Source organism: Deinococcus aerius, assembly GCF_002897375.1.
GTDB lineage: Bacteria > Deinococcota > Deinococci > Deinococcales > Deinococcaceae > Deinococcus > Deinococcus aerius.
This window is the reverse complement of record NZ_BFAG01000003.1, coordinates 108864-329938: the sequence shown is the minus strand read 5'-3', so window position 1 is coordinate 329938 and position 221075 is coordinate 108864. Positions and strand designations below refer to the sequence as shown.

The window sequence follows — 221075 nt, the reverse complement described above, 5'->3', positions numbered from 1 at the left end:
ACTTTCCACCTCATCTATAAGAACAAGAGAATATCTTGGGAAATCTGCTGCTATTAGCTCGGCTGCTGTTATTTCTCCCGCGCCCTGGTGAAATCCTGAATACCTTGCTCCGGAACTGCTTATTACGGGTATATTACGTTTGAGGTCAATATTTGTGTTTGATATACCCGCATTTGAATATCTCTTACCCATGATATTCGAAAAGCGAGCCAATCTATCGGTGTCAAATGCTGTGTGAGTTCCTTCCGAAACGCCACTTTTGAGCAACTTTTGGTAGCCGACTCGTGCGTTTACGGGCTGTATTCTGCTTAGATCAATATAAATCACTTCTCGCTTTGGCCTCTCAGGATTCCCTCTCCATCTATCCGAGGGCTTTCTAATATTCTTGGTCTGCGAGTTGCTGCCCTCTCTATAGGCAAATCTGATGTTTGCGCTGGTTATCTGTTCAAAGGGGGTGTCTGGAAAAAAGTCTGATGCGAATTTATCTTTTTTTGCATCGCTTCTATAAACGGACGCTGCTGCTTGAAGTATAGTGCTTTTCCCTGATCCGTTCTCTCCAACTATAGCTACTATTGGGAACGAGAAATCCACCCTTTGGCCGGTCCAACCTCTTAGGTTGGATATTTCAATCCACTCAAGTCTTTTAGGATAGCTTTGTCCGGTGTTCCATTTGCTTTTAAGAAGTCTAATTTCCTTTGAAATGGGCATGGTTGAAAATAGCATAAAATTGGCCTGCGCGAGAGTGAAGAAGTGGCGGCCAGCCCCTCACCAGGACTGACCGCTGTGGTTGAAAGCTGATCGCTCCCCCTACGCCGCCCCCACCTTCTCCGCGATGATGCCCTCGATGTACTTCACGACGCTCTGAAGCGGCACGCGCGCGAGTACGTCCTCCAGGAAGGCGGTGACGAGCATCTTCTCGGCGAGTTCCTTGTGGATGCCGCGCGAGCGCAGGAAGAACAGGGCCTCCTGGTTGACGGGGCCGGTGGTCGAGCCGTGCGAGCAGCGCACGTCGTTCGCGTTGATCTCCAGCTGGGGCACCGAGAAGTTCTGCGCCTCGCTGGAGAGCATCAGCGTGCGGTGCTTCTGGTAGGCATCGGTCTTCTGGGCGCCCAGGTCCACCTTGATCATGCCGCTGAACACGCCCACCGACTGGTCGGCATTCACACCCTTGTACAGCAGGTCGGAGTGCGCGTGCGGCGCGGCGTGGTGCTGGAGCGTGTAGTGGTCGAAGTGCTGATCCTCGCTGGCGAAGTACAGCCCCAGCATCTCGGAGTCGCTGCCCTGCCCGCGCAGGTAGGACTGCATCTCGGTGCGGCTGAGGGTCCCGCCCATCGTCACGACGAGGCTGTTGAGCGTCGCGTCCCGGTAAACGTCGCCCCGCTGGCGCTGGATGTGCGTCACACCCTTGCCCCAGTTCTGGATGGAGACGTAGCGGAGCCGGGCGCCCTGCTTGACCACCAGCTCGACCGCGCCGATGGCGTAGGTGCCCGGCAGTTCCTCGCTGTCCTGCTCGTCGATGAAGGTGACCTGCGCGTTCTCCTCCGCCACGACGAGGGTGCGGGTGGCCGTGTAGGTGCCCGCCTCGCTCATGACGCGGAAGGAGCCGAGGGGCAGCTCGACCTCGACGCCGCGCGGCACATACACGAACGCGCCGTTCGTCCACAGGGCCGCCGCCAGCGCGGAGAACTTGCCCTCGCTGGGGTCGGGGGACTTGCTGGGCGTGGTGCCGGGTGCGGCGATGGTGGTGTCGTCGGGCACTTCCGCCGGAACCACGCTGTAGAGGTACTGCTGCACCTTGTCCGCGTGCTGCTCCACCGCCGTCTTCAGGTCGGTGAAGATCACGCCCTTTTCACGCAACTCGGCGGGCAGTTCGGTCGCGTACACCACGTCCGGGCCGTCCAGCACGAGGTAGGCGCCCACGTCGGTGCTCGTCAGGCGCTTCTGCACGCTCTCGGGTAGGGCGGAGATGTCGGTGACGCGCTCGCGCTTGGGGTGGGGGCGCAGTTCGCCGAAGTCCACGTCCACGCGGGTGTACTTCCAGGCCTCCACGCTCTCGGAGGGAACATCGAGCTGGTTGAACAGTTCGAGGCTTTCGCGGCGCTTGGCGGTCAGCCATTCGGGGCCGCCGGTCTGGTTCAGTTGATCGGTGAATTGGGTCATCGTTCCTCCTGCTGCCAGTCCACCAGTTGTAGACCGGGAATTTTCTGAAAGTGTCGGGTATTGCGGGTGACGAGCGCCGCGCCATGTCGTAGAGCGGTGGCGGCGATCAGCAGATCGGCGTCGTCGGTGGGCGTTCCTGCTGCCCGCAACTGATCGTGCATGCGGGCAGCCATGTCCGCCGCCTCCGCGTCAAAATCCAGCGAAGGCAGAAATGCCAGTAGGTTGTCCAGCACGCCCAGCCGCCGGGAATACTCAGGCCTCAGCAGACTGCGCCGCGCCTCGAATCGCACCACGGAAGGAACAGCCAACACCTCGCCCGCCGTCACCGCTGTGCGGTAATGACGATCTGCCAGAGGCTCACGCTTTTGCACAGCAATCAGGATGTTGGTGTCCAAGGCCAGCATCTACGATTCGTTCTCCAGCGGAACGGTGCGCCAGGGGCGTCGCCTCGTCCCCTCGTCCCAGGCGGCCTGTTCTTCCGGGGTCCACCCTTCCTGAAAGGCAGCGAGGGCCTCCAAATGACGCTGGATTCGCTCCTCGTTCTCCACTACCTCAGCAACACGCCGCAACGCCTCCGGCGAGAGGCGATCGATCCGCTCGTGCAGTTCCTTCGGTGCCGTCATGCTTTCCCCCGACGAGGTAAGAGCCGCACCCGGTCAGAGTGCGGCCCTCGGACCAGCTTCAGCCGACCGAGCCTTCCATCTCCAGCTCGATCAGGCGGTTCAGCTCCACCGCATACTCTAGGGGGAGTTCCTTGGCGATGGGCTCGATAAAGCCGCGCACGATCAATCCCGCCGCCTCGTCCTCGCTCAGGCCACGGCTCTGGAGGTAGAGAATCTGCTCGTCGTTGATCTTGGAGACGGTCGCCTCGTGGCCCACGCTGGCGTCCTTCTCCTCGATCTCGATGTAGGGGTAGGTGTCGGTGCGGGCTTCCTCGTCCAGCAGCAGGGCGTCACACTCCACGTTCGTCTTGCTGCCGCGCGCCCCCTCGTAAATCTTCACGAGGCCACGGTAGCTGCTGCGTCCGCTGTCCTTGGAGATCGACTTGGACACGATGGTGCCGCTGGTGTAGGGCGCGAAGTGGACGATCTTCGCCCCGGCGTCCTGGTGCTGGCCGCGGCCCGCCATAGCGATGCTCAGCACCTCACCACGGGCGCCCTCCTCCAGCAGGTAGCAGGCGGGGTACTTCATGGTGACCTTGGAGCCCAGGTTGCCGTCCACCCACTCCATCACGCCGTGGCCGTACACGGCGGCGCGCTGCGTGACGAGGTTGTAGACGTTGTGGCTCCAGTTCTGGATGGTGGAGTAGCGGAAGCGGGCGCCTTCCTTGACGATGATCTCGATCACGCCGGAGTGGAAGGAGTCGCTGGCGTAGGTCGGCGCGGTGCAGCCCTCGATGTAGTGGGCCTGCGCGCCCTCGTCCACGATGATCAGCGTGCGCTCGAACTGGCCGCTGCTCTCCGCGTTGATGCGGAAGTACGTCTGAAGGGGAATGTCCACCTTCACGCCCTTGGGCACGTACACGAAGGAGCCGCCCGACCATACGGCGGAGTTGACGGCCGCGAACTTGTTGTCCTCGGGCGGCACGACGGTGGCGAAGTACTCGCGGAAGAGGTCGGGGTACTGCCGCAGGCCGTCCTCGATGGAGAGGAACACGACGCCGAGCTTCTCCCACTCCTCCTTGAGGTTGTGGTACACCATCTCGGACTCGTACTGGGCGCCGACGCCCGCCAGGGCCTTGCGCTCGGCCTCGGGGATGCCCAGGCGCTCGAAGGTCTGCTTCACGTCGTCGGGCACGTCGTCCCACGAGCGGGCGTTGTAGCCCTCCGGCTTGATGTAGTAGTAGATCTCGTCGAGGTTTAGGCCCGAGAGGTCCGCGCCCCAGGTCGGCATGGGCTTGGACAGGAAGATGTCGAGCGCCTTGAGGCGGAAGTCGAGCATCCACTGGGGCTCGTCCTTGGCCTTCGAGATCATTTCGACGACCTCGCGGCTCAGGCCCTTGGGCGCCTTGACGGCGTACCGCTCGGGGTTGCTCCAGCCGTACTCGTACTGGGCGTTGATGTTGGCAACTTCAGGGTTGGTCATGGGAATTGCTCCTCTAGGGTTGACCGGGAACAGCGATGGTGGAGTCGGGCGTCTTTTCTAGGACTTGCTTGAGGGCGTAGGAGGTCGGGAACGGATCTCCGATGGGGCTGGAGTAACTTGTCGCATTGACGAGGAGGCGATAGCGGTGGCCGGACTGATGGCCGAAGCCGAGGATGGTGTCCTCAAATGGCTGCCAGACATCGCTCGCGGAGGCGGCCCCCGGTTTCACGAGGAGACACGCGCGCGGCAGCCCACCGAACGATTCCGGGCAGGGCGTCTTGTTGGGCGCCACCGTCAGGGAGATTTCCTTGACATGTGTGTCCGAGCAGGCCGTCAGGCCGAGGCCCGCCGCCATTCCCACCAGGAGCAGGCGCCGCATCTTTCTTACGCGCCCGCTACCGCGAACTGCTTCACCCAGTCGTAGCCCTCGGTGTCGAGCCGCTGAGCGAGTTCGGGACCACCGGACTGCACCACGCGCCCGTCCACGATGACGTGAACCTTGTCGGGCACGATGTAGTTCAGCAGGCGCTGGTAGTGGGTGATGATCAGGCCGCCGAGGTTGGGGCCGCGCAGGCTGTTCACACCCTTGGCGACGATCTTCAGCGCGTCCACGTCGAGGCCGGAATCGGTCTCGTCCATGATGATGTAGGTGGGGTCCAGCATCAGCATCTGGAGGATCTCGTTGCGCTTTTTCTCGCCGCCGGAGAAGCCGTCGTTGAGGTAACGCTCGACGATGCTCTCGTCCCACTCCAGCACCTTGAGGGCGTTCTGGAGCTTGCCGTAGAACTCCATGAAGCCGACCTCCTCGCCCTCGGGCTTGCGGGCCTGCATGGCGAGGCGCAGGAAGTTGGCGATGGTCACGCCGGGAATCTCGACCGGGTACTGGAAGGCCAGGAAGACGCCGAGGCGGGCGCGCTCGTCGGGTTCCATCTCCAGAATGTTCTGGCCGTCGACCAGCACCTCGCCCTCGGTCACAGTGTACTCGGGGTCGCCTACGATCACCTTGGCGAGGGTGCTCTTGCCGTTGCCGTTCGGCCCCATGATCGCGTGCAGTTCGCCGCGCGGCACGACGAGGTTGACGCCCTTGAGGATAGGCTGGTCACCGACGGAGGCGTGGAGGTTGCGGATTTCGAGCTGGTGGGGCTGATCAGTCATGGGGCTCCTTGTGCTGGGGGTCCTGCGTCTCAGGTCATTCCCGGTCGCGCTTCTTGAGAATGATTCCTACTTACTGCGCCATTGTACCGAGTCGGGGGGCTAAAGTCGAGTGGTTTGCTGAGGATTCGAGGGGGAGCGGAGTGCGTGTACGTCGCACAGGAACAGGGATTTGGGGGGGAAGGCGTGCCCCCGCTGAGCGCCGCCTCCAGCCCCCCGCATGCTCCACCGGATGAGTTCCTGACGAAACTTTTTCACCCTTGCCACGCCACCACGTGCTACCCGTGAGGACAATGAATCTTCTGGCACTGATCCAGGCCGCCGGGCCGCTGCTGTGGGTGTTGCTGGCCCTGTCCGTGTACGTCGTATACATCGCCGCCGTGCGGGCCCAAACCCTCGCCCGGCTGGGGCGCGACCCCTCTGCCCTCATCGAGCGGACGCGCGCCGTCACCGCTGAGAGTGGTCCTGCCGCCGCCCTGGCCGAGGTGGACCGGGCCGCCGACCCCACGCCCGCCGCCACCGTGCTGCGCGCGGGCCTCAGCCGGGCCGACCGGGGGGTGGACGCCGCGCAGGCCGCCATGAACGCGGCCGTTCTCGCGGAGGACGCGCGGCTGTACGCGGGGCTCTCGGCGCTCGGCACCGCCGCGCAGGTCGCCCCGCTGCTGGGGCTGCTGGGCACGGTGATCGGCATGGTGCGCTCGTTCCTGGTGTTCTCGCAAACGTCCTCGCCCACGCCCGCGCAGCTCGCCACCGGCATCAGCGAGGCGCTCGTCAATACGGCGGCGGGACTCATCGTGGCGATCATCGCCTACGTGGCGCGCAACGCGCTGCGGGCCCGCGCCGACCGCATCGCCACCCAGGCCGAGCGGGTGCGCGAGGAACTGCCCGCCTGGCTCTCGCCGCGCGGCCTGACCCCGCTGACCCGCCAGGCGGTCCCCGAGGTCGCCCTGAACTTTGAGGCCGTCCCGGCGGGCGGGGCCTCGCGGTGAGGCGGCGACTGCGCGAGGGCGAGGGCAGCGGCGTGACCTTCGACTTCGCCCCTATGGTGGACATCGTGTTGCTGCTGCTCATCTTCTTCTTCCTGACGAGCAGCCTGGGCGCCCGGCAGAATGCCCTGCCCCTCGACCTGCCCCGCGCGAGCACGACTGTGCAGGAGACGCCCGCCCTGCCCATCGTGAGTGTGGACCAGAAGGGGAAGGTCTTTCTGAACGGCAAGGAAACGACGCTGACCAGGCTCGGCGGGCAGCTTGGGCCCCTATTGAAAACGTCGGGCGGCGTGGTGGGCCTGCGCGGCGACGAGCGGGGAAGCTACGGCACGGTCGTGCAGGTGATGGACGTGATCAAGCGGGCGGGCGGGGAACGCCTGGCGCTGGGCACCCGCTCCGCGCGGAGCAGCGAACGGTGAAACCCGCATGATGACGCTGCCTACGCCCCGTCCCCCTTCCAGCCCAGAACGTCGGGAGCGGATGCGCGCTGCCGGAGTGACCGTGGCCCTGCACGCCGCCCTGCTCCTGGGCCTGCTCGCCGCGCGGCCCGACCTGCGCCCCCCGGCGCTGAGTTCGCCGCCCGACCTCCGGCGCGCCCCGCTGGAGGTGGTGACGCTGGCCCCCCCGCCGGAGGAGACGCCAACCTCGGCCCTCACGCCTCCGGCACGCGAGCGGGTGACGACTCCGGCGAAGCCTGCCGTCACGGCCACACCCCGGACCCAGCCCACCCCGCCGATTCGGACGCCGACTCCACCCAAGCCTGCCGCCACGCCGCCGCGTCAGGCCACTCCCCCGGCGCCTCACCCCACGTCCCCAGCCCGGCAGCCCGCGGTGCAGGAAAGGGCTCCAGCCGCATCTGCCGCTCCTGCCCCCCGACCTGAGGCCGAAACCTCCGGCGGGCCAGTCACCCCCGCCCCGGCGGCGGCACCGATCCGGCCCCTTCCCCAGACTTCCGAGCAGGTGAGGGTCGAGTCCGCCGTGCCCCGGGACGCGGCGGCCTTCCCACAGCCGCAGGCCCCAGAAGCGGCTCCCGCCGCGCCCGAGAGGACGGCTACCCCGGCTCAGGAGACCCCGGCGGAGGCCCGCGCCCCCGAGCCGGAACCGCAAGCGGAGGCCGCGGACACGCCCGCCGCCCCGGTAGCGGCCACGGCGGCCCCAGCGCCCGACCCTGAGCCCGTGACCGCCCTCCCGCGCCGCGAGGATGCCGTGCCCACGAGTGCGGCGGAAAGCGCCTCGCCCGCCCGGGGCACGGCGACCGCAACCGAGGAACCCGCCCCGGCCCGGAGTGCTGCGGCTGCCGCACCTTCCGTCACGGGTGAAACCGCCGAGGCCCGCCTTCCCCCGCGTTCTTCAGGAGCGCCGCAGGGGAGTGCTCCCGAAACGCCGACCGCGACGCGCGGAACCCTAGCCCCCGCCGAAACCGAGGCCGTCGCGGGACGGGAGGGAACCGTCAGCCGCGCGCCCCAGGCCGCGGCCCCGGACGCCCCGGTGGCCTCGCGCAGCCCGGTGCCGGCCGCTGCGCCCGCTTCCGAGGCTCCAGCGGCGACCCGCCCCTCCACCTCGTCCACACCCCAGGCTGCCGCCCCTGCGAGCCCGGCGACCCGGACGAGTCCGGCGCCCGGCTCCACCGCCGCTGACCCCGCCCCAACACCGACACGCGGGAACGGACAGGGCAACTCCAGCGCGCCCGTCGCCGAGACGGCCCGGCCTGCCCCCACGCCCGGGACTCCCGCCGGAACGGGGGAGGGCACGGCCAGCCCGGCGCCCCGCTCCGGCAGCGCCCCGGGCGACGCGAGCCCCGGCACTCAGGCAGAGGCTCCGTCGCGCGGCGCGGCGGGCAGCAGCGGGACGACCCCGAACGCCCCGGCCTCCCCGCGGGAGACCTCGGGTGGGGGGACGGGTAATGGTGCGGGGAGCGCTCCCGACCCCGCTCCGGCAGCGGGTGGACGGGGCGATACGGGCGGCTCGGACACGGCTCCCGACGCCGGGACGGCCCCCACCCCCGCCGGAGGACGCGGGGGCGGCACGGGTGGCGGCGGGAACGGCGACGGTCCCTCCGGCGACGGCGGCACTCCGGCCTCCGGGCGACCGGGAGCGGGCGGAGGCTCGGGGGCCGGGACCACCCCCGGGGGCGGCTCGGGCGGCATTGAGACGGCCCGCGCGGGTGGCGCGGGCACGGCGGTCTCCGGCGACGAGAACCGCCCGCTGAACTGCACCGTCGTGGTGGACGTGCGTGGCCTGGGCAACTTCCAGCGCGACATGACCAGCTTCGTCTATGACGAGAGCGGCCATCAGCTCTGGCCGGACGCCGCTCTTGTCAAGGGCGTGAGTTCCCAGCTCGTGCAGGAGGGCAGCCTTCACACCTACATCACCTCCGAGAGCCAGATCGGGGGGTTCAAGAACGTCACCCGCGTGAAGGCCGCCCGCGTCCAGCAGCCGCGGATCGCGCCCAACTCGACCGTGTACACCGACGCCGTGCTGGGCGCGGGCGCCGCCGCCCAGTTCCGTTCGGCGGGGGCCGCCTGCCGCGTCGTCTATCTCAAGGACTGAGCGCGTCAGCCCCCCGTCATTCCTCCCTGCTAATTGAGGTGCAACATGCGTAAACCTGTTCTCCTGGCCCTGACCGTCCTGCTCTCCGCCCCGGCGCTCGCCTGGGTGCCCAAGCTGGAGGAGACGACCGCCAAGAACGTCATCGACGGCGCGTATGGCCGCCGCGACCCGGTGCCCACCTACCAGACCATCGACCTGAACGTGAAGGACGGCAAGTTCGCCGCCGGGGAAGGGGTCGTCAAGGCCTTTGACGGGGGTGACCAGTGCGTGGCCGACTGGCTTGCCAAGCCCACCGACTTCACCGGCGGCAGCCGCCCCGCCACCATCACCGCGAGCGGGCAGGCCGACCAACTGTATTTCCAGGCGGTGGACGCCCGGGACAACTTCAAGAACCTGAGCGCCGCCGATGCGCTGGGGGCGGACCTTGCGGGCAAGCGCCTGGCGGACGGATTGCTGCGCGTGGACATCAACGTGCGCGGCCTCCCCAGCGAAAAGGCGCGCGATGCCTACCTCGTGCGGCTGAAGGGCAAGGACGGCAAGATGGTCGCGCCCGCCCGCCGCAGCTTCGTGAACGACTTCAAGCAGGACGCGGGCACCTGGACGGGCACCCTGGTCTACTACTTCGAGCCGCTGAAGGCCGGGATCGGCGCCAGCGACAAGGTGGAGATGCTGCTCCGCACCGAGGCGGACACGAACTGCGCCTACAGCGTGACCCTGGACCTGGGCAGCTTCCAGTAAGGGACGTTGAGTTCTGGCCGTCCACCACTGCTGAAAAGCCGGGGCGGACGGCCAGGAGCTTTTCCTACGGCTACCCGCGTCACTGTGCCACCCCAACCCGGAAGTCGGGAGGGGTCAGGTTTTGTGAGTTTCGGCCAGGCTTTGATCTCCACGCCGTCCCAGCTCTGGAACCGGCGCTGAGGGGGCGATGTTGCTCCGCCCCCTCACTCCTGGCTGTGTTGACCCTCTCCAACGGGGGGAGAGGGTCAACACAGCCACAAGCGCGTTGTCCCGGGTTGAGATACAACCCCGGGTTTCGACGACCTGCGGGAACCTCGTGTAGCAGGGCCTTCAGGCTTGATCGTTGTCGGTAACGTCGCCCGCCCGCCCAGTCTCCTGGGCATGGCTGCCCGCGCCCCCCGACCCGTCATCGGGGATCAGGGCCGCGCCCACAGCGCCCACCATCGCGCCGCTGCCCACTCCCAGCCCGGCCACGGTGGTCGCTGGCAACGCTACGGGCACGCCCCCGTCCTCCCGGCGCTCCTCTCCCGGGGTCGGGGCGTTGGTCGTGTTCTGGGTTGCCGCCTCGATCTCCTCCACGGACTTGCCCAGCGGCGTCGTGTCCTTCAGGTCGTCACTCATACCCAACCTTGACAGCCGGCGCGTGAGGGAGGGCGACAACACCGTGAAGCGTTGTTCATCAGCCTTCCCCCGGCAGCGGTCTGGGACGAGACTGAAACCTGCCTAATTTCGCCGCGGCAGCGCCCGGGTAGAGCAGGTCAAAGGCAGAAGGCGAAGGCCCTCAGGGTTTGGCCTTCTGGGCGGCTGTCGCGAGGAGCCTGCGTCAAGGCTCAACTCTGAGTAACGCGAAGGGTCTGGCCTGAGGAGGCTCCGCAGTCGCTTAGCAGGACAAGGCTTCTGCGCCCCGCCTTAAGAGTCCCCCGCAATCCTCTCCCGCACGACCTCGATGGCGTCCGGGTTCTCCAGGCTGGTCAGGTCGCCCTTCACGTCGCCGCTCACGAGCAGGTCGCGGAGTAACCGGCGCATGATCTTGCCGCTGCGGGTGCGGGGCACGGTGGGCGTCACGATCACCCGGGCAGGCCGGGCGATGGGACCCACGCCCCGCACGATGGCGTCCGCGAGTTCGGCCTCGAGCGTCGGGCCGGGCTGAACGCCCCCCCTGGGCACCACGAACGCGACCGGCACCGAGCCCTTCACCTCGTCCGGCTGCGCCACCACGGCGGCCTCGCTGACGGCGGGGTGGGTGATGAGGGCGGCCTCCATCTCCATCGTGCCGATGCGGTGCCCGGCGACGTTCATCACGTCGTCGAGGCGGCCCGTCACCCAGAGCTGCCCGTCGGCGTCCAGCAACGCGGCGTCCGAGGCGGCGTAGCTGCCGGGGAAGTCCGAGAGGTACGTCTGCACGTATCGCCCGTGGTCGCCCCACACCGTCCGCGCCAGGCAGGGAAACGGCTCGGTAAGGGTGAGGGCACCGAGTTCGCCGGCCCCCGCCTCCGTCCCATCGTCCCGCACCACCCGGGCGCGGTAGCCGGGGAGGGGATGGCCGCAGCTCCCGGGCCGGGTGGGGGTGAGGCCGACCATGCTGCTCGCCCACGCGGTGCCCGTCTCGGTCTGCCCGTAGGTGTTGTTCACGAAGACGCGGCCCGCGCCCAGTTTCCCCTGCGTCCAGTGCCACGTCTCCGGGTCGAGCGGCTCGCCGACCAGGCTGATCAGCTCCAGGCGGCTCAGGTCGTGTCCGGCGAGCGGCTCGTCCCCGGCGCGGCGCAGCATCCGCAGGGCGGTCGGCGCGGTGAAGACCTTGTTCACCCCGTACCGCTCGATGATCTCGTAGGGGCGGGCGGGGGTGGGCGTGTCGATGCCGCCCTCGTAGATCACGTGCGTCGCGCCGTGTGCCAGGCCACCGACGAGCGCGAAGATCGGGAAGGTCAGCCAGCCCACGTCCGCCGTACACCAATACACGTCCTCGGGGCGGAGGTTGAGCGCCCACTTCACGTTCGCGTAGGCCCCGGCCAGAAAGCCGATCCCCGCGTGGACCAGGCCCTTGGGCTTGGAGGTCGTCCCCGAGGTGTAGATGATGAAGCCCGGCTCGTTCGCCTCCAGCGGCGCGGGGTCGGCGCGGCGGGAGGTGGAGTTCAGCAGCGTGTGGAAGTCGTGTTCGCCCACCCGCAGCGGGAAGTCACGGTCCACCCGTCGGGCGACGATGACGTGCCCGATCTCCAGCCCCGCCATCGCCTCGTCGAGCGTCGCCTTGAGGGGCACCGTTTTGCCCCGCCGCAACGTCGCGTCCGTGCAGACGACGACCTTGGGCCGCGCGTCCTCCAGCCGGTCCCGCACCGCCGAGGCGCTGAAGCCCGCGAAGATCACCGAGTAGATCGCGCCGATGCGGTAGCAGGCGTGGATGGCGATAAAGGCTTCCGGGACGTTGCCCAGGTAGATCGCCACCCGGTCGCCCTTTTCCACCCCCAGGTCTTGCAGGGCGGCGGCGAACCGGGCCGTAGCGTCCGTCAGTTCCCCGTACGTCCACGTCTCGCGCAGGCCGTCCTCCCGCTCGTACAGCAGGGCCGTGCGCCCGGGCGGGTGGCGGTCCAGGCAGTTCACGCTGACGTTCCCGGTTGCGCCGGGGTAGTAGCGGAAGTCGCCCAGTTCGCCTTCCAGCGCCGCCGTTGGCGGGGTGAACCAGGTCAGTTCCCGGGCGATCTCCAGCCAGTACGCGGGCGGGTCGAGGGCGAGCAGGCGGGCGGCCTCCTCCGGCGAGACCGGCGCGGCGGCCTTCAGGGATTCGGTGGGCGGCACGAGCGGCTGCTCCAGCAGCGATTTCTCCACGGGGAACCTCCAGGGAAGGGCGGGGACAAATTGTGCTTCGCCCCACCCTAGCGCCTCCTCGTGAGGGCTGTCAGCCCGGGCCGCCGTACAATCCCCCCGTGCCCGCCTCCTCCTTCCCCCTCCTCGCCGTGGACATCGGCAACACGAGCACCGTGCTGGGTCTGGCGGACGAGAGCCTGGCCCTGACCCACACCTGGCGCGTCCGCACCAACCGCGACATGCTGCCCGACGACCTGGCGCTGCAACTGCACGGCCTCTTCGGCTTGGCGGGCGCTGCTGCCCCCCGCTCCGCCGTGCTGAGCAGCGTCGCGCCCCCCGTCGGGCAGAACTACGCCCTCGCCCTGCGCCGCCACTTCCGGGTCGAGCCGTTCGAGGTCAGCGCCGAGAGCCTCCCCGACGTGACGGTCGAACTGGACCAGCCCTCTGCCGTCGGGGCCGACCGTCTGTGCAACCTCTTCGGGGCGGAGAAGTATCTCGGCGCCTCCGAATACGCCGTGGTCGTGGATTTCGGGACGAGTACCAACTTCGACGTGATTGGGCGGGGCCGCCGTTTTATCGGGGGCATCCTCGCCACCGGGGCGCAGGTCAGCGCCGACGCCCTCTTCGCCCGGGCCGCGAAGCTGCCGCGCATCGCGCTGGAGGCCCCGCGAACCGCCATCGGCAAGAACACGGTCCACGCCCTCCAGTCGGGGCTCGTCTTCGGCTACGCCGAGATGGTGGACGGCCTGCTGCGCCGCATCCGCGCCGAACTTCCAGCTCCCGCCGTCGCCGTCGCCACCGGGGGCTTCGCCCGCACCGTCGAGGGCATCTGCCGCGAGATCGACCATTACGACGAGACGCTGACCCTGCGCGGGCTGGTGGAGCTGTGGGCCAGCCGCGAGAGCGTGGGCGGTTAGTCGGCGCGGTCCCGCACGTACTCGTCGTGGATCATCTCCAGCAATTCCGCCCGGGAGGCGTGCGGATACCTGCGGCGCCGGGCCGTGAGCGCGCGTTCCAAGGCCCCCCGGTTGCCGCGCGTCTGCCTCAGGATTTTCTCCTCCCAGTACCGCTCGGCGCTCCGGCCCGCGGGTGGACCCTTAGATGTCCCGGGCCGGGTCGCCAGCAGCAGGGCGAGCAGCGCCAGCGCCAGCACGATGAGAAGGGCGGCGGTCGACACACGCGCAGTCTAGAGAGAACGCGGCCCCTCCCGGGCTACCCTGGGGGCATGACGGACGCCCGCCCCTCCCCCCGCATCGCCAGCCTGCTCCCCAGCGCCACCGACCTGCTGTTCGACCTCGGCTTGGGGGAGAGCGTCGTCGCCGTCAGCCACTCCTGCGACCATCCCGGCGCAGTGGGGCGGCCCGTCCTGACCCGCTCCATCGTGGACGCCTCGGCACCGCAGGCGGAGATCGACCGCGCCGTCAGCGAGGCGGTGCGGGAGGGCCGCGCCCTGTATCAGGTGGACGGCGAGCTGCTGGACCGCCTGAACCCGGACCTCGTGGTCACACAGGGGGTGTGCGAGGTGTGCGCCGTCACGCCGGGGACCATCGAGACGGCGGTACGTTACCTGCCCGGTTGCCTGCCCGCCGCACAGGTCTTGAGCCTGGAGGGCCGCAGCGTCACCGGGATTCTGGAAGACGTGCTGGCGCTGGCCCAGGCCGCCGGGGTGGGGGAGAGGGGCGCCGCACTCGCCAGGGAGGCGCAGACCCGCTGGGAGGCCGTCTTGCCGGTCCCCCACGCCCCGCGCGTCCTGACGCTGGAGTGGGTGGACCCTCCCTTTTACGGCGGCCACTGGGTCCCCGAGCAGGTGGAGCGCGCGGGCGGCGTGAACGTGCTGGGGGCGGCGGGCACCGATTCGGGGCGGACCTCCTGGCAACAGGTGACGGCCCTCGCCCCAGACGTGACCGTGGTGATGTGCTGCGGGTACGGGCTGGCCGAGAACGTCGCTTTTGCCCGCACCCTGCTCGACCGAAGCGACCCCCGTGCTGTGCATGGGGGGCAGGTCTGGGCCGTTGACGCTGGCGCCCTCTTCAGCCGCCCCAGCCTGGGCGTGGTGCGCGGCGCGGAGGTCCTGGCCGCCCTCCTGCGGGGCCAGGCGTGCGAGGGTGAGAGCGTGCGCCTGTCTTAAAGACAAAAACGCCCCGGCCTGAGCTGGGGCGTTCTCCTCCGAGGAGGTGTGGCGTGTCACACGCCGGTCAGCAGGATCAGCTTGTGGATGGCCCAGCCCAGCACGATGCACACCGGAATGGTCAAGACCCACGCCTGCACGATGCGCCCGGCGACCTGCCACTTCACCTTGCGAAAACCCTTGGTGGTGCCCACACCCATGATGCTCGTGCTGATGGTGTGCGTGGTGCTCACCGGAATTCCCAGGCGGCTGGCGGTCTCGATGATGAGGGCGGCGCTCGTCTCCGCCACGAAGCCGTCCACCGGCTTGAGGTCCACGACCTTGAAGCCCATCGTGCGGATGATGCGCCAGCCACCCACGGCGGTGCCCAGGCCCATTGCGGCGGCGGCCGAGAGGATCACCCACAGGGGCACGTGGTCGAGCTGGGCGCCGAAATACGCGCTCAGGGCGAAGGTCATGATGCCCATCGTCTTTTGCGCGTCGTTGCCGCCGTGCGAGAAGGCCATGAAGGCGGCGCTGAAAATCTGGAGCCAGCGGAAGTTGCGGGTGACCGACCGGGGCCGCATGTGGCGCAGCACCAGCCAGGAGAGCAGCGCCATCAGCACGATGGGCACCAGGAAGCCCAGGACCGGGCTGGTCACCAGGCCCGTGAGCGTCTTCGTCACGCCCTTGGGGACGATGATGCCCCAGCCGCCCGCCGCGACGCCCGCCCCCACCAGGCTGAAGATCAGCGCGTGGCTGGAAGAACTGGGCAGGCCCCTCCACCAGGTGTACAGGTTCCAGAAGACGGCGCTGAGCAGGGCTGCCCCCACGAGTTCCAGGGTGGCGAAACGCTGCGGCACGATGTCGGTGGCGATGGTTTTGGCGACGGCGGTGCCGGTCAGCGCCCCGACCACGTTCATCACGGCGGCCATGCCGATGGCCTGGGCGGGGGTGAGGACCTTGGTGGCGACCGAGGTAGCGATGGCGTTGGCGGTGTCGTGAAAGCCGTTGATGAAGTCGAAGGCGAGCGCCAGCGCGAGGATGACGATCAGGCCGATCAGGGCAAGTTCCATCGCTCAGTTGCCCCCGCTCACGCGTTCTTGAGCAGGATGCTCTCGACGGTCTTCGCCACCCGCTGCGCCTGGTCGGAGGCGTCCTCGATCAGGTTCACGATCTCGCCGCCGCGCATCGCCCGGATCATGCCCGGCACGTCGGTCACGCCCTGGTAGAGGGTGCGCTGCACCTCGTCGCTGATGGTGTCGCCCTCGTCCTCCAGGGTGCGAATCTGCCGCGCCAGCGCCGCGAGTTCCTGCACGCGCCCCGTGTCCTCGATCAGCGGCATCCCCTGGGCCAGCAGCGCGCACTGCTGCTCGACCACCCGCGCGAGCCGCGCCATCTCCGGCAGGGGGCGCTCGACCCCGTAGAGGCTGAGCTTGCGCGCCGCGTCCTCCATGTCGTCCACGAGGTCGTCGAGTTCGCTGTTCAGCGCGATGATGTCCTCGCGGTCGAAGGGCACGATGAACGACGAGGCGAGCATATTCGTGATCTCGCCGGTAATCCGGTCCCCCTCGTGTTCCAGGTCGCGCACCCGGCGCACCTTGGCCTCCACGTCGGTGTAGTTCTCCAGCAGGTCCACCAGGGCCTGGGCGGTGGCGTGCGCGTTGCGGGCGGCTTCAGCGAACTTCGCGCTGAATTGCGGGTTCTTCGGCATGAATCTTGACAGCACCATGACAATCCTCTCGATTCTCCGCCTTTGTGTCAGCCCCATGTCAGGCCGCGGCGTGGGAGAAGCGGGAGGCCCCGTGGTCGGAAGCCTCCCGCGCCGCCTAGAGTTTAAACGGTCACTTCACGTTGAGGGGCTGGGTGAAGGTGGCGCGGCGCTGCTCGGCATCCGTGCCGATGGTGTTGGCGCCGGGCGGGGTGCTGGTGGTATTGGGCACGATGTCACCCGCGCCGTAGCCGTCCCCGCCGAAAATGCCGCCGACCACGTTCACGCCATTCGTGGGGGCGCCGCTCAGGCCCAGGGCGGACCAGGGGATTGCCAGCTCAACGGTCTGATTCGGCAGGGCTCCGGAAGTAGCGACCGTGTAACTGCTCGCGGAGACTTGAGGCGTTGCCGTGTCGCTGTTCACGAGTCGGAGTTCAGCGGACTGATCCTTGTATCGGGCGACAAAGGCGTCCACGCCCCCCATGCTCCCTTTGAAGGTCGCCGCCCGTTTCCAAGCCTCGAAATTGTCGGCCTGTGCGGCGCCACCCGTCTTCGTATCCAGGTAGAGGATGGTGCTGTTGTCCCCCTCGACCAGGTACGTGTACGCCAGGTACAGGTAGTTAGCATCACTGTCCGCCTGGAGGGTCAGCCAGTTGTTGTTCGCACCGAACTCTCCCGCATTCGGGCTCTGTAGGCTGACCTTGGGCGTCTTCCAGTCGCTCAGGTTGCCGTCAACGGTGTACTTGGGGGCTGCCAGGACCGGTGCGAGGTCAATATTCACGCCGGTGTTCGGTGAAGTCGCCTGCCTCTGGGCGGCCTGGTAGCCATTCGCCGTGGCCCGCAGCGTCTGGGTGCCCGCCGGGACGAACATCGTGTACGTGCCGTCCGGGAAGGTGATCGCGTAGTTCAGATCGGGGTTGGCCGTCGTCGCTTCTACGAGCGCGTTGGCCAGCGGCGTCCCCGCCCCCGTCACCTTGCCCTCGATGGTGGTCTGCGGCACCGGCTGGGTGATGAAGTCGTACGTGCCGGTGTAGGTGTTCCCGTTCGTTCCCACGGTGTAGCTCCGGTCGGGCTGCCCGGGACCCTCGTAGCCGCTGTTCTTGGCGGCGGGACCGTCATTGCCGAATTTGAACTTGATCTCCCGGAACAGCGGAAGGTCGATATCCGTCTTCCAGATGCCGCGGCTCACCTGCGTCATGGGGTACTCGACCTGCGAGCCCGTGTCGAAGCGGCGCAGCTCGACCGGGCCGTTGCCCTGGCTGCGGGCGTCCACCGTGAAGGTTACCTTGACCGTGTTCTTGCTGCTGGGCGTGGCCTTCACGCTGGCGCCCCTACTCTCGGCGCCCTGCGCGTCCACCGTGACCACCCGGAAGGTCGTGTCCTGGTCATTGGGAAGGCCCGAGGCGAGGTAGGTGGTCTGATCCTTGGGCAGCGGCGCGAAGTTCAGCAGCCGCTCCTGCCCGTTTCCGGTGCGGGCGTAGATGCGGTAGCCCGTGACATTCGGGTCGGTGGAGGCCGTCCAGGTCAATTGCACCGCGCTGTCCCCGGCCCTGGCGCTCAGCCCCGTCACCTCCGGCAAGCTGGGGTTCACCGTGCCCGTGCTGCCGCTGCCCGCCGGGGCCGTCACTGCGAGGGCGGAGCGGGCCGGGACCGTACCCACCAGCTTCCCGCCGCTCACGCTCAGGCCACTGGCCCGCCCGGTGATCTCCGTCAGCGTCGTCCCGCCGAAGGTGCCCAGCAGCGGAATGCCGCCCCCGCTCAGGGTGGAGAGGTCCACGGGCGTGTCCCCATTGTTGATGACCACAACGACGGGTTGCCCGCCCTTGCCGTCCGTCACGACCCGGCGGTAGGCGAGGATGGACGCTCCACCGTTGGGGCGCCACAGCTCCTGCTGCGCGCCGCGGGTCAGCGCCCGGTACTTCGCGCGGGCCGCGGCCAGGGCCGCCAGCCGCTCATCGATGCTGCTCTGCGAGAGGGCCGCAAAGTTCATGTCCTCGCGGTTGCCCTGGCCGGTGGGGTAGTCGTAGGGGTCGCCCAGCCCGATCTGCGCGATCTCGGTGCCCTGGTACACGCTGGGCGTGCCGCGCGAGGTGTAGATCAGGCTCAGGGCGAGGTCGAGGCGCTCGCTCGCCTGCGCCGCCGTCCCGCCGCGCTCCTGCACCTCGCTCACGAAGCGGCGCACGTCGTGGTTGTCCACAAAGGTCGTCAGACGCGTGGGGTCCTGGTACACGCCGTCCCGCGCGAACACGTCGGCCACCCGCCCCAGATCGCCGCCCGCGCTCGACAACTGGTCCTTGATGGCGAAGTACAGCGCGAAGTCGAACACGCTGGGCGAGCCCAGGTCGTTCATGTAGTGCGCCAGGAAATTCGGGTCGCCGTTGAACACCTCGCCGACCGACCAGATCTTGGAGGGGTCCCCCGGCCCGCCCGCCGCGAAAAACTGTTTCCAGTAGCTGTCGGGCACATGCTTCATCGTGTCGATCCGCAGCCCGTCGATGCCCGTTTCATTGCGCCAGTAATTCACGAAGTCGTTGAGATACTTCGTGACCTCCGGCAACTCCTGCTTGAAGTCGGGCAGCCCGGCCAGGGGGCAGTCCTGGTCCTTGTTTGCCGACTTCTGGCAATCACCGTCGTTCGTCGCCGGATTGCCGTCCGGGTTGTCGGTATGGAACCACTCCGGGTGCGTCTTCGTCAGCGTCGAGTCGTACCCCGCGTGATTGACCACGATGTCCTGAATGATCTTGATGTTGTTCCGGTGCGCCGTCTGGACCAGTGCCTTGTACTCGTCCAGCGTGCCGAAGTGCGGGTCGACCTTGAAGAAGTCCTCGGCCCAGTAGCCGTGGTAGCCCGCGAAGAGCTTGTCCTTGTTCGGCCCCGTCTTCGGCCCCGCGATGGCCGGAACCTGCAGGACCACCGGGCTGATCCAGATCGCGGTGAAGCCCATGCGCTTGAAATAGCCCTCCTCGATCTTCGCCTTCAGCCCCGCGAAGTCGCCGCCGTGCCAGGCGAGGGGGTTGGTCCTGTCGGCGCGGTCGCCCTCGTTGCGGTTCGGGCCGTTGTCGTTCGCCGTGTTCCCGTTGGCGAAACGGTCGGTCATGGCGAAGTAGATCACCTCGTCCTGCCAGGCGCGGGCGTTGCCCCCCGGCTCGGGAGCCTTGAAGACGCCGCAGGCGGACAGGGATAACGTCAAGGCTGCCAGGGCGCCGCTGCGCCCCACCTTCTGGAAACGTTTCATTTCCTGCTCATTGGAAGGCCACTCGCACTCGCCTGTCAATTGACTGACGGTTTATTTCTGATCATCGGCGGTACAGTGGGGTATGAAAGCCATCTGGAACGGCCAGGTCATCGCCGAGTCCGACGACACGGTGGTCGTGGAGGGCAATCATTATTTCCCCCGCCAGAGCGTGAGGTCGGAGTATCTGCAGGCGAGCCCGACCCACACCGTCTGCCCCTGGAAGGGCACTGCGTCGTACTACACCCTGCGTGTGGACGGCCAGGAGAACGCGGACGCCGCCTGGTTCTACCCCGAGCCCAAGGAGGCCGCGCGGCAGATCGCGGGGAGGGTCGCCTTCTGGCGCGGAGTTCAGGTCACCGGGAGTTGATCTCGCCGGGGGTGGCGGCCTTTCTTCGTGTGGGCGTTGACACTCCCGGCACCCCCTGCTACATTGACTCCCGCCCGCCAAGGCGGTGCGAAAAAAAGGACACGGGAGTAGCTCAGTTGGTTAGAGCGCACGCCTGATAAGCGTGAGGTCGGCAGTTCAAATCTGCCCTTCCGTACCAAAGAGAACCCGCAGCCACCCTGGTTGCGGGTTCTTCGCGTTCTGGTTGCTGCTCCATGGGGCGACAGGCAGAGCGAAGGGGCTGAGGCATGCAGCCTCAGCCCCTCCAGCTTCCCGGTCTTAGATCAGGTTGAGCTGCTCCCCACCCTCCAGATGGGCGAGGTGGTCAGGCAGATTCCCGGGCTTGTCCATCACGATCTGCTCGGCCTTGTACGAGGAGCGGACCAGCGGACCGGCGACGACCTCCAGGAAGCCCATCGCCATCCCCTCTTCCCGAATCTCATCGAACTCGGCGGGGGAGACGTAGCGTTCGACGGGCAGGTGGTGCATGGTGGGGCGCAGGTACTGGCCGAAGGTGAGCACGTCCACGCCGTGCGCCCGGCAGTCGGCCATCGCCTCGCGCAGCTCCTCGCGCGTCTCGCCCAGGCCCAGCATGATGCTCGTCTTGGTAATAACGTCGGGGCGGCTCTTCTTGGCGTGCGCGAGGACGCCCAGGGTGCGCTCGTAACTTGCGCGGATGTCGCGCACCGGGTGGGTCAGGCGGCGCACCGTCTCCAGGTTCTGGGCGTACACGTCCACGCCGCTTTCCAGCACGAGGTCCACGCAGTGCGGGTTGCCGCCGAAGTCGGGCGTCAGCGCCTCCACGCGTGTTTCGGGGTTCACGCGCTTGATCGCCTGAACGGTCTTGGCGAAGTGGTACGCCCCGCCGTCGGGCAGGTCGTCGCGGTCCACGGAGGTCAGCACGACGTACTTCAGGCCCATCAGGCGCACAGAGTCGGCCACGCTGGCGGGCTCGTCGAGGTCGAGCTTGCCCATCGGGTTGCCGGTGTCCACCGCGCAGAAGCGGCAGGCGCGGGTGCAGATGTGGCCCATCAGCATGAAGGTGGCGGTGCCGCGGCTCCAGCACTCGCCGATGTTGGGGCACATCGCCTCCTCGCAGACGGTGTGCAGCCGGTGTTCCTTGACGATCTTGCGGACCTCGCCGTACACCTGCCCGGTCGGGATGGTGACCTTGAGCCACTCGGGCTTCTTGTCGCGGACGGGAACACTGTCCTTGCGGTAGATGCCGTTCTTGATGAAACGGGGTTCCGGGTTGGGCTGGGTCATGCGTGGCTCCCTGTGACGGCGGGGGCGGCCCCGGCGGGTTCCGGGAGCGTCCAGTCGTAGGTCTCGAAGGTGGTGTGAAAGGCGCGGGTGAGGGCGTGCTTGGCCTCGTTCACGCTGGCCCTGCGGTGAATGCCGCGCAACTCGTACTCGCGCTCAATGCTCGTCATCTGCGTGCCCGAGAGGCCACACGGGACAATGAGGTCGAAGTGCCCAAGGTTGGTCGTGACGTTGAGCGCGAGGCCGTGCAGGGCGACGTTCCGCTGCACCGCCACGCCGAAGGACGCGATCTTCTGCTCGTACTCGCGTCCGTTGATCTCGCGCGGGTCCACGTACACGCCCGCGTAGCCGGGGTTGGGCCGCGCGTCGGGCAGACCGAGTTCCCGCAGCGCCTCAATGGTCGCGCCCTCCAGCAACCGCAGGAAGTCCTGCACCCGCCTTCCGACCGGAAAGATCGCGTAGGCGACGAGCTGGCCGGGGCCGTGGTACGTCACGTCACCGCCGCGCTCGACCTCCAGCACCTCGATGCCCTGGGCGGCGAGGTACTCGCGCGTCACGATGATGTTCGTGCCCTCCTTCGCCTTGCGGCCCAGCGTGAGCACGGGGGGGTGTTCGACGAGGAGCAGCGTGGGCCGCCCGCCCGCCGCCACCCGCGCGTGGTGCTCATGCTGCACGTCCCACGCCTCCCGGTAGGGGAGCAGCCCCAGGTCCAGCACGCCAAACGGAGCGTCTCTCACGTCCCGGATTGTACGCCCCCCATGAGACCCTCACCGTGCCGGGGGCCGAGATTCGCGGCGGATTGACCAGCTGGAGTGGTGAGTGCGTCCCTGCGCGCTGGTCGTCCGTCGCCTCCGGACGCCGCCTTGCGGGAGCGGGGCTCATACCGACTTGCTCTGATTCCAGAACATCCGGGAAAGCGCCATAGGGTCTTCCATCGCCGCCAGCCGGTCTTCTTTGCCACTCGCTCCGCTCGCCCCTCGTCTTCGACTCACCGCAAGTTCGTATCACCCCTCGCGCAACTCCTGCGCCTTCTCGCTCGCCGCGTGGGCGAGGTCGTCGAGGGCCTCGGCCTGCTCGTCTCTGGAGGTGCCCGTCTCGGTCACCTGTTCGGCCACCGCCTCGCCGATGCGGGTCAGGGCGCCGAGCTGATGGGGACCCGCCGCGTCGAGTTCGGCCAACCGCTCCACGATGCGTTCCCCCTCAACGGCCAGGGCGTGCGCCTCCTCCTCGGCCCCGAGCTTGCGCAGGGCGTCCACCCGGCTCTGGTACTCAGCGTTCAGGCGGTCCAGCCGGGCGACCTGCTCCAGCGTGTCGGCCTGCGCCTGGGCGGCCTCGATGATGGTGTTCAGCGCGACCATCTGCTCCCGCACCCAGCCGTGGATCTGCCGCAGGGTCCGGACGTTGACCTCGTCCACGGACGTGCGCGCGACCTCCTCCAGCGCCTGGCAGATCAGCTCTTCGAGCGCCTCGGCGGCCGTGATCTGCGTCTCGCCGCTCCGCACGATCTCGGAGAGGGCGCGGGCGTGTTCCTCGCGTTCCTGCTCGGCGGCCAGCGGCAGGGCGCGCACCTGTTCGCTTGTCAGGCGCACGAGCTGGCGCAGGGTGTCGGTCGCGGCTAGCCCCTCGCGCCCCGCGCGGATGATCTGCTCCAGGGTGCTCGTCTGGGCCCAGCCCGCCGCCCCGACATGCTCGCGCGCCCGCACCTCGGCCACCCGGCGGCGCTGCTCCCTCACGGCCAGTTGGGCACCGGCCAGCAGGGCGTCCCTCTTCTTGGCAGACTCACGCACGCACGCCATGTTGCCCGAGGTGAAGGGTGAAAAAAGTAACACACGTCCCGACCCGACCCCTTGAGCGCTGCGCCCGGCCCGCGTATACTCCCAAGGTCTGCCCCGCGTTCAGGCGGGTGCGTACAGATGGCCAAGAACGCCTCTGCCCGGTGCAGCCGGGACGTGGGGTGGTCCGCTGGCAAAGGAGAAAGAGATGCAGAGCACCGTGAAAGTGAACCGTGGGGCCATCCTGCGCGCCGTCGAGCAGCCCCACATCAAGACTGAGCACCCCGAGTTCCAGCCCGGCGACACCGTGCGCGTCGAGACGAAGGTGGTCGAGGGCAACCGCACCCGCAACCAGGCCTTTGAGGGCGTGGTCATCGCCATCAACGGCACGGGCAGCCGCAGGAGCTTCACCGTCCGCAAGATTTCCTTCGGCGAGGGCGTGGAGCGTGTGTTCCCCTTCAGCAGCCCCTTGATCGCCCGCGTCACCGTGCTGGAGCGCGGCAAGGTGCGCCGCGCCAAGCTGTACTACCTGCGCGAGCTGCGCGGCAAGGCCGCCCGCATCAAGAGCGACCGCAGCCGCGTGATGAAGGACGCCGCCCGCGCCAACCAGGCGAAGGCGGCGGCGAATGCCGCCGAGACGGCCACCGAGGCCCAGAGCGATTTCACGCCCGTCGAGACGCTCGGCGAGTAACCCCCGCCGCGCCCCCCGCCCGCCCGAACAGGTGGGCGGTTTTCCTTTGCCCCGCCTCCCGCCTGCTAGGCTGCCGCCCGTGACGAGCCGCCCGAGTCCTGCCAAAGCGCCCCCCGCCGACCTGCCCCTGCTGCTCGCTTTCGACCTCGACGGCACGCTGATCCCCGACCAGGGCCGCGAGTTGCCCGAGGCGACGGCGGGGGCGCTCTCCCGGCTGCGGGGGCTGGGCGTGCGGCTGGCGATTATCACCGGGCGCGACACGCCGCCCCGGCCCGTGCGCGAGGCCATGCAGCCCGACGCGGTCGCCACCAACAACGGCGGACGTATCGAGATCGGCGGCGAGCTGCACGCGGAGGCCCGCTTCACGCCCGCCGAGCTGGAGGCGGTGCTGGCCCACGAGCTGGAGGACGCCCGGGTGGTCGTGTTCACCCCGGATACCCTGTACATCGACCTCCCGCCCGGGCGGGAGCCGGAGCCCTGGATGCTCGCCCGCAGCTTCCGCCCGCTCGCGGAGGCCCCGCGCGAGGGCGTGCTGAAGGTGGGCCTCTACCACCCGGGCGTCGCGGACCTCGCCGCCCGCTTGCGCCAGAGCCACCCCCACCTCGTGCTGACGGGCGCGCAGCCGCCGTACACCCAGTTCCTGACGGTCACGCCCGTGGGCGCGCACAAGGGGGCCGCCCTCGCCCTGATCGCCGAGGCCCTGGGCATTCCGCTGGAGCGCACCGTCGCCTTCGGGGACAGCGACAACGACGAGGCGATGCTGGAACTCGCCGGGCACGCGGTCCAGGTCGGCACCCTGCCCCTGCTCGCCCCGCACGCGCACGAGCAGGTGGCCTCGCCGGGGGCGCTCGGGGAGTACCTGAACGCGCTCGCCGACCGGCTGGAGGGGCTGGGCTAGAGCGGCCCCCCGGCGGCCACCCGCCCGCCCTCCAGGTGGAGGTGGTGGGTCAGCCCCGGTGGCGCGTCCGCGGCCCGGTGGGCGATCACCATAACGTGGGTGCCGCCCCGCGCAAGGTCCGGCAGCAGCGCCAGGAAGCGGGCGCGGGAATCCGCGTCCAGAAAGTCCAGCCCCTCGTCGAGGAGGAGGAGGCGGGGTGCATGCGCGGCGGCACGGGCCAGCAGCAGGCGCCGGAGCTGTCCCTGGGAGAGCGTATCGGCGCTGCGGTCCAGCAGGTCCGTCACGTCGAGGTGCGCGGCCAAGTGCTCCACCCGCGCCGCCTGCTCGGGCGGGAGGCCAGACGCGAACCCCTCCGTGCCGCCCCACGCGCTGCCGATCACCTCCCGGCCCGTCCACTCGCGCCGCTGCCGAACGCCGACCTCCGCCCCGACGAGGCCGACCGTGCGGCGGCGTTCGGTCAGCAGGTCGCGGCGCAGGAAGGGGCGCTCCACCGTCCCCCCCAGCGCGGGGTGGAGTTCCCCGGCGATCAGGCGCGCGAGCGTGCTCTTGCCGCTGCCGTTCTCCCCGGTCACCAGCCAGTGCTGCCCCGCCGCCCAGGTCCACGAGAGCGGGCCGAGCGCCAGATGCCCATTGCGGTACACCCGCACGTCCCGCAGCCGCACGAGGTCACCCGAGCCGGGCGGTGGGGGCAGGGTGATGCCTGAAAGGGTGTTCCCCCGCTCCGGTTCCCCGTTCAGCACACGGCCCCCCTCCACCCGCAGGGTGCGCCAGGGCAGCCCCGGCGCCTCCTCCGGGCGGTGGGTCGCGAGGACGACGGCGACCCCCGAGGCGTGAACGTCCCGCAGCACCCGCCCCAGCCCCTCGCGCGCCCCGGCACTCAGCCCATCCGTGAACTCGTCGAGCAGCAGGGCCTCCGGGCGGGGCATCAGCGCGCGGCCCAGCACGGCGCGGCGCCTCTGCCCGTGGCTGAGGGTGCGGAAATCACGGTCCAGCAGCGGCGTGAGGTCGGTCAGGGCCGCGACCTCCTCCAGGCGCCCCAGCGCTTCCGGCGTGGGCTCCCACAGTCGCAAGGTGTCTCCTTCGAAGGCCGCCAGCAGCACATCCCGCACGGTCTGTGCCCAGTCCCGCGTCAGGTAGAAGGCCTCGGCGTCGGGGCCGACGACCGAGAGGGTGCGCCGCGCCCGCACCGCCGCCCGGCTGATCCTGCCGCCCAGCCCGTACATCCGCTCGCCCTGCACGGGCGCCACCTCGCCCGCCAGCAGCCGCAGCAACGTGGTCTTGCCGCCGCCGTTGGGCCCGCTCAACCGCAGCGCCTCACCCGGAAGGAGCCGCAGCGTCACGTCCTCCAACAGGGTCCGTCCACCCGCCCGGACGGCGACCCCACGCAGGTCCACCAGGGGCCTCTCCCGGCTCGTGGCCGCCTCTTCCCCCCGCGCCCTGTCCCTCGCCTGACCCGTCATCCCCGCGAGTCTAGGGTGTTCACCGGGGCCAACAAGAAGCCCCCTCCAGACGGGAGGGGACTTGAGGTCGAACTGGGCTCAGCGCTTGCTGAACTGCGGGGCCTTGCGGGCCTTTTTCAGGCCGTACTTCTTGCGCTCGACCTCGCGGGGGTCGCGCGTGAGCAGGCCGCGGGGCTTGAGCTGCGCGCGGAAGTCGGGGTTGACCTTCAGCAGCGCGCGGGCAATGCCCAGCTTGATCGCGTCGGCCTGACCGCTGGGGCCGCCGCCCGCCACGGTGATGATCACGTCGTAGCGCCCGGCGGTGCCCGTCTCGCGAAACGCCTGGAGGGCGTGGACGGCGCGCAGCAGGCCGCGGAAGTAGACCTGGAACTCCTTGCCGTTAACAACAATGCGGCCTTCGCCGGGGCGCAGGAACACACGGGCGACGGCGGCCTTGCGGCGGCCCGTGCCGTAGAACTGTTCAGGGGTAGCCATATTTACCGGACCTCGAGTTTCTGGGGCTTCTGGGCGGCGTGCGGGTGCGTCTCGCCCGCGTAGACCTTCAGGCGGCTATGCATCGCGCGGCCCTGGCGGCCCTTGGGCAGCATGCCAAACACCGCGTGCTCGATCACGCGCTCGGGGTGCTTCTTCAGCGCCTCGCGCGCGGTCTCAGTCTTGAGGCCGCCCTGGTAGCCCGTGTAGCGGGTGTAGATCTTGCCGTCGAGCTTGCCGCCGGTCAGCACGACCTTCTCGGCGTTCAGCACCACCACGAAGTCGCCCTGGATGATGTTGGGCGTGAAGTCGGGGCGGTGCTTGCCGCGGATGCGGCTGGCGATCAGCGTGGCGAGGCGGCCCAGCGGCACGTTCGCCGCGTCCACCACGACCCAGTTCTGCTCGTCGTTCTTGGGAACAAAGGTTTTCACCGTGAAACTCCAGTAAGGGGATTTGGCTTCGAGTGCGCCCCGCCCCGCTCGGGGGAAAGCTCAGGCGTGCGCCTCCGGGTGCCTCCCGGTCGCCTCGGCCCTACCAAGCGCGAGACACTAAAGGTAAGGGTATCAGAGGGGTGGGGTGGGGGGCAAGGGCAATGAGGGCGGTGTCTGGGCCTCAAGCTGGCGCCGAACAAGGTCCCAGTTGTTCTCGAACCCCTCCATTTGAGAAGCGTTCAAGCGCGCATCGAAAGAGGCGGGGTTGCGCGGGCGACACCAGGGGACCTTACGGCCTTCCATGTACGCCCGGTATGCAGGAGCCATGATGTTCTGCACGTCCTGTTGCGTCAGGACAAAAAAGCGATCTTTGGTGCTCTCCTGTGCTTGTACGGCGTTTTTCTCTGCGAGAGCCACGAACACGTAGATCAGGTTCGGGTGATCGAGCTTCCGGTCGCCATGGTCTACCTGCCTGTTGCCGACAACCTCCAGATTGATCCAATTGTTGGCAGGAGATAACCACTGAGGTCCCCTCGCCGCCTTGACCTGAATGGGGATGGACCGACACTGCTCGTCCGCCACCAGCAGGTCGAAGGCAGGAACGTTCCCGGCGAAGGGGGTGGCAATCAAATTCAGTTGCCTTCCCAGTTCGGCGCAGACCAGAAATTCCCCAATCTGCCCGGTGAGTTTGTTGCTCAAACCGCTCGCCATTTCGCCCGCCCCCCAGCAAAAACCTGAGCGCCCCCGGCAACCTTGCTGCCCACGCGCTCTCGTGGTGCCTGCCCTCCGGGTCCGCGACGAAGCGCAATCTCTCGCCCATGCCCTTTTCCAGCAGCAGGTCGCGCATGGCGTGGGCGTCCTGCCAGTAGGAGCGCATCCGCTCGGGCTCGTCGGGGCCTTCCCGCCCGCCGATGTCGAGCCAGATGCGCCCCGTGGGGGTGGGGCTGGTCTGCACGCGGGTGAAGGATTCGACCGGAGCCGTCCAGAAGGCCGGGCTCATCACCCCGGCGTGGCCGAACACGTCCGGGCGGGTGAGCAGGGTGTGCAGGCTGACCAGGCCGCCCATGCTGGAGCCGATGACGACCGTGTTCTCCGGGCCTCGGAGGGTGCGGAAGTGGCTGTCCACCAGCGGCTTGACGGTGTTGACCAGGAAGCGGATGTAGTCGTCCGCGCCGCCCCCGCCCAGCGTCTCTGGCAACTCCGGGTTGGGCGCGGCGCTGTACTCGTGGAAGCGCCGCTCGCCACCGTTGGGGATGCCGACGGCGATGGCCTCGATTCCCTCCGCCGCCAGCCGGGTCAGCGTCTCGTCGGCCTCCCACTCGCCGCTGTAGCTCGTCGCCGTGTCGAAGACGTTCTGCCCGTCGTGGAAATAGACGACCGGGTAGTGGCGCTCCGGCTCGTCCGCGTAGGAAGGCGGCAGCCAGGCGAGCAGGGTGCGCGGGGCGTGGTTCGCGTCCCCCACCCCCTCCCACTGGAGGAGTGTGCCGGTAACCGTGCTGTCCGGCCTCGCCGCGTAGGGCTGCCAGCTCACGCGCCGCCCTCTGTCAGGGCCTCCATCGCCAGGCGGTAGCCCAGGAAGCCCAGGCCGCTGATTTTGCCCTTGCAGACCGCCGCCGTCACCGATTTGTGCCGGAATTCCTCGCGGGCGTCCACGTTGCTGATATGGACCTCGACGACGGGGAGGGGTTGCCCGGCGATGGCGTCCCGCAGGGCGTAGGAATAATGGGTCAGCGCCCCGGGATTGAGCACGATCCCGGTGAAGCCGTGCTCGTCGGCGTCCTGAATCCACTCCAGCAGTTGGCCCTCGTAGTTGCTCTGGCGGCAGGTGACGGTCACGCCGAGTTCGGCGCCCCAGCCTTCGCACAGGCGTTCCAGGTCTTCGAGCGTCTGCGTGCCGTACACGCCCGGCTCGCGCAGGCCGAGGCGGTTGAGGTTGGGGCCGTTCAGGACGAGCAGCATGGGGGCAGCGTAACAGGCCGCGCCCCGGCAGGAGGGCGGGTCAGGACGGTGAGGCCAGCAGGCGGCGGTGATAGTTGATCTGGCCCAGGTGCCAGCTCAGGTGAACCGAGAGCGACAGCAGCATGAAGGCGGTGTCCGCGCTCCCGGGACCGCCGGGGAAGGAGGATGGGGGCGGGCGTCTCAGGGCGGCCTCGTCCAGCCCAGCCAGCGCTGCCTGGACGGCCTCCTCCGTGGCCTGAACCTCACGCAGCAGGTCGGCGCGCGGGAGATCCCGGCGGCTGAACTCGGCGGCCCGGTCGCGGACGTAGGGGACGCTCCCCAGTTCCTGCCCGATGAACCAGCGCAGGTTGCCCGCCAGATGCAGGGTCAGGGTCCCTCCCGAGTTCGTAATGCCCGGCGCCACCCGCCACAGCGAGGCGTCGTCCGGGTACAGCTCCACCTCCTCGCGCAGCCGGGACAAGTCACGCCGGAAGAGGAAAGCGAGGTGGGTGATCATGCCCCACCGTACCCCACAGGCGGCACCCTGGCCGCCACGTCTTCGCGCCACACCCCGAACTCCCGCCGCAGCACCTCTCCCGGCACCCGCGCCAGGTAGGGCCGGGCCAGATCATGCAGCAGCACGAAGCGCACGCCCTCCGAGTCGGCCTTCTTGTCGCGGGCCATGTAGGGCCACACGTCCTCGAAGGTGAGGGAGGGGAGGGGCTGGGGGTTTTGCCAGCCGAGGAAGGCGAGGGTGTGCCGGGTCAGGTCCGCCCCGCCGAGGGCACGGCTGAGAAGGGCCGCGTAGTGCATCCCGTACCCGACCGCCTCACCGTGGGTGACGCCGTGATCCGTCACCGCTTCCAGCGCGTGCGCCAGCGTGTGCCCGAAGTTCAGGAAGGCCCGCTCGCCCCGCTCCGTCAGGTCGCGCGTCACCACGCCGGCCTTCACGGCGATGGCGTCGGCGAGGGTGTCCTCCAGGCCCGGCCCACCCGGGCGGAAGTCGGGGGACAGGACGCGGGGCAGCAGGGTCGGGTCGGCGATCAGGCCGTGCTTGTACGCCTCGGCGGCGCCCTCCGCGAAGACGGCGGGGGGCAAGGTGGCGAGGGTGTCCGTGTCGCACCACACCGCCCCCGGGGGCCAGAAGGCGCCCACCAAGTTCTTGCCCTCGGGCAGGTTCACGCCCGTCTTGCCGCCCACCGCCGCGTCCACCATGCCGAGCAGGGTGGTGGGCAGGGTGTAGAAGGCGACTCCTCGCAGGTAGCTCGCCGCGACGAAACCGGCGAGGTCGGTCGCCGCCCCTCCACCGAGTCCCACCACCGCCCCGTCGCGCGGGAGGTTTGCCTGGGCCAGTCTCGACAGTACCCCCGAATAAACCTCCAGCGTCTTGCAATCGTCGCGGGGTGGGACGGTCACCGTCACGGTGGGGGAGAGGGTGGTCTGCACCGTCTCGACAAAGGGACGAGGTAAATCGGCGGGGTGGATCAGGGCGACCTGGCGCTGGGGCACGCGGAGCTGGGAAAGCAGCCCAGGGCCGACGGTGACCGTGTACGGCTGAGCGCCGCCGACCTCAATCCGACGCACGTTCTCCCACGGCTTCCGCCTCGCTCCACGCGGCCTGCGCGTCCGACCAGGCCCAGAGACGCTCGATAACCTCCTCCACGATCTCCTCGGCGGGGCGGCCGTCACTGTGGACGTGGATGGTGCCCTGGCGGTAATGGGGCTCGCGCTCGTCCATCAGGGTGCGGATGCGCGAGAGGGGGTCAGTCGTCTTGAGGAGCGGGCGGTCGCTGTGGCGGGTGCGCTGGTAGACGGTCTCGGGGCTCGCCCACAGCACCACGACCGGGCCGCGCTCCAGCAGGGTGCGGCGGTTCGCCTCATGGATAAAGGTGCCGCCCCCCAGGCTCACGACGGCGTGGTCGAGGCGGGTCACGCGCCGGACGACCTCGGCCTCGCAGGCGCGGAAGTAGCTCTCGCCCTCCTGCGCGAAGACCTCGGGGATGCTCTTGCCGACCACCCGCGTGATCAGCTTGTCCGTGTCCACAAAATGCAGCGCGAGCGCCCGCGAGAGTTCCCAGCCGACGCGGCTTTTCCCGGTCCCCATGAAGCCCGCCAGCGCCACCCAGGTGACGGGACGCTCGATCAGGCCGGACCCGTTCATGGGGGACAGTCTAGAGGAAAGCCCGTGAGGGAGCGTGACGCCTTCACCCTCGGGCCACTCGGGCGACAGCAGGGCTTCGGCCAGGGCCGCCTCTACCCGCTGGGCCAGCCCTTCCCGAGGCTCAGTAGTCACGGGCGTAGGCCCGCGCCGCCGCCACCCGCTCCTGAAGCTCGGGCAACGTGTCCCCCCCGAACTTCTCCAGCATCGCGTCGGCCAGGACCCAGCCGATCACGCACTGGAGGATCACCCCGGCGGCGGGCACGGCGGTCGTGTCGCTGCGCTCGCGGGCGGCGTCGGACGCCTCATGGGTCACCACATTGACTGTCGGGAGCGGCTTCATCAGCGTGGCGATGGGCTTCATGGCGACGCGCACGATGAGTTCCTCGCCGTTCGTCATGCCCGCCTCCAGGCCGCCAGCCGCGTTCGTCTCGCGGGCGTAGGAGCCGTCTTTGTAGTACACCGCGTCGTGGACGCCGCTGCCCGGTTTCACCGCGTTCTCGAAGGCCCGCCCGATCTCCACGCCCTTCATCGCCTGCACGCTGAGGCAGGCCTGGGCAATGCGCCCGTCGAGCTTGCGGTCCCAGTGGACGTAGCTCCCCAGGCCGACGGGCAGCCCCCGGAAGCGCACCTCCAGGATGCCGCCCAGGGTGTCCCCGTCCCTCTTCGCCTGGTCAATGCGCTCGCGCATCCGCGCCGCCGCGTCCTCGTCGGGGGTCCGCAGGTCGGACTCCTCGATGGCCCCCAGCGCGTCCCACGAGAAGGGCTCCCGCGTCTCGATCCCGCCCAGGCTCGCCACGTAGTTCGCGCCCTCGACGCCGAGTTCCGAGAGGAGCTTGAGCGCCACCGACCCCACCGCGACCCGCGCCGCCGTCTCCCGCGCCGAGGCCCGTTCCAGCACGTCGCGCAGGTCCTTGTGGCGGTATTTGATGCCGCCCGTCAGGTCGGCGTGGCCGGGGCGGGCGTCGGTCAGGGCCTTTTTGCGGGGCTCGCCGCCCGGCTCGGGGGACATGATCTCGGTCCAGTTGCGGTGGTCGCGGTTCTCGATCGCCAGCGTGACGGGGGCGCCCGTGGTCCGGCCCGCGCGCACCCCGCTCAGGATCTGCGCCTCGTCCGTCTCGATCACCATGCGCCGCCCGCGCCCGTAGCCGCCCTGCCGCCGCCGCAGCCAGGGGTCGATGTCACCCTTGCCCAGCGGCACCTGCGACGGCAATCCCTCGATGATGGCCGTCAGTTGCGGCCCGTGCGACTCCCCGGCGGTCAGATACCTCATGGGGCCGACTGTAGCGTTGGGGAGGCCAGGCGCCCCGGGGGGCTGCCCAGACGGCAGGGCGGGCGGCTCCCCGAAGGAAACCGCCCGCCTGCCCCGAAAAGGGTTACTTCACGACGCTTCCGGTGATGATGACCAGCAGTTGCGTCTGGGTGCGCGTCGTGGACTGCTTGCCGAACGCCGCCCCAATGATCGGCAGGCTGCTCAGGAAGGGCACGCCGTCGTTCGTGCGCGACTCGGAGGTGCCCAGCAGGCCGCTCATCAGGACCGTCTGGCCGCTCTTGAAGGTGATGCTGCTCTGGGCCTCGCTGTTGGTGAAGTTCAGGAGGTTGGGCACCGAGGTGGTGGGTAGGGCCCCCGCGATGTTGTTGACCTGCCCGCGCACCCGCAGCGTCACGGTGCCGTCGGGCGCAACCTGCGGATCGAAGAAGTCGAGGTTGAGGCCGTAGTCGATCTGCCGGATGATGTTCCCGCTCGACGACGGGATGTTGATCTCCAGCCGCCCGCCGCTCTTGATGCTCGCCGCCGCGTTTGCCGAGGCGTTCTGGGCGCTCGTGCCGGTGCCCAGGGACCGCTGCCCGCTCTGCATGGTGATGTTGCCGTCGTACACCCGCTTGGTCAGGCCCTGGTTTTCCAGCGCGGTCAGCGTGGGGAAGATGTTGAAGCCGACGAGGCTCTGGGTGGGGTCGAAGGCGGCGCCCAGGCCCCCGCTGCCCATCTTGATGTTGAAGCCCCCGACGGCCACCTTCCAGTCCACGCCCAGGCTGCGCGCCGCCGTCTCGGTGATCTCCTGGATGCGGACCTGCACGTTGATCTGCGGGACGACCTGATCGAGCTGCGGGATCAGGTCGGCGATCTGCCCCACCTGCTGGGCGGTGCCCCGCACGATCAGGCTGTTCGTGCGCTTGTCGGCGATGATCGTGGCGCCGCCCGTGTTCTGCGCCGCCTGCGCGGCCGCCCCCGCCGCCTGCTTGGCCTGCGCGTCGGCGTTCGCCCCAGCCGCGCTCGTCTGGTTCGTCGGGACCGTGACCGTGACGGCGTTGCCGTTGGCGTCGGTGGCGTTGACGGGCACGTTGGCGAGCGGCGGGGTGGCGGGCGTCAGGTCGCGGGCGAGCGTGCCCTCCAGCGTCGCCTTGACCTCCTCGGCACTCGCGTTCACAAGCTGGAAGACGCGCTGCACCGTCGCCTGGGGCGAGGGCGCCGGGCGGTCCACCTGCCCGAGGAGGCTCAGCGCCGCGTCGAGCTGCGGCTGCGGCCCCGTCAGAATGAGTTGCCCGGTCTGCCCCACGGGCGTGACCTTGAGTTCAGGGTATTGAGCGCCGAGGAGCGCCGAGATATCCGCCTGCTGACCCTTGACGGTGTAGATGCTGCGCCCGGTGGCGACGGGCGGCGCCGTGGGCGTGGCGGGGGCGGGCAGGTCCACCTGGCCCAGCAGCCCCATTGCCGCGTCGATCTGCGCCTGCGGCCCGGTGAGGACCACACGCCCCGTCTGCCCCACGGGCGTGACCTTGAGGGCGGGGTACTGCGCGGCGAGCAGCGAGGTCACGTCCGCCTGCGTGCCCTTGACGGTGTAGATGCGCTGCACGTCCTGCGGCGGCGTGACGGGGGCGGGGGCCTGGAGGGCCGGGGGCTGCGCGGCGACGATCTGGGAGAGCAGCCGCTCGACCTGCGCGACCTCCTGGTTCGTGCCCCGGATGATGACGCTGTTCGAGGAGGGCTCGGCGACGATCCGCATGGTGGGGGAATCGAGCGCGATGTCCTCAGCGGGGCTTGCAGTGGCGCCCTGAGCGGTGTTCGCGGTCCCCTGCGCGCTGCCCTTCACGCTCCCGAAAGACAGCTTGAGCTGCCGCTCGACGAGGGCCGCGCTCAGCGCCCTGGGCAATGTGACGATTTTCTGGATGGGTTTGGCGCTCACCCGCAGCACGGGCTTGTCGCCCAGTCGGAGCGTCTCGTAGCTCAGGCCGTAGATGTCGAGGACCAGCGGCCAGACCTCGTTGAAGGGCCGGTTCACGAAGTTGTATGTGACCCGCGTGCCCGCCGTGCCACTGCCCGCCGCGCCCGGGGACGCCGTGCTGCCCCCCTGGAGAAGGGCGTCCACGTCAGGTTCGAGGATGATGTCGTACCCGGCACTCTTGGCGAGGGCCACCAGCATGGAGGACAGGTCGCTGCCCGAGCGCCGCAGGTCGAAGGAGACGTTCGCGCTCGTCAGCCCGGCGTCGGCCAGGCGGGCGGCGGTCGTGACCCCGGACGCGCCGGGCGTGGCGGGGATGGAGCTGGGGCTGACGGGCTTCGTGGTCTGCGCGGCGGCCATGCCGAGCGCGGCGGAGAGCAGGAGGGCGTATCTCTTCATGGCTCACCTTTCGTTGAGTTGCAGGGTCTTGGTGTCGTTGCCGAGCGCGAGGGTGGCGCTGTCCGCCGTGACGGCCTTCAGGACCGCGTCCGAGTCGGGCAGCTTCTCCCCGACCTCCACGACCACGAACCCGTCGCGCGAGCGGAGGACGGCGGTGTTCACTGGTCCCAGGACGGCGGCGTTGAGGGCGATCTCGCGGCTCTGGATCAGTTGGTCGAGGGCGCTGACCGGCGCGGCGGTGGCGTCCGCACCCAGTTGGGTGATGGGCTGCGGGGTGCCGGGGGTGGGCAGGGCCGTCGCGGACGTGGCTCCGGTGCCCTCCCCACCGTCCGGGGTGCTGGGAGCTCCTGACGGAGTTCCCGCGCCCGTTCCGCGGCCCACGACGCTGCTCAGGTCGATGCTTTCCTTGGGTACGCGGACACCCGCGACGGGGGGCCGGACGGGAGTGGGCGCGGCGGGTGGCCGGGCGGCGGTCGCCGAAGCCCTGGGCAGCGTGACCGGGGTGGGCCGCGCGGCCGGCGGACGCAGCACCGTCACCGGTTCGGGCCTGGGCGGGGCGGGGGTGGCGCCGGGGATCGTCGGGGTGGGGAAGGCGCCGCCCGTCGTCGCGGGTGAGTCGACGGTGATGCGCGAGGGGGTGCCGGGGATGGGCGCGATGGGAATGACGCCGCTGGTGCTGTCGCTGGGCGTGTTGACCACCGGCGTCACCGGTCGACGCTCCGGCTGGCTCAGGCTGATCGGGGGGGTGCTGACGGGGTTCTGCGTCACGGGGGGTGCGGGCGTCGGCTGTCCCGCCGGTGCGCTCGCGTCCTTGTCAACGGCCAGCGGGCGGAAGGGGTTGACCCCGGGCAGGGTCGCCAGGGCAATGTCGGGGTTGATGCCGCCCGGGGTGGGGGCGGGCTCCGTCTCCGCGGCCTTGGTGTTGTCCGTCCCCGCCTCGCCGAAGGCGGGAATGCTGGGCACGTCCACCCCGCCGCCCGGCTGTACGGCCACGTTGTCGCCATCCACGGGGGCGGGAGCCGCGGAAGGGGGGGTGGGCGTCGTACCCGCCGGCTCGCCCGTGGCCGCGTCCCCGCTCGGGGGGGTCGGCGGCGTCTGGGCCAGGGCCTGCTGGGCGCTCCGGTTGCTGCTCCAGATCGCCCAGGCCGCGATCAGGGCGACCATCAGCAGCAGGATCAGGAGCACCCTCATCTCGCGCGAAATCTTGAGCTTGGGGCGTGTTGCGAGGGCTCGGCTCACTGGGTGCCTCCCTGGGGGGTGGCAGGCGGTGCGGCGGGGGCCGACGGGGCCGCGCCAGTGCCGCCGGGCGCGCTCGCCGCCTGCGCCGGATCGAAGGTGTACACGGTGAGGTTCAGCGTGCCCTCCAGCCGCGGGTTGAAGGAGGTCGCCTGCGGCAGTTGCAGGTTCACGCCGCCCACCGTTGTGAAGCGGTTCATGGTTTCCATCGACCGCAGTGCCCGGAAGACGGCGGCAAACGGCCCGCTGACCCCCAGGTTCAGGTTGATGGGCCGCACCCCGGCGGGGAGGCCGGTGGCGGTGCCGGGCTGCACGTTGAAGGTGGTCATCTCGGCGCCCGCCGCCAGCACGCTGCGCCGCATCTCGTCGAGGACGGTGCCGAACTGCGCGTTGGCGGGAAGCGCCCGCAGGAACCCGTCGCGCTCGACCTCCAGCCGGGCGACGGTCTGCCGCAACTCGGGCAGGCCGCGCTGCGCGGCGCGGTAGCGGTCGGCGTTCATGCGGATGGTCTCCAGCTCGCCCTGAAGCAGGCTGATCTCCTGCTGGCGGGCCTGGTAGCGCAGCAGGTACCAGCACAGCACCGCGAGCGCGCACACGCCCAGGACGATCAGGAAGAGGGAACGGGGGGCGAGCTTAACGGACATCGGTGCCTCCCGCCGGGGCGGCGGCGATGGGGGCGGAGGGCGGGGTGCCGTCTCCGGTCACGCCGGGCGTCCCGGGCGCCGGGATGGCCGCCTGACTCACCACGCCCACCGACGCGGCGAAGGTGTAGCGGCCCGTGTCGCCGTCCTGTTGCAGGCTGCGGAAGTTCACGGCGAAGTTGGGGCTGTTTTCAAAGGTGTTCAGGAAGTTCACGACCGACTGCTGGCTGCTCGCGGTGCCCGAAAGGTCGATCTCGCGCACCACGTTCTTCCCGGCGTACACCCCGCCCTGCTGCATGGTGGCGAGGGCGCCCGGGTCCAGGGGCTTGACGTTCATGGACGTGATCGCCACCCCGCCGCCCCGCGGAAGCTGCGCGGAGAAGGCCGCCACGTCGTTCGTCCAGTAGGTCTTGCTGTCCCGCAGTTGCGTGGCGACCGCCGTGACCTGCTCCAGGGTGCGCTGCTCGCCCTGAAGCCGGTCGTACTCCTGCTTGGTGGGCGTCAGGGCGGCAATCTCACCGTTGAGCTGGTCCCGCTCGGCGCGCAGGCTGCTCAGGCGCGAGCCCAGGGTGAGTTCGGGAATCAGGATGACGGCGGCGGTCAGGGGCAGGACCGCGTAGGTCGCGTAGCGCCAGGCGTCCGGGCGACTTCCCCGGCGCTCCTGCTGCGGCAGGAGGTTGATCTCAACCACGGGCGTTCACCCCCCGCAGCGCCAGCCCCAGCGGCACGGTGAACTCGGCGGCGTTCGTCTGGAGGTAGCCCGTGTCCACGTTCGCCCCCTCGGTCTGCACCGTCAGCCAGGGGCTGGCGACCTCCACCCGGAAGCCCAGGGCGTCGCTGATCGCCGTGCTCAACCCGCGCAACTTGGCGCCGCCCCCCGCGATGAAGGTCCGGTCGATCACCACGTCGCCCGACTGCACCCGGTAGAACTCCAGCGAGCGCCGCACCTCGGTGATCAGGTCGCCCAGCACCGGGCGCACGATCTCGAACACGCGGGCCGGGGAGTACTGCTGGCGCGAGAGGTCGAAGTTGAGCAGGTCCTCCTCGTCCTCGGTGGGCGTGGTGGCGGTCGCGTACCCGAGCTTGACCTCCTCGGCGGCGCCGAAGTCGAGGTCGAAGGCCTTTTGCAGCGCCGTCGTGAAGTCGTCGGCGGCCACGCCCAGGTTGCGCGCCATCAGGATGCGGTCGCCGCGCACCAGCGAGATCACGGAACTGCTCGCCCCGATCTCCAGCACGAGCGCGACCTCGCCCGCCTCGGTGTAGTTCAGCCCGGCGAGGGTGGTCTTGTTGAGGTGCTCGCCCAGCAGGTTGCCGCGCAGGGCGCGCAGGGTGGCGAAGCTCTTGAGATCCACCACGGTCGGCTCCAGCCCCGCCAGGCGCAGCACCTCGACCTGGCGCGCGACCGCCTCCGAGGGGGCGGCGGCGATGACGGCCTCCATCTGGCCGTCCTCCGGCACCTGCGCGGGGTCGTCGAGCAGGTCGAAGTCGAGGTTGACCTCGTCGATGGGGTAGGGGATGTACCGCTCGGCCTCCCAGCGGATGGCCTCCTGAAGCTCCTTGCGCTCCATGCGGGGAACCATGATGTTGCGCGTGACCGCCGACTGGTTGGGCACGGCGGTCACGGCGTGGCGGGTGGTGATGCGGTGCTGCGCGAGCAGGTTTTTCAGCTCGGTGGCGACCGTCTGCGGCTCGACGACCAGCCCGTCGCGCATGGAGCCGATGGGCGTGGGCACCATCACCGCGTGCTGGAGGACCGGCGGCGCCCCGGGGCGCAGGGCGACCACCTTGATCGCGCTGGTGCCGATCTCCACCCCGATGGCGTTCAGGCGCGGACTTGTAAGGCGTTGTAGCAGGCTCGACATTCTCCCTCCCGAGGAGCAGGCTTCAGCGTTTTCTCATGGGCGCCAGGACCGCTCCGGTGTGGCGGGGAGAGGCTGGACAGGGTAAAAGGGCAAAGGCAGGCGGCATGAACGGCTCATGCAACCATTCCCCCGCTTACGGAACTCTGACAGGAGAATTACAGCGTCTGAGACGACGAAAAATCGGCCTGTGAAAGGCCGAAGGGGGACCCCCGAATGATGAAGGTCGAACTGGGCTTCAGCGGCTCACGGGTTGCAGGTCACTGCCAAACACCCGCACCGCGCCGCCCGGCGAGACGGTCACCAGGTCCCCGCCGACCACGCCGACCCGCCCCGGCCCGTGGGGCACGCTCTTCAGGACTCGCCCCGCCGCGTCGAGCCGCTCCAGCGCGGTGCCCGTGAGGCGGTACGTCCCGGCGAGGGTGGTCACGGACGGCAGGTTGGTCGAGCGCGCCCCGGTCGGCGTGACCTCCAGCAGCGGCCCGGCCACCCGCTCCAGCACCGTCCCGTCCGCAACCCGCACCAGGGCTCCGGCGAGCAGCACGTAATCCTGCCCGTCGCCCCCGGTGACCGCCGCCGAAGGCGCCCCGGACACACCAGTCGCCGCATTCCCGTCGTAGGTCACGGCGCTGCCGTCCTCGCGGTAGGCGCGGGTGGCCGAGAGGGCGACGACCCGCCCCACCGGGACCGACCGGGCCGCCAGGTCGAGCGTGACGAGCAGGCCCACCCCCGGCAGGGCTGCCCAGGCATTTCCCCTGTTCCAGCCGACCGCCGCCACCCGGCCCGGCAGCCTCGGGCAAACGGGACGGTAGGACGGTGCCCGGGCCACGCAGGCCTGCCCCTGGTCCATCCAGGCCACGCCTTCGGGGGCGAAGGCGGCGCTGAAGGCCGGGGCCGCGGAGGGTGCGCGCGAGGTGGGCGCCGGGGCGCACGCGGCGATCAGGAGCAGCGGGGCGAGGGCGGAGAAGAGGGAGCGGCGCATGGAGGCATTGTTTCCCGGCGGAGGCTGAGAAGGTGCGGAGCGATCTGCCGCTACCGCCCCTCTCCCGCTGACGGCTGACCGCTGACCGCTGACCGCTCCCTCAGCAGCGCCTCCACCACCGTGTCCAGCCCCACCCCCTCCTGCGCCCGCCGCTCGGGCGTCCACGAGATGCCCCGGCTCGCCTTGACGAGCACCACGTCCCCGTCCCGCACCTCGGCGAGCAGGTCGGCGAGGAGGTCGGGCACCGTGGGGTAGGGCCGCTCGCCCAGCTCGGCGGCAAAGGCGCCCACCCCGTAGGTCAGGTCAGCCCTTTGCCTGGCATGAGCGCCTACCCGGGCGTGCAACTCCCGCTCCGTGTCCCCCAGTTCGAGCATCCGCCCCAGCACGCTGATCCGGCGGCCCGGAAAGGCGGCGAGCGCGTCGAGGGCGGCGGTCACGGCGAGCGGTGAGGCGTTGTAGGCATCGTCAATCACGGTGAAGCGCCCGGGATGGACCCGGTAGCGGCCCCCCGGCACCTGCACCCCGGCCATTCGTTCGGCGGCCTCCGGCAGCGGCACCCCCGCCTCCAGCGCGAGCGTCAGCCCCAGCACCGCCGCCTCCGCCTGCACCCGCGAGGCGAGCGGCAGGGAGACGGGCACGCCCCGGAAGGTGAAGTCGGCGCCCTCCGGCGTGACCGTCAGCCCCTCCCCCGCATAGGTCGCGCCCTCGCCGAAGCCGTAGGTGTCCACCCCGGGATACCAGGGGGCGGCCTGAGTACCGACCAGCCCCCGCGCGCCCCGCAGGATCACGCCCTTCTCGCGTGCCACACCCTCCAGGCTGCCGAGCTGCTCCAGGTGCGCCTCCCCGATGCTCGTCACCACGCCCACGTCGGGGTGAACGAGATCCACGAGCTGCGCCATCTCGCCCACATGGTCAATCCCCATCTCCACGACGAGGGGCCGCGCGCTCCCCCCGAACTCGATCAGGAAGCAGGCGATGGCGGGCATGGTGTTGTACACGGGCATGAAGTGGGCGTTCAGCGCCGCCGCCGCGTAATTCTTCGCGGTCGTCTTGCCCACGCTGCCCGTGATGCCCACGACGAGGGAGTTCCTAGAGCGTTCCGCCCGCGCCCAGGTGAACAGCGCCTCCCGCGCGTCCGGCACCCTCACCGCCCGCTCCACCTCAAGGTCGGTCAGGACGAAGGGGGCCCCCGCCGCAAGGGCCGCCTCCACGAACCGGTTGCCGTGCATCCGCTCGCCGGGCAGGGCGACGAACGCCACCTCGGGGGAAGCCTCGCGCGAGTCCCAGGTCAGGCGAAGGGCCGGACGCGCCCCCGGATGAACGGTGGCGGCAAAGGGGAGAGCGGCGTGCGGGTCGAGCATGGGACGAGGATACCCGTACCCTGGAGGAGCATGAGCGACCACCACCTCGGCACCGATGCCATTCATACCGTCTGGGACAACGGCTTGCGCCCTGCCCTCACCATCCGGCCCGGCGATACGGTCACCTCCGGCACCCTGGACGCCTCTGATGGCGGGGTGGCGCGGCGGGCAGCGGCGGGGGAGCTGAAAGGCCCGCCCGAACTCGTCGCGCTGGCGGCTTCGGACGCCTTTCCCGAGCGGGAGGGACCGCGCGGCCATCCCCTTACCGGGCCGGTTTTCGTGGAGGGGGCGGAGCCGGGGGACGTGTTACAAGTGGAGATTCTGGAGGTGCGGACTGCCGCCTGGGGCTGGACTGGGTGCCGCCCGAACGGCATCGGCCTGCTGGACGCCGCGCTCGCGGAGGAGGGCCTTCAACCGTATACCCACCTCTGGGATCTGCGGGAGCGGACGCACACGGATTTCCGCCCCGGCATCCGCCTTCCGCTCGTCCCCTTCCCCGGCGTGATGGGTGTGGCCCCCGCCGCCCCCGGCCCCCATCCGACCGCTCCGCCCCGGCAGGTGGGCGGCAACATGGATATCCGGCAACTCGTGGCGGGAAGCACCCTGTTCCTGCCCGTCGAGGTGCCGGGCGCCCTCTTCTCGGTCGGCGACCTGCACGCGGCGCAGGGGGACGGCGAGCTGAGCGGCACCGGCATCGAGTGTGCCGGAGGGGTGACGCTGCGCTTCGGGCTGGAACGCGGCGCGAATCTCTCCACCCCCGAGTTCATCACCCCCACCCACGGCGGCACGAGCACCCGTTGGCACGCGACGACCGGCCACCACCCCGATTTGATGACAGCGGCTCGGCTCGCCCTGCGCGCCCTGCTGCGCCGTCTCCAGGCACGCGGCCTGACGCTGGAAGAAGCCTACGTGCTGGCGAGCGCCTGCGTGGACCTCAAGATCAGCCAGATCGTGGACGCACCCAACTACACGGTGAGCGCCTTCCTGCCGCTGGATATTTTTCTGGAGGAGTGAAAGGAGAGGCGGCAGCCCTGACGCAAGCTGCCGCCCGCTTCCCGACCCGCCTACTCCATCGTCACGAGGTAGTCGTACAGGTCCGGCCCGCCCAGATGCGCCTCGACCTCGGCAGAAGAGAATTCCTGCCCGATGCGCTCCGCGAGGGTATCCAGGTCCTCCTGCGTCTTCTGGGGGCCGCCGAACACGGTGATGATCTCCTGCCCGGCGTAGCTCTTGCGCAGCATCTCCATGACGCTGTCCTCGGGGCTCCCGCCCGCCTGCACGAGTTCGTCGTCCTTCAGGCCGATCACGTCGCCCTCGGCAATGTCGAGCGTGACGCCCTCCTTCGTGGTGATGTTCGTCGTGCGGCTGGCGCGGGTGACCTCGAAGGTGGTCACGCGGGCGGCGGCCTCCTCCATCCCGGCCCGCAGGCTCCCGGCGTCCGCGTCCGGCTGGAAGGCGAGCGCCGCCCCGATGCCCTGCCCCAGCGTGCGGGTGGGCACGACGACCGCGCGGCCCTCCATCAATTCCATCGCCTTTTCGGCGGCCATCAGCACGTTCTTGTTGTTGGGGAGGATCAGGACCTTCTCCGCACTCACCGACCGCACCGCGTCCACGATGTCCTGCACGCTGGGGTTGGCCGTCTGCCCGCCGGAGACGATGCGGGCGCCGAGGCTGCGGAACAGCTTCACCAGCCCGTACCCGCTCGCCACCGCGACGAGGCCGGAGGGCGCCACCTCCTCCTCGGCCCGGGCCGCCGCGCCCGCCATGCCCAGGATCTCGGTGTGCTGCTCGGACATGTCCTCGACCTTGGTTTTCAGCATCCGCCCGTAGCGGCCCACCGTCGCCAGCAGCGCGTCGGGCTCGTTCGTGTGGATGTGGCCCTTCACGTACCCCTCGGCGCCCACCACGAGCAGGCTGTCCCCGAAGGGGGAGACGAGGGTGCGGATCTCCTCGATGGGCTTCGTCGAGTCCGACATCAGGAATTCGGTGCAGTAGCCGAACTCCTCGGTCTCGAACTGTTCCTGCGCGTAGGAGGTGATCTCGGGCGCCTCGGGGAGCGCGTCGCCGCGCAGGGCCGCGAGCATCCCCTGCACCACGTACAGGTAGCCCTGGCCGCCCGAGTCGATCACGCCCGCCTGCCTGAGCGCGGGGAGCATCTCGGGCGTCTGGTCGAGCAGGCGCTGGCCCTCGAAGAGCGCGGCCTCCAGCACCGAGTCCACCGTGTCGCGGTCGTGCGGGCCGTTCGCCCCGTCCGCCACCCCCCGCGCGACGGTCAGGATGGTCCCCTCGACCGGCTTCATCACCGCGCCGTACCCGGCCTTTTGCGCGGCGCGGAAGGCACGGGCGAGGGTGTCGGCGTCCACCTCGGTCCGGTCGCGCAGTGTCTCCGCGAAGCCCTTCAGGAGCTGCGAGAGGATCACCCCGGAGTTGCCGCGCGCCCCCAGCAGCGCCCCGTAGCTGATCGCCCGGGCGACGGAAGCCATGTTGTGCTCGTCGCAGGTGTCGAGTTCGCGCCGCACCGACTGCATGGTGAGGTGCATGTTCGTGCCGGTGTCGCCGTCGGGCACCGGGTACACGTTCAGGGCGTTGACCTGCTCGCGGTACACGCCCAGCCAGTCGGTCGCCACCCGCAGCATCCGCGCGAGGTCGGTGGGTTTCAGGGTCCTCACATGCTCAGGCACGCTGCACCCCCACCGCGTGGACGCGCGTGGCCTTCAGCTCGATGCCCGCCTGGGTCTTGACGATGTGTTCCACCCGGTCCTTGATGTTGCGCGCCACGGTGGGGATGCTCACCCCGTAGGCGACGACCACGTACAGGTCGGCGGTGTAGCCTTCCCCCTCGCGGCCCACGACGACGCCCTCGCGGGCGTTGGCGCGGCCCAGCACGCGGGAGATGCCTTCCTTCAGGTTGGCGGGGGCCATGCCGACCACCCCCGGGATTTCGTGGGCGGTGAGCCCGATCAGGGAGGCGAGCGCCGCCTCGGACACAACGATGGAGCCAGTCACAGTAGAGACGAGTATACGCGAGGGGGCGGGAAGGGCTGGGAAGGGCGCCCGGGAAGCCGGGGGTTCCGTCCCGTGCTTTACTCCCCCCATGCAATTCGTGAACGAACCGGAGCGGGCGGACCTCACGCTGACGTTTCTCGGGGAGGGGCGGGCGGAGGTGCCCGAGCGGATCACGCGCGACCTGAAGCCCGGCATGGTTCGCCTGCTCACGCGAGGTGGGGAGGGAGACGGGGCTGTGGCGCTGCCGCCCTCGAACGCGGCCCAGGCCCGCGAACTCGGCGCCGCCCTCGCCAAACTGGCGACCGATCTGGGGGCGCAGTCCATCCGGGTAGGGGAGACGCCCCACGCGGAAGCCCTCACCCTCGCCACCCTGATGGCGGGCTCCCAGGACGCCCGTTACCGCTCGGAGGCCAAGCCCGGCCCCATTGAGTTGGCTGTGGAAGGCCTGTCGGATGAGGAACGGGACCGGGTGGAAGCCCTCATGGCGGGCATCCGCTTCGCCCGCGACCTCGTGAACGCCCCGGCGAACGTCCTCAACCCGGCCATGCTGGGGCGCGAGACCCGCCGCCTGGAAGCCCTGGGTGCCGACGTGGACGTGTGGGACAGCACTGAAATTGAGGCGCGCGGCATGGGCCTGCTCTCGGCGGTGGCGGCGGGGAGTGCGGGCGGCCCCCGCCTGATCCGCGTGACCCTTCCGGCCAGGGGCGAGGTGAAGCGCGTCATCGCCCTCGTGGGCAAGGGGATCACCTTCGACACGGGTGGCTACTCCATCAAGCCCGCCCAGGGCATGACCACCATGAAGGGCGATATGGGCGGCGCGGCGGCGGTGCTGGGGGCGATGCGGGCCTTGAGCGCCCTGCGCGACCGGCTGCCGGAAGGGGTGGAGGTCCGCGCCTACGTCCCCGCCGCCGAGAACATGGTTGGCCCAAACGCCATGCGCCCCGGCGACATCTACCGCGCGGCGAACGGCAAGACCGTGGAGGTCGTGAACACCGACGCGGAAGGCCGCCTGATCCTGGCCGACGCCCTGGCCGTCGCCTGCGACGAGGGCGCGACCGAACTCGTGGACGTGGCGACGCTGACGGGCGCGAAGACGGTCGCCCTGGGGAACGACGTGGCCGCCCTCTACAGCACCGATCCCGACTTGACAGCACGTCTTAGGGCGAGTGCAGAGGCTTCCGGCGAGTTCGTCTGGGAGATGCCCCTGCACGCCCCGTACCTGAAGGCCTACCAGAAGGAGACGCTGGCCGACCTGCGGAACTCGGACATGGTCCCAGCGGGGGGCAGCATCAAGGCCGCCCTCTTCCTGCGCGAGTTCGTCACCCGGCCCTGGGCGCACCTCGACATCGCTGGGAATGCGCTGCAAGACGGCCAGGCGACCGGCTGGGGCGTGGGGACGCTGGTGGGGTACGTGCTGGAGGAATAGGGGCGCAGAAAATGGACCGTTGGAACTCTTCTCCAACGATCCATGTTTTCCAGTTCGCCTTCCGCTACATCGCGGGCTCCAACTGCCCCTTGAGCAGCAGCCGCATCCGCTGCCCCAGCCGCTTGTACAGGGGCGGGGCGTGGTGGGCTCGGAAGTCACGGGTGGCCTCCTCGCTGCCGACATCGTGGCCGTACTTCTGGGTCAGGAAGTAGCGGTGGTCCATGATCCAGAGGTAGAGGTCGGCCTCCGTGCGGCCCGGGAAGCGGCTCATCACGTCGTGCTTCTCGATGTTCTCGACCACACGGCTGTACAGGCGGCGATACCAGCTCTCCACCGCCTCCTCCCAGGTCACGGGCGGGAGTCCCGCGCGCTCCGGCTTGCGGTCGAGGAAGTACTGCCGGGTGCGGATATGTTCCAGCAAGCGGTCGTAGCGGCCCGGCGTGGTGAAGCGGATCTCGCGGTGCCCGGGCACCACCCGGTCGAGGTTCGTCTCCTTCAGGAAGCGCGCGTACTCACCCTTGATGATCAGGTCGCGCAGGGTGTCGTGCTCCTCGGGCGGCACGGCGACGTTCAACTCGATCACGTTCGCGTCAATGTAATGCTGACCCTGGCGCCGGGCGACCGAGACCCGGTGGTTGCCGTCCTTGACGAAGTACAGGTCGCCGACCTTGTACACCTGGATGGGCGGGAGTTCCTTGCCCTCCAACTGTGCGGCGCGCACGCCGATCCAGCGTTCGTCGAGGTGCGGCTCCTTGGGGAGGTAGTGGCGGTCGAACTCGCGGTAGCGGTCCACCGAGCCGATGATCTGGTCGACGGGAATAGACTGGACGCCCAGCGAATGCTCACCCTCCGGGGCAAGGTGCCGCACCCAGTCGAAGGGCAGCAGTTCGTTCGGTTCACGGCGCAGGATCGCCAGCAGGTCGTACACGTCGCCCAGGAAGCGGGCGCGTTCGACCTCGTGGCGGGCCTGGGTGCGTTTGTTTAGCTCACTCATGCGGGGCTCTCCTTGCGCGCGCGGGCGCATGGGCCGGGGCATGCTCGTCCGGGGAAGGGCGGAACACACCCCGGTCTTGGTGTACATCCTACACCTCCCTGTCTGCTGGAAGTCATCCAAAATGTTCAGCCTCCCGCCGTTCGTACAACCAGGTCTACTGAAATCCTTCACGAACGGGACAAACGTGCCGCTTCCCATACCGCCGCGCTTGCCGGGGGCGCTCAAATACCGTCATGCTCGGCAAGTTCTTCAAGAAGCCCGCGGACGACCAGGGGGGGCGCATCCCGCCTGGGCAGACGCTCACCACCCGTTTCCCCGTGCTGACCTACGGCCCCTCGCAGCACTACGCGCCTCAGGACGTGGCGGTGCGAATCTTCGGCCTGGCCGAGGAGAAGACCTTCACCTGGGACGACCTGATGGCCCTGCCGCAGACCACCCTCACCTACGATATCCACTGCGTCACCCACTGGAGCAAGCTCGACACGACCTGGACCGGCGTGCGCGTCGTGGACCTGATGGAACACATCGGGCTCAAGCCGGGCGCCACCCACGTCATGCAACACTCGGTCGGCGGGTACACGACCAACCTGGAGCTTTCGGATTTCCTCCGGCCCGAGAACCTGCTCGCGCACACCTTCGGCGGAGAGCCACTCGCCCCGGAACACGGCGGGCCGCTGCGCCTCGTCGTGCCGCACCTCTACTTCTGGAAAAGCGCGAAGTGGCTCAACGGCTTGGAGTTCATGGCCGCCGACAAGCCCGGCTTCTGGGAGCGCAACGGTTACCACATGCGCGGCGACCCCTTCAGGGAGGAACGCTACGACGACTGACGGCAAACCCCGGTTGGGGGAAGGCTACATCGTCCCCGACGTGCTGGGGGAAGGGCTCACGCTCGTGCTGGTGGGCACGGCCCCCAGCCGCATCAGCGCGCGGGCGCGGGCGTACTACGCCAACCCCGAGAACAAGTTCTGGCGGGTGCTGCACGAGGTGGGCCTGACGCCCCGCCAACTCGCCCCGCGCGAGTACGCCATCCTGCCCCAGTACGGCATCGGCCTCACGGATGTCGCCAAACGGCACAGCGGGGTGGACGCCGCCCTGCCCGAGGAGGCCTGGGCGCCCGACGAGCTGCGCGACAAGATTCGGACCTACCGCCCGAGGATCATCGCCTTTACCAGCAAGCGCGGCGCCTCCGAGACGCTGGGAGTGCCCACCGGCAAGTTGCCCTACGGCCCGCAACTCCTCCCGCTGGAGGGGGCGGAGGTCTGGGTTCTGCCCTCGACGAGCCCGCTGGGGCACAACCACTTTCAGCTCGGGCCGTGGCAGGCGCTCGCGGACCGGGTGCGGGAGGTGCGTTCGGGCATGAACCGTGACTCACACGGGAACGAGCAGGACACGGGCCGCGTACCCTGAGGATATGGCTCCATCCGTCACCACCCTGTACACCGCTGCCCGCACCGGCTCGCGCGTGGTGCGGTTCCTGGTCCAACCGGCCACGCGCCACGGCGGGGTTTTCCGTGACCCGTGGCAGTCACCGGGCGGGCCAGATCACCCCGTTCGGCGCGGGGCCAGCCTGCTGCGCCGGGCCCTCGGCCTTCTCGTGCTCATCGTCCTGAGCGTGCTGGGAGCGCTGCTGCTCGTGCCGCTCCTCGCGCTGCTGGGGCTGGGCACGGCCCTGGGCAGCGACGTGGCGGGCTGGATGCTGGGCTTCACGCTGCTGCTCGCCGCCCTCGGCGCGGTGTGGACGGCGCGGCGGGCCTCGCGCCTGATCACGGCGGTGGATGAGCCGGAGCCCGTCACGCTTGACGCGCCGGGGGGGCTACGTCGGGACGACGAGACCGGTCTACTCGCCCTGCTTCGGGTGGGGGAACGTGCTCTCCCCGCCCCCGCGCGCTCGGCCCTGCACGTCACCGTCATCGCCACCCGCGACGCGCTGCGGGCCACGGCGGACGACACCTCGCTCAGCCGTGAGGCCTACGACGCCCGGCAGGCCGCCCGCGAGGACCTGCCCGAACTCATGCGGACCTACCGCGCCGCGCCGCGTTCGCCCGAAACTGACCGGCTGTTCCTGGGTCAGCTCGACCTGATCGGGCGCCGGATGCAGGGCATCGTGCAGGAGCGCCGGGGCCAGCAGGCCCGCACGCTGGAGGCCCAGCGGCGCTACCTGGAGAGCAAGTACGGCGAGGAGGAGGGCTGAGGGGCCCTCTTCCGAAATATGGCCCGCCCCCTATCGTTGGGGGCGGGCCTTTTTAGCTGTGGCTGCTTGAGCAAGTTGGGCTGCTTGGCTCGTTCATGGGAGGCCTTCCGGGGGGTCGGGTCGGTGGGCGGCTTGATGGGTTTTCTTGGGGGGCAGGGGATCTTGCTGCGGGTTGCCCCCACCCCCCAGCCCCCTACCCCCAGAGGGGGCAGGGGGAGCTTTCCGCTGCGCTCCGCAAAGGGCCCGGCCCAGTTCGCCTGTGGTCGCTTCTCCCTACCCGTAATGTCTGATCTTGTTGCTCTCTGAGCCGCGGGCCCACCGTCTCGCTGCGCGAGCCGACGTGGTGAAGGCGGTGCGAGGGCGAGTTCCTCACAGGAATAGGCCGTCCACAGTTGACGGGTTTAGGAAGCAGGAGCCTTGGCTCTGTCACTCCTCCCCTTTGTACGCTTGATGTGCAATAAGGAAAACATCATCTCAGCCGTGGTCTTTTCGCTCCTCCCCCCTTGCGGGGGAGGTTGGGAGGGGGTGACGAGCAAAGCTCATCCTCATCCCAGACAACAAAAAGTCCACTTTGCCCAACTTCTCATTGCACATCAAGCGTTTTGTGGGGGGTTGGGGGAACGCGCCTACCCTCCCCGGGCGCTTGATCTCGTATACAACACGCTCCTCCAACCCTTCAGGAGATTCGACTGTATCTGACCTCACGCGACGGGCTCCCGGTTACCGCAGAGGCGACCGAACGGGTAAGCCGGGGCCGCCGCACGAGGTCGCCGCCGCAATTGGGGCAGGTATGGTTCATCGTCTCGGCGCAGGCCGGGCAGAAGATGCACTCGAAGGAGCAGATGGTGGCCTCGCCGTCTGGTGCCAGGGAGACGCCGCAACGTTCGCAGGCGGACTTCATCTCAAGCATGTACCGAGCATACGGAGAAACCCCCGCGCGGGGCGGGGGCTCTGTGGTCTGGGGGCGGGCGACCTAACGCAGCCGCGCCTGAATCCAGTCCGCCAGCTCGCTGATCTTCACCCGCTCCTGGGCCAGCGTGTCGCGGTCACGCACCGTCACCGTGTTCGTCAGGCTGGGGTCCTCGCCCTTGCCCACGGTGTCGAAGTCCACGGTCACGCAGTAGGGCGTGCCCACCTCGTCGTGGCGGCGGTAGGACTTGCCGATGTTGCCGCTGTCCTCGTACAGCACACGGCCCAGGCCGAGTCTCTGGAGGTCGGCCTTGATCGCCTTGGCAACAGAGGTGATCTCCTCGCGGTTGCGGGCGAGCGGAATGACGGCCACCTTGATCGGGGCCAGGTGCGGCCTCAGCTTGAGCACGATGCGCTCCGAGCCGTTCTCCAGCGTCTCCTTCGTGAAGGCCTCGCTCAGCACGGCGAGCATGGCGCGGTCCACACCCGCCGACGGCTCGATCACGAATGGAACGACAGGCTTGTTCGTCTCGGGGTGGGGGATGGTCAGCTTGGCGACCGAATCGAGGTTTTCCTCCACCCGCGCCTGGATACCGAGTTCCCCCTGCGCCTTGGTGTGGCTCCCCAGGTCGAAATCGGTACGGTTGGCGATGCCCTCGATTTCCTCGTACCCCAGGGTGGGGTAGTCGTACATCAGGTCGTAGGTGCGCTTGGAGTAGTGGGCGAGGTCCTCTTTCGGCACGTCGAGAATCTGAATCTTCTCGCGGGGCACACCCTGGGCCTCCCACCACGCGAGGCGGGCTTGCAGCCACTTCTCGTGCCAGTCCTCGTCGGTGCCGGGGACGCAGAAGAACTCGATCTCCATCTGTTCCAGCTCGCGCACCCGGAAGATGAAGTTGCGCGGCGTGATCTCGTTGCGAAACGCCTTGCCGATCTGCGCGATGCCGAAGGGGAGGCGGCGGGAGGTCGAGTCCACCACGTTCTTGAAGTTGGTGAAGATGCCCTGCGCCGTCTCGGGCCGCAGGTAGCCGTAGCTGTCCTCGTCGGCGACCGGGCCGATGGTCGTCCTGAACATCATGTTGAAGGGCTTGGGCTCGGTCCAGTCGCCCACCTCGCCGGAGAAGGGGTCACGCACCCCCGCCGCGATGAGGGCCTCAGACGCCTTCGCCGGATTCGCCACGAGCGCCGCCACGACCGCCGGGAAGTTCTCGGCACTCTCGCCGATGCCCTCCGCCACCCGCGCGATCACGTCCGGCTTCTGATCTTTGACCAGGTGATCCAGCCGGTACCGCTTCTTCGTCTTGCGGTTGTCCACCATCGGGTCGCTGAAGGTCGCCTCGTGGCCGGAGTGGCGCAGCACCAGGCGGTGCATGATGATGCTCGCGTCCAGGCCCTCCATGTCGTCGCGCTCGTAGACGTTGGCGCGCCACCACGCGGCCTTGAGGTTGTTCTTGAGCTCCACGCCCAGGGGGCCGTAGTCGTAGAAGCCTTGCAGGCCGCCGTAGATCTCGGAGCCCTGGAAGATGAATCCCCGGCGCTTGCAGAGGCTGACGAGTTCTTCCATCGACTGTGCGGGCATAACCTCTCCTTTCCGCACCCGCCGAGGGTCAAAAGAAAGCGGCCCCGGCGAAGTGCTCGCCTGGGGACGCAGAGTTCATGTTCTACGCGGTTCCACCCCAGTTCCAGCCCGGCTCTCTGCCGAGGACTGGCACTTTTGTCGTTTGAATCGACTCCCCGCCGCCCTTCCCGCGCTGCTGGCCCCGCCTGACTCTCACCGTCTCAGGCTCGCTCTTGGGCGCGTGGCGCGGTACTCCTGCGGATCAACGCCTGGGCAGAGTGTGGCGCAGGCGGGGGGGAGGGGTCAAGTCGCCCCTCAGTTCAGGTCGCGCGGTCCCCCGCCCTGGACCCGGTTTTTCTCGTCGGCGCGGCGGCGCAGCTCGGCGGCGAGGTCGCTGAAGTCCTGGGCGCTGGGGAGCACCCGCCGGGCCTGCCCCTTGGCCTCCTGAATGACCTTGACCTGCTCCTGCCGGGCGACGGGCAGCCCCGCCCGCTTGCGCTCGAAGTAGTTCTGCGCGACCCGCCCCAGCGCGAAGGTCCAGCCATACACGGCGGGCGCGGTGATCAGGCCGCCGATCACGGGCAGGGCCAGCTTGGCGATCCCCCGCATGACCTGCCGGGCGAAGAGGCCATAAGCAACCGTGGCCCCGAGTTCCTGCGCGATCTCCCGGGCCCGGTCCGGCGTGATGTCGAAACCGTAAATCTTGCCGATGTGCAGCACCATCTTGGCCTGGACGGGGGTGATGAGCAGGATGTCGGCGAAGGGCACGGGCTCCACCGCGATCGCGCCGGAGAGCAGCGCCGCGCTCCGAATGACCTCCTCGGCATTCTCCTCGGGCGTGAGGTCAGGGTCCACGTCGAAGTTGAAGTTGTCCAGCACCTGCTTCACGAGCGGCAGCATGGGGCGAGTGTACCGCCCGCCCGGAGCGGCGGGTGAGGGTCGGCTCACCCGGCATTGATCTGCCCGGCGCCGGGGAAACCAAAGAGAAGAGGGCGCGCCCGGAGGGGGGGTGGCGCGCCCTTAGAGGGAAGGATGAGGGGTGACTACGCACCTCTCGACATTCATGCTAGGCAGCGGCCATCACAATTTTCTGACAGGTGAGTTGGGTTCTTGGCGCCTCAGCGCCGCCAGCGGGGGCCTTCCTTGGTGTCCTCGACCGTCACTCCAACGGCGGCGAGCGTGTCGCGCAACTCGTCGGCCTGCGCGTACTGCTTGTTCAGGCGGTAGTGCTGCCGCGCCCGCAGCACGAGGTCCATCAGGGCGCCCACAACCTGGGTGTCGTCCTGGCGTTCGGTCTGGCCCCCCGAGAACAGGCCCAGAACGTCGCCGCCGAGCGTGCGGTAGGCGTTCCGCGCCGCCTCCAGCGCCTCCCGCCCCACCTCCCCGGCGTTCAGGGCGGCGTTCACGTCGGTCGTCAGGCCGAAGAGTGCTGCAATGGCTTTCGGCGTGTTGAAGTCGTCCCGCAGGGCGTCCTCAAAGGCCTGGACGTGTCCCGCGATCTTCTGGCGCAGCGCGGGGTCGTCGCGCCCGGGAGCCGTAGGCAGGCGGCGCTCCACCTCGTTCAGCGCCTCGGTCAGGCGGCGGTACCCGCTGCGGGCGCTCTCGAAGGCCGCGTCGGAGAACTCGGTCACCGAGCGGTAGTGGCTGCTCACGAGCAGGAAGCGGATCACCATGGGGTCATGCAGGGCGAGCAGGTCCTTGAGCGTGGTGAAGTTTCCCTTGCTCTTGCTCATCTTCTCGCCGCCCACCGTGACCATGTTGTTGTGCATCCAGTAGCGGGCGAAGGGGTGCCCGGCGGCCTCGGCCTGCGCGATCTCGGCCTCGTGGTGGGGGAACTGGAGGTCCAGCCCGCCCCCATGGATGTCGAAGCCCTCGCCCAGGTACTTCAGGCTCATCGCGCTGCACTCGATGTGCCAACCCGGAAAGCCCACCCCCCACGGGGACTCCCAGCGCATGAGGTGCCCCGGCTCGGCCCGCTTCCACAGGGCGAAGTCGCGCGGGTCGCGTTTCTCCTCGCGCACGGCCTCGCGGGTGCCCTCCTCCTGGTCGTCGAGCTTGCGTCCCGAGAGCTTGCCGTACTCGGGCCAGCTCCGCACGTCGAAATACACGCTGCCGTTCGACTCGTAGGCGTGGCCCCGCGCGATGAGCTCCTCGATCAGCTCGATCTGCTCGGGAATATGGCCGGTCGCCCGGGGGTTGATGGACGGCTTGAGGACGCCCAGCGCGTCCATATCGCGGTGGAAGGACCAGAAATACTTGTCGGCGACCTCCATGGGTTCGAGCTGTTCCAGCCGGGCGCGGGCCTGGAGCTTGTCCTCGCCCTCGTCGGCATCGTTCTGGAGGTGGCCCACGTCGGTCACGTTCGTCACGTAGCGCACCTGATAACCGAAGTGCATCAGCGCGCGGCGAATCACGTCGAAGGCGACTTCCTTCTTCGCGTGGCCCAGGTGCGCGTCGGAGTAGACGGTGGGGCCGCACAGGTACATGCCCACGTGGCCGGGAACGGTGGGCACGAAGGGGACCTTCTGCCGCTGCAGGGTGTCGTACAGGACGATGCCGGAATCGGGTTGGCGGGGGTCGGGGGGGGTCATGGGAACTCCTTCGGGAAAGCACAAAAAGGCCGCCGCGCCACTGGGGGAGGGCGCGGCGGCAGGGCGGGGTGCGCTGCTTACCGCGGGGGGAGGCAACACAGGGCCGACATGGGGCCACTGTAGCAGAGCCGGGCCGGGGGCGTGGGGACGGCGGCCTCCTTGCGGGTTCCTTTGCCCGGGGCCCCGGAGTGGGCGTGCGCTTCCGCGTCTCCGTATGATGCACGGGTGATCTCGCCCCCGAAAGCACCGAATGCCTTCCAGTACGTGTGGCGCAGCCCCTGGGTCCGGTTCGCCGTGTTCCTGCTGGCCTTATATGTCGCCTACCGCCTGCTGGGCCAGGTCACGGCGGTCGTCGTGGATTTCGCGGTGGCGTTCCTGATCGCGTACCTCGCCAACCCGCTGCTCAACTGGCTGGAGCGCGGGCGGGTCAAGCGGGGCCTCGGCGTCTTTTTCGTGCTCCTGATCTTCGTCGGGATCTTCGCGCTCGCGGGGGCGCTGCTCGTGACGGTCGCGGGCCAGCTCGTCAGCCTGCTCCAGAGCCTGCCGGATCAGGTCGGGCGGCTGGGCGACCTGCTCGACCGGGTGGGGGGCTGGCTCCAGGAACGGGGCATCCCCGGGCTCGACAATGCCCGCGAGCGGCTGACGACCGCCGCCGAGGCCTACGTGCGCAACCTCGGCACGAACATCATCCCCATCCTGCAAAACGCCCTGAGTTCCACGGGGACGCTGTTCAGCCGCCTGGTCTCCATCGGCGGCGTGGTGGGACAGGTGCTCCTCATCGTGCTGCTCAGCGTGTACCTCATGCTGGACTACAGCCGGGTCAACGCCTCGCTGCTGCGCGCCTTTCCCCGGCCCTGGCAGCCGAAGGTGCTGGAATTCACCGGGCTCGTCGGCACGGCGGTCGGCGGGTACGTGCGCGGGCAGCTCGTGATCGCCACCTTTATCGGCGTGTTCGTGTGGCTGGGCCTGACCCTGATCGGGATTCCCAGCGCCGCCGCCATCGGGTTTCTCGCCGGGGCCTTCAACATCGTGCCGTACCTGGGGCCGATCATCGGGGCCACGCCCGCGCTGCTGCTCGCCCTGCCGGGGGGCTGGATCAAGATGCTCCTCGTCGTGGTGGTCTTTGTCGCCGCCAACCAGATCGAGGGCAACTTCCTGAGCCCCTACATCCTCAGCCGGACGACCGACCTGCACCCCGTCACGGTGCTCGTCGCCATCCTGGTCGGCGCGTCGCTGCTGGGCTTCGCCGGGGCGCTCCTCGCCGTGCCCGCCGTGGCGCTGGGCAAGCTGCTGCTCGACAAGTACTACTTCCCCAGCCGGGTCTACACCGAGGGGCCGTAGGTGGGCCGCCGCGCGATCACGGTCAGGAGGTGGCTGTGGTGCTCGCCGCCCAGCGCCAGCCGGACGGTGCTCTCCTCCTCGCGCAGCACCTCCACGCTCAGGCCCTCTAGCCGGGCGCCCAGGTCCTGAGGGGTCACGAAGGTCATGTCAGCCCGCTCGGCCCAGCCGTCCCGCACGTCGAACAGGGTGGCGGCGAACCACCCGCCCACCCCGACACGCGCCACCACACCCCGCAAGGTCCGCCCAAAGTTTTCCGGCGGGCAGAAGGGGAGGCTGAGGCTGGCATAGACCAGCCGGTAACGCCGCCGGGGAGCCGCCTGGAAGGACCCTTGGACGGTGGTGAGCCGCCCCGCCAGGTCGCCCGCCTGCGCCCGCAGCCCGTCCGGCGCCTCCGCATTGCGGTCGAGCGCCGTTACCAACCAGCCGCGCCGCAGCAACTCCAGCGAGTCGTTCCCGGCGCCGCTGCCCAGGTCCAGCGCCCGCCCCGGCGGGAGGTTCGCGTCCAGATGGGCCAGCACCTCCAGCAGCAGGGGCCGGGGAGGACCGCCCCGCGTGGCCCGCGCGTACTCGCCCCAGTGGTCGTCACTCACGCCGCTATGGTGGCACGGCTGCCCGGGCTACGCCTCCAGCAACTCCACCTGCCGCCCGTCCGGGTCGAGGACAAAGGCCATGTCGCGCCCCCCCGGGCTGGGTTGGAGGTCCCGCGTGACCGTGACTCCCGCTGCCCGCAACCCGGGGAGGAGGCCCCGCAGCCCCACGACGTGCAGCGCGACGTGTTCCGCCCAGTGTCCGTGCGGGGTGGGCGACTCGCCGGGAACCTCGAAGAATTGCAGCCGCCCCTCACCCAGCCGGATCACGCCCCGGCGGTAGCCCTCGGCGGTGGTCAGGTCCTTTTCCACCACGCCGCCCAGCCGGGTGTAAAAGGCGAGGACGGCGCCCAGGTCGCGGGTCAGGAACGAGACGTGCTTCAGCATGGGGGCGAGGGTAGCGCGTAGCCTGCGCCCATGCCCCCACCCCCCTGGACCCTGACGGGCAGCGGCCTGATCGTCGTGTATGCGCCCGCCCCCGGTGCCGCCCTGGGCGCTTTGATGCTGGTGCGCTACGCCGCTTCGCCGGTCGGCCCCTACGACGAATTGCTGTGGGTGGCCGTCCCCCGAACGCCCTTTGGCTGGCGCCCCCAGGTGAACCGCATCTGGGTCAGCACGGCGGAGAGTGCGGCGTGGGGGCGGCGCAACTGGGGCCTCCCAAAACGACTCGCTCACTTCGGGTGGGAGCAGGGTGGGGTGCGCGTCACCGGGGAAGACGGACGGGAGGTCGCCCACCTCGCCTTCCGCATGGGTGGACTGCGCCTCCCTGTCACCTCTGCCCTGGTTCCGGCTCCCCTGCGAACCCTCGTGCAGCCGGGCCTGGAAGGGGGAGAGGGATGGTTGCTGACGCCGGTAAGGGCGACCGGCCATGTGACACTCGCCCGCCTCACCCTCCTGAGTGCGGACGGACTGCCCCCACCCCTAACCCGAACTCGCCCCCGCCTGACGCTGGGCGTGCCGGACTTCCGGCTGGTGTTTCCCGTTCCCCGGCGGGCATAAAAAAGCCGCCTCTCGGGCGGTGATGGAAAGAAAATAGCGTGGAATGCAGGGGAAGTCAAATTATACAGTCGGGAACTCGGCCGGTCGTCTAAGCAATTCCCGGGCTGGGTGAATCTGCTTCCCCTGCGCCTGACCGCTCGTTCGGGGTGCATTGTCCCCCAGGGGCGGTGGAATAGTACCTCCTATGGAATACCGGAAGTTGCTCGGCACGGACCTGACCCTCAGCGCGGTGGGGTTCGGCGTGTGGACCGTCGGCACGACGTGGTGGGGCGTGAAGGACGAGGAGATGGCCGTGCGGCTGCTGCGCCGGGCCTTTGACCTCGGCATCACCTTTTTCGACAACGCGGACACCTACGCCTCGGGCCGCGCGGAGGAAATCCAGCGCCGCGCCCTGGGCGACGTGCGCGATCAGATCGTGATCGGCTCGAAGTTCGGCTACGACATCTACAACCACCCCGAGCGCCCCGGCCAGCAGGAGCGCCCGCACGACTGGACGCCCGCGTACCTCCGCAAGGCGCTGGAAGGCTCGCTGAAGCGGCTGGGCACCGACTACATCGACTACTATCAGCTCCACAACTGCCGGGTGGACGCGATTCAGAAAGATGACCTCTGGGCCGAGCTGGAAAAGCTCAAGGGGGAGGGCCTGATCCGCGCCTACGGCACCGCGCTCGGTCCCGCGCTGAACGAGCGCCAGATTGAGGAGGGCACCCTGAGCATTCGGCTGCGCCACGCCCCCACCCAGATCATCTACAACCTGCTGGAACAGGTGCTGGGCGAGCAGATTCTCCCCATCGCCGAGCAGGAGGGCGTGGGCGTGATGGCCCGCGTGCCCCACGCCTCCGGGCTGCTGGAGGGCTACATGACCCTCGACACCGAGTTCGAGCCGGGCGACCACCGCAACTGGCGCCTGACCACGAATGCCCGCCGCAAGGCCTGGATGGAGGACGGCCTGAAGAAGGTCGAGCAACTGAACGCCGAGTTTGTGGAGGGCCGGGGCCGCACCATCGGCCAGCTCGCCCTCCAGTTCGCCCTGCGCTCCCCCGCGATGGCGAGCGTCCTCCCCAACATCTACGACGAGAAGGGGCTTACGGAGTACGCCGCGACCTTCCAGGCGTCGCCCCTGACCGACGCCGAGTACGACGCGATTCAGGCGCTGTACCGGGACAACTTCGGCCTGGAGACGGACCTGCGCGGCCAGGCGGTGGCGCAGTGACGGACGAGCAGAAGCCGACGCAGACGGAGGCCACGCCGCCCTCGACGGGAGGACGACCCGGCGGCGCCCCCGGTGGCCGTCCCAAGATGATGGTGGACCTCGACCCCAGCGGGCAGGTCACGCAGCGGGAACCCGACCGCGCCCAGCGGCAGTTCCTGAACTACGCCTTCTACAAGCTCGACCCCGCCTTCCGCCGCCTGTCTCAAATTGAGCGCGACGAGCTGAAGGCCGAGTTCCTGGCCGCCGCGCAGGGCTGGGTGGACGACGCGCCCGCCGAGAAGGGCATCATCCAGCGCAGCTACAGCCTGGTTGGCGTGCGCGGCGACGTGGACTTCATGCTCTGGCGCATCGCCTTCGACGTGCGCGAGTTCCAGGAGGCGCAGGCCCGGCTGAACCGCACCCGGCTGATGGGCTACCTGACGCAGCCTTACAACTTCGTCTCCATGCAGAAGCGCAGCCAGTACGTGAACCGCGTCGAGGGCAGCGGGCACGGCCTGGAAATCCTGCCGGGACAGGGCAAGTACCTGTTCATCTACCCCTTCATCAAGACCCGCCCGTGGTACGACCTGACGCCGCACTCGCGCCAGGGCATGATGGACGAGCACATCTACGCCTCCGGCCCCTTCAAGGGCGTGCGGATCAACACCTCGTACTCCTACGGCATCGACGACCAGGAATTCGTGGTGTCCTTCGACTCCGACTACCCGCAGGAGTTCGTGGACCTCGTCCACCGCCTGCGCTACACCGAGGCGAGCATGTACACGCTGCGGGATACGCCGATGTTCACGTGCGTGAAAAAGGAACTGGCGGACGTGATGGGAGACCTGGGCTGAGATCCTGGGTTGGGGCGGAGGGCGTGAGCGGCGGCCCTCTGTCTCAGCTTTTGGGTCTTCGGCAGGCCAGCCACCCCGCCCCATATCCCAGCACAGGCAGCAGGACGCAGAGCAGGAGAAACGCGCCCAGCGGCACCGCCCGCAGCAGGCCCTGGCCGAAGCCGAACAGCCCCAGGGCCGCCGCCAGCCCCAGGCACAGGCCCCAGAAAGCCTCGAGCCGGGGCCGCACCTCACCATCCCGGCCCGCCCGATCCCGCAGCACCAGAAGGGCCAGTAGGGCGGGGGAGAGGCTGACGGCCAGTTGTCCGGCGGAGGTCGTGCCGAGGCTCAGGAGCAAGGGCGCGAGCCCGTCCGGTCGCACCAGCCCCCGCTCCCACAGGTGTAGGAAGGGTTGCGCCGACACCGCCAACGACACCACCCCCGGCACCAGCAGCGGCCACAGCCAGGGCCGCAGCGGGGGAAGGGGTCGGGCGTCTGTCGGTGCGGTCGGTGGCCTGCCGCGAAGGCGCTCCACCAGCGCCCCGAGCAGACCGCCTGCCAGCACGGCGGGGCCGAGGGGAAACAGCCAGCCGAGCATCAGGTAGAGGCCCAGGCCGATGTTCGCGTCCTGGTTGTATTTCGGGTGCAGCAGCTCGAAGGTGTACAGGGCGGCCACGAGGGCGGCGGCGACCCCACCCCCCAGCGCCGCGCCAGGACTCGTGCGGGCCAGCCACAGGCAGAACGCGGCGACGACCGCCACCGGAAGCAGCGGCATCCACGCGGTGAAGATCAGGCCCAGCAGGCTCGACCGGCCGGGTTCCAGCAGCGCCGCCCGCACCCCGCCCGCCACGGCCCCCAGCCCCGCGATGCCCAGCATGACCAGTGGCAACCGCAGATCGGGGGCCCGCCTCACCCCTCCCCCAGGCTCGCCAGCCCGTGCCGCAGCGCGTACAGGGCCGCCTGCGTCCGGCTCTCCAGCCCCAGCTTGCTCAGCAACCGGCTCACGTGCGTTTTCACCGTCGCCTCGGTCACGCCCTGATCCAAGGCGATGTCGCGGTTGGAGTAGCCCCGCGCGATCAGTTGCAGCACGATCACCTCCTTGGGGGTCAGCGTCTCGCGCATCTCGGGGGTGCGGAAGTCGCGCACGAGGCGGCGGGCGGCCTCGGGGTGCAGCCGCACCTCGCCCCGGGCGGCGGCGTGGATGGCGTCGGCCAGGGTGTCCGAGGAGGCGTCCTTGAGCATGTAGCCCATCGCCCCGGCGTCGATGGCGCCGTTGACCTTGTGTTCCTCCAGGGTACTCGTGAGGGCGATGACCTCGATGTCGGGGTGTGAGCGGCGCAGCAGCCGGGTGGCCTGGATGCCGTCCATCACGGGCATCATCAGGTCCATCACGACCACGTCGGGGGAGAGGCGGTCGGCCTCGGCCAGGGCCTCCTCGCCGTTGGCGGCCTCGCCGACCACCTCGATCTGCGGGTCCAGGCCCAGGAAGAGGCGCAGGCCCTGGCGCACGACGGCGTGGTCGTCCACCAGCAGCACGCGCACGGGGGGGGAGGACGGGGGGGCCGCGTCGGTGGGGGCGGGGTCGGTCATGGTGCGGGGTCTCCTTCGGGGGCGGTCTCGGCGTCGCGCAGGGTGAGGTCGGCGCGGGGCGCGTCGATGAAGAGGTCGAGGTCGGGGCTCTGGAGGGCCCGCGCGTCGGTGGCGGCGGTGTTGCCCTGGCGCCTCAGGCCGGGGGGCAGGTGCAGGGCGGTGCGGTCGGTGAAGCGCACCCGCAGCGAGACCTCGCGCGGGACGGTCAGGGCCACCTGCCCCCCCTCCGAGCGCAGGTCGAGGGTGCCCGCCGCCCCGTCGGGGAGGCTCAGGTCCACGTTCCCCTGCCCCGAGGCCACGCTGACCCGCTCGGTGCGCGGCAGCGAGCCCGTCACGTCGCCCGTCAGCACGCCGATGCTCAGGGATTCCACCCGCGCCGGGGCGAGGTCGAGCCGCACATCGCCGTTCTCGGTGTTCACGCGCAGGGCGGGGGCGCGCCACAGGGAGCGGGCGTGCAGGGTCACGTCGCCCCCCAGCGTCACGACCGTCAGCGGGCCGCTCTGCCGCTCGGGGAGTGTCGCCACGACCTCCCCGAAGCCGCTGCGGACGTTCAGGGCGCGCATCCGCAGGGCGTGGAGGTCCAGCCGCGTGTCGCCGCTGTAGGAGTCGGTCGTCAGGGTGACCGGCACCCCCCGCGAGAGCCGCACCTCCACCTTGTGCTGAAGGGGCGGCGTGCGGACCCCGATCACGCCCTCCCGCAGGGGCTTGACGTTGAGCCGGGCGTCCACATTCAGCGTGCGGCCCTCGCGCGTCACCTCCAGCCGCAGGGGATTACGCTCGCGGTGAAGGGCGCTCCCCGTCAGCGCCCCCCGGCCCGGCCAGGGGAGCCCGCCGATGTGGAGGTCGGTGCGGTCCCCCTCCAGCCGCACGTTGAGGGCCGCCGCCCCACGGAGCGGGACGTTCAGCGGGGTCCGCACCGCGTTCAGGCCGGGGACGGGGATGACGTGCCCCCCCTGCCCGGCGAGGACGGCCCCGCCCGCCACCAGCCCCAGGCCGAGGGCGATGCGGCCCAGCACCGGGGCGAGGGGGCGCGGCGGGGTGCGCTCGGCGACGGTCACGCGCGCACCTCCACGGGGACGGCCCCGGGCACGGCGGGGAGGGTCAGTGTCACCCTCGTCCCCGCGCCCGGCGTGCTGCTCACTGTCAGGGTGCCGCCCGCCCCCTGCGCCCGCTCTCGCATCGAACGTTGCCCCAGCGTGCCGCCGGGCAGGGACAGCGGGTCGAAGCCGCGCCCGTCGTCCCGCACGGTGAGGGTCACCCCGTCCCCCTCCTCCCGCACCGAGAGCCAGACCCGCGAGGCGCGGGCGTGCTTGACCACGTTGTGCAGCGCCTCCTGCGCGATCCGGTAGGCGGCGGCCTGGGCGGCGGGGGAGAGCCCCGGCTCGCGGCCCAACTCGGCGTGGACGGTCAGGCCGTGGCGGGCCTCTAGGGCATGGGCGTTCTGGGCGAGCGCCGCGATCAGCCCGCCCTCCTCCAGCGCGTCGGGGCGCAGGCTGAAGAGCAGGGCCTTCATCTCCGAGACGCCGCCCTCGGCAAGCCGGATGGTGTAGTCCAGGCTGGCGCGCGTCTTCTCGGGGTCGCGGCCCAGGGTGGCCCGGGCGGTCTTGGCCCCCAGCGTGATCCCGTACAGCGCCTGCGCCACGCTGTCGTGCAGCTCGCGCGCCAGCCGCGCCCGCTCCTGCTCGCCCGCCCGCTCGGTGGCCCGGCGGATGAGTTCGGCGGCGTGCAGGGCCGTTCCCGCGTGGTCGGCGATGCTCAGCAGGAAGGCGAGTTCCTCGGGACCGGGCTGGGTGCCGGGCAGGTACAGGGCGCGCAGGGTGCCGCCGTCCGCCCCCCCGCCACGACCGGGAGGGTCGCCAGGGTGAAGCCGCCCGCCGCATACCGCACGTCCGCCCCGGCCACCGGGGGAGAGACCCCCGGGCCTTGCAGGTCGGGATGGGGGGGACCGCTCGCCGCCCGCACCGTGCCGTCCGGCGCGACGAGCGCCACCGCCCGCGCGCTGCTCGCCGCCCGCGCCTGCCCCGCGAGGTCGGCGAGGGTGGCCCCCAGGTCGTCTCCCAGCGCCACCCGGCCCGCCGCCCGGCGCAGCGCCGCGACCTCCCGCCGGGCGCCGTTCTCGTCGGGCGGCCCCGCCAGCAGCGCGTAGGCGAGCCACGCCCACACCCGCCCCAGCAGGTTGAGCACCCCCGCCGTGACGAGCAGCCCGCCTGCCCCCGCCAGCGTGAGGCCCGCCACCCCCGCTCCCGTGAGGCTCACCTGGCCGCCGTACCACGTGACGGGGAAGACCCCGGGCCGGGGGGCCCACCACGGCGAGGCGAGCGCGAGAACGGACACTCCCAGCAAGACGCCCAGCACGAGCCAGCAGAGGGCGGCGAGCGGGAGCTGCACGAGGTGGAACATCAGCGCCCGGTACGTCGCGCTGTCTCCCAGGGTCGCGCGCAGCCAGGGCAGCACCCCCGCGTAGGCCGGGGGCGGCGCCCGCCGCGAGAAGCGCACGCCGAGCAGACCCGCCAGCCACCGCTGCACCTCCGCCAGGCCGGGGATCAGCCACAGGGTGCCCAGCAGGAACGCCGCCCCCACCAGCAGCGGCAGCGTGAACACGCCCGCGAGCATCCCCGCCGCCAGCAGCACGAACACCAGCGCGCCCAGCGGCAGGGCCAGCCCCACGTAGAGCGCGGTGCGGTAGGTGCGCGGGCTGAGCAGGTCGGCGAGGGGGCCTTCCCGCCGATCACCCCGGGGTGCAGAGAGGCTCATCCCGTCCATCATGCCCGCAGCGTAGGGGCCGGGGCCAGGGAGGAGCGTCCGCCGAAAGGGGGAGGGTCAGCGGCGCAGGGCGGCCCGCAGCGCCTCTCCCAGTTGCGGGACGTGGGTGAACCAGGCGTTGTGGGGCGCACCGGGCAGCTCCCGCCATTCCCCCTTCGGCAGCAGCGCCGCCAGTTGCCCCGCGGGCCAGCCGGGCCGGATGTCGGCCCCCATGTGCAGGAAGGTTACGGGCACCTCCAGCCGGGAGAGCCGCGCCAGCAGGTCGGGCGCCTTGATAAAGCGCCGCCAGTCGTCCAGCAGCGCCCGGTGGATGGCCGCGTTCCAGTCCACCTCGAAGCGCGGCTCGCTATCCTTGCCTGCCTCATAGGCGGCGTGCCAGTCGCGGTCGTTCTGGACGCCGGTTCCCGCCCAGCTCACCAGCCGGGTCACCCGCTCGGGGTGGGCCAGGGTGTAAGCCAACCCCAGGTCCGCGCCCCACGAATGGCCCAGCACCGCCCAACGGTCCAGGCCCAAAGCCTCCCGGATGGCCTCCAGGTCGCTCAGGGCTGTCGTCAGCCCATAGACGCCACCCGTACTTCGCCCGGTTCCGCGCGGGTCGGGGAGGAGGCAGCGGAACCCGGGCAGCAACTCCGCCACGGGCGCGAGGTAATTGGGACAGCCACCCCCGCCATTCAGCAGCAGCAGGGGCGGGCCGTCGCCGCACTGGGAGAGGTGGAGGGAGGTGCCGTGAACGCTGATCTTCACGGGGTCAGCATGAGAATCGCGCCCCGGAATGGCATCCGCAACGTGGCGTATGCCGGGGAATGCCGGACCTCCTCAACGTTCCACCACTGGCAGCGGCGGCAACCCCGGCGACTCCACCCAGGGCCGCAGGGCCGCCTCACCCGCCGTTCCTGCCTGCGTCCGGGCGAAGGCGAGGAAGGCCGCCGTGTCCACGCTGCGCCCGGAGAAGCGGGCCGTGTAGGCACGGAGGAAGTCGCGGAAGGCCGCGTCCCCAATCGCCGCTCGCAGGGCGTGCAGGGCGAGCGCGCCCCGCTGGTAGGCGCTGAGGTCGAAGAGCTGCTCGGCCCGGCGCGCTGGCAGGGGCCGGGTGCCCTGCCGCTCCAGATTGGCGTACCAGCGCGCGGCGTAGGCCTGCCCGTCGCCGCCCTGAGCCTCGGTCCACAGCAGTTCGGAGTAGGCGGCGAAGCCCTCGTTCAGCCACACGTCGGCCCAGCCCGCCAGGGAAATATCGTTTCCGAACCACTGGTGCGCGAGTTCGTGGACGGCGGCGCGCTCGGTGCTGAGGTTGGGGGGGATGGTGCTGAGGGTCGCCGTCTCCAGCGCGGGCAGCCGTGGTGTCACGAGCGCGACCCCGTAGGCGGCGAAGGGATAGGGGCCAAACCAGCCCGACAGCACCCGCAGCATCTCGTCCGCGCGGGAGAAGATGGTACGGGTGGTCTGCGGCGTGTCCGCCAGGAAGTAGTCGCGCCGCGCGACGGGCGAACCGTTCACCCCGACCGGAACCGCCGGACCTGTCACCCGCTCGAAGCGGTTCACCAGAATACCCAGCGCGTACGTCGGAATGGGCTGAGCCTGGGTGAAGACGAACGTGCGAGTCCCGTTCCCCGAGGACACGGGACCCTCCACCCCGCTCGCCGCCACCGTGTAATCTGCCGGAACCGTGACGCGGGTGGTGAAGGTCGCCTGGTCGGAGGGGTGGTCGTTCGAGGGCAGGAAGGTGTGGGTGCCGTTGGGCTCGCTGAGCGTGAAGTTCGCCCCGGGCAGCCCCCCCGCGGCGGGCACGCTCTGCCAGCCCAGTTCCACGGGCGTGCTGAAGTCGGGGTCGCGGACCACGCCGGGCCTGCCCTGGTACTCGACGGTCAGCCGCGCCTCCTGCCCCGTGAGCAGGGGGGAGGGGGGCGTCACGACCAGTTTCTGCGCCCCCACGTCCACACGGAAGGGCACCGCCCGGTCATTCCAGCGCACGGCGGTGACGGTCGGCCCGAGGAAGTCCAGCCGCACCTCCCCCAGCGGCCGCGTTGCCCCCAGCGTCAGGGTCACGACCCCCCGCAGCGTGGGTGAGCCCGGCTCCTCCACCGTGAGCGCCACGTCGTAGTGCCGCACGTCCAGCCCGAGTTGCCCGAGGCCGGGGAAGATCGGGTCGTTCAGCGTGCGCGCGGCCTCGGCGGGCCGGGGCGGCGGCGTGGGGAGGGTCTGGGTGGCCGAGGACAGGCCGATCAGGAGGGCGCTCAGGACGAACAGGGCCCGCCGCTTGGGAAAAGGACGCATCCCCAGGCGCCTTAAATCGGGTAGTAGGCCCGGGCCTCACCGCGCAGGAAGTCGCGGGTGGGCACCCAGATCAGGGGGTTGCGCTCCTCGACCTCGGGGGGCGGCCCGTAGCGCACCAGGCCCTCGACCTGCTCGAAGGGCACCCACTTCACGCCCACGACCTCGGGATCGGTGGGGCCGATGTCGCCGCTGAAGGAGGCGGTGAAGCGCCCGAAGTTGGCGTAGCACTCGTTGCGCGTGCCCGTCAGCATCTCGCCCTCCAGCAGGCTGACAAAGCGCAGGTCGGTGACGGTCAGGCCCGTCTCGACGGCGACCTGGCGCACGGCGGCGTCGGCGAGGCTCTCGCCGGGGTTGGCCTTGCCGCCGGGCAGGCCGTAGAAGATGCTGCCGTCATCCATCCGTTCCTCCACGAGCAGGAGATGGCCGTCCCGGACGAGATAGACGTGTGCGGCGCGCTTGATCGGCAGGGTGCGCGACAGGTGACTCATGTGGGGCGCAGTCTAGCGGGCGGGGAGGGGCCGCGGGTGTGGAAAGTCGCACCGGGCCGGGCGGGAGCGCGGTGGACCGCTTCCGCTCCTCAGGATGGCAGGAGCCGGATCAGGTCCGCACCGTCCCGGGCGAATCTCACCTCCCGGACAACAACCTCAGCACGTCGTCCGGCAGCCGCGACGGGCGGTAGTCCTTATCCGTGGCGATGTGGCGCGTCTCGCCGGTCGCCAGCAGTTCCCCCTCCGCGTCCGCGCTGGCCCGCCGCACCTCGTACGTGAAGGTCAGGGTGCGCGAGCGGACGCTGGCCGCCCGGGTAATCAGCGTGAGGTGGTCGTCGTAGCGGGCGGCCCGGCGGTACTCGACGTTCAGGCCCGAGAGCATGAGGTAGTAGCCTCTTGATTCGACCTCGGCGTAGGGGAGCCCCAGGGCGTGCATGAGGTCGGTGCGCCCCACCTCGAACCACACGGGGTAGGTCGCGTGGTGGGCCACGCCCATCGCGTCCGTCTCGGCGTAGCGCACCCGGATCTCGCTGCGGGCCTCGGGCAGGGCGGTCACAGGAAGCTCCGCTCGCCCGCCGCGTGGAACTCCAGGGTGGGGGTGCGCCGCATCCGCACGTGCGCCGAGACCTCGCGTTGCAGGTGCCCCCGCGCGTGCGTCAGGGCGTCGAGGAGGGCGGGCATGTCGGCCCCCATCGCGCTCACGTACACGCGGGCCAGGCCGTAATCCGGCGTCACCGCCACCCGCTCGACCGTCACGATGAGCGGCACGCGGGGGTCACGCAGGCCCGCGATGGCCTCACTGAGCACCCGCGAGAGCTGCGCCTCCACCTGCGCGGGCTTCAAGGGCGGCCTCCGGGAAGAGAAAACGTCATCCCTGCATGGTAAGGGAGGAACGGGACTGCGGCCCTCTGCTTCGGGGCATCCGTAACATCCGGTTTCGGCAGGGCTTGGCCGGGTCAACCCCTCAGTCAGCTTCGCTGACAGCTCCCTTTGAGGGGAGCCAGGAACGCCATTCATCCCCGGGAGCTTGCTGCTGTTGCCTTCCGGCAGGGCCGGACTCGCCGAGGGGTTGCTGTGCCCACCTGGCGACTTCGCGGCGGCTCGATTCCCTCCCCCTCACCGCGCGTACCGCCGCCCCTGGTAATCCGTGAACACCCCGATCCCGTAGGCGACCTTGCGGACGCTGTCGAGCGCCCTCCCCCCGTTCCACGCCAGGCCCGCGCTGCTGCCGCCGTCGAGGAGCAGCGCGTCGCGCACCCCCAGGCGGGCCATGACCTTGCCCATCTCGGTCGTCGTCAGTTTGGCGTGGGTGGTGACGAACACGAGGTCGCGGTTGCCGCGCAGGCCGACGGCGCTGCGGGCGGCGCGGCCAAAGAGGGCCGGGTCGCGGAACACGTCCCCGTATTGCCGCACCACGCGGCCCCGCTTCAGGATGCGCGGCCCGGTGGCGATCACGGTCTCCATGCCGTGCCAGGTCGCGTCGAGCGGGCGCCCGAGCAGGGCCGTGGTGCTCGTCAGGATCGCGGCGCGGTTGTCCGGCGTGATCGCCAGCGCGGCGGGAATGCGGCCCCAGGTGAGCAGCCGCCCCTGCACCACCAGGTCGCCCGCCGGGACATAGGAGCGCGGATGAAAGTAGCTCCCGTTCACGACCGCCCGCGCGCCGCTCGTCCGCGCGAGCTGGCTGACCCGCGCACCCACCCCCAGCCCCGCCCGGGGCAGCACGGGCGCGACGAGCACGTTCCGGTAGCGCAGGTCCACCCGCAGCACCCGCACGGGAACGTTGAGCGGCGCGAGCTTCTTGACCGCCAGGGGCCTCCCCAGCGGCCGGGGCGGGATAGGGACGGGCACGCGCCGGGGCACGAGGACCCGCTGGCCGGGGTAGAGGTCGCGTCCCGCCCGGCTCAGCCCGTTGAGGCGTGCCAGGTGGTCGGCGGTCGTGCGGTAACGGCGCGCGAGGGTCGTCAGCGCCTCGTGCGGCCGGACCCGCACGTACCCGTAGATCACCCGCACCTCGGTCGTGGGGCGGGGGGTGACCTTGCCGAGGCCGGTCCCGCGCGGCGGCACCCGCAGACGCTGCCCGGGCCGGATCAGGTTCCCCGTCAGCCGGTTGGCTGTCCGCAGGGCGGCCACGCTCACCCCGGCGCGGGCGGCGACGTGACTCAGCGTGTCGCGGGGGCGAACGGTGTAGGTGCCCGGCCTGGGGGCGGGGGGCGGGGGGCGAACCGGGCTTGCGGTTCCTGTCCCCCTCACCCTCAACCGCTGCCCGGGCCGGATGGTATTCCCCTTCAGGCCGTTGAGGGCCCGCAGCCGCGCCACGCTGAGCCCGTGGCGGTGGGCGAGGCCGTAGAGGGTGTCTCCCGGGCGGACGGTCACCGTCCCGCTCGCGGCGAGGGCGCCCGGGGCACCGAACGCCGCGCAGAGCAGGACGAGCAGGGCGGCGCGGCGGAGCGTCACCGGACGGGGGAGGGGGTGGGGCACACCTCAGGATAGGATGAGCTTCTGACTCGTTTCTGCAAAAGTTTGGGTGTGGGGCGGCCCCCCTAGCGCCGCGCCCTCCGCAGGGGACCCAGGGGCGTGTACCCGGCGCGGCGCAGCTCCCGGTCGAGGTCGGCGGGACCCAGCCCCGGGCGGCGGGGGCGGGCCTCCAGGGTCGCGTCCCCCAGCCGGGCCACGAACCAGGCGCGCAGCTCCCAGTCGGGCAGGAGGGGCACGCTGAGCCGACCGTCCGGTGTGAGAACCTCGGCGATCAGGGTGCCGAACACCTCCCCGTCGGCTCGGGCGGGGGTCAGGGGGAGGGCGGGCGGAAGGGGCTGCCGGGCGTAGGTCATGGGGTCCACCTCCTGCCGTCTAGCCTGCGCCTGAAGGGGCTCCCCGGGACATCGGGTGCGTCCGGCACAGCGCAGAAGGAGCATCGGCAAAGCCGATGGAGGGCCGCCGGGGCGCACCTACAATGGAGGAATGACCGACCGGACTCCCGCCGGACCCTCGCTGGCCCAACTGCGCGCGCTGATCGCCGTGGCCGACTGCGGGGGCTTCGGCGAGGCGGCGGCGGAGTACGGCGTGTCGCAGTCCACCCTCAGCGAGGCGGTCGCCAAGCTGGAGGCGCTCGCGGGCCGCCCCCTGCTGCGCCGCACGCCCGCCGGCACGGTACCGACCGAGGCGGGCCACCGCGCCCTGGTCCACGCCCGCGCCGCCGTGCAGGCCGCCGCCGACGCCCTCCTCGCCGCGCAGGAGGAGGGCACCCTCTCGGGTACGCTGCGGGTCGCGTCCTTCCGCTCGACCGCCACCCACCTCCTCCCGCCCGTCCTGGCCGCCTTCCGCGCCCGGCACCCCGGCGTGACCGTCACCCTGCTCGACGCCGAGGCCTGCGGCGGGGGCGACCAGGCGGTGCGGGCGGGCCGGGTGGACCTGAGCGTGATCGTCGCCGACGAGGTGCATGACCTGCGCCTCACGCCCCTCCCGCACGACGAGTACCTGTTCGTCGCGCCCGCCTCACGCGGGACCCGCCCCGTCACGTTCGACGAGCTGAGCACCGGGCCGCTCATCCTGCCGCCCTACCGCGACACCTGCCACCAGCGCGTCCTGCGCTACCTGAGGGAGCGCGGGGTGCCCCTCACCGGTCTCACTGAAGTGGGGCAGGACAGCGTGACCCTCTCCATGGTGGGGCACGGCCTGGGCGTCACGGTGATGCCCCGGCTGGCGCTGCTGCCCCTCCCGCCCGGACTGGTCGCCCTGCCGCTGCCCGAGCCCCTGACCCGGCCCCTCGCGCTCGCCGTGCTGCCGCAACGGGCCGCGCTCCCCCTGATCCGCGCGTTCACGGCGGCGGTGGTCGAGAGCGTCGGGCGGTTCCGCTGGCCGGACGACCTCGGGGTGGGGCCGGAACGCCGCCCGGAACCCCGGCCGGGGGTGGGGCCGAACTGAGGGCATGACTCCCTGGCGAAAACCCTTGATGTGCGGTAGAAGAACTGCCGTTTAGGCTGTGCTTTTTGGCCCCCTCTTCCCTTGTGGGACTCGTAGTGCCGCTTGCGGAGAGGGCCGGGGTGAGGGGGCACGGCACTATCCGCAGCGGCTGCAAGAAGGCCGGGGCATTTCGGCTGGCCTGGGACGCTCGGCCCGCTCACCCCCTCCCCAACCCTCCCCCCTCAAGGGGGAGGGAGAAAAAGCCTCGTGCTAAGTGGCTGGCGGCTCCGGTTACGCCCTTCCCGGAAAGGGCGCCGGGAAAAGCTCCACCACCAGCCACTTTTTGCCTGCTCACTCCGCTCGGGGTGATGCCCCTGTCATCACCCGGCAGCTCCTTACACAGTGTTCTCTGTATTGCACGTCGGCGTTTAAGGGGGAGGAGCTAAAAACAACGTCCCGGGGCGGTTCTCCCCCGGGAGGAGAAAAAGCAGGCCGGATCACCTCCGACCTGCCCGTGGGCTTCTCCCGCCCTCAGCCCTCGAAGGGTTTGCCCAGGGCGCGCGGCGCGGCGCTGCGGCCCGTGAAGATCAGCGCGATGATGGTGATGAGGTAGGGCAGCGCGGTCACGAGCGTGGGGGGCAGCAGGTTGGTGCCGCCCAGCGTGATGGACACCGCCTGGAGGAACCCGAACAGCACCGTGGCCCCCAGCACGCCCAGCGGCTTCCACTGCCCGAAGATCAGCGCGGCGAGCGAGATGAAGCCCAACCCCGCGCTGATGTTGCGCACAAAGGAGTCGAGGTTCCCGATGCTCAGGAACACGCCCGCCGTCCCTGCCAGCAGGCCCGACAGCACCACGCCGCTGTAGCGCATCCGGCGCACGTTCACGCCCATGCTCGCCGCCGCGCCGGGGTGCTCCCCCGTCGCGCGCAGCCGCAGGCCATAGGGGGTGCGGTACAGGACGTACCACGTGACGGCCACGATCAGGAAGGCGAAGTACACCGGCGGGCTGAAGCGCAACTCGCCCACCCCCCACAGCGGGAGCGGGTGGGCGACCTTGGGGCTTTCCGAACTCGTGCCGTACAGGGCCTGGAGGATCACCGAGGGCACACCACCCGCGAGCAGGTTGATCGCCGTGCCGCTGATGACCTGATCGGCGCGGTACTTGATGGAGACGAAGGCGTGGACCCAGGCGATCAGGCCGCCCACGAGCGCCCCCGCCAGCCAGCCCACCCACGGCGCGAGCGCCCCCAGCGTGGGGTCGAGGGTGTACGTGACGATGGCGCCCGCCAGCGCGCCAAAGATGATCAGGCCGTCGAGCGCGATGTTCACCACGCCGCTGCGCTCGCTGAAGAGGCCGCCCAGGCCGGTGAGTAGCAGCGGGACCACGCTGCGGATAAAGGTCGCCAGGAAGGCGGTCGTGAGAAGCTGGGTCAGCAGGCCGTCCATTTACTTGCTCCCTTTCCGGGCGTCCTCGACCCGGGCGTTGACTTCGCTGCTCGTGGTGAGGTTGGGAGTGGGGGTGGCGCGTTCGGCGGCGGCCCCGGCGGAACCCAGGCGGCCCGTCTCAGCGGTGCCCGTCTGTTCGGCAGCCTTCACGAGTTGCGGGGGCGGCGGGTCCGTCACCCGGCGGCTAAGGAAGCCTCCCGCGGCGATGAACAGCACGATCAGGGCCTTGAGCACCGTCACGATGTTGCGGTCCACGTTGGCGAGTTTCTGCTGCACGTCCACGCCGCCCGTGTCGATGGTGCCGAACAGGGTGCTCGCGGCGAGCACGCCCACCGGGGTGCTCTGGCCCATCAGGGCGACCGCGATCCCGTCGAAGCCCACGTTCACGGGCGTGTTGCCCCGCAGGCGGTACTCGTCGAGCGCCCCGCCGTTCACGTAGTGGGTGCCCGCCAGCCCGGCGAACATCCCCGCCAGCGTCATCGCCAGGATGGTATTGCGCGCCACGCTGATCCCGCCGTACTCCGCCGCGCGGGGCGAGAGGCCCACCGCCCGCAGCGCGTACCCGGTCGCCGTGCGCCACATCAGCACCCCGAATACGCCCACGCACACGAGCGCGATCAGGAAAGAGGCGTTGAGCTGACTCCCCACGACCTGAATCGGGATCCCCACTCGCCAGGTCAGCAGCCCCAGCACGAGTGCGGCGGCCACGGCGATGAGGGTGCCCTGCCGCACCCGCCGCAGCAACCAGCGGCCCGCGAAGAAGACCACGAGCGCGACAAATGGCGCAATCGTCAGCGCCTGCGCCCCGCCCTGCCCCACGTTGAAGAGGTCGAGCAGGGTGGGCAGCCGGGAGGAGGGCTGGAGTTCGTAGCTCGCGGGCTCGAAGCCGGGCGCCTTGAAGGGGAGGTTGTAGGTGCGGCCCAGGAACGGGAACGTGTCGCTGCCGATCATGAAGATGAAGATCGCCGAGGCGACGTAGTTCAGCATGATCGTGTTGATGACCTCGCTGGAGCCGAAGCGGGCCTTGAGGAACCCCGGAATGGCCCCCCACAGCGCCCCGCCCAGCCCCGCCGCGATCACCGAGAGCGGCAGCAGCAGCCAGCCCAGCCCGGGCGGGCCGTACACGCCGACGAGCATCGCCGTGATGGCCCCCATCGTCAGTTGCCCCGGCGCGCCGACATTGAACAGGCCCGTGCGGAAGGCAAAGGCCACCGACAGCCCGGTGAAGATCAGCGGCGTGGCGAGTTTGAGGCTGTCCAGGAAGGGGTTCAGGCGGGTGACCGGCGCGAACAGGGTGGAGTACACGAAGTACACCAGGTCGCTCTTGGCGAGCCAGCCCCCCCACGCCGAGAGTGGCGTGCCGCTGCCGTTCGCCGCGGGCTGCACAATCAGCACGACGACCGCACCCACGATCACCGCCAGCCCGATGGCGACGATGGGCACGAGGAGGCCGCGCAGCCGGTTGAAGCGTTCCCACCACGCGGGCCGGGCACTCAGCCCGGCGCCCGCCGTGATGAGCCCCGCCACGATGGGCAGGAAGAGCCCCAGGTTCATGCCGCCCCCCGCGTAGAAGTTGCGGAGCTGGCGCTTGAAGCCGGGCCGCAGGGTCGTGTCGGCGGCCACCCGGGCCGTCTCGGTACTCAGGCCCGAACCCAGCAGGATCACGGCCACGACCGCCGCGATGAAGGCGAGCAGGCCCGTGATCCAGAACCAGCGGGCCCGCCGCAGCGCCCCGATCACGCTGGCGAGCGTCAGGGCCAGGGTCACCCAGCCCAGGGCGAGGACGGTGCCGGTGGGCGGCAGGGGCACGTCGCGGGTGTCACTGAGGTTGAGAACCGAGCCGGTCAGGTGCAGCAGCACCCCGCCCGCGTTAAAGTCGCGCCCCAGCGTCGCCAGTGGGAACAGCAGCAGCCCGGCGGCGGCGGTGGCACTTGCCGTCAGCGCGAGGCGCGCGGCCACCGGCGAGGGGCGAGGGTCAGAAACTTGCGTCACGCGGTTATTGTACGGGCCGGGAAGGGGAGGAGCTCAGAGGCCCGCCCCCCGCGGTGCTCCCCGCTAATTGAGCTCCTTGACCTCGGCGGGCACAAAGCCCAGCAGGGTGTTCAGGCGGTCAAGCAGGGTGGGCGCGGCGAGGGCCTCCTCGCGCTGCTCGTGGGTCAGGGGTAGCAGCGCCGCCGTGAAGCTGGCGACCAGCAGGGGGTCGTGCGGGGCGGCCTGGCGGATGGCTTCGGCGTCGTCCGGGCGCAGGCGCAGCAGGTCGGCCAGCAGGCTGCGGGCCGTGGCGTCCTCGGCTGCCTCGCCCAGGGGGCCGGGGTCCAGGGGCCAGGGGGTCACCTCCGCACTCAGGTAGGGGTGGGTCAGGTCGAAGTCCCGCACCCGGAAGCGCTCGCCCCCCACGACCAGGATCGAACTCGTGCCGTCCTCGTGGGTCACGGCCTTGTTCAGGTGCGCCAGGGTGCCAATCCGCGAGACCCGCTCGTGAAAGGGCAGCGCCGAACCCTCGCGCGGCTGCACGATCCGCACGATGCCGAAGGGCTCCCCGGTCGCCTGCACCCGTGCCAGCAGCTCCCGGTAACGCGGCTCGAACACGTACAGGGGCAGCACCTGTCCGGGAAACAGCACGACGTTGGGAAGGGGGAACAGCGGCACGAACATCTTGGCAGCTATGGTGCGCCGTTTGGGCGCCTCACAAGTGGGCAAGACATACATAAAGCTCGGCTGGACAGGCAATTCCCGGCGGTCAACGGTCAGCCTTCACACGGTTTAAGTGTCCTGTCCGGCAGCCCCGGACCGGCGCCGGCGTTTCGGGGGGGGCGGGGGAGGCGCGTTCCAGGCCTCCAGTTGCCCCGGCGTGACCCCCAGCGTCAGCAGGTGTGCGCTGTCCTGCGGCGTCAGGCCCGCCCCGGCGAGGAGATCAGGGCGCCGCGCCAGCGTCCGCGCCAGCGCCTGCTCCCGCCGCCAGCGGGCGATGGCCCCGTGGTCCCCGCCCCGCAGCACCTCCGGCACCCCCTCGCCGCGCCACTCGGCGGGCCGGGTGTACTCCGGGTAGTCCAGCAGCCCGCTCGAAAAGGAGTCCGCCCGGTGCGACTCCTCGTCGCCCAGCACGCCGGGCACCAGCCGCGCGACCGCCTCCAGCACGCACGCCGCCGCCGCCTCGCCCCCCATCATCACGAAGTCGCCGAGGCTGAGTTCGCGCGTGACCAGCGCCTCCACCCGCGCGTCGAACCCCTCGTAGCGGCCACACAGGAAGGCGAGGTGGGAGCGGGTGCTCAGCTCCTCCGCCGTGCGCTGGGTGAACCGCTCCCCGGCGGGCGTGAAGAGGATCACCTCGTCGGCGGGGGGCAGGCTCGCCAGCGCCCGCTCGGCCACGTCCACCCGGATCACCATGCCCGCGCCGCCGCCGTAGGGCGTGTCGTCCACCTTCGCGTGCTTGTTGCCCGCGAAGTCGCGCATGTTGATGAGGTTTACGTCCACCAGCCCCCGCGCCCGCGCCTTGCCCACGATGGCCTCGGACGCGAACGGGGCGAGCAGTTCGGGGAAGAGGGTCAGGAAGGAGAAGGTCAGCATGGGGCGCCCGGGGGGGCGGAAGGCCAGAGAGCCAACACCGCCCGCCTTCTGCCCTGAGCCCTCGTGTCAGTGCCCCTCACGCCTCCTCCGCGTCCTCGCCCAGCAGCCCGGCGGGGGCGTCCCCGGTGAGCGCGATGGCCGACGGTCGGCCTGTGTTCCCCGTGCGGACGACCACATAAGGGGCTTGCAGCGGCAGAAAGCCCTCGCCGCCGGGGTGCGCCACCACGAGGAGGTCCTGATGCCCCCCGTCCACCACGTCCGTCACCTCGCCCAGCCGGGTCCCATCCGCACCCTGGACAGGCAGGCCGCGCAGCTCGTGGTAGTAGTAGCTCCCTTCCTCCAGCGGGGGCAGGTCGGCGTCGGCGGCGTAGACGTTTGCCCCGCGCAGGGCCTCGGCCCCCTCGCGGCTCGTCACGCCTGCCAGGTGCAGGGCCACGCCGGGCGCGAGGGCTTCGGCGCGGCGCACCCGCAGCCAGCCCCGGCCCTCCACCCAGACCCGGGGCAGGTCCAGCATCTGCTCGGCGTTCCCCAGCACATACACCTTCACGCCGCCCTGTACCCCGTGCGGCCCCAGGAAGTACCCCAGCCGCGTCGTGTCCTCGGGAACCGTCACGCCCGGGTCCTCACGGCTTGCGCGGCGCGTCGAGGTCCACATTCACCCGCTCGCGGGGATCGCACGCCGCGCGCACCAGGGTGCGAATCGCCTGAATGACCCGGCCCTGCCGCCCGATCAGCCGCCCTTCCTCGCCCGGCCCCACCCGCACGATCACGGTCGGCCCACGCCGGGAGGCCCGCACGAGCGACGGCTGATCCACCACGCTCTGTGCCAGGAAAAGGGTCAGGTCCACGGGGTCGGTTTTCATGGGGGGCATTGTAGAGGGTGAGTGGGCAGTGGGCAGTGGGGGTGGGCGCCGCGGCTTCAGGCTTCCGCCCTGCTTTTCTCCACTGCCCACTCCCTACTTCCTGCTGACCAAAAAAAGAGGCCCCCGCAGGAGCCTCCTCTCACTTTGGAGCCTCGCCTCAGGCGACCTTGACGCCCTGGGACTTGAGCAGGCGGCGGGCGGTCTGGGTGGGCTGGGCACCCACCGAGAGCCAGTAGGCCGCGCGCTCAGTGTTGACCTTCAGGTACTCCTGGGTGGTCTTGCGGGGGTCGTAGTGCCCCAGGTTCTCGATGTAGCCACCGTCGCGGGGGTTGCGGGCGTCGGTGACCACGATGCGGTAGTGGGGGTTGTGGGCAGAGCCGAAACGGGACAGGCGAATCTTGACCATGATGAAAAACCTCGGGTTGGGGGTATTGAGGGTGGGGCGCCCGCCTAGGTCGCGGGGTTCATGCGCCCGCAGCAGCCAACCGGAAGCGCACCGAAGGAGAGTAGCAGAGGAAGGGGGGGAGGGGCAAGGGGGTATGGTGGATAGGTGTTTAAGGTGGAAATCATTCAGTTTATGTCTGGCCGTAGGGTCGAGGGCCTCCTGCTTAAGAATGCAGATGAAGTCCTCAAGTATATTGAAGTGCCAGGGGACTCGCCTATCTTCTATACTGTTGATCGTGTAGAAGATCGTACTAGTCTTGGATGCTTTCAAGCCTGGTTTAGTAATGATCGAGCCCTAGTCCGACTTGATGAGCATAGAGAACACTACGCAACTAATCCGACCCTCGTAGTAGAACAGGTCGATGACATAGTCTTCAATGAAGATACACACACCTTCACTTGGCCGTGAACCGAAACGGTGACGCGCGAGCAGGCGCAATCTGCTTTCAGCTATTGGTTAAGGACAGGTGGTCAACTTGAGAGCTTGGCTTGGTCCTGAGTTTAAACGAGGGTAAACAGCTCTGCGCTTCCCCGTCAGAACGTCGGCGGCACCGGCCTACGGCTTCCGCCGCTCACGGCGTTGACCTGAAAGGCCATGCGGCCCGGGCCGAAGATGGGGCTGCCGCCAACGGTGCCGAGCGGCGTGCCCTGCGCTACCCGGTCGCCGACGTTGACCTGCGAGTCTTGCAGGCCGAAGTACGCGGTGACGGTGGCGCCGTGGTCGATCAGGATGACCCAGCCCAGGCTGGCATAGTAGGCCGTGGTGATCACGTTGCCCGCAAGCGCGGCGACCGCCTGCCCGCCCTCGCCGCTTTGCAGGACGCTCCACTGGGCACCGTTCTCGCCGTAGGGCTGGCTCACGCTGCCGCCGGGGAGGGGAAAGCCGAGGGGACCGCTTGTTTCGGGCAGGGGGGCTAGGTCCTGCTCAACCTGCGTCGCCGCCTGCTGGGCCTGGGCCTCGCGCTGGCGCAGGGCAGCCTGTTCCTGCTCGACCTGGGCCTGACGCTGGCGTTGGGCGGCCAGGGCGGCCTCCCGGGCGGCGCGGTCACGGGCGGCTCGCGCTTCGGCCTGGGCCTGAGCCCGCGCTCTGGCTTCTGCCGCCGCCCGGGCCTCAGCCGCGGCCCTGGCGCGGGCGGCGGCTTCCGCACGTGCTTTTGCCTCGGCGGCAGCACGCTCGCGGGCGAGGCGGGCCTGGCGCTCCTGCTCGGCGCGGATGCGGGCCAGGCGCAGCGCCTCCTGCCGGGCGCGTTCCTGGGCTTCCCGGATGCGGCGCAACTCGGCCTCGCGGCGCTTGCGCTCCTCCTCCAGGCGGCGGCGGCGCTCGGCCTCGATGCGGGCGCGTTCCTGAACCACGGCGCCCACGAGTTCGTCGATGGTGCGGGCGGTCACGGCCTGCTGCGCCCGCGTCTGGGCGGCGAGGGTGCGCTGGCCCTGCTCGCTGCGCTTCAGGCTCGCCAACAGCCGCTGCTGCTCGGCCCGGCGATCACGCAACTCGGTGAGTTTGGCGAGGCGCTCCTGCTGAAGGTCCTCCAGGCTGGCCGCCCACTCCTGCTGCTGGTTGCGCTGCGTCTCCAGGGTTTGCACCTCCTGGCGCAGGGTGCGCGTGACTTGAATGTTGTACTGCCCGGCCATGTTGGCGTACTTGAGCCGGATCAGGAGGTCGGACAGGCTGCGCGACTGCGACAGGAGCTGGAGGTAGCGCCCGCTGCGCTCGCGGTACAGGGTGTTCAGCAACTCCCGTACGTCGCCCTGAAGCTGCTTCACCCGCGCCTCGGTCACCTCGCGCTGCGCCGTCGTGTCGGCGAGTTGGCGCTGGGCGAGGGCCACCCGGGCGGCCAGGGTCGCCGTCTCGTTCTCCAGGTCGGCCACCCCCTCGGCGAGCGTGTCCAGGCGGTCCAGGGTCTGCCGCTGCTGGGCGGTCAGGTTCTGGATGTTCGCCCGCAGCTTCTCCAGTTCCTCGCGTTGCTGAACGCTCAGGCTGCGCTGGTTTTGCAATTCGCGTTGAAGCTGCTGGAGCCGCTCGCTCGTCGTCTGCGCCCCGGCCAGCAGCGCCGCCGAGAGCAGCACGAGCGCGGGCCAGCGCGGCAGCCGGGTTCTCACTCCAACTCCCGCAGGTAGCGCCGCGAGGCGAAGAGGCTCCCCGCCAGCCCGATCAGGATGCCCAGCACGCCCACGCCACCCAGGATGGGCAGCAGGCTGGGGAGGTCACGCACCACCGGGAACACCGGCGCGAAGAGCTGCACCCGCGAGGCCAATTCCAGGTAGGTCGGGGTCAGCAGCGCCAGCGCCAGCGCCGAGGCCGTCACGCCCAGTAGCACGCCCTCGATCACGTGCGGCATGCGGATAAAACCGCGTGTCGCCCCCAGCAGCCGCATCACGCTGATCTCGTTGCGCCGGGCATACATGGCGACCCGTACGGCATTCAGGATGTTGAAGAGCGTGCCCAGCAGCAGCAGCCCCACGAGCACGTACCCCGCCGCCCGCACCGCCGTCAGCGTCCGCACCGTCTGGTCCACGTACCCCGCCCCGTACTCCACGTCGTCCACCCCGGCGAGGGTGGAGACCGCCGCCGCGACCGTGCGCGAGTCCTCCACCCGCCCCACCCGCAGCCGCAGCGTGTCGGGGAAGGGGTTTCCGGCAAGTTGCGCCGCGTCCCGCGCGTAGGGGTAGTCGCGGGTCATCTCCGCGAGCACCTGCGCGCTCGTCACCAGCGAGGCGGAACGCACCTGGGGAAGCCCGCGAACCTGCGCGAGCAGGGCCTTCCCGTCCGTGCCCGGGTGCAGGAACGCCGCCACCTCGACCTGCGATTCGAGCTGCGCGAGCGTGCGGTTCACATTCAGCGTGAGCAGCAGCACGAACCCCAGCATCAGCAGCGTAAGGGTCATGGTGGTCAGCGTGGCAAAGGTCGCCGTGAGGCTGCCGCGCATGGCGAGGAGGGCCTGGCGGAAGTGGTAGCTCACCGGAGCCTCCGGGCGGGAAGGTGTTTTTCTCCCTCTCCCCCTGCGGGAGACTTGCAAAGCTGCGAAGCAGAGGGCCGGGGAGAGGGGGCCTGTGACCAGCCTGGGCACCTGTAAAAGTGCATAGACATTCGGGCTGGCCTCTGGACGCCCTGCCCGCTCACCCCCACCCGGCCTCCCCCCTCAAGGGGGAGGAGCAAAAGGGCGAAAGCCCCATTCACAGGGCGTACCCCCCAAAGGGATCGTCCCGCACCAGTTTTCCCCGCCGCAGGGTCACGGTGCGGTGGCGGAAGGTCTCGACGAGGTCGCGGGCGTGGGTGGCGACGACCACGGTGGTGCCGCGCAGGTTGACGTTCTGGAGGACCTTGAGAACCTCGCGGCTGTTGTCGGGATCGAGGTTGCCGGTGGGCTCGTCGGCGAGCAGGAGGGGCGGGTCCATCACGATGGCGCGGGCGATGGCGACGCGCTGCTGCTCGCCCTGCGAAAGCTGCACGGGCAGGGCGTATTTCTTGTGTTCCAGGCCCACCGTGCGGAGGGCGGCAGTCACGCGGGCGGGCCACTCGCGCCCGGGAACGCCCGTCACGCGCAGGGTAAAGGCCACGTTGTCGTAGACGTTGAGGTGGTCGAGGAGCAGGTTGTCCTGAAAGACGGTGCCGATGCGGCGCCGCAGCAGGGCGGTGCGGCCCCCCCGGTAGCGGCTCAGGCTCTCCCCGGCGATCCGCACCTCGCCCCGGGTCGGCAGCGCCCGCTTGAGGACCAGGTTCATGAAGCTGCTCTTGCCCGCGCCCGAGTGCCCCACGAGGTACACGAACTCGCCCTTGCCCACCCCCAGGGTGAGGTCGTCGAGGGCCAGGGTGCGGGTCACGGGGTATTCCAGCGTCACGTTCCTGAACTGGATCATGCCCGGCGCCTCCTGCGAGGGGTGGTGGCGCCCGGGGAGAAGGTGGGTTCGCGTCATGCTCGCGCCCCAGCATAGCCCAGCCTTCCCCCGCAACGTGAAGGAAACTTCATGGGGAAGGGGCGGGCGGATCAGATGGAAAAGGGTGGAAACCCTCCGTCACTTCCGCCTCAAACGGCCTTCACCCCTTCGCCCTATTCTGCCCACGTGAACCGGAAACGCATGACGCTCGTGGCGGGCGCCCTCGCCGCCACCGCCGCCGTCGGGTACGCGCAGCTCAGCGGCTACACGCAGGCCGACCTCACCAAGTCCGCCACGGGCCGCACCTTCCTGGAAGTGCTGAGCGACCTCCAGCGGTACTACCTCTACCCGGTGGACCAGACCAAGCTCCTGCGCGGGGCGATCAACGGGGCCATCGGCAGCCTGAACGACGAGTTCACCTACTACTCCGAGCCCGCCGACAGCGCCATCGACGCGGAGAACCTCGCCGGACAGTTCTACGGCATCGGCGTGACGCTGGTGGCGGCCAACGCCGACGGCAGCGGCGGCAAGGTGGACAACGTCTACAAGGGCGGCGCCGCCGCGAACGCGGGCGTGCAGATCGGCGACGTGTTCGTGAAGATCGGCGACAAGGACGTGCTCACCGCCAAACTCAACGAGATCGTGCAGCTCGTGCGCGGCAAGCAGGGCACGGCGGTGAGCGTGACCTTCTCGCGCGACGGCAAGCCCTACACGGTGAAGATGGAGCGTCAGCCCGTCACCATCGTGAGCGTCGAGCAGACCATGCTGCCCGGCAATGTTGGCTACATCGCGCTGAACACCTTCTACAACGAGAAGGCCAGCGAGCAGTTCCGCGCGGCGGTTACCAGCATGGAGAAGCGCGGCGTGGGGAAGCTTATCGTCGACCTGCGCGACAACGGCGGTGGCCTGCTGAACGCGGGCGTGGACGTGGCCGACCAGTTCCTCCAGAGTGGCAACATCGTCAGCCTGCGGGACCGCAGCGGCAAAACTCAGGTGTACGGCCGGGCCACCCGCGGCGCCTCGGACTACACCGGCAAGCTGATCGTTCTCGTGAACAAGAACAGCGCCAGCGCCAGCGAGGTCGTGTCGGGCGCGCTTCAGGACACCGGGCGGGCCACCATCGTGGGTGAGCAGACCTTCGGCAAGGGCGTGGCGCAGATTCCGCTCGACACCCCGGACGGCGGCAAGGTCGCCATCGTCGCCAACGAGTGGCTGACCCCCAAGGGCCGCCAGATCCACAAGAAGGGCATCACGCCCGACGTGGTCGTGAAGGACACCCGCTACACCGTGCCCCTGAACTTCACGGGCGGCGGCCTGGCCCCGGGTGCCAAGCTCACCCTCACCGTGGGCGGCAAGCCCGTTACCGTCACCGCCGACAAGGACGGCAAGTTCACCTACACCGGTGAGGTGAAGCGCCCCACCCGCTCGGCCACCCAGGGCGAGGCGGTCGTGGACGTGCAGGGCGACGCGATCCTGAAAAAGGCCGTGGACCTGCTGAAGTAAGGCGCCCGCATCCGGCCGTGACCTTCCTGTTTCCAGGGGAGGTCACGTTTCTTTATGCTTGCCGCAACAGTGCATGGGGGTCGCCTGGGGATGAAGTCCCAGCCTGCCCCCTGGAACAAGGGAACCCGCGCATCTTGTGCCCAGCCCCAGTCGCCCCGAACTCAGGTCACCCGGAAGGAGACAGGGAAATGCTTTCAAGACTGACTGTTCTGCTGGTTCGAACGGCGGGGTGGGGCTGGCCGATTCCGGTCGCCGGGGGGCTGGCCCTCCTGAGCTTCCGGGTGCTGCGGCGGACCGGGCGAGCTTTTCAGGCGCATACGGATGGGCACGAGCCGTTCGACTTCCAGAATCGCCTCACGGCCGCGGGGGTGACGGCGCAGCTCGGGGCCTACACCCCCGGCTCGCGGCGGTGGTACCGGGCATTCTTCGTGGCGGACCTGGTGTTCCCGCTCGTGGCGGCCCTGTTCCTGGGGTTGGTGTGGGCACGGCTGCTGAGCCGGGCAGGCGTGTGGCCTGCGCGACTTCTGCGCTGGCATGCCCCGCTGTGGCCACTTCTTGCCACCGGGTTTGACTACGGGGAAAACGTCTGCTTCCTGCTGCTGAGTGAGGGCCGGGCACGCCCGGACGGTCCGGCTGCGCACCTCGGGGTGGCCTGCAAAAGGTTGAAGCTCACGTCGCTCGGCCTGACGGCGCTCGCGACTCCCGCCCTGCTCATGGCGTTCCTGTGGGCGGCGTACGCCCCACGGGCCTCTCGCTGAACCTTGGCCCAAAGGGAAGGCGCCGACTTCGGCGGTTCCGCTCAATCCCAGTCCCATTCGCGCCAGTCGCTGGGCCGGGCCTCCCCAACGGTGGGTCGGGGCGTGACCGGTGCACCGGGCGCCGGATACCAGGGGTAGGCGGCGGCGAGGGCGGTGTGTAGGCGCTCCAGCAGCAGGGCGCGCAGCGTGGCCTCCTCGCGCGGGGTCACCTTCCCGATCTCCCGCTTGAGGTTGTCCAGGGTCGCCTCCAGCCCCGGGAGGTACGGCTCGCGGGCCTTGCGAACGGCCCCCTTGCGGAGCGGCCCGGGGTGGATGCTGGGCGTGTAACTCTCGGCGGCGGCCCCGAGGAGCGCCCGGCGTCTGGCCTCCCGCGTCTCGCGCACCCGTTCCGCCCGCTCTCGGGCATCGGCGGCGCGGGCCTGGCCGAGGAGGAAAGCCTCGTCGCGTTCGGCCTCCAGCACTCTCTCCTCGCGGTAGAGCTTGACGGGGGGGAGTCGGCGGCGGCCCATCTTGAGGCCGTTCTCGCGCGTGTCGTCGTGGTGGCCCAGGAAGCGGGCGATCAGGCCCGCCGTCCAGCCGCGTTCCTTGAGGTCCTGGGTCGCCAGGAAGCCGGGCGGGGTGACGGGGGCCGGGCCGCGGGGGCGGGGCGTCTTGCGCCGCTTCACCTCGCCCGCCTCCCGGTCATGCCTGCACCCCCTCCCACTCCGAGCGCAGCAGGTCGAGGCGCACGCTGTCGAACCGCACGCCGCCGACCACCCGCGCCTCGCGCACCCGGCAGCACTCGCGGAAGCCCAACCGCCGCGCGGCCCGGATCATCCGCTCGTTGCCGCTCCAGGTCGTCACGGTGAGCACGTGCGCGTCGGTCCAGTCCAGGGTGTCCTGCACCCACAGGCCCAGGGCGCGGGTGCCCACGCCGCTCCCCCAGTGCGCCGGGTCGTAGATCAGGATGCCCAGGTCCCACCAGCCGCCGCCCTCCGGGGGCTCCTCCGAGCGGTTCACCATGCCCACGCACTCGCCGTCCACGTCGATCACCTGCTCGTCGGGGTCGGGGGGCGTCTGGGCGAGGTGCGCCACGTAGGTCTGCATGGTCTGGGTGGTGGTCCGCGCGTGAAAGTAGGGTGCATCCCAGCGCCGCCACTCGGCCCCCGGATCGGTGAGCCAGCGGGACAGGATGGGCAGGTCATCGGGCCGCCGGTCGCGCAACGTGACCGGAAGGGGAGAGGTGGAACGGGTCACGCCGCGCACTATGGCAGATGCTCTGGAGGCTTGGACGAACCGTGGACAGCCGAACGTTGTGCCCCTTGCCGACGTGAAGAAGCCCTCAATCGCACCCCCGTCCCCGCCCGTTTACGGTAAGCCCATGCCCCAGAAACCGGACCTGCCCCTTCCCGAGGCCGAGCGGCGCCGCGTCGGGTACGCCATCGTCGGCATCGGCGAGCTGAGCGCGGGGGAGCTGATTCCCGCCGCGCGCACGAGCGAGCACGCCTACGTCGCCGCCCTCGTCACGAGTGAGCCCGAGAAGGGCCGCGCCTTCGCCCGCGCCTACGACCTGACCGACGACGATGTGTACACCTACGACCGCTTCGAGGACCTGAAGGACCGGGAGGACGTGGAGGCCGTCTACATCGTCCTGCCCAACAGCCTTCACCGCGAGTACGTCGAGCGGGCCGCGCGGATGGGCAAGCACGTCCTGTGCGAGAAGCCGCTGAGCGTGAATGCGGCAGAGGCGCAGGCGATGGTGGACGCCTGCCGGGAGGCGGGTGTCCTGCTCATGACCGCCTACCGCTGCCAGTACACGCCCCACCACTGGGCCGCCCGGGACGCCGTGCAGGGCGGCAAACTTGGCCGGGTCAAGCTCCTCGACTCCATCCACGGGCAGGTCGAGGATGACCCCGAGGCGTGGCGGCTGAAGCGCGACCTCGCGGGGGGCGGGCCCCTCCCCGACGTGGGCATCTACTGCCTGAACACCATCCGCTTCGTGCTGGGCCAGGAACCGGAGTGGGTCTTCGCCACCCTGCATCAGCCTGGAGGTGACGAACGCTTCCGCGAGGTCGAGGAGTCGGTCAGCTTCATGCTGGGCTTCCCGGGCGGCGTGGTCGCCAACTGCCTGACGAGCTACGGCACCCAGAAAACGGCCACCCTGCGCGTGCTGGGCGAGGGGGGCACCGTGCTGATGGACCCCGCCTTCACCTACCAGGGCCTGAGCCTGACGATCTCGGACGGGCAGGGCGACTTCCAACCCAAATTGCCCGACGAGGACCAATTCGGGCTGGAGATGGACCACTTCGCCCGGTGCATCCGGGGAGGCAAGACCCCGTGGACCCCCGGCGAGGAGGGCGTGCAGGACCACCGCATCATGGACGCGATCTACGAGAGCGCCCGCAGCGGACAGGTCGTGCGGCTGGAGCGGGTCGAGGGGAAGGACGCTTTCCGGGGCGAGCAGCCGCAGGTGCCGGGGCGCGAGTAGGGAGGGCGCGGGCGTGGACGCGGTGTGGCGCAGCCTGGACCCGGAGGAACCCAGCCTGGAACACCTGTGCCTGACGGGCTGGACCCGGGCGGAGGGAACGGTGGTGGGCGTGGCCGGGGGGCGGCCCTACACCCTGAATTACCTCGTGGAGATCGCGCCGGACGGCCATCCCACCTTCGTCGGCGCCGATGTCGCGGGTGGGGCGGCCCTCACGCTTCGCCGTTCGGCGACGGGGGAGTGGGCCAGCGGCACGCGGCGCCCCCGCCCGGACCTGCGCGGCTGCGCCGACGTGGATATTCGCGCCACCCCCTTCACGAACACGCTGCCCATCCGCCGCCTCGGCCTGTCCGTGGGGGAGAGCCGCGAACTGCGCGCCGTGTGGGTGGACGTTCCCACGCTCGAACTCCGGGTGGCGCGCCAACGCTACAAGCGGACGGGTGAAGCCACTTATCGTTACGAGAACCTGGACAGCGGCTACACCAATGAAATCACAGTGGACCGCTTCGGGCTCGTCACCCTCTACCCCGGGGCCTTTGAGCGCCTGATCTGACCTACCCGCAGCGGAAGGGAATGGGAATCGGCCCGCAGCAGCACACACCCCTGACCCTCGGCCCGCTCGTGCCGAAGGCGAGGGGAGAACCGGCGTGCAGGACGTTGTAGGCCGCGCGGCACTCCCGGAAACGGGCGAGGATGCGGGCGCGTCCACCCCTTAACCCATCCTCCTGAACGATGCGCGCCACCGCTGCTGAACAGGATTCACCGCCGTGAAGAGCCGCGTGCGCGCAGCGAAACCCCTTGTGCGGCGAGAGAGACCGTTGATAGAGGCGGATGCCGGAGAGGGCGAGGACATCGAGAGGGGGCATGGCTCACCTTACGTGCGCGGGGGTTGCCGGGGAAGCGGTCTCCCCCGGGATTGGGTTTAGAGTTGGCTGCTTCCGCATGGGAAGCCGAGGTCACCCGCCCGGCAGTACCCTGGCCCCGGGGGACAACATGACCGGGAATCAGGCCGTCACCGTCTATAACCTTGTCAAGGCGGTGCAGGAGGCCGTGGCGTACACGTTTCGCAGCGGCACCTTCCAGATCCGGGTGGAGCAGGTTGACATTCAGATTCAACTCGTCCTGGATCAGGGGGCGGGGGTGGACGACCTGCAATGGAGGGTGCTGACGCTGGGCGCCAGCCATGCCGACCAGAAGACACAGCTTCTGCACCTGTGCTGGGAGACGACCGAACAGCACCAGGTCACGGAGCGGCTGGACGACGTGCGGGAGCAGATCATCCTCGGCCTGAGCGCGGCGGACATCGGCATGGGCGCCTGGTCGGACCCCAGCCTGCCCCTCGCGTTCCGGGAGGGCCAGTTCAGCTTCGAACTCGCCGTGGACGAACAGGGCAAGCTGAGTGTCAGCGCGCTGCGGCTGAATGCCGGGCGCAAGGAGACGCACACCGTCACCCTCAAGTTCAGGGGGCCGGAGCAGGGCTAGAGGGAGTGGGGGTTCGTGCGGCGTCCCACACTGGACGACTGCCCGAAAGAACGGGCCTTTCAAGCAAGCTTTGATCTCGACCAGGGCCAACTCGCTCGTGCCCCGTCCTCTGTGGCTGTTCTGACCCTCTCCCCTCGTGGGAGAGGGCCTGGCGCAGCCAGGGGTGAGGGGGCGCCCACCCGGCAACGAGATCAAAGCCTGCCTTTCGCAGCCTCCCCCGGACCTTCCGGCGAAAGCGGGCTGGAAAGGGAGGAAGTCCCGCCCCGGCCAGAGCAAGGGTTTCGGGTTCTCTCAGGCCGCAGCATTCCCTACAGCCGGGCCTGCCCGGGCCTGTCCAGAATGCCCCCCATGGAATTCGGCCCGCAGAACGTGTGCATCGTGGGGGGAGGTCCGGCGGGGCTGGTGCTGGCGCTGCTTCTCGCCCGGCAGGGCATCCCGGTCAGCGTGCTGGAGGCCGCGCGCGACTTCGAGCGCAGTTTCCGGGGCGACACCCTGCACCCGGCGATCATGGAACTCCTCGCGGGGCTGGGACTCGCGGCGCCCCTGCTGCGGCTCTCGCACACCCGCGCGCACCGGGCCCGGCTGGTCCGCGCGCAGGGAAGCCAGGTCATCGCCGACTTCTCCCGGCTGCGCACCCCCTACCCCTACCTGACCGTCATGGCCCAGTCGCGCTTCCTGACCTTCCTGGCCGCCGAACTGGGCCGCTATCCCCATGCGCGGGTGGTCTTCGGCGCCCGGGTCGAGGGCCTGCTGGAGGAGGGGGGGTGGGTCCGGGGCGTCCGCTACCGACAGGCGGGGGAGCTGCATGACCTGCCCGCCGCGCTGACCGTGGGGGCCGACGGGCGCTTTTCCAAGGTGCGGGAGCTGGCGGGCTTGAAGTTGCGCCGCCTCTCGCCCGGCCAGGACGTGCTGTGGTTCGCCCTGCCCCGGCGCCCGAGCGACCCGGGAGGCAGCATCGACCTCCACTTGCGGGGACCGCACTGCATCGTGACCACCGACCACGGCGAGCGCTGGCAGGTGGGCTACTCCATCCGCAAGGGGAGCTACGCGCAGGCCCGCGCCGCCGGGGTGGACCCCATCCGGCAGGCGGTGGCGGGCACCATTCCCTGGCTGGCCGAGCGGGTGCAGGCGTTGACCGAGTGGCGGCAACTGCACCTCCTCGCCGTCGAGGTGGCCCGCGTGCGGCGCTGGTGGCGGCCCGGATTGCTCCTCATCGGCGACGCCGCGCACCCCATCTCACCCATCGGGGGGCTGGGGATCAACATGGCCGTGCAGGACGCGGTGGCGGCGGCCAACCTGCTCTCGGGGCCGTTGCGGGCGGGGCGGCTGCGGCCCCGGCACCTGGCCCGCGTTCAGCGCACCCGCGCGTGGCAGATCGCCGTCCTCCAGGCCCAGCAGGTCATCGAGGAGCGCGAGGTCGAGGGCCTGGACAGACGGGAAACCGTCCACGTGCCCACCCTGCTGCTGCGGGTGCTGCACGGCGTTCCTGGCCTGCAACGCCTGCCCGGGTACATCACCGCCTACGGGCTGAGGCCGGTGCGGCTGCATTCACGCTGGCGGGAGGCCCGGGTGGAGGCGGGGTAGCCTGCCCCATGGCCCGCCGCGCCCGCCTCGCCCAGGCAAGTTTCGCCCTCTGGCCCGACGAGGGGCTGCTGGAGGCCGTCCGGTCCTTCCCCGGCGAGCGGATCAGTGTCCTGCGCACCGAGTTGCACCACCGCAGTTCCAAGGTTCTCACTGTGGACCTCGCTGACGAGTTCTACCGCAGATCGGAGGAGGACGGCTGGCTCGTCGGACCGGACGGAGACCCCGACCCCCGCCACCATTCCCGGCTTCTCCGGCTGACGTGGGAGGACCGCTGGGAGGGCGGCGTCCATCACGGTAACCGGATTTTCGCGCTGGAGAGCTACGACGAGTTCTACGCGGGGCCGTATCTCACCTTCCACCCGACCCGGCAGGGCCTGCTCCCTTCTCTTCTCTACGAGGTCATCAGCGACCCGGACCCCTGGATCAGCGAGATTCTGGAGGAGAACGACAACACCGACGTGTTCCCGCCTTACGGCGTGCCGGTGGCCGTCAGCAGGGCGGTGCGGGCGGGGGACCCGGACATCCGAACGACCGGGCGCTTCTTCCCCGAGGATGCCCGGCTCAGTGACACGGGAAGAGGCTTCCTCTTCAGCTTGCCCAGTCCAGAGCCGACCACACCGGAACAGCGGGCCGAGGCGCAGGCGGAGATGGCACGCAGACGCGAGGCCCAGTGGCAGTCGCAGCGGAGCCGCCCGCGCTACCGCCACCTGCTGGTCGCGTCCGGGACGCACCTTCTGGAGATTCTGTGCGAGGACCTGCCCACCTGGGCATGGGTCACCGGAAGCTGAAGCCCTCGCCCTCCGCGTCCACCGTCACGGCCCCGCCGTCCTTCAGCCGCCCGAACAGCAGCTCGTCGGCCAGCGGGCGCTTGACCCGCTCCTCGATCACGCGGGCGAGGGGCCGGGCGCCCATCTGCGGGTCGTACCCGAGCTTGGCGAGGAGGGCCTGGGCGGCGGGCGTGACGGTCAGCGTCACCTGCCGCTCGGCGAGCTGCATTTCCAACTGCCGCAGGAACTTGTCTACCACGCTCGACATGACCGCGGGCGAGAGGGGCCGGAAGTGAATCACCGCGTCCAGCCGGTTGCGAAACTCGGGGGTGAAGGTGCGCTTGACCGCCTCGGCCTCCTCGCCCGCGCGGCCCTCGCGGGAGAAGCCGAGGGCGGGGCGCGAGGCGTCGGCGGCCCCGGCGTTCGTGGTGAAGGTCAGGATCAGGCCGCGCCCGTCCACCTTCTTGCCGGTGTGGTCGGTCAGCGTGCCGTGGTCCATGAGTTGCAGGAAGAGGTTGTACACGTCCGGGTGCGCCTTCTCGATCTCGTCGAGGAGGAGGACCGCGTGGGGATTCTTCGCCACCGCGTCCGTCAGGAGGCCGCCCTGGTCGAAGCCCACATAGCCGGGAGGGGCGCCGATCAAGCGGGCGACCGTGTGCGCCTCCTGGTACTCGCTCATGTCGAAGCGCAGGAGTTCCACACCCAGGCGGTCGGCCAGCGCGCGGGCAAGTTCGGTCTTGCCCACCCCGGTCGGCCCGGCGAAGAGGAAAGCCCCCTGCGGCCTGTTGGGGTCCCGCAGCCCCGCCCGCGCGAGCTTCACGGCACTCGCCACAGCCTGAACCGCCGCGTCCTGCCCGAACACCCGCGCCTTCAGGTCCGCCTCCAGCGTGGCGAGCGACTGCACCTCCTCCGCCTTCACGGCGCCGACCGGCACGCGGGCCATGCGGGCGACGGTCGCCTCGATGTCCGCCTCGGCGATCTCACCACCCTTGCTCACCGAGGAACGCGCGGCCCCCGCCTCGTCGATCACGTCGATGGCCTTGTCGGGCAGGAAACGGTCGCGCAGGTGCCGGGCCGAGAGGCGCACGGCGGCCTCCAGCGCCGGGTCCGAGTACGTGACCCCGTGGTGCGCGGCGTACCCTGGCGCGAGACCCCGCAGGATGGCGAGGGCGTCCTCCTCGGAGGGCTCGGGGACCTCGACGGTCTGGAAGCGGCGCCACAGCGCCCGGTCGCGTTCCAGGTGGCGCAGTTCAGCGGGAGTTGTGGCGCCCAGCACCCGCAGCCTGCCACGTGCCAGCGCCGGTTTGAGGAGGTTCGCCGCGTCCACGCTGCCCCCCTCGGTCGCCCCGGCCCCGACGAGCGTGTGGAGTTCGTCGATGAACAGCACGGCATTCTGCCCGTCCAGCGCGGCGAGAACGGCCTTGAGTCGCTGCTCGAAGTCGCCCCGGTAGCGCGTTCCGGCAAGCAGGGCGCCCAGGTCGAGGGCGTACACGGAGGCCCCGCGCAGGAATCCCGGCGCCTGGCCGTCCGCCACCCGCTGCGCCAGGCCCTCCGCCAGCGCGGTCTTGCCCACGCCCGGCTCGCCGACGAGTACCGGGTTGTTCTTCGCCCGCCGCGCGAGGATGTGCACCACCCGCGTCAGCTCCGCCTCGCGCCCGATCACGGGGTCGAACTCCCCGGCCCTTGCCTGCGCGGTGAGGTCGGTCGCGTAGGCCTCCAGCGGGTTCTGCTCGGCGGAGGCGCCCCCTTCCGGCTCACCGTCCACGCCCGCCACCCGGCGTTCCCGCTCGCGCCCGGCCACCTTCGCCGCGCCGTGCGAGACGTAGGCCAGCACGTCCAGCCGCGTCACGCCCTGGGCCTCCAGCGCCGCGCGGGCGGGCGAGTCCTCCTCCTCCAGCAGCTCGGCGAGGACGCGGGCGCCGTCGGCCTGCTCGTTGCCCTTGCCGCTGGCGTGCAGTTGCAGCACCGCGCCCTGCACGACCCGGTGAACCCCCAGGGTGAAGTCGGGCTGGGCGTCCTCCACCACCTCGAAGTCGGCCAGCAGGTCGTGGAGGTCGTCGCGCAGCTTCTCCACGTCCGCGCCCACCGCCAGCAGCGCCTCGCGCGCCTCCGGGTCGTGGGTCAGGGCCAGGAGGAGGTGTTCGAGGGTCACGTATTCATGCCCGGCCTCACGGGCGTAATCCGCCGCCCGCCCGATGGTCACCTGAAGATGGTCGCCGATCACTGTGTCCCCCTCACTCGTTCGCCTCCGGTTCCGCCACCAGCCGCAGCGGATGGCCCTCCCGCCGCGCGTGGGCGGTGACCTGCGCGACCTTCGTTTCCGCCACGTCGCGCGTGTACACGCCTGCCACGCCCTGCCCCTTATGGTGGACGGCCAGCATGATCAGCCGGGCCTCCTGCTCCGCCTTGCGGAAGTAGCGTGTCAGCACCTCGACCACGAATTCCATGGGAGTGTAATCGTCGTTGAGCAGCAGCACCCGGTACAGGCGCGGGCGCTGGGTCGTCGTCTGTTCCAGGGTCCCCGTCCGTTCGAGGGTTCCCGCGCGGCCTTCGCCGTCTCGGCGCGTCATGCCCGAAGTCTACCCGCAGGTGGGGATTTGGGGCGGGGGAGCGGTCACGGTCGGGAGCCATGAAAAAACCTCCCAGGCGGGAGGTTCTTCCGAGAGGACGCGCCCTTACATCCGGCGTTCGGCGTCCTTGACCGCGCTCTTCACGTCGTTCGCGGCGCGCTGTGTGTCGGTCTTGACATCGCTCGCGGCACGCTGGGCGTCATTTTTGACGGCGCTGGCGCCCTGCCCCACGTCGCTCTTCACATCTTGCACGCCCGCACGCGCGTCAGCCGCCACGTTCTGGGCCGTGGTCTGGGCGTCAGTCGAGGCCTGCTGGGCAGAGGCGCGGGCATCGGCGGCGGTCGCCTGCGCCTGGCTCTTGACCTGGCTGGCGGCCTGCTGCACGTCCTGCTTGGCGCCCTGGGCCTGGTCCTGAACCCGGTTGGCCGCCTGGGCCGCCTTCTGGAGCGCTTCCTGCGCCTGATCCCTGGCCTGATTGACCGCCTGCTGGGCGTTCTGCCCCGCGTCCCGGGCCGCGTCCCTGACCGGGCCCTGCACGTCCTTCGCCTCGCTCTTCGCGGTGCCCGCGACCTCCCGCGCGGCGTCCTTCGCCTCGGCGGCGGCTCCCTGGACGGCGACCTTCGCCTCGCCCGCGACCTCCTTCGCCTTGTCCAGCCCGGCCTGGGCGCCGCCCTGCTGCACGGCCTCCTTCACCTCGCCCGCCTTGTCGGCAAGAACCTGCCCGGCGCTCGTGGCGGCGTCCTTCGTCTTCTCCCAGCCCTTGGTCACGCTGTCGCCCACGTTCTCGGCAGCGTCCTTGAGCCCCAGTTCCGAGAGCTTCTGGTCCAGGGCGCGGCGGTTCTGCTCGCGGCTGAGGTAGTAGGCCGCCCCGCCGATCAGGGCGCCCAGCAGGAGCAGCCGCCCCAGCGGAAAGTGACGTTCTTCGCGGTTAGACATAGTCGCAGCGTAGGCCCCCCCTCTCACGCACGGATGAGCCGGGGTTCAGGGGGGGTTCACCGCCGCTCAGGACACGGGCAACCCCAGCCGCCGCGCCAGCTCGGCTTCCAGCAGCCACTCCTCGGGCTCGTCCGCGTCCGTCACCCGCACGAGGACGCAACCCCGGTCGAGGTAAAAGGCGACGATCTTCGCCCAGGCCTCCTCCTCGTTCCCGGCCTCCTCCTCGATGTCGGCCAGCGTGCCCCACACGTCGCCGTCCACCTCGGCACTCCGCAGGGCCTCGGCGTGGGCGCTCAGGACGTAGGGGTCCACATCTTCCTCGGGGGGGTAATCCACACCCGGCTCGCGCCGCTCCAGCCGGTCGTCCCGCTCGTAGAGGCCCGCCAGGAAAGCCTCCCACTGGTCGGTGGTGAGATCGATGGTGTTCTCGGTGCTCATGGGGCGAGTCTAAGGCGGCGCGGCCCGGGCGCCTTCGCCAAGCCTTCACCCGCCGGGAACTGGGAGGCGCCCCACCCCATACACTGGGGCGTCATGCCGATCTTTTCGCACAGGTCCGTTCGGAGTGTTCTGGCGCTCCTCGTCACGCTGGCGCTTATCCTCGCCGTGCTGACCCTGCTCGGCCACGCCGCCGCGCAGTCGGGGGGGGGCTTCGGCGGCAGCACGGGGGGCGGGGGCTCGTCCGGCGGGGGTGGCGGGAGCTTCGGCGGCGGGTACTCCGGTGGCGGCTACAGCGGCGGTGGCTACTCGGGTGGCGGGTACAGCGGCCCGATCATCATCGGGGGGGGCGGGTACGGCGGGGGCTACTACGGCGGCGGGGGAGGCGGCTTCGGCATCCTGGGGCTCATCATCTTCGGGCTGGTGATCTTCGCGGTGGTCGGCTTCATGCGGCGCAGCCTGGGCGCGGGTGGGGGCGGCGCCCGGGGGCTGGGGGGCCTGGGTACCCTCAACGGCACCGCGCAGGCCGTCAGCGTGCAACTCCTGCTCGCCGAGGGGGACGAGGTCAAGCGCGACCTTCAGCGGGTGGCCCGCTCCGGCGACCCCGACACGAACGAGGGGCTGGCCCGGATGCTCCAGGAGGCCGCGCTGGTGGTGCTGCGCCACCCCGAACGCTGGGCGTACGGCAACGTCGAGCGGGCGCAGGGGGCGGCGAACAGCGCTGACGCCCAAGTGGGCGCCTGGGCCACCGAAGCCCGCGCCGCCTTCACCGAGCAGACCACCAGCAACTACCAGAACCGCGACGTGAACACCGGCTTCGAGCACCGCACCGACTACACCTTCCAGAAGGACGTGGGCGACCTGTACCTCGCCGTGACCATCGCGGTCGCCGCCCACACCCTCGCCACCCTGCCCCCGGCGGGCGTGACCACCGCCGACGAGGCCCGCGCCGCCCTGATGGCGATCAGCTCGGTGAACCCCGGCGACCTGATCCGCGCCGAGGTCATCTGGAGCCCTGATGCCGAGGGCGAATTCCTCAGCGAGGACGAGGCGATCACGAAGTACCCGAAGCTGACGAAGCTGTAAGTGGGGTGTGGGGAGTGGTCAGTGCGGGCAAGGGCGAACGCTTTTGCTCCCGCTTTCCTTTTCCACTCACCACTTCCCACTGACCACTCACTCTCCCGTAACACCCCACCCGGTCTCCCCGCGCTCCACACGCCATCATGGCCCCCGATGGCCCGCCGCCGCCCCGAATCCAACTGGCCGTCCCCTCCCCGCGAGCCCGAGGTCTGCGCCCTGTGCGAGCGCGAGACGCCCGTGCTCACCGAGCATCACCTCGTGCCGAAGTCGCAGGGACGGCGGCAGGGGGTCAAGGTTTACGAGTTGCCCACGGTGATGCTCTGCCCGGCCTGCCACAAGTTCCTGCACCGCACCTTCACCAACGCGGAGCTGGCGGGCGAGTTCCATAGCCTCGACGCCCTGCTCGCCGACGACCGGGTGCGGCGCTTCGTGGCGTGGTTGAGAACCCAGCCTGCCAGCAAGGCCGTCCGGGTGCGCTGAGGAGTTCTACCCCCGCCGCGCCCGGTAGCGCCGGATCAGCGCGTTCGTGCTGGAGTCGTGTGCCAACTTCGGCTCCCCCTCCGCCTGAAGCTCGGGCACGATCTTCCCGGCCAGGACCTTGCCGAGTTCCACCCCCCACTGGTCGAAGGAATTGATGTTCCAGATCGCCCCCTGAACGAAGACCTTGTGCTCGTACAGGGCGATCAGGGCGCCGAGCGTGCGCGGCGTCAGGCGGTCGGCCAGGATCGTGTTCGTCGGCCGATTCCCCTCGAACTCGCGGTGAGGGGCGAGGTCGGCGGCTACGCCTTCCGCGAGCACCTGCTCCTCCGTTTTGCCGAACGCGAGCGCCTCGGTCTGCGCGAACACGTTTGCCATCAACAGGTCGTGGTGGGGCGGCAGCGGGTTGAGCGTCTGGCAGAAGCCCAGGAAATCGCAGGGAATCAGCGTGGTCCCCTGGTGGATGAGCTGGTAGAAGGCGTGCTGCCCGTTCGTGCCCGGCTGGCCCCAGACGACCGGGCCGGTGTCGTAATCCACCGCCTGGCCGTCCAGAGTGACATGCTTGCCGTTGCTCTCCATGTCGAGTTGCTGGAGGTAGGCGGGGAAGTAGGCGAGGTACTGGTCGTAGGGCAAGACGGCGTGCGTCTGCGCCCCGAAGAAGTTGCGATACCACACGCCCAGCACGCCCAGCAGGACGGGAAGGTTCTGCTCAAGAGGGGTGCTGCGGAAATGCTCGTCCATCTCGTGGAAGCCCGCCAGGAAGTCCCGGAAGCCCTCCGGCCCGATGGCGACCATCAGCGAGAGGCCGATGGCGCTGTCTACCGAGTAGCGGCCCCCCACCCAGTCGCGGAAACCGAACATATTGGCGGTGTCGATGCCGAACTTTTCTACCTCGGCGGCGTTCGTGCTCACGGCGACGAAGTGGCGGGCGATGGCTGTCCCCTCGTCGGCATTTCCCAGCCCGGCAAGCAGCCACGCGCGGGCACTGCGGGCGTTCGCCATCGTCTCCTGGGTGGTGAAGGTCTTGCTGGAGACGATGAAGAGGGTTTCCTGTGGATCGAGATCGCGCGTCTTCTCCACCAGGTCGGTGCCGTCCACGTTGGACACGAAGCGCACGGTGAGGCCCCGGTCCGCGTAGTGCTTGAGTGCCTCGTACGCCATGACGGGGCCGAGGTCCGAGCCGCCGATGCCGATGTTGACGACGTTGCGGATCGGCTTCCCGGTCGCGCCAAGCCAGGTCCTGTTCCTGACCTGCTCGGCGAAGGCGCTCATGCGGTCCAGGACCTCCTGCACTCCCGGCACGACATTCTCGCCGTCCACGTTCACTGTCGCCCCACGGGGAGCGCGCAGGGCCGTGTGCAGCACCGCGCGGTTCTCGGTCACGTTGATGCGCTCGCCCGCGAACATCGCGTCCCGCCGCTCTTCCACCCCCGCCTCGCGCGCCAACGCCAGGAGCAGCCGCAGCGTCTCGTCCGTCACCCGGTTCTTGGAGTAGTCGAGGTACAGGCCCGCCCCCTCGGCGGTCAGGCGCTCCCCCCGGTTCGGGTCCGAGGCGAACAGGTCGCGCAGGTGGGTATCCCGCACTTCACCGAAATGCGCCTCCAGCGCCTGCCAGGCGGGAAGCTGCGTCAGCGGGGGCCGTGCCGAACGGGAGGAGGCGCTCATGCGGCGAGGATACCAGTGGCTCAGAACCTCCCCGAACGGCCCGTGCAGGCATGAAGGGACCACCAAGAGGCTGTTCACCTCGCAAGCGTCAGGTGGGTGCGTTCCAAATAGCGGACCGCACGTCTGGAAAGAGGAGACCTGCGCGCGCTTGAATGTGGGGCACGTTCTATCCGTCTTTGCCCCGAAAGGAACCCTTTGCCATGACCCCTTCCCATCCCCTGCAAGACCGCGACGTGGTGATCGTGTCGGCGGTGCGTTCGCCCGTCGGTGCCATTCGCGGCTCGCTCTCGTCCGTCCGCCCCGATGATCTGGCGGCCACGGTGATTCGTGAGGCGGTGGCCCGTGCGGGCGTCTCTCCCGACGAAATCGAGGAGGTAATTCTCGGCTGTGCCAATCAGGCGGGCGAGGACAACCGCAACGTGGCCCGCATGGCCGCCCTCCTCGCTGGACTCCCGCACCACGTCGGCGGCCTGACGGTCAACCGCCTGTGCGCCTCGGGCCTTTCCGCCATCAACACGGCGGCCCGGGCCATTCGGAATGGGGACGGCGACGTGTACGTGGCCGGGGGGGTCGAGAGCATGACCCGCGCGCCCCTCGTCATGCCCAAGGGTGCCCAACCTTTTGCCAACGGCAACGTCACCGTCTACGACACGACGCTGGGCTGGCGCTTCCCCAACCCGGCGATGGAGGCCCTCTTCCCCCTGGAGGCGATGGGCGAGACCGCCGAGAACATCGTCGAGTGCAGCCGGGAGGGACGGATCGCGGGAGGGGAGATCACCCGTGAGGAGCAGGACGCCTTCGCCCTGGAGTCGCAGCGCCGCGTGGTGGAGGCGCTGAATAGCGGCACCTTCAAGGATGAGATCGTGCCCATCGAGGTCAAGGGGAAAAAGGGCGTCACGGTCTTCGACACCGACGAGCACCCCCGGTACAAGCGCGAGGGGGACACCTTCACCCTGGCGACCGATGAGGCGACGCTGGCTGGCCTGAAGCCCGCTTTTCGGAAGGGAGGCAGCGTGACGGCGGGCAATGCCAGCGGGCTGAACGACGGGGCGGCGGCACTGGTCCTGATGAGCGCCGGAAAGGCCCGTGAACTGGGGCTTCAGCCGCTCGCCCGCTGGGTGGGCGCGGCTACTTCCGGGGTCGATCCCCGGCTGATGGGCCTAGGTCCCGTCCCCGCTGTCCGCAAATTGATGAACCGCCTGGAGATGGACCTGGCCGACGTGGACCTCGTCGAGATCAACGAGGCCTTTGCCGCGCAGGTCATCGCCTGCATGCGCGAGCTGAACGTCGAGCACGAGCGGCTGAACATCCACGGCGGCTCCATCGCCCTGGGTCATCCCCTGGGCATGAGCGGCGCCCGCCTCGTCACCACCCTGGCCCATGAACTTCAGCGGCGGGAGGGGCGATATGGCGTCGTCAGCCTGTGTGTCGGCGTCGGGCAGGGCGAGGCGGCCCTGATCGAGCGGGTGGAGGCATGAAGCAGGTTCCGGTCATCTCGCTGGAGGAGGCTGCCCGGCTGGTGAAGTCGGGGGACACGCTGCTCGTCGGGGGCTTCGGCATGACCGGCAACCCCGTTCACCTCGTCCACGCCCTGGCCGAGACGGACACTCGGGACCTCACCTTCGTGGGCAACAACGTCGGCGAGGCGGGGCTCAGCGGGGGCCGTCTGCTGCGGAATGGGCAGATTAAGAAGGCCATCGGGTCGTTTTTCACCAGCAACCGCGAGGCGGTGGCGGCGGCGCAGAACGGCACGCTGGAGGTGCAACTGCTGCCCCAAGGAACGCTCGCCGAAGCCTTGCGGGCCGGGGGAGCCGGGATCGGGGGCTTTTACACACCCACGGCGGCTGGGACGGTGATCGCTGAGGGAGCCGACGTTCGGACCCTGAACGGGCGGGAGATGGTCTTTGTCCCCGCCCTGCGCGGCAACGTCGCCTTCGTCCGCGCCTGGCGGGCCGACCGTGCCGGAAACCTCCAGTACCGCCTCACCGAGCAGAACTTCAACCGGGCGATGGCGACCGCCGCCGATGTGGTCGTGGCGGAGGTCGAGGAAATCGTGGAGGTGGGGGAGATCGACCCCGAGCATGTCCACACGCCCGGCCTGTATGTGGACTACCTCGTCCAGGCTCACCTGACCCCCGAGGATTTGGGCAGCTCTGCCGACGTGAAGGCCGGGGCCAAGAAGGTGGACGAATCCCGGATGCACATGGCACGCCGCGCCTTGCGGGAACTTCGTCCCGGCGACGTGGTGAACCTCGGCATCGGCATTCCCACGCTGGTGGCCGACCTGATCACGCCCGAGCATGGGGTTAACCTCCACACCGAGAACGGAATGCTGGGCGTCGGCCCCGCCCCCGAGGATGGAGGGGCGATGGACTACCCGGTGAACGCGGGCAAGATTCCCGTTACCGCTCTGCCCGGGGCGAGCTACTTCGACTCTGCCGATTCCTTCGGGATGATCCGTGGAGGGCATGTGGACGTGGCGGTGATGGGCGGCCTTCAGGTGGATGAACACGGCAACCTCGCCAATTGGGCCGTGCCGGGCAAGCCGTTGCTGGGCGTGGGGGGCGCGATGGACCTGGCGAGTGGGGCGGGGCGGCTAATCGTGACCATGACGCACACGGACCCCGACGGCACGCCCAAGATCGTCCCCGAATGCACCCTGCCGCTCACGGCCAGGGGAAACGTCAGCATGATCATCACGGACAAGGCGGTGTTCGAGTTTCTGAACGGTCAACTCACGCTGACCGAACTGATGCCCGGCGCCACCCTGGAGGATGTTCGGGCCTCGACCACCGCCCGCTTTCAGGAGCGGTTGCCGGAGGTCACCCCGGGCTGAGCCAGTTTTGCGGCGAGGCTCTCAAAGGTTGTCCCCCTGAGCAACGCGAGGGGTCTCGCCTGGAGATGGTTCGCCTTCGCTCAGCAGGACAAGGGTTCTGCGCTCCGCCTTAGAAGGCACAGGAAGCGCGGGCGTCCACATTTTCCATTCCCGAGACTCAAGCTCTTGACCCAAGGATGGTGTCATGTTGAGCCCTTCGTTCCGCTCAGGGTGGCCCTTCTTCCTTCGTCAACTGCTTGGGTCCCGGTCGGCCACGATCAGCCCACTTTCCCGCACGCTCTCCTCGGTCACGCCGGGGGCCAGCGCCCCCTGGAGCAGCAGGGAAAAGCGGTCCTGCCAGTCGCGCAGCACCTCGCGCTGGTCGCGGTGGCCGCCGTGCAGCAGGGCGAGCAGGCAGGCGTCCACCAGCAGGGCGCTCAGCAGGTGGGTGTCCACCCCGCCCCGCAGCGCCCCCCGGTCCCGCATGGCGACGAGGACGGGCTCGACCAGCGCCACAAGCGTGAGCGCCGTGCGGACGCCCTCGTCGGAGCCCGCCGGGGCCACCCGCGCGCCCAGCACGGCGTGGCCCACCGCCCCGACCAGGTGGCGGTAACGCACGCCCAGGTCGGCCATGCGGGCGGTCACGTGGCTCCACACGGCCTGAGGGGCCGCTCCCGCGTGCAGCTTTCGCACCGCCTCATCGCGGGTGTCGCGCACGGTGCGCTCGAAGTGGGCCAGGAGCATGTGCACCTTGGAGGGGTAGTAGCGGTAGAGATTGGTGCGGCTCACGAAGGCGGCGCGGGCGATGTCCTGGGCGCTCGTGCCCTCCAGGCCGGAGCGGGCGAACAGCTCGAAGGCCGCCCGGGCGATGCGCTCGCGCCGGGCGTCGTCCTGCTCGTGGCGGTCCACCTTCATAGGAATTCCCGAAGCGGGCGGACGGGCGGGGCTCCGCAGGAGAGCGAGAAGGAAAGCAGATGGGTTCCGTGGAATGCAGGACTTTCCGGCGCCTCTCCCGAACGGCACGGACCGGACAGTACGGAATGGAACGGAATCCAGCTCACGCCCCCCAGGGTAGCGCCTCTTCCCGGTCCCCGCCTCTCGGGTGGCCTGAGCGTGTCTTCAGGTTGCCGGGGGCCGTCTGGTCACGGTCCCACCCTTCCCGCCGCGCCCACGCGCTATTCTGCCCCGCGTGCATGGCCCGCCCGAACCCGGCCCCTCCGACCACGGGATGGAGGAGCTTCGCCCGCTGATCGCGGACCGCCCCCCGGCCGACCGCGAGCGGGTGGAGCGGGCCTACGCCTTTGCCCGCGACGCCCACGCCGGGGTGAAACGCAAGAGCGGCGAGCCGTACATCACCCACCCGGTTGCGGTCGCCACCATCCTCGCGCGGCTGGGGATGGACACCGACAGCCTGATGGCCGGGCTGCTGCACGACACGGTCGAGGACGTGGACGGGGTGACCTTCGACCAGATCGAGCGCGAGTTCGGCCCCGACGTGCGGCGCATCGTGGAGGGCGAAACCAAGGTCAGCAAGCTCTCCAAGCAGGGCAGCCAGCAGGCCGAGGTGGGCGACTCGGGCCGCGACATCCAGGCCGAGAACCTGCGCCAGATGCTCGTCGCCATGACGGGCGACCTGCGCGTGATCGTCGTCAAGCTCGCCGACCGCCTGCACAACATGCGGACCCTGGGCGCCATGAAGCCCGAAAAGCAGGCCAGGATCGCCCGCGAGACGATGGACATCTTCGCGCCGCTCGCGCACCGCCTGGGCATCGGGCAGATCAAGTGGGAGCTGGAGGACCTCGCCTTCAAGTACCTCCAGCCCGGCGACTACGAGTACCTCCAGAGCCGGTTGCGGACCCGCCAGGAGGAGCGCCAGGCCCTGATCGAGCAGGCGGTGGAGCAACTGCGCGAGGCCCTCCACGACGACCTCGAACTCCCCGAATGGGTCAGCGACATCGACATCGCCGGTCGCTCCAAGCACCTCTGGAGCATCCACAACAAGATGCAGAAGGAGGGCAAGGCGCTGGAGCAGATTTTCGACCTCCTCGCCATCCGGGTGATCCTGACCCCGAAAGAACTCCACGTGCCCCCCGGCACCGACGAGAAGCGCCGCGAGCGGGCCGAGGAGACGCGGGAAAAGCGCATCTGCTACCACACGGTGTCCATCGTGCATTCGATGTGGACGCCGCTGCCGGGCCGCTTCAAGGACTACATCGCGGTGCCCAAGCCCAACGGCTACCAGAGCCTGCACACGACCGTCATCAGCCAGAGCGGGCAGCCCATCGAGGTCCAGATCCGCTCGCGCCGGATGCACGAGGTCGCTGAGTACGGGGTCGCCGCCCACTGGATGTACAAGCAGGGCTCGCAGCTCGCCCAGCGCGACCGCGAGAACTGGCTCGCCCAACTCCGCGAACTCCAGAACGAGATCAACGACGCCAGTGACTACCTCGACGCCGTCAAGACCGACATCCTCTCGCAGCGGGTGCGGGTCTTCACGCCCAAGGGGCTGGCGATCTCGCTCCCGGCGGGGAGCACGCCCGTGGACTTCGCCTACCACATCCACACCCGCATCGGCGAGACGACGGTGGGGGCGCGGGTGAACGGCTCCATCGTGCCGCTCTCGCACAAACTGAACAACGGCGACATGGTCGAGATCGTGACGAGCAAGAACAGCCACCCCAGCAAAGACTGGCTGAACTTCACCGTCACCCGCTCCGCCCGCGCCAAGATTCGCCACCACTTCCGCCAGCAGGAGCGCGAGGAGGCGTTGCAGCACGGGCACGACCTGCTGGAGCGCTACCTGCGCAAGCGCCAACTCCCGGTGCGGCAACTCATGCGGACCAAGCTGCTGGAGGAGGCGACCCAGAAGCTCGTGGGCACCCGCAACCCCGACGACCTGTACCTCGCCCTGCACGCGGGCAAGCTCACGCCCAGCGTGGTGGGCCGGGTGCTGTCGCCCACCCTGGCGCAGGAGCAAGCCCCCGCCCCGGTCCGGCGTCCCCCGCCCGCCCCCGGCGAATCCGGCGGCGTGTTCGTCGAGGGCCTGAGTACGACCACCAAGCTCGCCCAGTGCTGCAACCCCATCCGGGGCGACCAGATCATGGGCTACCTCACGCGCGGGCGGGGCGTCAGCATCCACCGCATCGACTGCCCCAACATGATCCGGCTGCTGAAGGACGAGCCCGAGCGCTGCGTCGCCGCCTCCTGGGACTCGGGGACGCCGGGCAGCACGCTCGTCGACTTCGACGTGGTCGCGCCGGACCGTTCGGGGCTGCTCGCCGACGTGCTGGGGGTCCTCGCCGCTCAGAAGCGCAGCCCGCTGAAGGTCGAGGCGGGGGTGGGCGCCGACGACACCGCGCACATCTACCTGCGGCTGGCGGTGACGGGAAACGGGGACGTGGAGGCGCTGCGGTCGGCCATCTTGCAGGTTCCTGGGGTCGCCGACATCGTGCGGGTGGGAAAAAATGGGGGCTGGGGCCGGGTCACGGCCTGAGGTCCATGTGCGGAGACGGCGTCCGCCTCACGGCGTGTCCGCCGCCAGCATCGCCGACTACACTGGGAGACTGTGCCCCTTCTCGACCTGCTCGTGCTGTGCCTCATTTTCTTCTGCACCAGCGTGATCAGCGTCGTCACCGGCGCCACCTCCCTGATCACCGTCCCCACCCTGCTGGCCTTCGGTCTCCCCACCACCACGGCCCTCGGCACCAACATGCTGGCCCTCACCGTCATGAGTGTGGGCGCCTCCGTGCCCTTCTGGCAGGGGGACGCCCTCGACCGTCCGCGCCTGCCCCTCCTGATCGCCCTCACCGTGATCGGCTCGCTGCTGGGGGCGCTGCTGGTCTTCGCCGTACCCTCCGGCTGGTTACCGCTGATCATCGCGGCGGCCATGCTGGTCGTCGCCGGGGTGGTGCTGAGGCCCCGCCACACGGTCACGACGGCGGCCGCCTCACCGCCCAGTCCGCCGCGCCTGGCCCTGGGGTACGGCTTGACCCTGCTGCTCGCGGTGTACGGGGGCTTTTTCAGCGGCGGTTACGTCACCCTGCTGACCGCCGCGTTTCTCGCGGCCTTCCGCCTGCCCTTTCTGAAGGCCGTCGCCACCACCAAGGTCATCAATGTGGCGTCCTCCCTGGTCGCCACGGTGATCTTCGCCAGTCGCGGGGCCGTGGACTGGCCGCTGGGCGGCCTGCTCAGCGCCGTCATGTACGTCGGGGCCACGCTGGGAGCCCGCTGGACGCTCCGACTCGATGAGCGGTGGATTCGGCGGCTGTTCGTGACAACCGTGCTGGTGCTGGCGGTCAAGACGTTGATGCTGGATGTGCCGTGGGCCCGCCTGATGACGGGTTGGGGCCCTGGCCCGGGCTGAGATAGGGTGAGCCGGATTCCTTCCTGAGGGCTCGGAACTGTGACCCGCCTTCTTCCCCCCGCTTTCCCCCGAGTGCCTACACTGCGCTATGACCACGACCGTCCCCACCTCCGTGCCCGCCCCGGGCGCGATCCGCCGGGCCACCCCCGGGCAGAACCTCATCACCCTGGCGCTGGGGTGGTGGCTCACGACGGGCATCTTCGTGGACGGCTGGGCGCACAACCGCTACGGGGAGAGCCTGGAGACGTTCTTCACGCCCTGGCACGCGCTGTTCTACTCAGGATTTCTGGCGGTGGCGGCGTGGGTTCTGTGGCTGGGGATACAGGGCTGGCGGACCGGGCGGCGGGGCTTCGCGGCCTTCCCCGAGGGCTACCACCTCGCCGCGCTGGGCGTGCCGATCTTCGGCATCGGCGGGATCGGCGACCTGACCTGGCACACGGTCTTCGGCATCGAGGTGGGCATCGAGGCGCTGCTCTCGCCCACGCACCTGCTGCTGTTCGCGGGTGCGGCGAGCATCCTGGCGGCGCCGCTCGTGAGTGCCTGGCGCACGCCCACGCCCCGCGCGGCCCCGGCCGGAGTCGCCTGGCCCGCCGTGCTCTCGGCCACCGCGCTCCTGAGCTTCGTGTCCTTCATGCACATGTACCTGTGGGGCCTGCTGGATGCCCCGCAGGGCCTGGGCTACGTGCAGACGCGCGGCGAGCTGGGGGGCATCCTCGTCACCGCCCTGATCCTGGCCGCGCCCGTGCTGCTCCTGCTGCGGCGCTTCCGCCTGCCCTTCGGGGCCGTCACCCTGATGTACGGCCTGAACACGGTCCTGATGACGTTGATGCTGGTGCCGGGTGAGTGGCGCGTGCCCCTCCTGATGCTGGCGGCGGGCCTGGTCGTGGACGCCCTGCTCCTGCTCCTCAATCCTTCCCCGGCCCGTCCCTGGGCACTGCGGGCCTTCGCCTTCCTGCTCCCGCTGGCCGTGTGGGTCCCGTACCTGGGCCTGCTGGTGGCCCTGCGCCTGAGCAACCTCAGCCTGGAGCTGTGGCTGGGCGTGGCGGTGATGGCGGGGCTGGGCGGCGTGGGCCTGAGCGCACTGGTCGTGCCGCCCCCGGTTCCGGGCGAAGGCCACCCTTCCTGAACCTTCGCCTCTCTCAGCGCCTCACGAGCTTGGCCACGCCCTCCAGCCGCTTGAGATCGGTCAGCGGCCCGCTGGACGCCTCCTGGGGATCGAGCGGGTACGTGAACACCGGCTTGCCCAGCCGCCTCAGCACGTCGTCGGTGGCGTTGCGCTCCACCAGTTGCCCGCCCTTTTTCACGCGCAGCACGACCACCCGGTCCGTGTCGAGCGTCAGCAGGGTCTCCGGCGACAGCGTCTGGAAAGCCACGTTGGGGTCAATGCCCTTCGGGGTGGTGAGGGTCAGGCCGAGTTGGGCCAGGGTTCTGGAGAAGCTGAAGCCCCGGCCCAGCACCATCACGCTGCCGGGCTCGTACATGTACAGGAGCGTGGTGCGGGGCGCGCGGGCGGCGACTGGCGCCATCTGCGCCCGCAACGCCCGCACGCGCGCATCGAAGGTGTTCAGGTAGGCGTTCGCCTGCGCCGACTTGCCGAACAGCCGCCCCAGGTCCCCCAGCGCCTTTCGCCAGGGCGTCTTGTCGTAGTCGTAGACCACGGTGGGCGCGAACTTCCGCATCGTCGGGTAGAGCTTCTCGCTGCCGTCGCCACCGTGCATGAGGATCAGGTCGGGTTTCAGGGCCGCGACGAGTTCCAGCGAGGGCTGGTCGTACCTGCCGATGTAGACCGCGCGCTTCAGGGTGGGCGCCGCCAGGGTGGAGAGGTTCCTCATCGGTTGCCCGAGCTGGCCCTCCACCCGGCCCGACGCATACCCGACGGTGGGCACCCCCAGCACGGTGAGGAGTTCGGCCACCTCCTCGCTGTTGGCGATCACGCGCCCGGGCGCGGCGGTGAAGGTGGCCTTGCCCAACTCGTGCTTCAGGGTGATGGGCGAGGCCAGGGCCGCCTGCCCCAGACCGAGCAGAAGGGCCGCGCGGAGGAGAGAAGAAAGTGAACGCACACCCAATCCTGGTTAATCCGAGTAGAAAAGTCAAGATTCGGGAGGTGGCCCGGTGAGCGCTGGCGTATCCTGCCCCGCATGACCACCGACTCGCCCACCCGCCCCACCCGCACGCCGGGGGAGGTGCGGGCCTTTTACGACGCCCACCGCACCGTCCGCCACTACGTCACCCGGGAGGACGGGACGCCGCTGCCACTGCCCGCCGATCACCTCGACACCATCCTCTACGCCGCCCAGCGCGCCCCGACGGACGCGACCGCGCAACTCTACTCGCTCATCCGCCTCGTGAGTCCCGAGGTTAGGACTCGCGTGGCCGAACTCACCACGAACGCGCACATCGCCACGGCCTCCGAGGCATTCGTGGTCTGCCTCGACGTGCGGCGGGTGGGCCGGGTGTTGGAGGTCGCGGGGCAGGAGGTCGGCCACTGGCCCGCTATCGCCGTCCACTTCGGCATCGGCGACGCGGTGATGGCCGGGCAGAACCTGCTGACTGCCGCCGAGATGCTGGGGTACCAGGGCTGCTGGATCGGCGGCGTGCTCAACGGGCTGGAGGGCATTCTCGACCTGCTGGAACTCCCCGCCGGGGTGCTGCCCTTCGCGGCCCTGACAGTTGGCACTCCCGCTGAGCAGCCGCCCCTGCGCCCGCGCGTCCCCCGCCCCCTCGTCGTCCACGAGGACCGTTACCGGGACGGGACGGAGGAGGAGTTGCGGGAGGCCATCGAAGTGATGAATCCCATCGCCGCGCGTCGGGGCCAGCCGGGGGACTGGGTGCGGCTGCTGCGGGCCTACTTCTCGCCGGGGGGCAGCATGGAAAAGCGCGAGCCGCACCTCGTCGCCGCGCTGAAGAGGCAGGGGTTGTGGGCGGGGGGGGAATAGAGCATTTGACGAAAGAGCCCTGTCCTGCTGGGCGCGGCGAAGCCTCCTCGGGGGCCGTGTACAGACCCAACGCTCGCGCTCAGGGTGACAACTTTTCTTTTATCAGAAGCTTTGGGCGGTCGGGCCGAACGGAGTGGGGCGGTAGCCCCCAGGGGAGCACAGGCGATTCGCGTTCACGGGCGGGCCGGGGCGTTAGCCTAGGCGGGTGAGCACCCCCGACTACGACCTGACCACCCTCGCTGCCCGCGCGGGCGAGGAGGCGCGGCCTGGCGCCTCCGTGCCCCTCGTCGAGCCGATCTACCAGTCTACCGTGTACGCCTTTCCCGACCTTGACGCGCTGGAACGGGCCATGAGCGGGGAGGAGCCGTCGAGCTTCTACTACCGCAACGGCACGCCGAACGCGGCGACGCTGGAACGCGCCCTCGCCTCGCTGGAGGGCACCGAGGCCGCCCTGGTCGCCGGGAGTGGGATGGCGGCGATCAGCGCCGCCTTGCTGGGCGTGCTTCGGGCGGGGGACCACGTCGTCGCCGACGCCCGCGTCTACGGCGTGACCTACGCCCTGCTCGCCGAGGAGTTCCCGCGCCTGGGCATTACGGTCACCTTCGTGGACGCCTGCGACCTGCCCGAGGTCGAGGCCGCCTTCCGCCCCGAGACGCGGATGCTGCACGTCGAGAGCCTGACCAACCCGCTGCTGACGGTGCCGGACGTGCCCCGGCTGGCCGAACTGGCCCACGCGCGCGAGGCCGTGCTGAGCGTGGACAACACCTTTGCCAGCCCCGCCGTGTTCCGCCCCGCCCGGCACGGCGCCGACCTCGTGACCCACTCGGTGAGCAAGTACCTCAGCGGGCACTCCACGGCGTTCGGGGGCGTGGTCTGCGGGCGGGCGGACCTGATCGCCGCCGCGCGCACCCGGCTGTTGCGGCTGGGGGGCACCATGAGCGCCTTCGATGCGTGGATGACCCTTCAGGGCCTCAAGACGCTGGGGCTGCGGATGCGCGCCCACTCCGGCAACGCGCAGGCCGTCGCGGACGTGCTCGCCAACCATCCCCGGGTGCGGGCGGTGTACCACCCCGGCCTCACGGGCCACCCCCAGTTCGACCTCGCACAGGACCTCTTCCCGAACGGCTTCGGCGGGATGCTCAGCGCCGACATCGGGGACGCCCCCGCCTTCGTCCGCGCGCTCGCCGGGAAGATTCCCCTCGCCCCCAGCCTCGCCGACGTGGTGAGCACCCTCTCCTGGCCCTGGGGCACCTCGCACCGCGCCCTGCCGGAGGCCGAGCGCCGCCGCCTGGGAATCACCCCCAACCTGCTGCGCCTGAGTATCGGCATCGAGGACATCGGCGACCTGCTCTCGGACATCGAGGGGGCACTGGAGGCGGGATGAGGCGGCGGCTTGTCCGGGGGCTGCTCCTCCCCGCCCTGACTCCTTCTGCCACCGCCAGAACGGAACTGGACGGGTGGACACCGGGGCGGCGCGGGAACATTGCCGTTCCCTGGCTTTCCTGGCCGTTCGCCGGGCGGAGGTAAAGCAACTCGTGTACACCCAGCCCGCGAGATACCGGGAGGGCGCATGGACCCTGGGGGGCTTTGTGAGTCTGGCCCATGCGCCGAACGGTTTGAGGCGAGCGCCCCTGGTCTGCACCTTCACGAAAGACGCGGACCTGTTCTCCACCCAGCCCAACTCGCTGACCCTGGGCCCCTGATACCCACCGGCATGTTCTCCCACGCCATCGGTTTTGACGACGCTCCCTTTGCCCGGGGACACCGGGGTGACGTGCCCGTGTTCGGCACCGTCTTCGCGCGGCACACCCTCCACGCGGTCGTGAGCGGGCGGGTGCGGCGCGACGGGCGCAACAGCACCGACGAACTTACCCGGCTGGTGGGGACGAGCGGGGCGGCAGAACACCTGCACCTGATCCTCCTCCAGGGGGTGGCGCTGGCGGGCTTCAACGTGGTGGACGCTCACGCCCTGGGCCGGGCAACCGGGCTGCCCGTCCTGATCGTGGCCCGCCGCGCCCCTGACCTGGACCGCATCCGCCGGGCGCTCCTGACCCGCGTTCCGGGTGGGGCGCGCAAGTGGCGGCTGATCGAGGCGCTCGGCCCGATGGAACCCTGCCGGGGGGTGATGGTCCAGCGGGTGGGCCTGACGTTCCCGCAGGCGGAGGTGGCCCTCGCGGGCCTGACCGTCACGGGCCGCATTCCCGAGCCGCTGCGCGCCGCCCACCTCATCGCCGGGGGGGTCACGCGGGGGAGCAGCCGGGGTGGGCGGGTATAGGACAGGGGCGGGGCGTCCTGCTGAGCGCGGCGAAGTCTCCCACCTGCCCCGCACCAGGTCCTTCGCTCCGCTCACGGCGACAGCCCCGGGGGGTTGCAGGTCACCGCCCCCGCGCCTCGATCTCGCGCAGGTGGCGGATGCGCCCGGCCGTCCCCGGGTGCGTCTGGAGCAGGTCCTCGGTGCGGCTGCTCTCGTGGACGCTATTCTCGTCAGCCTCGCGGTCATCTTCCTCCAATCGGGCGAGGATGTCGCGCAGGGGTTTGGTCGTGCCGTACGCGCGCATCAGGTACCGCCCCGCCGTCTCGTCCGCCTGCGTCTCGGCGGCGCGCGAGTAACCGTTGCGGAGCAGCGCGGCGGGCACGGCGGCGGCAAAGGTGCCCGCGCTGATCAGGTCGCCCGTCACCGCGACCGAGAGCAGCGTCAGCCCCAGGCCCTGATACACCCCGGCCAGGCCGTGCCGCCCGGTCACGTGCCCCGTCTCGTGCGCGAGTACCCCGAGGAGTTCGCGGTCACTGCGCGACAGGGCCACGAGCTGGTCGGTCATCACGACCGTCCCGTTCGGCAGGGCGAAGGCGTTCGCGCCGATCTGGAAGGGCGCGTCCCCCGGCTCGCCGTCGCGCAGCAGCAGGCGGTAGGGGTAGCTGCCGCCCGCCCAGGCCGTGACCCGGCGGAACTCCGCCTGGAGCTGCCGCTGCCGCGCCGCGCTCAGCCGACTCGGGGCGAGGTAGCCCTGCCCCTCCAGAAACTGGATCGTCTCCCGGTCGAAGGTCGCCAGCACGGGGCGCGGCGTGGCGGTGGCCGCCGTCCGGGCCAGGGCGGGAATTCCGAACACCACAAAGGCCCAGGCGAACGCCAGCGTCAGGGCGAGGGCCCCCAGCGCGGTCCACCAGCGGGCCTCCAGGCGGCGAACGCCCCCCAGCGCCCGGTTGCGGCCCGTCCGGGCCTCCAGCCGGGTCACCCCGGCGTCGTCCCCCGTCTCGAACCGCGAGCCGTCGGGGAACTTCAGCACCCGGCGCACCCCCGGCACGGGCGGCTCAATGCGGACCCCCGCGAGCGGCCAGCGGCTTTCCCCGCCCTCCACGCGCAGCACGGCCACGTCCCCGCTCACGTCCAGCGTGGCGGCCCGGTCCCGGCTGCTGCGCCCGTCGAAGGCCACGCCGGACAGCGAGAGGGTGGGGGAGGGCTCGGGACTCGTCACGTCAGAACCCCAGGTTGATGTCGAGGAGTTCGGTGGCCGCCTCGCCGAGCGCGTTCTCGGGCGGGGCCTGGGAGGCGGCGAAGTCGTCCAGGGGGGTGATGGCGCGGACCTGCACGCCGCTCACCACGTAGCGGGCCCGGCGCACCGCGGCCCAGGGCGTCGCCAGGCCCAGGGTGAGCACCTGCGCCGCGGTATTCGACACCCCGATCCACACCAGCCGCCATGGGCTGAAAGTCGCCCCTGTCCGCACCACGCCGCCGATCTCCACCCCATTCAGAACGGAGCGCATGGTCGCCGCGCGCACGTACTGCCAGGCGACGGCGTACAGGGCGAGGAAGGCGAGGTAGAGCGCCCCGATCATGACCAGGGTGGCGGTCGAGATGGGGCCGTTCAGCACGTCCCCCCCCAGGGAGTCCAGCACACCGGTGAGCAGCGCCACGAGCAGGAAGCCCCCCACCCCCAGCAGCACCCCGCCCCCAATCGCCACCGCCAGCCCGGTCAACCCGATGACGTAGAAGTGGCCCACGTCCCCCCGGAAGGTGGCCCGGGCGTCGCCGTACGCCGCGTTCTCCACCTGGTAACGGCGCTGCATGAACCATGCCCAGGGCAGGGCCAGCCCCGCCGTCAGCCCCGAGGCGAGGTTCGCCAGCCCGTAGGCCGCGTACGCCCCGCCCGCCTTCCCGTAGTGCCGGAAGCGCAGGCCGCGGTGGGTGGTGCTCACGGCCAGGAAGCGCAGCGACTTCATCACCAGCCAGGGATACAGCACCACGTAGGCCAGGCCGATCACGCCCGCGACATACTCCCAGCCGCGAAACTGCACATTCAGGGCGAGCGAGTACGCCAGGAACAGGGCGCCCACGACCAGGTAGCCCCGCAGCAGGGCGAGGGGGTTCGCGGTGTACTCGAAGTTGTGCCCGTCCACCCAGGTGTGGCCGTAGAAATACTGCCGCTGCCGCACCCGCGCCCAGGGCAGGTACAGCCCCAGCGTCACGATGGTGAGCGCGCTGTTCACGATCCAGATGCGGAAATACTCGCCCGCCTGCCCGGTGAAGGTCATGGGGTAGGTGGTGACCGTCGGCGCGGGGACCAGGCCCGCCTCTCCCCCGGCCGGGACCGGGCGGGCCTGCTCGTGTCGGCCGGGGGGGACGGTGGGCGGCGCGTCAGTCATGCCCGTATCCTACGGGGACGGCGGGCGGGCCGGGGGCGCAGATGTGGGCAGGAAAGGAAAAGGAGCGAACGCTCACGGCGCCCACCCCTGGAAGTTCGGAGGTGCTTCGGCTTACCAGCGGTTGCCGCCGCCCGAATAGCCCTGACCACCCATCGGTGCGGGAGCGGCGTTCGTGACGACCACGTTCTTGGCCTGGGGGCCTTTGTTGCCCTGACCGGCCTCGACCTCGAACTCGACCTCGTCGCCCTCGTTCAGCTTGCGAAAGCCGCCGCTCTGGATGGCGCTGTAGTGCACGAACACGTCGGGGTTACCGGGGTGTTCGATAAACCCGTAGCCCTTTTCGACGTTAAACCACTTTACCCGACCTTGAGCCATAACTCTCCTTGCATCCCACGGTCGCGGACCCGGCGCTCCGGCCCTCTGAGCCAAAGACCTCTTGATGGGTGGATGTGAGACAGGTGGATTATCGCATGTTCGCCCGGGGGGGATGCGCGGAAGTCGGTGAATGTTAAAGGGGGAGGGAGGCGCGGCACGTATACTCCGCCCATGCCCGCCTCCTCCCCGCCCGGCCCCGAGGCTCCCACCCCCGGCGCGGGGGGCGTCGTGCTGGACGCTGCCGGGCGGGTCCTGCTCGTGCGCTACCGCAGCGGCGCCTGGGCCTTTCCCAAGGGCCACGTCGAGCCGGGCGAGACGCTGGAGCAGACCGCCGTGCGCGAGGTGCGCGAGGAAACCGGCGTCACCGCCACCCCCCTGGCCCCCCTGCCCGAGACCCGCTACACCAACGACCGGGGCGAGGCGCGCGTGATCCACTGGTTCGCCATGCGGGCGGCGGGGACCGCGCCCACCACCCTGGAGGAGACCTTCCCCGAGGGGGGGTTTTTCCCCGCCGGGGTGGCGGCGGCTATGTTAACGTACCCCGAAGACCAACATCTGCTGCGCGCCGCGCTGGCCGCCCTGCCCGGGGCGACCCGCGGGTGAGCGCAGTTCCCGGAGGCCCCATGCCCGTGTATGCCCTCGACGAAATCCGTCCCGAGATTCACCCCACCGCCTTCATCGCCCCCAGTGCCGACCTGACCGGGCGCGTGTCGGTGGCCGAGGAGGCCAGCGTGTGGTTCGGGGCGGCGGCGCGGGGGGACATCGAGCCAGTCACCATCGGCCCCCGCTGCAACGTGCAAGATGGGGCGGTGCTGCACACCGACGCCGGGTATCCCTGCACGTTGGAGGCGGACGTGACGGTCGGCCACCGGGCGGTCGTTCACGGGGCCCACTGCGCGCCCGGCAGCCTGGTGGGGATGGGGGCGATCATGCTCAACGGCTCCCGGCTGGGGGCCGGGGCGGTCCTCGCCGCCGGGGCTTTGCTGCGCGAGGGCCAGGAGGTTCCCGACGGGATGCTCGCCGTGGGGGTGCCCGCGCGGGTGGTGCGTGAGGTCGAGGCGCCCGGCAACGCCGCCCGCTACGTGGAGCAGGCCGCCCGGTACCGCCGCAGCCTGGAACGGGGGGACGGCTGATGTCGCAGGGGGAGGGCCAGCCCGGCGACGGCCTGCGGCGAGAGGGGGGGCGGCCCGAGCCGCACCGCCCGGAGGCCGCGGGCAATGAGCCGCCGGAGGAACTCGCCGAGTGGATTCCCGACCTCGCCCCGATGTTTCCCACCGCGTCGCCGTTCCTGGCGCGCTTCCTGCCGCAGTCGCCGCCCACCCACGCGGGCCTGAAGGTGCATTTCTGCGACCTGCACGCCTTCCTGAAGTACCTGCACGAGGCAGCGTGGTACGGCTACCTGCACGCCACCCTGGGTGACCAGAGCGCCTACGTGCTGCTGTTCGAGGGCCGCACCGTCACCGCCGCCGCCGTGAGCGCCACCGGGGAACAGGCCCTGGGTGAACTCCTCAACCTCTACGAGCAGGGCGCGGTCCTCAACGCGCATCCCCTCCCGCCCACATACGCGCACGTGCTGAGCGGCGTGGGCAGCCGCGCCTGGAAGTTCAACCTGACGGAGGACTTCACCGGCCTGCACGCCCGGCCCACCGGCGCGATCTTCTACGTGCGCGGCGAGATCATCGCCACCATGCCCGCCACGCTGCCCTACGAGGGGGCCTTTCCCGCACCTCTGCGCCCGCAGACGCTGATCCTGCCCAGCAGCCTCGCCGGCTGGGCGCACCGCCCCTACGCGATGATGCTGCGGGGCCGCGACGCCCTGAACCCCATCCTCGACGTGCACCGCGCTTTCCGCGCGCAGTATGGCCCGGTCGGTCTCGCGCTGCTGCGCGCCCTGCACGACCGGCTCTCGCCCGCCGAGTACGCCATGCGCAGCGACCTCGCCCTGCACGACCTCGAACCGCTGGTGCAGGAGTTCCTGAAGACGGGGTATATCCGCGAGGGGTAGGCGGAAAAAGGAGAGGGGTATACGGAGCCTTCCCACAGGAGAGAAAGCTGGGTGTGGCGGCCCCAAAAGCCCCTCCCCCTTGAGGGGGGAGGTTGGGAGGGGGTGAGCGGGCACGTCCTGCGGCGCGGCGGGTAGACGTAGCAAGCCAGCTTGCAGACGCCAAAGCTGGTTACACACCCCTTCACCCCGGCCCTCTCCTGCGGAGCTGTACCAGTCTGCTCCGCAGCTTTGCAAGTCTCCCGCAAGGGGAGAGAACTGATCCGCCCCTACTGCATCGTCCGCGGCAGCGCTTCACCCGCCAGAATCTTTTTCGGCTCGCGGAACTCGATGTTCTCCCACTCGCCCTCCTCGATCACTTCCAGCTTCGGGTTGAGGCGGCGGAAGTGGGCGACCACGTTCTGCACGAGGTCGTCGGGGGTGCTCGCCGCGCTGGTGATGCCGAGCGAGCGCACGCCCGTGAGGTCGAGGTGGGCCAAGTCGGCGTCCGTTTCCAGTCTCTCGGCGCGTCCGCACAGGTCACGCGCGAGTTCCAGCAGCCTCATCCCGTTGCTGGAGTGCGTGCTGGTCAGGACGAGAAAGGCGTCGACCTGGGGGGCGATGGCCTTCACCGCGTCCTGGCGGTTCTTCGTCGCGTAGCACAGGTCCTCGCTGGGGGGCACGACCAGCCGCGGGAAACGGGCTTTCAAAATGTCCACCGTGCGGCGAGTGTCGTCCACGCTCAGGGTGGTCTGGGTCAGGACGACCACCCGCCCCGGGTCGGGCACCTCGACCGTGTGCGGGTCGTGCAGCCCCTCGCCCGTCTTGCCCAGGACGCCCACGATGATGGTGTGTTCGGGCGCCTCGCCGCGCGTGCCGATGACCTCCTGGTGCCGGGCGCTGTCGCCGATCAGGAGGATGGTGTAGCCCTCCCGGGCGTACTTCTTCGCCTCGGTGTGGACCTTGGTGACCAGCGGGCAGGTCGCGTCGATGGTGGCGAGCCCCAGCGCCCGCGCCCGCTCGCGCACCGCCGGGCTGATGCCGTGGGCGCTGAAGACGACCGTTTCACTGCCGTCCGGCAGCGCCGTGATGTCGTCCAGGCTCTCCACGAAGTGCACGTCGTGTCCCCGCTCCAGCCGCTCGACGACCGTGTGGTTGTGGACGATGGAGTGGTAGACGGTTACCGGCTTATCCTCGGCCCGCGCGGCCTTTTCGACCGCCTGGATCGCCATGACCACGCCCGCGCAGAAGCCGCGCGGCTTGGCGAGATGAATGCGTTCAACCATGCGTGGCCCCCGACATGGTCCTATTTTAGGTCCAGGGAGGGGTGCGGGAAGTCCCGGGAGTCACGGTCCCCGCACGTTCCGCATCCACCACTCCGGCGGCACCTCGCGGCTGTGGTGGAGCCACACGTCCCCGAAGCTGGAGCGCTGCTCGGCCACCGCCGCCGGGTCCGTGGTCGCCAGCATCGCCTCGTTCAGCCCCAGGGGACCCCACGACGCGAAGTGGAAATTCTGGCTCCCGGCCAGGACCAGGCGGTCGTCCACCGTCATCGCCTTCGTGTGCATGGCAAAGGTGACGTATCTCGCCTCGAAGCGGTCCTCCAGCCCGCGCCGCCGCGCCTCCAGCCGCACCAGGGCTATGCCGCTGCGGTTGGGAAGGCGGTCGATGCCGTAGTCCACCAGCAGCACCCGCACCCGCACGCCCCGCTCCATCGCCCCCAGCACGGCGCGGAGGTACGGCGGCCACTCGCCCGCCGGGCAGGCGTCGGGGTTCTGGAAGGCATACCAGCAGGGAAAGCTGGGGCTGAATTCCGCCTGCATCAGGTCCAGGCTTTGCCGGGCCGCCCCCAGCAGCGCGAGGTGGGCCTGGTCCCCCTCGTCGAAGGAGGGGCGGCGGTAGAGGAGGAAGGCCCGCGCCCCCCCGGCGGGTGTCAGCGTCCGGGCGAGCGTGGGGTGGGTCGCCGCTTCCGCTGGACCGAGCGTGCAGTCCCGCATCACCGCGTCGGCCCCGGTCCCCTCCGGGCAGCTCACCTGCTGCGAGTGCCGCCACAGGTCATCGAACACGGCCACCCCGTCCTGCGCCACCGGGCCGCGCATCCGCAGGCCCAGGTCGTGGAGGTTGTGCCCGCCCGGCGCCGTGCCCGGCAGGTGAAGGTCGGTGTAGTTGTACCCCGCGACCGTCAGGTCCTGCCCGTCGATGATATGCAGTTTGACGTGGCTGTGCGGAAAGTAGCGGTAGTTCGCCACCGCGAGGTGCCAGTTCGCGGCCGCGTCGTTCAGCGGCACGCCCAGCCGGGTCAGGTCGCGCACGAGTTTCAGCGGCTGGGTGGCGCCGTCGGGGCGCCTCAGGTCCGGGAAGCCCCCCAGCTCCACGCGCACGGTCATGCCCCCCGGGTAGTTCGCCGGGTTCGCCCGCACCCGCGCGTACAGGTCGCGCACCGCCGACGCGAAGGTCCAGCCCGGGTGCCCCTCCCCCGCGCTCCACTCCATGCTGGCGATCAGCACCTCCGCCCGGGCCTCCCGGATCTGCCCGGCCGTCACGTCAAAGGCGTCGAGCTGGGTTGCGGTGCGCGGAGTCCGCAGGAAGCCCACGAAGGCGTTCGCGCACGAGTGGTCGGGCCGCCCGCCCTGGGTCGTCACCCGCCACAGCGCGAGTTCCAGCGGGTCGGTCGGCGCGGGGCAGCTTATGCCCGAGGGGTTCAGGCTGGGGACCGCCTTCACCCCGCCCAGTCCCAGCGGAAACTCGGACGCTCCTGTCGCCCCGCCCAGCGTGAGGCCTGACAGGAGCAGCAGGGAACGCAGGACGGGGAGACGGGCCACCACTCCGGCACGATACGCTCCCCCCGCTGACGGAAGAGATGAGGTGGCTGACCAGCCCTGAAGTCTTCAGGGAGAGTTAGTCCACCACCTGAAAGCCCAGCCGCTCAGCCTCCTCCACGAAGAAATTGATGTTCTCCGTCAGCGTCTGCGGCCCCAGGCTCTTGCGGTGATGCTCGCCCGTCGCCGCGATGATGAGCGTCTCGGCGAGGCAGGCGGGCACGGCGCCCTCCCCGAACTGCAGGTCGATGTTGCTCGTCATGCCGCCGGGGGGGCGCACCACCCCGCCGGGGATCACCCGCACGCCCGGCACCTCCAGCACGCTCTCGTCGACATCGGCGGGACGGCCCTCGTCGAAGATCCAGGCGCCCGGCTTGACGTGCTGCGGGAAGATCACCGGGTTGGGGTCCGAGGTCGCGCTGAAGATCAGGTCGGCCTCCCGCAGGGTGTGGTAGTCGGTCGTGGTGACGATCTCCGTCTCCCTCGCCGCCCGGCGCAGGGTGGCCGCGCTCCGTTCCAGCCGCTCCATGTCCCGCCCGATCATGATGACCTTGCCGACCTGCGGCGCGATGGTCCGCGCGATCCCGAAGGCGACCACCCCGTTCGCGCCCACGACGCCCGCCGTCGCCCCCTTCAGGTCGCGGCCCGTCTGCCGGAAGTGTTCCAGGATGCCGGGAATCGCGGCCTTGATCGTGCCGCTGGTGTACGCCCCGCCGTTCGTGATCGTGATCTCCGGGACCGCGGCCTGCACGTCCACGCCCTTATTGCCCACCACGCTCCAGAAGGCGCCCAGGCCGAACACCTCCGCCCCCAGCTCGTGCGCGAGGCGGGCGCCCTCGATGGCGCGGCGGGTGGCGAGTTCCGGCTGGTCGCGGAACACGTCGGGAAGGAGGGGGCTGCTCAGCAGGTAGCAGCGAATCTCCTGGCCCTCCGGGGTGCGGATGCCGTGGAGTTCCCCGACCTTCATGGGCCGCAGGTTCTCGGCCATCTGGCGCACGCTCTTCTCGCTCAGGACGCCGCGCTCGACGAGCGGCTTCATCCACGAGAAGCGGCGCGACTGCCAGAAGTTCTCCAGCGTCATGGGGTGGATCATGAAGGCCGTCACGACCTCGTCGGCGCGTTTCCCGGCCACCGGCACGTCCTCCCCGAATCGCGGTTCGGTGCCGTCGAGAATCCGGCCCAGATTCTCCTTGAAGCGCCACGTCGCCGCCACGAGCAGGCCCAGCGCCGCGAGCTTGGCGGGAATGTCCAGCGGCGAGAGCGCCACCAGCGCCGTGAAGGCGAGCAGGCCCAGGAGCGTCGCGCCGCTGATGTATCCCCAGAAGCCCAGAGCGGCGGCGTACAGAACCACGGGCAGCACCGTCAGCCACAGGCTCACCCCGCCCGCCACCGAGAGCCCCGCCAGCACCCCCAGCAGCACAAGGTTCCCGCGCCCACGCGGCGGCATGTCGCCGTACAGAAGGCGCGGTGGGTTGAGGTGGCCCAGGTAAGCGGCCAGGGCCGCCATCACGCACAGTTCCGGCGAGCCCAGCGAGGAGGCCATCAACACCGCCAGGAAGCCCTTGGCAAAATCGAGCGCCGCGCTGGCCGTCGCCAGGCCCGGCCCGACCCGCCGCAGCACGTTCTCGACGCCCAGGTTGTACGCGCTGTTCACGCGCGGGTTCACGCCCATGCGGGAGAGCAGCCAGTGCCCCAGCGGCAGGCTCCCCGCCAGAAACGCGAGGCCCAGGAGCAGCACGGACAGAAAAGCCATGGGCGGCATTCTAGCGGGGGCGGCGGTGGGGCCGCGCTTCTGAAGAGGGGGTCGGGGACGTGGGGCGGGGAGTCAACCCAGGCTGGGGGTGGGGCTGGCCTCGAAGTGGCTTTGGTGTGGAGGGGCGTTTGGATGAGGAGAAAGGGGCAGGGCAACTTGATTCGGTTTGGCCCCACCCCCCTCCCCCCAGAGGGGGCGACGACTCCGCCGCGCGGGGCGGCCCGCGCGTTGACGCCAGGCCTGCTCACGTGTCTCTCCTCTCGGTGGAGGGGGAGCGGCGCTGCGCTGGGCAAGGGGCTCGGCCCAGTTCGCCCGTGGCCGCTTTCCTTGACGCGCAAGGTTTGATCTTGTTGCATCCTCAGTCGCTCGCCCACCGTCTCGCTGCGCGAGCAAGGCGGGGTGAAGGCGGTGCGAGAGCAAGTTCCCTTGTGGGGATCGGTCGTCCACAGTTGACGGTTTTGGGAGGCAGAAGCTCTGGCGCACTGACTCCTCCCCCCTTGCGGGGGAGGCTGGGAGGGGGGTGGCGAGCATAGCTCGCCTTCGTGCTAGACGCTGAAAAGGCCACTTCCCCCCACCTTCTCATTTCGCATCAAGTGTTTGCGGGGGAGGCTGGGTGGATGGTGTCAAGCAACGCCCGCCTTCCTGCCAGGCCACAGAAGACCCCTGCCCTTCCTGTCAGAAGAGCGGCGGCGGGTTTCACCTGCGCACTCCTTCTGGAAACAGGGTGGCTCAGGGCTTCGTTGCCGGGCGCGGATACCCGCCCCGCTCGCTGCTGTGGCCCGGCCTCACCTTCAGTTCCGGGCGGACGTGGTGCGCGGCGTGGTTGGCAGCCAGGGCCGCCTGCGCGAAGGCCAGCGAGAGCAGCTTGAAGTCCCCACCCGAGCGGGCGAGGTCGCCGACGACGTAGACGCCCGGCAGAACCGTCTCGCCGCCCGGCCCATCCGGTACGTACTCGCCGTCCCAGTCCAGCGGCCAGCCCAGCAGGGGGGAGAGGTCGGGGAGGTAGCCGTTCAGGACGAGGACCGTGTCGGCCTGCACGTGCGTGGCCTCGCCGCTCACCGTCAACTCGGCGCCGAGGGGAGTGAGCCGGTCGAGGATGGCCGGGGCGAGAACCCGCACCTGGCCCGCCTGCCGCGCCGCCTCCAGCCGCGCCAAGGTCCCCGGGTCGCCCCGGAATCCTGCCCGGCGGTGGGTGAGGGTGACCGCCGCGCCCGCCTCCGCGAGTTCGGCGGCGGCCCGGGTGGCCTGGGGAACGCCTCCCACCACGAGGACCTGCCTGCCAGCGAGTCCGGCCGGATTCGGCAGGTCGGTTCGCACGTCCGGGTGTGTCTCGGCCCCGGCTATTCGCACCTCCCTCGGCAGGAGGGCACCCAGCCCCGCCGCCAGGATCACGGCCCCGGCTTCGTACAGGCCCCCAGCCGTACCGACGGTCCAGCCCCCCCTGCCATCCGGCTCCAGTGTCCGCGCCACCTCGCCGGTCCTGACCTGCACGTCCAGCGGTCCCAGTTGCGCCAGCAGCGCGGCGACCAGATCGGCGGCCCGCACCTGTGGCGAGCCCGGCGCGTCGTACACGGTCTTGTCGGGGTAGAGGGCCATCAGTTGCCCGCCGGGCTCGCCGCGGGCCTCCAGCACCCGCACGCTCAGGCCGCGCCAGCCCGCGTAGAAGGCGGCGTACAGCCCCGCCGGGCCGCCGCCGATCACCAGAACGTCTGTGCGGGAGGACGGCTCGCTCTGCATCGCCGGGAGTATGGCAGAGGGCCGGGGGAACGCCTGTCCCCCGGCCCCCGGTGTCCCGATGCTCAGCCCCCCGCCAGTTCCCCCTTGCGGCGGTGGGTCAGCATCTCGTGCCGGTGGACGACCTTGGCGCGGGGGCGGCCCTGCGCCTGGCCCTGGGCGAGTTCGTGGGCGTCCAGCTCCCGCCAGTCGTGGAAGGTGTACACGTCCACGCCCTTCTGCCGCAGCAACGTGTCCACGGCCTCGCGGGTGGCGTCGGGGGCGAGGGGCAAGGCCCCGGCCCTCGCGTCCGCCAGCAGGTGCGCCACCGTGTCCACCGCATCCTTCCTGTTCGTACCGATCACGCCGCTGGGGCCGCGCTTGATCCAGCCCGCCGTGTACTCGCCCGGGCGGCCCTCGACCCGGCCCTCCACGTTGGGGATCACACCCTGGCGCTCGTTGAAGGGCACGCCGGGCAGGGCCACGCCCTTGTACCCCACCGAGCGCAGCACCATCTGCACCGGCAAGGTCTCGTACTCGCCGGTCCCGACCGCGTTGCCCTGCTCGTCCAGGCGGTTGCGCTCAATCCTCAGGCCGCCCACGTGGCCCTCGCCGTCGTCCAGAATCTCGACGGGGGAGACGAGGAACCGCAGGTGGACGCGGCGCTCCTTGCCCCCCGGCGTCCGGGCGGCGAAGTCGCGCAGCACCTCCAGGTTCTTCTTGACCACGTTGTCGGTGACCGTCGCCTCCTCCGCCTCGCTCACCGCGATCTCCCCGGGTTTCACGATGGGGTCCGCGCCCTCCAGCTCCCCGAACTCGCGCAATTCCTTGGTCGTGAACTTGGCCTGGAGGGGCCCGCGCCGGCCCAGCACCCACACGTCCCGCACGTGGCTGTGTTCAAGCGCCTTCAGCGCGTGGGCGGCGATGTCGCTGGCGTGCAGTTCGCCCACCGTCTTGACGAGGATGCGGCTCACGTCCAGGGCCACGTTCCCCACCCCGACCACCGCCACGCCGGTCGCGTTCAGCACCAGCTCGCGCGCCGCCGCGTCCGGGTGGCCGTTGTACCAGGCGACGAACTCGGTCGCGCTCATGGAGCCCTTCAGGTCCTCGCCCGGAATCCCCAGGCGGCGGTCGGAGGAGGCGCCGACGGTGTAGATGATCGCGTCGTAGTGGGCTTTCACTTCCTCATAGGTGAGGTCGGTCCCGAACTCCACATTGCCCAGGAAGCGCACCCGGGGATCCGAGAGCGTCTTCTCGAAGCCCTTGGTCACGCTCTTGATCGTGAGGTGGTCGGGCGCCACCCCGTAGCGCACCAGGCCGTAGGGGGTGGGGAGGCGGTCGAACACGTCCACCTCGACCGGGAGGCCAGTCTGCTTGGTCAGGGCCTCCGCCGCATAGATGCCGCTGGGGCCGCTGCCGATCACGGCGACCCGCAGGGGCCGCCCGGGGGTAAAGGTCGGGGTCGTCATGGCTGCAAGTGTACCGGGCACGCTAACCCGAGTTGTCCCCCGCGTCTGGACGAGTGGGGACCCTAGGCAGGCCTCCCCACCACCAACAGCAAAAACCGCCCGGCGTGAACCGGACGGTCTGGGGGAGAGGCGGGATCACGCCGCGGCGATCTGCGAGAGGGCCCGCTCGTCTTTGAGGGTGATCTTGCCGTAGCCGGCGCTGATCACGCCCTCGCGGCTGAGTTCGCCGACGACCTTGGTGACCGTCTCGCGCACCGAGCCGACGGCGGCGGCCAGCTCGTCGTGGGTGGCGTAGATCATCGTCTCGCCGGAGTCGAGCTGGGTGGCGAGGGCCGTGTCCTTGAGCTCCAGCAGCTCGCCGGCGATCCGGGCGCGCAGCCGCTTGCCGACCAGGCGGTAGATGCTCTCGTAGGCGCGCTCCAGCGTCTTGACGAGGTGGGTGGTGACCACGAGGTTGTCCTCGGCGGTCATCAGCGCGGGGTTGATCACGTCCACGGTGGAGTCGGTCACGGCCTCCGCGAAGTAGGCGCGGTTCACGCCCGCCAGCGCCTCCTCGCCGAAGTACTCGCCGGGCTTCACGTAGCGCAGGGTCAGGCCGTTGCCGTCGTCGTCCATGGTGTGGACACGCACCAGGCCGGAGGCGACGCGGTAGAGCATGTCGCTCTTGCCGGGGTACAGGATCACGGCGCCGGGGCGGTAGGTGACGGTGTCAACGAAGGTCTTGGTCAGGGAGTTGGACTGTGTCATTGGGGTCGCCTCCTGGGCGTTGGTTTTGCGGGCCGCCGGGCACATCCCGGCACAGGTCACAGTGTAACCGAAGTCAGGCATTTTGTAAACACTTTTGTTTCTTTAAGCAGTATTTAGCTTACAAAGCTCGACCGTGGGGGAGGGGTGGTGGAGCCGCGCCACAACGGGAAAGAGGGGGCCACCAGCCCGGCGCCGACCTCAGGAGGCGCTCATAGAAGGCGTCCCCCCAAATGGATGTTGCAAGGTGGGGTAGGCGCCGACTCGCCCGGGGTTGGACCCCGAAAAGAAGCGCCCGGCCGTTGCGACCGGGCACTGCCGAAGGAGGCGGCGCTCTTACAGCTCGTCCTCGCGGCGGATGGGGAAGGCGCTGATGACGCGGTCCTTCTCGCCGATATTGATGACACGCACGCCCTGCGCGTTGCGGCCCGTCACGCGGACCTCCTCGACGCGGGTGCGGATCACGGTGCCCTTCTCGGTGAGGACCATCAGCTCCTCGTTCCCGGCCACGTGGGTCAGGGCGACCAGCTTGCCCGTCTTGTCGGTCACGTCGAGGGTGATCACGCCCAGGCCGCCGCGCCCCTTGCTGGGGTAGTCGCTCACCGGGGTGCGCTTGCCCAGGCCGTACTCGCTGACCGCCAGCAGCTCGCTGCCCTCGTCGCCGCCGGGCACCAGCGCCATGCTCACGACCTCGTCACCCTCGCGCAGGCGGATGCCGATGACCCCCTGGGTGGCGCGGCCGGTGTCGCGCACCTCGGTCGCCGCGAAGCGCATCGCCTGGCCCTCGCGGGTGGCGAGGACCACGTCGTCGCCGTCGCGCTGGATGTCCACGCCGATCAGCTCGTCGCCGGGCTGGAGGTTGATGGCGATCAGGCCCGCCGAGGTGATGTTGCCGTACTCGGTGATCAGGGTCTTTTTCACCATGCCGCGCTTGGTGGCGAAGACGAAGCAGCCCGGCTCGTCAAAGCCCTTCACGCTGAGGACCGAGGCGATGTTCTCGTCCTCGCGCAGCCCCGGGATCAGGTTGCGGATGTGGGTGCCCTTGGCGTCGCGGCCCGCCTCGGGCAGGTCGTAGATCTTCTCGTGGAAGACGCGGCCCTGGTCCGTGAAGAACAGCAGGTAGTCGTGCGTGGAGCCCACGAAGACGCTCGTGTTGATGTCCTCCTCGCGCAGCCTGCCGCCGCTCGACCCGCGCCCGCCGCGGCCCTGCGCCCGGTAGGCGTCGAGCTTGGTGCGCTTGAGGTACCCCGCCTTCGTCATCGTGATGACCATGTCCTCGACGGCGATCAGGTCCTCCTTGGAGATGTCGTCCTCCAGGTCGGTGATCGTGCTGCGGCGGTCGTCGCCGTAGCGGTCGCGGATGTCGCGGATCTCCTTCTTGATCTCGCGCCACAGCAGCTTCACGTCGCCCAGGATGGAGCGCAGCCGCGCGATGGTCTTCTGAAGCTCGTCGTACTCGCTCATGAGCTTCTCGCGCTCCAGACCCACGAGGCGCTGGAGGCGCATGTCGAGGATCGCCTGCGCCTGAATCTCGGTGAGGCCGAAGCGGGCCATCAGCACGTCGCGCGCCTCGGCGCCCGTGTTGCTGCCCCGGATGAGCGAGATGACCTCATCGATGTGGTCGAGCGCCTTGATCAGGCCCTCCAACACGTGGGCGCGTTCCTCGGCCTTGCGCAGGTCGTAGGCGGTGCGCCGGGTCACCACGTCGCGGCGGTGGTCCAGGAAGGCGCGCATGGTGTCGATGAGCGGCAGCACGCGCGGCTCGCCGTTCACGATGCTCAGGTTGATGACCGTGAAGGTGGACTGGAGCTGGGTGTACTTGTAGAGCTGGTTCAGGACCAGGGTGGGGATCGCGCCGCGCTTGAGCTCGATCACGATGCGCACCGGGTCCTTGCGGTCGGACTCGTCACGCAGGGCCGAGATGTCGGGGATCTTGCCCGCCTTGTACATCGCCGAGATCGTCTGGATCAGGTTCGTCTTGTTCACCTGATAGGGGATCTCGGAGATGATGATCTGGCTTCTCCCGTTCTTCTCGTCGATGCGGGCCTTGCCGCGCACCTTGAGCCCCGCGTGCCCGGTCGCGTACGCCTCGCGGATGCCCTGCCTGCTGATGCGCCCGCCGGTCGGGAAGTCCGGCCCCAGCACGTGCGTCATCATCTCGTCGAGCGTGATGCTGGGGTTGTCGATCAGCGCGAGCAGCCCGTTGCTGATCTCCGTCAGGTTGTGCGGCGGGATGTTCGTCGCCATGCCCACCGCGATGCCCGCCGCCCCGTTGATCAGGAGGTTGGGCACCGCCGACGGCAGCACCGAGGGCTCCTCGGTCGTCTCGTCGTAGTTGGGCTTGAGGTCGACGGTTTCCTTTTCGAGGTCGGCCAGGACCTCCTCGGCCACCTTCGTCATGCGCGCTTCGGTGTAGCGCATGGCGGCGGGCGGGTCGCCGTCGATGGAGCCGAAGTTGCCCTGCGGGTCCACCAGTGCGTAGCGCATGTTCCACCACTGGCCCAGGCGGACCATCGCGTCGTAGATGGAGGTGTCGCCGTGCGGGTGGTACTTCTTCATCACCTCGCCGACCACGGAAGCGCTCTTGGCGTGCTTGTGGTTGGGGGCGAGGCCCTCCAGCAGCATCGCGTACATGATCCGCCGCTGCACGGGCTTGAGACCGTCACGCACGTCGGGCAGCGCGCGGTCCACGATGACGTTCATCGCGTAGTTGATGAAGTTGGTCTTGACTTCGCTGGTGATGTCAACGGGATGGATTCCAGTCATGAGGCTCCAGTCTGTGGGCGTCAGCCGAACGGGGGCTCGCTGACGACGAGAGGAAGGGGAAACCCGGCGGGCCGGGAATGGAATCAGTCTATCACATTATGCTTGCAGCGTAATAACTGCTCCTTCCTTCGCAGGGGACAGTCTACTGCGAAGTCCGAAAAATGGGCGCTGAGTCGGCGCGCCCGCCCCGCCGCAGCGCTCATGAGAATGTACGGAATTATATTTAGGAGGTCTTCATCCAGGTGCTATGGTGGCCCCGTGAACCGCCGACTCGTGCTGACGTACCTGTGGCTGGTGCTGGGGCTGGGCGTTCTGGGATACGCGGCGCTGGTCGGACACCTGGGGCTGCTGATCGGCGCGGCGCTGCTGTTGGCCGGGGTGACGTGGCCGCTGGGCGGGGGGCTGCGCTGGACGGCGCCCGCCGCCTACCTCATGGGCTTTTTGGCCTCGCTCGTGCTGCACGGGCCGGGCGAGCTGCCCGACCTGCTCGGGGGGCTGCTGGTGGCCGGGGCGCTGGGGGGCCTGACCGTCCGCGAGAAGGTCACGGTTACGCGGCTGACCTGGACGCGCCGGACGGCCGAGGCGCTCCAGAGCGGCAGCGAACGGCTGGCGCAGGCCGGGAACGTGGAGGCGATCAGCCGGGCTGGGGTGGAAATTCTCCAGGGGCTGGACGTGGCGCCGCACATCGCCTTTGTGGCCTACCGCCAGGGCACGCCGGTCATCCTGGCGGGGCGCGGGGCCTACGCCGCCCACATGCAGCGGCCCATCTACCCCGGCGACGAGGACAGCCGCAGCGTGCAGGCCGACCACTGGGTGGCCGGGGAGGTGCTGACGCTCCTGCGCCGGGAGGAGCGCGCCAGCTACCACGTTGCGGAGGTGTACGGCGGCGCGGCGCAGCACCTGGGGATGCTCGTCCTGGCCCGCCCCGAGGGGGCCTTCGCGGCGGCGGAGATCGCGGTCGTCGCCTCCTTCGCGCGGCTGATGGGCGCGCAGCTCGGGCAGTGGCAGGCGATCCGCGACCTGCGCGAGGCCAACGACCTCACCCTGCGCTCGCTGGGGGCGGCCCTGGAACGCCGCGACGACGATACCGGCGGCCACACGACGCGGGTGGTGAGCACCAGCGTGCGGCTCGCCGAGCGGCTGGGCTGGGACGAGGAGCGCGTGGGGGCGCTGCGCTGGGGCGCGTATCTGCACGACCTGGGCAAGCTGGCGATTCCCGACCGCATCCTGCACAAGCGTGGCCCCCTCGACCCCGAGGAGCGCCGAATCATCCAGACCCACGCGGCGCTCGGGTACGACATGCTGCAGGACCTGCATTTCCTGCCCGCCGGGACCCTCGACCTGGTGCGGTACCACCACGAGCGCTGGGACGGCGGCGGCTATCCCGCCGGGCTGCGCGGCAAGGACATCCCCGAGACCGCGCGGCTGTTCGCCATCGTGGACGTGTACGACGCCCTCATCAGTGCGCGGCCCTACAAGCCCGCCTGGACCCGCCACCGCGCCCTGGCCGAGATCCGCGCGGGGGCCGGGCGGCAGTTCGACCCCCAGTACGTCGAGGCCTTCCTCCACCTGATGACCGAACAGGACGACGTGCGCCTGGTGGTGTAAGCCTGGCCGGGAGGAGCCGCCGCCCGGCCCGTATTGAACCGGGCAAAGCCAAGACCGCCCCGCCCAGAGAGCCAGCGGATTGAGCAGGAGGGGGAGGAGGTTGGACGGGGAGACATACTGCGCCCGCCGTACGCCCCCTCTCCCCCTGCGGGGCCGTACCGGTCTGCAAGCAGCTCTGCGAGTCTCCCGCAGGGGGAGCGGGAGAAAAAAGCGTCCTCAACCTGACTCTCCTGATCCACCCAGCCCGGGCCGTCCGCCCCCCAATGCCTCCAGGTCCGCGCGGGTGGGGGCGTAGGCGCCGGGGCGGGCGCAGGCGGCGGCGGCGGCGCGCAGCCCGAGCTGCAGGTGCTCGGTCCACCGGGCGTCCGGGCGCTCGGTCGCGCTCACGAGAAGCCCGGCGCAGAGCGCGTCCCCCGCGCCGACCGTGTCCGCCACCGCGACGGGCACGGTCGGCAGGTCCGCCCGGCCGGCGGGCTGGTACAGGGTCGCCCCCTGCGCGCCGCGCGTCACCACGATGGGGCAGCGGGCGTTCAGGCCGCGCACGCGCCGCAGGGCGTCCTCCTCGGACAGGCCCGGGAAGAAGAAGCTCAGGTCCTCGTCGCTGAACTTGAGGAGGTCGGCCTGGCGGATGACCCGCTCGAACACGGCGGGGTAGTCGGGGTGGCGGTGCGTGATGCGGGCGTTGGGGTCGAAGCTGACCTTGACCCCTGCCCCGCGCGCGGTCCCGATCATGCCCAGCAGGGTGTCGGCGAGCGGCCAGCGGGCGAGGCTGATGCCGCCCACGTGCAGCCAGCGGGCCGCCCCCTCCCACCCCTGCGGGAGCCGCGCCGGGTCGAAGTGCAGGTCGGCGCTGTTCTCCCCCAGGAAACGGTAGGCGGGCGGGTCGAGCTGATACACGACCGCCATGAGGGTCGGGGCGGGCACCTGCTGGAGAAAGCGGGGGTCCAGCCCGGCCTCCCCGCCCGCCCGCCGCAGGTCCTCCCCGAAGTTGTCCTGGCCGACCGCGCCCGCAAAGGCGCTGGGCACCCCCAGCCGCGCGCAGGCCCGCGCGACGTTCCAGGCCGCGCCTCCCGGGTGCGCGTGCCAGACGTTGCCTCCGGCGGTCACGAGGTCGGTCAGCGCCTCCCCGGCGCTCACGATCAGGGGCATCTGCACAGTCATGCCGCCCAGATTGCCACTCCCGGCGCCGGGATGCACCGCCCCCGGTGGTCCTGACGGTGGGCCTTTCCCGCGGAAGACGGCCGTATCTGGTGAGGGAGCCGAAAAGTAGCATATACTTCTATTGAGGACTGGGGCTGGTGGGGGTTTGTCGGCTGCCAGGCTCTCCAGGTCGGTTTCAGGCGAGTCCGCCCATGCTCACGCTTGCCGGTTCCCGTGAACCGGGCAGGAGGACCCCATGCCCAGCCCCGCCACCGCTCGCCCCGCCCCTTCGGCCGTGTTCCTGCTCGGTCTCGCCCTGCTGACCGGTTGTGGGCGCCTGATCCAGACCGTTCCGCCCGCGCACGGTGAGACGGTCGCCAGCGGCCTCTCCGCGCCGCAGGGGGTGGAGGTGGACGGCAGCGGCAACATCTGGGTGATCGACAGCGGCACGGGCGGGGATCAGGTTGTCGCCACCCTCCCGGGCGCTCCGGGCCAGCCGGATGTTCAGATCACGCTGGGCAACACCGCCAAGCTGGTCCGGGTGGATACCGGCGGGCAGCAGCAGACGGTCACCACGCTGCCGTCCGTGGGCACCCCGTTCGGCAACAGTGGCGGCGCCCGGATCACCACGTTGGGCGGCAACGTGTACGTCACGGCCGGCCAGTGGACCGCTCTCCCCGGCCCCCCGCTGACGCGGCCAGACAAGGTGGCCGCCGTCCTGAGGGTCAATGGCAACGCGACGACGGAGGTGGCCAACCTCTTCGCCTTCGAGGCCGCGAACAACCCGGACAAGGTGCCCGCGGTGCCTCCCACCCCGAACGGCCAGCCCGGCATCGACTCGCACCCCTACGGCATCACCTCGCTGAACGGCCAACTGTACGTCGCCGACGCGGCAGGCAACGACCTCCTGCGGGTGGACCCGGCCACGGGCGCCGTCTCGCTGGTGACGGTCTTCGCCCCCCTCACGGTACCCAACACGGAGACCGCCGACCCGAACGACACCATTCAGGCGCAGGCCGTCCCGACAGGCCTCACTGTGGGGGCGGACGGGGCGCTGTACGTGGCGCTGCTCCCCGGCGGCGAGGTTCCGGGCACCGCCAAAGTCGTGCGCGTCGATCCGGCCACGGGCCAGCAGACGGACTGGGCGACCGGGCTGTCGCAGCTCACCGACGTGCGCAAGGGTCCCGACGGCAACCTGTACGCCGTGCAGCTCGCGCCGACCGGCCCGGGCAGCGGCTCGGTCGTCCGCATCTCGGCCAAGAACAGCAAGGAGGTCGTCCTGGGCGGCCTGAACTTCCCGACCTCCATCGCCTTTAACAGCCGCGGCGACGCCTTTATCGCGGTGAACGGGGTCAGCCCTGGCGGCCGGGTGGTGCGGTACGACTTCCTGACGCGGTACAAGGGGCAGTAGGCGAGAAGGTGGCGGGCGGCGCTTCCCCGCTCCCCGCCAGGCGCGAGACTGCCCGGGTGACCGCCCCCGCTGCCTTCCCCCACCCCTTCCGGGCCTACACGCCCGCCGCGTACACCTTTCCGCTGCCCGAGGGGCACCGCTTCCCGGCCTACAAGTACGCGGGGGTCGCGGAGCATCTGCGCCCGTCCCTGCCCGTGCTCGACACGCCGCTCCTGAGCTGGGCGGACGCGGCGCGGGTGCATGACCCCGCCTGGCTGCGGCGCTGGCGCCGGGGCGAGGTGACCCGGCACGAGGAACGCGCCTTCGGGCTGCCCTGGAGCCCCGGCGTGGTCGAGCGGGCCCGGCGGGCGGCGGGCGGCAGTCTGGCGGCGCTGCACGACGCGCTCGCGCACGGCTGGGGCGCCAACCTCGCGGGCGGCACCCACCACGCCTTCCGCGACCGCGCCGAGGGGTTTTGCCTGCTCAACGACGCGGCGATCCTCACCCGGCTCGCGCTGGACGGCGGGCTGGCGCGGCGGGTAGCGATCCTCGACCTCGACGTGCATCAGGGCAACGGGACGGCGGCACTCCTGGGAGCCGAGCCGTCCGCCTTTACCCTCTCCATCCACGGCGAGCGCAACTACCCCTTTCGCAAGGAGACGAGCAGCCTCGACCTGGGGCTCCCCGACGGGGTGACCGATGGCGAGTACCTGGACGTGCTGCGCGGGAAGGCCCTGCCCGCCCTGGAGGCCTTCCGCCCCGATCTGCTCCTTTACCTCGCCGGGGTGGACGTGCTGGCCGGGGACCGTTTCGGCCGCTTCGCCCTGACCCTGGACGGCGTGCGCGAGCGCAACCGGACCGTGCTGACCTGGGCGCGGGACGCGGGCATCCCGGTGGTGACGATGATGGCGGGCGGCTACAACCGCGACCACGCCCTCACGGTGCGGGCGCACGCCAGCGTGGTGGAGGACGGACTGGAGGTCTTTCCCTGAGGAGCAGTTGACAGATTCTTCACAGAGTATGGGTGGAACGCTTCGACCTTGAACCAATTGGGTACAGTCGGACCCGAACGGTTGACCGCCGCCCCTTCCCCCCCCGCCCGGAGCGCGACATGAGCCTATACACCTCCCCGCCTCTCCCGAACGAGCCCCTCCGCCGCCCCCTGCGCCGCGGCGACACCCTGTACTACGCGGGCGACCCGGCCCCCAGCCTCTACCGGCTGGACAGCGGCCTGCTGCGCGCGGTGCGCCTGACGCCGCAGGGCCGCACCCTGACCGTGCGCCACGTGCGGCCCGGCGACATCTTCGGGGAGGAGACCCTGCAGGGCCAGGCGCGCGCCCATCAGGTCGTCGCCCTGACCGACGCCAGCGTCACGCCGCTGCACCCACAGCATCTCGGCCCGGCCGAGCTGTGGGAGGTGACCCGCAGCCTGGGCGCCCAGCTCCAGCGCATGATGACCGACGGGGTTCACATCCAGGACGGCGAACTGCGCGAGCGGATCGCCCGTTACCTGCTGAACCTGGCGGACAGCAGCCTGGGCGGGGCCCACCGCGACGGCACCCGGTACGTGCGCGCCACCCACGAACTCATTGCCGAGGGCACCGGCGCCACCCGCGAGAGCGTCTCCAAGCTGATCGGCGAGATGCGCGACGACGGCCTGCTCACCCCCGCCTACCGCTGCCTGACGCTGACGGACGAGGCGGGGCTGCGGGCGCTGAGCGGGTATCACGGCGAGTAGGAAGGGGAGCATTCCTGACCCGGGCGAGTCCCGGGTTTTTTGCTGACGCGCATGGGAACTGTTGGCCGGGTGCGGGACGTTCGCGCTGGCCGGGACGCCAAATTCTCGCCGGAGCCTCGGCACCCCGCGTAGAATGCCCCCCATGCGGATTCGTCTGGACCCCTGGCCGGTCGACACCTTCGACGGCCAACTCACCCTCCAGCCCTTCGCCGGGCTGGTGTATAGCGCCGAAACGGAACGCTGGGTCGCCCTCCCGACGCGCGGCATTCCAGAGCGGGTGCGGCGCATTCTGGTGGTGGACGGCAAGCCGCGCATGGAGGCCCGCCTCCTGCTGGACGACGAGGCGGGAACCCTCAGCGTGGCGGGGTTCGGGGCCTACGTGGTGGGGGCGGTGGACCTCTGCCCGCACGGCAGCCGCCGCGCCGAACTGCAGGGCGTCCGCGCCCGGCGGGTGCTGGCCTACAGCGGCGACCACCGGCTGGAGCCCGCCCGCCTCAGCCCCCGGAATCCGCACTCGGGCCGCCTGGAATATCAGCCGCATCCCTTCAGCGGCGCGCAGGTCGAGGGCGCCCGCGCCAAGGTCCAGCGCCTCATGCTGGACGACGAGCAGGCCCTGAGCGCGGACCTCGCCTCGCCCCTGCCGCTCGACGAGACGGACCCGGACGCGCTGCCCGAGACGCTGGTGCTGCAAGACGGCCCGGTGCGCGTGGGCGAGGCGGGCCGGGCCGTCGTGGGCTACGTCAAGACGCTGCACACGGATTACCTGGGCGCCGACCGCATCGGCCTGCTCTCGGAGCTGAAACCGGGGGAGCGCACGCCCATCCTGCGCTTCACGGTGGGCGACCGGGGCGAGGGCCACGCGGGCGGGGGCCGCGAGCAGCGCTTCACCTGGTACGTCCGGCTGTGCGACCCGCCCTTCTACCAGCACCCGCTGGCGGGCGTGATGCGGCTGGAGATGCACGCGCCCGAGGACGTGGACTTCGTGCCGCGCGGGGTGCAGGACATCGCCGACCTCTCGGGGGCGCTGCTGTGCCGCCTCGCCAGCAAGGCCCACAAGGACCCCCGCGCCCCCCAGAACCTGATCCCGACCGCCGCGCTCGAGCAGGCCATGACCCGTGCGATGGGCAGTTCCGAGCTGGTGACCCGGCGCATCCGGGCGCACCTGGCGGGGCAGTACGGGACGGCGGTGGTCGCGTGACCCAGACTCCTGTGCAGGGCGAGCGCATCGGCATGGTGCTGGGCACCGAGGACGCCACGCCCGTCACCTTCTGGTTCGCGGTGGCCCCCGGCGCGAGCGTGAGCATGGATGATCTGGTGGTCGTGGCCACCCGCAAGCCTGGCGGCCAGCCCGTCCACTTCTACGGCATCGTGGATCACGTCCGCACCCGGCACGAGGGCGTGACCTTCGACTCCGACGTGCAGGACGTGGTGGCCGGGCTGCTCCCCGCCTCCGTGAGCTACGCGGCCCGCGTCCTCGTCACGCGGGTGGCCCCCGAGAACTTCATTCCCCCCCAGCCCGGGGACGAGGTGCGCCATGCCCGGGGCGACGACCTGCGGCTGGCCCTCAGCGCGGACAAGATGAAGCGGTCCTTTCCGGGCGGCCTCCTCGCGGACGGCCAGGTGCTGCCGATCAACTACCAGTTCGTGAACGGCGAGCAGGGCGGCCACATCAACATCAGCGGCATCTCGGGGGTGGCGACGAAGACGAGCTACGCCCTCTTCCTGCTGCACGCGATCTTCCGGGGCGGGGTGCTGGAGGACCGCAACGAGGGGCACCGCACCCGCGCCCTGATCTTCAACGTGAAGGGCGAGGATCTGCTCTTCCTCGACCAGCCCAACCGCGAGGTCGAGGGCGTGGAGCGCGGGGTGCAGGCGGCCAAGAACCTGCCCGCCGGACGCTACGAGCTGCTGGGCCTCCCCGCCACGCCCTTCCGCGACGTGCAGTTCCTCGCGCCGCCCAAGGGGGGACAGGGCGACGTGATCGTGCCCGACGTGGAGCAGCGGTCCCAGGGCGTCACCCCCTTCGTGTTCAGCCTGCGCGAGTTCTGCGGGCGGCGGATGCTCCCCTACGTGTTCCCGGACGGCAGCGGCAGCCTCAACCTCGGCTTCGTGATCGGCAACATGGAGGAGAAACTCGCGCGGCTGGCCGCCGGGGACGACGCGCCGTACCTCACCGTCGAGGACTGGCAGCCCGACACGGAGGTGCTCCTCTCCGAGAACCTGCGCTTCGACGAGATGGGCAAGACGCGCATCGAGACCTTCGGGGCGCTCGTCTCCTACCTCGAATACAAGCTGCTGGAGCAGAACGAGGGCGAGGGCGACCCCAGGTGGGTCCTCAAGCAGAACCAGGGCACCCTGCGCGCCTTCGTCCGCCGCCTGCGGGGGGTGCAGAAGCACCTCTCGCCCCTGGTGCGCGGCGACCTCACCCCCGCCCAGGCCGCGCGGTACCGCCCCGAGGTGCTGAAACAGGGCGTGCAGACGACCGTGGTGGACATCCACAAGCTGGGGGCGCACGCGCAGAGCTTCGTCGTGGGCGTGCTCCTGCGCGACCTCTTCGAGCACAAGGAGCGGTACGGGCGGCAGGACACGGTGTTCGTCGTGCTCGACGAGCTGAACAAGTATGCCCCGCGCGAGGGGGACAGCCCGATCAAGGACGTGCTGCTCGACATCGCCGAGCGCGGGCGCTCCCTGGGCATCATCCTGATCGGGGCGCAGCAGACCGCCAGCGAGGTCGAGCGGCGCATCGTCTCCAACGCGGCGATCCGGGTGGTGGGGCGCCTGGACCTCGCGGAGGCCGAGCGGCCCGAGTACCGCTTCCTGCCGCAGAGTTTCCGGGCGCGGGCGGGCATCCTCCAGCCGGGAACCATGCTCGTGTCGCAGCCCGACGTGCCCAACCCGGTCCTCGTGGGCTACCCCTTCCCCGCCTGGGCCACCCGCCGCGACGAGGTGGCCGAGAGTGTGACGGTGCAGGAGACCGAGGACGCCGGGAAGGACTGGCTGGGGCTGTAGTGGGGCGTGGCCGCGTAAAGCCGGTGCTAGGCTGGGGCTCCGCCCTCCAGTGCCCGCCCCCGGAAAGGAGTCCCATGCCGCGCGCCTCCCGCCTGCTGCTGCCCCTGCTGCTCGCCTCCACGCTCGCCTCGGCCCAGGTGTACGAGGGCCTGCGCCCGGGTGATCCCCCCCTGATCCCGCAGGTCGTGACCCTCAACAGCCTGGGGGTCAGCGACACCGACGTGTACGTGACGCTGTTCGGCTTCACGGTGCCCGACCTGACCTTTATCGACCAGAACTTCCCGGGGGTGGTGGCGCGGGGCAACACGGCCATCCGGGCGGGAAAGGCCAGCACGACCTTCGCCCCGGGCCGGTCGAACGCGCCCGGTGAGATCGCCGCCCGGGTCGGGGGCAGCCTCCAGGTCCAGGGGGAGCTGCGGGGGCGCCTGGAGCAGGCCCTCGCGGGGTATCCGGCCATCGCCGAGAAGCTGGGGCTCAGCACCACCGACTTCGCTGACACGCTGACCTTCGCGGTCGCCGCCTTCACCCTGGTGGCGAGCGACGGCCGCAAGGACCTCTCCGATGCCGAGGTCGCGGGGCTGCGTGCGGACATGCGCGCCCGGCTGCTGCGGAACAAGGGCTTCCAGGGCCTCACCTTTCCCCAGCGCCAGCACGCGCACGACTACCTCGTGCTGCTCGGCCTGATCGTCCTCGACGCCTACCAGACGGGCCAGGCGTCGGGGGACGCCGCGACCGCCGAGCAGGCCGTCCAGAATGCCCGGGCCCACATCCGCCGCCTGCTGGGCGCCGAGTTCGAGCGGGTGCAGTTCACCCCGAAGGGCGTGGTGATTCGGTGAGGCGGGTCCTGGCTCTTGCCGCGCTGGGGACGCTCTCGCTCGCGTCCGCCCAGTACGACTTCCTGACCGACAACCTCAACATGATGAACATGATGATGGGCAACTTCTTGCTCATGAACTCCGTCATGATGAACGCGGTCGCCGAGCAGGAGGCCCGGCGGCAGGAGGTGCAGAAGGCGGTCGAGGCCGAGCGCGCCCGCTTGGAACCCCGGGGCCGGGCGGTGATCGCGGCGGGCCGGGCGACCACGACCTTCCGGCCATCGGCGGGCTCGGCGGTCCTCGACGCCTTCGCGGGGGCGCTGGCGAGTGACCCCCGGCAGCGGCCCCGGGCGCGCGAGGCCCTGGGCACCCTGATGAACGAGTACCGCAGGCTGAGCGCGGGGTACGGCCTCTCGACCTCGGACCTGGCCGACGGGCTGGCGTTCTCGGCGGCGGCCAGCTACGAGACGCTCGTGGCCGGGGCGCACGAGATGGGCAAGAACGACCTCGCCGCGCTGCGCGCCCACATCCGCCCCCGCCTGCTCGCCGACCCGGTGACCCAGGGCATGAACGACGCCGAGCGCCAGGAGATGCAGGAGGGCCTGGTCCTCCTCACGCTCGTGGGGGTCGCCCGCTACGAGGTGGCCGGTCAGCAGCGGTCGGAGGCGGCCTTCAGGGAGGCGCGCGACCTGCTGGGCACCCTCTTCGAGGCCGTGGTCGGGGCGCCCTACCAGAAGGTGCGCTTCACCCCGCAGGGGCTCGTGATCCGCCGGGACTGAGGACCGCCCCCCGCACCACCCGCACGATCTCCCGCGCGCCCCGCTCGACCTCGGCCACCGTCAGGCCGCCGTAGCCGAGGATCAGGGCGTTCGGGGGCTCGCCCCCGAAGGTGTACACCTCCGCCGCGCTCACGAACACCCCGCGCCGGGCGAGTTCCGCCGCCACCTCCCCGGCGGGAAGCTGCGGCGGCAGGTGCAGGCAGGCGTGCAGCCCCGCCTCGATGCCGCCCAGCCTCGACCCCGGGGCCAGGGGCGCGAGGGTCCGGGCCAGGGCCGCCTGCTGCTCGCCGTGCCAGCGCCGGGCGCGGCGGACGTGGCGGTCGAGGTGGCCCCCGGTAAGGAGGAACGTCAGGGCCGCCTGCGTCATCCGGTCGTGCCCGCCGTCCCCGAGCGCGCGGGCGCGGGTGAGGGCGGGCACCAGCGCGGGTGGCGCGACCACGAACCCCGTCCGCACGGCGGGCGTGAGCAGCTTGGAGAGGGTGCCCAGGTACAACACCCGCTCCCCGGCCCCCTCCAGGCTGGCGAGGGGTGGCAGCGGCGGGGCGCCGTAGCGGAACTCGCCGTCGTAGTCGTCCTCCACGATCAGGGCGTCGTGGGTCTGGGCCCAGCGCAGCAGCGCCAGGCGCCGGGGCAGGCTCATCCGCACGCCGAGCGGGTACTGGTGGCTGGGCGTGACCACGGCGAGACGGGCGGGGGGGAGGCCGCCCGTGACCAGACCGTCCCCATCCACGCGCACGGGGACAGGCTCGTGCCCCGCGTCGAGGAGCACCTGACGGGCCGCGCGGTAGCCGGGATTCTCGACCAGCACCGGGCTTCCCGGCGGGAGCAGCCGGGCGATCAGCCCCAGCGCCCCCAGGCTGCCCGGGGTGACGACGACCCGGCCTGCGTCCGTCCGCAGGCCCCGCGCCCGCCCCACAAAGGCCGCCAGAGCCGCCCGAAACTCGGGCTCACCCGCCGGGTCGCCGTAGTCGCCGCCCGTTGCCTCCTGACCGGGCACGGTTCGGGCCGCCCGCGCCCACGCCGCCCGCCACGCCTTCCCGTCCAGCACCCGTGTCCCCGCCACCCCGGGCCGGAAGTGAATGCCGGGGACACTTGTGGGGCCGTCTATCGGGGCCGGGCCGGGGAGGGTGAGCCAGGCGGGCAGGTGGACGGTCTCCTCCCGGGTCGCCACCGCCGCCCCCCGCGCGACCCAGGTGCCCCGCCCCACCCGCGTCTCCAGCGTGCCGTCCGCCACAAGTTCCTCCAGCGCCAGCGTGACCACGCCCCGGGTGACGCCGAGGGCCGCCGCGAGCGTGCGCGAACCCGGGAGCGGCGCGTTCGGCGCAAGGGCACCCGAGAGCGCCGCCGCCCGCACCTGTTCCGCAAGTTGCCGGTGCAGCGGGGTGGGGGCCGAGCGGTCGAGCCGCAAGGGGATGGGAAGCAGGTCGAGTGGACCTGTCCCTCGCGCGCTTTCCGGCCCTGTCGTGGGGTCCAGCATGGCCCTAGCTTAAGGGGTATGACCCGGGCCACGTCGACCGACTTCTACGACCCCCGCCACCGCGACCCTTCTTTAGGGCGCCGACCCCAGAACCGGCGGGACGACGACTGGATTCGCGCCCTATTGCTGCGGGTGCCCCTGGGCCGCGTGGCGACCGTCTGGGAGGACAAGGACGGCGCGTTCCCCTTCGTCACGCCGCTCGCCTTCGCGTACCGCCCGGAGCGGCACGACCTCGTGTACCACACGAACATCGCCGGGCGGCTGCGGGCCAATACGGAACGGGGCCAGCCCGCCCGCGCCACCTTCGAGGCGTCCGAGATCGGGGCGCTGCTCCCCAGCAATGACCCCCTCGAACTGTCGGTGCAGTACCGCAGCGTGATCGTTTTCGGCACCGCGCGGCTCCTCACCGACCCGGACGAGGCGCGGGAGGCCCTGACCGTGCTGAGCGAGCGGGTGTTCCCGGACCTGCGGATCGGCGAGCAGACCCGGCCCATCTCGGATTCGGACCTTGCCCGCACCTCGGTCTATTCGCTGGCCATCGAACGCTGGAGCGGCAAGGAGAACTGGGAGAGCGCCGCCGCGCAGACGGGGGAGTGGCCCGCCCTGACGCCCGATCAGGCCCGGCTCCGGCCGACCCGCCCGTGACCCGCCCGGCTGGACACGCGCCCCTTTCGCCCGCCCCCACCCCCTACACTGAGCCCGACAGGAGGTCAACGTGACCGTACAGAGTGAACCCCAGCAGACGAATGCCAGCAAGTGGCTCGATGCCGAGCTGCGTTACGACTCCGGCGTGTACAACAAGCATCAGGTCGTCATGGTGCGCGGCCAGGGCGCGACCGTCTGGGACGAGACGGGCCGGGCGTACATCGACTGCGTGGCCGGGTACGGGGTGGCGAACATCGGCCACTGCCACCCGGACGTGGTGCGGGCGATCAGGGAGCAGGCCGAGAAACTCCTCGTGATGCCCCAGACGCTGCCCAACGACAAGCGGGCCGAGTTTCTGAGTGAACTCGTGAGCGTGCTCCCGCACGGCCTCGACCGCGTCTTCCTGTGCAACTCCGGCACCGAGGCGATGGAGGCGGCCAAGAAGTTCGCCATCACCGGGACGGGCCGCCAGCGTTTTGTGAGCATGAAGCGCGGCTTCTCGGGCCGCAGCCTCGGGGCGCTGGCCTTCACCTGGGAGCCCAAGTACCGCGAGCCCTTCGGCGACGCGGTGGACAACCGCAACGTGGACTTCATCTCCTACGGGAACATCGAGGAGCTGCGCGCCGCCGTCACCGACCAGACCGCCGCCGTCATCGTCGAACCCGTGCAGGGCGAGGGCGGGGTGCGGCCCGCGAGCCCCGAATTCATCCAGGAGGCCCGCCGGATCACCCGGGAGCGGGGCGCCCTCCTGATCCTCGACGAGATCCAGACCGGGTTCTGCCGCACGGGCAAGATGTTCGCCTCGGAGCATTTCGGGGTCGTTCCCGACGGCATGACGCTGGCGAAGGCGATGGCGGGCGGGGTGCCCATAGGGGCCTTCGCCATGACGGGCGAGGTCGCCGACCGGATGCCCGCGGGCGGCCACGGCACGACCTTCGGGGGCAACCCGCTGGCGATGGCCGCCGGGGTCGCCGCGATCCGCGCCATGCGGAACGAGGGCATGGCCGAGCAGGCGCGCGAGAAGGGCGCGTACTTCATGGAGCGGCTCCGGGCCATCCGCTCCCCCAAGATCCGCGAGGTGCGCGGCCTGGGCCTGATGATCGGCGTGGAACTCAAGGAGAAGAGCGCCCCCTACATCGCCGCCCTGGAACACGAGGAGGGCGTGCTGACCCTCCAGGCCACGCCCCTGGTCGTGCGCTTCCTGCCGCCCGTGACGATCAGCCGCGAGCAGATTGATGGGGTCGTTGCGGCCTTCGAGCGGGTGCTGGAGAGGGTGAATCCCCGCCAGGTCCCCGCCCAGGAGGTGCGCGAGGAGAAGCAGACCGAGTAGGGGACACCCTCGGGGGGAGGCGGGGCACGAAGTCCAGACCGTGCCCCGCCTGCCCGTGTCTAGCTCTCCGCCATTCGGCTGAGGGTCCCCCGGCGGCCCGGGTGTACCTTGGCGCGGTATGTCGGCCGTTTCCTCCCCCCCATCTGAATCGATTCAAACCCGCTCGCCCGGGCGCGAGATCGCCTCCATCGCCGTTCCGGTCAGCCTGGAGATGGTGCTGCAACTCGTCCTGACCTTCGTGAACCAGGTCATCGTGGGCACGCTGGGCGCCGTGGCCGTCGCGGCGGTGGGGCTGGCGGGCAGCGTGAGCTTCCTGTTCTTCGCCACCCTGGGGGCGCTGGGCTCGGGCACCTCCATCCTGGTGGCGCGGCGGGCCGGGGCGGGGGACCGGGCGGGGGTGAACGGCACGCTGACGGTCGCGCTGGTCGTTAGCCTGCTCCTCGCCGGGCTGGCGACGGCGCCGGTCATCCTGGGCGCGGGGGGCCTGCTGCGCCTCGCGGGCGGCGCGCCCGACGTGACCGCCACGGCGATTCCCTACCTGCGGGTCGCCATGCTGTCCCTGGTGCCCGGCATGCTCGGCTGGATTCTCAGCGGGGCGCTGCGCTCGCTGGGTCATGCCCGCACGCCGATGGTCGCCACCATGCTGACGGTGGCGGTCGAGAGCCTCGCCGCCGTGGGGCTGGTGTTCGGCGTCGGCCCGCTGCCGGAACTCGGCGTCGTGGGCGCCGCCTGGGCCCTGGTGATCGCGCAGACGCTCAAGGCCGCGCTCCTGGCCTATCTGGTCTATGGCCCACGCCGTCTGGCCGCCTTCGCCCTGCCCGCCCCGGGACAGCGCCGCGCGGTGACAGGCCCCCTCCTCACCCTGTCGGCGCCCATCGGCCTGACCGAGTTCCTGTGGAGCCTGGGGGGCTTCATGTACGCCGCCGTGTTCGCCCGGGTGGGCACCCAGGCCCTGGCCGCCAGCCAGATCGTCGGCACGCTGGAGGGCATCTTCGTGGTGGGCTCCTTCGGGCTGATGAGCGCGGCGACGGTCCTGATCGGGCGGGCACTGGGCGCGGGGGACGGCCCCGGCGCGCGGGCTTGGCTGGGGCGCGTGGGCCGGGTAGGAGGGCTGACCGGCCTGGGCTTCGGCCTGCTGTTCGCCCTCAGCGGGCTGCTGCTGCCGCTGCTGTTCCCGGCAGTGGGCGCGGACGTGCGGGCCATCGCACTGGGCGGCATCCTGATCAACGCGGCCACCCAGGTCGTCAAGGTCCGCAACATGATCCTGGGCGGCGGCGCCCTGCCGAGTGTGGGGGACGGCAAGGGCGTGATCACGGGCGACGTGGTGGGTGCCTTCGTGGTGGGGCTGCCGCTCGCCATCTTCCTCGGCCTGTACACCCCGCTCGGCGTGTGGGGCGTGTTCCTGGCCCGGGTGCTGGACGAACTCGCCAAGGTCGCCATCTTCGAGTGGCGCCGCCGCCGGGTGAACTGGGTGGGGCTGGCCGAGGCGCAGCGGGGGGCGCTGGCGGGGGATTGAGGGGGCAGACGGCGGAAGGAGCCGGGGCCAACGCCCCGGCTCCTTCCCGCCTACCGGGGTCCCTTACTCCTCCAGCGTCTCCCGGAGCTGCCCCACGCTCAGCTCCCGCGCGGGGCCATCCAGCACGACCTCGCCGCCGCGCAGGGCGACGACGCGCTGCCCGAGCGCCAGGGCTTCCTCCAGGTTGTGGGTCACGAAGACGACGGTGACCTTTCTCTCCCACCAGATGCCCAGCAACTCGTCCGACAGCACCGTGCGGGTGCGGTCGTCGAGGGCGCTGAAGGGCTCGTCGAGGAGGAGGAGCTGCGGCTGCACGGCGAGCGCCCGGGCCAGGCTGACCCGCTGGCGCTGCCCGCCGGAGAGTTCGTGAACGCGGCGGGGGCCGTAGCCCTCCAGACCCACGAGGCGCAGGGTGTCCTCCACCCGGGCGGTCCGCTCGGCGCGGGGCAGGCGCTGGCGCTCCAGGCCGAAGGCCACGTTGCCCGCCACCGTGCGCCAGGGGAACAGGGCGGGCTCCTGCTGCACCAGCGTGAGGCGCGGGTCGGGGCCGCGCAGGGGCGTGTCGCCCAGCCGGATCTCGCCGGTCTGGGGCCGCAGGAAGCCCGCCAGCAGCGAGAGTAGGGTGCTCTTGCCGCTGCCCGAGGGGCCCACCACGCACAGGAACTCGCCGGGCTGCACCCGCAGATCGACCGGGCCCAGGCCCGCCGGGGTCGTCGCCGTCCGCGAGCGCCCGTAGCGGTAGGTCACCCCGTCCAGCGTCAGGCTGATCCCCTGGGGGGCCGTGCTGGCGGTTCGGGCGGGGCGGGTCATCGTGGCGGTCACTGTACACCTCTCATTGGGGCACCTCCAGGCCGTAGTCGCGGCGCACCCGGGCCTCCAGCGCGCGAAGAAGGGCGTCGAACAGCCCGCCGATGGTCCCGATGATCAATATGGTGGCGATCACCAGCGCCATGTTCGCGGTGTTGCGCCCGATCTCCAGTTGGGCGCCCAGGCTGGCGCTCGCGCTCACGAGCAGTTCGCCGCCCACCAGCGCCCGCCAGGCGAAGCTCCAGGCGGTCCGCAGCCCGGTCAGGATGCTGGGCACCGCGCTGGGCAGCAGCACCCCGGTCGTGAGCCCCAGCCCCCGCGCCCCCAGCGTCCGCCCCGCGACCCGCAGCGCCGGGGGCACGTTCATCAACGCCCCGGAGACGGCCAGCGCGATGGGAATGAAGCCCTCCAGGATGACCACGAACAGCACCGCGCGCTCGTTCAGCCCGAAAAAGAGGATGGCGAAGGGCACGAAGGCGATGGAGGGCACGCTCTGGACGCCGGTGAGGTAGGCGCCCAGCGTCTCGCGCAGGGGGCGCCACGCGCTCATCAGCAGGCCGACCACGCCGCCCAGCAGCACGGCGACGGCATACCCGACCAGCACCCGCCGCAGGCTGTTGCCGATGCCCGCGAGCAGCCTGCCGTCCTGCGGCCCGCTGCCCCACAGCCCGTAGCTGATCTCGGTCCACACCGCCCGGGGGCTAGGGAAGACGTAGGGCGGGTAGAGCCGGAGCACGTCCGTCACCAGCCACCACAGGGCGAGCAGCAGCACCAGGCCCAGGAGCTGCCACAGCAGCATTCGTCCCCGGGCGGCGCGGCGGGTGGCGGGGGGGGCTTGCAGGGGGGGGGAGATCGTCATGGATTCACTTCTTCAGGGCGCCGGGCAGGATAAAAGCCCTCAGGTCGGGCACGCTCCGGGCGTACCCGGCCTCCACGTTCAGGGCGGCGTAGTCGTTCAGGGCGTCCAGGTCCAGGCCCGTCGTGAAGCGGGTGCGGACCATCGCCCGCTGGAGCACGCGCAGGTCGACCTTCTGTCCGGTCAGCTTTTCCAGCTCGGCGTTGATCACAGTGCGCGCGGCGGCGGGATTCTTGTTGAGGTAGGCGACGGCGTCGGCGTGTGCCTTGAGGAAGGCTGTGACGAGCGCCGGATTCCCCGCCGCAAATTTGGTGTTCACAATCACGACGGTGGTGGGGTATTGCCCGCCCCGCCACACCGTCTTCTCGTTGCCGATCATCCGGTGGCCCTGCGCCTCCAGCACGGCGCCCCAGGGCTCGGGCACGAGGGTCGCGTCCACCCGCCCCGCCGCAAAGGCCGCGAGCACGTCGGCGGGCGGAACGGCCGTCACGGTGACGTTGCCGCCGTCCGCCTGCGCCTTCAGGCCCTGTTCCTTCAGGAGGTGGCGCAGGCTGATGTCCTGGGTGTTCCCCAGGCTGGGCACGGCCACCCGCTTGCCGGAGAGGTCCTTGTAGGACTTGATCCCGCTGTCCCCCCGCGCGATCAGGACCGCCCCCGCCTCGCTCGCCCCGGCGACGATCTGGAGGGGCATTCCCCGCGCCGCGCCGTTGATCGCGGGGCCGGGACCCACATAGGCGATGTCGATCTGCCCCGCCGCGAACGCCTCCATGAGCGAGGTGCCCGACACGAACTCGCGGGGGTCGAGCTTCGCGCTCCCCAGCGCCTTCTGAAAGTAGCCCTTCTCCAGCCCCACAAGCGCGGGCGCGTGGGTGAGGTTCGGGAAAAACCCCAGGCGGACCGTGGTGGCGCCCTGCCCCTGGGCCGTGGATGTGAGGAGCGCGGCGGCGGTCAGGATCGTGAGTCTTCGGGTCATTCGTCCCTCCGGGGTGGTAGGCCCAGTAAACACGGTGCGGGTGAGCCGGGCCGTGTGGGTTCGGTGCAGGGCGGGTTAACCCTGAGCGGTGTACGCCCCCCGCAGCACCTCGGCCACCTCCGGCCGGGTGAACTCGGCGGGCAGACTCTCTCCGGCACGCAATTTCTCGCGCACCCTCGTGCCGCTCAGCACGAGGTGGTGCTCGCTGCCGTGCGGGCAGGTGCGCGGGCTGACGAGCTGGCCGCACGTCTTGCAGTAGAAGGTGTGCTCGAACTTCAGGATGCGGATGCCCAGCTCCTCCGGCGTGTACGCCGAGAAGATCTCCTGGGCGTCGTAGGTGCCGTAGTAGCTCCCCACCCCGGCGTGGTCGCGCCCCACGATGAAGTGCGTCACCCCGTAGTTGCGCCGCGAGAGCGCGTGCAGGATCGCCTCCCGCGGCCCGGCGTAACGCATGGCCGCCGGGTAGACGCTGAGCAGCGTGCGGGCCTGCGGGTAGTAACGCTCGAGGAGCACCTCGTAGGCCCGCACGCGGGTCCCGGCGGGCACGTCGTCCCCCTTCGTCTGCCCGACGAGCGGGTGCAGCAGGAGGCCGTCCACGAGTTCCAGCGTCACCTTGTGCAGGTACTCGTGTGCCCGGTGGATCGGGTTGCGGGTCTGGAAGGCCACGGTGGTCCGCCAGCCCCGCGCCTCAATCACCTCCCGGACCTCCGCCGGGGTGCGGTGGTGGCGGGGAAAGGCGCCGCGCGGCACCTCGAAGAGGGTCACGGGTCCGGCGAGGTACACCTCCCCCCCCGCGTACAGGGCCGCCACGCCGGGGTGCGCCGCGTCCTCGGTGCGGTAGACCTCGCGGGCCTCGAAGCCCTTGCGCCCCTCGTACCGCTCCTGCACCTCGATCCATCCGACCGGCTCGCCGCCGTGCGTCAGCACCACGCGGCCCGTGGACTGGGCGGCCTCCTCCCGGCTCACGGGCAGCGTGATCGGGATGCTCCAGGGCGTCCCGTCGGCCAGCCGCAGGTGCTCAATCACGCTCAGGTAGTCCGCCTCGCCCAGAAAGCCCGTCAGCGGCGAGTAGGCGCCCGTCGCCAGCATCTCCAGGTCGGCGTACGAGCGGTCGCTCAGTTCCAGCCGGGGCAGGCCCGCGAGTTCGGCGGGGTCGAAGTCCGGGCCGGGACGGCGCACGCGGTTCACCAGGGTGCCGCCGAGTGGAGGAGGAAGGAGGATGGGGGAGGGGTTGGACAGGGTCGTCATGGCAGCCTCGCAAAAAAGGTAGTGGATGAAGTTGGTCAACTTTTGGGACGGGGAAAAGGTGGGCCTACAGCCGGTTCTCCCCCGCCCACAGCCCGCACTCGGTCTTGCCCTTCCCGGCCCACCGGCCCGCGCGGGCGTCCTCGCCGGGACGGACGGCGCGGGTACAGGTCCAGCAGCCCACGGACAGGAAGCCGTCGAAATACAGCGGGTTGACGGGGAGGCCGTGGTCCCGCGCGTACGCCTCCAGCCGCTCGCGCGTCCAGTGGGCGAGGGGATTGATCTTCACCCGCGCCCCGCCCGTCTCGACAAAGGGGATGTCGGCGCGGGTGCTCGCCTGATCCCGGCTGCGGGCATTGAGCAGGGCGGAGGGCGCCTTCTCCCGCAGGTACGCCTGAAGGGGTGCGACCTTCCGCACCGCGCAGCAGGCGTCGGGGTCGGAGGCGTAGAGGTCGGGCGGCGTCTGACCGTCTTCCGGGTGCGCCCCCGCGTTCAGCGTCACGAAGGTCATCTCCGGGTAACGCGCGGCGAGGCGGTCCCGGGTCTGCAAGGTTTCGGGGAAGTGGAAGCCGGTGTCCACGAACACGACCTCGCCCCGGTAGCCCGCCCGAGCGGCGAGGTCGAGGAGCACGACGCCGTTGAGGTTGAACGCGCTGGGCATCAGCAGGTCGGGGTGGGCTTCGAGCGCCCAGCGGATCACGTCCAGGGGGTTGGTGTCGGGGGTGAAGGCGGGCGCGGTGGTGTCGACGTGCCCGGCGGCTTCACGGGGGGCACGGGGCTCGGTCGTCAGCGGCACGCCGCCCTGCTCGGGCGTACGCACCCCGGGGCGGTTCTCCAGCGCCGTCATGCCCCGTACCCCAGGTGGTCGAGCAGTCGCCGCACGCCGTCCTCCACGCTGATGCGGTCGGTCCGCAGGTGGAGGTCGGGTGCTTCGGGGGCCTCGTAGGGGTCGGAGACGCCCGTGAAGTGCGGAATCTCGCCCGCCAGCGCCTTCAGATACAGGCCCTTCACGTCGCGCTGGGTGACGACCTCCAGCGGGGCATCCACAAAGACTTCCGTGGCGTTGGGCAGGCCACCCAGCACCTCGCGCCGGGTGTCCGCGTAGGGGCTGATCGCGCTCACGAGGACGGTCACGCCGTGCCTGGCGAGCAGCCCGGCCACGAAACCGATGCGCCGGACGTTCGTGTCGCGGTCGGCCCTCGTGAAGCCCAGCCCCTTGCTCAGGTTCTCGCGCACGGCGTCCCCGTCCAGGAGTTCCACCCGCTCGCCCCGCGCCACCAGCTCCGCGTACAGGGCCGAGGCCAGAGTGCTTTTTCCGGCACCGGACAAGCCGGTGAACCACACCACCCGGCCCGTGCCGACTTCAGGTCGACCCAGGATCGCGGTCATGCGGTCACGACCTCACGCTCGGGCTTGAGGATCGTGTCGGGGGCGAAGCGCTCGTGACCCACCCGGTCGGCGTACTCCACGAAGCTCTCGCCGGGGAGCTTGCCCGCCCGGAAGTCGGAGAGCACCGCCTCGGTGTACTCGTTGAGCCGTGTGGCGGGCACGAAGCCCTTCAGGCGGTCGCCCGTGCGCTGCGCCTGCCCGATGCTGCCCGCGAGGTGGACCTGATAGACCTCTTCCTCGCCGCGCAGCGAGCCCATGAAGCCGAGGTCGGCGACCTGATAGCGGGTGCAGGCGTTCGAGCAGCCCGTCAGGTTGATGGTGAAGGGCACGTCGAGGTCGGCGAACTTCGCCTCGATGTGGTCCACGAGATTCGCGGTGCGCGCCTTCGTCTCCGTCAGCGCGAGGCGGCAGAACTGGGTCCCCGTGCAGGCGATGGTCGTGCCGCGCAGCGTGGTCTTCGGCGCGAGGTCGATGGCCTCCAGCTCGGCGGTCAGCCCCGCCACGTCCTCCGAACGCACGTGGGGGATCATCATGTTCTGGAAGGCGGTGGTGCGGAGAACACCCTTCCCGTAGCGGTCGGCGAGGTCGGCGAGCCTGCGCGCCTTGAAGGGGTCGATGCGGCCCACCGTCGTCGCCACGACGACGTAGTTCAGGCCGTCACCCTGCGGGTTCACGCCGAGAACGTCGTTGCCGCCGAAGCGGGCGACGGGCGCGGCGGGGCCGTCCGTCAACTTACGGCCCAGGTACTCCGTCTCCACGATCTCGCGGAACTTCTCCACGCCGATGTCCTTGATCAGGAACTTCAGGCGGCTCTTCTTGCGGCTGACCCGGTAGCCGTGGTCGCGGTACGCCCCGGCGATGGCGCGGCCCACCTCCACCACTTCCTCGGGCCGGATGAACACACCCAGCCGTTTGGCAAGGTGCGCGACCGCCCCCAGGCCGCCGCCCACCCACACGTCGAAACCGATCTCCCCGTCCACCCGGTGGGCCAGGAAGCCGATGTCGTTGATCATGTGGATGCCCTCCAGCTCGGGCGTCCCCGTGATCGAAATCTTGAACTTGCGCGGCAGGTCCTGGAAGTCGGGGTTGCCGCTCAGCGTCCCCTCCATCGCGGCGGCGAGGGGCCGCACGTCGATGATCTCCCGGGCGTCGAGTCCGGCGAGGGGCGAGGCGATCACGGCGCGCACGGTGTCGCCGCATGCCCCCTTGGTATGCAGGCCGATCGGCTCCAGGCGGTCGAAAATCTGCGGCACGTCCTGAATCCGCAGCCAGTGGAACTGGAAGGCCTGGCGGTCGGTCACGTCGAGAAAGCCGCGCCCGAAGTCCTCCGAGATGCCCGCGACCACGCGCAAGGTGTCAGACGAAAACTCGGCGGTCGGCACCTTCACCCGCATCATCAGGTAGCCGTCCTCCTGGGGGCGCTGCGGGTACACGCCCGCCCACTTCAGCAGGTCGATGTGTTCGGGGTTCACAAACCCCTGCGCGGCGTACTGCGGGATCAGATCGAAAATCTGGAAGGGCGGGACTTCTTTTTTCAGGGCTTCGATATCGCTCATGTGCGGGCTCCGTGGCGTCGTGGGGGGAAAGGAAGTTGGCGGGAACCGGTCAGCGACATCGCCGGGACATTCGGGTGGGGCAGAGGGCGGGTCGGGCGATCATTGACAAAAAAGGTAATCTGTTGGCAAGGACAAAACAAGGGACTGTCTTCCGGTTGTCTTGATGACCTCCGGCGTGGGGTGCGGCGGGCGGGGAGCCCGAACTGCGGTCAGGTGTCCATCACGGACGGTGGGCGAGAATGCGGCCGTGAAGCCCTGGTTGCCTGCGCTCTTCCTGACTTCCGTTGCCCTGGCGGGTGGGGCGGAAGTGTTCGTCCTGCCCGGCCTCTCGCTCAACGCCCGCTGGATCGGGCGGACGGCGGACATCGGAACCGTTCGAGGTGTGCCGCGCGCGGACGGACCGATATTCTTCTTTCCCACCCACGTCCGCGCCGTGTTGACCAGGCCGGGGGAGCGCTGGAAGCCCGGGTACGACACGGAGTTGCCGGAAACCTACGCCGCCGTCTACCCGGTCGCCGGGCTGCTGGCCCAGTACCCCGAGCGGGGCGAGCCCTGGAACGTCCGCACGCAGATCGACACCCTGAGGGCGCTGAACAGTGGCCGCCTGAGGCTGAACGAGGTCAAGTGGCCCCTGACCCTGCCCTTTCTGCCCCTGAGGAACGCTAACCAGTCCGTCACGGGCGCGGTCCGGCCCTTCAAGACGCCCGCTGTGCAGGGCATCCGCTACCTTGCCATCTATTCGCAGGAGGACGGCGTGCGCTTCCCGCGCGAGGCCGTGGTCTACACCTTTCAGGGCCTCAGCCGTGACGGGCGTTTTTACGTGACTGTCCAGGTGCCCTATGCCCCGGCCAGCCTCCCGACCCGCGCCGAGCTGGACCGGACGCGGGACTATGCCGTCGCCCCGGTTCCCGAAGCGAGCAGCGGCCCCGCCTACGCCGCCTACCGAAGGAAGGTGGACGCCTACCGCGCCGACCTCACCGGCCAGCTGAACGCCGAGGACGGCGCCCCGGGTGTTCGCGCCCTCGACGCCCTCGTGCGGTCCATCCGCCTGCGCTAGCTTCTAAGAGGCTGCCGGGTGAAGATTGCATCATCACCCCGAGCGGAGCGAGAAGGCAAAAAGTGGCGGGTCGTGAAGGTGGAACGGCCAGCCGCCAGCCACTTACGCATTCGGCTTGAGCAGGTGGCCCAGGCAGTGGCCGTAGCTCACGCCCTGCCGCGCGTCGGCCACGAGGTCTTCCACGCTGAACTCCTGAAGGACGGCGAGCATGGCGTCGCGCATCCGGGTGTAGAGCGTGGCGCGGGCGTGGCAGCGGTCCTCCTCGGCGCAGGGCTCGTGCCAGTTCAGGCTGATGCAGGAGAGGGGCGCCACCGGGCCGTCGATGGCGCGCACCACCTCGCACAGCGAGATCAGCCGGGGCTTGCGGCTCAGGGCGTACCCGCCGCCGATGCCCTTCTTGCTCTTCACGATGCCCTTGGCCGTCAGCGCCGCCAGGATGCGGACCAGGTAGGGGCGGTGAACGCCCGTCGCCTCGCTGATCTCCTCGCTGGACACCCAGCGCGTGGGTTCCTGCGTGCCCAGGAAGCCGAGCGCCTGGAAGGCATAGACATCGGTGGCCGAGAGCCGCATGAGAGGAGGCTATCAGCTTTCAGCGATCAGCCGTGGGCAAAAGAAGCCCTTTCTGACCGCTGACGGCTTCTCTCACTCCCTGAAGCGTTCCCGCAGGTACGCCAACGCCACCGGGTCGAAGCGTCCCCCCGGCACCCAGCGTTCCTCCAGGTTCTCGGTGCCGTACAGCGCCCAGGCCGCCGCCTCCGTCTCCGGGTCCCAGGGGCCGCCGGGCAGCGAGGTCGCGTAGTCCTCGTGGATGAGCACGGCGCGCAGCCAGCCCAGCTCCTCCTCGCTGAGTTCGTGGGTCGTCGCGGGGCGCCCGAAGAGCAGGTCGTGAATCCCCAGCAGCCGTTCGAGTTCCGCGCACGGGTCGGGGTGGTCGTCGGCGCGCAGGTTCACCCAGTCGTCCGTCAGGCCCCCGTAGCCCCGCCCCGGTCCCACGCACAGCAGGGCCGCCGACTGCCGCCCCCGCCGGTCCCCTCCCGCCGCGTCCCCGGCCCGCAGCGCCCCCAGCAGCCGGTGGGGGAGAGGTTGCCCCGCCCCCGCCTCCCATGCCGCGAGCATCGCGTCCACGACCTCCGGCCCGGTCAGGATGTTGCCCTGAATCGCCACGTCCGGCCCGGTGTAGCCGCCCGCCCACGCGTGGCACCCCGCCCCGGAGTAGGTCGCGCCCCGCCCGTCCGCCCCCACGATCCCGAACTGCCGCTGGGCGATGTCCGGGTCGGTAGCCCGGAACTCGGCGGCGACCTCCTCGGGGCTCATCCCGGAGGCGAGGAGCCGCAGCCCCTCCGGCCCGAAATTAGGGTTCACGTAGCTCTGGGTGGCGACCGCGCCCACCCCCGAGCGCGCGAAGGGCACCAGGGCGCCTACCGCCAGGAACTTGCTCGCCACGGCCACGCCGAGGTCCCCGGTGGCGGGGTCCCGGCCCACGATGGAAAAGGTCATGGGGGGAGGGTAGCAGCGCCGGGATACGCTCGGGCCATGCTGTTGAAAGCCTGCCTGAATGGGGGCCGCCCGGTGGGAAGCCACCCGGCCCTGCCCGTCACCCCGGTCCAGCTTGCAGAGGCGGCGCGGGAAGCTGTCGCGGCGGGCGCCGGGGCGCTGCACCTGCACCCCCGCGACCGTTCGGGCCGCGAGTCGCTGGAGGCGGAGGTGGTCGCGGCTGCCCTGAACGCGGTCCGCGTCGCCTGCCCCGGCGTCCCCGTGGGTATCTCCAGCGGCTTCTGGATTCTGCCCGACGTGGCCGCGCAACTCGCCGCCGCCCGCGCCTGGACGGTCCTCCCTGGCTTCGTCTCGGTGAACTGGCACGAGCCGCACGCGGAGAGCCTGGCCGGGACGTTGATGGGCCGGGGAGTGGGGGTCGAGGCGGGCTTGTGGAATGTGGGCGCCGCGCACGCATTCCTGGAGTGGCCGGATCGCGACCGGGCGCTGCGGGTCCTCGTCGAACTCCCCGACCAGTCCGCGGAGGAGGTGCTGCCCGAGGCGGCGGCCATCCTGACGCTCCTGGACGAGGCCGGAGTGACGCCGCCCCGCCTCCTGCACGGCCTGGACCGCAGCGTGTGGCCCCTCGTGCGCGAGGCGGGTCGCCGGGGCCTCTCCACCCGCATCGGCCTGGAGGACACCCTCACCCGGCCGGACGGCACACTTGCCGCCGACAACGCCGACCTCGTGAGGGCCGCGCGGCGCGTGTTAGCCTCGCCCCCATGACCTTTGCCGCCGCCGTCACCGACCGCACCCGCCACCTCAGGACCCGGCTGTGCGTGGGTCTCGACCCCCGGGCGGACGCCTACCGCGACCTCGCGCACCTCCGGGAACACACGCTGGACGTGCTGGAGGCCACCGCCCCCTTCGCCGCCTGCGTCAAGCCGCAGCTCGCCTTTTTCGAGGCGCTGGGGGTGCCCGGTCTCACGCTGCTGGAGGAGGTCTGCGCCGCCGCCCGGCTCCTGGGCCTGCCCGTGATCCTCGACGGCAAGCGGGGCGACATCGGCTCGACCGCCTCGGCCTACGCGCGGGGCTGGCTGACGGGGCCGCATGCCGGGGATGCCCTGACCGTGAACCCCTTCCTGGGCTTCGGCACGCTGACCCCCTTCGTGGAGGCGGCGCGGGCCAACGGCGGCGCGATCTTCGTCCTGGTGAAGACGAGTAACCCCGACCAGGCGGACGTGCAGGGCCAGGGGGTCAGCGAGCGCGTGGCGGTGGAGGTCGCCCGGCTGGGGGCCGAGGAGGAGGGGGAATACGCGGGCGTCGGCGCGGTGGTCGGCGCAACGCACCCGCAGGACCTCGCCCTCTTCCGCTCGCTGATGCCGCGCGCCCTGCTGCTGCTCCCCGGGCTGGGGGCCCAGGGCGGGACGGCGGCGGCGCTCGCCCCGGCCTTCCACCCCGGGGGCACCGGCGCCCTGGCGAGCGCGAGCCGGGCCGTCCAGTACGCGAGTGGCCTGAGCGTGGCGGCCAGCCGGGAGGCGGCGCGGCGGCTGAGGGACGAGCTGAACGCGGCGCTGGAGTAGGGCCACTCCCCCGCGTCGCCCCCCTCAGCCTGTGCCGCGCCTCTGGGAAAACGGCCCCGTGTCAGGGAAGTGTAACGGCGCCGCCCCTACCCTGCGGTGACTGGCTGCGCCCTATGCTCAACGCCCTGTTTCTCAACTTCTGCGTGCTGTGTACGGTCACCTTCGTGATCGGCTGGACGCTGCGGACGGTGGTGCTGCCGCAGGTCTGGAGCCAGATCGCGCTGCGCGCCCTGCTGACGACCGCGAGCAGCTTCATCCTGATCGTCAACGCGGTCCCGCTGCAGGGCGGAGCGTCCCTGGACCTGCGGGCGGTGCCGGTCGCGCTGGCGACCATCGGCGGGGGCGGGCTGGCCGGGGCGACGGTCGCGCTGCCCCTGATGGTCTACGCGCTGTGGCAGGGGGGCGGGCCGGGCGCCGTTCAGGTCCTGCACCTGGCGCTGGTGGTGGGCCTCTTCGCCCTCCTGCGGCGGCGGGGCACGGGCTCGCCGGAGACGCTGGGCGTGTCCTGGTGGCAGCCCTTCGTGCTGTTCGGCGGGGCGAACCTGCCGCTGGCCCTGGGGGCGCTCCTGACCACCCACGACGCCCTGCTGGCCGTCTCCAGCGTGCTGCTGATCACTGCCGCCCAGGGCGTCGGGACCGTGGCCGCACAGGCCATCGTCCTGACGGAGCTGCGGGCCTCGGAGCGGGCGAACGTGCTGCGCGACTTCGCCTACACCGACAAGCTGACCGGCCTGGGCAACCGGCGCGCCCTCGACGAGGTGCTGGCCCGGCCAGTTCCCGGCACTCACCTACTGCTGCTCGACCTCGACCACTTCAAGGCGGTGAACGACACCTACGGCCACGCCGGGGGGGACCTCGTGCTGAGAGCCGTCGCCGCCGTGCTGCGCGAGGTCGTGGGGGAGGACGGGCAGGTCTACCGTTTCGGGGGGGAGGAATTCGCCGTCCTGTTCTGGGGGCTCACCGCCGACCAGGCGGGGGCGCTGGCCCAGGACCTGCGGAGCCAGGTCGCGGGGCAGGTGGGGCGCCGGGCGGGGCTGCCCCGGCTGCTCGTCACGCTCTCGGCCGGGCTGGTCGCCCTAGCGGACAGCGGGACGGCGGTGGAGCGCGCCGACGCCCTGCTCTACCGCGCCAAGCGCGGCGGGCGTGACCGGGTGGAGGCCGAACTCGCCGTCCCCGCCCTCCTAGAACCGGGCGGAACGCGGCGCGGCTGGACTCGGTAAAGGTTTCCCCCCGGGCGACTCACCTCCCGCCCGGGGCGGCATTGAAAAACGGAGTATGGCGTCCCCCGAGTCCACCCACGAGATGCAGCGGCTGGAAGTGCTGGACCGGTACGGGGTGCTGGACACGCTCCCGGAAGTGGAGTTCGACCGCATCACGCGCTTTGTCAAGCGCCTCCTGAACGTCCCGATTGTCGTCATCAACTTCGTGGCGGGCGGGCGCACCTGGCTCAAGTCCGGCGTGGGAACGACCCTGCGGGAGATGAGTCGGGAGAGCGCCTGTTGCGGCGAGACCATCGAGCGCGGCGGCCCCTTCACGGTGGCCGACCTGCGGGCCCACTCCCGGTTTCGCAACGACCCCATGGTGCAGTCCTGGGGGGCCCGCTCCTACGCTGGGGCGCCCCTCACCACCCCCGACGGGTTTCGCATCGGCACCCTGGCGGTGTACGACGGCCAGGTCCGCGAGTTCAGCCCCGAGGAGCAGGCCTTCTTGCTCGACCTCGCCGCCGTGGTGATCGACGAGCTGGAGCTGCGGCTGTGGGTCTTGCAGTGGAAGCGCGCCCAGGAGCGCAGCGAGTACCTCGCCCACCACGACGCCCTGACCGGGCTGCCCAACCGCCTGAGCCTGCTCGACCGCACCCGGCAGGCGCTGCACTTCGCCGAGCGGCACGGCACCCCTGTGGCGCTGATGGTGCTCGACCTCGACCGCTTCAAGCTGATCAACGACTCGCTGGGGCACGCCGTCGGCGACGAGCTGCTGCGGGCGGTGGCCGAGCGGCTGGGCCGGATGCTGCGCGCCGAGGACACGGTCGCCCGGCTGGGCGGGGACGAGTTCGTGGTGCTGCTCCCCGAACTCGGTGAGCCGCTGGGGGCCGCCTGGGTCGCCCAGCGGCTGCAATACGCCCTGGGCGAGCCGTTCCACGTGGCCGGGCACGACCTGCGGGTGGGGTGCAGCCTCGGCATCAGCCTGTACCCCACCGACGGCCAGGATGCCGAGGCCCTGCTGCGGGCCGCCGACACGGCGATGTACGCGGCCAAGGTCGCCGGGCGGGGCGGGTACCGCTTCTACGTCGAGGAGATGACGGCCGCCGCCCAGGAGAAACTGCGGTTGCGCGGGCGCCTGGCCGGGGCGCTGGAGCGGGGCGAGTTCCGGCTGCACTATCAGCCCCAGGTGGACCTGCGGACGGGGCGGGTGCTGGGGGCCGAGGCGCTCGTGCGCTGGCCCCAGCCCGGGGGGGGCTGGATTACCCCGGACCAGTTCATCCCGGTCGCCGAGGAGAGCGGCATGATCCTGCCGCTCGGCGAGTGGGTGCTGCGCGAGGCCTGCCGCCAGTTCGCGCGCTGGCGGGAGCGGGGCGACCCCGACTGGACCCTGGCGGTGAACGTGTCCGTGCGCCAGTGGGAGGCCCCGCACTTCCTCGCCCAGGTCACGGAGGTGTTGCGGGAAACGGGCCTGCCCCCCGCGCGCCTGATCCTGGAGGTGACGGAGAGTGCCCTGCTGCACGACCCCGAGGGCACGCAGGGGCTCGCCCGGGAACTCGCCGACCTGGGGGTGCGGGTGGCGCTGGACGACTTCGGGACGGGGTGCTCCAGCCTGGGGCAGCTCCAGCGCCTGACCATCGGGCAACTCAAGCTCGACCGCTCCTTCGTGGGACCCCTCTCGGGCTGGCCCCGGGACCAGGCCATCGCCCGCACGGTGGTCACCCTGGGCCACTGGCTCTCCGTCCCCACCGTCGGCGAGGGCATCGAGACGGCCGAGCAGCTCGGCGTGCTGCGGGACCTCGATTGCGAGGTCGGGCAGGGCTTCCTGCTGGGCTCCCCCCTGCCGCCCGAGGAGTTCGAGTCACGCTACCTCCACCCCGGCGGCGGGCCGCTCGCCCTGTTCTGACAGCGGTGGTCCCCACCCCAGGGGAAAGCGCCCCCTTCAACTCCACGGGGGCCGCTGTCTTTGGCCGTCACTCGCCCCACATCTCTTGAAGCGTTGCCCTGCAAGTGATGGGGTTCCCGCTGTGAGTCCCCCGTTCCCCCGCTCACGCTCGGCTCCCGGCCCCTGGGCTAGACTGGCGCGTTATGCCCAGAGCCCGCGTGAAACCCGAAGTGATGAGCCCCGTCGGCGGCTGGCCGCAACTGCGCGCGGCGGTCGAGGCTGGGGCGGACGCCGTGTTCTTCGGGGTGGAGGGCTTTCACGCCCGGGCCAAGGTGGGTTTCACGAACGAGGAGCTGCCCGACCTCATGCGGGCGCTCCACGAGCGCGGCGTGCTGGGCTTCGTCACCTTCAACATCCTGGTGTTCGACCGCGAGCTGCGGGGGGCCGAGCGGCAACTCATCCACCTCGCCGAGTCGGGCGTGGACGCGATCATCGTGCAGGATCACGGGGTCGCGCGGCTGGCGCACGAGATCTGCCCCGACCTCCCCATCCACGGCTCCACCCAGATGAGCATCACCTCCGCCGAGGGCGCCGAACTCGCCCGCCGCTTCGGGGCGAGCCGGGTGGTGCTGGGCCGGGAGTTGTCGTTGCGCGACATCGGGCGCATCGCGGCGGCGACGGACATGGAACTGGAAACCTTCGTCCACGGGGCGCTGTGCGTGAGCTACTCGGGTCAATGCTTCTCCTCGGAGGCGTGGGGCGGAAGGAGTGCCAACCGCGGCCAGTGCGCCCAGGCGTGCCGCCTGCCCTACGAGATGCTGGTGGACGGCGTTCACCGCGACCTCGGCGACGCGCGCTACCTCCTCTCGCCCGGCGACCTGTACGCCCTGCATCAGGTGCCCGACCTCGTGAATCTCGGCGTGAACTGCCTGAAGATCGAGGGCCGCTACAAGGACGCCGATTTCGTGGCCCTCACGACCGCCGCCTACCGCAAGGCCGTGGACGAGGCCTGGGCGGGCCTGCCCCTGAGCGTGACCCCGGGGGAGGAGCGCGACCTGGAGCAGGTCTACTCGCGTGGGCTGGGGCCGCACTTCATCTCCGGGACGAATCACCAGGGGGTTGTGCGCGGGCGGGCCCCCCGTCACCGGGGCGTGCGCGTCGGCACCGTGCGCGGCACCACCGAGCGCGGCGTCCTCGTGGAACTCTCGGAGGAGGTGAAGCCCGGCGACGGCCTGGTGTTCGACCCCGCCAACTGGCGCACCCCCGAGGGCCGCGAGGAGGGCGGCTTCCTGTACGGCCTGTGGCAGCGCGGGCGGCAGGTGGAGGCCGTGCGGCCCGGCGAGACGGCGGAGTTGCGCTTCGGGCGCGGCGCCGTGGACCCCTCCCGGGTGCGCGTCGGCGACCCGGTATGGCGCACCCACGACCCGACTCTGGGCACCCGGGTCAGGCCGCTGCTGGAGGCCCACGACCCCATCCACACCCGTCCCGTCACCGCCCACTTCCGCGGTCATGTCGGCGAGGTGCCCGCCCTCACCCTCACGGACGAGGGGGGCCGCAGCGTCACCGTCACCCTGGAAGGCCCCCTCCAGCCCGCCCGCAACCGGGCAGTGGACGAGGCGGGATTGCGCGAGCAGCTCGGCAAGCTGGGGGGCACGGGGTATCACCTCGCGGGCCTGAGCGCCGACCTCTCCGGCCCCGGCTTCCTGCCCGTCTCGGCCCTGAACGCGCTGCGCCGCGAGGCGGTCGAGGGGCTCACGGCCCTACGCGGCCAGGCCCCCGAGCGCCGCATTACCCCCCGGCTGGACGAGGTGCTGCGGGAGGTCGCCCCGCAACTCAGCGCCCACGCCCCACAACCCCGCCTCCACGTCCTCGTCCGCACGCCCGAGCAACTCGACGCCGCGCTCGCCGAACGGCCCGACTCGATCACGCTCGACTACCTGGAGCTGTACGGCCTCAAGCCCAGCGTGGAGCGGGTGCGCGACGCGGGCATTCCCGTGCGGGTCGCCAGCCCCCGCATCCTCAAGCCCACCGAGCAGAACCTCCAGAAGTTCCTGCTGTCGCTGAACGCGGACATCCTGGTGCGCTCGGGCGGTCTGTTGGAAGGCTTGCAGGAGGCCCCGAACCTCCCCACCCTGACGGGCGACTTCAGCCTGAACGCGGCCAACGTCCTCACGACCCGGGCGCTCCTCGACCTGGGGCTGAACCGGGTCACGCCCACCCACGACCTCAACGCGCGGCAGGTCACCGAACTCGCCGCGCTCGTGGGGCCGGGGCGGCTGGAGGTCATCGCCTACCAGCACCTCCCCGTCTTCCACACCGAGCATTGCGTGTTTTGCCGCTTCCTGTCCCAGGGCACCGACTACACCAACTGCGGCCACCCCTGCGAGTCCCACCGGGTCGCCCTGCGCGACGAGCGCGGCGTCGCCCACCCCGTCATGGCCGACGTGGGCTGCCGCAACACGGTGTTCGAGGGCCGTCCCCAGGTCGCGGGCGCACACCTGACGACGTGGCTGGACTCGGGCCTGCGCGACTTCCGCCTGGAGTTCGTCCACGAGACGCCCGAGGGGGTGCGCGAGGTCATCCGTGCCCACCGGGCCTTCCTGATGGGGGAACTGAGTGCCCCGGCCCTCGCAGCCCGCTTGCAGGCCCTCTCCGACCAGGGGACCACCGAAGGGAGCCTCTTCGTGCCGGAGGGCTTCGACCGCCTGCCCGCCCTTCCCGTCCTCTGAGCCTGGCGTGGGGTGACGGTTGCCGTTTCATGAAGCCCGGGTTGAGACAAACTTTATGCCCGGAGGGGGTCCCGATCCGTTACGGTAATTCATGCCCGGAGCGGAAGCTGTCAAAACTGAGCGGCACGACGTGGCGGCGCGGCTGCACCACACGAACACCGGCCTCCGCCCCGTTCACACCTACCGTGAGCATCCGCACGGCCTCTTCGTCGCGCGGGACTTCGTGACCCATCCCCGCATCCGGCACTGGCAGGCGAACCTGCTCCCCGCCCTGGGCGTGGTCGTCTGCCGCTACGACTTCCACGGCCCGCGCGAACACGACTACTACATCGACATAGCCACGATCACCCGGTCGGGCGACCTCTGGTCGGTGCGCGACCACTACCTCGACGTGATCGTTCACGACGGGGTCGCCGCCGAGATCATGGACACCGAGGAACTGGTCGCCGCCCATGAGGCGGGGCTCATCGGTGACGGCGAACTCCACCGGGCCGTGGCGACCGCCCACCGCGTCCTCTCCGGCCTGGCCCGTGCCCGCTACAGCGTCCCCGAGTGGCTGGGCGAGCAGGGGGTGGAAGTGAAGTGGCTGCCCACGGAGGAGTACGCGACGGCGTAGGGGTGACTCCGGGTTCACGTCATGCCCGACCCTGAGGCTCAGGCCCGTCTGGAGGCGGCCCTGCCCGCCGCGCTCGCCCGCGTCACCGCCACACCCGGCGTCTACGCCGTCCTGTGGTGCGGCAGCGCCTCCCGGGGAGAGGCCGATCCCCACAGCGATCTGGACTTTCACGCCCTCGTCATGGGGGACTTCCGCTGGAGGAGCAGCTTTGTAGCAGACGGGGTGCCGGTGGAAGCCTTTCACAATCCGCTGCGGAAAGTTCGGGCGATGTTCGCGGAGCCCGATCACGCTTCCATCGCCATGTTCGCCCGGGGGCGCGTGCTGGTGCCGCATCCCGATCTGGACGCCCTGACTGCCGAGGCGCGCGCCCTGTATGCGGCTGGCCCGGTGCCCCGCCCCCTCACCCCCGCCGACCGGCATTTCCTCGTAGACGAGGTGATGGAGGCGCGTGGACTGCTCGGAACACCCATGCATGGTTATCAGGTCGCCTCTGCCGCCGGTCGTCTGGTTCACGCCCTGTACGCGGCTCGTGGCTGGTGGGAGGTCAAGCCGCGCCACTGGTTGAGAGACCTGACGGGGCGTGAGCCTGTTGCCGCCCGTCACCTCCACCTCGCCCTAAATGCCCCCACATCGGGTGAGCGGCAGTCGGCCCTCGAAGCCCTCGCCCTGAGCTTGCTGGACAGCCTGGACTACGGCAAGAGCGCCACGGAGCCCCAGGTCGTCCCTTGACCCTCAGGGAATTGGCACCTCCGCCTGCGTCCCCGGCGCGAGGCTGAGGAGCGTCCTCAGCGGCGCCTCCCCGTGCTTGAGCAGGAAGGTCAGGAAGTTCATCTCGCGTTCCTGGGGCACGCCGTTCGGTAGCAGGTGCAGTTTCAGGCGCGTGAGCTGCCGCGTCCGGTCGTCCTCCTGGCGAGCCAGGGCGCGGGCGGAGAGGGTCTGGAGGTGCGCGACGCGGGCAGTCGTGCGGCTGCGGGTGCGTTCGGCGGCCCGTGCCAGCGTGGGGTCGAGGGCGGCGAGGTCGGCGGTCAGGGCCCGCAACTCGGCGTCCAGCGCGGATAGTCGCTCGGCGGAGAGGGCCGCCGCTCCCCGTTCCCGCGCCAGCGCCCTCCCCAGTACCCCCTCCGGGTCGGCCTGCACCTGCGCCGCCGTCGCCCCCAGCCGCGCGAGCAGCCGCGCCACGTTGGGCTCCAGCCATGTCACACTCAGGCGCGGCCACAGCAGGGGTTGACGCAGTCCGTGAAGCTCGTAGACCTCGGCAAGCTGCGCCCCGTAGGCGATTTCGCCCGGCCCGACGACAAAGGCCAGCGTGGGCAGCAGCGCATCCTGCACGACCGGACGCAACCCCGCCGCCGGGGTGAGGCGCGAGGGGTCGGCCTTCAGGATGGACTCAACCTCCTCCCGGGTATAGGACCTCGTCTCCGTGCTGAAGTTTCGCCCATCGAACCGCAGCAGTCGCCGCCCGCCGTCCTCCTCCTCCAGAAAGAGGTTCGTGGCCCCCGCCGGGCGGCGCAGTTGGGGGATGAAGCCCTCCGCCTCCAGCCGCTGTGCCGCCGCCTCGATTCGCGCCGGACCTTCCAGGGGCCGCTCCAGCTCGCGCGCCAGGGTGGGGGCCATGAGCGCGGCTAGGGCCGGATGCAGCGGGTCAAGCACGAGCAGCCCGGCGGGGGAGAGCAGGCCGTGAACCAGCCGGGCGAATATGTCGGCGTAACTGCCTCCTCCTCGCACGGCCCGTTCCACCCGCGCCCGCATGGACTCGCGGTACTCGGGGGCCGTGTCGAAACGGTCCAGCAGGGCGTAAACCTCGTCTGTCCACTCCGCCCTCCACGGCACCCGGCCCACCGGCACCCCCTGCGGCAGGTCCAGCGTCAGGCGGTGCAACACCTCGGCGTGGTCGAGCAGAGTCGTGGAGGCGACCTCCGCCGCGTCGTGGTCCTGGCTGGCGACCCAGTACACGGCGACCACCGGGGCGTCCTCCCGGTCGAGCTGACGGGCGAGGAGGGCCGCGTCCGCCCCCTTGTGGACGCTGTAGGCCGGGCCGGTGAGGAGCCCCGCCTGCTGCCCCGTCACGATCACCCGGGAGGCGGGGTGGGCCAGGCGGGTGAGGAGGGCCTCCACCCCGGCGTCCAGTGTTTCCAGGTCGCGGTGGTAGGCCCGCAGCGCGTCGGCGAGGGCGGCGCGGTCCACGTCGGGCCGGGTCTCCCCAACTGCCGCCCCCAGGTCCCCCGGCCCCAGCCGGAAAAAGCCGGGCAGGTCGCCCGCCCGGTATGCCGCCGCGATGCTCCTCGCCACCTTCAAAGCCCCCCCGTCTTCCACATCGGCCCCAGCCTAGAGCGTTTTCCCGCGCGGCGTCTGGAGCGTCCCTCCATCAACCCTACCGCAGCGGCTCGCGGGCCGCCGTCATGAGGCCCGCGCGGTCGGTCAGGATGATGCGGCGGTAGCCCAGGTCGAGCAGCCCCCGCGCCCGGAAATCGCCCAGCAGCTTGGTGATCGTCTCGCGGGTGCTGCCGACCACGTGGGCGAGGTCCTGGTGCGACACCCGCTCGCGCAGGGCCAGCGTGCCGCCGTCGGGCCACGGCCCCTCGCGCTCGGCGAGGGTGAGGAGCGCCAGCGCCAGCCGCTGCGACACCTCCATGAAGACCAGCGCCGAGAGCCGCTCCTGCACGCCCCGCGTCTGCCGGGTGACCTGCTCGGTGAGGGCCACGCCGACCGCCGGGTGGGCGTGGGTCAGGCGGGCGAGCGTCTCGCGGCCCAGCAGCAGCGCCTCGGTGTCGTCCATCGCCTCGGCGTACATCCCGTAGGAGGTGCCGGGCAGCAGCGCCCCCGTGCCCAGCAGGTCCCCGGGGCCGTGCACGTCCAGCGTGACCTCCCGCGCCCCGGCGCCCAGCCGGTAGAGCCTCACGCTCCCGCGGGTCAGGACGAACAGCGTCTCGGCCGGGTCCTCCGGGTGAAAGAGCAATCCTCCGCGCGCCCAGCGGCCCACCCGCGCTGCGGCCACCACCTGCGTCTGTGCCTCGTGCGGCAGCGCCCCAAACGGCCCGGACATCATGCGGACAGTGTGCCACATCAGCTTTGCGGGGGCGGCCCCGGATGAGGCTCGTGCGGCTATTGCCACCCCCCGTGTTACAATCCGCCCCACGCATGGCTTCACCCCAACCCAGCCCCCAGCCGCGCCTCACCCTGTTCGACCTGCCGCTGGACGTGATCACGCTGCCCGCGACGCTCGACCGCCTCGGCGAGTGGATGTTCCGCGCCCCCCGCGCTCCCCACACGGTCGTCACCCTGAACCCCGAGTTCATCGTGCAGTCGCGCACCCATCCCGAGTTCGTGCAGGCCATTCAGGAGGCCGACCTCGTCACCGCCGACGGGGTGGGCATCGTCTGGGCCGCCCGGCAACTGCATGGCCGCGAGGTGCCCCGCGCCCCCGGCTACGACATCGTGAAGGGCCTGATGGAGCGGCACGGCGCCGACCTGCGGGTGTTCTTCCTGGGGGCCAAGCCCGGGGTCGCCGAGCAGGCCGCGCAGAATGCCGTTCGTGACTACGGCATTCAGGTCGCCGGGGTCCACCACGGCTACTTCGACCTCCCCGAGGACCGGCGGGTGGCCGAACTTGTCGGGTCCTCCCAGGCGCACCTCGTCCTGACGGGCATGGGGGCCGGGCGGCAGGAGACCTTCAACCAGTACTGGCGGCAGGTGCTGGGGGCGCCCGTGATTATCGGCTGTGGGGGTGTCATCGACGTGTTCGCCGGAACGGCCGATCTCGCCCCCGCGTGGACGCGCAAGTTGGGGGTGGAGTTTATCTGGCGGGTGGGCTTGGACCGGAGGCGCTGGAACCGGGCGCCCCGGCTCGCGCAGTTTGTGCGGCTGGTGCAGGCGGAGAAGCGGCGGGCGGGGGGGCGGTAACTCCTCTGGCCGCAACTCGACGAGGACGTCTTCAACTGGGGGCTGTAGGGCAGGGCATCTTGTAGCGAGTTGCCCCCACCCCCCCAGCCCCCCTACCCCCGGAGGGGGCAGGGGGGAGCTTTCCGCTGCGCTCGGCAAGGGGCCCGGCCCATCGCACCCATTGCCGCTTCTCCCCACGCGCAAGGTTTGATCTTGCTGCGTCCTCAGCCGCTCGCCCACCGTCTCGCTGCGCGAGCCGACGTGGTGAAGGCGGTGCGAGAGCCAGCCAAGTGCGGGAATCGGCCGTCCACAGGAGACGGTTTTGAGAAGCAGGAGCTTTGGCGTTGGTACTCCCTCTCCCCTTGCGGGAGAGGGTTGGGGAGAGGGGTGGCAGGCAACGCCTGCCCTGCTGCCGCGTCTCTATAGCTCTTCTGCCCCGTCTTTCGGGCGCGCGCCCCACTCAGTCCTTCCCCGCCAACCCCAAATCCCCCGCGAAGGTTCCCTCCCAGGCGTTGAGGACGCGGCCCTCGCGCACGAGGAGGACGGCGGGGTACGTGCCGACGCGCAGCGCGCGGGCGAAGGCGGTCGCCTCGGGGCCGCGCCACACGTTCACGCCTTTCGGGGCGGGGGCAGGGATGTCTTCGGCGTTCACGGCGCGTACGGGGAGCCCGGCGGCGAGGACGGCGCCCCACAGTTCGCCCAGGTCGCCGCAGTCGTGCGAGTAGACCACGATCAGCTCGCGGTCGGCGCTCTTCCAGGGATGGGTGGGCAGGGGGTCGCCCAGCCGCACGAGGGCACCAGCGGGGGTGCCCAGGGCCAGCAGCAGCGTGAGCAGGGGCGCGCGTTTCATCCCCGGCATGATGCGCGTCCTGCTCCGCCCCAGGGGTGACAGCTGGGTGAGAAGGGAAGGGCCAGTGAAAAACCCCCGCTCGCTGCGGGGGCCTCTGCGGGGGATGGGGCTCAGGGTGTCTCGTCACCCTTGGCATTGGGCGCGGGCGCGGTGCTGGGGGCGCGGATCGCCTTGACCGCCTGCGGGTCGGGCTTCTCGTCGGGCAGGGGGGCGGGGTTCGGGTCGGGGGCGTAGGCGGGAAGGTCCTCAAGGGCGATGCGCCGGGGCACAATGTTCTCGGGCGGCGTGAATTCGGTCGCCAGGCGCCCGGTCGTGCGGTCGAGGCTGACGACGGTGGTGCGGGGGTCCGCCGGGCCGGGCGTCCAGTTCGCCTCACGGTAGACGACGGGCGGGGGGGCGTCCTCCTCGGTGGGGGTGGTCGTCGTCTTGAAGTTGGGGTCGAGCAGGGCGATCTTCACGCCGGGGAGCCAGCCCTGGTCGGGCGCGTCCGCGTACGTGATGCCGGGGGGCTCGGTGAACGGGGTGGGCGTCTTGCCCGCGTGCGCAATCTCCATCATCCGGCGCCAGATGGGCGCGTTCACCAGGCCGCTGTAGTAGTAGGTGGGCATCTCGCCGCCCTGCTGCTTGCCGACCCACACGGCGCCCGTGTAGAGCGGCGTGGTGCCCACGAACCAGAAGTCCTTGGGACCGTTGGAGGTGCCCGTCTTGCCCGCGACCGGCCAGTCGCCGAACTTGGCGGGCCACGCCAGGCCTCCCTGGCGCGCCGTCATATCGTTCACCACGCCGCGGATCATGTCCAAGCCCAGGAAGGCGATCTGCGGCGTCCAGACCCGCTTGGGCTTGGTCAGGTCTTGAGCCGTGTCATACAGCACTTCGCCCCGCGCGGTCGTCACGCGGGTGATGTAGCGGGGCGCGCGGTACAGCCCGCCGTTGACGAAGGGGGCATAGGCGGCGGCCATCTTCACGGGCGTGGTTTCGACCGCGCCGAGCGCCGCGGCCAGCCCCGTCCCGTCGTTCGGCGGCACGCCCAGTTCCCTCAGCTTGCCGAAGAAGGTCTGGAGGCCGATCCGGTCAGCCAGGCGCACAGTGACCAGGTTCAGCGAGCGGTCGAGCGCCTCGCGGATGGTCATGGAGCGGTAGGTCGTGTGGCCCTCGAAGTTCTGCGGCTTGTACACCCCGCCCTTGCAGCCCTCACAGGGGAACGTGATGGGCTTGTCGTCCTCGCGGTGGGTCTGGTCCAGCCCGGTCGAGAGCGCCGTGGTGTACAGCAGCGGCTTGATGGTCGAGCCGATCTGGCGCTGCCCCTGCGCGGCGTTGTTCCAGTCGGGCAGGGGCCTCCCCGGCACGATCTTCTGCCCGATCATGCCCAGCACCTCCGCGCTGTACGGGTCGATGATGACGGCCCCCAGCGTCGTGCCCGGCGGCATCCCGGTCGCCTCGCGGCTGGCTGTCTCCACCGCGTTCTGAATCTTGGGGTCCAGGGTGGTGTACACCCGCAGGCCGCCCGAGCCGTACACCTTCTCCCGTCCGAAACGGCGGACGAGTTCGCTCTCCACCTGCCCCATGAAGTGCGGGTAGCGGGTGGTGGTCACGGCCTTGAGTTCCTTGGCGCTGCGGTCCACGAGCTTGGCGCTCGTCACGTTGCCCTGCGCGTCGTAGGAGACCCGCCAGCCGCGCGGCTGGAGCTTTTCCTTCCAGGCCGCGTCCGCCTGGGCCTGGGTGATCCACTTGTCCTCGACCATGCGGGTGAACAGCACCTTCATCAGGGGCCGCATCGCCCCATAGTCGAAGTAGCGGTTGGGGCTGGGCACCAGGACGGTGAGGTAGGCGCTCTCGGCCAGGTTGAGCTGCTTGGGTGTCTTGCGGAAGTACGCCTGCGCCGCCGAGTAGATGCCGTACAGCTCGACCGGCCCGCCGTCGCCCCAGTAGATCGCGTTGAGGTAGTCGCGCAGGATCTCGTCCTTGGTAAAGGCGCGCTCGACCTGCACCGAGAGCAGCCACTCCTTGATCTTGCGGTCCGGGGTGCGGGCCTGCTTGTACTCGTCGAGCAGCAGCGTGTTCTTGATGAGCTGGTTGGTCAGGGTGGATCCGCCCTGCACGTCCTCGCCCTGCGCCACCCGGCGAAGCTGCCGCCCGATGCCGTAGGGGTCCAGGCCGTAATGCTCGAAGAAGCGCCGGTCCTCGTTGGCGATCAGCGCCGCCGTCATGAAGGGGCTCACCTCGTCGAGCCGGACGAGGGTGCGGCTGATCGCCTGCTCGCCGATCTTGGGGATCAAGGTGCCCATCGGCGTGCCGTCGCGGGCGTAAACCCGGGTCTCGGCCCCCAGGCTCAGGTTGTCGAGCTGGCGGTAGTCGGGCAGTTCCCGGGTCCACTTGGTGACGTAGGTGGCGCCGACCCCGGCGGCGGCCACGCCACCCGCCAGCAGCAGCGAGGAGGTGAATTTCAAAAACCTCAAAAACACGTCGGTTCTCCCTTGGGGCTCAGCGGCGCCGCGCCTGGATAAGCTGATTTACGCGCTGGCGCAGGTTCTTCCCGCTCAGCGGCTTGTACACCAGGTCGTCGGCGCCCACCAGCCGGGCATGGTCGCGGGTCTGGTCGTCGTCCAGCGCGGTGAGAAGCAGCACGGGGGCCTTGCCCAGCCGCTTGACCCGCTTGACCCGCGAGCAGATCTCGAAGCCGTCCATCTGGGGCATCTGCACGTCGAGCAGCATCGCGTCGGGGGTGTTCTCCCGCAGGTAGTCGAGCGCCGCCTTGCCGTCCGGCACCGCCACGATTTCGTGCCCGTCCGCCGACAGAATGACCTCCAGCATCGACCGGATGGCCGGTTCGTCGTCCGCGACGAGGATGGTATACGCCATAAGACACATGATAGGGCACCCGTCGCCCCGGCGGCATTCCCCCCACTGGGAGGAGCGTGAGAAGTCCCTGGCGTGGGGCGGCGGGGCAGGCCGGGTGATGGACAGGAACTCCTCACCCGGAGAAAAAGCCGTGTGAGCGGCAAAAAAAGCCCCTCCCCCTTGAGGGGGGAGGCCGGGTGGGGGTGAACGGGCCTGGCATCCCGAGGCCAGTCAGGGTGTCCAGGCCCTCTCGCCATGAGGGCCAGTGGCGCTGGCCACACGCCCCCTCACCCGGCCCTCTGCAAGCCGCTCTACGAGTCTCCCACGAGGGGAGAGGGAGAAAACCCGTCCTCCACCGAGGGGAGCAGCCCCTCAGCCCGCCGCCTGGACCTGCCGCGCGGCCCGGGCCTCCTCGGCGAGCTGACGCCGGAGGATCTTGCCGACCGCTGTTTTGGGCAGCTCGGCGCGGAACTCCACGCTGCGCGGCACCTTGTAGGGGCTGAGGTGCAGGCGGCAGTGGGCGATGATCTCCGCCTCCGTCGCCTTCATTCCGGGCTTGAGGGCGAGGGCCGCGTGGACGCTCTCGCCGCGGTAGGGGTCGGGCACGCCCACGGCGGCGGCCTCCAGCACGGCGGGGTGGGCGTACAGCACCTCCTCCACCTCACGCGGGTAGATGTTGTACCCCCCGGCGATGATGAGGTCCTTCTTGCGGTCCACGATGCGGAAGTAGCCCGCCTCGTCCATCACGGCCATGTCACCCGTCAACAGCCAGGTCTGGCCGTGCGCCTCGCGCAGCACCTTCGCGGTCTCGTCGGGGCGGTTCCAGTACCCCTTCATCACGTTTGGGCCGGAGACCCACAGCTCGCCGACCTCACCCTCCGGCACGGGCTGGCCGTCCTCGCCCACCACCAGGGCGTCCACGCCGGGCAGGGGCAGGCCGATGCTGCCCTCGCGCTGCTCGCCGTAGATCGGGTTGACGTGGGTGATGGGGCTGGCTTCCGTCAGGCCGTACCCCTCGACCAGGTTCGCGCCGCCCGTGGTCTGCCGGAACTGGCGGGCCGTCTCCAGCGGCAGGGGCGCGCTCCCACTGATGCAGGCCCGGATGGTCGTGAGGTCGAAGTCCCTGGTGTCGGGGTGGTTGTTGATCGCGTTGTACAGGGTGGGCACCCCGGGAAAGAGGGTCGCCCCGCTCGCCACGATCTGCGAGAGCACCATCTTGATGTCGCGGGCATTGGGCACGAGCGCGATGGTCGCGCCGATCAGCACGCTGAGGTTCATGGCAACGGTCATGCCGTACACGTGGAAGAAGGGGATGGCGGCGAGCGTCACCTCCTGCCCGGGCCGCAGGTCGGTCATCCAGGCCCGCGCCTGCTCGGCGTTCGCCACGAGGTTGCCGTGCGTGAGCATCGCGCCCTTGGGCACGCCGGTCGTGCCGCCCGTGTATTGCAGCAGCGCCACGTCGTCCGGGCGCAGGGTCACGGGCCGGGGCGTGGTGGACGGCGAGCGCAGCAGGTTCCGAAAGGCGTAGACCGAGCCCCCCGCCCGCACGTTCACCCAGTGGCCCTCCCGCCGCGCCTTGAGCGGGTACAGCACGCTCTTGGGAAAGGGCAGCGCGTCCTGGATGCCCGTTACGATCACGCGCTGGACCGGCACCCGGCCCGCGACGGCGCTGTAGCGCGGGTAGAAGGCGTCGAGCAGGATCAGCGTCTCGCTGCCGCTGTCCCGGAGCTGGTGTTCCAGCTCACTCGCCACGTACAGCGGGCTGGTGTTCACCACCGTCGCCCCGGCGAGCAGCGCCCCGTAGAAGGCGACCACGAACTGCGGGCAGTTGGGCAGCATGATGCTGACCCGCTCGCCGGGGCGCACGCCGATCCGCTGGAGGGCGGCGGCGAAGTGCCCCACGTCCTGCCACAGCTCGCGGTAGGTCGTCGTCGCGCCCAGGAAGCCCAGGGCGGCGCGGCCAGGAAAGGCCTCGGCGGTGCGGCGCAGCAGGTCCGGCAGCACGTCGTTGCTGGGGGTCCAGCCGCGCGGAACGCCTTCTTCGTAATGGTCCAGCCAGGGCCTCGTCATGCCGCTCCTCACACTCCTTGGCCCCCGCCTGCTCGGCGAGCGGTGAAAGGGGGCCGGTTTGAAATTGAACTCAGTATAAGGGCAATGGATGATTGCTTACCATGAAGAGCCTCGCAATGTCTCCCGGTGGGGGGCTGGGGGCCATCTCATCCGGGGATGCGCGGGTGACGTGCCACACTGCCCCATGCCTGTTTTGCCCCCCGAGCCGGCGGCCCACCGTCCCCACCTTCAAGAGGCCCTGCGCCTGGCCCGCGAGGCGCGGGAGGCGGGCAGTGCCCCCGTCGGCGCCGTCCTCGTGAACGCGCGGGGCGAGGTGATCGCGCGGGGCCGCAACCGGGTGGGGGAGGCGCAGACCCCCGAACACGTGGGGGCCGCCAGCGTCGCCCACGCCGAGATGGACGTGTTTTTCGCGGTCGGCAAGGTGAAGGACGCGGGGACCCTGACCCTCTACACCAGCCTGGAGCCCTGCCTGATGTGCGGCGGGGCGAGTGCCCTGCTCGGGGTCGGGCGCATCGTCTGGGCCACCGACGACCCCTGGGGGGGCTCGGGCCGCCTCATCAAGTGGAGTGACCACCCCGCCATGCAGGAGACCGACGTGGTGCCCTGCCCCGACCCGGAGCTGGAGCGGGAGGGCGCCCGCCTCTTCGCCCCCGAGGCGAAACGGGCCTTCCCGGAGGAGGGCTGGGCGCTGTGGCGCCAGCGGTATCCCGCCGAGACGGAGGGCGTCGAGGAGGAAACGAACGCATGACCGTCCTCGTGGTCGGCAGCGTGAACGCCGACGTGACCGTGCGCGCCTCCCGTATTCCCGCCCCGGGCGAGACGGTGCTGGGCGAGGATGCCCGCGTGTCCCCGGGGGGCAAGGGGGCCAATCAGGCCGTCGCCGCCGCCCTCGCCGGGGTGGGGGTGACCTTCTGCGGGGCTGTGGGGCAGGATTCCTTTCGGGAGGTGGCGCTGTCCGGTCTGACCCGCGCCGGGGTGAAGCTCCCCCTCTTACGTGACCTCGACGCCCCCACCGGCCTCGCGCTCATCACCGTCTCCCCGGACGGCGAGAACGCGATCACGGTCGCCAGCGGGGCGAACGCCCGCGTGATGCCCGAGCATCTGCCCGCCGACCTGAGCGCCTTCACGCACCTGCTCCTCCAGAACGAACTCCCGCCCGAGGTCACCCGCGAGGCGGCCCGCCGTGCCCACGACGCGGGGCTCACCGTGCTGCACAACGCGGCGCCCGCCCGTGAGCCCGATCCCGAACTGCTCGCCCGGACGCACCACCTCATCGTGAACGAGCATGAACTCGCCGTGTTCGTCGGCTCGACGGGTGGGCAGGAGGTGGAGGCACAGGCCCGTACCCTCCTCACCCGTGGGCCCCAGACGGTCACCGTCACCCTCGGCTCGCGGGGCAGCCTGACCGTGACGGGGAAGGACACCCACCGCCTGCCCGCCTATCCCGTCACTCCGGTGGACACCACGGGCGCGGGCGACACCTTCTGCGGCGTCCTGGCCGCCTGGCTCGCCTCCGGTCAGGCCCTTCCCGAGGCCCTGCACGCCGCCGGGGTCGCCGCCGCCCTCGCCTGCACCCGCCCGGGCGCCCAGGACGCCATGCCGAACCGGGCGGAGATCGAACGTCACCTCCACCCCGGGCGCTAGGCTGCCCCCATGCGCTACCGCACCTTCGCCGAACCCGACTACGAGGCCCTGGCGGCCCTCGACCTCGCCGCGCAGCGCCACGCGGACCCCGCCTTCGACAGCCTGCCGGACCGCGAGCGCGAGGGGCGGCTGAGCACCAGCCTCCCCGCCCTGAAGTTCTACGAGCGCAGCGAGCATTCCTTCGCGGCTCAGGACGACTCGGGAACCTTGCAGGGGATGATCCTCGCCCAGCACGTGTGGCAGGGGGACCGGCCCATCGTCCTCGTCCGGGCGGTGATCCTTTCGCCGGGGGCCCCGGAGGGCACGGCGGCGGGCCTGCTCCACGCGGCGGTCAAGAGCGCCTACGACAGCGCCGTGTACGAGGTGCATTTTCCCCTCACTCCGGCCCTGGAAACGGCGGCCCGGGCGGAGGAGGCCCGCGTCACCGGCCGGTACGCCGTGTGTCACCTCGGAACCCGTGCGAGGACAGCGCCCGGCGACACCCTGGCGGAAAGTTCACGCGCCGGGACCCAAGGACGCGCATAATGGCCGCCATGACGAGTAGACCCACCCGCGTGCTGCTCGGCGTGCGCGGCATGACCCGTGACGCCGGGGAGCGCGTCGCCGCCCACCTGCGGACCCTGCCCGGCGTCTCGCAGGCCACCCCCGACGAGGGCCAGATCGAAGTTCACTACGACCCCAGCCAGCACACCGTCATGGACCTCGTGCGGGCCGTGCGCTCGCAGGGATTCCTGGCGGGCATGCTCTAGTGGCCCTGGGGTACGTCGGCGTCCTGACCGTCCGGGTCGAGATGCCGTGGGTGACCAACCTCAAGGAGAAACGCGCCCTGGTGCGCCCCGTCGTCGAGCGCCTCAAGGCCCGCTATCCCCTGACGGTGGCGCGGCTCGACGGCCTCGATGCCCACGACTGGGAGATCATCGGCGTCGCCACCCTCAGCAACGACTACGGCTGGGTGGAGGAGACCCTGCGGATGGCCGCCGACTTCATCGCCCGCGAGGGGGAGTACCGCATCGTCTGGGAGGAGACGGACATCTCGGTCCTGGGCGGTGAGGAAGAGGACCGGGAGGAGGCCTGAGCCCCTGGGGGAGGGGCACAACGGAGGATGGGTGACCCTGAGCGCGAGCGGAGGGTCCCGCGAGGAGAGATGCTTCGTTTCCCTCAGCGTGACGGCGCTCTTCTTGCCCGGGCTCCACTACACGAGCGGAGGGGCATCGGCATGAGTTCACGCTGCCGATGCCCCTTCTGCCCTGCGCTTACTTCTGCGGGTTCAGCACGCCTTCTTTTGCCAGGGCCGTCTTGAGTTCGGCGAAGGCCTCGGGCCGCTCCAGCACGCGCCAGTTCAGCACGTTGGGGCCGCTGAAGTCCGCCACCCGACCCGAGGAGCAGTCGTAGCGGGCGTTCGCCTTCCGCATGATGGGCCAGACGACTGCCGCCGCCCGCCCCGCGATATCCCGCAGCGGCACCGGCCCGAAGAGCCGCGAGTCCTCGGAGCCGCCCGCCGTGCGGTTGTCGCCCATGACGAAGTAGTGCCCGGCGGGCACGCTGATCTCGGGCTGGTCGGGCAGGACGCCTATCCCGGAGGAGGAGGCGTTGTTGGCGAGGTCACTCTGGGTGTCCCAGCAGCCCTGCTCGCGCCAGTAGTCGGTCGTCCAACTCTCGTCGAGTTTCACGCCGTTCACGAAGACCTCGCCGCCCTCGACCTTGACGCGGTCCCCGGGCAGCCCGATCAGGCGCTTGATCAGGAAGGGGCGGTAGTTCCACAGCCCGAAGGCACTCTTGGTGAGGTTGGCGGCCTGCGCCGCCGCCTCGCGGGGGGGTTTGAAGATCAGGATGTCGCCCCGCTGAAAGTTCCCCACGCCCGCCTTGTGCAGCCACGTCTCGTACTTCGGCACGAAGACCCGCTCGTGGTCGCGCAGGTTGGGCATCATGCTCACGCCGTCCACGCCGACGAGCGTGGCCACGAACTGGGTGATCACCACCGCGAACACGATGGGCTCCAGCACTTCCTTCCACAGCTTCCCGAGCGGTCCCGGGGCAGGCCTTTTCAGTCTTGTCATGCAGCTCCTTGTCCCGGGGCAGGATAGCGGACGGCGGGTCCCTCCCGCGTCCCCTGCCCCCGGTCAGGACACCAGCGCGTGCAGCCGGGTCAGTTCTGCCCGCGCCACCGCCTCGCCCGCCGCCATGGCCTGCGCGCCGCGCCGGAAGCTCTGGAGGTCAATCCCCTCCAACTCCGGGCGCAGCAGCACATCTGGCCGGTACAGGCTCAGCCGCGCGTCGGTCAGTTGCGCCTGCATGATGTCCACCGCCCGCCGCAACGACTGCACGGCGCCGAGCGGGGGAGACTGCCGCCAGCGCCTGCGCCGCTCGGGCAGCTCGAGGGGCCGGGGCGAGGTCACGTCCACCGCCGCGACCTTCCGCACGCCGAGAAAGAGCGCGGCGTCCACCGGCACCTGGTTCAGGATGCCGCCGTCGGCGAGCAGCATGTCGTCCAGGGGCACCGGGTCGATGGCGCCCGGGTAGGCGGTCGTGGCGCGGAGCGCCGTGTACAGGTCCCCGGAGCGCAGGTACACCTGGCGCCCGGTGAGCACGTCCGTCGCGGTCACCGCGAGCGGCAGCCGCAGCTCCTCGAAGGTGGGGGGCAGGTGCGCCGCCAGCCACGCCTCAAAGGAACTCGCCCGCAGCAGGCCCGTGCCCAGCCTCCAGTCGATCAGGCGCCGCCACGACACGGTTTCCGAGACCCGGCGCAACTCCGCCGCGCTCGCCCCCGCCGCGATAAAGGCCGCGACGAGGCCGCCCATACTCGTGCCCGCCAGCACCTGCGGGCTCAGCCCCGCCTCCTCCAGCACCGCCCACACGCCCAGGTGGGCCAGCCCCCGCGCGCCGCCCCCGCCCAGCACCAGCCCGAAGCCCGACATGGGGAGGAGTCTACCCGGGGGAGGGGGACCACCCGCCGGGGCTACCACCCGGCCCCGCCCCTGCGGTAGCGTGGGGGGGATGCCGCTGGCCGGTCAGGTGGTGGGGGAGGGGGTGCGGCTCGTGCGGCCCCTCGGGCGGGGGTCACACAGCGTGGTGTATTTCGCCGTGGGTCCCGCCGGGCAGCCGTGCGCCGTAAAGATCTTCGACCCCCGCTTCGCCTCGCACGCCCTGCGCGAGTACGGCAACGGCGCCCTGCTCGACCACCCACGTTTGGCGCGGGTGCTCGCCCCGGTGCGGATTGACGGCCACCCGGCCCTGATCGTGACCCTGGCGCGCGGCGCGGTGCTGTTCGACCGCTACGCCCGCCGCCCGGCCCTGACGCACGACCGCCGGGCCTTCCTGCTCACGCTCGTCCACCTGCTCGACGGGCTGGGCTACCTGCATGGGCGCGGGATCGTCCACCGCGACGTGAAGCCCGAGAACATCCTCGTCGAGCCGGACGGCAGCGCCAAACTCGTGGACCTCGACCTCTCCGGCCCCACCCGCGAGGCCTTCGCCACCCCCACCCGCATGGGCACCGCCGCCTTCCAGAGCCCCGAGGCGGCGCGCGGCGAGCACCTGGGTCCCGAGAGCGACCTCTACAGCGTGGGCGTGCTGCTGGGCTGGGGGCTGCACGGCGCCCTCTCCGGGCCGGACCTGCCGCCGCCCCCCACCTCCGACCCCCTCGACGCCCTCCTCACCGCCCTGACCGAGCCCGACCGCACCCGCCGCCTGGGCAGCGCCGCCGAGGCCCGCGAGACCCTGCTGCGGCTGGCCGCGTTGCCGTACTGAGAGGATTCCCCCATCGGGGGCAGTGTTTCCCTCACCGGGCGCTGCTAGCCTGGCCCGGATGCCCGAGCACCCCAACCTGGATCAACTCAACGCGCTCGGCGAGGGCCTGCTCCCCGGATTGATCGGGATTCGCTTCACCCACGCGGAAAGGGGCCTGCTGCGGAGCGAGTTCACCGTGCGACCCGAACTCCTCGCCCCGAACGGCTTCCTGCACGCGGCCAGCGTCGTCGCCCTGGCCGACACGACCTGCGGCTACGGCACCCGGATGCTGCTCCCGCCAGAAGCGAGCGGCTTTACCACCATCGAACTCAAGAGCAACCACCTCTCCACCGCCCGCGAGGGGGTCGTGACCTGCGAGGCCCGCGCCGTCCACGCCGGGCGCACCACCCAGGTCTGGGACGCCGAGGTGCGCGGCCCCGGCGGAAAGGTGATGGCGCTCTTCCGCTGCACGCAGGCGGTGCTGTATCCGAAGGGGTGAGGGGGTGAAGGGTCCCGCTCACCGCGTTCCCGGCGAGGCTTCCCCTTCTGTTCCACTTCCCACATACCACTGCCCACTTCCCCCATGCCCCCAGCCTCACACTTCCTGAACCACCCCGACCCCCTCACCCGCGAGGTGGCGCGGGGCTATGCGGGCGGCGCCTTCCTGATGGACAACGGGGACGGCGTGCAGTGGTACGCGGTGGACCGCCGGGCGCTCGTGCCGCTCACCGAGGCACAGGGGCTGCACGTGGCGCGGCGGCTGCGGCGCGAGCTGGGCCGGTTCGAGGTGCGGATCGACACCGCCTTCGCCGAGGTGGTGGAGGGGTGCCGGGGACGGTTGCCGGGCTCACCGCCCCGCGACGGCGAGTGGATCAGCCCGCCGCTGGCCGCGACGTACGCGCACCTGCACGCCACCGGCCTCGCCCATTCCTTCGAGGTCTGGCGGGACGGGGAACTGGCGGGGGGCATCCTGGGCCTCGCGCTGGGGGGCGCCTTTATCGCCGAGAGCAAGTTCCACCGGGTCACGAACGCGAGCAAGGTCGCGCTCGTCGGCCTCGCCGCGCACCTGCACGCGCGGGGGTTTACCCTGTTCGACGCCCAGATTCAGAACCCCCACCTCGCCCGGCTGGGCGTGTACGAGGTGAGCGGGGAGGAGTACCGCAGGCGGCTGTGGGACGCGCTGGGGCGGGACGTGTCGCTGTCAGTGGGGAGTGGTGAGTAGGAAGTGGGAGCCGTGGCTTCAGCCTTCTGCTCTTGCCGCTTTTTCCACTGACCACTCCCCACTTCCCACTCACGGGCGTCAGCCCCCAAACGCCCCCCACAGCAGATACCCGTTCAGCCCGATAATCACCGCCGCGAAGAGCCAGCCGAGCGTGGTCACGAGCGGGCGGCTCTGCAACACGCCCATCACGTCGCGCCGGGCGGTGAAGAGGAGCAGGGGCACGAGCGCGAAGGGCACGCCGAAGCTCAGGATCACCTGTGACAGCACCAGGGTTGAGGTGGGGTCCAGCCCGGCGAGGATCACGGCGAAGGCGGGGAGCATGGTGATGGTGCGCCGCAGCCAGATCGGGATGTGGAAGCGCACGAAGCCCTGCATGATGACCTGCCCGGCCATCGTGCCCACGGCGCTGCTGCTCAGGCCGGAGGCGAGCAGGGCGATGGCGAAGGCGACGGCGGCGGCGGGGCCGAGCAGCGGGGTGAGCGTCCGGTAGGCCGTCTCCAGGTTCCCCGCGTCCTCGATCCCCTTGCCGTGGAAGGTGGCCGCGCTCACCGCGAGCATGCTCATGTTGATCAGGCCCGCGAAGCCCATGGCGAGCAGCACGTCGAGGCGGTTGAGCCGCGAGAGGCGCACCTTCTCCTCGTCCGTGCGGGTGGGGACGCGGCCCTGGGTCAGCGCCGAGTGCAGGTAGATCACGTGCGGCATGACGGTCGCGCCGATGATCCCCACCGCGAGGTACACGCTGTCCGGCCCCTGAAAGCTGGGCACGAAGCCGCGCAGCGCCCCGATGCCGGGATGCGCGATCAGGAACTGCACGAGGTACGCCACCCCGATGGCGAGGACGAAGCCCAGGATCGCCAGCTCCAGCGGGCGGAAGCCGCGCCGTTGCAGCCCCAGCAGCGCGAAGGTCAGCACGCCCGTGATCGCCGCCCCCCACACCATCGGGAGCCCGGTCAGGAGGTGGATGGCGAGCGCGGCCCCCAGGAACTCGGCGAGGTCGGTCGCCATCGCCACGATCTCGGCCTGAATCCAGTACAGCCACACCAGGGGGCGGGGCCAGCGTTCGCGGATGACCTCGGGCAGGTTCTTTCCCGTGGCGATCCCCAGCTTCGCGCTGAGGTTCTGAATCAGCATCGCCATCAGGTTCGCGGCCAGGATCACCCACAGCAGCGTGTACCCGAACTGCGCGCCGCCCTGAATGTTGGTGGCGAAGTTGCCCGGGTCCATGTACGCGATGGAGGCGATGACGGCGGGGCCGAGAAAGGGCGCGACGCGGGCGAGGCCCCGGCGCTGGCTCGTGCGCCTCAGCACTTCCGTCGCCCGGGCGGTCATCCGGGCGTCCAGGTCGGAGAGGTGGGCCGGGGCGGCAGGAGGGTCGGGGGGGAAGGGAGCCAGGGACATGCCCGATTTTAGGACAGCCTAAAAATAAAGTCTATCTTCACGAAGAGTTGACCGTAGGGGCTGGACGCTTCCCCTAGCCAACTCCCTCCCGCCTCCCGCCGGGGCGCTTACCCTGACCGCATGACGGCCCCCGTGCTGACCTCCCCGGATCAAGCCCGCACCGCTCCCCTGCGCGTGCTGATCTGCGACGAGATGAACCCCGGCGACCTCTCGCACGAGGGGTTCGAGATCGACTATGAGGGCAACCTCCCGCGCGAGGAGACGCTGAGACGGTTGCCGGGGTACGACGCCCTGATCACCCGCAGCCGGACGAAGGTGGACCGGGAACTGCTGGAGGCCGCCGGGCCCCGGTTGAAGGTGATCGGGCGCGGCGGCGTGGGCGTGGACAACATCGACCTGGAAGCCTGCTCGCGGCGGGGCATCCTGGTCCTGAACGCGCCCGAGAGCAACAACGTCTCCGCCGCCGAGCTGGCGATCATGCACCTGCTCGCCGCCGCCCGGGGGCTCACCCGCTCCGACCGCAAGACCCGCGCGGGCGAGTGGGACCGCAAGTTCCTGGGCGTGGAACTCAAGGACAAGACGCTCGGCATCGTCGGGCTGGGCCGTATCGGCTCCATCGTGGCCGACCGGGCGCAGGGCCTGCGGCTCAGGGTCGTCGCCTTCGACCCCTACGTGCCCGAGAACAAGTTCGAGCGGTTGGGAATCGAGCGGGCGGCGAGCCTGGACGAGCTGTTGGGGCGGGTGGACTTTCTGACTGTCCACACGCCGCTGACCGAGGAGACGCAGGGAATGATCGGGGCGCGGGAACTCGCCTTGCTGCGCCCCGGCGCCATCGTCGTGAACGCGGCGCGCGGCGGCATCGTGGAGGAGACGGCCCTCGTGGACGCCCTGGGGTCCGGCCACCTCTTCGGCGCGGGCGTGGACGTGTTCGTGGAGGAGCCGCCCACGCCGGACCATCCCTTCCTGGGTGCCCCCAACCTCGGCATCACCGCGCATCTCGGCGCCAACACCTTTGAGGCGCAGGAGCGGGTCGGGGCCGAGATCGTGGGGCGCGTCCTCGCCGCCCTGCACGGCGACGTGAGCAAGGGGGCGGTGAATGCCCCGGCGCTCGACGCCAAGACGATGGAGCTGCTCGGCGGCTACCTCGACCTCGGCGAGAAGCTGGGGCGCATCCTGGCGCAGCTCCTTCCCGGGGCGCACGACCTGGAGATCACCTTCCGGGGCGAGTTCCCCGCCGACCCCGCCCCGGTCGTCACCGCCGCCCTGGTGGGCTACCTCAGCGGCAGCACCGACGAGCGCCCGAACATGATCAACGCCCGCGCGCTGGCGAAGGAGCGCGGCCTGAACCTCGCCGTGCGCGAGGAGCAGGAGAGCCCCGACTACCAGACCGAGGTGATTGTGAGGGTCATCAGCGGCGCCCACGGCGAGAAGCAGCGCAGCCGCACGGTGGGGGGCACCGTCTTCGGCCGCAGCCCCCGCCTGACCCGGCTGCGCGACTTCCGGGTGGAACTCGCCCCCGAGGGCTTTATCCTGATCGCCTCCAACCAGGACCGGCCGGGCGCGGTCGCCAAGCTCTCCAACCTGCTGGGCACCTGGGGCATCAACATCGCCGGGATGGCGCTGGGCCGCGCACAAAAGGGGGGTCAGGCCCTCTTCACCCTCACGCTGGACGACGGCCTCACGCCCGAGCAGCTCCAGGCGATCCGCGACCTGGACGTGATCGAGTCGGCCTTCCTGGTGCGGGTGTAGGCGGGGAAGGGCCGCCCTACTTCTGGCAGGTGAGGTTCACCCGGAAGCTGGGTGTGGGGGTGGTGTAGCGGGCCCTGAACTGCCAGGCGTTCGCCCTGGAGAAATCCACGTTCATCAGGAGCTTGGTCGCCTTCTGGGCCACCTTCGTGCCCTCGGGGGCGTAGAACTCCAGGGTCGCCCGCAGCACGCCCGCCTGGGGCACCTTCCTGAACTTCAGCGCCACGGCGTTCGGCGTGATCTCCTCGTAGGTGGTCCCGTCGGCAACGATGAGGTCGTCCGCCCCGTAGGCGAAGTCGAAGCCGGTCTGGGCCGGGCTCAGGGTCTCCCGCGTGCCGTTGCGAAGTTCGACGCTCACGGCGTAGCCGGGCCGCGCCGGGTTGTACCGGTCCGGGGCCTTGTGGAAGGGCCGGACGCCCAGCACCTTGAGCCGCCAAATGCCGTTGAACAGGTACTCGCCGACGCAGCCCTCCAGCGAGACGCGCTGGTTCGCGCCGCCGGGACTCGTCCGCGCGGGGGTCTGCGCCCACGCGGTCCCCGAAACCAGGGCCAGGCTCGCGGCCAGGGCCGCACCGATGTTGGTCCGTTTGCCCACCATGTTCTGCTCCTTTCGCCCGGGGGTCACTGCGGCACGGTGAAGGTGTACGTCGCCGTCCTCGGGGCCGTGCCGCTGCTCAGGAGTTGCCACAGGGTCTTGAAGTTGTTGACCCGGTCCGCGTAGGCGACGCTCAGGCTCCCGAACGGTCTCTGCGAGCCGTACTTCTTGTCCCAGACGATCTTCAGGGTGTTCTCGCCGGGCCTCACGTACCCGCTGATGTCGCGGTCCACGATCCCCGGGAAGTCGCCCAGGGGCGAGCCGTTCACCCACACCTGCACGAAGCCCCCCGGGATGTTGGTCTTGAGCAGGGTCTGCCGGTCGGCGCTCCCCGTGCTGACCCGCCCGGCCCCGCGCGGCCCGTCGGCCACGACGGTGTAGGTGTAGTCGCCCCGCCCGGGGTTGTAGGTCCCCACCTTGAAATCGAACACGGTGCGGTAGCGCCCCTTCTCGGTCGCGTAGGCGATCTGCACGCCGCAGCTGATGTTGCAATGACTTCCCCAGCGGATGCGAACGGGATTGGGGCCGGGCTTCAGATACCCCGTGACCTCGGTTTTCAGGGAGCCGTCCGCCCCCGCCTTGAAGGTCTTCCCCCCGATGGTGACGGTGAGGTCTCCCGCCGTCGTGAAGGTGTTGTCGAGGCTGCTGACGCTCAGGACGTAGGAACCCTGGACGGGGGCCGCCCACGCGGGGGGGAGGACGAGAAGAGCGGACAGGCCGAAGAAGGGTGCGAGGTGACGCATCTGAATCTCCTTCCGGGAAAGACGAAGAGCCTGAGCCGAGTCTAGGGAGGAGCCGGGCAGCCCCGGAAAACTCAGATGAAGGCTTGGCAAAGGTTTTGTGTCAGCCTCAATCCTGTTCTGCACGGCAAAAAGAGAGGAGTGCCGTAACATGCCCCATGGCGTTGACGCTGGGCATGGCCGGGCAGCAGGTGGCTGCGGAGGAAGGGCGGGCGGAGGCGGCCCACGCCGCGAGGAACCACGCGGAGGTCGTCCGGCTGCTGCGGGACCTGCCTGGGCGCTCGCCCCGCGGGGAGGAGCTCCTGGCCTTCGCGCTGGGCGAGTGCGGGGAGCCGGTGCGGGCGCAGGCGATGCTGCTGCCCCGCCGGGCCTCCGGCGAGATCGGGCACCTGGGCCTGCTGACGCTGGCCGGGCTCGCCCTGCGGCAGGGGCGGCACGCGGAGGCCCGCGCCTACCTCGCCGAGTCGCGCCCGCTGGCCCGCACGCCCGCGGAGGCGGCGCTCACGGCCCACGCCCTCGCCCTGAGCGCGTACCTGGGGGGGCCGCGCCGCGAGTTTCCCGCCCTGGTCGCCGCGGCGGTGAGGGCGGCCGAGGCGTCGGGGGACGTGGTGCGGATCGCCGGGGCCCTGTGGCTGCGGCATTACGCCCACGTGTCGGCGGGGCGGGTGGCGGCGGCGGTGGCGGACCTGACCCGCGCCCGGGACCTGTTCGCGGGCCTGGGGCACGCCGCGCAGACCCTGCTCACCCGCGTCGACCTCTCCGACCGCCTGATGGTGCTGGGCCGCCTGGGGGACGCCGAGCAGGAACTGGAGGCCGCCGGACGGCTGGCCCGGCAGGCCAACCCCGCCTTCCTGCCCACCCTCCTGGCGATGCGCGGTGACCTGGCCCTGTGGCGCGGCTCGCCCCGCACCGCCCTCACCTTCTACCGCGCGGCGGAGCAGGCCGCCCTCGACGCCGCGACGCCCGCGCAGGCCCTCACCTTCGCGCTGCGCGGGGTGGACGCGCTGCGACTGGCCGGGGAGACGGCCGCCGCCCGGGCGGCCCTGGTGGCCCTCGGCAACCGCCTGCCCCGGGCCTCCGCGCACGTTCAGGACGCCTGCCGCTTCCTGGGGGCGCTCCTCTCACCCGTCCCCGACCCCCGGGAGGTGCGGCGGGGCCAGCGGGCGGAACTGTTCTGGGCCTCGCGCGTCCCGCTGCATCTCGCGGCGTTGGAACTGGCTCAGGGCTCCCTCTCCGAGCGCACGGCCAAGGCCGTCCTCGCCCACCTGCGGCGCGTGGGCAGCCCCGCCGTCCTCGACGTGGACCCCGCGTTCCAACCCCTGTTCGGTGTGCTGGCCGCCCGCCCCGACTGGCCCCGGACCTGGCCGCGCCCCGGCGTGACCGTCCGCACCCTGGGGAGGCTGGACGTGCAGCCATCCCTCCCCCTGCAACGGGCGGCGGAACTCCTGGTGTACCTGGCCCTGAATGGCCCCACCCGGCGGGACACACTGCTGCACGACCTCTACTCGGGGACGGGGGAGCGCGCCGCCGGGCAGCTCAAGGCGAACCTGGGCGCCCTGCGCGCGGCCCTGGGGACCCATTCGGACGGCCCGGCCGTGACCTTTCGTGACGGGCTCTACGCACTCAGCCCCTCCCTGCGTCTGCGGCTGGACGCTCATGCCTTGCTCGCCGCATTGGAGGGTGGTGCCTCTCCCCAGGAGGCGCTGGACGCCTACGCGGGTCCCTTCCTGCCCGAGATTCCGCGCGAGTGGGCGCAGGTCTGGCGCACCCGCCTGCACGACGCGGCCCTGAACCTGTGTGAACGCCTCGCCGCAGGGGCCCCGACCCCGCACGAGGCCGCCACCTGGCTCAGGCGGGCCATCGCGCTGGAACCCTACGCGGCGCATCTGCACGAGCAATTGATTGTCATCCTCGACGGGCAGGGCCTGGCCGCCAGCGCCGACGCCGCCCGCCGTGCCTGGGAGGCCGCCGAGCGGGAGCTGTGCGGCGGGGAGGTGGGACGGCAGGCGGACTCCAGGCTTTGAGCTCAGCAGAAGCGTTGTCACCCTGAGCGCGAGCGGAAGGTCCAAAACGGCGGAAGACCCTCCGCCCCCGGCTCAGCGTGACCACTTCCCAAGTCCAGAGCCAAAGAAAACTGTTGTTTGGTCAGGGAGAAGCTGTACCGCGGCAGGATAAAAGTCTGGCTGATTCTCACCCCCCTGACGACGCTATCCCCCAGCCACCTCCCGCCCCAACCGGTCTGCCGCCACCAGCAGCACGTCCCACACACTGGAAAAGGGCGGGGCGTAGGCGAGGTCCAGCTCGAACAGGTCCCCCACGCTGCCCCGCTGATGCAGCAGGGCGGCCACCACGTCCACCCTCTTGACGCTCGCGGGCTGGCCGACGAGTTGCACGCCCAGCAGGCGCCCGCTGCCCCGCTCGCCCGTCAGCCGGACGAAGATGGGCGCGGCGGTCGGGTAGTACCCCGCGTGGTCGGTGCTCTCCACATCCACGCTGACGGCGTCCAGTCCCAGCCCCTCGGCCTCCGTCTGCGTCAGGCCGGTGCGCGCCGCGCCCAGGTCGAAGGTCTTGAAGATCGCCGTTCCGACGATGCCGGGAAAACGGGCCTCGCCCCCCGCCATGTTCACGCCCGCCACCCGGCCCATGCGGTTGGCGGTGAGGCCGAGCGGGATGTGAACCTTTTGCCCGGTGACGCAGTGAAGGCTCTCGCTGTTGTCGCCCGCCGCGTACACGCCGTCCACGGAGGTCTCCTGCCGTGTGTTGACGGCGATGGCGCCGGTCTCCCCCAGACGTGCCCCCGCGGCTTCGGCGAGAGCCGTGTTGGGCTTCACGCCCACCGCCACGATGACCAGATCGGCGGGCACCGGGCCGTGGTCCGTCTGCACCGCCCTCACATGCCCGTTCTCGCCGACCAATTCCTCCACGCTCGTGCCGCAACGTACCTCCACCCCGTGCCGTTCCAGTTCGGCGCGCACCCGCTGCTGGTAGGCGCGGTCGAGCATCCGGCCCGCGACCTCCGGCGCCTTTTCCAGCACGGTGACCCGCAGGCCGCGCGAGTGCAGCGCCTCCGCCATCTCCAGCCCGATGTACCCGGCGCCGACGATGCAGGCGCAGGTCGCTCCCTTCAGGCTCGCCAGGATGGCCCGCCCGTCGGCCAGGTCACGCAGCACGTGAACGCCGCGCAAATCGGTTCTGGCCCACTCGGGCCGCACGGCGTTGACCCCCGTGGCGATCAGCAGGCGGTCGTAGGGCTCGGTGCGGGTGCCTCCCGCCTCCCGGTCAAGGACCGTGACCGTCCGGGCGCCCGCGTCCACCCCCGTCACCTCGTGGCGCACGCGCACGTCGATGCCCTGCCCGCGCATCCTCTCCGGCGTCCGGGCGATGAGGTCCCCCAGGTCGGGCACGTCGCCGCCGATCACGTAGGGGAGACCGCAGGCGCCGTAGCTGATCTCGCCGCCGCGCTCGAAGACGGCGACCTCGGCCTCCGGGTTGTGCCGCCGCGCCCGGCTCGCCGCGCTCATGCCCGCCGCCACCCCGCCCACCACCACGATCCGCATGGTTCAGGCTAGAGCATGGCGGGGGGCTCAGCGGCCCACGTCCCGGTTCCCGAAGAGTGGCGTCGCCACGAGCAGCCACACCAGCCCCACGAGCAGGCAGGCGAGCAGCGGCGCGGCGCCCACGGCATTCCTGAGCGGCGACTCGGCCAGCGCGGCGTGCCAGGGGTTGAGCCACCCGGTGTCCTTGAGGGCCGTCACCTGCCCGGAGAGGGTGTGCACCACGACCAGCCCAATTCCCAGCCCCGCGCCCAGGGCAGAGGCGAGCCCCGGCTTTCCGGTCGCGGCCCCCACCGCCAGGGCGAGCGCCCCGAAGACCCAGGCGCCCAGCGTGTGCAGCGCCGCCGTCTCCAGCACCCGGGCGGCGGGCAGCGGGGCCTGGAAAAGCTGCCCGAAGACCCAGGTGCTCAGGAACAGCACGAACCCCAGGCCGAGCAGCAGCACGAGGAGCGCGAGCGCCCGCCCGGCCAGGAGCGCCCCGCGCGAGAGGGGCTGCGAGAGCGGCAGCTCCAGGTGCCCCCGCGCCTCCGCCCCCGCGATCAGCGCCGCGCCATTCAATCCCGCGAACACGCTGAGCAGGACCGGCATCAGGCTGAAGAGCCGCCCGCCCACGTACCCGGCAGGGCTGCTGAAGTCTTCCCCGAACAGGGAACGCAGCGCCTCGGGCAGGTTCTGGATCACCTGGCTGATCGCCGGATCGCCCTTGATGGAGGGGTAGAAGGCCAGGATCAGCAGCACGTACAGGGTGAGCCCGACGGCCCACCAGCCCAGCCCGCGCCGCGTGTCCCGCAGGGCCTGCCGAAACACCTCAAGCCACATGCGCTTCCTCCTGTCCCCGGACCCCGTTCCGGTGGTACTCGCCGAGGAAGGCTTCTTCCAGCGTCGCGTCCTGCACGCTCAGGGCCGCCAGCGACTCCGCCGCCAGCGCCCGCACCAGCCCGTCTGGAGTCCCCCGCCACGTCCCCCGGAAGTCCAGCCCGTCCGTCACAGCCTCCGACATGCCGGGCAAGGCTGTCAGGTTCACGCGCGGGGGCCTTGCAAACCTCACGTGGACCCGCTGCGGCAGGCTGGCCTTGAGGTCCGCGAGGCGTTCACTCCGCACCAATCGCCCCTGCCGGATCAGGCCCACCCGGTCGGCCACCCGCTCGACCTCGCTGAGCACGTGGCTGGAGAGGAAGACGGTGCGACCCTCGGCCCGGGCCTCGCGCAGCAGGTCGAGCACGGTCTCCTGGGCCAGCGGGTCCAGCCCGTCCGTCGGCTCGTCGAGGAGCAGCAGGTCGGGGCGGTGCATCAGGGCGAGGAGCAGCCCCACCTTCTGCCGGTTGCCCTTGCTGAGCGTGCCCAGGCGCCGGTGGGGCTCCAGGTCGAGGCGCCCGGCGACCTCCCGGGCGTACGCCAGGTCTATCCCGCCGCGCAGCCGGGCGCTGCGGTCCATCAGCTCCCCGGCGGTGAGGTCGCGCCCCAGGTGAACCTCGCCCGGCAGGTAGCCCACCCGGCGGTGGACCTCCACGCGGTCACGCCACACGTCCCGCCCGAAGATGCGCGCCTCGCCCGAGGTCGGCCTCAGGAAGCCCAGCAGCGTACGCAGGGTGGTCGTCTTGCCCGCCCCGTTCGGCCCCAGGAAGCCGTAGATCTCGCCCGGGGGCACCTCCAACTCCAGGGGGTGCAGGCCCCGGTCCCGGCCATACAGCTTGCTCAGCCCGCGAATGTCGAGTGCGTTCATGACTCGCCTCCCGTGCTGGCCCGCTCGGCGGCGTGCCAGCGCCTCAGAATGTCGGGGTAAAGCCGCAGCCACAGCGCGAAGAACTCCTCCATCTCGCGTAGCGGCCCGGGGTCGGCGCCGGGTGGGAGGATGCGCTGCCCCTCCACGGCGAGGTCGTGCAGAGTTCCGAGTCTGCGGTTGCCCTGCTCCATCAGGGTGGCCCAGGCGTGTGGCCGCATGCGGAAGCGGTCGGCCCGCTCGCCCGGACGCGGCGCCCGCTCGATCAGGCCCACCCGCGTGAGGTACGTGGTCCCCGTGCTGATGCCCGCCCGGCTCGCGTGGAGAAGCCCGGCCAGCTCGCTCGCCGTGTGCCCCTCGGGCGGCGCGATGAGCAGGGCGCCCAGCACCCGCCCCGCCACCCGCGGGATGCCGATGAATTCCAGCATCACCCCGGTCCGTTCGATAAAGAGCCCCCGCTCCTCCATATTCAGAGTGTACGCTCTTTTCAGAAATTTCTGAAAGAAGCAGCATGAGTGAGGCTTTATCCGCCCCGTCAGGAAGGGGAGGCGGCGGACCCGCTAGCCTGGGGGCGTGACACGCAAACCCACCGCCACCCGGCTGGCGTTGTCCCTGCTGGCGCTGAGCGCCCTTGCCCCCGCCCTCGCCCTCGCGGCGCAGAGTACGGCCAGCGAGACGCGGGTGCCGCCCGACCCCCTGGTGCTCGTGGGGGTCGCCCCGCAGGCCCTGCCGGGACAGCCCGGCGGCGCCGTGACCGGGGTGGTCGCCGTGCGGGGCCGCTTCAGCTCGCATGTCCGGCTGCTCGACCCGACGACGGGGGAGGCCCGCCGCGAGGTCTTCCTGCCGCCCGAGGTGCGGCTCGACGTGTCCCCGGCCCTCAGCGCGGACGGGAAATGGCTCGCGGTGGCCCTGACGCCCGACCCCTTCACCAAGGTGGGGCGGGTGGGCATTCTGAGCACCTACCCGACCACGGGGGGCGGCTTCCAGAAGGTGATCAGTGCGGGCGGCCTGACGGGCACCCTCTCGCTGGAGTTCAGCCCGGACGGGACGCGGCTGGCGGCGGGCAACCGCAGCGGCTACGCGCAACTGTGGGAGTGGGCCACCGGGCGCCGGGTCACGACCGTGCCGAGCGAGACCGGCTATGAGCCCGCCCGCCTGGAGTTCAGCCCCGACAGTCGCCTCTTCGCCCCGATCTTCCGCGCCCAGACGCGCACCCGCATCTTCGACGCCCGCAGCGGCGAGTTGCGCGCCACCCTGCGCGGGGTGGGCTACGGCCTCTTTACCCCCGACAGCCGGGGCCTGCTCGCCTCGCGCGGGCGGCTCGTCCTGCTGCCGGACGGCCAGGAGGCCCCCCCGCCCCCCTACCTCGCCGGGACGAACGGCGTGATCGGCTTCAGCGCGGACGGCACCCGTGTCCTCGTCCGGCGCACCGGCGTGGACGTGCAGGGCCGCGAGTGGCTGGAACTGCGCGAGGTGGCGACGGGCCGAACCCTCGGCGCCCTCACCCGCGTCTGGGACGGCTGGCCCGAGGCCCTGAGTCCCGACGGCACGACCCTCATCGGCGGCGACGGGGAGGGGGGGATTCGGCTGCTGCCGCTGGCGCCGAGGTGATGCGGCTTAGTGCTCTTGAGAAAGAAAAAGCGTGTGGGACGGCGTCTAAAGCTCCTCCCCCTTGAGGGGGGAGGTTGGGAGGGGGTGAACGGGCGCACCGTCCCAGAGCCAGTCCGAAGGTCTATGCCCACTTGTGGGAAGGGCAAGTGGCGTTGGTCACATGCCCCCTCACCCCGACCCTCTCCCACGCGGGGAGAGGGAGAATTGCACCTGGCCCCAACCCTCTAGCCCGCCCCCCGCCTGCCCCACCCCCGCGCCCTACGATGGCCCCATGACCGACCCCCGCGACGCCCACCTGCCCCTGAACCGCCAACGCCTGATCGCGCCCGGCCCGGTCGAGGTCGAGCCGCGCGTGCTGCTGGAACTCGCCCGCCCCCAGATGCACCACCGCGCGCCCGAGGGGGTCGAGGTGCTCATGGAGGCGCGGGCCAAGCTCACCCGGCTCCTGGGCGACCCCTACGACGCGGTCATCACCACGAGCAGCGGCACCGGGGCCTTCGAGGGGGCGCTGACCAGCCTCACGCCCGAGGGGGCGCGGGTCGTGAACGCGCAGGCCGGGAAGTTCAGCGAACGCTGGGGCGAGATGAGCCGCCGCCTGGGCTACGACACGACCATCGTGGCCCGGCCCTGGGGCGAATTGCTCGACCCGGAGGAGGTGGCGGACGCGGCGAAGGACGCCCACACCCTGCTCGTCACCCACTCCGAGACGAGTACCGGCGCCCTGCACGACCTCGCGGCCATCGTCGCGGCGGCGCGGGCGCAGAACCCCGACCTCATCGTGATCGCCGACTGCATCACCTCCTACGGGGTGGCGGAACTCCGGCCCGCCGCCTGGGGTGTGGACGCCGTCGTGAGCGGCAGCCAGAAGGGCACGGCCACGCCCCCCGGCCTGGGCTTCGTGCTGTTCAGCCCGGAGGTGCAGGAGCGGATGGTGCCCGCGACCGGGCGCGGCTTCTACCTCGACCTGACGCGCGAGCTGAGGGGGCAGAAGGCCGGAAACACGCCGCAGACCCCTGCCATCAACCTGATCTCCGCGCTGTCGCTCGCCCTCGACCGCCTCCTCGCCGTGCCGCTGGAAGTGCTGTGGGCCGAGAAGTGGCGGCAGGCGGACGCGCTGATGGCGGCCGGAAGGGCCCTCGGCGCCCCCGCCTGGGCGGCGCGCACCACGCCCGCCGTCGCGGTGCTGCGGCCCCCCGCTCCCCTCACCGGGCGGCAGGTCGCCTCGCGCCTCGCCGAGATGGGGCAGCGGGCCCTTCCCGGGCAGGCCCCCCACGAAGACGCTGTGTTCCGCGTCTCCACCCTGGGCTATGCCGACCGCTACGACGCCCTGGGGATCGCGGGGATGCTGGAGGACTGCTTCGAGAGCCTGGGCGTCCGCTTCGAGCGCGGCGCGGCGGTGCGGGCGGCCTGGGAGGCGCTGGGGGATAGCCGGGCGGAAAACGCGGTGGCGTCGAGCCTGGGCTGAGGGCTTCACGGGAGGCGGGCCATTCCACATTTGCGGCCTCCGGGTCCCGGGCGGTTCGTTAGGGTGAGCTGCGGGACGGGTCGTGTGGCCCGCCCACTCCCCGAACAGCCCGGAGGTCCCCATGAGGCGCTTCTCGTCTTTCCTGGCCCTGCTGACACTCTCCACCGCCCTCGCCCAGGGCACGCCCGCCGCCCCCGCCCCGACCCCGGCGAGCCTCGCCGCCGAGCGTGAACTCGTCCGGCGCGCCCTGAGCTTCGACTTCGGCCCCTCCGAGGTCGAGACGCGGCTGCTGGTCGGGCAACTCCCGCCCCAGCCGCTGGGGCCGCTGCCCGCCCTGCCCGGAAGTCGAGTGATCGGCAGCGTGCTGCGGACGAGCAGCGCCCCGGACTTTCCCACCTCGCAGAATGTCTACCTCGACAGCCCCGCCGCTCCCGCCCAGGTCGGCTCGGCGCTCCAGACTTCCCTGACGGCCCGGGGCTGGACGGCCTTTCCCCGTCAGGGCCTGCCCTTCGCCGGGACCGGGTTCCTGCCCCAGGAGCCCACCGATTTCCTCTCCTTCTACCGGCTGGAGGAAGGCGTGGCCCTCTACGCCTCCCTCCGGCGGGTGGGCAACGTGACGCAGGTGGGGCTCAACCTGAGCCGGAATCCGAACCTGCGGGACCAGGTGCGCTCGGAGGCGGGCGGCGGCTTTCCGCGCCCCGACCTGCCCGCGTTACGCCCGCCGGAAGGCACGAGCGTGCAACCCCGAGGGGTCGGCGGCGGCAGCGGCAGTTGGAACAGCGGCGCGGCGATCCAGTCCCCCCTCACGGCCACGGCGCTCCTCGACTTCTACGCCGCGCAGTTGAAGGCGGCGGGCTGGACCCCAATCACCCTCACGCCTCCCGGGCGGATCGTCACCAGCGTGTGGCGCTTCACCGACGAGGACAAGAACGAGGCGACCGGCGTGCTGACCCTGCGGGAGGACGCCCCTGGCCGCTACTCCGCGCAGCTTTCCAGCTTCCGGTTCTAGGCGGGGCCCTCACTCCAGCACGTCGATGCCCGCCTCGCGCGCCCGGGTGCGGGCCTCGCGGGCGCCCTCGCCGGTCACGCGCATCACGAAGCGGCGGCGGGGCTGGCCGCCCTGGTCGCGGTGGCCGTAGGTCGCCACGCTGATGATGTTGCTGGGCTGCGCGGCATCGGCGGCCCGCGCCAGGCTGCCGGGCTGGTCGGGCATGTCGAGGGTCAGGCGCACGCCGCCCTCCCTGAGCCCCATGATGTCGATAAAGGCGCGCAGCACGTCGGTGATCGTGATGATCCCGGTCATCTTCCCCGAGGCGTCCAGCACGGGCAGGCCGCCCACCCCGTACTCCTGCATCCGCAGCGCGGCGTCCTCCATGTGTTCGCTCTCGTCGGCGGTGATCACGGGGCGCGCCATCATCTCGCTGACCGTCAGCTTGCTCAGGAGGTAGTTCAGCTCCCACACGCTCAGGGTGGTCGCCTTGCTGGGCATCGCGTCCTTGAGATCCTTGCGGGTGGTGATGCCCACCAGCCGGTCCCCGTCCATCACGGGCAGGCGGCGGAAGCCCCGCTCCTTGAGGATCTTCAGGGCGTCCATCACGGGCGTGTCGGGCGTCACGGTGATGGGGTCCGGGGTCATCCAATCACTTACGAGCATGACTCAGCTTACCTTTCCGGCGGGGGAAAGAGGCTTCTGATCCCCCGCTGATGCGCGATGTGAGAAGACTGTGGACCTGTTCATTCGGCTCAGAAAGGGCCGTGCTAGCGTGCCGCCCATGAAGATGAACGCCAAGGCGCTCGCCCCCATCGCCCTCGTGGCCGCATTCGGCCTGGGGACGCTGGCCCCGCACGCCCAGACGACCCCCCAGAAGATCGGCTTCGTGAACGTGCAGGCCATCCTGAACGCGCAGGACGCCGGGAAGCAACTGGGCGACCTCCAGAAGAAGGCGGACGCTGAACTCGGCGATCTCCAGAAGCAGATTCAGGCCATCGACGCCAAGGGCACTGCGGCCACCGCCGCCGACAAGGACAAGCGCGCCCAGCTCGTCAGCACCTACCAGGCGCGCGGCAAGGCGTACAACGACCAGATGACGGCCCTCCAGCCCAAGCTCTCCGCTGCTGAGAAGGCCGCCGACGCGGCGATCAAGAGCGCGGCCACGGCCAACGGCTACAGCATCGTGATGGACAGCGGTGTGGCGGCCCAGGGTCTGGTCGTGTACGCGGACAACAGCACCGACCTGACGAGCGCGGCCCTCAAGGCCCTCAAGTAAGCCGGAGGCGGCCCGGGCTGGCCCCCGCCCCCCACGCGGGGGCCTCGCCTTGCCCGGCCTGCCCCGACGCAGAGAGGAGACCCATGAGAAAAGCATTCCTGATCCTGCCGCTCGCGCTGCTGACGACCGTGCCCCACGCCCAGCAGCGCAAGGGCCGCGTCGGCTTCGTGGACGTGCAGCGGGTCGTGGCGACCCTGCCCGGCAGCAGCGGCTACCTCAGCCTGAGCAAGAAGGTGGACGCCGACCTGGCGAAGAAGCAGGCGCGGATTCAGCAGCTCGCCGCCAAGGCCGCCGCCACCCGCAGCGCCGCCGACCAGCAGGCCCTGGGGCACGCGCAGCGCGATTTCCTGGCGACCCAGAAGGGCCACCAGAGCCGCCTGAGCACCGCGTTCGCACCCCTGGCAAGCAAGGTCAACGCCGCCGTTGCCAGCGCCGCGAAGAGCAACGGCTACTCGGTCGTGCTCGACCGCCGCATCGCGGCCCAGTCCCGGCTGGTCGTGTACGCCAACGCCCAGGCGACCGACCTCACCGCCGCCGTCATCAAGGCGCTGAAGAAGTAAGTTCGGTCGGACAATCAGGCCCACCCTCATCCCCGGGGGTGGGCCTGCTACGCTTCCCCGCATGACAGACGGCAACAGGGCTGGGGCAGAGGAGCGCGCGGGAACGGCCCGGGGCCAGATTTTCGGCGAGCAGGAGGAGCGCATCCTGGCCCGGCTCGCCGCCCTCGACCCCGACCTGATGCGGTATGTGCGCGACTTCGCCTACGACACCGTGTACGAGCGGCCCGGCCTGGACCTGAAGACCAAGGAACTCGTCGCCTCGGCCCTGCTGGTGTCGCTGGGCAGCCCGACGGAACTGCGGACTCACCTGCGCGGCGCCCTTCGCGCCGGGGCGACCGAGGCCGAGGTCCGCGAGGTGCTGCTCCTGTGCGTGCCGTACCTGGGTTTCCCCCGCGTGGTGGCCGCGTTCACCCAGCTTCAGGCGCTGCTCGACGCCCGGCAAGCGGGACAGGAAAAGACCCCCACCCGCGAGGAGTGAGGGCTCTGGTTTTGGCCGGTTTAGAACGTGGTCTTGATGCCGATGCGGGCCTTGAAGACGGTGCCCGGCTGAACGAAAAGGTCATCGAAGCCAGCGTAGCTGGGGTCACTGGTGGGGATGGAATCGTTGGTAGTACCGTCGCTGCTCCTGATGTTAATGGTGGACTTGAAGAACTGGTCAACTCCCAGGTCACCCACCAGGCTCAAGTTGCCCGTGAGGGGATAACTGACCATCACGCCCGCGCCAATGCCGAACTCATTGCTGGAGTAGGTCGTGGTGTCATCTTCGGAAGTGACGTTGCTGCGGAACATGCCGTAACGGCCACCAGCGTACAGGGTGGTACTCAGGCCGGGGCTCACTTCGCCCAAGTTGTAGGTGCCGTCTAAGCTGAAGATGGTGTGGCTTCCCGACTCAGTCGCACCGGAAATTCTCTTCAAGTCCCCGAAGGTGAGGTCTGCGTCCGTCCCTGAATTCGTGAGCTTAGCATTGTCATTAAGGGCGTCGCTTGGACGCGTCAGCGCTACGCCCGCCTTCACGCCGAAGGGGCCAGCCACGTTCGGCACGTGGACGAAGACTTCGCCGCTCAGGCCGTTGGCGTAGCCACCCGTCAGGCCCAGTTCGACGCCGTTCAGTCCGGCGGTCACCGGGGTGGCGGAGATCGTGGTGGTCGTGGTCTGGGCGCCCGCCGTAGCGAGGCCAGCGCAAAGGGTCAGGGCAAGAACCTTTTTCATATCGATTGGTAGCCTGACTCACCAAGATGAGCGGCCTACCTCATGAGACTCACTGCTGCTTTATAAACTGGACAGATCGGCGTCAGGTCCGGGGGTGCGGCGGGTGGCCCCACCGCGCCCGGGCTGCTAAACTTGAACCGAGTGTAATTCGACTTGTGGGGAAGGTTTGGGGCACCCAGAGCCATCACATCCGCCCCCGGCTTTACCCTGGAGGAGCCATGAAGATTCTGACCCTGGTACGCCAAGTGCCCGACGCGGAAGCGCGCGTGAAGATCAACGCCCAGCAGGTGGACCTGGAGGGCGCGACCCTCGTGATCGACGGGATGGACGAGTACGGCGTGGAGGAAGCCCTGCGCCTGCGCGAGGGCGGCGCGAATGTCGAGGAGATCGTCGCCCTGGCCGTCGGCCCCAAGCGAGTGGAGGACGCCCTGCGAACCGCCCTGGCGATGGGCGTGGACCGCGCCATCCACGTCGAGACCGACGAGAAGCTCGATCCCATCGCCTTGAGCCGTATTGTCGCGCAGGTGGCGCAGGCAGAGGGCGTGGGCCTCGTTCTGGTCGGCGGGCAGGAGGCGGACTGGGACAGCCAGGCGCTGGGCGCCGCGACCGCCGAGCGCCTGGGCTGGCCGCAACTGACCTGGACGAACGAGCTGAAGGTCGAGGGGGACACCCTGACCGGCCGCCACGACGTGGACGACGGCAACGAGAGCTTCCGCGCCCCTCTTCCCGCCGTGGTCACCACCCAGCAGGGCCTGAACGAGCCGCGTTACCCGACCCTCCCCAACATCATGAAGGCCAAGCGCAAGGAACTCCGCAAGGATGACCTCGCCACGTACGGCGTGCAGCCCCGCGTCCGGGTCGTGAACAGCGAGATCCAGACCCGCGCCCGCCTGAACCGGATGATTGACGGCAAGGACCCGCAGGCCGCCGCCCAGCAACTCCTCGACCTCCTGCGGAACGAAGCGAAGGTGATTGCATGATCCTGATCGTCGCCGAACACGCGGGCGGACAGCTCGCCAAGTCCACCCTCGAAATGGTCACTGCCGCCCGCGCCGTGCTGGAAAGTGGGGGGGGCCGTGAGGGGCCGGTCACCATCCTCGTCCTGGGCCAGAACGTCGCGGAGGTCGCCAACGCCGCCGCCGCCGTCGCGGATCAGGTTCTCGTCGCGGACCTCCCCGGGCTCGCCACCTACAACGCCGAGGTCTGGGCCGCCGCGACCGCCCAGATCGCGCAGGAGGGCGAGGCTTCAGTCGTCATCATCGGCGGGAGCCGCTCGGGCCGCGAGTACGCGCCGCGCGTGGCGGTCAAGCTCGACGCCCCCTACCTGGAGGACGCCATCGCCCTGAAGGCGAACGGGCAGGCCCTTCAGGCCCAGCGGTACACCTACCTCGCCCGCGTGACCGAGACGGTCGAGGCCGAGGCGCCCGTCATCGTCGTGACGGTGAAGCCCGGCTCCTTCGCCCCGGCTGCCCCCGCCCCCGCCGCGGGCGAGCAGTACGACGTGGAACTCGACCTGCCCGCCCCCCGCGTCGAGGTGACGGGCCGCAGCGTCGAGAAGAGCAGCCGCGTCGCGCTGACCGAGGCGGACGTGATCGTGACCGGCGGGCGCGGCGTGGGCAGCCCCGAGAACTTCGCCACCTACGTCGAGGGCCTGGCCGACCGCCTGGGCGCTGGTGTCGGCGCGACCCGCGCGGTCGTGGACGCGGGCTGGCGGCCCTACGCCGAGCAGGTGGGGCAGACCGGCAAGACCGTGCAGCCCAAGGCCTATGTCGCGCTGGGTGTCAGCGGCGCCGTGCAGCACCTCTCGGGCATGGGCAAGAGCAAGTACATCGTGGCGATCAACAAGGACGCCGAGGCGCCGATCTTCAAGGTCGCCGACTACGGCATCGTGGGCGACGTGAACCAGATCGTGCCCGCGCTCATCGAGGCTGCGCGCAAGTAGGTTCGGGCTTTGCGGACCGCTTGCCCCCGGGGGTGGGCGGTTTTTCTGTTGACGGGGCGGCATTCCTGTGTAGACTGTGCCCGTCTTTTCAATACAGCGCGGGACCCGGCGGGACGTTCCGGTGCCGTGGCCGCGACCCCCAAGGAGACCTGCATGAAGCCCACGCCCCTTGCCGCCGCCGCCCTCACCCTGACGCTTGCCGCCTGTGGGCAGACCCCCACCCCCGGCTCGCTGACTGCCGACTACGCCACCCGCCCCGAGCTTCAGGACGCGGGGAGCCAGGCGATTCTCTCCCGCTACGGCGACGACCCCGGCCTGCTCGCCGCCCTTCAGGAGGCGTACGGGGAACGCCCGGCGGACCTGGGCCTCCCCGCCGCCCCGACCCTGACCGGGCTGGACCTGGCCTCGGATCGCCTGGCCTATATCAAGCGCGTGGGCTGGGGCACAGTGCCTGCCTACAACGCCGAGTATGCCAACCAGGCCGCCGTCAACACGGTCTACCCCGGCCTCGACTGGACGCGCGACGGCTGTAGCGCCCCCGACGGCCTGGGCCTGGGCTACCGCGAGGACTTCCGGCCCGCCTGCAACGTCCATGACTTCGCCTACCGCAACCTCAAGGTCTATGAGCGCACGAGCGCCAACCGCCAGACGAGCGACAGCGCCTTTTACACCAACATGAAGACGATCTGCGCGGCCAAGAGCTGGTACGCCCGCCCCGCCTGCTACAGCGCGGCCTACGCCTACTACGAGGGCGTGCGAATCGGCGGAAGCAGCAGCTTCTAGGAGACAGGCAGTTCGGGGGCCTGAAAGGGAATACAGGCCCCAGTCCGGACCAACTGGAAAGCGAGAACGCCCCGGGCTTGTCTCTCAACGAAGGCCAGCCCGCTTGAGCCCCCGCCTTCTGACCCTCTCCCCCCGTGGGAGAGGGCCTGGCGCAGCCAGGGGTGAGGGGGCGCCCAAGCGGCGACCCCGGCCCATCAGAGCAACTTCCAGAACTGGGACGACGTGGGGAGAAAAGCCAGGGAACTCCCCCTCGACTTGCCGGGGGGAGCGGAGTGAGTGATCTCAGCCCCCGCTCAGGCCTGTTCGCCCTCCAGGGGATGCACGTCGATGGTGGGGTGGCGCTTTTCGAAGCGAACGCTCAGCACTCCGGCATTCAGGGTCGCCTGTCCGGTCTGCGGGACGACGGGCTCGGGAAAGGCGAGGGTGCGGGTAAAGGTGCCGCCGGGCCGCTCGGCGCGCAGGACGTGATCGGGCAGGTCGCGGCGCCCGGCCACGGTCACGCTGTCGCCCTCCTCGTGCAGTTCCAGGCTGTCGGGGTCAACACCGGGCACGTCGAGCAGCAGCCGCAGGTGGGTGCCCTCGTCCAGCCAGTCGGCGGGCGGGGTCCAGGGGCCGGCCGTGCCCAGCGACTCCACCTCCTCCCGCAGGGCCATCAGGTGTTGCAGGCGGGCAAGAACCGGCTCGTTCATGCCGTCCAAACTACCACCACTTCCTGGGTGCCGGATCAGGAAAAAGTACAGGTCGGGGGCAGAAGGCCACCCCCACCCTAGAATCCCCCCGTGACGGTCATCCCCATCCTCACCGCCCCCACGGCGGCGGGCAAGACGGCGCTCGCGCTGGACCTGGCGCGGCACTTTCCGCTGGAGATCGTGGCGGCGGACGCCTTCACCGTGTACCGGGGACTGGACATCGGGACGGCCAAGCCCGCGCCCGCCGAGCGGGGGGCCGTGCCCCATCACCTGCTCGACGTGGCCGACGTGACCGAGGACTACGACGTGGCCCGCTACGCGCGGGAGGCCGAGGCCGCCACCGCGGACGTGCTCGCGCGGGGGCGGCTGCCGCTGATCGTGGGGGGCACGGGCTTCTACCTGTCGGCCCTGATCCGCGGCCTGCCGCAGACACCCCCCGCCGACCCGGGCGTGCGCGCGGGGGTGGAGGCCGACCTCGCCGCGCGCGGCCTGGACGCCCTGCTCGCCGAGGTGGAGGCCCGCAGCCCCGCCGAGGCGACCCGGCTGGAGCGCAACCCCCGCCGGGTCGTGCGGGCGCTGGAGGTCTACCGCCGCACGGGCCGCTTTCCGGGCGAGTTCGGGTACAGCCCCCCCGCCTTCACCTACCGCGTCTTCGCCTTCAGCCACCCCTGGCCCGAGCTGGAGGCCCGCATCGCCGCCCGGGTGGACGCCATGCTGGGGGCGGGCTGGCCGGAGGAGGCCGACTGGCTCGCCCGCCGGGTGCCCCCCGACCAGGAACCGCGCCCGACCGCCTGGCAGGCCCTGGGCTACCGGGAGGCGCTCGCCCTCTGGCGGGGCACCCTGACGCGCGAGGAGGCTGCCCGCCGCATCACCCTGGCGACCCGGCAGTACGCCAAACGGCAGCTCACCTGGGCGCGGACGCAACTCGGCGCGTCCGGCTCATCCCCCGGGGAAGCCCGGGAGGCCCTGGCCCGGTGGCTCACCGGCTCGGCGCACGGCTGAGCCTGGAGGCCCGGGTTGGTCACCGCCCATTCCCACCTGGTGCGGCTCCATGCATTCTTCACGTTCGACCTGCCTACGCAAGCGGGCGTCAGGGGGCGGGCCGCGACCCGTTACACTGTGGGCCGAGCACTTCCGCCAACGCGCTCCCGCGAGGAGTTGGGGACTTTGAGGGGCGCGCCGTCATGGACCCCGCCGGGTCCAGTCATCTCGCCTTCCGGCGATGCTCAGGAGGGACCGACATGAAGCCACGTGTACTCGGCATGATCCTCGCGGGCGGGCAGGGCACCCGGCTCGCCCCGCTGACCGTCAAGCGCTCCAAGCCCGCTGTGCCCTTCGGGAGCAAGTACCGCATCATCGACTTTGCGATCAACAACTTCATCAACTCGGGCGTCTTCTCGATCTACGTCCTCACCCAGTACAAGGCGCAGAGCCTGACCGAGCACATCCAGCGTGGCTGGCGCTTCGGCACCTTCCTGAGCGACTACTTCATCACCCTGGTGCCCGCCCAGATGTACCGCTACGAGGAACTGGGCGCCGTGTGGTACCGCGGCACCGCCGACGCCGTGTACCAGAACCTGCATCTGGTCGACAACTTCGACGCCGATTACGTCGCCATCTTCAGCGGCGACCATATCTACAAGATGAACGTCGAGCACATGCTCCAGTCGCACGTGGACTCGCGGGCCGACGTGACCATCGCCGCCTACCCCATGCCGCGCACGCAGGCCCACCAGTTCGGCGTGATGCAGGTGGACAACCGCTGGCGCGTGACCGAGTTCCTCGAAAAACCCAAGGACCCGCCCGGCACCCCCGAGGACCCGGACACCAGCCTGACGAGCATGGGGAATTACATCTTTTCCCGCCGCGCCCTGGAGGAATTGCTGCACACCTCCATCAGCGGTCAGGAGGACGGCTTCGACTTCGGCCACAACGTCATCCCGCGCGCCCTGTCGGACGGCTACCACGTGCAGGCGTACGACTTCCACAAGAACCCCATTCCCGGCCAGACTGGCCCCAACCTCTACTGGCGCGACGTGGGGACGCTCGACGCCTACTTCGAGGCCAGCCTCGACCTGGTCAGCGTGAACCCCGAGTTCGACATCTACAACCCCGCGTGGCCGCTGCGCACCAGCAGCGAGTTCTCCCCGCCCGCCAAGTTCGTCCACGAGGCCGAGGGGCGCAAGGGCCAGGCCTTCAACTCCATCATGGCCGGGGGCACGATCATCAGCGGCGGCACGGTCCGCGACTCGGTGCTGGGCCGAAACGTCCGCACCCACTCGTATTCCCTCGTCGAGAGCTGCATCCTGTTCGACGATGTGGAGGTCGGGCGCCACTCGCACCTGCGCCGGGTGATCGTGGACAAGAACGTGACCATCCCCCCCGGCATCAAGATCGGCCACAACCACGAGGAGGACCGCGGACGCGGCTTCACGGTCACGGAGAACGGCGTGGTGGTGGTGCCGAAGAGCTACACGTTCTGAACAAGCAGGGAGTGGGAAGTGGGGAGTGGTCAGTAGTTGAAAAAGAGGAAGGTGGGCCGCCGCAATCGGCTTGGCTCACCTTCCTCTTTTCCCACTTCCTACACCCCACTCCCCACTGACCGCTACACCAGCACCGGCTCCACGTACTCCCCGTACACCCGCTTCAGCGTGTCCATCTGCTCGCCCAGCGTGGCGTAGGCGTGGGCGCACTCCAGGAAGGCGGGCATGGTGTTGGCGCCCGTCACGGCGGCGTCACGCAGCGCGTCCAGGGCGGCCTGAGCCCGCTTGGGATCGCGTTCCCGGCGCACCTGGGCGAGCCTGGCCTCCTGCACCCGCTCCACCTCCGGGTCGATAAGCTGGATGGGCACCTCCACCGCGTCCTGCACGAACTCGTTCACGCCGACGATAATGCGGTCCTTGGTCTCCACCTCGCGCTGGTAGCGGTAGGCGGCCTCGGCCATCTCCAGTTGGAAGAAGCCCGACTCGATCCCGGCCTCCACCCCGCCCAGCGCGCGAATCTGCTCGATGTAGCCCATCGCGGCGGCCTCGATGTCATTCGTCAGCTTCTCGACGTAGTAGCTGCCCGCCAGCGGGTCGATCACGCCCGCTACGCCCGTCTCGTAGGCGATGATCTGCTGCGTCCGCAGGGCGATGGTCGCGGCCTCCTCGGTGGGCAGGGCCAGCGCCTCGTCGAAGGCGTCGGTGTGCAGGCTCTGGGTGCCGCCCAGCACGGCGGCGAGCGCCTGGATAGCGACCCGGGCGATGTTGTTCAGCGGCTGCTGGGCGGGGAGGCTGACCCCGGCGGTCTGCGAGTGCGTCCGCAGCATCCACGACTTCGGGTTCTTCGCCCCGTAGCGGCCTTGCATCTGCCGCGCCCAGATGCGGCGGGCGGCGCGCAGCTTGGCGATCTCCTCGAAGAAGTCGTTGTGGATGTCCCAGAAGAACGAGATGCGCGGCGCGAACTCGTCGATGTCCAGCCCCCGCTCCAGCGCCTTTTCGACGTAATGGAAGCCGTCCGCCAGCGTGAAGGCGAGTTCCTGCACGCCCGTCGCCCCCGCCTCGCGGATGTGGTAGCCGCTCACCGAGATGAAGTTCCACTTCGGAACAACCTTCGGGCCCCATTCGAAGGTGTCGATCACCAGCTTCACGCTCGGAGAAGGCGGGTAGATGAATTCCTTCTGCGCGATGAACTCTTTCAGAATGTCGTTCTGGATCGTGCCGCCGATCTTGGTGAGGTCCTTGCCCTGCTTCTGCGCGTTGGCGATGTACATGGCCCAGATCGCGTTCGCCGGGGAGTTGATCGTCATGGAGGTCGTGACCTTTTCAGGGTCGATGCCCTGAAAGAGGATTTCCATGTCCGCCAGGCTGCTCACCGCCACGCCGCACTTGCCGACCTCACCCTTGGAGAAGGGGTGGTCGGAGTCGTAGCCCATCAGGGTGGGGAGGTCGAAGGCGGTCGAGAGGCCGGTCTGACCGGCCCGCAGCAGAGCGTGGAAGCGTTCGTTCGTCTGCTCGGCGCTCCCGAAGCCCGCGAACATCCGCATGGTCCAGAGCTTGCCCCGGTACACGCTGGTCTGCACGCCGCGCGTGTACGGGAACTCGCCCGGGTAACCCAGGTCCCGCTCGGCGTCCCAGTCCTTCAGGTCGTCCGCCGTGTAGATCGGCTCGGGCTCCATGTCGGACAGGTTCTTGAAGTTGTACTTGCGCTCGGGAAACTTCTGCGTGGCGGGGAGGTAGACGCTTCTCATCCACTCGTTCTTGGTCTTCATGGGGCACCTCAGCCGGGGCGGGAACGAACGCTCGTTAGGTTGGGGACAGGGTAGCAGAAGGTGGGGGTCAGGTTGGGTGGCTAGGCTGGGAGGATGAAGGCTCTTTTCCTCGGCCTGGCCCTGCTCGCCGCCGCTCAGGCCACCCCGGCGCCGTCGGGGCTGCTCAGGGTGGAAGCTCACGGGCACTCCAACCGCTGGACGTTCGACGCGGCTCCCGGAGCACTGGTGGCGAAGCTGGACGGTGCGGAGGTGTGGCGAAGGACGGGTCCGTTCGCCCAGCCGACTGGGCTCGACGTGCAGATTGCACCGGGCCGAGTGATCTTGATGAGCACGGACGCCAAAACGTCCCGAGTGTTTTTGACCGCCTACGACTTGGAGACGGGGCGCCCGCTCTGGCTCAACAAGGTGTACGACGGGTACGCTGAGGCGATGGCGGGTGTGCGGGGAATCAGCGGTTACACCCTCCTCGTCCAGGGCAGCAGTGGAGAACCCTCCTTCGGCAAAGTGTTCGGTGTGTCGCTGACGACTGGTAAAACCCTTTGGACAGCCCGGCAGGATGTGGTGGGGTTTGACGACGACGAGGTGTTGGTCCTCGACTACGGTGTGGGCTCCCCGATGAACATTCCCCACCTGCTGCCACTCGTTCGCGTCCAGAGCGCGACGGGTCAGCAGACGAAGTTCACCCTGACGTTGCCGACCCGCCCGGGGTGTGGAGAGATGAATTATCAGGGCAGCATCCCCGACCTGCGCTTTACCAACCGCTACCTCTACGCCCTTCGCCAGGATGCGTGTGGCAAGTTCATCGTCCGCTTTCCCTGGCAGGGCGACATCCATACGGCCATGGTCTACCCGGACCGCCGGGGGCCCTTCCCGGCCAACCCACCCGCAGGTCGATGAGTTCAAGCGTGACCCTCACCTGACCCCAACCCCGCCCATATCTGCTAAAATTCTCTTTTGGGTGTCCCGCCCACGTGAGCAGTTGTGCGGCGGGCTTTTTCATGCAGAGCCAGCATCCGCCCCTCGCCTTCCCGGAGTTCCCGGCGGGCGTCACCGGGCGGGGGAGAGGAAAGAAGTATGGAGTACCGCAACATCGCCATCATCGCGCACGTCGACCACGGCAAGACCACGCTGGTGGACGGCCTCTTGAAGCAGACCCTGAAACTCGGCCACGGCGAGGAGATCGCCGAGCGGGCGATGGACAGCAACGACCTGGAAAAGGAACGCGGCATCACCATCCTCGCCAAGAACACGGCGGTCGAGTATGGGGGCGTCAAGATCAACATCGTGGACACGCCCGGCCACGCGGATTTCGGCGGCGAGGTCGAGCGCGTGCTCGGTATGGTGGACGGCGCGCTCGTCCTCGTGGACGCGGCGGAGGGGCCGATGCCCCAGACCCGCTTCGTGCTGCGCAAGGCCATCGAGCTGGGCCTCAAGCCCATCGTGGTGATCAACAAGATCGACCGAGGTGACGCCCGCCCCGAGGAGGTCGTCAACCTCACCTTCGACCTGATGGCCGAACTCGGCGCGAACGACGACCAGCTCGACTTCCCGATCCTGTACGCCATCGCGCGCGAGGGCAAGGCGTTTAGGGACCTCGACAACCCGCAGCCCGACATGCACGAGCTGTTCGAGATGGTGCTGGAACACATCCCCGCGCCGAAGGTCGATCTGGACGCGCCCTTCCAGATGCTCGTGACCAACCTCGACTACTCCGAGTACCTGGGCCGCATCGTGCTGGGGCGGGTGCAGCGCGGCAAGGTCCGCAAGGGCGAGTTCGTCCAGCTCATCCACAAGGACGGCACAATGACGAAGACGCGCGTGGTGCAGACCTTCACCCACCTGGGCCTGCGCCGCATCGAGGTGGACGAGGTGGGTGCCGGGGACATCGTGGCGCTCGCCGGGATCGAGGACGCGCAGATCGGCGAGACGGTGGCCGACCTCGCCGACCCCGAGGCGCTGCCCGTCATCACGGTGGACGAGCCGACCGTCTCGATGGTCTTTCAGCCCAACACCTCGCCCTTCGCGGGCAAGGAGGGCAAGTACGTCACCTCCCGCCACCTCAACGACCGCCTCAAGCGCGAGGTCATGACGAACGTGTCCCTGCGGGTCGAGGAGATTCGGCCCGACGAGTTCAAGGTCTCGGGCCGCGGGGAGCTGCACCTCTCCATCCTGCTCGAAACCATGCGCCGCGAGGGCTACGAGGTGCAGGTGGGCGCCCCGCAGGTCATCACCCGCGAGATTGACGGCGTGAAGCACGAGCCGATAGAGCACCTCGTGATCGACGTGCCGGAGCAGTTCGCCTCCACCGTGATCGGCGTTCTCGGCGGGCGCAAGGGCCAGATGGTGAACATGGAGCCGCAGGGCAGCCGCGTCCGGGTGGAGTTCAAGATCCCCTCCCGCGCGCTCTTCGGCTTCCGCACCCAGTTCCTCTCGATGACCCAGGGCGAGGGCATCATGAGCCACATCTTCGACGGGTACGCGCCGTGGGCCGGGGAGCTCAAGACCCGCCAGAACGGCTCGCTCGTCAGCATGGAGGACGGCCCCGCCTTCGCGTACTCCATCTTCAAGTTGCAGGACCGCGGCACCTTCTTCATCGACGCGGGCACGGAAGTGTACGTGGGCATGATCGTCGGTGAGAACGCCCGCGAGCAGGACATGAACGTGAATGTCTGCAAGAACAAGAAGCTCACGAACATCCGCTCGGCGGGCGCCGACGAGGCCCTGACGCTGATCCCCCCGCGCCGCCTGAGCCTGGAAGACGCCCTGGAGTACATCGCCGAGGACGAGCTGGTGGAGCTGACGCCCCAGAGCATCCGGCTGCGGAAGAAGATTCTGAACCCCAGCTTCCGCAAGTAATCGCCGCCCGCCAGGGCCGAGCGAAGCGAAAAGACCCCCGGGCTGCCCCGGGGGTTTCCCGCTGACCAGGGGTGGGAGGGGCCGGAGCCATGTGCCTTTCGGCCCCTCCACCTTTTGGCGGAAACTTTCGCCCGCCCGGGGGCGTAAGGTGGGGCATGTTCGAGTTCGCGGGGGCAGCGCATCGCCGGGAAGAGCCGCTATGGAAGCGTTGAGTGCGTTGGCGGGCATGGTGGGCTGGGTGGTCCATCCGCTGGCGGCGATGGCGCTGGCCTTCTGGGGATCGGTCATCTTCTCGCGGCGGGGCCGGATGTGGCAGCCTGTGGCGCTGGCGGCGGGATTGATCGTGCTGCTGGCGGTGCTGGGCGCGAGTTGGGTCGTTCACCCGGCGGCAGGAATGCTGCTCGGCTTCTTCGGCTCGCGGGCCTTCCACCAGTGGCAGCGCCGCTGGCCTGGGCTGCTGGCGGGCCTGATCGCGGGTCTGTTCTTCATGGCCCTGGGCGCGGGGTGGCTGGTCTTCCCGCTGTTCGTCATGGGGATCGTCTGGGTGTCCACGGCGGGATGGACGGCCCAGAGTGGGCGGGCGGTGGAGGAGGCCCAGGCCGCGCCCCAGGCCCTGCCCGAGCAGGGGGGCGGCCTGCCGGTGGGCGGCTTCTCCGGGGGTTGGGCCGACCGGGTCGAGGCCCGCGCCGCGCGCCGCGAGGCCCGGCGGCAGGCCAAGCGGCTCCGAAGGATGGAGCGCGAGGCGGAGGTCAGCGCCCCGCCCCCAGCCCCGGCCCCCGCTCCTTCCCTAGCCGCCTTCACCCGCGACGAGCGCCTGCCGGGGGAGGCCCGCGCGCAACTCGCGGCCCTGGACCTGCGGACCCGCGAGGCCCTGACCCACCTGGAGGCCCTGGGCCAGCAGGGGAGCGAGGCCGCCTACCTTGCCCGCGCCGTGCGGGACGAGTACGCGCCGACCGCCGTGCAGGCGTACCTGAAGCTCCCGCCCACGCTGGCAAACAGCCAACCGCTCGAAGGCGGCAAGACGGGCCGCGACCTGCTGCGCGAGCAACTCGACCTCCTGCTGAACGCCGTGCAGGACATCCTGGGCACCGCCCTGCGCTCGGGCGGGCAGGAGCTGCTGACCCACCAGCGGTTTCTGGAGGAAAAGTTCCGCAAGCCGCAGCGCGGCGATCTGGAGGTGTAGGGGGGCGCACGGCCCGCCTGTGTGGACAGGGGACAGTCGCCCCCTTGGTTTTCAAGGGTCTGCTCCCTATCTTGACCTTGGAACTCGGGACTATGACCAGACCCACCCCTGCCACCCTCCAGACCCCGGCCCCTTTTCCCGGCGACCTCCGCACCGCCTCGCTGCTGCTGGCGGCGGAGGTGGTGCTGGCCCACCTTCATCCCCGGGCGTCGCTGCGGCTGGTCCGGGTGGACCTGAAGGAGTCACCCGGCGTGACCTACGCGCTCGCTCCTGACCCGCAGGCCCTGGTCCTGAACCGCGGGCTGCGGGAGGAGGTCGCGCTCGTCGCGCTGGCAGGGGAGGCGATGGCCCGGCTGCTGGGGGTGACCCCCGGGGAGGGGAATCCCGAGCGCAATGCCCGAATCCTGCTCGCCTCCGCCACCCGCGATCCCGAGGAACTGGAGGTGCTGGACGCGCAACTCACGGTGCTGGAGGCCCGTGCCCGCGCCCTGCTGCGCCGCTCCTGGGCCGAGGTGGAGGTGGTGGCCGCGGGGCTGCGGGAACACGGGACGCTGGACGCCCAGGCCGTCGCCCACCGGATCGCCTGCGCCCAGGGTATCCGGGGCACGCTGCTGAACTGACGGGGCTTTCACCCGGTCTCATGCCAGCCGGGCCGTCTGGAAACGAGCATCTGGGGAAATCCTGTTCAGGCAAGGCTCCTCTGCCCGAACTGGGGGAATCCTGCCTGGAACAGTCGGGATTGTAAGCCAATCCTTATTTTGCGGGCTGGGTTACCTTCGCCGCCTCCCGCCCGGTTCACCCTGCGGGCAGGAGGCCGAGCCATGAACGACATGCGGAACATGCAGGGCGAGGGGCAGAAGAGCGTCGTCAGCCGTTGTGGGGCGACGAACTGCCGCTACAACGAGAACGAGCAATGCATGGCGGGGCAGATCGAGGTCAACTTCAGCGGGCAGATGGCCCAATGCCTGACCTTCAGCCCGGAAGACCAGATGGGCGACACCCAGACGGTGGGCGAGGGCGCGCATTGACAGCCCATGGTGTGGATGAGGGGGCCGGGCATTCGTAGCTCGGCCCGCTTTCCGTTCACAACACCAGGACCCCGTGGTGCTTGGCCTGCTCCTGTGGCTCCACATGGATGGTAACGTGGGCGCCCGGTGTCTCGGCCTGGAGGGCTTCCTCCAACCGGTCGCAGATCGCGTGGGCCTGGGTGACCGTCATTTCCCCCGGCACGACGAGGTGGAACTCGATAAAGGTGAGGCGCCCGGCGTGCCGGGTCCGAAGGTCATGCATCTCCAGGGCACCCTCGGCGTGTTCGCTCATGGCGTGGCGAATGCGGGCCTCGGTGGTGGGGTCTACGCTGGCGTCCATCAGGCCGCCCACACTCTCGCGGATCAGGCCCCAGCCGCTCCACAGAATGTTCACGGCGACCAGGAGCGCAAGCGCCGGGTCGAGCCACGAGAGCCCCGTCACCCGGGCGAGCAGCACCCCGGCGACCACGCCCACGCTCGTCACCACGTCGGTCAGGATATGCCGCCCGTCCGCCAGCAGGGCCGGTGACCGCGCCGCCCTCCCCGCCCGCAGCAGCACGGCGGCCCACACGCCGTTGAGCGCACTCGCCCCCACGTTCACCAGCAACCCGGCCCAGGGCGCCTCGACGGGCCGGGGATGGAGGAGGACCGGCCAGGCCTCGCGGGCAATACTGGCCGCCGCCAATACGATGAGCACACCCTCGGCCACGGCGCTGAAGTACTCGGCTTTGGTGTGTCCATAGGGGTGATTCGCGTCGGCGGGCCGGGCCGCGACCCGCAGGGCGATCAGGGCCGCCAGCGCCGCCGCCACGTTGATGATGCTCTCCAGCGCGTCCGAGTACAGGGCCACGCTACCCGTCAGCAGGTAGGCGAGAAACTTCAGGCCCAGCACGACGGCGGCCACCACCACGCTGCCCAGGGCAATGCTCGTCGTGCGTTCCATAGGGGCGAGGCTAACAGGGTTAGGCGTGGCGAAAGGCGGCACCGGGAAGGGGACAGCCCGGATGCACATTACGCCAGTGACATAACCCCCCCTGCTAGAATCCCCCGGTGACCACCGTGCCGGACCTGCCCGATTCCCCCCTGCTGTCCCAGCTCAACCCCAACCAGGCGCAGGCCGCCAACCACCACACCGGCCCCGCCCTGGTGATCGCGGGGGCGGGCAGCGGCAAGACGCGCACCCTCGTCTACCGCATCGCCCACCTGATCCGGCACTACGGGGCCGACCCCGGCGAGATCCTGGCCGTCACCTTCACCAACAAGGCCGCCGCCGAGATGCGCGAGCGCGCTCAGCACCTCGTCCAGGGGGCCGACCGGCTGTGGATGAGCACCTTCCACTCGGCGGGCGTCCGCATCCTGCGGGCCTACGGCGAGCATATCGGCCTGCGGCGCGGCTTCGTCATCTACGACGACGACGACCAGATGGACCTTCTCAAGGAGATCATGGGGTCCATCCCCGGCATCGGCCCGGACACCAACCCCCGCGTGCTGCGCGGCATCCTCGACCGGGCCAAGAGCAACCTGCTCACGCCCGCCGACCTCGACCGCAATCCCGAGCCCTTCATCAGCGGCCTGCCGCGTGAGGCCGCCGCCGAGGCCTACCGCCGCTATGAGGCCCGCAAGAAGGGCCAGAACGCGATTGATTTCGGTGACTTGATTACGGAAACGGTGCGGCTCTTTAAGGAAGTTCCGGGCGTCCTCGACCGGGTGCAGGACCGGGCAAAGTTTATTCATGTGGACGAGTATCAGGATACGAACAAGGCGCAGTATGAGTTGACGCGGCTGCTTGCAAGCCGGGACCGTAATTTATTGGTCGTTGGGGACCCCGATCAGTGTCTCCCGCCCGGCACGCTGATCTGCACGCCGAACGGGGAGCGACCCATCGAGGAGATCGCGGAGGGGGACCTCGTGTGCGGGACGGGTGGGGGAGAGACCCTGATCCCTGCCCGCGTCACCCATGTCAAACGGGGGCACTCGGCCGGACCGCTCTGGAAAGTCTCAGCGGGTGGGCGCACCCTGCGGGGCACGCCCCACCATGTCGTCCTGGCGCGGCACGAGCCGATGGCGGGGCAGTGGTACGTGTACCTGATGTACCGCGAGGACCGGGGCTACCGGATCGGCCTCACCGTGGGGGCGCGGCAGAACAGCGAGGGCAAGCCCGACTACGGCTACCGGGTGCGGCTGAATCAGGAGAACGGCGACAAGGTGTGGGTGCTGCGTGTCTGCGACTCCCGTGCCGACGCCGCCTACTGGGAGGCGCTGTACGCCGCGCGCTACGGCCTGCCCACCGCCCTCTTTCATGGCGTGGGCCGCAGCTTGGCCCTCAGCGAGCCGCACCTCGCCCGGCTGTTCTCCGAGCTGGATACGGCGAGCGCCGCGGGGCGGCTGATGGCCGACCTGCACCTCCACCCGGAGTTTCCCCACCACCGCCCCCAGAACGGCCTGCGGCGTCAGAGCGTGAACCTGATCATGTACTCGGATCATCGGAGCGGGCTGGTCGGTTATCACCGCATCCAGTGGAGCAGCAACCGGGCGGACGTGGCCGAACGCCTGACTCAGGCAGGGCATCCCGTCCGCACCAATGGGCGCGGCGGCTACCGCCTGGAGGTCAGCCGCAAGGACTACACCGGGGCTCTGGAGTACGCGCGGCAGGTGGCGCGTGACGGTGGGCTAGAGCTGCAACGGAAGGCTCTGGTCGATGGGCAAATGTACGCCTTCCTGCCCCTCTCGCACTTACATCCGGGTATGCGGCTCCTCGTTCACGAAAACGGCCAACTGCGTGAGGCAGCCGTGGAGAGTATCGCCCAGGAGGTCCACGAAGGTCCCGTCTACGATCTGACTGTTTCGCCGACTCATTCTTACGTTGCCAACGGAGTTCTCGTTCACAACAGTATTTACAAGTTCCGTGGCGCCGACATTCAGAACATCCTCGACTTCCAGAAAGATTACCCGGATGCCAAGGTCTACATGCTCGAACATAACTACCGTTCGAGTGCCCGCGTCCTCGGCCTCGCCAACAAACTCATCGAGAACAACTCCGAGCGGCTGGAGAAGACGCTGCGGCCCGTCAAGGAGGAGGGGCACCCCGTCCTCTTCCACCGGGCGACGGACCACCGTTCGGAGGGCGACTTCGTGGCCGAGTGGCTGACGCGGCTGCACGCCGAGGGGATGAAGTTCTCGGATATGGCGATCCTGTACCGCACGAACGCGCAGTCCCGCGTGATCGAGGAGTCGCTGCGGCGGGTGCAGATTCCGGCCAAGATCGTGGGCGGCGTGGGCTTCTACGACCGCCGCGAGATCAGGGACATCCTCGCCTACGCCCGGCTCGCCATCAACCCCGACGACGACGTGGCGCTGCGGCGCATCATCGGGCGGCCCCGGCGCGGGATCGGGGACACGGCGCTGGAGAGGCTGATGGAGTGGGCGCGGGTGAACGGCACCTCCATCCTGACCGCCTGCGCACACGCCGTCGACCGGAACATCCTCGACCGGGGCGGGCAGAAGCCCGTCGAGTTCGCGGGGCTGATGCAGGCCATGAGCGAGGCCGCCGACAACTACGAGCCCGGCCCCTTCCTGCGCTACGTGATCGAGACGAGCGGCTATCTCGACCTGCTGCGTCAGGAAGGACAGGAGGGCCAGGTCCGCATGGAGAACCTGGAAGAACTCGTCAACGCGGCCGAGGAATGGTCGCAGACGAACAAGGGCACCATTCAGGATTTCCTGGACGACGCCGCGCTCCTCTCCAGCGTGGACGACATGCGCGCCAAGCAGGAAAACCGCGACGTGCCGGAGGACGCCGTGACCCTCATGACCCTGCACAACGCCAAGGGCCTCGAATTCCCCGCCGTGTTCATCGTCGGCACCGAAGAAGGCCTACTCCCCAGCAAGAACGCCCTGATCGAGCCGGGCGGCATCGAGGAGGAGCGGCGCCTCTTCTATGTGGGCATCACCCGGGCGATGGAGCGCCTCTTCCTGACCGCCGCGCAAAACCGGATGCAGTACGGCAAGACGCTCGCCACCGAGGACAGCCGCTTTCTGGAGGAGATCGAGGGCGGCTTCGACGCGGTGGACGCCTACGGGCAGGTCATCGACTACCGCCAGAAGAGCTGGAAGGACTACCGCCCGACTGCCCCGGCCCGGCCCGCCGTCAAGAACACCAGCCCCATGACGGAGGGCATGGCCTACCGGGGCGGCGAGAAGGTCACGCACCCCAAGTTCGGGGAGGGGCAGGTGTTGGCGGTGGCAGGGGTCGGCGACCGGCAGGAGGTCACCGTCCACTTCCCGACAGCGGGGACCAAGAAGCTGCTCGTGAAGTTCGCCAATCTGACGAGGGTGTAGGGCTCAGCTCCGCTCGACGAGGTGGCGGACCTCTCCGGGGGCGGCGTTCAGGAACTCGGAAATCGCCAGCGGGTAGACGGGCCGGGTGGAAAGTTCGGCCAATGGCACCCACTCGCAGATCACGTCTGAATTGTCCAGCACCGTGAATGCTTCGTCGGGGAGTTCGGGCGGCGCCTCCATGCGGAAGTAAAAGCCGAGCTCGTGCTGCCGCTTCTCGGGCGGGCCGAAGAAGTTTTCCAGCACGCCGACGAGGCGCAGGGGTCCGGTGGGAGTTCCCGTCTCCTCCTCCCACTCGCGGGCGGCGCAGGTTGCCACGTCCTCATCGGTCGAGAGGGCGCCGCCGGGGAGGAACCAGAAGCCCAGGTTTTCGGCGGTATTTGCCAGCAGGCGGCCATCGCGCACGCACAGGATGGCGACGCGGACGCTGAACTTCAGGCCGCCGAGGGGGAGACGGATATCGGTCATACGGGCAGTTTGGCGGAAGGGAGGGGCAGGGGGTCTTGCTGCGGGTTACCCCCACCCCCCAGCCCCCTACCCCCAGAGGGGGCAGGGGGAGCTTTCCGCTGCGCTCGGCAAAGGGCTCGCCGGCCGCGCCCGTGGTCGCGTCTTTCTGCGCGTAAGGTTTGATCTTGCTGCATTCCAAGCCGCTCGCCCACCGTCTCGCTGCGCGAGCCGACGTGGTGAAGGCGGTGCGAGAGCGAGCCGAAGGTTGGGAATCGGCCGTCCGCAATAGACGGTTTTAAAGAGCAAAAGCCTTGGCGCTGTTGCTCCTCCCCCCTTGCGGGGGAGGTCGGGTGGGGGGTGGCCAGCGCCAGCTTGCCCTAAGAGCAGAGCCGGGGGGCTTGCGCCCCTCTGTCAACGGGCTTCCTGCTCCACCTCTGCCCGCACGCTCTCGTCGGGGTCGTTCTGAAGCTGCGCCCGCACCGCCTCCGGCAGGTCGTCTCTCCCGGCCACCGCCAGCCGTACTCCCTCGTCCGGGTCGGCGGCGAGGGCGGGGAGCAGGGCTGGGGGGAGGTTGCGGTGACGGGCGGCGGCGCGGCGTACTCCCGCGTTCGGGTCGGCGGCCAGGCGGGTCAGGATGGCCGCCCCGGGCGCCTCGGCGTAGGCGACCGCGCGGCGTACCTCCCCGTCGGGGTCGGCGGCGAGGCGGGCGAGGCGTTCCTGGCCCAGGTCCGGGCGTACGGCGAGGATGGTGCGAACGGCGGAATCGGGGTCCCCCAGCAGGGCGTCGAGGACGGGACCCGTCAGGCCCTCGGCACTGGCGACGTGCAGCCGGATGTCCTGCTCGGGCGAGCGGGCGAGGGCGAGAATCGCTTCCTCGGGGAGGTCGCTCCGCTCCAGCAGGGCGCGGCGCACGGTCTCGGACTCGTCCCCCGCCAGGCGGGTCAGCCGCTCGGCTCCGGCATCCGGGCGGCGGGCGAGGGCGGCGCGCACGTCGGGGTCGGCGTCGTGTTCGGCGCGGTCCAGCCAGACGGCGGGCACGCTCCAGGCCTGGAGGGCCGCCGCGCGTACGACCGGTGACTCGTTCCCGGCGAGCCACTCGCGCACGTTGCGGGGCAGGTCCACCCGCCGGGCCAGGGTGGCGAGCACGTCCCCGTCGTCGTCGGCCCCCAGGGTCAGCATGCAGTCGAGCGGGAGGTCGAGGCGCCGGGCGACGCTGGCCCGCACGATGCCGTGGGCGTCCCCCACCAGGGTCCGCAGCACGTCGCCGGGCAGGTCGGGGCGGGTGGCCACCGCCTTCCGCACGTCGTAGTCGTCATCGGCGGCGAGTTGCCGGACCAGGGGCTCGGGCAGGCCGGGCCGTTTCGCCACCGCCTCGCGCACCTGCCACCCGGCGTCCTGGGCGAGGGCCGCGACCCGCTGCGGCGTCAAGTCCGGTCTTGCCGCCAGCGCCGCCCGCACCCCGAAGTCCTCGTGCCGGGCCGCGCCGTCAAGGACCCAGCCGGGCGCGCCCGGCTGAGACAGCAGCGCGATCACGCCTTCGGCGGGGAACACATTCAGCAGGTTCGGGCGGGCGAGGCGCATGAGCGGCAGGCCGGGATTCGCCAGCACCTCGCGCGCGAAGAGGGGCGCGAGCGTCCCCAGCACCTCGACGGGCGTGTTGGGATGCCGGGCGACGAGGGCCCGCACCCGGCTGTCCGGGTGGGCGCTCAGCCCGGCGAGCGTCTCGGCGGTGGCCCGCGCCGCTCCCGCCGCCGCCAGCGCGTCCTCCACGCTCAGCGCCGTCAGCGTGCGGGAACCCAGGTCCAGGAAGGTCATGACGCCCACTATGGCAGAGGGCACGCGGGGGGACGGTGGTTCATTCCCCCTGCGCCACTGTCTCGATCAGTCGGCGCGCGATGCTGAAGGGCGGGGGCAGGGTGGGAAGGCTCCCGACCCTGTACCACCCCGCGTCCTCGATCTCCTCCGGCTGGAGTGCGAGGTCGCCGCCCGCGTACTCGGCGGTGAAGGCGATCATCAGCGAGTGCGGAAAGGGCCACGGCTGGCTGAAGCGGTAGCGCAACCCGGTGATCTCCACCCCCACCTCCTCGCGCACCTCGCGGTGGCAGGCGTGTTCCAGCGTCTCGGACGGCTCGACGAAGCCCGCCAGCGCCGAGTACATCCCGGGGGCGAAGTGCGGGCCGCGGGCGAGCAGGAGTTCCCGGTCCCTGCCCTCCCCGCGCGTGACGAGCACCATGACCACGGGGGCAACCCGTGGGTAAGCGGTCAGGCCGCAGTTGGGGCACACTTTCGACGTTTCCCGCTCCGAGCGGACGGTCGGCGTCGCGCAGGCGCCGCAGAAGCGGTGGGTGCGGTCCCACTCCACAATCTGCATGGCGTACCCCGCGAGGCCGAAGAGGTCTTCGGACAGGGTGCCGTACACGCCGCGCAGGGGCCGGAGCATGAACCCCGTCGGCACCTCGCCCACCAGCCTCGCGCCGAAGACGGGCCGACCGTCCAGCATTCCCAGCGGGTTCACGAGGTCAACGCTGAAGTCCTCCACGTGGCCCTGTGGCAACGTGCCGTCCTCCCGCAACAGGAGGCGGCCTTCCTGGAAGATGAAGAGCAGCGCGTCGGCAGAGGGAGCCAAGCGCGCCGACGGCACGAAGGAGTCGGGGCGGATCATGCGGGCCAGGATAGGGCCGCGGGCACCCCTCAGCGGTTCAGCAGCTTGAAGGCGTGGTTGCGTTTCGTCCAGCCCAAGTTGAAGCCGTGCGTGATCCAGATCAGGGCGAGCGGCTCGATAAGGCGGCTCATGGTGATGTCGCCCAGATCAACGACGCCCCAGCCGACGCTTTCGAGGAGTTGCGTGACCTCCCCCTTTGCCGCCGCGTCGTTCCCGGCGATGAACATGTCCGGCTCCCCACCGGTGAACTCCCGGGGCTTGAGCATCGCGTCGGCCGTGACGGTATTGAGCGCCTTGACCACCCGCGCGCCCGGAATCCAGCCCTGCACCTGCTCGCCCGCCGAGGTGTTCCAGCTCAGAGCGAGGGCGGGCCGTCCGGTCGAGAAGTCCAGCGGGTTGGTGATGTCCACCACGACCTTGCCGTTCAGGTTCCCCGGCCCCGCGAGGTCGAGAGCCTCCCGCGTGCCCTCCCAGTTCGTCGCCAGGAGGACCATCTCCCCGAAGGCGGCGGCCTCGGCGTTGGAAGCGGCGCGCACGCCCGAATGCTCCGCCACGAAGGCTTCCAGTTTGCCCGGGCCGCGCGTGCCGGTCACGACCGCGTGCCCGAGCCTTACCAGATCGGCCGCGAGCGTCTGGCCGACCATGCCGGAACCGATGATGCCCACTCTCATAGGTGCAGCCTCATGCGGGCCAGTGTTCGCCCCGGTCGAGCCCCGAACTGTAAGGAAGCCGCCTACTCCCCCAGCCGCAGCACGTCCCCGAAGGGAAAGCCCTCGTCCTCCAGCCCGCCGGGGGGCACCACCCAGAGGGTCGGCATCCTCGGCGCCTGCTCAGGAAAGTCCCCGTAGCCGTCCGTCAGGTAGACCAGCACATCGGGCTCGTGCGTCTCGCTGAGCTCAAAGATGGGCCGGAAGTCGGTGCCGCCGCCCCCCTGCGGCTGCGGGATCGCGTCGCCAGGCCGCAGCTCGAAGGGACCGTAGGCCTCCGTGTCCGCGTAGTAGAGGATGGCCTTGACGTGCGGGTAGGCGCCGAGAACGCCCTGCACCTCTGCGACCAGGGCCCGCACCGCCTCGTCGTCCACGCTGCCCGAGGTGTCCACGGCGACGAGGGCGGTCAGCGACTCGTCGTCCAGCGCCTCCAGGTACAGCCCGCGCCCCACGAAGCGGCGGTCGAAGCCCCCGAAATCCACCGGAGTCCGCGCCAGAAAACGCCACAGTTGCGCCCGCCAGTCCAGCCGGGCGGGGGAGAGCCGGGCGAGTTCGCGGTGGGCGCCGAGGGGGTCGTCCCCCTTGCCGCCGCTCATCGCGCCCACGCTGCGCGCCTGGGCGAGGGCCTGCTGCCACTGCCGCGCCACGTTCTGCCCGGGCTTGCCCCCCTTGGGTGGGGCATCCGAGGGCGGGCCGTCGAGCAGGTCGTCCGAGTCCTCCTCGCCCTCCTCCGACTCCTGGCCCTCCAGCGCGGTGTAGACCTCCTCCACGCTCAGCTTCTCCAGGTGCTCGTCGCGCGCGGCCTGGGGCGGGATGGGGAGTCCGGCGGCGGCCACCATCCCGTTCACGATGGTGTCGGCGGCCTTGTTCCACCGTTTCTTCTCGCGTGGGCCACGCCGCTCCACGTGCGAGAGCGCCGCGTGCAGCACCTCGTGGAGGAGCAGGCCGTCGAGCACGTCCGGCGGCAGGCTCGCCGCGACCTCCGGGTTCACGTACACCCGCTCGCCGTCCGTGCCCGCCGCGGCGACCTCCCGCGACGGCACGAACTCGGCGTGCAGCAGCAGGGTGGCGAAAAAGGCCGACTTGCCGCGCAGCCGCAACCGGGAGCCGGAGATGAGGTGCCCGAAGTCGGGGGGGGTCATGCGCGCCTCCGACGCGGGGAGTGGGCAGTGGGCAGTGGGGAGTGGGAAAGACAAAAACCACGACCCACTAACCACTCCCTACTTACCACTAACCCTCTCATCCCCCCGCCAGTTCCAGCGTGCCCTGCACCAGCGCCGCCAGCCGCTCGTCGCGCCCCAGGAGGCCCGCCAGTTCGCCGAGTTGCCCGATGGCCTGGAACTTGCTCACCAGGGTGGCGATGTACAGTTGCAGCCACTCGGGTCCCGCGCTCTCCGAGAGCCACTGGAAGGCGTGGTAGGCCTCGTCGGCGTCGGCGGCGCGGGCGGCCAGGCCCACTACGGCGGCGTAGCGGACGCTGGGCTCGTCGGGCAGCCTCAGCCCGGAGCCCTGGCCGCGCAGCACCAGGCCGAGGTCGGGCAGTTGCTCGTACAAGCGGACGAAGGCGCTGAACTCGGCCCCGGCCGCCTCGCCCACGGCGGGGGCCACATCGAGGCGGGCGCGGTGGAGTTGGCTCGCCATCTCCCAGGCGCGGGGACTCGGCCAGGCGGGCTGCGTGGGGTCCAGGCGGTGCAGCAACTCTGGCCGGAAGGTCAGGAAGGCGATCACATGCTCGTGCAGCCCGCGCCCCAGCGCGTACGAGCGCCACGAGTCGAAGTCGGGCCGCACGGTGAGGTGCAGGAAGCGGTTGGCGAGGGGTGCGGGCATGTCGAACACGCTGGCGCGGTCCTCCTTGCGGTTCCCGGCGGCCCACACGAACCAGCCCTCCGGCAGTTCGTAGCTCCCCACCCGCCGGTCGAGGATGAGTTGCTGGGCCATCCCCTGCATGGTGGGCGGCGCCATGTTCACCTCGTCGAGAAAGAGGATGCCGCGCCCGCTTCTGGGCAGGAACTCGGGCGGATACCATTTGCTCACTCCGCCGCCCTGCCCGTCGGATTCGGGCACCGGCAGGCCGCGCAGGTCGGTGGGTGCGAGCTGCGAGAGCCGCACGTCCACGAAGTCCAGGCCGTGCCGATCGGCCACCTGCGCGACTACGCTGCTCTTGCCCACGCCGGGCGGCCCCCAGATCATCGTCGAGAGCTTGAGTTCCCCGGTGGCGAGGGCCGAGAGGTACGCTTGCAGTTCGGTGGGGGTGAGGCTCACGGGGAGAGGGTAGCGCGTGCGGGCCTCAGCGCAGCGGCACCTCGAACCTTTGCCGCCCCTCGAAGCGGGAGAGGGAGGTGTAACCGACCCGTTCCAGCAACTCGACCGCTTCAGGGAAACCTGCGGCAACGTGATCCGGGCTGTGGGCGTCCGAACCCAGAGTGACCGGCACCCCGTAGTGACAGCACACCGCCAGCAGTTCCTCCCGCGGATAGGGCTCACCCAGCCCCTTGCGCCACCCGCTCGTGTTGAGTTCGATGGCGACGCCCGCCGAGGCGATCACCCGCACCGTCTCCTCCAGCAAAGGGGTGATGCTGAGGTCTGGAATATGGCCCCGCGTCTTCAGGCAGTCGAGGTGCCCGAGGATGTCGTAGGCCCCGGAGCGGGCGGCAGCCTGGGTCGTGAGGAGATATTCCTCGTAGATGTCCTCGGGTGTGCGGCCCGGCGGCAACTCGGGCGAAAAGATGCTCCACGTGCCGAGCCAGTGGACGCTGCCAATTACGTAATCGAGGGAATATCGCCGCCACAACTCGCGGTAATGTTCGTCCCAGCCCAGCACGTAGTCGCTCTCGACGCCGAGGCGCACGGCGATGCGTCCGGCAAAGCGGTCCCGAACGTCCCCCATCTCGCGCAGGTAGTGGGGAAACTCCTGCTGCGACATGGCCGTGCCGGGCAGGGGGTGCGGGTCGTCCCCCAGGTGGTAGATCGGGCTGTGGTCGCTCAGGCCGATCTCGGAGAGGCCCGCGCGGATGGCGGCCTCCACATAGTCTTCCAGTTGGCCGCCCGCGTGGCCGCAGCGGTAGTGGTGGGTGTGGTAGTCGGCGAGCATGAAACCTCCTGAGGCCCGCTCAGGGTAGCGGTTTCCCCGCCCGGCACAGAAAAGGCCCCCGCAGGGGCCAGGCGGCGTGGGCGCCCCTACAACTGGGCGACGCAGGTTTCCGAGACGCCCCCCGAACTCACGTCGATCTGCATCTTGTGCTGGCCGTTCTCGTTGTATTTCACTTCGCTGTGGTGACCGCTGCCGTCGGTGCTCCACAGCAGGTAGTCGATGTCCCGGTTGTAGGCGAAGAAGTTGAAGCCCGACGGGCTGTTCGTGTGGCTCACGGTGAGCTTGCCCCCCGCGTAGTCGTAGCTGCCCCCGTCCCGGACGGTGAACTTGCAGGCGGCGCCGCCCAGGGTCTGGCCCACGACGGTCCCCTTCAGGCAGGCTGAGGCGCTCACGTCCGACGAGCCGGAGACGTTGGGACAGCCCGCGATCTGGGCCCGGGTCAGGGTCGTGCCGCTGCTCGGGGCGGGCGCCGGGTCAGGGGTGGGGGCCGGGTTCGGCGTGGTGGGGCCGCCTCCACCGCAGGAACTCAGGGCGGCGGTCAGGGTCAGGACGAGGAGGGGAAGGACAGGTTTCTGCATGGGCACCTCGGGAGTTCAGGGCGGGGGTCTGGGCCGGAGACACCGCCGCCCGCACCGGCCCTGGGCGGCGCGGAACGTGAAGGGCTGACCCCGTGGGCCGGGGCCGTCCTCAGCGGGGTCTCTGGGGCGTTTGCCGCCGCCATTCTTGGGCAGGCCTGCTTGCAAGGAAAGGCGGTTTTGCAAGCAGGCGGTCAGACCTCCCGGGGTATCCTCGGAACCCTGATGACTGGAGAGGAGTCCCGGCCACCCTTTCGCGTGACGTGTCCGCAGGCGGCGGACGTGTTCAGGAACGTCGGAGAGTTCCGGCTGCTGCTGCACTTCATGCGCCCGGAAGGCTCGACCGTGGCGGCGCTCGCCGCCGAGCGGGGCCTGAGCCTGAACGCCGCCTACCGCAAGGTGCAGAAGTTCTGCCGCCTGCACCTGCTGGCCGTGCTGCGCGAGGAGCGCCGGGCCGGGCGGGCGGTCAAGGTGTACCGCTGCCCCCACACGGCCTTTTTCATCTCGCGCGACCTGATCTCCATCGAGGAGCAGCTCACCGAGACCTTCGGCCCCTACGAGCAGTTGCTGCGCCGCAACCTGCTGGAGGCGTCCGCGAACCCCGTGAACCCGGTGGAGGGCCTGCTCTTCCAGGTCAGGCCCGACGGGCTGTGGCTGCTCCCCGCGACCCGGTCGGGCGAACGCTGGCGGCCCGACCGCCCGGGTACCCCCGCCCACGTCCATTCCAGCGGCCCCCTGTACCTGGACTACCAGGACGCCCGGGCGCTGGAGCGCGAACTGTACGATCTCTTCGACCGCTACCGGGGCCGCCGGGGGGCCGCGCCCTACCTCCTCCACATGGTGCTGACCCCGCTGGCGGACGCGGGCCGCCTGGCCCTGCCCCACAGCGGGTACACCGAGTTCGTGTAGCCGGGGCGAGTCTCCCGCCGGGGAACGCCGGGCGCCACCGAATCGGCGGGCCCCCTCCCGTACACTGGGCCCAGGTCCGCGCACCCCCTGCCCGCTATACTTTGACCGAGTTCAAAGTTTTGGCCCCATCCCCCGCCGAGGAGACCTGTCTTGCTGCCGCCCGAACACAAAATCCTGTTTTTCGTCTTCGCCCTGATCGCCGGGGCCTTTGGCCTGTGGGGCTTTTACCGGCTGTCCCTGCGGATTCGCCGGGGCGCCCCCGCCACCGAACCCCGCTGGAACAACCTCCCCGAGCGCCTCGGCTACGCCCTGCGCACCTCCCTGACCCAGGAACGCACCTTCCGCCGCCGCCCGTGGGTGAGCGTGCTGCACGCCTTCATCTTCTACGGCTTCACCTACTACCTGCTCGTGAACGTCGTGGACGGGCTGGAGGGGTACTTCCACTTCAACATCACGTCGGAGAGTCCCCTGGGCGCGGTCTACAACGTCCTCGCGGACATCCTGAGCTTCCTCGTCCTCGTCGGCGTGATCGCGCTGGTGATCCGGCGCCTGTTCCTGCCCTCGAAGCGCGACTTCAAGTTCAGCGAGAAGACGCTGCTGCACCCCCTGCTCAAGCGGAACTTCATCCTGCGCGACAGCCTGATCGTCTCCGCCTTCATCACCTTCCATGTCGGCAGCCGCGTCCTCGGGCAGGGGGCGAAGATGGCGCTGGAGGGGGGCGATCCCTTCCAGCCGTTCTCCACCTTCGTCGGCAACACGCTGTTCGGCGGGCTGAGCGAGCAGGCCCAGCAGGGCTGGCGCATCTTCGGCTACTGGGGCGCCCTCGGGTCCGTCCTCGCCTTCCTGGCCTACTTCCCCTTCTCCAAACACATCCACATCTTCATGGCGCCGCTGAAGTACACCGTGCGGCGGCCCGTGCCCACCGGCGTCATCCCGCCCATGAAGGGGCTGGAGGAGGCGATGGAGGCCGAGGAACCCAAACTCGGCGTCCAGAAGCTCGAAGATCTGGAATGGCCCCGGCTGCTCGACGCCTACGCCTGCATCCAGTGCAACCGCTGCCAGGACGTGTGCCCGGCCAACGCCACTGGCAAGGCGCTCTCGCCCGCCGCGCTGGAGATCAACAAGCGCATGGAGCTGAACGTGATCGCGGCGCACCCCAGCCCCTTCACGCTGCGGCCCGCCCCCTTCGAGTCCGGCGCCTCGACCGCCCACCCCCTCCTCGAATTCGCCATCAACGAGGAGTCGGTCTGGGCCTGCACGACCTGCGGCGCGTGTATGCAGGTCTGCCCGGTGCAGGACGAGCAGATGCTCGACATCATCGACATCCGCCGCCATCAGGTCATGGTCGCGGGCGAGTTTCCGCCGCAGCTCCAGACGGCCTTTCGCGGCATGGAGCGCGCGAGCAACCCCTGGGGCATCTCCCGCGACAAGCGCATGGAATGGGCCGAGGGCCTGAGGGTCCCCACCATCGACGAGAACCCCGAACCCGACGTGCTGTACTGGGTCGGCTGCGCGGCGAGCTACGACCCCGGCGCGCAGAAGGTGGCCCGCTCCTTCGTGCAGCTCCTCGACAAGGCGGGGGTCAGTTACGCCGTGCTGGGCAAGAAAGAGGCCTGCACGGGCGACTCCGCCCGCCGCTCGGGCAACGAATTCCTGTTCCAGAGCCTCGCGCAGGAGAACGTCGAGACGCTGAACACGGTGCGGCCGGGGCTCATCGTCTCCACCTGCCCGCACTGCATGAACGCCATCGGGAACGAGTACAAGCAGCTCGGCGGCGATTACCGGGTCATCCACCACACCGAGTACCTGGAGACGTTGGTGACGGCGGGCAAGTTGCCGATGGCGCAGCTTCAGGACTCAGTCACCTACCACGACCCCTGCTACCTGGGCCGCCACAACGGCGTGTACGACGCGCCCCGGACCCTCATCACCCGAATGGCGGGCGAGGTGCTGGAACTCGAACGCGCCCGCGAGAACTCTTTCTGCTGCGGGGCGGGCGGCGCCCAGTTTTGGAAGGAGGAGGAGGAGGGCCGCGAGCGCCTCAGCGACAACCGCTTCCGTGAGATCCAGGCCCGGCTCGACGCCGCCAAGGAGGGCAAGGTCGTGGCGGTCGGCTGCCCCTTCTGCAAGTCCATGCTGAACTCGACGCCCGAGAAAGCCAAGCGCGACGACATCGTGGTGCGCGACGTGGCCGAACTCATGCTGGAGAGCGTGCAGCGCGCGACCGGCGAGTGGATGGCGCCGACCGCCGCGCCGGGGAGCACCCTGGAGGAGTCGCCCATCCCCACGGTGCCCATCACGGCGCAACCCGTGGCCCGAAGCGGCGAGACACCCGGCGCGGGGGCGGACCCGGACGTGTTGGGCCGGACGAGCGCCGAGGTGATCAATGCCCAGCCCGGCAGCCCCACGGCGAACGCGGGCACCCAGCCCGAGCCGCAGGACACGCTGCCCAGCCCCGTGACCTCCAGCTCGGCGGATTCGTCGCCCCGGAAAGCGTGGAAGCCGAAGGGCGGGACAGACGACGTGGCGCAGTCGGCGGCGACAGCCCAGCCCGGCGAGGCGCCCGCTCGCAAAGCCTGGAAGCCGAAGAGCAGTGGAGACGACGTGAGCGCGGCGCCTGGGGAGGACGTGAGCAGTCAGGCCCCAACCCGCGAGGCGGCCGCTCCCCCTCGTCAAGCCTGGAAGCCGAAGGCAGCTAACGACGACGTGAGCCCGGCTCCCGCCACGCCTGAGCCGCGGAACGAGGCCCGGAGTGACGCCAAGTCTCCCGCTGTCCCGGCCCGCAAAGCCTGGAAGCCCAGGGCGGAAGCGCAGGCCGGCGAGGCGCGGCCTGAATCCACACCCGTCCTCGCTTCCCCAGCCGCCGAGGCCACGCCTGCCCCAGCCGAGCGCGAGAAGTGGAGCCCGAAGGGAGCTGCCGCTCAGCCTGCCGCTGGGGAGTCGGCGCCTCAGCCTGGGGCCGCTCCTGTGGCCGAACCCGCCCCCACTCCTCAACCCGGCGAGCGCAAGAAATGGGCTCCGAGGGCCGCCTCAAGCGCCGCACCTGCCGAAGCGCCCGTCCCTCCGGTCGAGGCTATGCCCGTTGCTCCCGTCACCCCTCCCACCCCCGGCGAGCGGCCCAGGTGGCAGCCGAAGGCGAAAGTGGAGACAAGTGTTTCCGCCCAGCCCGTTGCTGAAGCTGCTCCGGCCTCCCAGAACGAGCCCGCCGCTTCTGAGCCGGTGACCCAGGAAGCGGGCACACGCAAGAAGTGGGTGCCGAAGAAGAAGGACTGAACGCCGCGACCTCTCCAGAACGCCGTCCAGAAGGGCGGCTTTTTCCCGCGTGCCCGCGCGGCCACGGCCAAGACTCCTCTATCCGCAGCCCTGCGGGCCACCTCCCCCTAAAGAGGGCAACAGCGCCGGGTTTCTGGGGGGTAAGGCTGTACCCGGCTTCCCTTGAGGAGAGCTGCCAGTGAGGCTGACTGGGGGGTCGCCTGCGGCCAGCCCTCCTCCCCCGACTGCCTGGCCCGCCGCGTTAAGATGGCCTCCATGACCATCGCCATCGTCACGGACTCCACGAGCGACCTCGACCCCGGGTTGCGTGAGCAGCACGGCATCCGCAGCGTGCCGCTGTACGTGCTGTTCGACGGCAAGATGCACAAGGACGGCATCGACATCACGCCCGCCGACCTCTTCAAGGGCCTCAGGGAGGGCAAGAAGACGCCCAGCACCTCGCAGCCCAGCCCCGCCGAGTTCGCCGCCGTGTACCGGGAGGCGCTGGAGGGGGCCGATCAGGTCCTCAGCGTGCATATCAGCGGGCAACTCTCGGGGACGGTGGGGAGCGCGCGGCTGGCGGCGCAGGAGTTCGGGGACCGGGTGACCGTGGTGGACAGCCGCTCGGTCAGCATGGGCCTGGGGATGCAGGTGTTGCGGGCGGCCCAGCGGGCGCGCGAGGGCCGCACCGTGGCCGAGATCGTGGCCGAACTGGAGCGCGTCGCCGCGCAGGCCGACATCCGCTTCACGGTGGATACCCTGGACTTCCTGCGGATCAACGGGCGCATCGGCGGCGCTCAGGCGCTCCTCGGCAGCCTGCTGAACATCAAGCCGATCCTGACGGTGAAGAACGGCCGGGTCGAGTCGGGCGGGCGGGTGCGCGGGCACAAAAAGGCCATCGCCGACATCGTGGACCACGTGCGGCGCTACGTGGAGGGGCGCGGCGGGGCGCGGGTCGCCTTTCTCTGCACGGTGGGCGGCGAGGACTACCTGCGCGAGGTGCGCGCGGGCCTGAGCGGCGTGACCTTCGAGGATCTGGGAGACCATCCCATCGGCGCGGTGGTGGCGACGCACGCGGGGCCGGGCACGGTCGGCGCGACCCTGGAGCCCCTGACGGCGTAGGGGCATGGGATCGCCTCCGCCCGCCCTGCGGAACAAGGGCCGGTACGTCCTCGCGGCGCTCGCCCTCGTGGGGGGGCTGTGGGCCTGCCGCCGACCCGAGAGTGGCCCGCCCCCGGCCCAGGCTTCCGCTCCGGCGGCGTCACGGCCTGCCCCCGACCCCAACGCCCCCGGCTGCCTGGGTGACGCGCCCGCCGTCGCCCAGGCGCCGCCCCCACCCCAGCCCCTGAGCGGCCACCTGGGCCTGTGGGTGGCGGAGGTGGACCCGGCGACCTTGCAGCCCATCCGCGCGGTGGCCGAGAACCCCGACGGCGTGTTCCCCCTCGCCAGCACGTACAAGCAGGCCGTGCTGTGGGCCGTACTGCGGGCGCTCGACGCGGGGACGCTCCAGCCGAACGAGCGGTTTGACGTGTCGCGTGAGAACCAGAGCCTGGGCGCCTACCCCTTCGACGGCACGGCCGTCAGGGACCTCACCGTCCGCATGATTCACAAGAGCGACAACACGGCCACCGACATCCTGCACCGCCGGGTAGGCCTGGGCACGGTGCAGCGGCTGGCAGACAACCTGGGCCTGTGCCGCACCCGCCTAATCCTGACGACCAAGGACTGGTGGGCGGCGCAGGCGGGGCTGTCAAAGACCTTTGACGGGAACCCGGACTGGGGCCTGGCGACCGGTCCCGAACGTGAGCGCCTGGCCGCCGCCATCGACGCCGACGCGCGGCAGTACCGGGCGGACTACCTCCAGCGCCAGCTCGACCGGTACTTCGAGGGGGAGCCCAAACCCGCAGACGACCTGCGCGTCCACAACCTCAGCTCGCCGTACGAGTTCGCCACCTTCCTGACCCACGAGTACCTGCGGCCCGGCCTGAGCCCCCGCGCGCTGGCGTGGCAGCGGGAGGTGGCCGCGCAGGGCTTTGGCCGCTCGGCGCTGAGGGAGGAGACGCGCCACAACGTCGCCCTGTTCGGGGGCAAGGGCGGCAACGGTTGGCGCATCCTGACGTACACGGGCTACTTCGAGACGAAAGGCGGGCGCCACGTCGTCTACGCCTTCATGCAGCACGGCTCGGACGAGACGTACACCATGTCCAATACCCGCCGCGCCTTCGCCTGGATCAATGCGGCGGTGGACGCGGTGCTGGAGGGGGAGAGCACGGTGCCTTCCCAGACAGCCTCACCCTGACTGCGGGCGGGGGCGGCTCAGGCCCCGGCTTGCTCCGCTTCCGCCCGCGCGAGTTCCGCCGCGACGGCCTCCTCCAGCCGGGCGCGCACCTCGGGGTAGGGGAGGCTCAGGGACGCGCCCGCCGCCGGGACGTGGCCCCCGCCACCCAGCGCCACGGCGATGTTCTGGGCGCTGACATTCCCGCGTGAGCGCAGCGACAGCTTCACCCGGTCCCCGAAGTCCTTCACCATCACGGCGAGGACCGCCCCCTCGGCGCCGCGCAGCAGGCTCACGTAGGACTCCACATCCTCCCAGGTGGCGCCCGACCGCTCCAGCATGGCGCCGTCCACCCGGGCGAGGACCACCCGGCCCCCGTACAGGAATTCCAGGGTGCCCAGCACCTCGCGCAGCAGCAGGTAGTAGGCCCGGGGGTGCTGGCCGAGTTGGTCGTTCAGCCAGCCCAGCCGCGCCCCGTGCGCCCGCAACCGCGCGGCGACCTCGAAGGTCTCGGGCGTCACGCTGCCGAACCTGAATGACCCGGTATCGGTGGTCAG

The 221075-nt window shown here is 70.4% G+C and carries 213 protein-coding genes and 1 tRNA gene (2 of these 214 cut by a window edge); 91 read left to right on the top strand and 123 right to left on the bottom strand.

What is annotated here, in order from left to right; translation table 11 throughout:
- The 7 genes from DAERI_RS06490 to sufC all read right to left on the bottom strand — a co-directional run.
- A protein-coding gene (locus DAERI_RS06490; protein ID WP_201262722.1) for an ATP-dependent nuclease crosses the window boundary here: on the bottom strand, nucleotides 1-708 show its 5' portion. The gene continues 729 nt to the left of window position 1, outside the view; only the first 708 of its 1437 coding nucleotides appear in the window; its start codon is at nucleotides 706-708; its stop codon lies off the left edge, out of view.
- 99 nt (nucleotides 709-807) lie between these two features.
- A complete protein-coding gene (sufD, locus tag DAERI_RS06485; RefSeq protein WP_103128601.1) occupies nucleotides 808-2160 on the bottom strand; it encodes a Fe-S cluster assembly protein SufD in 1353 nt (450 codons plus the stop codon).
- A complete protein-coding gene (locus tag DAERI_RS06480; RefSeq protein WP_103128600.1) occupies nucleotides 2157-2564 on the bottom strand; it encodes a PIN domain-containing protein in 408 nt (135 codons plus the stop codon). Before DAERI_RS06480 ends, sufD begins: the two co-directional genes overlap by 4 nt.
- A complete protein-coding gene (locus DAERI_RS06475) occupies nucleotides 2565-2783 on the bottom strand; it encodes a hypothetical protein (RefSeq protein WP_103128599.1) in 219 nt (72 codons plus the stop codon).
- Nucleotides 2784-2841: 58 nt separating this feature from the next.
- Nucleotides 2842-4245 carry a Fe-S cluster assembly protein SufB gene (gene sufB / locus DAERI_RS06470; protein ID WP_103128598.1) on the bottom strand — a complete coding sequence of 468 codons (1404 nt, stop codon included), beginning with the start codon at nucleotides 4243-4245 and terminating at the stop codon, nucleotides 2842-2844.
- Between the two features lie 13 nt (nucleotides 4246-4258).
- Nucleotides 4259-4624: a DUF4377 domain-containing protein gene (locus DAERI_RS06465; protein WP_103128597.1), complete on the bottom strand. Its 366-nt coding sequence runs from the start codon at nucleotides 4622-4624 to the stop codon at nucleotides 4259-4261.
- A 5-nt stretch (nucleotides 4625-4629) separates the two neighbouring features.
- Nucleotides 4630-5400, bottom strand: a complete 771-nt coding sequence (gene sufC, locus DAERI_RS06460) for a Fe-S cluster assembly ATPase SufC (protein WP_103128596.1) — start codon at nucleotides 5398-5400, stop codon at nucleotides 4630-4632.
- Nucleotides 5401-5690: 290 nt separating this feature from the next.
- On the opposite strand from sufC, the gene DAERI_RS06455 reads away from it, so the two are divergent.
- The 4 genes from DAERI_RS06455 to DAERI_RS06440 are packed head-to-tail and all read left to right on the top strand — an operon-like array spanning nucleotide 5691 to nucleotide 9671.
- Nucleotides 5691-6386, top strand: a complete 696-nt coding sequence (locus DAERI_RS06455; protein ID WP_103128595.1) for a MotA/TolQ/ExbB proton channel family protein — start codon at nucleotides 5691-5693, stop codon at nucleotides 6384-6386.
- Nucleotides 6383-6802, top strand: coding sequence for an ExbD/TolR family protein (locus DAERI_RS06450; protein ID WP_103128594.1), 420 nt, complete (start codon nucleotides 6383-6385; stop codon nucleotides 6800-6802). The genes DAERI_RS06455 and DAERI_RS06450 overlap by 4 nt, the downstream gene beginning before the upstream one ends.
- 7 nt (nucleotides 6803-6809) lie before the next feature.
- Complete coding sequence (locus tag DAERI_RS21940; protein ID WP_165794097.1) at nucleotides 6810-8933, top strand: hypothetical protein; 2124 nt, start codon at nucleotides 6810-6812, stop codon at nucleotides 8931-8933.
- Between the two features lie 45 nt (nucleotides 8934-8978).
- Nucleotides 8979-9671, top strand: a complete 693-nt coding sequence (locus DAERI_RS06440) for a hypothetical protein (RefSeq protein WP_103128592.1) — start codon at nucleotides 8979-8981, stop codon at nucleotides 9669-9671.
- A gap of 330 nt (nucleotides 9672-10001) precedes the next feature.
- On the opposite strand, the gene DAERI_RS06435 is transcribed toward DAERI_RS06440, so the two are convergent.
- Together DAERI_RS06435 and DAERI_RS06430 are read right to left on the bottom strand one after the other, a co-directional pair.
- On the bottom strand, nucleotides 10002-10292 hold the full coding sequence (locus DAERI_RS06435; protein ID WP_103128591.1) for a hypothetical protein: 291 nt from the start codon (nucleotides 10290-10292) through the stop codon (nucleotides 10002-10004).
- A 288-nt stretch (nucleotides 10293-10580) separates the two neighbouring features.
- A complete protein-coding gene (locus tag DAERI_RS06430) occupies nucleotides 10581-12494 on the bottom strand; it encodes an acetate--CoA ligase (RefSeq protein WP_103128590.1) in 1914 nt (637 codons plus the stop codon).
- 98 nt (nucleotides 12495-12592) lie between these two features.
- Between DAERI_RS06430 and DAERI_RS06425 the strand changes: the two genes are divergently transcribed.
- Nucleotides 12593-13390 carry a type III pantothenate kinase gene (locus DAERI_RS06425; protein WP_103128589.1) on the top strand — a complete coding sequence of 266 codons (798 nt, stop codon included), beginning with the start codon at nucleotides 12593-12595 and terminating at the stop codon, nucleotides 13388-13390.
- Here DAERI_RS06425 and DAERI_RS06420 read toward each other — a convergent pair.
- Complete coding sequence (locus DAERI_RS06420; RefSeq protein WP_103128588.1) at nucleotides 13387-13650, bottom strand: hypothetical protein; 264 nt, start codon at nucleotides 13648-13650, stop codon at nucleotides 13387-13389. The two genes, DAERI_RS06425 and DAERI_RS06420, sit on opposite strands and share 4 nt — an antisense overlap.
- Before the next feature lie 48 nt (nucleotides 13651-13698).
- Here DAERI_RS06420 and DAERI_RS06415 point away from each other — a divergent pair, with 48 nt between their 5' ends.
- Nucleotides 13699-14601, top strand: a complete 903-nt coding sequence (locus tag DAERI_RS06415; protein ID WP_103128587.1) for a cobalamin-binding protein — start codon at nucleotides 13699-13701, stop codon at nucleotides 14599-14601.
- A gap of 56 nt (nucleotides 14602-14657) precedes the next feature.
- Here DAERI_RS06415 and DAERI_RS06410 read toward each other — a convergent pair whose 3' ends face one another.
- The 3 genes from DAERI_RS06410 to DAERI_RS06400 form a co-directional block, all read right to left on the bottom strand.
- Nucleotides 14658-15656: an inorganic phosphate transporter gene (locus tag DAERI_RS06410; RefSeq protein ID WP_103128586.1), complete on the bottom strand. Its 999-nt coding sequence runs from the start codon at nucleotides 15654-15656 to the stop codon at nucleotides 14658-14660.
- 17 nt (nucleotides 15657-15673) lie between these two features.
- The gene (locus DAERI_RS06405) at nucleotides 15674-16312 is read right to left on the bottom strand and encodes a DUF47 domain-containing protein (RefSeq protein WP_103128585.1); all 639 of its coding nucleotides are present in this window, start codon (nucleotides 16310-16312) and stop codon (nucleotides 15674-15676) included.
- 112 nt (nucleotides 16313-16424) lie between these two features.
- Entirely contained in the window at nucleotides 16425-19526 is a 3102-nt protein-coding gene (locus DAERI_RS06400; RefSeq protein ID WP_103128584.1) for an alpha-amylase family glycosyl hydrolase, read from the bottom strand.
- An 82-nt stretch (nucleotides 19527-19608) separates the two neighbouring features.
- Between DAERI_RS06400 and DAERI_RS06395 the strand changes: the two genes are divergently transcribed.
- Nucleotides 19609-19893, top strand: a complete 285-nt coding sequence (locus tag DAERI_RS06395) for a DUF427 domain-containing protein (RefSeq protein ID WP_103128583.1) — start codon at nucleotides 19609-19611, stop codon at nucleotides 19891-19893.
- Nucleotides 19894-19994: 101 nt separating this feature from the next.
- Nucleotides 19995-20071 (top strand) — tRNA-Ile (locus DAERI_RS06390).
- Between the two features lie 119 nt (nucleotides 20072-20190).
- On the opposite strand, the gene lipA is transcribed toward DAERI_RS06390, so the two are convergent.
- The 3 genes from lipA to DAERI_RS06375 form a co-directional block, all read right to left on the bottom strand.
- Nucleotides 20191-21177, bottom strand: coding sequence for a lipoyl synthase (gene lipA, locus DAERI_RS06385; protein WP_103128582.1), 987 nt, complete (start codon nucleotides 21175-21177; stop codon nucleotides 20191-20193).
- Nucleotides 21174-21911 carry a lipoyl(octanoyl) transferase LipB gene (gene lipB, locus DAERI_RS06380; protein ID WP_103128581.1) on the bottom strand — a complete coding sequence of 246 codons (738 nt, stop codon included), beginning with the start codon at nucleotides 21909-21911 and terminating at the stop codon, nucleotides 21174-21176. The genes lipA and lipB overlap by 4 nt, the downstream gene beginning before the upstream one ends.
- A gap of 267 nt (nucleotides 21912-22178) precedes the next feature.
- Nucleotides 22179-22970, bottom strand: a complete 792-nt coding sequence (locus tag DAERI_RS06375; protein WP_103128580.1) for a coiled-coil domain-containing protein — start codon at nucleotides 22968-22970, stop codon at nucleotides 22179-22181.
- 184 nt (nucleotides 22971-23154) lie between these two features.
- On the opposite strand from DAERI_RS06375, the gene rplS reads away from it, so the two are divergent.
- The gene (gene rplS, locus DAERI_RS06370; RefSeq protein ID WP_103128579.1) at nucleotides 23155-23637 is read left to right on the top strand and encodes a 50S ribosomal protein L19; all 483 of its coding nucleotides are present in this window, start codon (nucleotides 23155-23157) and stop codon (nucleotides 23635-23637) included.
- 79 nt (nucleotides 23638-23716) lie between these two features.
- Nucleotides 23717-24535, top strand: a complete 819-nt coding sequence (locus tag DAERI_RS06365) for an HAD-IIB family hydrolase (RefSeq protein ID WP_103128578.1) — start codon at nucleotides 23717-23719, stop codon at nucleotides 24533-24535.
- Here DAERI_RS06365 and DAERI_RS06360 read toward each other — a convergent pair.
- From DAERI_RS06360 to murF, 16 genes are all read right to left on the bottom strand, one after another.
- A complete protein-coding gene (locus DAERI_RS06360; RefSeq protein WP_103128577.1) occupies nucleotides 24532-25995 on the bottom strand; it encodes an ATP-binding cassette domain-containing protein in 1464 nt (487 codons plus the stop codon). The genes DAERI_RS06365 and DAERI_RS06360 overlap by 4 nt on opposite strands.
- A gap of 78 nt (nucleotides 25996-26073) precedes the next feature.
- Nucleotides 26074-26469 (bottom strand): 30S ribosomal protein S9, encoded by a 396-nt coding sequence (gene rpsI, locus DAERI_RS06355; RefSeq protein ID WP_103128576.1) that lies wholly within the window; start codon nucleotides 26467-26469, stop codon nucleotides 26074-26076.
- 2 nt (nucleotides 26470-26471) lie between these two features.
- Nucleotides 26472-26897 carry a 50S ribosomal protein L13 gene (gene rplM, locus DAERI_RS06350; protein ID WP_103128575.1) on the bottom strand — a complete coding sequence of 142 codons (426 nt, stop codon included), beginning with the start codon at nucleotides 26895-26897 and terminating at the stop codon, nucleotides 26472-26474.
- 289 nt (nucleotides 26898-27186) lie between these two features.
- Nucleotides 27187-28428: an alpha/beta hydrolase gene (locus DAERI_RS06345; protein WP_235610276.1), complete on the bottom strand. Its 1242-nt coding sequence runs from the start codon at nucleotides 28426-28428 to the stop codon at nucleotides 27187-27189.
- Nucleotides 28425-28856 carry a type II 3-dehydroquinate dehydratase gene (gene aroQ, locus DAERI_RS06340; RefSeq protein WP_103128574.1) on the bottom strand — a complete coding sequence of 144 codons (432 nt, stop codon included), beginning with the start codon at nucleotides 28854-28856 and terminating at the stop codon, nucleotides 28425-28427. The genes DAERI_RS06345 and aroQ overlap by 4 nt, the downstream gene beginning before the upstream one ends.
- 40 nt (nucleotides 28857-28896) lie before the next feature.
- Nucleotides 28897-29352 carry a DinB family protein gene (locus tag DAERI_RS06335; protein WP_103128573.1) on the bottom strand — a complete coding sequence of 152 codons (456 nt, stop codon included), beginning with the start codon at nucleotides 29350-29352 and terminating at the stop codon, nucleotides 28897-28899.
- Nucleotides 29349-30419, bottom strand: a complete 1071-nt coding sequence (gene aroB, locus DAERI_RS06330) for a 3-dehydroquinate synthase (protein WP_103128572.1) — start codon at nucleotides 30417-30419, stop codon at nucleotides 29349-29351. The genes DAERI_RS06335 and aroB overlap by 4 nt, the downstream gene beginning before the upstream one ends.
- Nucleotides 30406-30996 (bottom strand): shikimate kinase, encoded by a 591-nt coding sequence (locus DAERI_RS06325; RefSeq protein WP_165794096.1) that lies wholly within the window; start codon nucleotides 30994-30996, stop codon nucleotides 30406-30408. The genes aroB and DAERI_RS06325 overlap by 14 nt, the downstream gene beginning before the upstream one ends.
- Nucleotides 30997-31117: 121 nt before the next feature.
- The gene (gene aroC / locus DAERI_RS06320) at nucleotides 31118-32266 is read right to left on the bottom strand and encodes a chorismate synthase (protein WP_103128571.1); all 1149 of its coding nucleotides are present in this window, start codon (nucleotides 32264-32266) and stop codon (nucleotides 31118-31120) included.
- A gap of 103 nt (nucleotides 32267-32369) precedes the next feature.
- Nucleotides 32370-34613, bottom strand: a complete 2244-nt coding sequence (locus DAERI_RS06315; protein WP_235610275.1) for a secretin N-terminal domain-containing protein — start codon at nucleotides 34611-34613, stop codon at nucleotides 32370-32372.
- 3 nt (nucleotides 34614-34616) lie between these two features.
- Nucleotides 34617-35852: a hypothetical protein gene (locus DAERI_RS06310; protein ID WP_103128570.1), complete on the bottom strand. Its 1236-nt coding sequence runs from the start codon at nucleotides 35850-35852 to the stop codon at nucleotides 34617-34619.
- Nucleotides 35849-36493, bottom strand: a complete 645-nt coding sequence (locus DAERI_RS06305) for a type IV pilus inner membrane component PilO (RefSeq protein ID WP_103128569.1) — start codon at nucleotides 36491-36493, stop codon at nucleotides 35849-35851. The genes DAERI_RS06310 and DAERI_RS06305 overlap by 4 nt, the downstream gene beginning before the upstream one ends.
- Nucleotides 36483-37181 carry a fimbrial assembly protein gene (locus DAERI_RS06300; protein ID WP_103128568.1) on the bottom strand — a complete coding sequence of 233 codons (699 nt, stop codon included), beginning with the start codon at nucleotides 37179-37181 and terminating at the stop codon, nucleotides 36483-36485. The genes DAERI_RS06305 and DAERI_RS06300 overlap by 11 nt, the downstream gene beginning before the upstream one ends.
- Nucleotides 37174-38352, bottom strand: coding sequence for a type IV pilus assembly protein PilM (gene pilM, locus DAERI_RS06295; protein ID WP_103128567.1), 1179 nt, complete (start codon nucleotides 38350-38352; stop codon nucleotides 37174-37176). The genes DAERI_RS06300 and pilM overlap by 8 nt, the downstream gene beginning before the upstream one ends.
- Before the next feature lie 235 nt (nucleotides 38353-38587).
- Nucleotides 38588-39331 carry a hypothetical protein gene (locus tag DAERI_RS06290; protein WP_103128566.1) on the bottom strand — a complete coding sequence of 248 codons (744 nt, stop codon included), beginning with the start codon at nucleotides 39329-39331 and terminating at the stop codon, nucleotides 38588-38590.
- A gap of 50 nt (nucleotides 39332-39381) precedes the next feature.
- Nucleotides 39382-40692 (bottom strand): UDP-N-acetylmuramoyl-tripeptide--D-alanyl-D-alanine ligase, encoded by a 1311-nt coding sequence (gene murF, locus DAERI_RS06285; RefSeq protein ID WP_103128565.1) that lies wholly within the window; start codon nucleotides 40690-40692, stop codon nucleotides 39382-39384.
- A gap of 30 nt (nucleotides 40693-40722) precedes the next feature.
- Here murF and DAERI_RS06280 point away from each other — a divergent pair, with 30 nt between their 5' ends.
- Nucleotides 40723-41706 carry an acetamidase/formamidase family protein gene (locus DAERI_RS06280; RefSeq protein ID WP_103128564.1) on the top strand — a complete coding sequence of 328 codons (984 nt, stop codon included), beginning with the start codon at nucleotides 40723-40725 and terminating at the stop codon, nucleotides 41704-41706.
- A 50-nt stretch (nucleotides 41707-41756) separates the two neighbouring features.
- Here DAERI_RS06280 and DAERI_RS06275 read toward each other — a convergent pair whose 3' ends face one another.
- Both DAERI_RS06275 and DAERI_RS06270 read right to left on the bottom strand, forming a co-directional pair.
- Nucleotides 41757-43328, bottom strand: a complete 1572-nt coding sequence (locus DAERI_RS06275) for a DAK2 domain-containing protein (protein WP_165794108.1) — start codon at nucleotides 43326-43328, stop codon at nucleotides 41757-41759.
- 37 nt (nucleotides 43329-43365) lie between these two features.
- On the bottom strand, nucleotides 43366-43698 hold the full coding sequence (locus DAERI_RS06270) for an Asp23/Gls24 family envelope stress response protein (protein ID WP_103128562.1): 333 nt from the start codon (nucleotides 43696-43698) through the stop codon (nucleotides 43366-43368).
- An 88-nt stretch (nucleotides 43699-43786) separates the two neighbouring features.
- Between DAERI_RS06270 and DAERI_RS06265 the strand changes: the two genes are divergently transcribed.
- A complete protein-coding gene (locus DAERI_RS06265; protein WP_103128561.1) occupies nucleotides 43787-45124 on the top strand; it encodes a M17 family metallopeptidase in 1338 nt (445 codons plus the stop codon).
- Between the two features lie 64 nt (nucleotides 45125-45188).
- Here the strand turns inward: DAERI_RS06265 and DAERI_RS06260 are convergent, their stop codons facing one another.
- Complete coding sequence (locus DAERI_RS06260; RefSeq protein ID WP_103128560.1) at nucleotides 45189-46118, bottom strand: DUF4032 domain-containing protein; 930 nt, start codon at nucleotides 46116-46118, stop codon at nucleotides 45189-45191.
- 233 nt (nucleotides 46119-46351) lie between these two features.
- Here DAERI_RS06260 and DAERI_RS06255 point away from each other — a divergent pair, with 233 nt between their 5' ends.
- The 3 genes from DAERI_RS06255 to DAERI_RS06245 are packed head-to-tail and all read left to right on the top strand — an operon-like array spanning nucleotide 46352 to nucleotide 48309.
- Complete coding sequence (locus tag DAERI_RS06255; protein ID WP_103128559.1) at nucleotides 46352-46945, top strand: sulfite oxidase-like oxidoreductase; 594 nt, start codon at nucleotides 46352-46354, stop codon at nucleotides 46943-46945.
- Between the two features lie 40 nt (nucleotides 46946-46985).
- Nucleotides 46986-47525 (top strand): mismatch-specific DNA-glycosylase, encoded by a 540-nt coding sequence (locus DAERI_RS06250; protein WP_235610274.1) that lies wholly within the window; start codon nucleotides 46986-46988, stop codon nucleotides 47523-47525.
- Between the two features lie 4 nt (nucleotides 47526-47529).
- Nucleotides 47530-48309, top strand: a complete 780-nt coding sequence (locus tag DAERI_RS06245) for a hypothetical protein (RefSeq protein ID WP_103128557.1) — start codon at nucleotides 47530-47532, stop codon at nucleotides 48307-48309.
- 676 nt (nucleotides 48310-48985) lie between these two features.
- Here the strand turns inward: DAERI_RS06245 and DAERI_RS23310 are convergent.
- The 4 genes from DAERI_RS23310 to cysS form a co-directional block, all read right to left on the bottom strand.
- Nucleotides 48986-49210: a DUF1272 domain-containing protein gene (locus tag DAERI_RS23310; RefSeq protein ID WP_369689448.1), complete on the bottom strand. Its 225-nt coding sequence runs from the start codon at nucleotides 49208-49210 to the stop codon at nucleotides 48986-48988.
- A gap of 72 nt (nucleotides 49211-49282) precedes the next feature.
- Nucleotides 49283-50797, bottom strand: a complete 1515-nt coding sequence (locus DAERI_RS06235; RefSeq protein WP_103128555.1) for a glycine--tRNA ligase — start codon at nucleotides 50795-50797, stop codon at nucleotides 49283-49285.
- Between the two features lie 294 nt (nucleotides 50798-51091).
- Nucleotides 51092-51676, bottom strand: a complete 585-nt coding sequence (locus DAERI_RS06230) for a YcjF family protein (RefSeq protein WP_103128554.1) — start codon at nucleotides 51674-51676, stop codon at nucleotides 51092-51094.
- 218 nt (nucleotides 51677-51894) lie between these two features.
- A complete protein-coding gene (gene cysS / locus DAERI_RS06225) occupies nucleotides 51895-53367 on the bottom strand; it encodes a cysteine--tRNA ligase (protein ID WP_103128553.1) in 1473 nt (490 codons plus the stop codon).
- 225 nt (nucleotides 53368-53592) lie between these two features.
- Here cysS and DAERI_RS06220 point away from each other — a divergent pair, with 225 nt between their 5' ends.
- Complete coding sequence (locus DAERI_RS06220; RefSeq protein WP_103128552.1) at nucleotides 53593-54708, top strand: AI-2E family transporter; 1116 nt, start codon at nucleotides 53593-53595, stop codon at nucleotides 54706-54708.
- Here DAERI_RS06220 and DAERI_RS06215 read toward each other — a convergent pair.
- On the bottom strand, nucleotides 54690-55298 hold the full coding sequence (locus DAERI_RS06215; RefSeq protein WP_103128551.1) for a class I SAM-dependent methyltransferase: 609 nt from the start codon (nucleotides 55296-55298) through the stop codon (nucleotides 54690-54692). The genes DAERI_RS06220 and DAERI_RS06215 overlap by 19 nt on opposite strands.
- A gap of 27 nt (nucleotides 55299-55325) precedes the next feature.
- Nucleotides 55326-55682, bottom strand: a complete 357-nt coding sequence (locus tag DAERI_RS06210) for a VOC family protein (RefSeq protein WP_103128550.1) — start codon at nucleotides 55680-55682, stop codon at nucleotides 55326-55328.
- Nucleotides 55683-55712: 30 nt separating this feature from the next.
- Here DAERI_RS06210 and DAERI_RS06205 point away from each other — a divergent pair, with 30 nt between their 5' ends.
- The 3 genes from DAERI_RS06205 (at nucleotide 55713) to DAERI_RS06195 (ending at nucleotide 58340) form a co-directional block, all read left to right on the top strand.
- Nucleotides 55713-56294 (top strand): hypothetical protein, encoded by a 582-nt coding sequence (locus tag DAERI_RS06205; protein ID WP_235610273.1) that lies wholly within the window; start codon nucleotides 55713-55715, stop codon nucleotides 56292-56294.
- A gap of 184 nt (nucleotides 56295-56478) precedes the next feature.
- Complete coding sequence (locus DAERI_RS06200; RefSeq protein WP_103128549.1) at nucleotides 56479-57507, top strand: aldo/keto reductase; 1029 nt, start codon at nucleotides 56479-56481, stop codon at nucleotides 57505-57507.
- A gap of 86 nt (nucleotides 57508-57593) precedes the next feature.
- Nucleotides 57594-58340: a chlorite dismutase family protein gene (locus DAERI_RS06195; RefSeq protein WP_103128548.1), complete on the top strand. Its 747-nt coding sequence runs from the start codon at nucleotides 57594-57596 to the stop codon at nucleotides 58338-58340.
- A gap of 43 nt (nucleotides 58341-58383) precedes the next feature.
- Here the strand turns inward: DAERI_RS06195 and DAERI_RS06190 are convergent, their stop codons facing one another.
- The 12 genes from DAERI_RS06190 to DAERI_RS06140 all read right to left on the bottom strand — a co-directional run bounded on the left by DAERI_RS06190 (nucleotide 58384) and on the right by DAERI_RS06140 (nucleotide 68259).
- Nucleotides 58384-59232 (bottom strand): hypothetical protein, encoded by an 849-nt coding sequence (locus DAERI_RS06190; protein ID WP_133161970.1) that lies wholly within the window; start codon nucleotides 59230-59232, stop codon nucleotides 58384-58386.
- Nucleotides 59229-59909 carry a response regulator gene (locus DAERI_RS06185; RefSeq protein WP_103128546.1) on the bottom strand — a complete coding sequence of 227 codons (681 nt, stop codon included), beginning with the start codon at nucleotides 59907-59909 and terminating at the stop codon, nucleotides 59229-59231. Before DAERI_RS06185 ends, DAERI_RS06190 begins: the two co-directional genes overlap by 4 nt.
- The gene (locus DAERI_RS06180; protein ID WP_103128545.1) at nucleotides 59906-60967 is read right to left on the bottom strand and encodes a toast rack family protein; all 1062 of its coding nucleotides are present in this window, start codon (nucleotides 60965-60967) and stop codon (nucleotides 59906-59908) included. The genes DAERI_RS06185 and DAERI_RS06180 overlap by 4 nt, the downstream gene beginning before the upstream one ends.
- The gene (locus DAERI_RS23305) at nucleotides 60964-61551 is read right to left on the bottom strand and encodes a sensor histidine kinase (protein WP_369689447.1); all 588 of its coding nucleotides are present in this window, start codon (nucleotides 61549-61551) and stop codon (nucleotides 60964-60966) included. The genes DAERI_RS06180 and DAERI_RS23305 overlap by 4 nt, the downstream gene beginning before the upstream one ends.
- Nucleotides 61552-61664: 113 nt before the next feature.
- On the bottom strand, nucleotides 61665-62675 hold the full coding sequence (locus DAERI_RS23300; protein WP_369689446.1) for a sensor domain-containing protein: 1011 nt from the start codon (nucleotides 62673-62675) through the stop codon (nucleotides 61665-61667).
- A 54-nt stretch (nucleotides 62676-62729) separates the two neighbouring features.
- Nucleotides 62730-63416, bottom strand: a complete 687-nt coding sequence (locus DAERI_RS06170; protein ID WP_165794095.1) for an alpha/beta fold hydrolase — start codon at nucleotides 63414-63416, stop codon at nucleotides 62730-62732.
- Between the two features lie 72 nt (nucleotides 63417-63488).
- Nucleotides 63489-64943: a M1 family metallopeptidase gene (locus DAERI_RS06165; RefSeq protein WP_103128543.1), complete on the bottom strand. Its 1455-nt coding sequence runs from the start codon at nucleotides 64941-64943 to the stop codon at nucleotides 63489-63491.
- A gap of 11 nt (nucleotides 64944-64954) precedes the next feature.
- The gene (locus tag DAERI_RS06160) at nucleotides 64955-65431 is read right to left on the bottom strand and encodes an NUDIX domain-containing protein (protein ID WP_103128542.1); all 477 of its coding nucleotides are present in this window, start codon (nucleotides 65429-65431) and stop codon (nucleotides 64955-64957) included.
- A gap of 136 nt (nucleotides 65432-65567) precedes the next feature.
- Nucleotides 65568-65987 carry an acyl-CoA thioesterase gene (locus DAERI_RS06155; protein WP_103128541.1) on the bottom strand — a complete coding sequence of 140 codons (420 nt, stop codon included), beginning with the start codon at nucleotides 65985-65987 and terminating at the stop codon, nucleotides 65568-65570.
- On the bottom strand, nucleotides 65984-66274 hold the full coding sequence (locus DAERI_RS06150) for a ribosome-binding factor A (RefSeq protein ID WP_103128540.1): 291 nt from the start codon (nucleotides 66272-66274) through the stop codon (nucleotides 65984-65986). The genes DAERI_RS06155 and DAERI_RS06150 overlap by 4 nt, the downstream gene beginning before the upstream one ends.
- A gap of 273 nt (nucleotides 66275-66547) precedes the next feature.
- Nucleotides 66548-67909: a LysM peptidoglycan-binding domain-containing protein gene (locus tag DAERI_RS06145; protein WP_103128539.1), complete on the bottom strand. Its 1362-nt coding sequence runs from the start codon at nucleotides 67907-67909 to the stop codon at nucleotides 66548-66550.
- 62 nt (nucleotides 67910-67971) lie between these two features.
- Nucleotides 67972-68259, bottom strand: coding sequence for a hypothetical protein (locus DAERI_RS06140; RefSeq protein WP_103128538.1), 288 nt, complete (start codon nucleotides 68257-68259; stop codon nucleotides 67972-67974).
- Nucleotides 68260-68389: 130 nt separating this feature from the next.
- On the opposite strand from DAERI_RS06140, the gene DAERI_RS06135 reads away from it, so the two are divergent.
- On the top strand, nucleotides 68390-69352 hold the full coding sequence (locus tag DAERI_RS06135) for a LysR family transcriptional regulator (protein WP_103128537.1): 963 nt from the start codon (nucleotides 68390-68392) through the stop codon (nucleotides 69350-69352).
- Between the two features lie 510 nt (nucleotides 69353-69862).
- Here DAERI_RS06135 and DAERI_RS06130 read toward each other — a convergent pair.
- The 10 genes from DAERI_RS06130 to ftsE form a co-directional block, all read right to left on the bottom strand.
- Nucleotides 69863-70777 (bottom strand): ABC transporter permease, encoded by a 915-nt coding sequence (locus tag DAERI_RS06130; RefSeq protein ID WP_103128536.1) that lies wholly within the window; start codon nucleotides 70775-70777, stop codon nucleotides 69863-69865.
- The gene (locus tag DAERI_RS06125; protein WP_103128535.1) at nucleotides 70778-72769 is read right to left on the bottom strand and encodes an ABC transporter permease; all 1992 of its coding nucleotides are present in this window, start codon (nucleotides 72767-72769) and stop codon (nucleotides 70778-70780) included.
- A 63-nt stretch (nucleotides 72770-72832) separates the two neighbouring features.
- Entirely contained in the window at nucleotides 72833-73432 is a 600-nt protein-coding gene (locus DAERI_RS06120; protein ID WP_103128534.1) for an LON peptidase substrate-binding domain-containing protein, read from the bottom strand.
- Between the two features lie 108 nt (nucleotides 73433-73540).
- Nucleotides 73541-74344 (bottom strand): tRNA (guanosine(37)-N1)-methyltransferase TrmD, encoded by an 804-nt coding sequence (trmD, locus tag DAERI_RS06115; protein WP_103128533.1) that lies wholly within the window; start codon nucleotides 74342-74344, stop codon nucleotides 73541-73543.
- Between the two features lie 76 nt (nucleotides 74345-74420).
- Complete coding sequence (rimM, locus tag DAERI_RS06110) at nucleotides 74421-74957, bottom strand: ribosome maturation factor RimM (RefSeq protein WP_103128532.1); 537 nt, start codon at nucleotides 74955-74957, stop codon at nucleotides 74421-74423.
- Between the two features lie 10 nt (nucleotides 74958-74967).
- Entirely contained in the window at nucleotides 74968-75207 is a 240-nt protein-coding gene (locus DAERI_RS06105) for a KH domain-containing protein (protein ID WP_026332320.1), read from the bottom strand.
- Between the two features lie 157 nt (nucleotides 75208-75364).
- The gene (rpsP, locus tag DAERI_RS06100) at nucleotides 75365-75613 is read right to left on the bottom strand and encodes a 30S ribosomal protein S16 (protein WP_103128530.1); all 249 of its coding nucleotides are present in this window, start codon (nucleotides 75611-75613) and stop codon (nucleotides 75365-75367) included.
- Nucleotides 75614-76185: 572 nt separating this feature from the next.
- Complete coding sequence (locus DAERI_RS06095) at nucleotides 76186-77751, bottom strand: peptidoglycan DD-metalloendopeptidase family protein (RefSeq protein ID WP_103128529.1); 1566 nt, start codon at nucleotides 77749-77751, stop codon at nucleotides 76186-76188.
- A complete protein-coding gene (locus DAERI_RS06090; protein WP_103128528.1) occupies nucleotides 77748-78611 on the bottom strand; it encodes a cell division protein FtsX in 864 nt (287 codons plus the stop codon). Before DAERI_RS06090 ends, DAERI_RS06095 begins: the two co-directional genes overlap by 4 nt.
- Nucleotides 78612-78825: 214 nt before the next feature.
- Complete coding sequence (ftsE, locus tag DAERI_RS06085) at nucleotides 78826-79509, bottom strand: cell division ATP-binding protein FtsE (RefSeq protein ID WP_165794107.1); 684 nt, start codon at nucleotides 79507-79509, stop codon at nucleotides 78826-78828.
- Between the two features lie 204 nt (nucleotides 79510-79713).
- Here ftsE and DAERI_RS06080 point away from each other — a divergent pair, with 204 nt between their 5' ends.
- Entirely contained in the window at nucleotides 79714-81030 is a 1317-nt protein-coding gene (locus tag DAERI_RS06080) for a S41 family peptidase (RefSeq protein WP_235610272.1), read from the top strand.
- A 188-nt stretch (nucleotides 81031-81218) separates the two neighbouring features.
- Entirely contained in the window at nucleotides 81219-81788 is a 570-nt protein-coding gene (locus DAERI_RS06075) for a hypothetical protein (RefSeq protein WP_103128526.1), read from the top strand.
- A 41-nt stretch (nucleotides 81789-81829) separates the two neighbouring features.
- Here the strand turns inward: DAERI_RS06075 and DAERI_RS06070 are convergent, their stop codons facing one another.
- A complete protein-coding gene (locus DAERI_RS06070) occupies nucleotides 81830-82453 on the bottom strand; it encodes a hypothetical protein (RefSeq protein ID WP_103128525.1) in 624 nt (207 codons plus the stop codon).
- Between the two features lie 16 nt (nucleotides 82454-82469).
- The gene (locus tag DAERI_RS06065) at nucleotides 82470-83024 is read right to left on the bottom strand and encodes a GNAT family N-acetyltransferase (protein ID WP_103128524.1); all 555 of its coding nucleotides are present in this window, start codon (nucleotides 83022-83024) and stop codon (nucleotides 82470-82472) included.
- 124 nt (nucleotides 83025-83148) lie between these two features.
- Here DAERI_RS06065 and DAERI_RS06060 point away from each other — a divergent pair, with 124 nt between their 5' ends.
- Complete coding sequence (locus DAERI_RS06060; protein WP_103128523.1) at nucleotides 83149-84255, top strand: Gfo/Idh/MocA family protein; 1107 nt, start codon at nucleotides 83149-83151, stop codon at nucleotides 84253-84255.
- Nucleotides 84256-84268: 13 nt separating this feature from the next.
- Nucleotides 84269-84805, top strand: coding sequence for a putative glycolipid-binding domain-containing protein (locus DAERI_RS06055; protein ID WP_103128522.1), 537 nt, complete (start codon nucleotides 84269-84271; stop codon nucleotides 84803-84805).
- Nucleotide 84806: 1 nt separating this feature from the next.
- On the opposite strand, the gene yidD is transcribed toward DAERI_RS06055, so the two are convergent.
- Nucleotides 84807-85118, bottom strand: coding sequence for a membrane protein insertion efficiency factor YidD (gene yidD / locus DAERI_RS06050; RefSeq protein ID WP_103128521.1), 312 nt, complete (start codon nucleotides 85116-85118; stop codon nucleotides 84807-84809).
- Nucleotides 85119-85245: 127 nt separating this feature from the next.
- On the opposite strand from yidD, the gene DAERI_RS06045 reads away from it, so the two are divergent.
- The 3 genes from DAERI_RS06045 to DAERI_RS22335 all read left to right on the top strand — a co-directional run bounded on the left by DAERI_RS06045 (nucleotide 85246) and on the right by DAERI_RS22335 (nucleotide 88106).
- The gene (locus DAERI_RS06045) at nucleotides 85246-85734 is read left to right on the top strand and encodes a hypothetical protein (protein ID WP_103128520.1); all 489 of its coding nucleotides are present in this window, start codon (nucleotides 85246-85248) and stop codon (nucleotides 85732-85734) included.
- A gap of 348 nt (nucleotides 85735-86082) precedes the next feature.
- Nucleotides 86083-87318 carry an FAD-dependent oxidoreductase gene (locus DAERI_RS06040; protein WP_165794094.1) on the top strand — a complete coding sequence of 412 codons (1236 nt, stop codon included), beginning with the start codon at nucleotides 86083-86085 and terminating at the stop codon, nucleotides 87316-87318.
- Nucleotides 87319-87326: 8 nt separating this feature from the next.
- Complete coding sequence (locus DAERI_RS22335) at nucleotides 87327-88106, top strand: hypothetical protein (RefSeq protein WP_165794093.1); 780 nt, start codon at nucleotides 87327-87329, stop codon at nucleotides 88104-88106.
- Here DAERI_RS22335 and DAERI_RS06030 read toward each other — a convergent pair.
- From DAERI_RS06030 to DAERI_RS06015, 4 genes are all read right to left on the bottom strand, one after another.
- Nucleotides 88093-90309, bottom strand: coding sequence for an AAA family ATPase (locus DAERI_RS06030; protein WP_103128518.1), 2217 nt, complete (start codon nucleotides 90307-90309; stop codon nucleotides 88093-88095). The two genes, DAERI_RS22335 and DAERI_RS06030, sit on opposite strands and share 14 nt — an antisense overlap.
- A gap of 10 nt (nucleotides 90310-90319) precedes the next feature.
- A complete protein-coding gene (clpS, locus tag DAERI_RS06025; RefSeq protein WP_103128517.1) occupies nucleotides 90320-90655 on the bottom strand; it encodes an ATP-dependent Clp protease adapter ClpS in 336 nt (111 codons plus the stop codon).
- 105 nt (nucleotides 90656-90760) lie between these two features.
- Nucleotides 90761-91591 (bottom strand): hypothetical protein, encoded by an 831-nt coding sequence (locus tag DAERI_RS06020; protein WP_103128516.1) that lies wholly within the window; start codon nucleotides 91589-91591, stop codon nucleotides 90761-90763.
- 66 nt (nucleotides 91592-91657) lie between these two features.
- Nucleotides 91658-92029, bottom strand: coding sequence for a hypothetical protein (locus DAERI_RS06015; RefSeq protein WP_103128515.1), 372 nt, complete (start codon nucleotides 92027-92029; stop codon nucleotides 91658-91660).
- A gap of 93 nt (nucleotides 92030-92122) precedes the next feature.
- Here DAERI_RS06015 and DAERI_RS06010 point away from each other — a divergent pair, with 93 nt between their 5' ends.
- Nucleotides 92123-93112, top strand: a complete 990-nt coding sequence (locus tag DAERI_RS06010; RefSeq protein WP_103128514.1) for a DUF1517 domain-containing protein — start codon at nucleotides 92123-92125, stop codon at nucleotides 93110-93112.
- Between the two features lie 147 nt (nucleotides 93113-93259).
- The gene (locus tag DAERI_RS06005; protein WP_165794092.1) at nucleotides 93260-93586 is read left to right on the top strand and encodes an HNH endonuclease; all 327 of its coding nucleotides are present in this window, start codon (nucleotides 93260-93262) and stop codon (nucleotides 93584-93586) included.
- 6 nt (nucleotides 93587-93592) lie between these two features.
- Here the strand turns inward: DAERI_RS06005 and pgi are convergent, their stop codons facing one another.
- Complete coding sequence (gene pgi / locus DAERI_RS06000) at nucleotides 93593-95248, bottom strand: glucose-6-phosphate isomerase (RefSeq protein ID WP_103128513.1); 1656 nt, start codon at nucleotides 95246-95248, stop codon at nucleotides 93593-93595.
- A gap of 200 nt (nucleotides 95249-95448) precedes the next feature.
- Here pgi and DAERI_RS05995 point away from each other — a divergent pair, with 200 nt between their 5' ends.
- The gene (locus DAERI_RS05995) at nucleotides 95449-96726 is read left to right on the top strand and encodes a thiolase family protein (protein WP_103128512.1); all 1278 of its coding nucleotides are present in this window, start codon (nucleotides 95449-95451) and stop codon (nucleotides 96724-96726) included.
- Complete coding sequence (locus DAERI_RS05990) at nucleotides 96723-98084, top strand: 3-oxoacid CoA-transferase (RefSeq protein WP_165794091.1); 1362 nt, start codon at nucleotides 96723-96725, stop codon at nucleotides 98082-98084. The genes DAERI_RS05995 and DAERI_RS05990 overlap by 4 nt, the downstream gene beginning before the upstream one ends.
- A 228-nt stretch (nucleotides 98085-98312) precedes the next feature.
- On the opposite strand, the gene DAERI_RS05985 is transcribed toward DAERI_RS05990, so the two are convergent.
- Nucleotides 98313-98978 carry a TetR/AcrR family transcriptional regulator gene (locus tag DAERI_RS05985; RefSeq protein WP_103128510.1) on the bottom strand — a complete coding sequence of 222 codons (666 nt, stop codon included), beginning with the start codon at nucleotides 98976-98978 and terminating at the stop codon, nucleotides 98313-98315.
- Nucleotides 98979-99291: 313 nt separating this feature from the next.
- Here DAERI_RS05985 and DAERI_RS05980 point away from each other — a divergent pair, with 313 nt between their 5' ends.
- From DAERI_RS05980 to DAERI_RS05970, 3 genes are all read left to right on the top strand, one after another.
- The gene (locus tag DAERI_RS05980; protein ID WP_103128509.1) at nucleotides 99292-101556 is read left to right on the top strand and encodes a RelA/SpoT family protein; all 2265 of its coding nucleotides are present in this window, start codon (nucleotides 99292-99294) and stop codon (nucleotides 101554-101556) included.
- A gap of 72 nt (nucleotides 101557-101628) precedes the next feature.
- Nucleotides 101629-102426 (top strand): sulfite exporter TauE/SafE family protein, encoded by a 798-nt coding sequence (locus DAERI_RS05975; RefSeq protein ID WP_103128508.1) that lies wholly within the window; start codon nucleotides 101629-101631, stop codon nucleotides 102424-102426.
- An 88-nt stretch (nucleotides 102427-102514) separates the two neighbouring features.
- Nucleotides 102515-103552: a hypothetical protein gene (locus tag DAERI_RS05970; protein WP_103128507.1), complete on the top strand. Its 1038-nt coding sequence runs from the start codon at nucleotides 102515-102517 to the stop codon at nucleotides 103550-103552.
- Between the two features lie 13 nt (nucleotides 103553-103565).
- On the opposite strand, the gene DAERI_RS05965 is transcribed toward DAERI_RS05970, so the two are convergent.
- Complete coding sequence (locus DAERI_RS05965; RefSeq protein ID WP_103128506.1) at nucleotides 103566-104486, bottom strand: ABC transporter substrate-binding protein; 921 nt, start codon at nucleotides 104484-104486, stop codon at nucleotides 103566-103568.
- A 78-nt stretch (nucleotides 104487-104564) separates the two neighbouring features.
- Here DAERI_RS05965 and DAERI_RS05960 point away from each other — a divergent pair, with 78 nt between their 5' ends.
- The 3 genes from DAERI_RS05960 (at nucleotide 104565) to DAERI_RS05945 (ending at nucleotide 107637) form a co-directional block, all read left to right on the top strand.
- On the top strand, nucleotides 104565-105362 hold the full coding sequence (locus tag DAERI_RS05960) for a nitroreductase family protein (RefSeq protein WP_103128505.1): 798 nt from the start codon (nucleotides 104565-104567) through the stop codon (nucleotides 105360-105362).
- Nucleotides 105363-105567: 205 nt separating this feature from the next.
- The gene (locus DAERI_RS05955) at nucleotides 105568-106746 is read left to right on the top strand and encodes a trans-sulfuration enzyme family protein (protein WP_103128504.1); all 1179 of its coding nucleotides are present in this window, start codon (nucleotides 105568-105570) and stop codon (nucleotides 106744-106746) included.
- Nucleotides 106747-107076: 330 nt separating this feature from the next.
- Entirely contained in the window at nucleotides 107077-107637 is a 561-nt protein-coding gene (locus DAERI_RS05945; protein ID WP_103128502.1) for an endonuclease dU, read from the top strand.
- Between the two features lie 100 nt (nucleotides 107638-107737).
- Here DAERI_RS05945 and DAERI_RS05940 read toward each other — a convergent pair whose 3' ends face one another.
- The 3 genes from DAERI_RS05940 to DAERI_RS05930 form a co-directional block, all read right to left on the bottom strand.
- Nucleotides 107738-108835 carry a M48 family metallopeptidase gene (locus DAERI_RS05940; RefSeq protein ID WP_103128501.1) on the bottom strand — a complete coding sequence of 366 codons (1098 nt, stop codon included), beginning with the start codon at nucleotides 108833-108835 and terminating at the stop codon, nucleotides 107738-107740.
- Nucleotide 108836: 1 nt separating this feature from the next.
- Complete coding sequence (locus DAERI_RS05935; protein WP_103128500.1) at nucleotides 108837-110003, bottom strand: YjgN family protein; 1167 nt, start codon at nucleotides 110001-110003, stop codon at nucleotides 108837-108839.
- 111 nt (nucleotides 110004-110114) lie between these two features.
- Nucleotides 110115-110378, bottom strand: coding sequence for a cold-shock protein (locus DAERI_RS05930; protein WP_103128499.1), 264 nt, complete (start codon nucleotides 110376-110378; stop codon nucleotides 110115-110117).
- 171 nt (nucleotides 110379-110549) lie between these two features.
- Between DAERI_RS05930 and DAERI_RS05925 the strand changes: the two genes are divergently transcribed.
- The 3 genes from DAERI_RS05925 to DAERI_RS05915 are packed head-to-tail and all read left to right on the top strand — an operon-like array spanning nucleotide 110550 to nucleotide 112383.
- Nucleotides 110550-110981 carry an NUDIX hydrolase gene (locus DAERI_RS05925; RefSeq protein ID WP_103128498.1) on the top strand — a complete coding sequence of 144 codons (432 nt, stop codon included), beginning with the start codon at nucleotides 110550-110552 and terminating at the stop codon, nucleotides 110979-110981.
- A 20-nt stretch (nucleotides 110982-111001) separates the two neighbouring features.
- The gene (locus tag DAERI_RS05920; RefSeq protein WP_103128497.1) at nucleotides 111002-111511 is read left to right on the top strand and encodes a gamma carbonic anhydrase family protein; all 510 of its coding nucleotides are present in this window, start codon (nucleotides 111002-111004) and stop codon (nucleotides 111509-111511) included.
- On the top strand, nucleotides 111511-112383 hold the full coding sequence (locus DAERI_RS05915) for a hypothetical protein (protein WP_103128496.1): 873 nt from the start codon (nucleotides 111511-111513) through the stop codon (nucleotides 112381-112383). Before DAERI_RS05920 ends, DAERI_RS05915 begins: the two co-directional genes overlap by 1 nt.
- 266 nt (nucleotides 112384-112649) lie before the next feature.
- Here the strand turns inward: DAERI_RS05915 and ispH are convergent, their stop codons facing one another.
- The 7 genes from ispH to gyrA form a co-directional block, all read right to left on the bottom strand.
- Nucleotides 112650-113645: a 4-hydroxy-3-methylbut-2-enyl diphosphate reductase gene (gene ispH / locus DAERI_RS05910; protein ID WP_103128495.1), complete on the bottom strand. Its 996-nt coding sequence runs from the start codon at nucleotides 113643-113645 to the stop codon at nucleotides 112650-112652.
- A 60-nt stretch (nucleotides 113646-113705) separates the two neighbouring features.
- Entirely contained in the window at nucleotides 113706-115184 is a 1479-nt protein-coding gene (locus DAERI_RS05905; RefSeq protein WP_235610271.1) for a phospholipase D-like domain-containing protein, read from the bottom strand.
- A 73-nt stretch (nucleotides 115185-115257) separates the two neighbouring features.
- Nucleotides 115258-116931 carry a glycerol-3-phosphate acyltransferase gene (locus DAERI_RS05900; RefSeq protein ID WP_103128494.1) on the bottom strand — a complete coding sequence of 558 codons (1674 nt, stop codon included), beginning with the start codon at nucleotides 116929-116931 and terminating at the stop codon, nucleotides 115258-115260.
- Nucleotides 116932-117660: 729 nt separating this feature from the next.
- Nucleotides 117661-118668 carry an NAD(P)/FAD-dependent oxidoreductase gene (locus DAERI_RS05895; protein ID WP_103128493.1) on the bottom strand — a complete coding sequence of 336 codons (1008 nt, stop codon included), beginning with the start codon at nucleotides 118666-118668 and terminating at the stop codon, nucleotides 117661-117663.
- A 62-nt stretch (nucleotides 118669-118730) separates the two neighbouring features.
- The gene (locus DAERI_RS05890; protein ID WP_103128492.1) at nucleotides 118731-120113 is read right to left on the bottom strand and encodes an FAD-dependent oxidoreductase; all 1383 of its coding nucleotides are present in this window, start codon (nucleotides 120111-120113) and stop codon (nucleotides 118731-118733) included.
- Nucleotides 120114-120248: 135 nt separating this feature from the next.
- Complete coding sequence (locus DAERI_RS05885; protein ID WP_165794090.1) at nucleotides 120249-120860, bottom strand: helix-turn-helix domain-containing protein; 612 nt, start codon at nucleotides 120858-120860, stop codon at nucleotides 120249-120251.
- Between the two features lie 333 nt (nucleotides 120861-121193).
- Nucleotides 121194-123623, bottom strand: coding sequence for a DNA gyrase subunit A (gene gyrA, locus DAERI_RS05880; RefSeq protein WP_103128491.1), 2430 nt, complete (start codon nucleotides 123621-123623; stop codon nucleotides 121194-121196).
- A gap of 258 nt (nucleotides 123624-123881) precedes the next feature.
- Between gyrA and DAERI_RS05875 the strand changes: the two genes are divergently transcribed.
- Nucleotides 123882-125231 (top strand): HD-GYP domain-containing protein, encoded by a 1350-nt coding sequence (locus DAERI_RS05875; protein WP_235610270.1) that lies wholly within the window; start codon nucleotides 123882-123884, stop codon nucleotides 125229-125231.
- A gap of 216 nt (nucleotides 125232-125447) precedes the next feature.
- On the opposite strand, the gene DAERI_RS05870 is transcribed toward DAERI_RS05875, so the two are convergent.
- Entirely contained in the window at nucleotides 125448-126392 is a 945-nt protein-coding gene (locus DAERI_RS05870; RefSeq protein WP_165794089.1) for a carbohydrate kinase family protein, read from the bottom strand.
- A gap of 235 nt (nucleotides 126393-126627) precedes the next feature.
- Between DAERI_RS05870 and DAERI_RS05865 the strand changes: the two genes are divergently transcribed.
- The 7 genes from DAERI_RS05865 (at nucleotide 126628) to DAERI_RS05835 (ending at nucleotide 134102) form a co-directional block, all read left to right on the top strand.
- Nucleotides 126628-127782, top strand: a complete 1155-nt coding sequence (locus DAERI_RS05865) for a ScyD/ScyE family protein (RefSeq protein WP_103128490.1) — start codon at nucleotides 126628-126630, stop codon at nucleotides 127780-127782.
- 56 nt (nucleotides 127783-127838) lie between these two features.
- Nucleotides 127839-128753 (top strand): histone deacetylase family protein, encoded by a 915-nt coding sequence (locus DAERI_RS05860; RefSeq protein WP_103128683.1) that lies wholly within the window; start codon nucleotides 127839-127841, stop codon nucleotides 128751-128753.
- 119 nt (nucleotides 128754-128872) lie between these two features.
- On the top strand, nucleotides 128873-129499 hold the full coding sequence (locus tag DAERI_RS05855) for a cyclic nucleotide-binding domain-containing protein (RefSeq protein WP_103128489.1): 627 nt from the start codon (nucleotides 128873-128875) through the stop codon (nucleotides 129497-129499).
- Nucleotides 129500-129641: 142 nt separating this feature from the next.
- Complete coding sequence (locus DAERI_RS05850) at nucleotides 129642-130697, top strand: DNA double-strand break repair nuclease NurA (protein WP_103128488.1); 1056 nt, start codon at nucleotides 129642-129644, stop codon at nucleotides 130695-130697.
- Between the two features lie 32 nt (nucleotides 130698-130729).
- Nucleotides 130730-132508, top strand: a complete 1779-nt coding sequence (locus tag DAERI_RS05845; RefSeq protein WP_103128682.1) for an ATP-binding protein — start codon at nucleotides 130730-130732, stop codon at nucleotides 132506-132508.
- Nucleotides 132509-132582: 74 nt separating this feature from the next.
- Nucleotides 132583-133344 carry a DUF6683 family protein gene (locus tag DAERI_RS22330; protein WP_103128487.1) on the top strand — a complete coding sequence of 254 codons (762 nt, stop codon included), beginning with the start codon at nucleotides 132583-132585 and terminating at the stop codon, nucleotides 133342-133344.
- The gene (locus DAERI_RS05835; protein WP_103128486.1) at nucleotides 133341-134102 is read left to right on the top strand and encodes a DUF6683 family protein; all 762 of its coding nucleotides are present in this window, start codon (nucleotides 133341-133343) and stop codon (nucleotides 134100-134102) included. Before DAERI_RS22330 ends, DAERI_RS05835 begins: the two co-directional genes overlap by 4 nt.
- Here DAERI_RS05835 and pdxR read toward each other — a convergent pair.
- Nucleotides 134068-135579, bottom strand: coding sequence for a MocR-like pyridoxine biosynthesis transcription factor PdxR (pdxR, locus tag DAERI_RS05830; RefSeq protein ID WP_103128485.1), 1512 nt, complete (start codon nucleotides 135577-135579; stop codon nucleotides 134068-134070). The two genes, DAERI_RS05835 and pdxR, sit on opposite strands and share 35 nt — an antisense overlap.
- Before the next feature lie 18 nt (nucleotides 135580-135597).
- Between pdxR and DAERI_RS05825 the strand changes: the two genes are divergently transcribed.
- The 3 genes from DAERI_RS05825 (at nucleotide 135598) to DAERI_RS05815 (ending at nucleotide 139070) form a co-directional block, all read left to right on the top strand.
- On the top strand, nucleotides 135598-136224 hold the full coding sequence (locus DAERI_RS05825; RefSeq protein ID WP_103128484.1) for a pyridoxamine 5'-phosphate oxidase family protein: 627 nt from the start codon (nucleotides 135598-135600) through the stop codon (nucleotides 136222-136224).
- 70 nt (nucleotides 136225-136294) lie between these two features.
- Nucleotides 136295-137554: an aspartate aminotransferase family protein gene (locus tag DAERI_RS05820; RefSeq protein WP_103128483.1), complete on the top strand. Its 1260-nt coding sequence runs from the start codon at nucleotides 136295-136297 to the stop codon at nucleotides 137552-137554.
- Nucleotides 137555-137672: 118 nt separating this feature from the next.
- Nucleotides 137673-139070, top strand: a complete 1398-nt coding sequence (locus tag DAERI_RS05815) for an MATE family efflux transporter (protein ID WP_103128482.1) — start codon at nucleotides 137673-137675, stop codon at nucleotides 139068-139070.
- A gap of 63 nt (nucleotides 139071-139133) precedes the next feature.
- Here DAERI_RS05815 and DAERI_RS05810 read toward each other — a convergent pair whose 3' ends face one another.
- From DAERI_RS05810 to DAERI_RS05780, 7 genes are all read right to left on the bottom strand, one after another.
- On the bottom strand, nucleotides 139134-139892 hold the full coding sequence (locus tag DAERI_RS05810; RefSeq protein ID WP_103128481.1) for an ABC transporter ATP-binding protein: 759 nt from the start codon (nucleotides 139890-139892) through the stop codon (nucleotides 139134-139136).
- A gap of 10 nt (nucleotides 139893-139902) precedes the next feature.
- Nucleotides 139903-140736, bottom strand: a complete 834-nt coding sequence (locus DAERI_RS05805; protein ID WP_103128480.1) for an ABC transporter permease — start codon at nucleotides 140734-140736, stop codon at nucleotides 139903-139905.
- Nucleotides 140737-140740: 4 nt separating this feature from the next.
- The gene (locus tag DAERI_RS05800) at nucleotides 140741-141706 is read right to left on the bottom strand and encodes an ABC transporter substrate-binding protein (protein WP_103128479.1); all 966 of its coding nucleotides are present in this window, start codon (nucleotides 141704-141706) and stop codon (nucleotides 140741-140743) included.
- 75 nt (nucleotides 141707-141781) lie between these two features.
- Complete coding sequence (gene sat, locus DAERI_RS05795) at nucleotides 141782-142954, bottom strand: sulfate adenylyltransferase (protein ID WP_103128478.1); 1173 nt, start codon at nucleotides 142952-142954, stop codon at nucleotides 141782-141784.
- A gap of 64 nt (nucleotides 142955-143018) precedes the next feature.
- Nucleotides 143019-143798 carry a phosphoadenylyl-sulfate reductase gene (locus DAERI_RS05790; RefSeq protein ID WP_103128477.1) on the bottom strand — a complete coding sequence of 260 codons (780 nt, stop codon included), beginning with the start codon at nucleotides 143796-143798 and terminating at the stop codon, nucleotides 143019-143021.
- A complete protein-coding gene (gene cysC / locus DAERI_RS05785; RefSeq protein WP_103128476.1) occupies nucleotides 143795-144340 on the bottom strand; it encodes an adenylyl-sulfate kinase in 546 nt (181 codons plus the stop codon). Before cysC ends, DAERI_RS05790 begins: the two co-directional genes overlap by 4 nt.
- The gene (locus DAERI_RS05780; protein WP_103128475.1) at nucleotides 144337-145896 is read right to left on the bottom strand and encodes a nitrite/sulfite reductase; all 1560 of its coding nucleotides are present in this window, start codon (nucleotides 145894-145896) and stop codon (nucleotides 144337-144339) included. Before DAERI_RS05780 ends, cysC begins: the two co-directional genes overlap by 4 nt.
- A 247-nt stretch (nucleotides 145897-146143) precedes the next feature.
- Here DAERI_RS05780 and DAERI_RS05775 point away from each other — a divergent pair, with 247 nt between their 5' ends.
- Complete coding sequence (locus tag DAERI_RS05775; RefSeq protein WP_133161969.1) at nucleotides 146144-146953, top strand: hypothetical protein; 810 nt, start codon at nucleotides 146144-146146, stop codon at nucleotides 146951-146953.
- A gap of 102 nt (nucleotides 146954-147055) precedes the next feature.
- Here the strand turns inward: DAERI_RS05775 and DAERI_RS05770 are convergent, their stop codons facing one another.
- Complete coding sequence (locus DAERI_RS05770) at nucleotides 147056-147523, bottom strand: Rrf2 family transcriptional regulator (RefSeq protein WP_103128473.1); 468 nt, start codon at nucleotides 147521-147523, stop codon at nucleotides 147056-147058.
- A gap of 72 nt (nucleotides 147524-147595) precedes the next feature.
- Entirely contained in the window at nucleotides 147596-148450 is an 855-nt protein-coding gene (locus DAERI_RS05765) for a DUF1028 domain-containing protein (protein WP_103128472.1), read from the bottom strand.
- A 36-nt stretch (nucleotides 148451-148486) separates the two neighbouring features.
- On the opposite strand from DAERI_RS05765, the gene DAERI_RS05760 reads away from it, so the two are divergent.
- The 7 genes from DAERI_RS05760 to DAERI_RS05730 all read left to right on the top strand — a co-directional run bounded on the left by DAERI_RS05760 (nucleotide 148487) and on the right by DAERI_RS05730 (nucleotide 157167).
- Nucleotides 148487-149212 (top strand): 3-keto-5-aminohexanoate cleavage protein, encoded by a 726-nt coding sequence (locus DAERI_RS05760; protein ID WP_165794088.1) that lies wholly within the window; start codon nucleotides 148487-148489, stop codon nucleotides 149210-149212.
- Nucleotides 149209-150009, top strand: coding sequence for an orotidine-5'-phosphate decarboxylase (pyrF, locus tag DAERI_RS05755; protein WP_103128471.1), 801 nt, complete (start codon nucleotides 149209-149211; stop codon nucleotides 150007-150009). The genes DAERI_RS05760 and pyrF overlap by 4 nt, the downstream gene beginning before the upstream one ends.
- 113 nt (nucleotides 150010-150122) lie before the next feature.
- Nucleotides 150123-151229 (top strand): GGDEF domain-containing protein, encoded by a 1107-nt coding sequence (locus DAERI_RS05750; RefSeq protein ID WP_103128470.1) that lies wholly within the window; start codon nucleotides 150123-150125, stop codon nucleotides 151227-151229.
- A gap of 55 nt (nucleotides 151230-151284) precedes the next feature.
- A complete protein-coding gene (locus DAERI_RS05745; protein ID WP_103128469.1) occupies nucleotides 151285-153114 on the top strand; it encodes a sensor domain-containing phosphodiesterase in 1830 nt (609 codons plus the stop codon).
- A gap of 182 nt (nucleotides 153115-153296) precedes the next feature.
- Nucleotides 153297-155822: a U32 family peptidase gene (locus DAERI_RS05740; RefSeq protein WP_103128468.1), complete on the top strand. Its 2526-nt coding sequence runs from the start codon at nucleotides 153297-153299 to the stop codon at nucleotides 155820-155822.
- Nucleotides 155823-155913: 91 nt separating this feature from the next.
- On the top strand, nucleotides 155914-156438 hold the full coding sequence (locus DAERI_RS05735; RefSeq protein ID WP_103128467.1) for a DUF402 domain-containing protein: 525 nt from the start codon (nucleotides 155914-155916) through the stop codon (nucleotides 156436-156438).
- A 21-nt stretch (nucleotides 156439-156459) separates the two neighbouring features.
- Nucleotides 156460-157167, top strand: coding sequence for a hypothetical protein (locus DAERI_RS05730; RefSeq protein ID WP_103128466.1), 708 nt, complete (start codon nucleotides 156460-156462; stop codon nucleotides 157165-157167).
- A 3-nt stretch (nucleotides 157168-157170) separates the two neighbouring features.
- On the opposite strand, the gene bshC is transcribed toward DAERI_RS05730, so the two are convergent.
- Nucleotides 157171-158727: a bacillithiol biosynthesis cysteine-adding enzyme BshC gene (bshC, locus tag DAERI_RS05725; RefSeq protein ID WP_103128680.1), complete on the bottom strand. Its 1557-nt coding sequence runs from the start codon at nucleotides 158725-158727 to the stop codon at nucleotides 157171-157173.
- An 82-nt stretch (nucleotides 158728-158809) separates the two neighbouring features.
- Nucleotides 158810-159484: a Crp/Fnr family transcriptional regulator gene (locus DAERI_RS05720; RefSeq protein ID WP_103128465.1), complete on the bottom strand. Its 675-nt coding sequence runs from the start codon at nucleotides 159482-159484 to the stop codon at nucleotides 158810-158812.
- A 92-nt stretch (nucleotides 159485-159576) separates the two neighbouring features.
- On the opposite strand from DAERI_RS05720, the gene DAERI_RS05715 reads away from it, so the two are divergent.
- Nucleotides 159577-160338, top strand: coding sequence for a WecB/TagA/CpsF family glycosyltransferase (locus DAERI_RS05715; RefSeq protein ID WP_103128464.1), 762 nt, complete (start codon nucleotides 159577-159579; stop codon nucleotides 160336-160338).
- A gap of 439 nt (nucleotides 160339-160777) precedes the next feature.
- On the opposite strand, the gene DAERI_RS22325 is transcribed toward DAERI_RS05715, so the two are convergent.
- The 4 genes from DAERI_RS22325 to DAERI_RS05700 all read right to left on the bottom strand — a co-directional run bounded on the left by DAERI_RS22325 (nucleotide 160778) and on the right by DAERI_RS05700 (nucleotide 166075).
- A complete protein-coding gene (locus DAERI_RS22325) occupies nucleotides 160778-161167 on the bottom strand; it encodes a penicillin-binding protein (RefSeq protein ID WP_165794087.1) in 390 nt (129 codons plus the stop codon).
- A 110-nt stretch (nucleotides 161168-161277) separates the two neighbouring features.
- Nucleotides 161278-163629, bottom strand: a complete 2352-nt coding sequence (locus tag DAERI_RS05710) for a transglycosylase domain-containing protein (protein WP_165794086.1) — start codon at nucleotides 163627-163629, stop codon at nucleotides 161278-161280.
- A gap of 19 nt (nucleotides 163630-163648) precedes the next feature.
- Nucleotides 163649-164035 (bottom strand): response regulator, encoded by a 387-nt coding sequence (locus DAERI_RS05705; RefSeq protein ID WP_103128463.1) that lies wholly within the window; start codon nucleotides 164033-164035, stop codon nucleotides 163649-163651.
- 342 nt (nucleotides 164036-164377) lie between these two features.
- The gene (locus tag DAERI_RS05700) at nucleotides 164378-166075 is read right to left on the bottom strand and encodes a long-chain-fatty-acid--CoA ligase (protein WP_103128462.1); all 1698 of its coding nucleotides are present in this window, start codon (nucleotides 166073-166075) and stop codon (nucleotides 164378-164380) included.
- Between the two features lie 184 nt (nucleotides 166076-166259).
- Between DAERI_RS05700 and DAERI_RS05695 the strand changes: the two genes are divergently transcribed.
- Genes DAERI_RS05695 through DAERI_RS05675 form a run of 5 tightly spaced genes read left to right on the top strand, consistent with a single transcriptional unit; the run spans nucleotide 166260 to nucleotide 168794 of the window.
- Nucleotides 166260-166823 carry a nucleoside deaminase gene (locus tag DAERI_RS05695; protein WP_103128461.1) on the top strand — a complete coding sequence of 188 codons (564 nt, stop codon included), beginning with the start codon at nucleotides 166260-166262 and terminating at the stop codon, nucleotides 166821-166823.
- The gene (locus DAERI_RS05690) at nucleotides 166820-167719 is read left to right on the top strand and encodes a ribokinase (protein WP_103128460.1); all 900 of its coding nucleotides are present in this window, start codon (nucleotides 166820-166822) and stop codon (nucleotides 167717-167719) included. Before DAERI_RS05695 ends, DAERI_RS05690 begins: the two co-directional genes overlap by 4 nt.
- Nucleotides 167720-167728: 9 nt before the next feature.
- Nucleotides 167729-168244 (top strand): DUF1999 domain-containing protein, encoded by a 516-nt coding sequence (locus DAERI_RS05685; RefSeq protein WP_103128459.1) that lies wholly within the window; start codon nucleotides 167729-167731, stop codon nucleotides 168242-168244.
- Nucleotides 168244-168468 (top strand): heavy-metal-associated domain-containing protein, encoded by a 225-nt coding sequence (locus tag DAERI_RS05680; protein WP_103128458.1) that lies wholly within the window; start codon nucleotides 168244-168246, stop codon nucleotides 168466-168468. Before DAERI_RS05685 ends, DAERI_RS05680 begins: the two co-directional genes overlap by 1 nt.
- Nucleotides 168468-168794, top strand: coding sequence for a DUF503 domain-containing protein (locus tag DAERI_RS05675; protein WP_103128457.1), 327 nt, complete (start codon nucleotides 168468-168470; stop codon nucleotides 168792-168794). The genes DAERI_RS05680 and DAERI_RS05675 overlap by 1 nt, the downstream gene beginning before the upstream one ends.
- 178 nt (nucleotides 168795-168972) lie before the next feature.
- Here the strand turns inward: DAERI_RS05675 and lepB are convergent, their stop codons facing one another.
- Together lepB and DAERI_RS05665 are read right to left on the bottom strand one after the other, a co-directional pair.
- Nucleotides 168973-169776, bottom strand: coding sequence for a signal peptidase I (lepB, locus tag DAERI_RS05670; RefSeq protein WP_103128456.1), 804 nt, complete (start codon nucleotides 169774-169776; stop codon nucleotides 168973-168975).
- Nucleotides 169777-169839: 63 nt separating this feature from the next.
- Complete coding sequence (locus DAERI_RS05665; protein WP_103128455.1) at nucleotides 169840-170634, bottom strand: patatin-like phospholipase family protein; 795 nt, start codon at nucleotides 170632-170634, stop codon at nucleotides 169840-169842.
- 79 nt (nucleotides 170635-170713) lie between these two features.
- Between DAERI_RS05665 and DAERI_RS05660 the strand changes: the two genes are divergently transcribed.
- The 3 genes from DAERI_RS05660 to aat all read left to right on the top strand — a co-directional run bounded on the left by DAERI_RS05660 (nucleotide 170714) and on the right by aat (nucleotide 172667).
- Nucleotides 170714-171466, top strand: a complete 753-nt coding sequence (locus DAERI_RS05660) for a serine/threonine-protein kinase (protein WP_103128454.1) — start codon at nucleotides 170714-170716, stop codon at nucleotides 171464-171466.
- A 58-nt stretch (nucleotides 171467-171524) separates the two neighbouring features.
- On the top strand, nucleotides 171525-171944 hold the full coding sequence (locus DAERI_RS05655) for a PaaI family thioesterase (RefSeq protein ID WP_165794085.1): 420 nt from the start codon (nucleotides 171525-171527) through the stop codon (nucleotides 171942-171944).
- Between the two features lie 84 nt (nucleotides 171945-172028).
- Entirely contained in the window at nucleotides 172029-172667 is a 639-nt protein-coding gene (gene aat, locus DAERI_RS05650) for a leucyl/phenylalanyl-tRNA--protein transferase (RefSeq protein WP_103128453.1), read from the top strand.
- A 78-nt stretch (nucleotides 172668-172745) separates the two neighbouring features.
- Here the strand turns inward: aat and DAERI_RS05645 are convergent, their stop codons facing one another.
- On the bottom strand, nucleotides 172746-174065 hold the full coding sequence (locus DAERI_RS05645) for an Nramp family divalent metal transporter (RefSeq protein ID WP_439952247.1): 1320 nt from the start codon (nucleotides 174063-174065) through the stop codon (nucleotides 172746-172748).
- A 120-nt stretch (nucleotides 174066-174185) separates the two neighbouring features.
- Here DAERI_RS05645 and serA point away from each other — a divergent pair, with 120 nt between their 5' ends.
- On the top strand, nucleotides 174186-175814 hold the full coding sequence (serA, locus tag DAERI_RS05640) for a phosphoglycerate dehydrogenase (RefSeq protein ID WP_103128452.1): 1629 nt from the start codon (nucleotides 174186-174188) through the stop codon (nucleotides 175812-175814).
- Nucleotides 175815-175830: 16 nt separating this feature from the next.
- Here the strand turns inward: serA and DAERI_RS05635 are convergent, their stop codons facing one another.
- Nucleotides 175831-176409 carry a hypothetical protein gene (locus DAERI_RS05635; protein WP_103128451.1) on the bottom strand — a complete coding sequence of 193 codons (579 nt, stop codon included), beginning with the start codon at nucleotides 176407-176409 and terminating at the stop codon, nucleotides 175831-175833.
- A gap of 23 nt (nucleotides 176410-176432) precedes the next feature.
- Nucleotides 176433-177149: a hypothetical protein gene (locus DAERI_RS05630; RefSeq protein ID WP_103128450.1), complete on the bottom strand. Its 717-nt coding sequence runs from the start codon at nucleotides 177147-177149 to the stop codon at nucleotides 176433-176435.
- A 155-nt stretch (nucleotides 177150-177304) separates the two neighbouring features.
- Between DAERI_RS05630 and DAERI_RS05625 the strand changes: the two genes are divergently transcribed.
- Entirely contained in the window at nucleotides 177305-179170 is a 1866-nt protein-coding gene (locus DAERI_RS05625; RefSeq protein WP_103128449.1) for an ATP-binding protein, read from the top strand.
- A 183-nt stretch (nucleotides 179171-179353) separates the two neighbouring features.
- On the opposite strand, the gene DAERI_RS05620 is transcribed toward DAERI_RS05625, so the two are convergent.
- Genes DAERI_RS05620 through DAERI_RS05605 form a run of 4 tightly spaced genes read right to left on the bottom strand, consistent with a single transcriptional unit; the run spans nucleotide 179354 to nucleotide 182887 of the window.
- Nucleotides 179354-180703 (bottom strand): FAD-dependent oxidoreductase, encoded by a 1350-nt coding sequence (locus tag DAERI_RS05620; protein ID WP_103128448.1) that lies wholly within the window; start codon nucleotides 180701-180703, stop codon nucleotides 179354-179356.
- Nucleotides 180704-180730: 27 nt separating this feature from the next.
- Complete coding sequence (locus tag DAERI_RS05615) at nucleotides 180731-181519, bottom strand: ABC transporter permease subunit (protein WP_103128447.1); 789 nt, start codon at nucleotides 181517-181519, stop codon at nucleotides 180731-180733.
- On the bottom strand, nucleotides 181509-182423 hold the full coding sequence (locus DAERI_RS05610; RefSeq protein ID WP_103128446.1) for an ABC transporter ATP-binding protein: 915 nt from the start codon (nucleotides 182421-182423) through the stop codon (nucleotides 181509-181511). Before DAERI_RS05610 ends, DAERI_RS05615 begins: the two co-directional genes overlap by 11 nt.
- Nucleotides 182420-182887, bottom strand: coding sequence for a GbsR/MarR family transcriptional regulator (locus DAERI_RS05605; RefSeq protein WP_103128445.1), 468 nt, complete (start codon nucleotides 182885-182887; stop codon nucleotides 182420-182422). The genes DAERI_RS05610 and DAERI_RS05605 overlap by 4 nt, the downstream gene beginning before the upstream one ends.
- A gap of 106 nt (nucleotides 182888-182993) precedes the next feature.
- Here DAERI_RS05605 and DAERI_RS05600 point away from each other — a divergent pair, with 106 nt between their 5' ends.
- The 3 genes from DAERI_RS05600 to DAERI_RS05590 all read left to right on the top strand — a co-directional run bounded on the left by DAERI_RS05600 (nucleotide 182994) and on the right by DAERI_RS05590 (nucleotide 186505).
- On the top strand, nucleotides 182994-184031 hold the full coding sequence (locus DAERI_RS05600; RefSeq protein WP_103128444.1) for a WD40 repeat domain-containing protein: 1038 nt from the start codon (nucleotides 182994-182996) through the stop codon (nucleotides 184029-184031).
- Between the two features lie 271 nt (nucleotides 184032-184302).
- Nucleotides 184303-185496 carry an aminotransferase class V-fold PLP-dependent enzyme gene (locus tag DAERI_RS05595; protein WP_103128443.1) on the top strand — a complete coding sequence of 398 codons (1194 nt, stop codon included), beginning with the start codon at nucleotides 184303-184305 and terminating at the stop codon, nucleotides 185494-185496.
- Between the two features lie 121 nt (nucleotides 185497-185617).
- Nucleotides 185618-186505 carry a hypothetical protein gene (locus tag DAERI_RS05590; RefSeq protein ID WP_103128442.1) on the top strand — a complete coding sequence of 296 codons (888 nt, stop codon included), beginning with the start codon at nucleotides 185618-185620 and terminating at the stop codon, nucleotides 186503-186505.
- A 9-nt stretch (nucleotides 186506-186514) separates the two neighbouring features.
- On the opposite strand, the gene DAERI_RS05585 is transcribed toward DAERI_RS05590, so the two are convergent.
- Nucleotides 186515-187150, bottom strand: a complete 636-nt coding sequence (locus DAERI_RS05585) for a CBS and ACT domain-containing protein (RefSeq protein WP_103128441.1) — start codon at nucleotides 187148-187150, stop codon at nucleotides 186515-186517.
- A 118-nt stretch (nucleotides 187151-187268) separates the two neighbouring features.
- Between DAERI_RS05585 and DAERI_RS05580 the strand changes: the two genes are divergently transcribed.
- From DAERI_RS05580 to DAERI_RS05570, 3 genes are all read left to right on the top strand, one after another.
- A complete protein-coding gene (locus tag DAERI_RS05580) occupies nucleotides 187269-187763 on the top strand; it encodes an OmpH family outer membrane protein (protein ID WP_103128440.1) in 495 nt (164 codons plus the stop codon).
- Nucleotides 187764-187846: 83 nt separating this feature from the next.
- The gene (locus DAERI_RS05575) at nucleotides 187847-188323 is read left to right on the top strand and encodes an OmpH/Skp family outer membrane protein (protein ID WP_103128439.1); all 477 of its coding nucleotides are present in this window, start codon (nucleotides 187847-187849) and stop codon (nucleotides 188321-188323) included.
- A 61-nt stretch (nucleotides 188324-188384) separates the two neighbouring features.
- Nucleotides 188385-188801: a carboxymuconolactone decarboxylase family protein gene (locus DAERI_RS05570; protein ID WP_103128438.1), complete on the top strand. Its 417-nt coding sequence runs from the start codon at nucleotides 188385-188387 to the stop codon at nucleotides 188799-188801.
- Nucleotides 188802-188821: 20 nt separating this feature from the next.
- Here the strand turns inward: DAERI_RS05570 and DAERI_RS05565 are convergent, their stop codons facing one another.
- Nucleotides 188822-189532 carry a hypothetical protein gene (locus DAERI_RS05565; protein ID WP_103128437.1) on the bottom strand — a complete coding sequence of 237 codons (711 nt, stop codon included), beginning with the start codon at nucleotides 189530-189532 and terminating at the stop codon, nucleotides 188822-188824.
- 218 nt (nucleotides 189533-189750) lie between these two features.
- Here DAERI_RS05565 and DAERI_RS05560 point away from each other — a divergent pair, with 218 nt between their 5' ends.
- The 3 genes from DAERI_RS05560 to DAERI_RS05550 all read left to right on the top strand — a co-directional run bounded on the left by DAERI_RS05560 (nucleotide 189751) and on the right by DAERI_RS05550 (nucleotide 192257).
- A complete protein-coding gene (locus tag DAERI_RS05560) occupies nucleotides 189751-190512 on the top strand; it encodes an electron transfer flavoprotein subunit beta/FixA family protein (protein WP_103128436.1) in 762 nt (253 codons plus the stop codon).
- A complete protein-coding gene (locus tag DAERI_RS05555; protein WP_103128435.1) occupies nucleotides 190509-191474 on the top strand; it encodes an electron transfer flavoprotein subunit alpha/FixB family protein in 966 nt (321 codons plus the stop codon). The genes DAERI_RS05560 and DAERI_RS05555 overlap by 4 nt, the downstream gene beginning before the upstream one ends.
- A gap of 153 nt (nucleotides 191475-191627) precedes the next feature.
- Nucleotides 191628-192257, top strand: coding sequence for a phospholipase A2 (locus tag DAERI_RS05550; protein ID WP_103128434.1), 630 nt, complete (start codon nucleotides 191628-191630; stop codon nucleotides 192255-192257).
- Nucleotides 192258-192550: 293 nt separating this feature from the next.
- On the opposite strand, the gene DAERI_RS05545 is transcribed toward DAERI_RS05550, so the two are convergent.
- Nucleotides 192551-192946 carry an Hsp20/alpha crystallin family protein gene (locus DAERI_RS05545; protein ID WP_103128433.1) on the bottom strand — a complete coding sequence of 132 codons (396 nt, stop codon included), beginning with the start codon at nucleotides 192944-192946 and terminating at the stop codon, nucleotides 192551-192553.
- Between the two features lie 90 nt (nucleotides 192947-193036).
- On the opposite strand from DAERI_RS05545, the gene miaA reads away from it, so the two are divergent.
- Nucleotides 193037-193948, top strand: a complete 912-nt coding sequence (gene miaA, locus DAERI_RS05540; RefSeq protein ID WP_103128432.1) for a tRNA (adenosine(37)-N6)-dimethylallyltransferase MiaA — start codon at nucleotides 193037-193039, stop codon at nucleotides 193946-193948.
- 239 nt (nucleotides 193949-194187) lie between these two features.
- Complete coding sequence (gene glgC, locus DAERI_RS05535; RefSeq protein WP_103128431.1) at nucleotides 194188-195429, top strand: glucose-1-phosphate adenylyltransferase; 1242 nt, start codon at nucleotides 194188-194190, stop codon at nucleotides 195427-195429.
- 122 nt (nucleotides 195430-195551) lie between these two features.
- On the opposite strand, the gene DAERI_RS05530 is transcribed toward glgC, so the two are convergent.
- The gene (locus DAERI_RS05530; protein WP_103128430.1) at nucleotides 195552-197198 is read right to left on the bottom strand and encodes a methylmalonyl-CoA mutase family protein; all 1647 of its coding nucleotides are present in this window, start codon (nucleotides 197196-197198) and stop codon (nucleotides 195552-195554) included.
- 93 nt (nucleotides 197199-197291) lie between these two features.
- Here DAERI_RS05530 and DAERI_RS05525 point away from each other — a divergent pair, with 93 nt between their 5' ends.
- The 5 genes from DAERI_RS05525 to DAERI_RS05505 all read left to right on the top strand — a co-directional run bounded on the left by DAERI_RS05525 (nucleotide 197292) and on the right by DAERI_RS05505 (nucleotide 202265).
- A complete protein-coding gene (locus DAERI_RS05525) occupies nucleotides 197292-198095 on the top strand; it encodes a PQQ-binding-like beta-propeller repeat protein (RefSeq protein ID WP_103128429.1) in 804 nt (267 codons plus the stop codon).
- 177 nt (nucleotides 198096-198272) lie between these two features.
- A complete protein-coding gene (gene typA, locus DAERI_RS05520; protein WP_103128428.1) occupies nucleotides 198273-200054 on the top strand; it encodes a translational GTPase TypA in 1782 nt (593 codons plus the stop codon).
- 199 nt (nucleotides 200055-200253) lie between these two features.
- Complete coding sequence (locus tag DAERI_RS05515) at nucleotides 200254-201237, top strand: hypothetical protein (protein WP_103128427.1); 984 nt, start codon at nucleotides 200254-200256, stop codon at nucleotides 201235-201237.
- 92 nt (nucleotides 201238-201329) lie between these two features.
- A complete protein-coding gene (locus tag DAERI_RS05510) occupies nucleotides 201330-201857 on the top strand; it encodes a hypothetical protein (protein WP_103128426.1) in 528 nt (175 codons plus the stop codon).
- Nucleotides 201858-202058: 201 nt separating this feature from the next.
- Nucleotides 202059-202265 (top strand): DUF1540 domain-containing protein, encoded by a 207-nt coding sequence (locus DAERI_RS05505; RefSeq protein WP_103128425.1) that lies wholly within the window; start codon nucleotides 202059-202061, stop codon nucleotides 202263-202265.
- Nucleotides 202266-202320: 55 nt separating this feature from the next.
- On the opposite strand, the gene mntE is transcribed toward DAERI_RS05505, so the two are convergent.
- A complete protein-coding gene (gene mntE / locus DAERI_RS05500) occupies nucleotides 202321-203208 on the bottom strand; it encodes a manganese efflux transporter MntE (protein ID WP_103128424.1) in 888 nt (295 codons plus the stop codon).
- Nucleotides 203209-203315: 107 nt separating this feature from the next.
- Here mntE and DAERI_RS05495 point away from each other — a divergent pair, with 107 nt between their 5' ends.
- On the top strand, nucleotides 203316-206603 hold the full coding sequence (locus DAERI_RS05495) for a UvrD-helicase domain-containing protein (RefSeq protein WP_165794084.1): 3288 nt from the start codon (nucleotides 203316-203318) through the stop codon (nucleotides 206601-206603).
- Nucleotides 206604-206606: 3 nt separating this feature from the next.
- Here the strand turns inward: DAERI_RS05495 and DAERI_RS05490 are convergent, their stop codons facing one another.
- The 8 genes from DAERI_RS05490 to DAERI_RS05455 form a co-directional block, all read right to left on the bottom strand.
- Nucleotides 206607-207068, bottom strand: a complete 462-nt coding sequence (locus tag DAERI_RS05490) for an NUDIX hydrolase (RefSeq protein ID WP_103128423.1) — start codon at nucleotides 207066-207068, stop codon at nucleotides 206607-206609.
- Between the two features lie 390 nt (nucleotides 207069-207458).
- Nucleotides 207459-208862, bottom strand: a complete 1404-nt coding sequence (locus DAERI_RS05485) for a hypothetical protein (RefSeq protein ID WP_103128676.1) — start codon at nucleotides 208860-208862, stop codon at nucleotides 207459-207461.
- Nucleotides 208863-208902: 40 nt separating this feature from the next.
- A complete protein-coding gene (gene nudC, locus DAERI_RS05480; RefSeq protein WP_235610268.1) occupies nucleotides 208903-209709 on the bottom strand; it encodes an NAD(+) diphosphatase in 807 nt (268 codons plus the stop codon).
- A gap of 29 nt (nucleotides 209710-209738) precedes the next feature.
- Nucleotides 209739-210380 (bottom strand): NADPH-dependent F420 reductase, encoded by a 642-nt coding sequence (locus DAERI_RS05475; protein WP_103128421.1) that lies wholly within the window; start codon nucleotides 210378-210380, stop codon nucleotides 209739-209741.
- Nucleotides 210381-210442: 62 nt separating this feature from the next.
- Nucleotides 210443-211558 carry a vWA domain-containing protein gene (locus tag DAERI_RS05470; protein ID WP_103128420.1) on the bottom strand — a complete coding sequence of 372 codons (1116 nt, stop codon included), beginning with the start codon at nucleotides 211556-211558 and terminating at the stop codon, nucleotides 210443-210445.
- Nucleotides 211559-211655: 97 nt separating this feature from the next.
- A complete protein-coding gene (locus DAERI_RS05465; protein ID WP_103128419.1) occupies nucleotides 211656-212678 on the bottom strand; it encodes an ATP-binding protein in 1023 nt (340 codons plus the stop codon).
- Nucleotides 212679-212703: 25 nt separating this feature from the next.
- Nucleotides 212704-213507: a histidinol-phosphatase HisJ family protein gene (locus DAERI_RS05460; RefSeq protein WP_103128418.1), complete on the bottom strand. Its 804-nt coding sequence runs from the start codon at nucleotides 213505-213507 to the stop codon at nucleotides 212704-212706.
- Nucleotides 213508-213593: 86 nt separating this feature from the next.
- The gene (locus DAERI_RS05455) at nucleotides 213594-214085 is read right to left on the bottom strand and encodes a hypothetical protein (protein WP_103128417.1); all 492 of its coding nucleotides are present in this window, start codon (nucleotides 214083-214085) and stop codon (nucleotides 213594-213596) included.
- A 255-nt stretch (nucleotides 214086-214340) separates the two neighbouring features.
- Here DAERI_RS05455 and DAERI_RS05450 point away from each other — a divergent pair, with 255 nt between their 5' ends.
- The 4 genes from DAERI_RS05450 to DAERI_RS05435 all read left to right on the top strand — a co-directional run bounded on the left by DAERI_RS05450 (nucleotide 214341) and on the right by DAERI_RS05435 (nucleotide 220542).
- The gene (locus DAERI_RS05450; RefSeq protein ID WP_235610267.1) at nucleotides 214341-214991 is read left to right on the top strand and encodes an ArsR family transcriptional regulator; all 651 of its coding nucleotides are present in this window, start codon (nucleotides 214341-214343) and stop codon (nucleotides 214989-214991) included.
- Between the two features lie 150 nt (nucleotides 214992-215141).
- Nucleotides 215142-218264, top strand: a complete 3123-nt coding sequence (locus tag DAERI_RS05445) for a heterodisulfide reductase-related iron-sulfur binding cluster (protein ID WP_103128415.1) — start codon at nucleotides 215142-215144, stop codon at nucleotides 218262-218264.
- Between the two features lie 255 nt (nucleotides 218265-218519).
- The gene (locus tag DAERI_RS05440) at nucleotides 218520-219365 is read left to right on the top strand and encodes a DegV family protein (protein WP_103128414.1); all 846 of its coding nucleotides are present in this window, start codon (nucleotides 218520-218522) and stop codon (nucleotides 219363-219365) included.
- Between the two features lie 4 nt (nucleotides 219366-219369).
- A complete protein-coding gene (locus tag DAERI_RS05435) occupies nucleotides 219370-220542 on the top strand; it encodes a serine hydrolase (RefSeq protein ID WP_103128413.1) in 1173 nt (390 codons plus the stop codon).
- A 17-nt stretch (nucleotides 220543-220559) separates the two neighbouring features.
- Here DAERI_RS05435 and DAERI_RS05430 read toward each other — a convergent pair whose 3' ends face one another.
- Nucleotides 220560-221075, bottom strand: the 3' portion of a protein-coding gene (locus DAERI_RS05430) for a DHH family phosphoesterase (RefSeq protein WP_103128412.1). The gene runs 507 nt beyond the window's last position; only the last 516 of its 1023 coding nucleotides appear in the window; its start codon lies beyond the right edge, outside the window; it ends in the stop codon at nucleotides 220560-220562.

What these genes read in the sequence shown, in the direction of transcription:
- sufD (WP_103128601.1), bottom strand. Translation starts at nt 2,160, where the DNA reads ATGACCCAATTCACCGATCAACTGAACCAGACCGGCGGCCCCGAATGG.
- DAERI_RS06480 (WP_103128600.1), bottom strand. Translation starts at nt 2,564, where the DNA reads ATGCTGGCCTTGGACACCAACATCCTGATTGCTGTGCAAAAGCGTGAG.
- DAERI_RS06475 (WP_103128599.1), bottom strand. Translation starts at nt 2,783, where the DNA reads ATGACGGCACCGAAGGAACTGCACGAGCGGATCGATCGCCTCTCGCCG.
- sufB (WP_103128598.1), bottom strand. Translation starts at nt 4,245, where the DNA reads ATGACCAACCCTGAAGTTGCCAACATCAACGCCCAGTACGAGTACGGC.
- DAERI_RS06465 (WP_103128597.1), bottom strand. Translation starts at nt 4,624, where the DNA reads ATGCGGCGCCTGCTCCTGGTGGGAATGGCGGCGGGCCTCGGCCTGACG.
- sufC (WP_103128596.1), bottom strand. Translation starts at nt 5,400, where the DNA reads ATGACTGATCAGCCCCACCAGCTCGAAATCCGCAACCTCCACGCCTCC.
- DAERI_RS06455 (WP_103128595.1), top strand. Translation starts at nt 5,691, where the DNA reads ATGAATCTTCTGGCACTGATCCAGGCCGCCGGGCCGCTGCTGTGGGTG.
- DAERI_RS21940 (WP_165794097.1), top strand. Translation starts at nt 6,810, where the DNA reads ATGATGACGCTGCCTACGCCCCGTCCCCCTTCCAGCCCAGAACGTCGG.
- DAERI_RS06440 (WP_103128592.1), top strand. Translation starts at nt 8,979, where the DNA reads ATGCGTAAACCTGTTCTCCTGGCCCTGACCGTCCTGCTCTCCGCCCCG.
- DAERI_RS06435 (WP_103128591.1), bottom strand. Translation starts at nt 10,292, where the DNA reads ATGAGTGACGACCTGAAGGACACGACGCCGCTGGGCAAGTCCGTGGAG.
- DAERI_RS06415 (WP_103128587.1), top strand. Translation starts at nt 13,699, where the DNA reads ATGACGGACGCCCGCCCCTCCCCCCGCATCGCCAGCCTGCTCCCCAGC.
- DAERI_RS06410 (WP_103128586.1), bottom strand. Translation starts at nt 15,656, where the DNA reads ATGGAACTTGCCCTGATCGGCCTGATCGTCATCCTCGCGCTGGCGCTC.
- DAERI_RS06405 (WP_103128585.1), bottom strand. Translation starts at nt 16,312, where the DNA reads ATGGTGCTGTCAAGATTCATGCCGAAGAACCCGCAATTCAGCGCGAAG.
- DAERI_RS06400 (WP_103128584.1), bottom strand. Translation starts at nt 19,526, where the DNA reads ATGAAACGTTTCCAGAAGGTGGGGCGCAGCGGCGCCCTGGCAGCCTTG.
- DAERI_RS06395 (WP_103128583.1), top strand. Translation starts at nt 19,609, where the DNA reads ATGAAAGCCATCTGGAACGGCCAGGTCATCGCCGAGTCCGACGACACG.
- lipA (WP_103128582.1), bottom strand. Translation starts at nt 21,177, where the DNA reads ATGACCCAGCCCAACCCGGAACCCCGTTTCATCAAGAACGGCATCTAC.
- DAERI_RS06375 (WP_103128580.1), bottom strand. Translation starts at nt 22,970, where the DNA reads ATGGCGTGCGTGCGTGAGTCTGCCAAGAAGAGGGACGCCCTGCTGGCC.
- rplS (WP_103128579.1), top strand. Translation starts at nt 23,155, where the DNA reads ATGCAGAGCACCGTGAAAGTGAACCGTGGGGCCATCCTGCGCGCCGTC.
- DAERI_RS06360 (WP_103128577.1), bottom strand. Translation starts at nt 25,995, where the DNA reads ATGACGGGTCAGGCGAGGGACAGGGCGCGGGGGGAAGAGGCGGCCACG.
- rpsI (WP_103128576.1), bottom strand. Translation starts at nt 26,469, where the DNA reads ATGGCTACCCCTGAACAGTTCTACGGCACGGGCCGCCGCAAGGCCGCC.
- aroQ (WP_103128574.1), bottom strand. Translation starts at nt 28,856, where the DNA reads ATGCTGCTCGTCCTGAACGGCCCCAACCTCAACCGCCTCGGCCTGCGC.
- DAERI_RS06335 (WP_103128573.1), bottom strand. Translation starts at nt 29,352, where the DNA reads ATGATCACCCACCTCGCTTTCCTCTTCCGGCGTGACTTGTCCCGGCTG.
- DAERI_RS06325 (WP_165794096.1), bottom strand. Translation starts at nt 30,996, where the DNA reads ATGAACGGGTCCGGCCTGATCGAGCGTCCCGTCACCTGGGTGGCGCTG.
- aroC (WP_103128571.1), bottom strand. Translation starts at nt 32,266, where the DNA reads ATGAGGTATCTGACCGCCGGGGAGTCGCACGGGCCGCAACTGACGGCC.
- DAERI_RS06315 (WP_235610275.1), bottom strand. Translation starts at nt 34,613, where the DNA reads ATGAAGAGATACGCCCTCCTGCTCTCCGCCGCGCTCGGCATGGCCGCC.
- DAERI_RS06305 (WP_103128569.1), bottom strand. Translation starts at nt 36,493, where the DNA reads ATGTCCGTTAAGCTCGCCCCCCGTTCCCTCTTCCTGATCGTCCTGGGC.
- pilM (WP_103128567.1), bottom strand. Translation starts at nt 38,352, where the DNA reads ATGTCGAGCCTGCTACAACGCCTTACAAGTCCGCGCCTGAACGCCATC.
- DAERI_RS06290 (WP_103128566.1), bottom strand. Translation starts at nt 39,331, where the DNA reads ATGCGCCGCTCCCTCTTCTCCGCCCTCGCCCCGCTGCTCCTGATCGCC.
- murF (WP_103128565.1), bottom strand. Translation starts at nt 40,692, where the DNA reads ATGCTCGACCCGCACGCCGCTCTCCCCTTTGCCGCCACCGTTCATCCG.
- DAERI_RS06280 (WP_103128564.1), top strand. Translation starts at nt 40,723, where the DNA reads ATGAGCGACCACCACCTCGGCACCGATGCCATTCATACCGTCTGGGAC.
- DAERI_RS06275 (WP_165794108.1), bottom strand. Translation starts at nt 43,328, where the DNA reads ATGCTGCGGGTGGCGACCGACTGGCTGGGCGTGTACCGCGAGCAGGTC.
- DAERI_RS06265 (WP_103128561.1), top strand. Translation starts at nt 43,787, where the DNA reads ATGCAATTCGTGAACGAACCGGAGCGGGCGGACCTCACGCTGACGTTT.
- DAERI_RS06260 (WP_103128560.1), bottom strand. Translation starts at nt 46,118, where the DNA reads ATGAGTGAGCTAAACAAACGCACCCAGGCCCGCCACGAGGTCGAACGC.
- DAERI_RS06255 (WP_103128559.1), top strand. Translation starts at nt 46,352, where the DNA reads ATGCTCGGCAAGTTCTTCAAGAAGCCCGCGGACGACCAGGGGGGGCGC.
- DAERI_RS06245 (WP_103128557.1), top strand. Translation starts at nt 47,530, where the DNA reads ATGGCTCCATCCGTCACCACCCTGTACACCGCTGCCCGCACCGGCTCG.
- DAERI_RS23310 (WP_369689448.1), bottom strand. Translation starts at nt 49,210, where the DNA reads ATGAAGTCCGCCTGCGAACGTTGCGGCGTCTCCCTGGCACCAGACGGC.
- DAERI_RS06235 (WP_103128555.1), bottom strand. Translation starts at nt 50,797, where the DNA reads ATGCCCGCACAGTCGATGGAAGAACTCGTCAGCCTCTGCAAGCGCCGG.
- DAERI_RS06230 (WP_103128554.1), bottom strand. Translation starts at nt 51,676, where the DNA reads ATGCTGCCGCTCGTGAAGCAGGTGCTGGACAACTTCAACTTCGACGTG.
- cysS (WP_103128553.1), bottom strand. Translation starts at nt 53,367, where the DNA reads ATGACCCCCCCCGACCCCCGCCAACCCGATTCCGGCATCGTCCTGTAC.
- DAERI_RS06210 (WP_103128550.1), bottom strand. Translation starts at nt 55,682, where the DNA reads ATGCTGAAGCACGTCTCGTTCCTGACCCGCGACCTGGGCGCCGTCCTC.
- DAERI_RS06205 (WP_235610273.1), top strand. Translation starts at nt 55,713, where the DNA reads ATGCCCCCACCCCCCTGGACCCTGACGGGCAGCGGCCTGATCGTCGTG.
- DAERI_RS06200 (WP_103128549.1), top strand. Translation starts at nt 56,479, where the DNA reads ATGGAATACCGGAAGTTGCTCGGCACGGACCTGACCCTCAGCGCGGTG.
- DAERI_RS06195 (WP_103128548.1), top strand. Translation starts at nt 57,594, where the DNA reads ATGATGGTGGACCTCGACCCCAGCGGGCAGGTCACGCAGCGGGAACCC.
- DAERI_RS06185 (WP_103128546.1), bottom strand. Translation starts at nt 59,909, where the DNA reads ATGACCGACCCCGCCCCCACCGACGCGGCCCCCCCGTCCTCCCCCCCC.
- DAERI_RS23300 (WP_369689446.1), bottom strand. Translation starts at nt 62,675, where the DNA reads ATGATGGACGGGATGAGCCTCTCTGCACCCCGGGGTGATCGGCGGGAA.
- DAERI_RS06165 (WP_103128543.1), bottom strand. Translation starts at nt 64,943, where the DNA reads ATGCGTCCTTTTCCCAAGCGGCGGGCCCTGTTCGTCCTGAGCGCCCTC.
- DAERI_RS06160 (WP_103128542.1), bottom strand. Translation starts at nt 65,431, where the DNA reads ATGAGTCACCTGTCGCGCACCCTGCCGATCAAGCGCGCCGCACACGTC.
- DAERI_RS06140 (WP_103128538.1), bottom strand. Translation starts at nt 68,259, where the DNA reads ATGACCTACGCCCGGCAGCCCCTTCCGCCCGCCCTCCCCCTGACCCCC.
- DAERI_RS06135 (WP_103128537.1), top strand. Translation starts at nt 68,390, where the DNA reads ATGACCGACCGGACTCCCGCCGGACCCTCGCTGGCCCAACTGCGCGCG.
- DAERI_RS06130 (WP_103128536.1), bottom strand. Translation starts at nt 70,777, where the DNA reads ATGGACGGCCTGCTGACCCAGCTTCTCACGACCGCCTTCCTGGCGACC.
- DAERI_RS06120 (WP_103128534.1), bottom strand. Translation starts at nt 73,432, where the DNA reads ATGTTCGTGCCGCTGTTCCCCCTTCCCAACGTCGTGCTGTTTCCCGGA.
- trmD (WP_103128533.1), bottom strand. Translation starts at nt 74,344, where the DNA reads ATGCTGACCTTCTCCTTCCTGACCCTCTTCCCCGAACTGCTCGCCCCG.
- DAERI_RS06105 (WP_026332320.1), bottom strand. Translation starts at nt 75,207, where the DNA reads ATGAAAACCGACCCCGTGGACCTGACCCTTTTCCTGGCACAGAGCGTG.
- rpsP (WP_103128530.1), bottom strand. Translation starts at nt 75,613, where the DNA reads ATGGTCAAGATTCGCCTGTCCCGTTTCGGCTCTGCCCACAACCCCCAC.
- ftsE (WP_165794107.1), bottom strand. Translation starts at nt 79,509, where the DNA reads ATGATCCAGTTCAGGAACGTGACGCTGGAATACCCCGTGACCCGCACC.
- DAERI_RS06075 (WP_103128526.1), top strand. Translation starts at nt 81,219, where the DNA reads ATGCTTTCAAGACTGACTGTTCTGCTGGTTCGAACGGCGGGGTGGGGC.
- DAERI_RS06060 (WP_103128523.1), top strand. Translation starts at nt 83,149, where the DNA reads ATGCCCCAGAAACCGGACCTGCCCCTTCCCGAGGCCGAGCGGCGCCGC.
- yidD (WP_103128521.1), bottom strand. Translation starts at nt 85,118, where the DNA reads ATGCCCCCTCTCGATGTCCTCGCCCTCTCCGGCATCCGCCTCTATCAA.
- DAERI_RS06045 (WP_103128520.1), top strand. Translation starts at nt 85,246, where the DNA reads ATGACCGGGAATCAGGCCGTCACCGTCTATAACCTTGTCAAGGCGGTG.
- DAERI_RS06040 (WP_165794094.1), top strand. Translation starts at nt 86,083, where the DNA reads ATGGAATTCGGCCCGCAGAACGTGTGCATCGTGGGGGGAGGTCCGGCG.
- DAERI_RS22335 (WP_165794093.1), top strand. Translation starts at nt 87,327, where the DNA reads ATGGCCCGCCGCGCCCGCCTCGCCCAGGCAAGTTTCGCCCTCTGGCCC.
- clpS (WP_103128517.1), bottom strand. Translation starts at nt 90,655, where the DNA reads ATGACGCGCCGAGACGGCGAAGGCCGCGCGGGAACCCTCGAACGGACG.
- DAERI_RS06020 (WP_103128516.1), bottom strand. Translation starts at nt 91,591, where the DNA reads ATGTCTAACCGCGAAGAACGTCACTTTCCGCTGGGGCGGCTGCTCCTG.
- DAERI_RS06015 (WP_103128515.1), bottom strand. Translation starts at nt 92,029, where the DNA reads ATGAGCACCGAGAACACCATCGATCTCACCACCGACCAGTGGGAGGCT.
- DAERI_RS06010 (WP_103128514.1), top strand. Translation starts at nt 92,123, where the DNA reads ATGCCGATCTTTTCGCACAGGTCCGTTCGGAGTGTTCTGGCGCTCCTC.
- DAERI_RS06005 (WP_165794092.1), top strand. Translation starts at nt 93,260, where the DNA reads ATGGCCCGCCGCCGCCCCGAATCCAACTGGCCGTCCCCTCCCCGCGAG.
- pgi (WP_103128513.1), bottom strand. Translation starts at nt 95,248, where the DNA reads ATGAGCGCCTCCTCCCGTTCGGCACGGCCCCCGCTGACGCAGCTTCCC.
- DAERI_RS05995 (WP_103128512.1), top strand. Translation starts at nt 95,449, where the DNA reads ATGACCCCTTCCCATCCCCTGCAAGACCGCGACGTGGTGATCGTGTCG.
- DAERI_RS05990 (WP_165794091.1), top strand. Translation starts at nt 96,723, where the DNA reads ATGAAGCAGGTTCCGGTCATCTCGCTGGAGGAGGCTGCCCGGCTGGTG.
- DAERI_RS05985 (WP_103128510.1), bottom strand. Translation starts at nt 98,978, where the DNA reads ATGAAGGTGGACCGCCACGAGCAGGACGACGCCCGGCGCGAGCGCATC.
- DAERI_RS05980 (WP_103128509.1), top strand. Translation starts at nt 99,292, where the DNA reads ATGGAGGAGCTTCGCCCGCTGATCGCGGACCGCCCCCCGGCCGACCGC.
- DAERI_RS05970 (WP_103128507.1), top strand. Translation starts at nt 102,515, where the DNA reads ATGACCACGACCGTCCCCACCTCCGTGCCCGCCCCGGGCGCGATCCGC.
- DAERI_RS05960 (WP_103128505.1), top strand. Translation starts at nt 104,565, where the DNA reads ATGACCACCGACTCGCCCACCCGCCCCACCCGCACGCCGGGGGAGGTG.
- DAERI_RS05945 (WP_103128502.1), top strand. Translation starts at nt 107,077, where the DNA reads ATGTTCTCCCACGCCATCGGTTTTGACGACGCTCCCTTTGCCCGGGGA.
- DAERI_RS05935 (WP_103128500.1), bottom strand. Translation starts at nt 110,003, where the DNA reads ATGACTGACGCGCCGCCCACCGTCCCCCCCGGCCGACACGAGCAGGCC.
- DAERI_RS05930 (WP_103128499.1), bottom strand. Translation starts at nt 110,378, where the DNA reads ATGGCTCAAGGTCGGGTAAAGTGGTTTAACGTCGAAAAGGGCTACGGG.
- DAERI_RS05925 (WP_103128498.1), top strand. Translation starts at nt 110,550, where the DNA reads ATGCCCGCCTCCTCCCCGCCCGGCCCCGAGGCTCCCACCCCCGGCGCG.
- DAERI_RS05920 (WP_103128497.1), top strand. Translation starts at nt 111,002, where the DNA reads ATGCCCGTGTATGCCCTCGACGAAATCCGTCCCGAGATTCACCCCACC.
- DAERI_RS05915 (WP_103128496.1), top strand. Translation starts at nt 111,511, where the DNA reads ATGTCGCAGGGGGAGGGCCAGCCCGGCGACGGCCTGCGGCGAGAGGGG.
- ispH (WP_103128495.1), bottom strand. Translation starts at nt 113,645, where the DNA reads ATGGTTGAACGCATTCATCTCGCCAAGCCGCGCGGCTTCTGCGCGGGC.
- DAERI_RS05900 (WP_103128494.1), bottom strand. Translation starts at nt 116,931, where the DNA reads ATGGCTTTTCTGTCCGTGCTGCTCCTGGGCCTCGCGTTTCTGGCGGGG.
- DAERI_RS05895 (WP_103128493.1), bottom strand. Translation starts at nt 118,668, where the DNA reads ATGCAGAGCGAGCCGTCCTCCCGCACAGACGTTCTGGTGATCGGCGGC.
- DAERI_RS05890 (WP_103128492.1), bottom strand. Translation starts at nt 120,113, where the DNA reads ATGACGACCCCGACCTTTACCCCCGGGCGGCCCCTGCGGGTCGCCGTG.
- DAERI_RS05885 (WP_165794090.1), bottom strand. Translation starts at nt 120,860, where the DNA reads ATGACACAGTCCAACTCCCTGACCAAGACCTTCGTTGACACCGTCACC.
- gyrA (WP_103128491.1), bottom strand. Translation starts at nt 123,623, where the DNA reads ATGACTGGAATCCATCCCGTTGACATCACCAGCGAAGTCAAGACCAAC.
- DAERI_RS05870 (WP_165794089.1), bottom strand. Translation starts at nt 126,392, where the DNA reads ATGACTGTGCAGATGCCCCTGATCGTGAGCGCCGGGGAGGCGCTGACC.
- DAERI_RS05865 (WP_103128490.1), top strand. Translation starts at nt 126,628, where the DNA reads ATGCCCAGCCCCGCCACCGCTCGCCCCGCCCCTTCGGCCGTGTTCCTG.
- DAERI_RS05855 (WP_103128489.1), top strand. Translation starts at nt 128,873, where the DNA reads ATGAGCCTATACACCTCCCCGCCTCTCCCGAACGAGCCCCTCCGCCGC.
- DAERI_RS05850 (WP_103128488.1), top strand. Translation starts at nt 129,642, where the DNA reads ATGCGGATTCGTCTGGACCCCTGGCCGGTCGACACCTTCGACGGCCAA.
- DAERI_RS05845 (WP_103128682.1), top strand. Translation starts at nt 130,730, where the DNA reads ATGGTGCTGGGCACCGAGGACGCCACGCCCGTCACCTTCTGGTTCGCG.
- DAERI_RS22330 (WP_103128487.1), top strand. Translation starts at nt 132,583, where the DNA reads ATGCCGCGCGCCTCCCGCCTGCTGCTGCCCCTGCTGCTCGCCTCCACG.
- pdxR (WP_103128485.1), bottom strand. Translation starts at nt 135,579, where the DNA reads ATGCTGGACCCCACGACAGGGCCGGAAAGCGCGCGAGGGACAGGTCCA.
- DAERI_RS05825 (WP_103128484.1), top strand. Translation starts at nt 135,598, where the DNA reads ATGACCCGGGCCACGTCGACCGACTTCTACGACCCCCGCCACCGCGAC.
- DAERI_RS05815 (WP_103128482.1), top strand. Translation starts at nt 137,673, where the DNA reads ATGTCGGCCGTTTCCTCCCCCCCATCTGAATCGATTCAAACCCGCTCG.
- DAERI_RS05805 (WP_103128480.1), bottom strand. Translation starts at nt 140,736, where the DNA reads ATGACGATCTCCCCCCCCCTGCAAGCCCCCCCCGCCACCCGCCGCGCC.
- DAERI_RS05800 (WP_103128479.1), bottom strand. Translation starts at nt 141,706, where the DNA reads ATGACCCGAAGACTCACGATCCTGACCGCCGCCGCGCTCCTCACATCC.
- sat (WP_103128478.1), bottom strand. Translation starts at nt 142,954, where the DNA reads ATGACGACCCTGTCCAACCCCTCCCCCATCCTCCTTCCTCCTCCACTC.
- DAERI_RS05790 (WP_103128477.1), bottom strand. Translation starts at nt 143,798, where the DNA reads ATGACGGCGCTGGAGAACCGCCCCGGGGTGCGTACGCCCGAGCAGGGC.
- cysC (WP_103128476.1), bottom strand. Translation starts at nt 144,340, where the DNA reads ATGACCGCGATCCTGGGTCGACCTGAAGTCGGCACGGGCCGGGTGGTG.
- DAERI_RS05780 (WP_103128475.1), bottom strand. Translation starts at nt 145,896, where the DNA reads ATGAGCGATATCGAAGCCCTGAAAAAAGAAGTCCCGCCCTTCCAGATT.
- DAERI_RS05770 (WP_103128473.1), bottom strand. Translation starts at nt 147,523, where the DNA reads ATGCGGCTCTCGGCCACCGATGTCTATGCCTTCCAGGCGCTCGGCTTC.
- DAERI_RS05765 (WP_103128472.1), bottom strand. Translation starts at nt 148,450, where the DNA reads ATGACCTTTTCCATCGTGGGCCGGGACCCCGCCACCGGGGACCTCGGC.
- DAERI_RS05760 (WP_165794088.1), top strand. Translation starts at nt 148,487, where the DNA reads ATGCTGTTGAAAGCCTGCCTGAATGGGGGCCGCCCGGTGGGAAGCCAC.
- pyrF (WP_103128471.1), top strand. Translation starts at nt 149,209, where the DNA reads ATGACCTTTGCCGCCGCCGTCACCGACCGCACCCGCCACCTCAGGACC.
- DAERI_RS05750 (WP_103128470.1), top strand. Translation starts at nt 150,123, where the DNA reads ATGCTCAACGCCCTGTTTCTCAACTTCTGCGTGCTGTGTACGGTCACC.
- DAERI_RS05745 (WP_103128469.1), top strand. Translation starts at nt 151,285, where the DNA reads ATGGCGTCCCCCGAGTCCACCCACGAGATGCAGCGGCTGGAAGTGCTG.
- DAERI_RS05740 (WP_103128468.1), top strand. Translation starts at nt 153,297, where the DNA reads ATGCCCAGAGCCCGCGTGAAACCCGAAGTGATGAGCCCCGTCGGCGGC.
- DAERI_RS05735 (WP_103128467.1), top strand. Translation starts at nt 155,914, where the DNA reads ATGCCCGGAGCGGAAGCTGTCAAAACTGAGCGGCACGACGTGGCGGCG.
- DAERI_RS05730 (WP_103128466.1), top strand. Translation starts at nt 156,460, where the DNA reads ATGCCCGACCCTGAGGCTCAGGCCCGTCTGGAGGCGGCCCTGCCCGCC.
- DAERI_RS05720 (WP_103128465.1), bottom strand. Translation starts at nt 159,484, where the DNA reads ATGATGTCCGGGCCGTTTGGGGCGCTGCCGCACGAGGCACAGACGCAG.
- DAERI_RS05715 (WP_103128464.1), top strand. Translation starts at nt 159,577, where the DNA reads ATGGCTTCACCCCAACCCAGCCCCCAGCCGCGCCTCACCCTGTTCGAC.
- DAERI_RS22325 (WP_165794087.1), bottom strand. Translation starts at nt 161,167, where the DNA reads ATGAAACGCGCGCCCCTGCTCACGCTGCTGCTGGCCCTGGGCACCCCC.
- DAERI_RS05705 (WP_103128463.1), bottom strand. Translation starts at nt 164,035, where the DNA reads ATGTGTCTTATGGCGTATACCATCCTCGTCGCGGACGACGAACCGGCC.
- DAERI_RS05700 (WP_103128462.1), bottom strand. Translation starts at nt 166,075, where the DNA reads ATGACGAGGCCCTGGCTGGACCATTACGAAGAAGGCGTTCCGCGCGGC.
- DAERI_RS05695 (WP_103128461.1), top strand. Translation starts at nt 166,260, where the DNA reads ATGCCTGTTTTGCCCCCCGAGCCGGCGGCCCACCGTCCCCACCTTCAA.
- DAERI_RS05690 (WP_103128460.1), top strand. Translation starts at nt 166,820, where the DNA reads ATGACCGTCCTCGTGGTCGGCAGCGTGAACGCCGACGTGACCGTGCGC.
- DAERI_RS05685 (WP_103128459.1), top strand. Translation starts at nt 167,729, where the DNA reads ATGCGCTACCGCACCTTCGCCGAACCCGACTACGAGGCCCTGGCGGCC.
- DAERI_RS05680 (WP_103128458.1), top strand. Translation starts at nt 168,244, where the DNA reads ATGGCCGCCATGACGAGTAGACCCACCCGCGTGCTGCTCGGCGTGCGC.
- lepB (WP_103128456.1), bottom strand. Translation starts at nt 169,776, where the DNA reads ATGACAAGACTGAAAAGGCCTGCCCCGGGACCGCTCGGGAAGCTGTGG.
- DAERI_RS05665 (WP_103128455.1), bottom strand. Translation starts at nt 170,634, where the DNA reads ATGTCGGGCTTCGGGCTGGTGCTGGGCGGGGGCGGCGCGCGGGGGCTG.
- DAERI_RS05660 (WP_103128454.1), top strand. Translation starts at nt 170,714, where the DNA reads ATGCCGCTGGCCGGTCAGGTGGTGGGGGAGGGGGTGCGGCTCGTGCGG.
- DAERI_RS05655 (WP_165794085.1), top strand. Translation starts at nt 171,525, where the DNA reads ATGCCCGAGCACCCCAACCTGGATCAACTCAACGCGCTCGGCGAGGGC.
- aat (WP_103128453.1), top strand. Translation starts at nt 172,029, where the DNA reads ATGCCCCCAGCCTCACACTTCCTGAACCACCCCGACCCCCTCACCCGC.
- DAERI_RS05645 (WP_439952247.1), bottom strand. Translation starts at nt 174,065, where the DNA reads ATGTCCCTGGCTCCCTTCCCCCCCGACCCTCCTGCCGCCCCGGCCCAC.
- serA (WP_103128452.1), top strand. Translation starts at nt 174,186, where the DNA reads ATGACGGCCCCCGTGCTGACCTCCCCGGATCAAGCCCGCACCGCTCCC.
- DAERI_RS05635 (WP_103128451.1), bottom strand. Translation starts at nt 176,409, where the DNA reads ATGGTGGGCAAACGGACCAACATCGGTGCGGCCCTGGCCGCGAGCCTG.
- DAERI_RS05630 (WP_103128450.1), bottom strand. Translation starts at nt 177,149, where the DNA reads ATGCGTCACCTCGCACCCTTCTTCGGCCTGTCCGCTCTTCTCGTCCTC.
- DAERI_RS05625 (WP_103128449.1), top strand. Translation starts at nt 177,305, where the DNA reads ATGGCGTTGACGCTGGGCATGGCCGGGCAGCAGGTGGCTGCGGAGGAA.
- DAERI_RS05620 (WP_103128448.1), bottom strand. Translation starts at nt 180,703, where the DNA reads ATGCGGATCGTGGTGGTGGGCGGGGTGGCGGCGGGCATGAGCGCGGCG.
- DAERI_RS05615 (WP_103128447.1), bottom strand. Translation starts at nt 181,519, where the DNA reads ATGTGGCTTGAGGTGTTTCGGCAGGCCCTGCGGGACACGCGGCGCGGG.
- DAERI_RS05610 (WP_103128446.1), bottom strand. Translation starts at nt 182,423, where the DNA reads ATGAACGCACTCGACATTCGCGGGCTGAGCAAGCTGTATGGCCGGGAC.
- DAERI_RS05605 (WP_103128445.1), bottom strand. Translation starts at nt 182,887, where the DNA reads ATGGAGGAGCGGGGGCTCTTTATCGAACGGACCGGGGTGATGCTGGAA.
- DAERI_RS05595 (WP_103128443.1), top strand. Translation starts at nt 184,303, where the DNA reads ATGACCGACCCCCGCGACGCCCACCTGCCCCTGAACCGCCAACGCCTG.
- DAERI_RS05590 (WP_103128442.1), top strand. Translation starts at nt 185,618, where the DNA reads ATGAGGCGCTTCTCGTCTTTCCTGGCCCTGCTGACACTCTCCACCGCC.
- DAERI_RS05585 (WP_103128441.1), bottom strand. Translation starts at nt 187,150, where the DNA reads ATGCTCGTAAGTGATTGGATGACCCCGGACCCCATCACCGTGACGCCC.
- DAERI_RS05580 (WP_103128440.1), top strand. Translation starts at nt 187,269, where the DNA reads ATGAAGATGAACGCCAAGGCGCTCGCCCCCATCGCCCTCGTGGCCGCA.
- DAERI_RS05575 (WP_103128439.1), top strand. Translation starts at nt 187,847, where the DNA reads ATGAGAAAAGCATTCCTGATCCTGCCGCTCGCGCTGCTGACGACCGTG.
- DAERI_RS05570 (WP_103128438.1), top strand. Translation starts at nt 188,385, where the DNA reads ATGACAGACGGCAACAGGGCTGGGGCAGAGGAGCGCGCGGGAACGGCC.
- DAERI_RS05565 (WP_103128437.1), bottom strand. Translation starts at nt 189,532, where the DNA reads ATGAAAAAGGTTCTTGCCCTGACCCTTTGCGCTGGCCTCGCTACGGCG.
- DAERI_RS05560 (WP_103128436.1), top strand. Translation starts at nt 189,751, where the DNA reads ATGAAGATTCTGACCCTGGTACGCCAAGTGCCCGACGCGGAAGCGCGC.
- DAERI_RS05555 (WP_103128435.1), top strand. Translation starts at nt 190,509, where the DNA reads ATGATCCTGATCGTCGCCGAACACGCGGGCGGACAGCTCGCCAAGTCC.
- DAERI_RS05550 (WP_103128434.1), top strand. Translation starts at nt 191,628, where the DNA reads ATGAAGCCCACGCCCCTTGCCGCCGCCGCCCTCACCCTGACGCTTGCC.
- DAERI_RS05545 (WP_103128433.1), bottom strand. Translation starts at nt 192,946, where the DNA reads ATGAACGAGCCGGTTCTTGCCCGCCTGCAACACCTGATGGCCCTGCGG.
- glgC (WP_103128431.1), top strand. Translation starts at nt 194,188, where the DNA reads ATGAAGCCACGTGTACTCGGCATGATCCTCGCGGGCGGGCAGGGCACC.
- DAERI_RS05530 (WP_103128430.1), bottom strand. Translation starts at nt 197,198, where the DNA reads ATGAAGACCAAGAACGAGTGGATGAGAAGCGTCTACCTCCCCGCCACG.
- DAERI_RS05525 (WP_103128429.1), top strand. Translation starts at nt 197,292, where the DNA reads ATGAAGGCTCTTTTCCTCGGCCTGGCCCTGCTCGCCGCCGCTCAGGCC.
- typA (WP_103128428.1), top strand. Translation starts at nt 198,273, where the DNA reads ATGGAGTACCGCAACATCGCCATCATCGCGCACGTCGACCACGGCAAG.
- DAERI_RS05515 (WP_103128427.1), top strand. Translation starts at nt 200,254, where the DNA reads ATGGAAGCGTTGAGTGCGTTGGCGGGCATGGTGGGCTGGGTGGTCCAT.
- DAERI_RS05510 (WP_103128426.1), top strand. Translation starts at nt 201,330, where the DNA reads ATGACCAGACCCACCCCTGCCACCCTCCAGACCCCGGCCCCTTTTCCC.
- DAERI_RS05505 (WP_103128425.1), top strand. Translation starts at nt 202,059, where the DNA reads ATGAACGACATGCGGAACATGCAGGGCGAGGGGCAGAAGAGCGTCGTC.
- mntE (WP_103128424.1), bottom strand. Translation starts at nt 203,208, where the DNA reads ATGGAACGCACGACGAGCATTGCCCTGGGCAGCGTGGTGGTGGCCGCC.
- DAERI_RS05490 (WP_103128423.1), bottom strand. Translation starts at nt 207,068, where the DNA reads ATGACCGATATCCGTCTCCCCCTCGGCGGCCTGAAGTTCAGCGTCCGC.
- DAERI_RS05485 (WP_103128676.1), bottom strand. Translation starts at nt 208,862, where the DNA reads ATGACCTTCCTGGACCTGGGTTCCCGCACGCTGACGGCGCTGAGCGTG.
- nudC (WP_235610268.1), bottom strand. Translation starts at nt 209,709, where the DNA reads ATGATCCGCCCCGACTCCTTCGTGCCGTCGGCGCGCTTGGCTCCCTCT.
- DAERI_RS05475 (WP_103128421.1), bottom strand. Translation starts at nt 210,380, where the DNA reads ATGAGAGTGGGCATCATCGGTTCCGGCATGGTCGGCCAGACGCTCGCG.
- DAERI_RS05470 (WP_103128420.1), bottom strand. Translation starts at nt 211,558, where the DNA reads ATGACCCCCCCCGACTTCGGGCACCTCATCTCCGGCTCCCGGTTGCGG.
- DAERI_RS05460 (WP_103128418.1), bottom strand. Translation starts at nt 213,507, where the DNA reads ATGCTCGCCGACTACCACACCCACCACTACCGCTGCGGCCACGCGGGC.
- DAERI_RS05455 (WP_103128417.1), bottom strand. Translation starts at nt 214,085, where the DNA reads ATGCAGAAACCTGTCCTTCCCCTCCTCGTCCTGACCCTGACCGCCGCC.
- DAERI_RS05440 (WP_103128414.1), top strand. Translation starts at nt 218,520, where the DNA reads ATGACCATCGCCATCGTCACGGACTCCACGAGCGACCTCGACCCCGGG.
- DAERI_RS05435 (WP_103128413.1), top strand. Translation starts at nt 219,370, where the DNA reads ATGGGATCGCCTCCGCCCGCCCTGCGGAACAAGGGCCGGTACGTCCTC.